Annotated in this window: 197 protein-coding genes, 2 tRNA genes and 1 pseudogene (2 of these 200 running past the window's edge); 120 read left to right on the forward strand and 80 right to left on the reverse strand. The window is 68.0% G+C overall.

Features of this window, described 5'->3' with window-relative positions; translation table 11 throughout:
* Positions 1–541, reverse strand: the 5' portion of a protein-coding gene (locus J5226_RS06460) for a lytic transglycosylase domain-containing protein (protein ID WP_215839017.1). The gene continues 1,529 nt to the left of window position 1, outside the view; the window shows 541 of its 2,070 coding nt (coding positions 1–541); the start codon lies at positions 539–541; the stop codon falls past the left edge of the window.
* Positions 542–1,241: 700 nt separating this feature from the next.
* Between J5226_RS06460 and J5226_RS06465 the strand changes: the two genes are divergently transcribed.
* Positions 1,242–2,039, forward strand: a complete 798-nt coding sequence (locus tag J5226_RS06465; protein ID WP_255323013.1) for a sulfite exporter TauE/SafE family protein — start codon at positions 1,242–1,244, stop codon at positions 2,037–2,039.
* Positions 2,040–2,311: 272 nt separating this feature from the next.
* The gene (locus J5226_RS06470; RefSeq protein WP_215839018.1) at positions 2,312–5,191 is read left to right on the forward strand and encodes a TonB-dependent receptor; all 2,880 of its coding nucleotides are present in this window, start codon (positions 2,312–2,314) and stop codon (positions 5,189–5,191) included.
* Positions 5,192–5,528: 337 nt separating this feature from the next.
* Here the strand turns inward: J5226_RS06470 and J5226_RS06475 are convergent, their stop codons facing one another.
* The 4 genes from J5226_RS06475 to J5226_RS06490 all read right to left on the reverse strand — a co-directional run bounded on the left by J5226_RS06475 (position 5,529) and on the right by J5226_RS06490 (position 9,487).
* Positions 5,529–6,287 (reverse strand): endonuclease/exonuclease/phosphatase family protein, encoded by a 759-nt coding sequence (locus tag J5226_RS06475; protein ID WP_215839019.1) that lies wholly within the window; start codon positions 6,285–6,287, stop codon positions 5,529–5,531.
* A 28-nt stretch (positions 6,288–6,315) separates the two neighbouring features.
* The gene (locus tag J5226_RS06480; protein ID WP_215839020.1) at positions 6,316–7,191 is read right to left on the reverse strand and encodes a thiol:disulfide interchange protein DsbA/DsbL; all 876 of its coding nucleotides are present in this window, start codon (positions 7,189–7,191) and stop codon (positions 6,316–6,318) included.
* A 323-nt stretch (positions 7,192–7,514) separates the two neighbouring features.
* Positions 7,515–8,177, reverse strand: a complete 663-nt coding sequence (locus J5226_RS06485) for a thiol:disulfide interchange protein DsbA/DsbL (RefSeq protein ID WP_215839021.1) — start codon at positions 8,175–8,177, stop codon at positions 7,515–7,517.
* A 422-nt stretch (positions 8,178–8,599) separates the two neighbouring features.
* Entirely contained in the window at positions 8,600–9,487 is an 888-nt protein-coding gene (locus J5226_RS06490; protein ID WP_215839022.1) for a c-type cytochrome, read from the reverse strand.
* 233 nt (positions 9,488–9,720) lie between these two features.
* On the opposite strand from J5226_RS06490, the gene yihA reads away from it, so the two are divergent.
* Positions 9,721–10,362 (forward strand): ribosome biogenesis GTP-binding protein YihA/YsxC, encoded by a 642-nt coding sequence (yihA, locus tag J5226_RS06495; protein WP_215839023.1) that lies wholly within the window; start codon positions 9,721–9,723, stop codon positions 10,360–10,362.
* Between the two features lie 130 nt (positions 10,363–10,492).
* Here the strand turns inward: yihA and J5226_RS06500 are convergent, their stop codons facing one another.
* Positions 10,493–11,371, reverse strand: coding sequence for a DUF2007 domain-containing protein (locus J5226_RS06500; protein ID WP_255323014.1), 879 nt, complete (start codon positions 11,369–11,371; stop codon positions 10,493–10,495).
* Positions 11,372–11,427: 56 nt separating this feature from the next.
* Positions 11,428–13,188: an alpha-glucosidase gene (locus J5226_RS06505; RefSeq protein ID WP_215839024.1), complete on the reverse strand. Its 1,761-nt coding sequence runs from the start codon at positions 13,186–13,188 to the stop codon at positions 11,428–11,430.
* A gap of 186 nt (positions 13,189–13,374) precedes the next feature.
* On the opposite strand from J5226_RS06505, the gene J5226_RS06510 reads away from it, so the two are divergent.
* The 3 genes from J5226_RS06510 to J5226_RS06520 all read left to right on the forward strand — a co-directional run bounded on the left by J5226_RS06510 (position 13,375) and on the right by J5226_RS06520 (position 19,496).
* The gene (locus J5226_RS06510; RefSeq protein ID WP_215839025.1) at positions 13,375–16,176 is read left to right on the forward strand and encodes a TonB-dependent receptor; all 2,802 of its coding nucleotides are present in this window, start codon (positions 13,375–13,377) and stop codon (positions 16,174–16,176) included.
* Positions 16,177–16,311: 135 nt separating this feature from the next.
* Positions 16,312–17,814 (forward strand): MFS transporter, encoded by a 1,503-nt coding sequence (locus J5226_RS06515; protein WP_215839026.1) that lies wholly within the window; start codon positions 16,312–16,314, stop codon positions 17,812–17,814.
* Positions 17,811–19,496 carry an alpha-amylase family glycosyl hydrolase gene (locus J5226_RS06520; protein WP_215839027.1) on the forward strand — a complete coding sequence of 562 codons (1,686 nt, stop codon included), beginning with the start codon at positions 17,811–17,813 and terminating at the stop codon, positions 19,494–19,496. Before J5226_RS06515 ends, J5226_RS06520 begins: the two co-directional genes overlap by 4 nt.
* Positions 19,497–19,818: 322 nt before the next feature.
* Here J5226_RS06520 and J5226_RS06525 read toward each other — a convergent pair whose 3' ends face one another.
* The 4 genes from J5226_RS06525 to J5226_RS06540 all read right to left on the reverse strand — a co-directional run bounded on the left by J5226_RS06525 (position 19,819) and on the right by J5226_RS06540 (position 24,246).
* Positions 19,819–20,847 (reverse strand): LacI family DNA-binding transcriptional regulator, encoded by a 1,029-nt coding sequence (locus J5226_RS06525; RefSeq protein WP_215839028.1) that lies wholly within the window; start codon positions 20,845–20,847, stop codon positions 19,819–19,821.
* A 164-nt stretch (positions 20,848–21,011) separates the two neighbouring features.
* Positions 21,012–21,947, reverse strand: a complete 936-nt coding sequence (locus tag J5226_RS06530; RefSeq protein ID WP_215839029.1) for an ABC transporter permease subunit — start codon at positions 21,945–21,947, stop codon at positions 21,012–21,014.
* A complete protein-coding gene (locus tag J5226_RS06535) occupies positions 21,947–22,690 on the reverse strand; it encodes a VIT family protein (protein WP_215839030.1) in 744 nt (247 codons plus the stop codon). The genes J5226_RS06530 and J5226_RS06535 overlap by 1 nt, the downstream gene beginning before the upstream one ends.
* Positions 22,687–24,246 carry a peptide ABC transporter substrate-binding protein gene (locus tag J5226_RS06540; RefSeq protein WP_215839031.1) on the reverse strand — a complete coding sequence of 520 codons (1,560 nt, stop codon included), beginning with the start codon at positions 24,244–24,246 and terminating at the stop codon, positions 22,687–22,689. The genes J5226_RS06535 and J5226_RS06540 overlap by 4 nt, the downstream gene beginning before the upstream one ends.
* 284 nt (positions 24,247–24,530) lie before the next feature.
* Here J5226_RS06540 and J5226_RS06545 point away from each other — a divergent pair, with 284 nt between their 5' ends.
* Positions 24,531–25,892, forward strand: coding sequence for a glutamate--cysteine ligase (locus J5226_RS06545; protein WP_255323091.1), 1,362 nt, complete (start codon positions 24,531–24,533; stop codon positions 25,890–25,892).
* A 320-nt stretch (positions 25,893–26,212) separates the two neighbouring features.
* A complete protein-coding gene (locus J5226_RS06550; RefSeq protein WP_215839033.1) occupies positions 26,213–26,506 on the forward strand; it encodes a hypothetical protein in 294 nt (97 codons plus the stop codon).
* A 484-nt stretch (positions 26,507–26,990) separates the two neighbouring features.
* On the opposite strand, the gene J5226_RS06555 is transcribed toward J5226_RS06550, so the two are convergent.
* Together J5226_RS06555 and J5226_RS06560 are read right to left on the reverse strand one after the other, a co-directional pair.
* Positions 26,991–27,575 carry an isochorismatase family cysteine hydrolase gene (locus tag J5226_RS06555; protein WP_215839034.1) on the reverse strand — a complete coding sequence of 195 codons (585 nt, stop codon included), beginning with the start codon at positions 27,573–27,575 and terminating at the stop codon, positions 26,991–26,993.
* Complete coding sequence (locus J5226_RS06560) at positions 27,572–28,531, reverse strand: DMT family transporter (RefSeq protein ID WP_215839035.1); 960 nt, start codon at positions 28,529–28,531, stop codon at positions 27,572–27,574. The genes J5226_RS06555 and J5226_RS06560 overlap by 4 nt, the downstream gene beginning before the upstream one ends.
* A gap of 66 nt (positions 28,532–28,597) precedes the next feature.
* On the opposite strand from J5226_RS06560, the gene J5226_RS06565 reads away from it, so the two are divergent.
* Positions 28,598–29,548 carry a LysR family transcriptional regulator gene (locus tag J5226_RS06565; RefSeq protein ID WP_215839036.1) on the forward strand — a complete coding sequence of 317 codons (951 nt, stop codon included), beginning with the start codon at positions 28,598–28,600 and terminating at the stop codon, positions 29,546–29,548.
* Between the two features lie 81 nt (positions 29,549–29,629).
* Here J5226_RS06565 and J5226_RS06570 read toward each other — a convergent pair whose 3' ends face one another.
* On the reverse strand, positions 29,630–30,385 hold the full coding sequence (locus J5226_RS06570) for a tetratricopeptide repeat protein (protein WP_215839037.1): 756 nt from the start codon (positions 30,383–30,385) through the stop codon (positions 29,630–29,632).
* Between the two features lie 292 nt (positions 30,386–30,677).
* On the opposite strand from J5226_RS06570, the gene ppc reads away from it, so the two are divergent.
* The 4 genes from ppc to fghA all read left to right on the forward strand — a co-directional run bounded on the left by ppc (position 30,678) and on the right by fghA (position 36,241).
* Positions 30,678–33,440, forward strand: a complete 2,763-nt coding sequence (gene ppc / locus J5226_RS06575; RefSeq protein ID WP_215839038.1) for a phosphoenolpyruvate carboxylase — start codon at positions 30,678–30,680, stop codon at positions 33,438–33,440.
* A 374-nt stretch (positions 33,441–33,814) separates the two neighbouring features.
* Entirely contained in the window at positions 33,815–34,087 is a 273-nt protein-coding gene (frmR, locus tag J5226_RS06580; protein WP_215839039.1) for a formaldehyde-responsive transcriptional repressor FrmR, read from the forward strand.
* Between the two features lie 95 nt (positions 34,088–34,182).
* Positions 34,183–35,292 (forward strand): S-(hydroxymethyl)glutathione dehydrogenase/class III alcohol dehydrogenase, encoded by a 1,110-nt coding sequence (locus J5226_RS06585; protein ID WP_215840342.1) that lies wholly within the window; start codon positions 34,183–34,185, stop codon positions 35,290–35,292.
* A gap of 118 nt (positions 35,293–35,410) precedes the next feature.
* A complete protein-coding gene (gene fghA, locus J5226_RS06590; protein ID WP_215839040.1) occupies positions 35,411–36,241 on the forward strand; it encodes an S-formylglutathione hydrolase in 831 nt (276 codons plus the stop codon).
* Positions 36,242–36,594: 353 nt separating this feature from the next.
* Here the strand turns inward: fghA and J5226_RS06595 are convergent, their stop codons facing one another.
* Together J5226_RS06595 and J5226_RS06600 are read right to left on the reverse strand one after the other, a co-directional pair.
* On the reverse strand, positions 36,595–37,743 hold the full coding sequence (locus tag J5226_RS06595; protein ID WP_215839041.1) for an efflux RND transporter periplasmic adaptor subunit: 1,149 nt from the start codon (positions 37,741–37,743) through the stop codon (positions 36,595–36,597).
* A complete protein-coding gene (locus J5226_RS06600; RefSeq protein ID WP_215839042.1) occupies positions 37,740–40,961 on the reverse strand; it encodes an efflux RND transporter permease subunit in 3,222 nt (1,073 codons plus the stop codon). Before J5226_RS06600 ends, J5226_RS06595 begins: the two co-directional genes overlap by 4 nt.
* Positions 40,962–41,550: 589 nt before the next feature.
* On the opposite strand from J5226_RS06600, the gene J5226_RS06605 reads away from it, so the two are divergent.
* The 6 genes from J5226_RS06605 (at position 41,551) to J5226_RS06630 (ending at position 52,588) form a co-directional block, all read left to right on the forward strand.
* Positions 41,551–42,492 (forward strand): AraC family transcriptional regulator, encoded by a 942-nt coding sequence (locus J5226_RS06605; protein ID WP_215839043.1) that lies wholly within the window; start codon positions 41,551–41,553, stop codon positions 42,490–42,492.
* A 367-nt stretch (positions 42,493–42,859) separates the two neighbouring features.
* Positions 42,860–45,277: a S8 family serine peptidase gene (locus tag J5226_RS06610; RefSeq protein ID WP_215839044.1), complete on the forward strand. Its 2,418-nt coding sequence runs from the start codon at positions 42,860–42,862 to the stop codon at positions 45,275–45,277.
* 508 nt (positions 45,278–45,785) lie between these two features.
* Entirely contained in the window at positions 45,786–48,236 is a 2,451-nt protein-coding gene (locus J5226_RS06615) for a S8 family serine peptidase (protein ID WP_215839045.1), read from the forward strand.
* Between the two features lie 510 nt (positions 48,237–48,746).
* Positions 48,747–50,105 carry a hypothetical protein gene (locus J5226_RS06620; protein WP_215839046.1) on the forward strand — a complete coding sequence of 453 codons (1,359 nt, stop codon included), beginning with the start codon at positions 48,747–48,749 and terminating at the stop codon, positions 50,103–50,105.
* A 12-nt stretch (positions 50,106–50,117) separates the two neighbouring features.
* Positions 50,118–50,621 carry a hypothetical protein gene (locus tag J5226_RS06625; RefSeq protein WP_215839047.1) on the forward strand — a complete coding sequence of 168 codons (504 nt, stop codon included), beginning with the start codon at positions 50,118–50,120 and terminating at the stop codon, positions 50,619–50,621.
* Entirely contained in the window at positions 50,618–52,588 is a 1,971-nt protein-coding gene (locus tag J5226_RS06630; protein WP_255323015.1) for a GMC family oxidoreductase, read from the forward strand. The genes J5226_RS06625 and J5226_RS06630 overlap by 4 nt, the downstream gene beginning before the upstream one ends.
* Before the next feature lie 210 nt (positions 52,589–52,798).
* Here the strand turns inward: J5226_RS06630 and J5226_RS06635 are convergent, their stop codons facing one another.
* Positions 52,799–53,341 carry a hypothetical protein gene (locus J5226_RS06635; protein WP_215839048.1) on the reverse strand — a complete coding sequence of 181 codons (543 nt, stop codon included), beginning with the start codon at positions 53,339–53,341 and terminating at the stop codon, positions 52,799–52,801.
* 133 nt (positions 53,342–53,474) lie between these two features.
* Between J5226_RS06635 and J5226_RS06640 the strand changes: the two genes are divergently transcribed.
* The 3 genes from J5226_RS06640 to J5226_RS06650 all read left to right on the forward strand — a co-directional run bounded on the left by J5226_RS06640 (position 53,475) and on the right by J5226_RS06650 (position 58,345).
* Positions 53,475–55,427, forward strand: coding sequence for a S8 family serine peptidase (locus tag J5226_RS06640; protein ID WP_215839049.1), 1,953 nt, complete (start codon positions 53,475–53,477; stop codon positions 55,425–55,427).
* 441 nt (positions 55,428–55,868) lie between these two features.
* A complete protein-coding gene (locus J5226_RS06645) occupies positions 55,869–57,386 on the forward strand; it encodes a S8 family serine peptidase (RefSeq protein ID WP_215839050.1) in 1,518 nt (505 codons plus the stop codon).
* The gene (locus tag J5226_RS06650) at positions 57,374–58,345 is read left to right on the forward strand and encodes a S8 family serine peptidase (protein ID WP_215839051.1); all 972 of its coding nucleotides are present in this window, start codon (positions 57,374–57,376) and stop codon (positions 58,343–58,345) included. Before J5226_RS06645 ends, J5226_RS06650 begins: the two co-directional genes overlap by 13 nt.
* Positions 58,346–58,498: 153 nt before the next feature.
* On the opposite strand, the gene J5226_RS06655 is transcribed toward J5226_RS06650, so the two are convergent.
* Entirely contained in the window at positions 58,499–59,455 is a 957-nt protein-coding gene (locus tag J5226_RS06655) for a YafY family protein (protein WP_215839052.1), read from the reverse strand.
* A gap of 104 nt (positions 59,456–59,559) precedes the next feature.
* On the opposite strand from J5226_RS06655, the gene J5226_RS06660 reads away from it, so the two are divergent.
* Both J5226_RS06660 and J5226_RS06665 read left to right on the forward strand, forming a co-directional pair.
* Positions 59,560–59,967: a GFA family protein gene (locus J5226_RS06660; protein ID WP_215839053.1), complete on the forward strand. Its 408-nt coding sequence runs from the start codon at positions 59,560–59,562 to the stop codon at positions 59,965–59,967.
* A gap of 135 nt (positions 59,968–60,102) precedes the next feature.
* Positions 60,103–60,567, forward strand: a complete 465-nt coding sequence (locus J5226_RS06665) for an MmcQ/YjbR family DNA-binding protein (RefSeq protein WP_215839054.1) — start codon at positions 60,103–60,105, stop codon at positions 60,565–60,567.
* Here the strand turns inward: J5226_RS06665 and J5226_RS06670 are convergent.
* On the reverse strand, positions 60,485–61,903 hold the full coding sequence (locus J5226_RS06670; RefSeq protein ID WP_215839055.1) for a PLP-dependent aminotransferase family protein: 1,419 nt from the start codon (positions 61,901–61,903) through the stop codon (positions 60,485–60,487). The two genes, J5226_RS06665 and J5226_RS06670, sit on opposite strands and share 83 nt — an antisense overlap.
* Positions 61,904–62,214: 311 nt before the next feature.
* Here J5226_RS06670 and J5226_RS06675 point away from each other — a divergent pair, with 311 nt between their 5' ends.
* From J5226_RS06675 to J5226_RS06690, 4 genes are all read left to right on the forward strand, one after another.
* Positions 62,215–62,538: a hypothetical protein gene (locus J5226_RS06675; RefSeq protein WP_215839056.1), complete on the forward strand. Its 324-nt coding sequence runs from the start codon at positions 62,215–62,217 to the stop codon at positions 62,536–62,538.
* Between the two features lie 55 nt (positions 62,539–62,593).
* The gene (locus J5226_RS06680) at positions 62,594–62,800 is read left to right on the forward strand and encodes a twin transmembrane helix small protein (protein ID WP_215839057.1); all 207 of its coding nucleotides are present in this window, start codon (positions 62,594–62,596) and stop codon (positions 62,798–62,800) included.
* Between the two features lie 92 nt (positions 62,801–62,892).
* A complete protein-coding gene (locus J5226_RS06685; protein WP_215839058.1) occupies positions 62,893–63,273 on the forward strand; it encodes a cupin domain-containing protein in 381 nt (126 codons plus the stop codon).
* Positions 63,270–64,217, forward strand: coding sequence for an ADP-ribosylglycohydrolase family protein (locus J5226_RS06690; RefSeq protein ID WP_215839059.1), 948 nt, complete (start codon positions 63,270–63,272; stop codon positions 64,215–64,217). The genes J5226_RS06685 and J5226_RS06690 overlap by 4 nt, the downstream gene beginning before the upstream one ends.
* Positions 64,218–64,238: 21 nt before the next feature.
* Here the strand turns inward: J5226_RS06690 and J5226_RS06695 are convergent, their stop codons facing one another.
* A complete protein-coding gene (locus J5226_RS06695) occupies positions 64,239–64,583 on the reverse strand; it encodes a hypothetical protein (protein ID WP_215839060.1) in 345 nt (114 codons plus the stop codon).
* A 267-nt stretch (positions 64,584–64,850) separates the two neighbouring features.
* Between J5226_RS06695 and J5226_RS06700 the strand changes: the two genes are divergently transcribed.
* The 3 genes from J5226_RS06700 to J5226_RS06710 are packed head-to-tail and all read left to right on the forward strand — an operon-like array spanning position 64,851 to position 68,756.
* Positions 64,851–65,813, forward strand: a complete 963-nt coding sequence (locus J5226_RS06700) for a DMT family transporter (RefSeq protein WP_215839061.1) — start codon at positions 64,851–64,853, stop codon at positions 65,811–65,813.
* The gene (locus J5226_RS06705) at positions 65,810–67,504 is read left to right on the forward strand and encodes a pyridoxal-dependent decarboxylase (protein WP_215839062.1); all 1,695 of its coding nucleotides are present in this window, start codon (positions 65,810–65,812) and stop codon (positions 67,502–67,504) included. Before J5226_RS06700 ends, J5226_RS06705 begins: the two co-directional genes overlap by 4 nt.
* A gap of 13 nt (positions 67,505–67,517) precedes the next feature.
* Positions 67,518–68,756 (forward strand): pyridoxal phosphate-dependent aminotransferase, encoded by a 1,239-nt coding sequence (locus J5226_RS06710; protein ID WP_215839063.1) that lies wholly within the window; start codon positions 67,518–67,520, stop codon positions 68,754–68,756.
* Between the two features lie 68 nt (positions 68,757–68,824).
* On the opposite strand, the gene J5226_RS06715 is transcribed toward J5226_RS06710, so the two are convergent.
* The 4 genes from J5226_RS06715 to J5226_RS06730 all read right to left on the reverse strand — a co-directional run bounded on the left by J5226_RS06715 (position 68,825) and on the right by J5226_RS06730 (position 74,869).
* Positions 68,825–72,286: an amidohydrolase family protein gene (locus tag J5226_RS06715; protein ID WP_215839064.1), complete on the reverse strand. Its 3,462-nt coding sequence runs from the start codon at positions 72,284–72,286 to the stop codon at positions 68,825–68,827.
* 480 nt (positions 72,287–72,766) lie between these two features.
* The gene (locus J5226_RS06720; protein WP_215839065.1) at positions 72,767–73,714 is read right to left on the reverse strand and encodes a DegV family protein; all 948 of its coding nucleotides are present in this window, start codon (positions 73,712–73,714) and stop codon (positions 72,767–72,769) included.
* Between the two features lie 107 nt (positions 73,715–73,821).
* Positions 73,822–74,454, reverse strand: a complete 633-nt coding sequence (locus J5226_RS06725; RefSeq protein WP_215839066.1) for a 2-hydroxychromene-2-carboxylate isomerase — start codon at positions 74,452–74,454, stop codon at positions 73,822–73,824.
* A gap of 10 nt (positions 74,455–74,464) precedes the next feature.
* Positions 74,465–74,869 carry a DUF1761 domain-containing protein gene (locus J5226_RS06730; protein WP_215839067.1) on the reverse strand — a complete coding sequence of 135 codons (405 nt, stop codon included), beginning with the start codon at positions 74,867–74,869 and terminating at the stop codon, positions 74,465–74,467.
* A 213-nt stretch (positions 74,870–75,082) separates the two neighbouring features.
* On the opposite strand from J5226_RS06730, the gene J5226_RS06735 reads away from it, so the two are divergent.
* The gene (locus J5226_RS06735) at positions 75,083–75,571 is read left to right on the forward strand and encodes a hypothetical protein (RefSeq protein WP_215839068.1); all 489 of its coding nucleotides are present in this window, start codon (positions 75,083–75,085) and stop codon (positions 75,569–75,571) included.
* A gap of 255 nt (positions 75,572–75,826) precedes the next feature.
* Here the strand turns inward: J5226_RS06735 and J5226_RS06740 are convergent, their stop codons facing one another.
* Together J5226_RS06740 and J5226_RS06745 are read right to left on the reverse strand one after the other, a co-directional pair.
* Positions 75,827–77,122: an amidohydrolase family protein gene (locus J5226_RS06740; RefSeq protein WP_215840344.1), complete on the reverse strand. Its 1,296-nt coding sequence runs from the start codon at positions 77,120–77,122 to the stop codon at positions 75,827–75,829.
* 293 nt (positions 77,123–77,415) lie between these two features.
* Positions 77,416–78,885, reverse strand: coding sequence for an amidohydrolase (locus tag J5226_RS06745; protein WP_215839069.1), 1,470 nt, complete (start codon positions 78,883–78,885; stop codon positions 77,416–77,418).
* A 167-nt stretch (positions 78,886–79,052) separates the two neighbouring features.
* Between J5226_RS06745 and J5226_RS06750 the strand changes: the two genes are divergently transcribed.
* The 4 genes from J5226_RS06750 to J5226_RS06765 all read left to right on the forward strand — a co-directional run bounded on the left by J5226_RS06750 (position 79,053) and on the right by J5226_RS06765 (position 82,335).
* Positions 79,053–79,829, forward strand: coding sequence for an AMP nucleosidase (locus J5226_RS06750; protein ID WP_206412281.1), 777 nt, complete (start codon positions 79,053–79,055; stop codon positions 79,827–79,829).
* Positions 79,830–79,895: 66 nt separating this feature from the next.
* Complete coding sequence (locus tag J5226_RS06755; protein WP_215839070.1) at positions 79,896–80,927, forward strand: serine hydrolase domain-containing protein; 1,032 nt, start codon at positions 79,896–79,898, stop codon at positions 80,925–80,927.
* A 122-nt stretch (positions 80,928–81,049) separates the two neighbouring features.
* The gene (locus tag J5226_RS06760; protein ID WP_215839071.1) at positions 81,050–81,613 is read left to right on the forward strand and encodes a lysozyme inhibitor LprI family protein; all 564 of its coding nucleotides are present in this window, start codon (positions 81,050–81,052) and stop codon (positions 81,611–81,613) included.
* Positions 81,614–81,777: 164 nt separating this feature from the next.
* A complete protein-coding gene (locus J5226_RS06765; RefSeq protein WP_215839072.1) occupies positions 81,778–82,335 on the forward strand; it encodes a DUF924 family protein in 558 nt (185 codons plus the stop codon).
* A gap of 200 nt (positions 82,336–82,535) precedes the next feature.
* Here the strand turns inward: J5226_RS06765 and grxD are convergent, their stop codons facing one another.
* Positions 82,536–83,462: a Grx4 family monothiol glutaredoxin gene (gene grxD, locus J5226_RS06770; protein WP_215839073.1), complete on the reverse strand. Its 927-nt coding sequence runs from the start codon at positions 83,460–83,462 to the stop codon at positions 82,536–82,538.
* Positions 83,463–83,659: 197 nt separating this feature from the next.
* On the opposite strand from grxD, the gene J5226_RS06775 reads away from it, so the two are divergent.
* Positions 83,660–84,448 (forward strand): polysaccharide deacetylase family protein, encoded by a 789-nt coding sequence (locus J5226_RS06775; RefSeq protein WP_215839074.1) that lies wholly within the window; start codon positions 83,660–83,662, stop codon positions 84,446–84,448.
* Positions 84,449–84,586: 138 nt separating this feature from the next.
* Here J5226_RS06775 and J5226_RS06780 read toward each other — a convergent pair whose 3' ends face one another.
* The 3 genes from J5226_RS06780 to J5226_RS06790 form a co-directional block, all read right to left on the reverse strand.
* On the reverse strand, positions 84,587–85,258 hold the full coding sequence (locus tag J5226_RS06780) for a class I SAM-dependent methyltransferase (RefSeq protein WP_215839075.1): 672 nt from the start codon (positions 85,256–85,258) through the stop codon (positions 84,587–84,589).
* 175 nt (positions 85,259–85,433) lie between these two features.
* A complete protein-coding gene (locus tag J5226_RS06785; RefSeq protein ID WP_215839076.1) occupies positions 85,434–86,048 on the reverse strand; it encodes an SGNH/GDSL hydrolase family protein in 615 nt (204 codons plus the stop codon).
* A gap of 8 nt (positions 86,049–86,056) precedes the next feature.
* Positions 86,057–87,307: an aminotransferase class I/II-fold pyridoxal phosphate-dependent enzyme gene (locus J5226_RS06790; protein ID WP_215839077.1), complete on the reverse strand. Its 1,251-nt coding sequence runs from the start codon at positions 87,305–87,307 to the stop codon at positions 86,057–86,059.
* A gap of 236 nt (positions 87,308–87,543) precedes the next feature.
* On the opposite strand from J5226_RS06790, the gene rsgA reads away from it, so the two are divergent.
* Together rsgA and J5226_RS06800 are read left to right on the forward strand one after the other, a co-directional pair.
* Positions 87,544–88,674, forward strand: a complete 1,131-nt coding sequence (rsgA, locus tag J5226_RS06795) for a ribosome small subunit-dependent GTPase A (protein WP_215839078.1) — start codon at positions 87,544–87,546, stop codon at positions 88,672–88,674.
* A gap of 84 nt (positions 88,675–88,758) precedes the next feature.
* A complete protein-coding gene (locus J5226_RS06800) occupies positions 88,759–90,033 on the forward strand; it encodes a flavohemoglobin expression-modulating QEGLA motif protein (RefSeq protein ID WP_215839079.1) in 1,275 nt (424 codons plus the stop codon).
* Positions 90,034–90,156: 123 nt separating this feature from the next.
* Here J5226_RS06800 and phbB read toward each other — a convergent pair whose 3' ends face one another.
* The 3 genes from phbB to J5226_RS06815 all read right to left on the reverse strand — a co-directional run bounded on the left by phbB (position 90,157) and on the right by J5226_RS06815 (position 93,656).
* Positions 90,157–90,897, reverse strand: coding sequence for an acetoacetyl-CoA reductase (gene phbB, locus J5226_RS06805; protein WP_078997453.1), 741 nt, complete (start codon positions 90,895–90,897; stop codon positions 90,157–90,159).
* A gap of 106 nt (positions 90,898–91,003) precedes the next feature.
* Positions 91,004–92,332, reverse strand: coding sequence for a CitMHS family transporter (locus tag J5226_RS06810; protein WP_215839080.1), 1,329 nt, complete (start codon positions 92,330–92,332; stop codon positions 91,004–91,006).
* A gap of 127 nt (positions 92,333–92,459) precedes the next feature.
* Positions 92,460–93,656, reverse strand: coding sequence for a porin (locus tag J5226_RS06815; RefSeq protein ID WP_215839081.1), 1,197 nt, complete (start codon positions 93,654–93,656; stop codon positions 92,460–92,462).
* 202 nt (positions 93,657–93,858) lie between these two features.
* Here J5226_RS06815 and J5226_RS06820 point away from each other — a divergent pair, with 202 nt between their 5' ends.
* The 6 genes from J5226_RS06820 to J5226_RS06845 all read left to right on the forward strand — a co-directional run bounded on the left by J5226_RS06820 (position 93,859) and on the right by J5226_RS06845 (position 101,230).
* Entirely contained in the window at positions 93,859–94,548 is a 690-nt protein-coding gene (locus J5226_RS06820; protein ID WP_215839082.1) for a response regulator transcription factor, read from the forward strand.
* Positions 94,541–95,947: a sensor histidine kinase gene (locus J5226_RS06825; RefSeq protein ID WP_215839083.1), complete on the forward strand. Its 1,407-nt coding sequence runs from the start codon at positions 94,541–94,543 to the stop codon at positions 95,945–95,947. The genes J5226_RS06820 and J5226_RS06825 overlap by 8 nt, the downstream gene beginning before the upstream one ends.
* Positions 95,948–96,015: 68 nt before the next feature.
* Positions 96,016–97,116, forward strand: coding sequence for an ABC transporter substrate-binding protein (locus tag J5226_RS06830; protein ID WP_255323092.1), 1,101 nt, complete (start codon positions 96,016–96,018; stop codon positions 97,114–97,116).
* Positions 97,117–97,352: 236 nt separating this feature from the next.
* Entirely contained in the window at positions 97,353–99,665 is a 2,313-nt protein-coding gene (locus J5226_RS06835; RefSeq protein WP_215839085.1) for an NADP-dependent malic enzyme, read from the forward strand.
* Positions 99,666–99,707: 42 nt separating this feature from the next.
* The gene (locus J5226_RS06840; protein ID WP_215839086.1) at positions 99,708–100,730 is read left to right on the forward strand and encodes a glycosyltransferase; all 1,023 of its coding nucleotides are present in this window, start codon (positions 99,708–99,710) and stop codon (positions 100,728–100,730) included.
* A gap of 152 nt (positions 100,731–100,882) precedes the next feature.
* Positions 100,883–101,230 carry a hypothetical protein gene (locus tag J5226_RS06845; RefSeq protein WP_215839087.1) on the forward strand — a complete coding sequence of 116 codons (348 nt, stop codon included), beginning with the start codon at positions 100,883–100,885 and terminating at the stop codon, positions 101,228–101,230.
* A 146-nt stretch (positions 101,231–101,376) separates the two neighbouring features.
* Here J5226_RS06845 and J5226_RS06850 read toward each other — a convergent pair whose 3' ends face one another.
* Positions 101,377–102,006, reverse strand: a complete 630-nt coding sequence (locus tag J5226_RS06850) for a flavodoxin family protein (protein ID WP_215839088.1) — start codon at positions 102,004–102,006, stop codon at positions 101,377–101,379.
* A gap of 102 nt (positions 102,007–102,108) precedes the next feature.
* Between J5226_RS06850 and J5226_RS06855 the strand changes: the two genes are divergently transcribed.
* The gene (locus J5226_RS06855; RefSeq protein WP_215839089.1) at positions 102,109–103,011 is read left to right on the forward strand and encodes a LysR family transcriptional regulator; all 903 of its coding nucleotides are present in this window, start codon (positions 102,109–102,111) and stop codon (positions 103,009–103,011) included.
* Between the two features lie 219 nt (positions 103,012–103,230).
* On the opposite strand, the gene J5226_RS06860 is transcribed toward J5226_RS06855, so the two are convergent.
* On the reverse strand, positions 103,231–104,178 hold the full coding sequence (locus J5226_RS06860) for a LysR family transcriptional regulator (protein WP_345778200.1): 948 nt from the start codon (positions 104,176–104,178) through the stop codon (positions 103,231–103,233).
* Between the two features lie 20 nt (positions 104,179–104,198).
* Here J5226_RS06860 and J5226_RS06865 point away from each other — a divergent pair, with 20 nt between their 5' ends.
* Together J5226_RS06865 and J5226_RS06870 are read left to right on the forward strand one after the other, a co-directional pair.
* Positions 104,199–104,819 (forward strand): glutathione S-transferase C-terminal domain-containing protein, encoded by a 621-nt coding sequence (locus J5226_RS06865; RefSeq protein WP_215839091.1) that lies wholly within the window; start codon positions 104,199–104,201, stop codon positions 104,817–104,819.
* Complete coding sequence (locus J5226_RS06870) at positions 104,816–105,145, forward strand: multidrug efflux SMR transporter (RefSeq protein WP_215839092.1); 330 nt, start codon at positions 104,816–104,818, stop codon at positions 105,143–105,145. Before J5226_RS06865 ends, J5226_RS06870 begins: the two co-directional genes overlap by 4 nt.
* A gap of 293 nt (positions 105,146–105,438) precedes the next feature.
* Here the strand turns inward: J5226_RS06870 and J5226_RS06875 are convergent.
* Positions 105,439–105,783: pseudogene (locus tag J5226_RS06875) on the reverse strand (transposase); the annotation flags it as partial.
* A gap of 394 nt (positions 105,784–106,177) precedes the next feature.
* Here J5226_RS06875 and aceE point away from each other — a divergent pair.
* The 9 genes from aceE (at position 106,178) to J5226_RS06920 (ending at position 116,728) form a co-directional block, all read left to right on the forward strand.
* The gene (aceE, locus tag J5226_RS06880; RefSeq protein ID WP_215839093.1) at positions 106,178–108,883 is read left to right on the forward strand and encodes a pyruvate dehydrogenase (acetyl-transferring), homodimeric type; all 2,706 of its coding nucleotides are present in this window, start codon (positions 106,178–106,180) and stop codon (positions 108,881–108,883) included.
* 121 nt (positions 108,884–109,004) lie between these two features.
* Positions 109,005–109,814, forward strand: a complete 810-nt coding sequence (locus J5226_RS06885) for a Dam family site-specific DNA-(adenine-N6)-methyltransferase (RefSeq protein WP_215839094.1) — start codon at positions 109,005–109,007, stop codon at positions 109,812–109,814.
* Complete coding sequence (locus J5226_RS06890; protein ID WP_215839095.1) at positions 109,811–111,028, forward strand: metallophosphoesterase; 1,218 nt, start codon at positions 109,811–109,813, stop codon at positions 111,026–111,028. Before J5226_RS06885 ends, J5226_RS06890 begins: the two co-directional genes overlap by 4 nt.
* Positions 111,025–112,836, forward strand: coding sequence for a hypothetical protein (locus J5226_RS06895; RefSeq protein WP_215839096.1), 1,812 nt, complete (start codon positions 111,025–111,027; stop codon positions 112,834–112,836). Before J5226_RS06890 ends, J5226_RS06895 begins: the two co-directional genes overlap by 4 nt.
* A complete protein-coding gene (locus tag J5226_RS06900) occupies positions 112,820–113,728 on the forward strand; it encodes a hypothetical protein (protein ID WP_215839097.1) in 909 nt (302 codons plus the stop codon). The genes J5226_RS06895 and J5226_RS06900 overlap by 17 nt, the downstream gene beginning before the upstream one ends.
* Before the next feature lie 144 nt (positions 113,729–113,872).
* Complete coding sequence (locus J5226_RS06905) at positions 113,873–114,127, forward strand: helix-turn-helix transcriptional regulator (RefSeq protein ID WP_255323016.1); 255 nt, start codon at positions 113,873–113,875, stop codon at positions 114,125–114,127.
* A gap of 78 nt (positions 114,128–114,205) precedes the next feature.
* A complete protein-coding gene (locus J5226_RS06910; protein ID WP_215839099.1) occupies positions 114,206–114,454 on the forward strand; it encodes a hypothetical protein in 249 nt (82 codons plus the stop codon).
* Between the two features lie 792 nt (positions 114,455–115,246).
* Positions 115,247–115,606, forward strand: a complete 360-nt coding sequence (locus J5226_RS06915) for a hypothetical protein (protein WP_215839100.1) — start codon at positions 115,247–115,249, stop codon at positions 115,604–115,606.
* Between the two features lie 57 nt (positions 115,607–115,663).
* On the forward strand, positions 115,664–116,728 hold the full coding sequence (locus tag J5226_RS06920; RefSeq protein WP_215839101.1) for an XVIPCD domain-containing protein: 1,065 nt from the start codon (positions 115,664–115,666) through the stop codon (positions 116,726–116,728).
* 51 nt (positions 116,729–116,779) lie between these two features.
* Here the strand turns inward: J5226_RS06920 and J5226_RS06925 are convergent, their stop codons facing one another.
* Complete coding sequence (locus tag J5226_RS06925; protein ID WP_255323017.1) at positions 116,780–117,763, reverse strand: HNH endonuclease signature motif containing protein; 984 nt, start codon at positions 117,761–117,763, stop codon at positions 116,780–116,782.
* Between the two features lie 352 nt (positions 117,764–118,115).
* Here J5226_RS06925 and J5226_RS06930 point away from each other — a divergent pair, with 352 nt between their 5' ends.
* From J5226_RS06930 to J5226_RS06940, 3 genes are all read left to right on the forward strand, one after another.
* Positions 118,116–118,790: a hypothetical protein gene (locus tag J5226_RS06930; protein WP_215839102.1), complete on the forward strand. Its 675-nt coding sequence runs from the start codon at positions 118,116–118,118 to the stop codon at positions 118,788–118,790.
* A 168-nt stretch (positions 118,791–118,958) separates the two neighbouring features.
* Complete coding sequence (locus tag J5226_RS06935) at positions 118,959–119,438, forward strand: VOC family protein (RefSeq protein ID WP_215839103.1); 480 nt, start codon at positions 118,959–118,961, stop codon at positions 119,436–119,438.
* Positions 119,439–119,798: 360 nt separating this feature from the next.
* On the forward strand, positions 119,799–120,356 hold the full coding sequence (locus tag J5226_RS06940) for a hypothetical protein (protein WP_215839104.1): 558 nt from the start codon (positions 119,799–119,801) through the stop codon (positions 120,354–120,356).
* A gap of 268 nt (positions 120,357–120,624) precedes the next feature.
* Here J5226_RS06940 and J5226_RS06945 read toward each other — a convergent pair whose 3' ends face one another.
* The 4 genes from J5226_RS06945 to J5226_RS06960 all read right to left on the reverse strand — a co-directional run bounded on the left by J5226_RS06945 (position 120,625) and on the right by J5226_RS06960 (position 126,010).
* Positions 120,625–122,190 carry a hypothetical protein gene (locus J5226_RS06945; protein WP_215839105.1) on the reverse strand — a complete coding sequence of 522 codons (1,566 nt, stop codon included), beginning with the start codon at positions 122,188–122,190 and terminating at the stop codon, positions 120,625–120,627.
* Positions 122,191–122,620: 430 nt separating this feature from the next.
* On the reverse strand, positions 122,621–123,754 hold the full coding sequence (locus tag J5226_RS06950) for an agmatine deiminase family protein (protein WP_215839106.1): 1,134 nt from the start codon (positions 123,752–123,754) through the stop codon (positions 122,621–122,623).
* Positions 123,755–124,104: 350 nt separating this feature from the next.
* Positions 124,105–125,349: a HAMP domain-containing sensor histidine kinase gene (locus tag J5226_RS06955; protein WP_215839107.1), complete on the reverse strand. Its 1,245-nt coding sequence runs from the start codon at positions 125,347–125,349 to the stop codon at positions 124,105–124,107.
* The gene (locus J5226_RS06960; protein ID WP_215839108.1) at positions 125,333–126,010 is read right to left on the reverse strand and encodes a response regulator transcription factor; all 678 of its coding nucleotides are present in this window, start codon (positions 126,008–126,010) and stop codon (positions 125,333–125,335) included. The genes J5226_RS06955 and J5226_RS06960 overlap by 17 nt, the downstream gene beginning before the upstream one ends.
* A gap of 160 nt (positions 126,011–126,170) precedes the next feature.
* Between J5226_RS06960 and J5226_RS06965 the strand changes: the two genes are divergently transcribed.
* The 3 genes from J5226_RS06965 to J5226_RS06975 all read left to right on the forward strand — a co-directional run bounded on the left by J5226_RS06965 (position 126,171) and on the right by J5226_RS06975 (position 128,309).
* Positions 126,171–126,404, forward strand: a complete 234-nt coding sequence (locus J5226_RS06965) for a hypothetical protein (RefSeq protein ID WP_215839109.1) — start codon at positions 126,171–126,173, stop codon at positions 126,402–126,404.
* A 119-nt stretch (positions 126,405–126,523) separates the two neighbouring features.
* Positions 126,524–126,889: an STY0301 family protein gene (locus J5226_RS06970; protein ID WP_215839110.1), complete on the forward strand. Its 366-nt coding sequence runs from the start codon at positions 126,524–126,526 to the stop codon at positions 126,887–126,889.
* 184 nt (positions 126,890–127,073) lie between these two features.
* On the forward strand, positions 127,074–128,309 hold the full coding sequence (locus tag J5226_RS06975; protein ID WP_215839111.1) for an MFS transporter: 1,236 nt from the start codon (positions 127,074–127,076) through the stop codon (positions 128,307–128,309).
* 16 nt (positions 128,310–128,325) lie between these two features.
* On the opposite strand, the gene J5226_RS06980 is transcribed toward J5226_RS06975, so the two are convergent.
* The 5 genes from J5226_RS06980 to J5226_RS07000 all read right to left on the reverse strand — a co-directional run bounded on the left by J5226_RS06980 (position 128,326) and on the right by J5226_RS07000 (position 132,559).
* Positions 128,326–128,727: a hypothetical protein gene (locus J5226_RS06980; RefSeq protein ID WP_215839112.1), complete on the reverse strand. Its 402-nt coding sequence runs from the start codon at positions 128,725–128,727 to the stop codon at positions 128,326–128,328.
* A gap of 4 nt (positions 128,728–128,731) precedes the next feature.
* A complete protein-coding gene (locus J5226_RS06985; protein ID WP_215839113.1) occupies positions 128,732–129,400 on the reverse strand; it encodes a hypothetical protein in 669 nt (222 codons plus the stop codon).
* Positions 129,401–129,632: 232 nt separating this feature from the next.
* Positions 129,633–131,066 (reverse strand): hypothetical protein, encoded by a 1,434-nt coding sequence (locus tag J5226_RS06990; protein WP_215839114.1) that lies wholly within the window; start codon positions 131,064–131,066, stop codon positions 129,633–129,635.
* A 4-nt stretch (positions 131,067–131,070) separates the two neighbouring features.
* Positions 131,071–131,769 carry a hypothetical protein gene (locus J5226_RS06995; protein ID WP_215839115.1) on the reverse strand — a complete coding sequence of 233 codons (699 nt, stop codon included), beginning with the start codon at positions 131,767–131,769 and terminating at the stop codon, positions 131,071–131,073.
* Between the two features lie 430 nt (positions 131,770–132,199).
* Positions 132,200–132,559, reverse strand: coding sequence for a helix-turn-helix transcriptional regulator (locus J5226_RS07000; protein WP_215839116.1), 360 nt, complete (start codon positions 132,557–132,559; stop codon positions 132,200–132,202).
* 116 nt (positions 132,560–132,675) lie between these two features.
* Here J5226_RS07000 and J5226_RS07005 point away from each other — a divergent pair, with 116 nt between their 5' ends.
* The 4 genes from J5226_RS07005 (at position 132,676) to J5226_RS25350 (ending at position 134,308) form a co-directional block, all read left to right on the forward strand.
* The gene (locus tag J5226_RS07005) at positions 132,676–132,930 is read left to right on the forward strand and encodes a hypothetical protein (protein WP_215839117.1); all 255 of its coding nucleotides are present in this window, start codon (positions 132,676–132,678) and stop codon (positions 132,928–132,930) included.
* 54 nt (positions 132,931–132,984) lie between these two features.
* On the forward strand, positions 132,985–133,530 hold the full coding sequence (locus J5226_RS07010; RefSeq protein WP_215839118.1) for a DUF2058 domain-containing protein: 546 nt from the start codon (positions 132,985–132,987) through the stop codon (positions 133,528–133,530).
* Between the two features lie 28 nt (positions 133,531–133,558).
* Complete coding sequence (locus tag J5226_RS07015; RefSeq protein ID WP_215839119.1) at positions 133,559–134,113, forward strand: hypothetical protein; 555 nt, start codon at positions 133,559–133,561, stop codon at positions 134,111–134,113.
* A 66-nt stretch (positions 134,114–134,179) separates the two neighbouring features.
* The gene (locus J5226_RS25350) at positions 134,180–134,308 is read left to right on the forward strand and encodes a hypothetical protein (protein WP_255323018.1); all 129 of its coding nucleotides are present in this window, start codon (positions 134,180–134,182) and stop codon (positions 134,306–134,308) included.
* On the opposite strand, the gene J5226_RS07020 is transcribed toward J5226_RS25350, so the two are convergent.
* Positions 134,305–135,198, reverse strand: coding sequence for a hypothetical protein (locus J5226_RS07020; protein ID WP_215839120.1), 894 nt, complete (start codon positions 135,196–135,198; stop codon positions 134,305–134,307). The genes J5226_RS25350 and J5226_RS07020 overlap by 4 nt on opposite strands.
* Before the next feature lie 147 nt (positions 135,199–135,345).
* On the opposite strand from J5226_RS07020, the gene J5226_RS07025 reads away from it, so the two are divergent.
* From J5226_RS07025 to J5226_RS07035, 3 genes are all read left to right on the forward strand, one after another.
* Entirely contained in the window at positions 135,346–135,615 is a 270-nt protein-coding gene (locus J5226_RS07025) for a hypothetical protein (RefSeq protein ID WP_215839121.1), read from the forward strand.
* 62 nt (positions 135,616–135,677) lie between these two features.
* A complete protein-coding gene (locus tag J5226_RS07030) occupies positions 135,678–136,199 on the forward strand; it encodes a DUF1697 domain-containing protein (protein ID WP_215839122.1) in 522 nt (173 codons plus the stop codon).
* Positions 136,196–136,582 (forward strand): hypothetical protein, encoded by a 387-nt coding sequence (locus tag J5226_RS07035; protein ID WP_215839123.1) that lies wholly within the window; start codon positions 136,196–136,198, stop codon positions 136,580–136,582. Before J5226_RS07030 ends, J5226_RS07035 begins: the two co-directional genes overlap by 4 nt.
* A 116-nt stretch (positions 136,583–136,698) precedes the next feature.
* On the opposite strand, the gene J5226_RS07040 is transcribed toward J5226_RS07035, so the two are convergent.
* Entirely contained in the window at positions 136,699–137,583 is an 885-nt protein-coding gene (locus J5226_RS07040) for a DUF3053 family protein (RefSeq protein WP_215839124.1), read from the reverse strand.
* 109 nt (positions 137,584–137,692) lie between these two features.
* A complete protein-coding gene (locus J5226_RS07045; RefSeq protein WP_215839125.1) occupies positions 137,693–138,640 on the reverse strand; it encodes a hypothetical protein in 948 nt (315 codons plus the stop codon).
* 279 nt (positions 138,641–138,919) lie between these two features.
* Here J5226_RS07045 and J5226_RS07050 point away from each other — a divergent pair, with 279 nt between their 5' ends.
* The 3 genes from J5226_RS07050 (at position 138,920) to J5226_RS07060 (ending at position 140,812) form a co-directional block, all read left to right on the forward strand.
* Complete coding sequence (locus J5226_RS07050) at positions 138,920–139,351, forward strand: PepSY domain-containing protein (protein WP_215839126.1); 432 nt, start codon at positions 138,920–138,922, stop codon at positions 139,349–139,351.
* 101 nt (positions 139,352–139,452) lie between these two features.
* A complete protein-coding gene (locus J5226_RS07055; RefSeq protein ID WP_215839127.1) occupies positions 139,453–140,214 on the forward strand; it encodes an ATP-grasp domain-containing protein in 762 nt (253 codons plus the stop codon).
* A 178-nt stretch (positions 140,215–140,392) separates the two neighbouring features.
* Complete coding sequence (locus J5226_RS07060) at positions 140,393–140,812, forward strand: VOC family protein (RefSeq protein ID WP_215839128.1); 420 nt, start codon at positions 140,393–140,395, stop codon at positions 140,810–140,812.
* Positions 140,813–140,933: 121 nt separating this feature from the next.
* Here the strand turns inward: J5226_RS07060 and J5226_RS07065 are convergent, their stop codons facing one another.
* The 4 genes from J5226_RS07065 to J5226_RS07080 all read right to left on the reverse strand — a co-directional run bounded on the left by J5226_RS07065 (position 140,934) and on the right by J5226_RS07080 (position 144,559).
* Positions 140,934–141,506, reverse strand: a complete 573-nt coding sequence (locus J5226_RS07065; protein ID WP_215839129.1) for a DUF3016 domain-containing protein — start codon at positions 141,504–141,506, stop codon at positions 140,934–140,936.
* Positions 141,507–141,639: 133 nt separating this feature from the next.
* Entirely contained in the window at positions 141,640–142,035 is a 396-nt protein-coding gene (locus J5226_RS07070) for an excalibur calcium-binding domain-containing protein (protein ID WP_215839130.1), read from the reverse strand.
* Positions 142,036–142,106: 71 nt separating this feature from the next.
* On the reverse strand, positions 142,107–144,074 hold the full coding sequence (locus tag J5226_RS07075; RefSeq protein ID WP_215839131.1) for a beta-propeller domain-containing protein: 1,968 nt from the start codon (positions 144,072–144,074) through the stop codon (positions 142,107–142,109).
* Positions 144,075–144,184: 110 nt separating this feature from the next.
* Complete coding sequence (locus J5226_RS07080; RefSeq protein ID WP_215839132.1) at positions 144,185–144,559, reverse strand: YciI family protein; 375 nt, start codon at positions 144,557–144,559, stop codon at positions 144,185–144,187.
* A 237-nt stretch (positions 144,560–144,796) separates the two neighbouring features.
* Between J5226_RS07080 and tsaA the strand changes: the two genes are divergently transcribed.
* The 5 genes from tsaA to J5226_RS07105 all read left to right on the forward strand — a co-directional run bounded on the left by tsaA (position 144,797) and on the right by J5226_RS07105 (position 149,560).
* Positions 144,797–145,327 carry a tRNA (N6-threonylcarbamoyladenosine(37)-N6)-methyltransferase TrmO gene (gene tsaA, locus J5226_RS07085; RefSeq protein ID WP_215839133.1) on the forward strand — a complete coding sequence of 177 codons (531 nt, stop codon included), beginning with the start codon at positions 144,797–144,799 and terminating at the stop codon, positions 145,325–145,327.
* A gap of 259 nt (positions 145,328–145,586) precedes the next feature.
* Positions 145,587–146,093 (forward strand): SRPBCC domain-containing protein, encoded by a 507-nt coding sequence (locus J5226_RS07090; protein WP_215839134.1) that lies wholly within the window; start codon positions 145,587–145,589, stop codon positions 146,091–146,093.
* A 173-nt stretch (positions 146,094–146,266) separates the two neighbouring features.
* On the forward strand, positions 146,267–147,259 hold the full coding sequence (locus tag J5226_RS07095) for an ABC transporter ATP-binding protein (RefSeq protein WP_215839135.1): 993 nt from the start codon (positions 146,267–146,269) through the stop codon (positions 147,257–147,259).
* Positions 147,256–148,017 (forward strand): ABC transporter permease, encoded by a 762-nt coding sequence (locus tag J5226_RS07100; RefSeq protein WP_215839136.1) that lies wholly within the window; start codon positions 147,256–147,258, stop codon positions 148,015–148,017. Before J5226_RS07095 ends, J5226_RS07100 begins: the two co-directional genes overlap by 4 nt.
* Positions 148,018–148,189: 172 nt before the next feature.
* Positions 148,190–149,560, forward strand: a complete 1,371-nt coding sequence (locus tag J5226_RS07105; RefSeq protein WP_215839137.1) for an amino acid permease — start codon at positions 148,190–148,192, stop codon at positions 149,558–149,560.
* Between the two features lie 86 nt (positions 149,561–149,646).
* Here the strand turns inward: J5226_RS07105 and J5226_RS07110 are convergent, their stop codons facing one another.
* Positions 149,647–151,128 carry a VWA domain-containing protein gene (locus J5226_RS07110; RefSeq protein ID WP_255323093.1) on the reverse strand — a complete coding sequence of 494 codons (1,482 nt, stop codon included), beginning with the start codon at positions 151,126–151,128 and terminating at the stop codon, positions 149,647–149,649.
* A 420-nt stretch (positions 151,129–151,548) separates the two neighbouring features.
* On the opposite strand from J5226_RS07110, the gene J5226_RS07115 reads away from it, so the two are divergent.
* Entirely contained in the window at positions 151,549–152,034 is a 486-nt protein-coding gene (locus J5226_RS07115; protein WP_215839139.1) for a tetratricopeptide repeat protein, read from the forward strand.
* Positions 152,035–152,039: 5 nt separating this feature from the next.
* Here the strand turns inward: J5226_RS07115 and J5226_RS07120 are convergent, their stop codons facing one another.
* Complete coding sequence (locus J5226_RS07120) at positions 152,040–152,516, reverse strand: DUF2165 family protein (protein ID WP_215839140.1); 477 nt, start codon at positions 152,514–152,516, stop codon at positions 152,040–152,042.
* 250 nt (positions 152,517–152,766) lie between these two features.
* Positions 152,767–153,021, reverse strand: coding sequence for a DUF3297 family protein (locus J5226_RS07125; protein ID WP_215839141.1), 255 nt, complete (start codon positions 153,019–153,021; stop codon positions 152,767–152,769).
* 131 nt (positions 153,022–153,152) lie between these two features.
* Between J5226_RS07125 and J5226_RS07130 the strand changes: the two genes are divergently transcribed.
* The 3 genes from J5226_RS07130 to J5226_RS07140 all read left to right on the forward strand — a co-directional run bounded on the left by J5226_RS07130 (position 153,153) and on the right by J5226_RS07140 (position 156,630).
* Positions 153,153–153,845, forward strand: a complete 693-nt coding sequence (locus J5226_RS07130; RefSeq protein WP_215839142.1) for an SIMPL domain-containing protein — start codon at positions 153,153–153,155, stop codon at positions 153,843–153,845.
* A gap of 193 nt (positions 153,846–154,038) precedes the next feature.
* Positions 154,039–155,214: a lactonase family protein gene (locus tag J5226_RS07135; RefSeq protein ID WP_215839143.1), complete on the forward strand. Its 1,176-nt coding sequence runs from the start codon at positions 154,039–154,041 to the stop codon at positions 155,212–155,214.
* A gap of 387 nt (positions 155,215–155,601) precedes the next feature.
* A complete protein-coding gene (locus J5226_RS07140) occupies positions 155,602–156,630 on the forward strand; it encodes an aldo/keto reductase (RefSeq protein WP_215839144.1) in 1,029 nt (342 codons plus the stop codon).
* 213 nt (positions 156,631–156,843) lie between these two features.
* Here the strand turns inward: J5226_RS07140 and J5226_RS07145 are convergent, their stop codons facing one another.
* Both J5226_RS07145 and J5226_RS07150 read right to left on the reverse strand, forming a co-directional pair.
* Positions 156,844–158,964, reverse strand: coding sequence for a hypothetical protein (locus J5226_RS07145; RefSeq protein WP_215839145.1), 2,121 nt, complete (start codon positions 158,962–158,964; stop codon positions 156,844–156,846).
* A 242-nt stretch (positions 158,965–159,206) separates the two neighbouring features.
* Positions 159,207–159,434, reverse strand: a complete 228-nt coding sequence (locus tag J5226_RS07150) for a hypothetical protein (RefSeq protein ID WP_215839146.1) — start codon at positions 159,432–159,434, stop codon at positions 159,207–159,209.
* On the opposite strand from J5226_RS07150, the gene J5226_RS07155 reads away from it, so the two are divergent.
* The 6 genes from J5226_RS07155 (at position 159,433) to J5226_RS07180 (ending at position 167,359) form a co-directional block, all read left to right on the forward strand.
* Positions 159,433–161,367, forward strand: a complete 1,935-nt coding sequence (locus J5226_RS07155) for a peptidoglycan recognition family protein (protein ID WP_215839147.1) — start codon at positions 159,433–159,435, stop codon at positions 161,365–161,367. The two genes, J5226_RS07150 and J5226_RS07155, sit on opposite strands and share 2 nt — an antisense overlap.
* 165 nt (positions 161,368–161,532) lie before the next feature.
* The gene (locus tag J5226_RS07160) at positions 161,533–163,680 is read left to right on the forward strand and encodes a SpoIID/LytB domain-containing protein (protein WP_215839148.1); all 2,148 of its coding nucleotides are present in this window, start codon (positions 161,533–161,535) and stop codon (positions 163,678–163,680) included.
* 64 nt (positions 163,681–163,744) lie between these two features.
* Positions 163,745–164,521 (forward strand): M23 family metallopeptidase, encoded by a 777-nt coding sequence (locus J5226_RS07165; RefSeq protein WP_215839149.1) that lies wholly within the window; start codon positions 163,745–163,747, stop codon positions 164,519–164,521.
* A 536-nt stretch (positions 164,522–165,057) separates the two neighbouring features.
* A complete protein-coding gene (locus tag J5226_RS07170; RefSeq protein ID WP_215839150.1) occupies positions 165,058–165,978 on the forward strand; it encodes a hypothetical protein in 921 nt (306 codons plus the stop codon).
* Positions 165,979–166,408: 430 nt separating this feature from the next.
* Positions 166,409–166,618 (forward strand): cold-shock protein, encoded by a 210-nt coding sequence (locus tag J5226_RS07175; protein ID WP_215839151.1) that lies wholly within the window; start codon positions 166,409–166,411, stop codon positions 166,616–166,618.
* Between the two features lie 195 nt (positions 166,619–166,813).
* Positions 166,814–167,359, forward strand: a complete 546-nt coding sequence (locus J5226_RS07180) for a hypothetical protein (protein WP_215839152.1) — start codon at positions 166,814–166,816, stop codon at positions 167,357–167,359.
* 70 nt (positions 167,360–167,429) lie between these two features.
* Here the strand turns inward: J5226_RS07180 and J5226_RS07185 are convergent, their stop codons facing one another.
* The 5 genes from J5226_RS07185 to J5226_RS07205 form a co-directional block, all read right to left on the reverse strand.
* On the reverse strand, positions 167,430–168,422 hold the full coding sequence (locus tag J5226_RS07185) for a glycosyltransferase (protein WP_215839153.1): 993 nt from the start codon (positions 168,420–168,422) through the stop codon (positions 167,430–167,432).
* Positions 168,419–169,744, reverse strand: coding sequence for a condensation domain-containing protein (locus J5226_RS07190; protein WP_215839154.1), 1,326 nt, complete (start codon positions 169,742–169,744; stop codon positions 168,419–168,421). The genes J5226_RS07185 and J5226_RS07190 overlap by 4 nt, the downstream gene beginning before the upstream one ends.
* Before the next feature lie 91 nt (positions 169,745–169,835).
* The gene (locus tag J5226_RS07195; protein WP_215839155.1) at positions 169,836–171,443 is read right to left on the reverse strand and encodes a peptidoglycan recognition family protein; all 1,608 of its coding nucleotides are present in this window, start codon (positions 171,441–171,443) and stop codon (positions 169,836–169,838) included.
* Positions 171,444–171,806: 363 nt separating this feature from the next.
* The gene (locus J5226_RS07200) at positions 171,807–173,087 is read right to left on the reverse strand and encodes an MFS transporter (RefSeq protein ID WP_215839156.1); all 1,281 of its coding nucleotides are present in this window, start codon (positions 173,085–173,087) and stop codon (positions 171,807–171,809) included.
* Between the two features lie 303 nt (positions 173,088–173,390).
* Positions 173,391–177,242 carry a M48 family metallopeptidase gene (locus tag J5226_RS07205; RefSeq protein WP_215840346.1) on the reverse strand — a complete coding sequence of 1,284 codons (3,852 nt, stop codon included), beginning with the start codon at positions 177,240–177,242 and terminating at the stop codon, positions 173,391–173,393.
* 347 nt (positions 177,243–177,589) lie between these two features.
* Here J5226_RS07205 and J5226_RS07210 point away from each other — a divergent pair, with 347 nt between their 5' ends.
* The 4 genes from J5226_RS07210 to J5226_RS07225 all read left to right on the forward strand — a co-directional run bounded on the left by J5226_RS07210 (position 177,590) and on the right by J5226_RS07225 (position 184,765).
* The gene (locus tag J5226_RS07210; protein WP_215839157.1) at positions 177,590–178,270 is read left to right on the forward strand and encodes a DsbA family oxidoreductase; all 681 of its coding nucleotides are present in this window, start codon (positions 177,590–177,592) and stop codon (positions 178,268–178,270) included.
* A gap of 428 nt (positions 178,271–178,698) precedes the next feature.
* Complete coding sequence (locus tag J5226_RS07215; protein ID WP_215839158.1) at positions 178,699–179,706, forward strand: hypothetical protein; 1,008 nt, start codon at positions 178,699–178,701, stop codon at positions 179,704–179,706.
* 344 nt (positions 179,707–180,050) lie between these two features.
* Positions 180,051–184,457, forward strand: coding sequence for an RHS repeat-associated core domain-containing protein (locus J5226_RS07220; protein WP_215839159.1), 4,407 nt, complete (start codon positions 180,051–180,053; stop codon positions 184,455–184,457).
* Entirely contained in the window at positions 184,445–184,765 is a 321-nt protein-coding gene (locus J5226_RS07225; protein WP_215839160.1) for a hypothetical protein, read from the forward strand. The genes J5226_RS07220 and J5226_RS07225 overlap by 13 nt, the downstream gene beginning before the upstream one ends.
* Positions 184,766–184,814: 49 nt before the next feature.
* Here the strand turns inward: J5226_RS07225 and J5226_RS07230 are convergent, their stop codons facing one another.
* On the reverse strand, positions 184,815–185,030 hold the full coding sequence (locus J5226_RS07230) for a hypothetical protein (RefSeq protein ID WP_215839161.1): 216 nt from the start codon (positions 185,028–185,030) through the stop codon (positions 184,815–184,817).
* A 357-nt stretch (positions 185,031–185,387) separates the two neighbouring features.
* Between J5226_RS07230 and J5226_RS07235 the strand changes: the two genes are divergently transcribed.
* The 10 genes from J5226_RS07235 (at position 185,388) to J5226_RS07280 (ending at position 195,137) form a co-directional block, all read left to right on the forward strand.
* The gene (locus J5226_RS07235; protein WP_215839162.1) at positions 185,388–185,807 is read left to right on the forward strand and encodes a hypothetical protein; all 420 of its coding nucleotides are present in this window, start codon (positions 185,388–185,390) and stop codon (positions 185,805–185,807) included.
* Between the two features lie 211 nt (positions 185,808–186,018).
* Positions 186,019–186,417, forward strand: a complete 399-nt coding sequence (locus J5226_RS07240) for a hypothetical protein (protein WP_215839163.1) — start codon at positions 186,019–186,021, stop codon at positions 186,415–186,417.
* Between the two features lie 98 nt (positions 186,418–186,515).
* The gene (locus J5226_RS07245) at positions 186,516–186,956 is read left to right on the forward strand and encodes a hypothetical protein (RefSeq protein ID WP_215839164.1); all 441 of its coding nucleotides are present in this window, start codon (positions 186,516–186,518) and stop codon (positions 186,954–186,956) included.
* A 69-nt stretch (positions 186,957–187,025) separates the two neighbouring features.
* A complete protein-coding gene (locus tag J5226_RS07250; RefSeq protein ID WP_215839165.1) occupies positions 187,026–187,262 on the forward strand; it encodes a hypothetical protein in 237 nt (78 codons plus the stop codon).
* Positions 187,263–187,375: 113 nt separating this feature from the next.
* The gene (locus J5226_RS07255; RefSeq protein ID WP_215839166.1) at positions 187,376–187,786 is read left to right on the forward strand and encodes a hypothetical protein; all 411 of its coding nucleotides are present in this window, start codon (positions 187,376–187,378) and stop codon (positions 187,784–187,786) included.
* A gap of 108 nt (positions 187,787–187,894) precedes the next feature.
* The gene (locus J5226_RS07260) at positions 187,895–188,473 is read left to right on the forward strand and encodes a hypothetical protein (protein WP_215839167.1); all 579 of its coding nucleotides are present in this window, start codon (positions 187,895–187,897) and stop codon (positions 188,471–188,473) included.
* 199 nt (positions 188,474–188,672) lie between these two features.
* A complete protein-coding gene (locus J5226_RS07265) occupies positions 188,673–189,848 on the forward strand; it encodes an efflux RND transporter periplasmic adaptor subunit (RefSeq protein ID WP_215839168.1) in 1,176 nt (391 codons plus the stop codon).
* 12 nt (positions 189,849–189,860) lie between these two features.
* Complete coding sequence (locus J5226_RS07270; RefSeq protein WP_215839169.1) at positions 189,861–193,055, forward strand: efflux RND transporter permease subunit; 3,195 nt, start codon at positions 189,861–189,863, stop codon at positions 193,053–193,055.
* A complete protein-coding gene (locus tag J5226_RS07275; protein WP_215839170.1) occupies positions 193,048–194,508 on the forward strand; it encodes an efflux transporter outer membrane subunit in 1,461 nt (486 codons plus the stop codon). The genes J5226_RS07270 and J5226_RS07275 overlap by 8 nt, the downstream gene beginning before the upstream one ends.
* Positions 194,505–195,137: a TetR/AcrR family transcriptional regulator gene (locus tag J5226_RS07280; protein WP_215839171.1), complete on the forward strand. Its 633-nt coding sequence runs from the start codon at positions 194,505–194,507 to the stop codon at positions 195,135–195,137. The genes J5226_RS07275 and J5226_RS07280 overlap by 4 nt, the downstream gene beginning before the upstream one ends.
* 182 nt (positions 195,138–195,319) lie before the next feature.
* Here J5226_RS07280 and J5226_RS07285 read toward each other — a convergent pair whose 3' ends face one another.
* Entirely contained in the window at positions 195,320–196,741 is a 1,422-nt protein-coding gene (locus tag J5226_RS07285) for a PLP-dependent aminotransferase family protein (RefSeq protein ID WP_215839172.1), read from the reverse strand.
* A 138-nt stretch (positions 196,742–196,879) separates the two neighbouring features.
* Here J5226_RS07285 and J5226_RS07290 point away from each other — a divergent pair, with 138 nt between their 5' ends.
* Together J5226_RS07290 and J5226_RS07295 are read left to right on the forward strand one after the other, a co-directional pair.
* Complete coding sequence (locus tag J5226_RS07290) at positions 196,880–197,800, forward strand: DMT family transporter (protein WP_215839173.1); 921 nt, start codon at positions 196,880–196,882, stop codon at positions 197,798–197,800.
* Between the two features lie 331 nt (positions 197,801–198,131).
* On the forward strand, positions 198,132–198,431 hold the full coding sequence (locus J5226_RS07295) for a hypothetical protein (RefSeq protein WP_215839174.1): 300 nt from the start codon (positions 198,132–198,134) through the stop codon (positions 198,429–198,431).
* A gap of 59 nt (positions 198,432–198,490) precedes the next feature.
* Here J5226_RS07295 and J5226_RS07300 read toward each other — a convergent pair whose 3' ends face one another.
* The 7 genes from J5226_RS07300 to J5226_RS07330 form a co-directional block, all read right to left on the reverse strand.
* Positions 198,491–199,711 carry an RtcB family protein gene (locus tag J5226_RS07300; RefSeq protein ID WP_215839175.1) on the reverse strand — a complete coding sequence of 407 codons (1,221 nt, stop codon included), beginning with the start codon at positions 199,709–199,711 and terminating at the stop codon, positions 198,491–198,493.
* Positions 199,712–199,727: 16 nt separating this feature from the next.
* The gene (locus tag J5226_RS07305) at positions 199,728–200,570 is read right to left on the reverse strand and encodes a hypothetical protein (protein WP_215839176.1); all 843 of its coding nucleotides are present in this window, start codon (positions 200,568–200,570) and stop codon (positions 199,728–199,730) included.
* A 150-nt stretch (positions 200,571–200,720) separates the two neighbouring features.
* A complete protein-coding gene (locus J5226_RS07310; RefSeq protein WP_215839177.1) occupies positions 200,721–201,851 on the reverse strand; it encodes a slipin family protein in 1,131 nt (376 codons plus the stop codon).
* 435 nt (positions 201,852–202,286) lie between these two features.
* Positions 202,287–202,354, reverse strand: a tRNA-Leu gene (locus J5226_RS07315).
* 1 nt (position 202,355) lies between these two features.
* Positions 202,356–202,425 (reverse strand) — tRNA-OTHER (locus J5226_RS07320).
* A gap of 762 nt (positions 202,426–203,187) precedes the next feature.
* Positions 203,188–203,748 carry a cysteine hydrolase family protein gene (locus J5226_RS07325; RefSeq protein WP_215839178.1) on the reverse strand — a complete coding sequence of 187 codons (561 nt, stop codon included), beginning with the start codon at positions 203,746–203,748 and terminating at the stop codon, positions 203,188–203,190.
* Positions 203,749–203,774: 26 nt separating this feature from the next.
* Positions 203,775–204,131 (reverse strand): antibiotic biosynthesis monooxygenase, encoded by a 357-nt coding sequence (locus J5226_RS07330; RefSeq protein WP_215839179.1) that lies wholly within the window; start codon positions 204,129–204,131, stop codon positions 203,775–203,777.
* Between the two features lie 113 nt (positions 204,132–204,244).
* Here J5226_RS07330 and J5226_RS07335 point away from each other — a divergent pair, with 113 nt between their 5' ends.
* Positions 204,245–204,679 carry an Lrp/AsnC family transcriptional regulator gene (locus tag J5226_RS07335; protein ID WP_215839180.1) on the forward strand — a complete coding sequence of 145 codons (435 nt, stop codon included), beginning with the start codon at positions 204,245–204,247 and terminating at the stop codon, positions 204,677–204,679.
* A 79-nt stretch (positions 204,680–204,758) separates the two neighbouring features.
* Here the strand turns inward: J5226_RS07335 and J5226_RS07340 are convergent, their stop codons facing one another.
* Entirely contained in the window at positions 204,759–205,772 is a 1,014-nt protein-coding gene (locus J5226_RS07340; RefSeq protein WP_215839181.1) for a polysaccharide deacetylase family protein, read from the reverse strand.
* Positions 205,773–205,909: 137 nt separating this feature from the next.
* Positions 205,910–206,233, reverse strand: a complete 324-nt coding sequence (locus J5226_RS07345; RefSeq protein ID WP_215839182.1) for a DUF6249 domain-containing protein — start codon at positions 206,231–206,233, stop codon at positions 205,910–205,912.
* 228 nt (positions 206,234–206,461) lie between these two features.
* Here J5226_RS07345 and J5226_RS07350 point away from each other — a divergent pair, with 228 nt between their 5' ends.
* The 11 genes from J5226_RS07350 (at position 206,462) to J5226_RS07400 (ending at position 215,311) form a co-directional block, all read left to right on the forward strand.
* Positions 206,462–207,043, forward strand: coding sequence for a sigma-70 family RNA polymerase sigma factor (locus tag J5226_RS07350; RefSeq protein ID WP_215839183.1), 582 nt, complete (start codon positions 206,462–206,464; stop codon positions 207,041–207,043).
* On the forward strand, positions 207,040–207,522 hold the full coding sequence (locus J5226_RS07355; protein ID WP_215839184.1) for a hypothetical protein: 483 nt from the start codon (positions 207,040–207,042) through the stop codon (positions 207,520–207,522). Before J5226_RS07350 ends, J5226_RS07355 begins: the two co-directional genes overlap by 4 nt.
* 267 nt (positions 207,523–207,789) lie before the next feature.
* Positions 207,790–208,434, forward strand: coding sequence for a sigma-70 family RNA polymerase sigma factor (locus tag J5226_RS07360; protein WP_215839185.1), 645 nt, complete (start codon positions 207,790–207,792; stop codon positions 208,432–208,434).
* Between the two features lie 93 nt (positions 208,435–208,527).
* The gene (locus tag J5226_RS07365) at positions 208,528–208,761 is read left to right on the forward strand and encodes a RebB family R body protein (RefSeq protein WP_074861646.1); all 234 of its coding nucleotides are present in this window, start codon (positions 208,528–208,530) and stop codon (positions 208,759–208,761) included.
* A 55-nt stretch (positions 208,762–208,816) separates the two neighbouring features.
* Complete coding sequence (locus tag J5226_RS25355; protein WP_255323019.1) at positions 208,817–209,893, forward strand: hypothetical protein; 1,077 nt, start codon at positions 208,817–208,819, stop codon at positions 209,891–209,893.
* Positions 209,894–210,001: 108 nt separating this feature from the next.
* Entirely contained in the window at positions 210,002–212,359 is a 2,358-nt protein-coding gene (locus J5226_RS07375; RefSeq protein WP_215839186.1) for a hypothetical protein, read from the forward strand.
* A 57-nt stretch (positions 212,360–212,416) separates the two neighbouring features.
* Positions 212,417–212,683 carry a hypothetical protein gene (locus J5226_RS07380; RefSeq protein ID WP_215839187.1) on the forward strand — a complete coding sequence of 89 codons (267 nt, stop codon included), beginning with the start codon at positions 212,417–212,419 and terminating at the stop codon, positions 212,681–212,683.
* Positions 212,683–213,420: a hypothetical protein gene (locus tag J5226_RS07385; protein WP_215839188.1), complete on the forward strand. Its 738-nt coding sequence runs from the start codon at positions 212,683–212,685 to the stop codon at positions 213,418–213,420. The genes J5226_RS07380 and J5226_RS07385 overlap by 1 nt, the downstream gene beginning before the upstream one ends.
* Before the next feature lie 57 nt (positions 213,421–213,477).
* Positions 213,478–213,798, forward strand: coding sequence for a RebB family R body protein (locus tag J5226_RS07390; protein ID WP_074861650.1), 321 nt, complete (start codon positions 213,478–213,480; stop codon positions 213,796–213,798).
* A 101-nt stretch (positions 213,799–213,899) separates the two neighbouring features.
* Complete coding sequence (locus J5226_RS07395; protein WP_215839189.1) at positions 213,900–214,238, forward strand: RebB family R body protein; 339 nt, start codon at positions 213,900–213,902, stop codon at positions 214,236–214,238.
* Between the two features lie 299 nt (positions 214,239–214,537).
* Positions 214,538–215,311 (forward strand): Crp/Fnr family transcriptional regulator, encoded by a 774-nt coding sequence (locus J5226_RS07400; protein ID WP_215839190.1) that lies wholly within the window; start codon positions 214,538–214,540, stop codon positions 215,309–215,311.
* 92 nt (positions 215,312–215,403) lie between these two features.
* On the opposite strand, the gene J5226_RS07405 is transcribed toward J5226_RS07400, so the two are convergent.
* Positions 215,404–216,279, reverse strand: coding sequence for an endo alpha-1,4 polygalactosaminidase (locus tag J5226_RS07405; protein ID WP_215839191.1), 876 nt, complete (start codon positions 216,277–216,279; stop codon positions 215,404–215,406).
* A 567-nt stretch (positions 216,280–216,846) separates the two neighbouring features.
* Here J5226_RS07405 and J5226_RS07410 point away from each other — a divergent pair.
* Positions 216,847–218,523 carry a diguanylate cyclase gene (locus J5226_RS07410; RefSeq protein ID WP_215839192.1) on the forward strand — a complete coding sequence of 559 codons (1,677 nt, stop codon included), beginning with the start codon at positions 216,847–216,849 and terminating at the stop codon, positions 218,521–218,523.
* 114 nt (positions 218,524–218,637) lie between these two features.
* On the opposite strand, the gene J5226_RS07415 is transcribed toward J5226_RS07410, so the two are convergent.
* The 3 genes from J5226_RS07415 to J5226_RS07425 form a co-directional block, all read right to left on the reverse strand.
* Positions 218,638–220,122, reverse strand: a complete 1,485-nt coding sequence (locus J5226_RS07415) for a PLP-dependent aminotransferase family protein (RefSeq protein ID WP_215839193.1) — start codon at positions 220,120–220,122, stop codon at positions 218,638–218,640.
* Positions 220,123–220,219: 97 nt separating this feature from the next.
* Positions 220,220–220,825: a hypothetical protein gene (locus J5226_RS07420; RefSeq protein ID WP_215839194.1), complete on the reverse strand. Its 606-nt coding sequence runs from the start codon at positions 220,823–220,825 to the stop codon at positions 220,220–220,222.
* Between the two features lie 431 nt (positions 220,826–221,256).
* The gene (locus J5226_RS07425; RefSeq protein ID WP_215839195.1) at positions 221,257–221,496 is read right to left on the reverse strand and encodes a hypothetical protein; all 240 of its coding nucleotides are present in this window, start codon (positions 221,494–221,496) and stop codon (positions 221,257–221,259) included.
* A gap of 231 nt (positions 221,497–221,727) precedes the next feature.
* On the opposite strand from J5226_RS07425, the gene J5226_RS07430 reads away from it, so the two are divergent.
* Together J5226_RS07430 and J5226_RS07435 are read left to right on the forward strand one after the other, a co-directional pair.
* On the forward strand, positions 221,728–222,018 hold the full coding sequence (locus J5226_RS07430) for a hypothetical protein (protein WP_215839196.1): 291 nt from the start codon (positions 221,728–221,730) through the stop codon (positions 222,016–222,018).
* A 144-nt stretch (positions 222,019–222,162) separates the two neighbouring features.
* Positions 222,163–222,687, forward strand: a complete 525-nt coding sequence (locus J5226_RS07435) for a nuclear transport factor 2 family protein (protein ID WP_215839197.1) — start codon at positions 222,163–222,165, stop codon at positions 222,685–222,687.
* 165 nt (positions 222,688–222,852) lie between these two features.
* Here J5226_RS07435 and J5226_RS07440 read toward each other — a convergent pair whose 3' ends face one another.
* Positions 222,853–223,866, reverse strand: coding sequence for a 2-dehydro-3-deoxygalactonokinase (locus tag J5226_RS07440; RefSeq protein ID WP_215839198.1), 1,014 nt, complete (start codon positions 223,864–223,866; stop codon positions 222,853–222,855).
* A gap of 25 nt (positions 223,867–223,891) precedes the next feature.
* Entirely contained in the window at positions 223,892–225,181 is a 1,290-nt protein-coding gene (locus J5226_RS07445) for an amino acid deaminase (protein WP_215839199.1), read from the reverse strand.
* 402 nt (positions 225,182–225,583) lie between these two features.
* On the opposite strand from J5226_RS07445, the gene J5226_RS07450 reads away from it, so the two are divergent.
* Positions 225,584–226,371, forward strand: the 5' portion of a protein-coding gene (locus J5226_RS07450; protein WP_215839200.1) for a Gfo/Idh/MocA family oxidoreductase. The gene runs 568 nt beyond the window's last position; the window shows 788 of its 1,356 coding nt (coding positions 1–788); the start codon lies at positions 225,584–225,586; its stop codon lies beyond the right edge, outside the window.

Genomic DNA, 226,371 nt, shown 5'->3' on the forward strand with positions numbered 1-226,371 from the left:
TGCTGCGCCAGATCGCTTGCGCGTCCTTGGTCCATTGCGCGTCGGCGCGGCCCAGCGCCTGCCGCGCGTTCAATTCGGCGCAGCGCAGTTGCACGCTGCGGTCCTTGCCGCCGCGGCCCTTGGGCGTCCACGCGGCGAGGAAGGCGTTCCAGTCTTCGCGGCGCGCGGTCGCGGCCAGCCAGATGTCGCGGAACGCGTCGCCGGAGGCTTCGTTGCCGCGGCGGGCGAGGAAGTCCTGGGCCTGACCGTTGTCGACCGCGTCGATGTTGCGGCGGAGCGCGGCGTACTCGACCCAGCCGTACAGCGGATGGCGGGCGATGTCGGCGTATTGGCCGGCGTCGAAGCCGGGGCGTTCGGCCGCTTCCAGCGCCGCGCGCACGCGCGGCAGCTGCGGATCGACGGCCGGCGCCGGCGGCGCGCGCAACAACGGCGGCTTGGCCGCGGGCTGCGCCGGCGTCGACGCCGTGGTCTGGGCGCAGGCGGTGGTGGCGATGGCCGCGATCAACGCGGCCGCGAGCAGGGGGAGGGGGCGCGGGAGCATCGCCGGACTATAGCCGAGCGCGCATGAATGTCTTATGTGAACGCTGCATGCATGAGCGCGAAGCGCGAACGCTGTCGCGCGCGGCGTGGGCGCTACGGCGATCGGCGTTCGTCGCGGCGGCGCTTTCGCTGGGTGCGCGGCGAATCCCTCGGGCCGTCGTGCCCGCGAAGGTCGGCATCGCGGACTTTCTCGAAGCAGGACGCTGAGGCCTCTGGATCCCCGCCTTCGCGGGGATGACGGCGTGCGAGAGACGCGACGAAACCCACCGGTCGTCATGCCGCGAAGGCGGGCATCCAGAGCTTCATCGAGGCAGGACGCTGAAGTCTCTGGGTCCTCGCTTTCGGGGATGACGGAGTGTGAGAGACGCGACGAAACCCACCTGTCGTCATGCCCGCGAAGGCGGGGATCCAGAGCTTCATCGAGGCAGGACGCTGAAGTCTCTGGATCCCCGCCTTCGCGGGGATGACGGCGTGCGAGAGACGCGACGAAACCCGCCTGTCGTCGTGCCCGCGAAGGCGGGCATCCAGAGCTTCATCGAGACATGATGCTGAAGTAAGCGGAGTTCTGCGCTCGCCGGCACGCCGATGCGCGCGTGCCGGCGTCGCGATATCGAGCATCCAGACCGTCGGTCCCCCCGAACGGTAGTGCAGAATTGCCCGGATCGCGGCGCCCCACGCCGCTGCGCGTAAGGAGTGTCCGCATGGCGATCTGGCTGGTCTTCCTCGTCCTCGGCGCCATCGCCGGCGTTCTGGCCGGCTTGCTCGGCGTCGGCGGCGGCCTGGTGCTGGTCGCGGCGCTGGCTTGGATCGCGCCGGCCTTCGGTATTCCGCAGGAAGCGGCCATGCACACCGCGCTGGCCAGTTCGCTGGCCAGCATCGTGCTCACCGCGACCGCGTCGGCGCGCGCGCATGCCAAGCGCGGCAGCGTGTTGTGGCCGACGGTGCGTTGGATGGTGCCCGGCTTGCTTATCGGCGGCTGGCTCGGCAGTTGGGTCGCGGTGCGCATCGACGGCGAATGGCTGCGCTGGATCGTCGCCGGTTATTGCCTCATCGCCGCGGCGCAGTTGCTGTTCGGCAAGCCGCGGGTGGCGCCCGGCGCGGAGGTGCCGGCGCCGCAAGGCGCGGCGATGTCGGGCGCGGGCGTGGGCATCGGCGCGGTCTCGGCCGTGGTCGGCATCGGCGGCGGCAGCATGACCGTGCCGTTGCTGGTCTGGCGCGGCGTGGCGCCGGTGCGCGCGGTCGGCACCTCGTCGGCCTGCGGCGTCGCCATCGGCTTGGCGAGCGCGATCGGCTACGCCTTCAACGCGCCGCCGGGCGCGCTGCCGCAGTACGCGATCGGCTATGTCTACTTGCCCGCGGCCATCGGCGTCGCCCTCGCTTCGGTGCTCGCCGCTCCTTATGGCACGCGTTTAGCGCATCGCCTGCATGGCGATACCTTGAAGCGGGTGTTCGCCGCGTTCCTGACCCTGGTCGCGGTCAGCCTGCTGCTCGGCGGCTGATTTCGCGGAGTTCATCACGTTTTCGCGGACGCTCGCGGGCCGGTGCCTCTTGCCGGCCTGAACGGGCGGTGCGGGCTATGCCGCATCCGGTGTTTGCGCCGGGCGTCGCCGCAGGCCAAACAAAAGTGCGACCGGTTTGGCAAGTACTCCTATTTTGCGCCTTGTGGCGGATTCACGGATTGTTTACAACCTCTCGGTTGCCTCCGGCACGGTCCGGGCGGCACGCCAATAGCCATCAGAGCTAGCCACGCCAATTGAGAGGGAGAGAGTAGATGAAGCTGTCGCGTCGCCATGCCCTGGCGAAAGCCATCCAGTTGTCCCTGTTGGTCGCGCTGCCCGGCCTCGCCGCCGCGCAGGACGCCGCGCCCCGCAAGGACGCCACCACGCTCGACACGGTCCAGGTCACCGGCACCCGCATCAAGAAGGCCGAAATCGAAAGCCAGGTTCCGGTCCAGACCCTCAGCCGCGACGACATCGAACGCACCGGCCTGACCTCGCTGGGCGACATCGTCCAGGAGCTCACCGGCGCCGGCTCGGCGCTCAACACCAAGTTCAACTCTTCGGGCAACTTCGGCTTCTCGCCCAACGGCGACGGCATTGGCGCGGGCTCGGCCCAGGTCGATCTGCGCCACCTGGGTCCCAAGCGCGTGCTGGTGCTGGTCGACGGCATGCGTTGGGTCAACGAGTCCTCCGCTTCCGGCGTGGGCGCGGCGACCGACCTCAACACCATCCCGCTGGCCATCGTCGAGCGCATCGAAGTGCTCGAGGACGGCGCGTCCTCGCTGTACGGCTCCGACGCCATCGCCGGCGTGGTCAACATCATCACCCGCCGCAACTTCGACGGCGGCCAGATCAGCCTCAACTACGGCCAGTACGGCAAGGGCGACGGCGATCTGAAGGGCGCCGACTTCGCCTGGGGCTACAACACCGACCGCGCCAACCTGTTCCTCGGCCTGAGCTACGTCGATCAGGATCCGGTGTACTCCAAGGACCGCAAGGTCGCCGCCTTCCCGGTGCCGGGCCTGGGCGTGGAAACCGGCAGCTCGGCCACGCCGAACGGCCGCTTCATCTTCACCGACCCGCGTTGCCCGGGCGGCACCTGCAACATCACCACGCCCAACGGCACCAGCTATCCCAACGGCGTGCGCTATCCGCAGGACTTCATTCCGTTCACCGGCGCGAACCGCTACAACTTCGCCCGCGAGAACATGGTGCTGACCCCGTCCAAGCGCTACGGCGCGTTCGGCCAGTTCCGCTACCACTTCACCGACACCGTGCAGGGCTACGTCAAGGCGCTGTACAACCGCCGCGAGTCGGTCAATCAGGCCGCGCCGGAGCCGATCTTCCTCGGTCTGGACGCGGGCACCGGCAATCCGTGGTCCGAGCGCGTCACCATTTCGCGCCTGAACCCGTACAACCCCTTCGGCGTCGATCTGACCTCCGAAGGCGCCAACCCGAACCTGATCACGCTGGCGCGCCGTCCGGTCGAGGGCGGCCCGCGCATCTTCGAGCAGAAGGTCGAAACCGAGTACGTGGCCGGCGGCGTGGAAGGCAGCTTCAACGCCGGCGACCGCACCTTCTTCTGGGACGTCAACGCGGCCTACAGCCGCAACAAGGCCGACCAGACCAACCGCGGCAGCTACAACATCCGCAACATCAACATCGCGCTCGGCGATCCGGCGGTGTGCGCCGCGACTCCGGGCTGCGTGCCGCTGAACCTGTTCGGCGGTCCGGGCACGATCACTCCGCAGATGCTCGGCTGGATCAGCCCGGTCGTGCGCGACCGCAGCGAGCAGAAGCTCAAGACCTTCACCGCCAACTTCTCCGGCGACCTGTTCAACCTGTGGGCGGGCCCGCTGTCGTTCGCGGCCGGTTACGAGTACCGCAAGTACGAGGGTTCGTACTCGCCCGATCCGATCACCGTCGCCGGCTACTACAACGGCACCCAGTCGTTGCCGACCAGCGGTTCCTACGACGTCAACGAAGCCTACGTCGAGTTGAACCTGCCGCTGATCAAGGAAGGTTCGTTCGGCAAGAGCCTCGACCTGAGCCTGGCCGGCCGCTATTCGGATTACTCGACCTTCGGCGGGCAGTTCACGCCGAAGTACGGCCTGCGCTGGCAAGTCGCCGACGAATTCCTGCTGCGCACCACCTACGCCGAAGGCTTCCGCGCGCCGTCGATCGGCGAGCTGTACGGCTCGGCCAGCCGCGCCGACTTGCAGCTCAGCGATCCCTGCCTGACCTCGATCACCGGCGCGCCGCCGACCGGCAACCGCGCCAACTGCGCCGCGCTCGGCGTGCCGGCCGGCGCCGCTCAGGCCAACAGCCAGATCTCGGTGCAGACCGGCGGCAACAAGGAACTGGAGCCGGAAACCGCGCGCAGCTTCACCGCCGGCTTCGTCTACAGCCCGGCCTGGGCCGCGGGCGTGCCGTGGTCGGACAAGTTCGACTTCGAAGTCACCTACTACCGCCACTCGCTGGAAGGCGCGGTGCAGGCGATCGACGCGCAGACCCAGCTCAATCTGTGCGTGCAGACGCTCGACCCGCTGTACTGCAACGGCATCAGCCGTTCCAGCGTGGGCGGCATCTCCAACTTCGAGAACAAGCTGACCAACCTGGGTTCGATCAAGACCTCCGGCTGGGACGTGGACTTCTTCTGGACGCTGCCGGAAACCTCGTGGGGCCAGTTCAAGCTGTCCTGGCAGAACACCTGGGTGACCCAGTACGACGCCGTCGGCGCCGCCGGTCAGGTGCAGCCGCGTCGTCCGGGCGTGGAAGTCAACGACAGCGCGATCCCGGAGTGGACCTCGAACGCGACCCTGTCGTGGAAGCGCAACGCCTGGACCGGTTCGTGGACGATCCGCCACATTTCCGAGCTCACCGAGACCTGCCAGGCCTCGGCGCTGGATTCGCCGTACTGCGACGACCACGTCACCGGCGCGAACAAGCTCTCGCCGACCACTTACCACGATCTGCAGCTGGGCTATCACTTCGAAGTGCTCAAGGGCCTGCAGCTCACCGGCGGCGTGAACAACGTGTTCGACAAGGATCCGCCGGTGTGCCTGTCGTGCTCGCTCAACGGCTACGACGCGTCCACCTACGACATCCCGAACGGCCGCTTCTTCTACCTGCGCGCGGATCTGCGGTTCTGATGTTCGCGTAAGTCGGGAAGCGAAAAAAACGGCCGGCGCTGCGAGGCGCCGGCCGTTTTCGTTTGGGGGATTTCGCGAGAGCGAGCTTCGCCGATTGATTCGCGGGAGAGCTGCGCGAGTTTTGGGATGGCTCGGCTGCGCTGCGGCTTTCGTCGTTGGCGAATGGTCGCGGTCGCAGCTCGCGCAGCTCCTACAGGGGCTGCGGTGGGTTCGTATCCGACTGTAGGAGCTGCGCAAGCTGCGACTGCGAAACCGCGATTACGGCGAACCTTGGGATACCTGCGCGCGCAAACCTAGGCACGCACCGACGCATGCCGGATCACCGGCGGCGCGCGCCTCAGCGCAGCGCCTGATCCGGCACGTCCAACTCCAGCGACAGCGCCAGATGATCCGACTGCGCCGCCGGCAGCGCCTTGGCGCCGATAAAGCCCAGACCGTCGCCGAGCAGGATGTGGTCGATGGCGCGCTGCGGGCGCCAGCTGGGGAAGGTCGGCAGCACGTCGGCCGGGCGTTGCAGGCGGGTGTTGCGGAACAGCGCCTGCATCTCGGGGCTGTCGGCCGAGCAGTTGAAGTCGCCCATCAGCACCGCGTGCGGATGGTCGTGCAGCAGTTCGGCGATGAAGGCGAGCTGCGAGGCGCGCGAGCCCGAACCCAGGGAGAGGTGGGCGACGGCGACGGTGAGTCCGTCGTCGTCGTTGCCGTAGTGCGCGACCAGCACCCCGCGGCCGGCGATGCGGCCGGGCAGCGGGTGGTCGACCACCTCGCGCGGCTCCAGCCGGCTGAGCAGGCCGTTGGCGCTGGAGGCGACGTTGCCGACGCGCCGGTTCGGCTGGTGGCTCCAGTAATCGAAGCCGGCGCGCTGGGCGAGGTAGTGCGTCTGATTGGTGAAGCCCGAACGCAGACTGCCCGGATCGCTTTCGTTGAGGCCGACGATGTCGTGCTCGCCGGCCAACTGGGCGATGGTGTCGAGGCTGCCGCGCTTATTGCCGGCGGGCAGCACGTGCGACCAGCTGCGCGTCGCGTAATCGCTGTAGCGACGCGTGCTGGAGCCGGCCTGGATGTTCGCGCTGAGCAGGCGCAGCCGGCGAGTGGTCATGCCCGGTCCGGGAAAGCCGCGGGACCGATCAGTTCTTCTTGGCCGGCTCGGCGGCCGGCGCCGGCGCGGCCGCCGGAGCGGCGGCGCCCATCGCGACGCGCTCGCGCGCGACCAGATGGTCGGTGACGCGCAGCATGTCCTCGAACCCCTTGACCGTGGTGACCAGGTACTTGCCGTTGACCACGATGCTGGGGCTGGCGCTGACGCCCGAGCGCTGCATGAACTGCTCGGCGCGCTTGCCCTTGGCGGTGATCGCGAAGCTGTTCATGGTGCCGATGAAGTCGGCCGGCTTGACGCCGTACTTGGCGTAGAACTCGCCGAGCTTCTCGTCGTTGACGGTGCGGAAGTCGATCGACTGGTCGATGTGCACGGCGCGGAACATCGCTTCGTGGGTCTTCTCGACCAGACCCAGGGTCTGGGCGGCGTAGAAGGCCTTCTCGAACGGAACCGGGTTGCCGCCGAACGGACCGGCGATGGGGGTGAACTTGACGTCGGCGGTCTGCTTCTTGCGCCAGTCGAGCAGGATCGGCTCGAACTGAGCGCAGTGCGGGCAGGTGTAGCTGAAGATTTCGGCGATTTCGATCTTGCCGGCGACCGGCTCGAACGGCTGGCCGCCCGGGATCTCGTTGTAGTCGGTGCCCGCCACCGGGGCCGGACCGGCCGGCGGCGTGGCGGTGGCGGCCGGCGCGATCGCCGGATCGGGCTGCGCGGTTTCGGCCGGGGCCGGGGTCTCGCCCTGAGCCGGGGCCGTCGCGGCCGGCGCGGCGGTTTCGCCGGCGGCCGGAGCGGGCGAGCCCTCGGCGGCGGGCGCGCTCGGCGCTTCGGTCTTGCCGCACGCGGCCAACGCGAACAGCGCGCTGAACACCAGCGGATAACGGGACAGGGTGGCGATACGCGAATTCATCGGGATCTCCGCAAAAACAGGGAATGTCGGGTGCGCCGGCGAGGCCGGCGACGAGGGCCCGTCAGCATAGCGGGCGGGCGACTTAACGGGGAGTGTAGGGGGTGGAGCAGGGGACTAAGGGGAATGAAGGGATTGAGGGGAATGGAGGGATCGGATCGAAGCCTGCCGTTCTCGTTTTTCCGTCTCTTGTTCCCAGAGGAAGCCAAGAACGGGAAACAAAGGAGCCGAGGCGAATGGAAGGCGAATCGAACCCCACCATTCCCTGTTCCCCTTATTCCCTATTCCCCTGGCGCGATTCCCCTGGCGCGCAGCGCCTCAGCGCCTCAGCGCTTCGCCTTGGCCCGCTCACGCGCGATCAAGTGATCGGCCACGCGCAGCATGTCGTCGAAGCCCTTCTGCGTGGTGATGCGGTACTTGCCCGCGACCACCATGCCGGGGGTGCCGTCGACGCCGGAGGCCATGATGAAGTCGTTGGCGCGCTTCATCGCCTGCTCGGTGGCCGGACCGGTCATGGTCGCGGCGAAGGTGCTCGCGTCGGCGCCGTACTTGGCGTAGAAGCCGGCGATTTCCTGCGGAGTCGGGTTCTGGATCGGCAGGCTCTTGTCTTCGTGCAGGGCCTTGAACACGGCCTCGTGGGTCTTGGGCAGCAGCTTGAGCGACTGCGCGGTGTAGAAGGCCTGCGCGTACGGCGTCCAGTAGCCGCCCCACGGCGCGGCCAGCGGGACGAAGTTCACGTCGGCCGGCAGCTTGGCCTTCCACTTCGACACCAGCGGCTCGAAGTGCGCGCAGTGCGGGCAGGTGTAGCCGAACACTTCGACCACCTCGATCTTGCCGGCGGGCGTGGCGAACGGCTTGCCGCCCGAGATCTCGACGTAGTCCACGCCGGGTTCGGGCGCGGGGCCGGCCGAAGCGGCGGCCTTGGGCGCGGCGGTGGCGGCGAAGGGAAGCACGGCGAGCAGCAGCAAGGTGGCGAGGCGTCGGTTCATCGGGATGGGTCTCGTCGGAGTGGGTCCGGCTGCGCGCCGCGCCGGGGAAGGCGGGCAAGCCAGCGTCGGCGTCAAGGATAGCGGCCGGCGCGCGCAATCAGGAGTGTGCAGTGGGACCGGGCAGCGGAGGCGGAGTTCCCGTGCGGATGGGTGGTGTGAGGTGCGTCACTTTTGCGCATGGGGAGCTTTTTGTAGGAGCGGCGTGAGCCGCGACCAACCGCAGCGACGTACGAAAGCGCCCTGTTCGAAGCCCGGACGGCCGGTGGGCCGTACATACGTAGCTTCGGGAGGCAGCCGTGGTATTTCGTCGCTGCGGTTGGTCGCGGCTCACGCCGCTCCTACCCACCCGCCCGACGCCGCCACGAAGACACAAACAAAAACGCCGGCGCGAGGCCGGCGTTTTCGTAGGCGTTGCGAAGCGCTCAGCCCTTGGCGGGCTTCGCCGGCTCGCCGGCCGCCTTCGGCGCGTCGGCCGGAGCCGCCGCCGGCGGCGCGGCCGGCGGCGCGGCCGGGGCCGCGGCGGGCTTGGCCGCCGGCGCGGGCGCGTCGGCCGCGGCGATGTCGTCGGCGCGTTCGTGCAGGCCCTGCAGGTAGCTCGACAGCGAGCCGATCTCTTCGTCGGTCAGCTGCTTGGCCACGCCGGCCATCACGTTGAACAGGTGCGGATCGCGCTGGGTGGTGGTGCCGGCGCGGTATTCCTCGAGGCGGCGCTGCGAGTAGGCGGCCTGCTGGCCGGCCAGATGCGGATAAGCCGGGCCGGGATTGCCGGCGCCGCCCGGGCCGTGGCAGGCCATGCACGCGGGGATGCCGCGGGCCTTGTCGCCGCGGCGGAACAGCTCTTCGCCGACCTGATAGAACTTCTTGTCCTTGTTCGGACCGGCGGCGATGACGGTGTCGTCGGCCACGCCGGCGCCGGACTTCTGGGTCGCGAAGTAGGCGCCCAGGTCGCGCGCGTCCTGCTCGCTGAGCGCGTCGGCGAAGGGCTTCATCGCCGCGGCCATGCCGGTGTTGCGCTCGCCGCTCTTGAACAGGGCGATCTGGTGGGCGATGTAGCGCTCGCTCTGACCGGCCAGACGCGGGTACTGCGGATCGGTCGGGTTGCCGTCGAGGCCGTGGCAGGCCGCGCAGGTGCCGGCCTTGGTGGCGCCGGCCTTGACGTCGCCCCACTTGCTGTGCGGCCCGGCGTTCAACGGCGCGGTCTGCACCGGTTCTTTATCCGGGATCGGCGTGACCGTGGTCTGGGCGTAGGCGACGGCGGCGACCGCGAAGACGGCGAGACCGACGAGGCTCAGGACGCGGGCTTGGCTCATGTAGCTGGGCTCCGAACTGCATGCTTAAGGCGGGCTTGCTGGAAGGCGAGTACGGGTAGGAACTCGGTCTGGCTTTGGCCGGCCGCGCACGGCGCCGGAACCTCGGAATTATCATCGCCGGCCCGGACGGGGTCAACGCGGGTTCAGGTGCCCGCGGTCGCGGAACGCCCCCGGCCGCCGTCCGCGCACGCCGCGTGCACGGGTTTGGGCCGGTGCCATGCGATCCTATGGGCATGAGCAATCCCCTCGCCCGCGCCCGTTACCTGTTGTCGGCGCACAACGTCAAGCAATTGCCGCCCGACGGCGGCTTCGAGGTGGCCTTCGCCGGCCGCTCCAACGCCGGCAAGTCCAGCGCCCTCAACGCGATGTGCCAGCAGAACGCGCTGGCGCGCGTGTCCAAGACGCCCGGCCGCACCCAGCAGCTGGTGTTCTTCGATGTCAGCCCGCTCCACCGCGGCCCCGAGCCGGCGCCGGAGCCGGACCGCTTCCTGGTCGACCTGCCCGGCTACGGCTACGCCAAGGTGCCGCAGGATCTGCAGGCGCACTGGCAGGCCTTCCTCGACCGCTACTTCCAGACCCGGCAAGCGCTGCGCGGCCTGGTCGTGGTGATGGACATCCGCCATCCGCTTAAGGACTACGACCGCCACATGATCGCCTACGCGGTCGATCGCGGCCTGCCGGCGCACGCGCTGCTGACCAAGGCCGACAAGTTCGGCCGCGGCCAACAGCAGCAGGCCTTGATGGCGGTGCGCAAGGATCTGCAGTCGAGCTACGGCGACACGGTGAGCGTGCAGACGTTCTCGGGCGAGTCCAAGCAAGGCGTCGACGAAGCGCGGAAAGTGGTCGGCGGGTGGTTGGAGTTGGACGGCGCCTGAGCGATGCGCAGTCGCGGCGGCCGCCTGTAGGAGCGGCGTGAGCCGCGACCGCGAAACCTCGCCTACGTCGCAACCGCGATGTCGCGGTCGCGGCTTACGCCGCTCCTACAAGGGCGAACCTTCATTCGTTTCAGCCTGCGCGCAACGGCCCGCTGCTGCGCACCTCGCCGCGCGCGTCGTACACGCGCGAGGCATCCAACACCCCGTCCCCGTCGCTGTCGATCTCGCCGCCGCTCAAGCGCCCGCCGGTATAGGTATCGCGCTTGACCACGCGCCCTCGCGCGTCCAGCCACTCCACGTTCTGCAGCACGCCCTGGCGGTAGTTCTCCTGCCGCTCGGGCACGCCGTCGCCGTCGTAGTCGGCGCTGCGCGTCACCAGCAAGCCTTTCTCCAGGCGCGTGGCGGTCTCGCGCACGCCGTTGAAATCCTGGTCTTCCTCGATCGAATCGGTCAGCCCGTCGCCGTCGAAACGGGTGATCAGGTCGAAACCGCCATCGGTGTTGCGGTCGGTGTCGATGCGCACCAACCGTTCGCCCTCGTAGCTCAGGCGCTCGTCGGCAATGCCGTCGCCGTTGTAATCCACGTCCTGCGTACTGCCCGCAGGGCGCAGCGCCGCGCCGGTGGCGAGCGCGCCGGCCAGCGCGCCGATGACGAGGGCGAAGACGATTCCGGCCATGCCGAAACCGCCGGCCGCCGGCTTGCGCGCGTTCAAGGGACGGTAGAGGTTGGCGTCCTCGACATGCTCGGGCGTGCCGTCGTCGCCGTAATCCTGGTCGCGTTCGTCGTCGGACGCCGGCACCTCGGCCGCCTGCCACTCGTCGATGACCGCGCGGGCGCGCTCGACGTCCTCGTCGGCGACTTCGATCCGCACCGAACCGCCGACCGGCAACAAGCCCGCGCCGCCTTCCAGCGCGCCGCCGAACACGAACGAGCGGATGCCTTCCTGCGCGAGCAAGCCGCGCACCAGCTGCGCGTCGGCCGAATGCGCAGCCTGATAGATGATCTGCATGCGGTGAGTCTCCCTGGAGCGGAGTATGCCCCAGGGCGCCGACCGTCGAGCGGCGGTCAGACGGTCGCTCGCGCCGCGTAGGCGCCGTGTCCCGGCAGGATCAAACGGCCGCCTTCGACCCGGCCCGAGGGCAGGCCGTGGCCGCGCTCGGCGATCCAGTCGGCGCGTTCGCCCAACGCCAGCGACGCCTCGCCGGGGCCGAGGTTGAACGCCATCAGCACCGCATCATTGCCGTCGCCGCGCACGAACGCGATCACCGGCTCGGCGCTGGGCAGGAACGCGATGGCGCCGTCGAGCAGCGCGCGATGGCGCTTGCGCCAGCCGAGGAAGGCGCGGAAGCCGTTGAGCGGCGAGGCCGGATCGTCCTGCTGCGCGGCGATGTTGAGCGCGCGGTGTTCGGCCGGAATCGGCAGCCACGGCTGGCCGCGGCTGAAACCGGCGCCGTCGCTGTCGTCCCACGGCAGCGGCGTGCGGCAACCGTCGCGGCCCTTGAAGTTCGGCCAGAAGGTCTTGCCGTAAGGATCTTGCAGCGCCTCGAACGGCACGTCGGCCTCGGGCAGGCCGAGTTCCTCGCCCTGATACACGCACACCGAGCCGCGCAGCGAACACGCCAGCGCGCTGACCAGAGTGGCGAAGTGCTTCGGCGCCTCGCCCCGGCCCCAGCGCGTGACCACGCGCTGCACGTCGTGATTGGAGATCGCCCAGCACGGCCAGCCTTCGCGCATGGTCGCCTCGACCCGCTGCACCGTGCCGCGGATGTGCTCGACGTTGTAGTCCTCGGTCAGCAGCTCGAAGCTGTAGCCCATGTGCAGGCGGCCGGCGCGGGTGTACTCGTCCATGGTCGCCAGCGAGTCTTCCGAGGAAATCTCGCCCAGCGCCACCGCGCCCGGGTAGCGGTCGAGCAGCGCGCGCAGTTCGCCGAGGAACGCGAGGTTCTCGGGCTGCGTGTTGTTGTAGTGGTGGTACTGGAACGCGTACGGATTGTCCGGGCTGAAACCGCGGCCCACCCGCTGCGCCGCCGGCTTGGGCGGGTTGTCGCGCAGCCGCGCGTCGTGGAAGCAGAAATTGATCGCGTCCAGGCGCAGGCCGTCGACGCCGCGTTCGAGCCAGAAGCGCACGTTGTCGAGCACCGCCGCGCGCACCGCCGGATGATGGAAATTCAGATCCGGCTGGGCCGAGAGGAAGTTGTGCAGGTAGTACTGCTGCCGGCGCGGTTCCCAGCGCCAGGCGACGCCGCCGAACAGCGACATCCAGTTGTTCGGCGCGGTGCCGTCCTCGCGCGCGTCGGCCCACACGTACCAGTCGGAATACTCGTTGTCGCGGCTTTCGCGGCTGCGCTTGAACCACTCGTGTTCGTTGGAGGTGTGGCTGAGCACCTGATCGATCATCACCTTCAGGCCCAGCGCGTGCGCCTTGGCCAGCAAGCGGTCGAAGTCTTCGAGCCGGCCGAACAGCGGATCGACCGCGCGGTAGTCGGCGATGTCGTAGCCGAAATCGGCCATCGGCGATTTGAAGAACGGCGAGATCCAGATCGCGTCCACGCCGAGGTCGGCGATGTAGCCGAGCTTGTCGACGATGCCGGGCAAATCGCCGACGCCGTCGCCGTCGAGGTCGCGGAAGCTGCGCGGATAGACCTGATAGATCACCGCGCCGCGCCACCACGAGGGGTCGCGTTGTACGGGCTGGGAAGAAACGACGGCGGACACGTGCGACCCCTGTGTTTGATAGTGCGGCGCGCGACGGCGCTGCGTCGCCGCGATGCGCGCCAGCTTACCGCCGCCGTCGCCGGCGGCCGCCGCGGGTGCATACGTATTCATGGCGAAAGCGGGGCCGGAACTGCGACATGAATGCGACTGCCTCCCATGAATACGTATGCAGAACCCGCTGCAACGCGTTGGGCATGCCTAACATGCGCTCGGACCGCGGCCCCGACGCCGCGGCGGACGCAGCGCGCCGGCAGTGCGCGCGCGGCCACAGAACACAACGCTTCTGGAGGGGAGCTCATGTCGCATTCCAAGCCGGCCGCACGCAGGCCGAAGCAACTCGACCGTCATCTGCTGACGCTGGCGCTGGCCGCGCTGGGCCTGTCCGGCTTCGCGCCGGCCTGGGCCGCCGACGCGCCCGCGCCGCAGGAGGCCGCGCCCGCGGCCGCGCCGCAGACCGCGCACGAACTCGACGCGGTGCAAGTCACCGGCAACCGCCGCGTGCAGTCGATCCAGAAATACGCCGGCACCATCCAGTCCTTCAGCGGCGAGGACATCGCCAAGCTCGGCATCAACACCGACTTCCGCAACCTGCAGGCGGTGGTGCCGGGCCTGCAGATCACCAAGCAGGAAGGCAAGTACGAAATCTTCCTGCGCGGCATCGGCGCGGCCGACTCGGACTTCTCCTCCGACCCGTCGGTGGCGACCTACTACAACGGCATCTACCTGCCGCGTCCGCGCTCGATCGGCCCGATGTTCTTCGACGTCGACCGCATCGAGGTCAACAAGGGCCCGCAGGGCACGGTGCGCGGCCGCAACGCCACCGGCGGCTCGATCAACGTGATCTCCAAGCGCCCCGAGCTGGGCGTGACCAGCGGCGGCCTCAAGGTCGGCGCCGGCAACTACGACTACACCAACGCCGAGGGCGTGCTGAACCTGCCGATCGGCGAGACCTTCGCCCTGCGCGCGGCGCTGTTCGACGAGGAGCGCTCGTCCTACATCAGCAACGGCTATCCCAAGTCGCTGTTCTCCGCCGAAGGCCCGGGCGCGCTCGACAATCAGGCCGCGCGCCTGTCGGCGCTGTGGGAGCCCAACGACAAGTTCTCCGCCTACGTGATGCTGGACAAGGTCACCGAGCGCGGCACCGGCGATCCGGGGCTGTTCGCCGAGCGCGGGCTGGCCGCGGGCTACGACATCAAGGACTTGAACGACCCGTTCAAGCAGTACTTCCGCACCCAGGGCAAGACCACCAACGACATCGAAGGCATCGCGGCGACCTTCACCTACGCGTTCAACGACGCGGTCTCGGTGGAGTTCAACACGTCCTACCGCAAGTACGACTTCTACAACCGCAACGCCTCGCGCGAGTGGCAGCTCGGCCCGGTGTATCCGGGGTCGGACCGCGAAGCCTATTTCAACCCCGAGCGCTTGAAGTGGTACGACACCTTCTATCAGGCCGATAAGTCGTCCTCGCGCATCAACGAACTGCGCTTCTTCGGCGATACCGGCAAGCTGATCTGGTCGGCGGGCCTGTTCAATTACCAGGAGAAGTACGACTACGTGTCCTGGGACGTCGGCAACGGCTACTTCGGCGATTGCGACTGGTGGCGGCCGGGCACGGTCTGCGGCTACCAGGACGGCCTCGGCGGCGAGAACCGCGGCGACAACTCCAAGGTCGAGTCCAACGCGGTCTACGGCGATTTCAGCTTCGCCGCGACCGATTCGCTGCGCCTGATCGGCGGCATCCGCTACACCCGCGACAAGAAGATCGCGCGCGAATCCAACGTCAAATACCAGTTCATCATTCCGGAAGAACTGTTCCAGCAGTTCACCGGCCAGCCGATCAACACCGCGACCAATCCCTACACCACCGGCTTGATCCTGGGCTCGCCGGGCTTCCAGCTGGCCGGCCCGGGCCGTCGCCGCGGCGGCGATCCGAGCATCTGCACCGGCTGGTCGCCGGCCGAACTCAAGTGCGGTCCGGGCGGCAACACGCTCGACTACTTCCTCGGCGGCTTCCAGAACTTCGGCGCCAACGACAACTGGGCGCAGTTCCTGCAGAAGAACCGCGACCAGATCCAGGTGATCGCGCGCTCGGACTTCCCCGGCGGCCGCAGCGAAGACGTCTACAAGGACAGCTACGTCGACTGGCGCCTCGGCTTCGAATACGACCTCAGCGCGAAGGTGATGCTGTACGGCACCGTCTCCACCGGCACCCGCGCCGGCGGCATCAACCGGCCGCTGGCGCTCAACGACGGCAGCGCGCTGGCGCCGAGCTTCGCGCCGGAAGAGCTGACCGCGTACGAAGCCGGCATCAAGGGCGACTACGTCTGGGGCGAGACCCCGGTGCGCTTGAACGCGTCGGTGTTCTACTACGACTACAAAGACAAGGTGCTGCAGAACCTGATCGACGTGCCGGCGCCGACGCCGACCAATCCCAACGCGACCAGCCGGCAGGTGTTCAACGACAACGCCGCCAACGCGAGCGTGCTGGGCCTGGAGTTGGAAGGTCGGGTCGGCCTGCCGCACGGCTTCGACATCGGCTACAACTTCACCTACCTCGACGCCACTTTCGACGACTCGAACGTGCTCGACACCCGCTCCGGCGGCCTCGGCCTGATCGTGCCGCTGGACGGCAACCGCCTGCCGAACACGTCGAAGTACAACGCCAACGTCAGCCTGTCGCAGACCATCGACATCGGCCGCGGCGCGCTGAACTCGTTCGACTGGACGATCAACCTGACCTACCGCTCCGACTACTACCTGACCGCGTTCAACAGCCGCGGCTTCGGGCTGGACGCGAACGGCAAGGTGATCGAGATCCCGCTCAAGGACATGCCGTTCAACAACGGCTCCAACCCGGCCGCCGGCGGCGGTCCGGCCAACGGGCTGGCGATGCGCGACGACGTGGACGGCTTCTTCACCGTCAACGTCTCCGCCGGCCTGAACTTCGGCAGCGAGAACCAGTTCCGCGTCGACGGCTTCGTGTCCAACCTCACCGACGAGGTGTATTCGGGCAAGGGCTTCGTCAACAACTCGACCAACATCCGCTACTTGAATACGCCGCGGATGTACGGGATCCGTTTCGCTTCGCAGTTCTGACCGCCGCGCGGCCCCGTCTTCGGTGAGAAGCGGGGCCGCCGCCGTTATCGCCCTTGAGGCCGCGCGGCGGCGGGCGCGCCGTTCCGCGGCCGCCTCGCCGGTCCGCCGCGCGCGCTTCGTGCCAGACTCCTCGCCATGACCGATCGTCCCGATGCGCCGACCCGCAAGCCGCAGCTGTCGTTCTGGCAGATCTGGAACATGTGCTTCGGCTTCCTCGGCATCCAGTTCGGCTTCGCCCTGCAGAACGCCAACGTCAGCCGCATCTTCCAGACGCTGGGCGCGCCGATCGACGACATCCCGATGCTGTGGATCGCGGCGCCTTTGACCGGGCTGATCGTGCAACCCATCGTGGGCTATCTCTCCGACCGAACCTGGACCGGGCTCGGCCGGCGCCGGCCTTACTTTTTGGTCGGCGCGGTCCTGGCCACGCTGGCGCTGATCGCGATGCCGAACTCGCCGACGCTGTGGATCGCCGCCGGCCTGCTGTGGATGCTCGACGCTTCGATCAACGTGTCGATGGAGCCGTTCCGCGCCTTCGTCGGCGACCAACTGCCGCAGCAGCAGCGGCCCGCCGGCTACGCGATGCAGAGTTTCTTCATCGGCGTGGGCTCGGTGGTGGCGAGCCTGTTGCCGTATTTGCTCGCGCACTTCGGAGTCGGCAACACCGCGGCCGCGGGCGAAGTGCCCGACACGGTGCGCTATTCCTTTTATTTCGGCGGCGCGGTGCTGTTGCTGTCGGTCGGCTGGACCGTGCTGCGCACCCGCGAGTATCCGCCGCAGCAGCTGCACGCCTTCGACGAAGCGCCGGCCATCGAACCGCCGCGCGAGCGCGACCGGGTGCGCTGCCTGCTGTTCGGCGCGTCGTGGATGGTGGTCGGCGGCATCTGCGCGACCGCGATCTCGATGCTGCGGCTCGACCGCCAGTTGTACGTGCTCGCCGCGCTGATCGCCGCGTTCGGCCTGGCGCAGGCCGCGCGCGGCATCGCCCGCGACGGCGGCGGCTTCGCCACGGTGATGGACGACCTGGGCGCGATGCCGGCGGCGATGACGCGGCTGGCCGTGGTCCAGTTCTTCTCCTGGTTCGCCCTGTTCGCGATGTGGATCTACACCACGCCGGCGGTCACCCAGCTGCATTACCACACCAGCGACACCGCGTCGGCCGCCTACAACGAAGGCGCCAACTGGGTCGGCGTGCTGTTCGCCGCCTACAACGGCTTCGCCGCGCTCGCGGCCATCGCGATCGCGCCGATGGCGCGGCGCTGGGGGCTGCGCCGCAGCCACGTGTTCAACCTCGCGCTCGGCGGCGCCGGTTTGTTGTCGGTGGCGCTGGTCCGCGATCCGCAGATGCTGCTGCTGTCGATGGTCGGCATCGGTTTCGCCTGGGCTTCGATCCTGTCGCTGCCGTACGCGATGCTGTCGGACTCGGTGCCGGCGGCGAAGATGGGCGTGTTCATGGGCATCTTCAATTTCTTCATCGTCATTCCGCAGCTGGTCGCGGCGAGCTTGCTCGGCTTCCTGGTCAAGCACGCGTTCGGCGGTCATCCGGCGGCGGCGCTGAGCATCGGCGGCATCAGCCTGTTCGTCGCCGGCGCCTGCACGCTGTGGGTGCGCGAGCCCGGCGCGGAGGCGCGCGCATGAGGGCGCTGGCGCTGGCCGCGCTGAGCCTCGCGCTGGCCGCGTGCGCGCACGGCGGCGCGCGCGAGGCAGCGCCGCGCGAGTACTACGGCACGCTGGAACCGATGGCGAGCGACGCGGTGTACTTCGTCGTCACCGACCGCTTCGTCAACGGCGACATCGGCAACGATCAGCGCGATCAGGGCGGGCCCGATCCCGATACGCGCAGCTTCGACCGTCCCGTGCCCGGCGGCCCGCCGGGCGAGAGCGACAACATCGGTTACCTGGGCGGCGACTTCAAAGGCCTGCTCGACAACGCCGACTACATTCGCGACATGGGCTTCGGCGCGGTCTGGCTGACGCCCATCGTCGACAACCCCGATCAGGCTTTCACCGGCGGCGACGCGGTGACTTGGGGCGGCGCGTTCCAGGACCGCGGAAAGACCGGCTATCACGGTTACTGGGGCGTGGACTTCTACCGCCTCGACGAGCACCTGCCGAGCCCAGGCCTGGATTTCGCCGGGCTGACGCGCGGGTTGAAACAGCACGGGCTCAAGACCGTGCTCGACATCGTCGCCAATCACGGCTCGCCCTCGTTCACGATGCGCAAGCCGCAGCCGAAGTTCGGCAAGATCTATCGCGACGGCGTGCTGGTCGCCGATCACCAGAACCTGCCGCCGGAAAAGCTCGACCCGGCGCATAACCCCTTGCACCGGTTCTTCCACTCCGAACGCGATCTGGTGCAGCTTTCGAACATCGACGACACCCATCCGGCGGTGATGGACTACTTCGTCGGCGCGTATTCGCAATGGATCGATCAGGGCGCCGACGCGTTCCGCATCGACACCATCCGGCATATGCCGCTGGCGTTCTGGCAACAGTTCGCCGCGCGCATCCGCGCCAAGCGGCCGGGTTTCTTCATGTTCGGCGAGGCCTTCGACTACAAGGCCGAGAACATCGCGCCGTTCACCTGGGCCGAAAACGGCGGCGTCAGCGTGCTGGATTTTCCGCTCAAGGAACGCTTGGCCGAGGCGTTCGGCAAGCCGCGCGCCGATTACGCGCGGGTCGGCGAACGCTTGTATCTGCAGGACGGGCCGTACGCCAATCCGTACGAGCTGATGACCTTCTACGACAACCACGACATGCCGCGGTTGGACGCCAGCGACGAAGGCTTCATCGACGCCCACAACTGGCTGTTCACCGCGCGCGGGATTCCGGTGATCTATTACGGCTCCGAAGTCGGGTTCCAGCGCGGCCGCGCCGAGCATGCGGGCAACCGCAACTACTTCGGGCAGGAGCGCGTCGACGCGGCGCGCGCGCATCCGATCCGCGCCGCGCTCAAGCGCATCGCGGCGGTGCGCAAGGCCTCGCCGGCGTTGCAGCGCGGCTTGCAGGTGAACGTGCTGTTGCAGGGCGATCGCGCGGCGTTCTACCGGGTCTACGCGCACGGCGGCGTGTCGCAGATCGCGTTGGTGCTGCTCAATAAGGGCGGCGCCGCGGCGGAGTTCGCGGTGAGCGAGCATCTGCAAGCCGGGCGTTGGCGCGCGGCGCTGGGCGGCGGCGAGATCGCGGTGGGCGAGGGCGGTACGTTGCGCGCTTCGGTGCCGGCGCATGGGGTCGAGGTGTATCTGCTCGACGCGCCGGTGCGGCGCGCGGACCTGATCGCCGCCTTGGACCAGGCGATGGCGCACGCCCGCAAGCGCTGAGCGTGGTTTCGATGGCTCCCGGTAGGAGCGGCGCGAGCCGCGACCAACCGAAGCCCCGTAGCCCCGCCGAACCTACCCAAAACCCCAATCCCCCAACCCGTCATTCCGGCGAAAGCCGGAATCCATTTTGCTGTTGCATTTGCCTCTAGTGTCTCAGCGGAGAAGCAAAGTCAAAATGGATTCCGGCTTTCGCCGGAATGACGGTGTGGGAGAGTTCCGGCTTTTACCCGGATGAAGAGGTGGGAAGATTCCGGCTCTCACCCGGATGACGGGATTCCAGCCTCCGACGAAACAACGGCTCAAAAACGCGCCGCGACTCGCCTCAACCGCCGCAGGACTTGCGCACCACCAAGGTCGTCGGCAACCGCTGGCTCTGCGCCTGCTCGCCGCGAATCAGCGCCATCAACGCGTCCACCAACAACTCGCCGGCCTGCTTGGTGTCCTGAAACACCGTCGTCAGCGGCGGATGCGCGAAGCGCGCCATCGGCAGATCGTCGAAGCCGATCACCGACACGTCCTCGGGCACGCGCAGGCCGCGTTCGGTCAGCGCGCGCATCGCGCCGATGGCGATCAGGTCGCTGGCGGCGAACACCGCGTCGAACGGCAATCCGCGCGCGAGCAGTGCCAGCGCGGCGGCGTGGCCGGCGTCCTCGGAACTTTCCGCGTCGACTTGCAGAGCGCGGTCCAACGCCGAACCGGCTTCGTCCAGCGCCTGTTCGCAGCCGAGGAAACGGTCGAGAAATTCGGGGTAGTGGCTGGAGGCATCGCCGAGAAACGCCACCCGCCGACGACCCAGCGCGACCAGATGCGCGCCCGCCTGCCGTCCGCCGCCGAAGTTCTCGCAACCGATCGACAGCCCCGGCTGATCCGGCAGCACCGCGCCCCAGCGCACGAAGCGGGTGCCCTGCTCGACCAGCCGCTGCAGCTTGCCCTGATACGCCAGATAGTCGCCGTAGCCGAGCAGGATCAGGCCGTCGGCTTTCATGCTGTCTTCGTAATCGGCGGCCCAGTCGTCGGAGAGCTGCTGGAACGAGATCAGCAGGTCCTGGCCGTGGCGCGCGCAGGCGCGGGTGATCGAGCCGAGCATGGACAGGAAGAACGGGTTGATGTGCGACTCGTCCGGGGTTGGATCCTCGAACAGCAGCAGCGCCAGCGTGCCCGAGCGCTGTCGGCGCAGGCTGGACGCGTGGCGGTCGACCTTGTAGTTGAGCTCGCGCACCACCGCCTCGACCCGCTTGCGCGTTTCGGCGTTGACCAGCGGGCTGCCGCTGAGCACGCGCGACACCGTGGCCTGGGAGACGCCGGCCAGGTGGGCGATGTCGACCGAGGTGGCTTTGGATTTCTTGCGCATGGGGGGAGTGTAGCGGGGGGAATGGAGCGGGGGAGGAAGAGCGAGGTTGGGGAACTGGGGATCGCCGCGGTGGTGAGGTTCGACCAGTCGCCCAGACCTATCGCCGCCATCGCTCCACCCCAGACGGACCCACGGTTCCCCAACCCCGCCTCACCTCCCCCGCTTCATTCCCCCTGCTCCAGCCGCGGATCCATCCAGCCGCGCAACGCATCCACCACCACATTGATCGCCACGATCAGCGCGCCGATCACCAGCACCACGCCCAGCACCAAGGTGTAATCGCGGTTCAGCGCGCCCTGCACGAAGTAGCGGCCCATGCCGGGAATGCCGAACACCTGTTCGACCACGGCCGAGCCGGTGACCACGTTGATCAGCGCCGGCGACAGCCACGCCGCCACCGGCAGCAGCGCGGGTTTGAGCGCGTGCGCGAACAGCAGGCGGGTGTCGGACAGGCCGCGGGCGCGGGCGGCGCGTAGGTAGTCGGCGCAGAGCGTTTCCAGCAGCGAGGCGCGGGTCAGCCGCGCGCAGTAGGCGATGTTGGGCAGGGCCAGGGCGATCACCGGCAGCACCGCGTTGTCCCATTCGCCCCAGCCGCCGGCGGGCAGCCAGTGCAGGGTCACCGCGAACAACAGCACCAGCAGCGGCGCGACCACGAACTTCGGTACGGCCAGACCCAGGCCGGCGAGGAACATCAACGCGCGGTCGGTCCAGCCGCCGGCGCGCAGCGCGGCCCAGACGCCCAGGGCGACGCCGAACAGCAAGGCCAGCAGCAGGGCGAGGCCGCCGTTGAGCGCCGACACCGGCAGCGCGTTGGCGATGAGTTGGTTGACGGTGTAATCGGGGTATTGGAACGAGGGGCCGAGATCGCCGCGCAGCGCGTCGCCGAGCCAGCCCAGGTATTGCATGAGCAGCGGTTGGTCGAGCCGGTATTGCGCGTCGAGCACCGCCTGCACTTCCGGCGGCGCGGCTTTCTCGCTGTCGAACGGGCCGCCCGGCGCGGCGCGCAGCAGTGCGAAGCACAGCGTGCCGAGCAGCCACAAGGTGATCGCGGCTTCCAGCAGGCGGCCGCCGAAGCGCAACAGGCGCGCAGGCGCGCGCATCAGACCTGCACGCCGAACAGATGGCCGACCGCGGTCGCCGCCGCCATCGCCATCGCGCCCCAGAACATCACCCGCAGCGCGCCGCGCCCGACCGGCGCGCCGCCGGCCCAGGCGGCGAGCGCGCCGGAGATCGACAGCGCCACCAGCGTCGTCGCGACCGCGATGGGCTGCAGATGCTCGTGCGGCGCCAGCAGCACCGCGGCGATCGGCAAGGCGGCGCCGCTGACGAAGGCGCCGGCCGAGGCCGCCGCCGCTTGCACCGGCCGCGCGCGCAAGGTGTCGGTGATGCCGAGTTCGTCGCGCGCATGGCTGGCGAGCGCGTCGTGTTCGGTGAGTTGGCGCGCGACTTCGTGCGCCAGCTCCGGGGTCAGCCCGCGCTGCACGTAGATGTGCGCGAGTTCGTCGAGCTCGGCGCGCGGGTTCTCGGCCAGTTCGCGCTTTTCCACCGCGATGTCGGCGCGTTCGGTGTCGGCTTGCGAGCGCACCGAGACGTACTCGCCCGCGGCCATCGACATCGCGCCGGCCACGGTGCCGGCGATGCCCGAGGTCAAGATCGTCGCCGCGTCCGCGCCGCTGGCGGCGACGCCGACGACGAGGCCGGCGACCGAGACGATGCCGTCGTTGGCGCCGAGCACCGCCGCGCGCAACCAGCCCACGCGCTCGGAGCGGTGCGCTTCGGGATGGCGGCTGCGCGCGTGCGCTTTCGGCTTGGCGGAACCCGTTTTGACCGGAGGCGCGTTCATGGCGTCAGGCTCAACCAGCGGCTGGCGTGGCGGTCCAGCGCATTGGGCTCGAACCCGCGCACGCGCCGCGACACCAAGTGTTTGGAGGTATAGAAATACAAGGGAATCGCGGCGTTGTCGTTGAGCAGGCGCTGTTCGGCCGCGCGCAGCCAGGCGTTGCGCGCGTCCTGCGTGGCCGCGGCGTCGGCGCGGGCGAGGCGCTCGCGGTAGCCGGCGTCGTCGTAGCCCAGCCAGTTGAGCGGGCCGTCGTTGGCGAACGCGGCGAGGAAGTTGCGCGCGTCGGGCAGGTCGCCGATCCAGCCGCCGCGGAACACCTGGGTGATCGCGCGCTGCTTGCGGTTCTGCACGAACACCTTCCATTCCTCGTTGCGCAGGCGCACCTGCACGCCGAGGGTTTGCCGCCACATCGCCGCCACCGCCAGCGACAGGCGCCGGTGCGGGGTCGAGGTGTTGTAGCGCAGTTCCAGCACGAGCGGGTTGGCGTCGGAATAGCCCGCGTGACGGTACAGCGCCCGCGCATGCGCTTCGCGCTGCGCCTGCGTCCACGCCGACCACGGCATCGCCGCGGGCGAGTAACCGGCGATGCCCGGCGGCACGATCCCGTAAGCCGGCGTTTCGCCCAGACCGGTGACGTAGCGGGTGAGCTTGTCGCGGTCGATCGCCATCGTCAGCGCGCGCCGCAGCGCCAGCGCCCGCTCGCGGCAGCGCGGGGTCGCGCAGGCGGGGCGGAACGGCGGCTTGGTCGTGTTCAAGCCGAGCCAGAACGCGCCCAGGTACGGCGACAGCCGCAGTTGTTCGCCGAAGCGCGCGCGCAGCGAAGCCAGCGGCTGCGGCGGGACGACCTCGGTGATGTGCAGATCGCCCGCGGCGAAGCGCTGCAATTCGGCGGCGGCGTCTTCGGTGACGTGGAAGCGCACGCGTTCGAGTGCGACGCGCGCGGCGTCGTGGAAACGCGGGTTCTTCTCCACCACCAGATTCGCTTGCGGCGTCCAAGCGGCGAGGCGGTACGCGCCGTTCGACACCAAACGCCCGGGTTGCGTGTGCTGGGCGCCGTACTGCTGGACGGCCGGCAGATAGACCGGGAACGCGATCGGCAAGGTCAGCAGCGCCGGCAGCGACGCGCTGCGGGTGAGCCGGAACTCGACGGTGCGCGGGTCCGGCGCGCTCACGCCGAGGCGTTCGGGCGGCAGTTTGCCGGCCTGCACTGCCTGGGCGCCGTCGAGCGCATCGAACAGTTCGCCGAACGGCGCCGCGGTGGCCGGGGCGAAGGCGCGGCGGAAACTGGCCACCACCTGCGCGGCGTCGAGCGGCTCGCCGTTGCTCCAGCGCAGGCCCGGGCGCAGGGCGAAGCGCCAGGTGCGGCCGTCGGCCGAGACCGTCCAGCGCTCGGCGATGCCCGGCACCAAACGGCCTTGCGCGTCCTCGGTCACCAGCCCTTCGTACAGATCGCGCAGCACGTTGCCGCAGGCGACTTCCTGGCAACGGTGCGCGTCCAGCGTGCTCGGTTCCGGCCCGTTGCCGCGTTCGAGCTGCGCCGCCGCCCCCTGCGCAGGCACGGCCGGCGCCGCCAGCGCCAGTAGCAGGGCCGAACCATAGCGTTGCAGGACGGACGTTGTTCGGCGCAAAGCGGGCTCTACACTGCCGGGGGTCTTGCGATTGTAGGCGAGCCGCCGCATATCCAGACTCTGAAATGCTGCAAGGTAGGACCGTGGCGCCGCGCCGGTTCCCCGCCCGGGGAGTCCGGCCGCGGGCGCTGGCCGCGCTCGGCGTGGCGGCGACGCCCGGTCCCGACGACCCGAAAGTTCTGCGAAGCGAGGTGGATGTGTCCGGTCCCAGTCAGGTGAAGGATCTCGAGATTCCCGACGTCAAGGGCGGCGGCCGCGCCGTGCTGATCGACTATTTGGCTTCGGGCGCGCGCCCGGATTCGGATTGGAAGATCGGCACCGAGCACGAGAAGTTCGGTTTCCGCACCGACGACCTGCGCCCGCCGACCTTCGACGGCGAGCGCGGCATCGAGGCCTTGCTCAAGGGCCTGACCCAGTTCGGCTGGGCGCCGGTGGAAGAGAACGGCCGGGTGATCGCGCTGACCCGCGATCAGGCCTCGGTCTCGCTGGAGCCGGCCGGCCAGCTGGAATTGTCCGGCGCGCCGCTGGCGACGCTGCACGACACCTGCGTGGAAGCGGCCACCCATCTGCGCGAAGTGCGCACCGTGGCCGAGCCGATGGGGCTGGGGTTCCTCGGCATGGGCTTCCAGCCCAAGTGGCGGCGCGAGGACATGCCGTGGATGCCCAAGGGCCGCTACAAGATCATGCGCGAGTACATGCCCAAGGTCGGTCATCTCGGCCTGGACATGATGACCCGCACCAGCACCGTGCAGGTCAACCTGGACGTGCGCGACGAAGCGGACATGGTCAAGAAATTCCGCGTGTCGCTGGCGCTGCAGCCGATCGCGACCGCGCTGTTCGCCGATTCGCCGTTCCTGGAAGGCCAGCCCAACGGCTATCTCTCGTACCGCTCGCACATCTGGACCGACACCGATCCCGACCGCACCGGCTTGCTCGACTTCGTGTTCGAGGACGGCTTCGGTTACGAACGCTATGTCGACTATCTGCTCGACGTGCCGATGTATTTCGTCTACCGCGACGGCCGTTACATCGATGCCAGCGGCCAGTCGTTCCGCGACTACCTGGACGCCAAGCTGCCGGCGTATCCCGATCAGCGCCCGACCTTGAAGGACTGGGCCGACCACACCACCACCGCGTTCCCGGAAGTGCGGCTGAAGAAGTACCTGGAAATGCGCGGCGCCGACTCGGGCCCGTGGAACCGGATCTGCGCGCTGTCGGCGTTCTGGGTCGGCCTGCTGTACGACGGCGAAGCCTTGGACGCGGCTTGGGATCTGGTGCTCGACTTCACCCCCGAAGAGCGTCACGCGCTGCGCGACGGCGTCCCGCGTCATGGCCTGCACCTGCCGTTCCGCGACGGCAAGGTGCTGACGCTCGCGCGGCGCGCGCTGGAGATTTCCGCGCACGGCTTGAAGCGCCGCGCGCGCTTGAACCACAACGGCGCCGACGAATCGATCTACCTGGAGCCGCTGATGGAGTTCGTGGCGATGGGCAAGAGCCCGGCGGAGCGCAAGCTCGAGCTGTTCCACGGCGAGTGGGGCGGCGATGTGGATCGGGTGTTCAAGGAATTCGCGTACTGAGGTCTTGCCGGATCGCGGCGGCGATGATGTGTTCGTCGTAGCCGCGTTTCGCGGTCGCAGCTTGCGCAGCTCCTACAGGAGCTCCGGCCGGTTCCGTTTCCGACTGTAGGAGCTGCGCAAGCTGCGACCGCGGCAACGCAACGACGGCGAGCGTTGCCTATCAACACGACAGCAACAATCGTTGCTGTTGCCGTTCGCTTTGACGTATCTCCGAGCAAAGCCCACGCCCCGCAGCCCCGGAGGGCGTGCGCATGGATGCGCACGCGCGCCATGGGTCAGGATGACCCTTATGGCGCGGCCCCGCGCAACGCTGAGCCCTAGTGGCTCTTGATTCGAAAACAAGGAAAGCGCCTTTCTTTGGTTACTTTCTTTGGCAAGACAAAGAAAGTGACCCGGCCGCTTGCGGACGGAACGCTTTGGATTGGAGCTTGTCTTCACTTGTTGTTGCGTTGAAGGCAAAACCAACAGCAAAGTCAAAATGGGTTCCGGCTTTCGCCGGAATGACGGCGTGTGAGCTGCGCTTCTCGCAGGTGGCGGACACCCTGCCCACCGTCATTCCGGCGGCGGAACACCCCACTCACCGTCATTCCGGCGAAAGCCGGAATCCATTTTGATGTTGCTTCCGCTTCCTCTCGCAAGAGCGCACGACGACAAGCGAAGATCAAACGCTTAAAGCTTTCGTCCGCAAGCGGCCGAGTTACTTTCTTTGTCTTGCCAAAGAAAGTAACCAAAGAAAGGCGCTTTCCTTGTTTTCGAATCAAGAGCCACTAAGTCCAGCACCGGGCGCGGGGCTGCGCCGTAAGGGGCATCCATGCCCCTACGGCGCACGCGCGCATCCATGCGCGCGCCCTCCGGGGCTTTGGGGCGTGGGCCTCGGGTGGGGATGCGTCCAAGCGAAGAGCAACAGCAATTGCAACGGCAACGGCAAGATCAAAATGGATTCCGGCTTTCGCCGGAATGACGGAGCTGAAGGTTGCTGGTTTGCGGGCGGCTTCTACGGGCGGCTTCGGTAAAGAGGGCTCGTTGCGATCGAACTCCGACGCTGAGCGCAATCGCACACCAGAACGCCCGACTCCGCTCTCCAAAGCAGCGCGCTGCTTACTGCGCCGCCTCATCGAACGCAATCTGCTCCGATCCCATCACCCGCGCCACCGCCCCCAACATCTCCAACGCCGCCTCATGCACCCGCGCCTCCGCGCTGGCGCAAGCGTCGCCCGCGACGATCACCTCGAAATCGCGATCGTGCGCATCGCGCGCCGTGGTCTGCACGCCGGTCTCGGTGCTGACTCCGCACAGCACCACCCGGGTCACGCCCGCCGCGCGCAGCCTCGCTTCCAAGGCGGTGCCGAAGAACGCGCTCACCCGCGGTTTGACGATGGCCCAGTCGCCGCTCGCCGTCTCCAGGCGCTCGTGGAAACGCGTGCCCCAATCGCCTTCGCGCAGCGCGCCCAGTTGCGCGGCGCGGCCGAACAGCGGCGAGCGCTTGGGCAGGTCGGCGTAGCCGGGCGCGAAGGCGACGCGGATCAGCACCACCGGCGCGTGCGCGGCGCGGGCGCGGCGGGATAGGGCGTTGACGCGTTCGATCAAGCCGCGCTCGCGCACTTGCGCGGCGCTGCGGGCGATCTTGCCGTCGGGGTGGACGATGTCGTTGATCGGGTCGATGACGATGAGCGCGGTGTTCATGCGGACGGTTCCGTAGCCGGGGGACGCGGCGCGCGCGCGCCGCTGCGCAGGGCGGCCACCGCGCCGGCCACGATCAGCGCCGCCCCGAACAAAGCCGAGGGCGCAGCGATGCGGCCGAACAGCAGCCAGTCGAGCAAGGCGCTGACCGGCACCGCGACGTACATCAGCGGCGCCAGAGTCGAGGCGTTGTCCATGCCACGGTAAGCCAGATCGCGCAGCGACTGATTGCCCAGGCTGCAAGCCGCCATGCCGAGCAAGGCCAGGATCAGCACCCACACCGGTTCCGACGCGGCCGTGCCGGCGAGCACCGCGCTCCACGGCGTGTGCATCGCGCCGAACGCGGCCAGCGGCAGGCTCAGCAACGACGCCTGGGTGTAGAGCTTGAACTGATTGCGCAAAGGCGGCTGGCGCTGCGCGCTGCGATAGAACAGCACCTGCGACACCGCCATCGCCAAGCCGCCGGTAAGCGCGATCAGCGCCAGCGGATCGAGCCCGCGCGCGCCCGGCCGCAGCACCGCGAGCACGCCGAGAAAGCCCAGCGCCAAACCGGCCAGCGTCGCCGGCCGCAGGCGTTCGCCGAGCCACAGCCACGCGACCAAGGGAATGAACAAGGGGCCGGTGTTGTAGAGCAGCACCGCTTGCAGCAGATCGCCTTGAGTGGCGGCGAGTACGAAGCAGACCTGGGCGATCACCGCGCACAGCGCGCGCACCCAGCCGGGCCGGTCGGCCAGCGACCATGCGGCGCGCCAGTCGGGGCCGCGCACGAAGGCGGTGAGGATCAGCGCGGGCAGGATGAAACGCCCCCAGGTCACCAGCTCCGGCGCCAGTCCGCGGGTGTAGCGGCTGAGCAGGGCGAGCAGGGCCAGCGAGGTGGAGGCGGCGGCCATCAGGCCGGCGCGCAGGAACAGGGGGCGGGAGGCGACGGGGGCCGTGGCGGTCAGCGGGGCGGTGGACATGTGGTAAATCTATCTGCCGGAATCCTTTTGAAAAATCTCGTTTATCGAGAAAGGTGGTAAGTAAAAATGACCACTAAGCCCGATCCCGAGCGCCCCGGCCCCGGCGCGGACGCGCCGGCCCGCCGCCTGCCGCCGCTGCGCGCGCTGCAGGCCTTCGCCGCCGTGGTCCGCCACGACGGCATGCGCCGCGCCGCCGAGCGCCTGCACCTGAGCCACGCCGCGCTGAGCCAGCACGTCCAGCATCTGGAAGAAGCCTTCGGCCTGCGCCTGCTCGACCGCAGCGGCGGCCGCGCGCGGCCGACGCCGTTGGGGCGCGAGTTCGGCGAAGCGCTGATCGACGGCTTCGAGCGCATCGAAGCGGCGACCGCGCGCCTGCGCCTGCGCGGCGACGAAAGCCGGCGCTTGCTGCTCGGCGCGCCGACCAGCCTCAGCGTGAGCGTGCTGTTGCCGCGGATCGAAGAGTTCTCCGCGCGCGCCGGATTCGAGCTGCAATTGTTTTGCCCCGCCGGCCCGGCCGATCTGGCCCAGGCGCGCGTGCATGCCTTGCTGATGCATCGCGATCCGCACGAACACGGCTTGCGCGGCGAGCTGTTGTTCGAGCAAGCGCTGATGCCGGTGGCCTCGCCCGCGCTGCTTGCGCGCCTGGACCCGCACCGCTGGTGGCTCGACCCGGTGCCCGGCGCGCGCCTGCTGCACGTGGTCAGCGACGGCTGGCGCGAGGACTGGCCGGCGTGGTTCGGTGCCGACACCGCGGCCTGGCCGCTGCCGCAACTGAGCCTGTCCTCGCCGATGCCGGCGATCAGCGCGGCGCTGGCGGGGCAGGGCATCGCGCTGCTGTATCCGCGCCTGATCGCCGAGCGCCTGGCCAACGGCGAACTGATCCCGCTGCCGACGCCGCGCGCCGCGCCGGTGAAGCGCCTGTATCTGGCGTGGTTGCCGGAGGCCGAGGGCGCGGCGCGCTTGCAGTGGGTCCGCGAGTGGGTGGTGGCGTTGTTGGCCGGCGAGAACCTGGAGTAGACGTTAGCGGATAGGAGTTAGGAGATAGCGAAGAGCCGGCTCTCGCTATCTCCTAACTCCTATCCGCTATCTCCTGCTCGCTCACACCGCCTGCGCCCGCTTATCCAACTCGCGCAGCTTGTCCAAATCCGCCTTATGCATCTTGCGCGCGTACGCCGGCAGGCGCCGCGCCTTGGCCTGCGCTTGCTCGCACAACTCGCGCGCGCGGCCGAGTTCGCCCCAGCCGATCAGGCATTCGGCGTAGCGCGCATGCGCCTCGAAGCCGCTGCTGTAGCCGGTCAAGGCTTCGAACTCTTCCTTCGCCTTGGCCTTGTCGCCCTGCGCGGCGACCGCGCGCGCATAGGTCAGATGGCCTTCCGGCGAGCGGAAATCCGGGCGCTTGGCGATCAACTCGTCGAGCAGTTGCCGCGCCTGCGCGGATTCGCCGGCTTCCAGCAGCGCGTGGGCGAGCTTGACTTGGATGTGCGGATCCTCGCGATGCACGCCGCTGAGCGCGGCGCGGTACAGCGGCAGCGCGTCGCCGGCGCGATCGGCGCCGAGCAATGCATCGGCCAGACGCAGGCGATTGTCGGTGGTGGCGGAGGTGTCGAACGCGTCCTGCGCCTCGCGCAGTTCGCGGCCCGGATCGAGCATGCGCCGCACGTTGCCGACCAGGGCGCGGCCGTGGCGGCTGTGGCGCTGTTCGGGCAGCCAGATCGCGAACGCGTACACGACGCTGCCCAGCAGCGGGAACATGAAAAGAATCATCAGCCAGTAGCGGTCCTGGCCGCTGCGCACGGCGTGCACGGCGAAACACAGGGCGACGACGACGTGCAATCCGAGGCCGAGATACGGCATGACGCGGTCCTTGCGAGCGGGGCGGGCGGCGGAAAGTGCGACAGTGTCCGCGTTGCGCTCGCCGCGCGCCAGTGGGGCGCGCGCCGTCGGTCGTCGGATCGGCGGCGCGCAGGCCATCGGGCTGTCATGCGCGTGTCGTGCGACCGTCGCACGCGAGCCCGCATGCCTTGCGCACGAGCGGGCGCGCGGCCGCCGCGCGCCGGGCCCGCGGTGGTTTCAACTGCAACCAAGTCGTCCGCCGCGCTTGCTGCAATGCACAAGCCACTGCGCTAGCCTTGGTCGGATGAACGTCATGACCGATACCAGCGACTCACCGCTTCGGGCAACGGAACAGTTCGCCGAACGCGCCGCCGACTTCGCCCCCACCGACGCCTTGCTGCGCGAGGACGTCAAAACCTTGGGCGCCCTGGTCGGCGAGATCCTCGCCGAACAGCGCGGCGACGGCTTTCTCGACGCGGTCGAGCGCCTGCGCCGCGCCGCGATCCGCCGGCGCGAGGCCGGCGAGCCGGTCGACGCGCTGGCCGCGGCGCTGGCCGATATCGATCTGGAGCAGGCCGCCGACCTGGTGCGCGCCTTCGCCACCTATTTCCAGGCGGTCAATCTGGCCGAGCGCGTGCACCGCATCCGCCGCCGCCGCGATTACGAGCGCAGCGGCGCCGGCGCCCAGCCCGGCGGCCTGCGCGATGCGCTGGCCACGCTGGCGCGGCAAGGCGTCAGCGCCGAGGAAGTCGCCGCGCTGCTGCCGCGGCTGCGGATCGAGCCGGTGTTCACCGCGCATCCCACCGAAGCGGTGCGGCGCGCGCTGTTGGAGAAAGAGCGGACTATCGTCGGCTGCTTGGTCGACGACATCGACCGCGGCCGCACCCCGGCCGAACGCCGCGCCGACCGCGAACGCATCCGTCTGGCGCTGACCGCGAGTTGGCAGACCGCCGAGGCGCCGGCGGCCAAGCCCAGCGTCGCCGACGAATTCGAGCACGTGGGCTTCTATCTTTCCGACGTGCTCTACCGCGTGCTGCCGGTCTATTACGAAGTGTTCGAGGAAGCGCTGCGCGAAACCTACGGCGACGCGCCCGCGTTGCCGGACGTGCTCGGTTTCGGCACGTGGGTCGGCGGCGACATGGACGGCAATCCCAACGTCGGCGCCGACACCATTGCCGCGACCCTGGCCGGCCAGCGCGCGCTGGTGTTGGCCGCGTACCGCCGCGACTTGGCTTCGCTGGCCGAACTGCTGAGCCAATCGGTGCACCGCGTGCGCGTCGACGACGCGGTGCTGGCGCGGGTCGAGGATTACCGCTACCTGCTGCCCAAGGCCGCCGCGCTGCTCAAGCCGCGCCACGCCGACATGCCGTACCGCAACCTGCTCAATCTGATGTCGGCGCGCTTGCAGGCGACGCTGGACGAAAGCGTGCACGGTTATCCCGACGCCGCCGCGTTCCTGGCCGACATCGTGCTGATCGAACGCAGCCTCGCCGCGCATCAGGGCGCGCGCGCCGGCGGCTTCGCGGTGCGGCGCCTGCGCCGGCGCGCGGGATGCTTCGGCTTCCATCTGGCCGGGCTGGATCTGCGCCAGGATTCGGCGACTCACGACGCGGCTTTGGCTGCGCTGCTCGATCAACCCGATTGGGCGACGCTCGATGTCGCCGCGCGCGCCGCGCGCCTGCACCGGTTGCTCGACGGCGACGCGCCGCCCGCGCGCGCCGCCGCGACCGCCGCGCAACCGACGCTGGAAGTGTTCCGCGCGGTGGCGCGATTGCGCCCGCGCTTCGGCGAGCGCGCGTTCGGCCCCTACATCGTCAGCATGAGCCGCAGCGCCGCCGACGCGCTGGCGGTGCTGGCGCTGGCGCGCACCGCCGGCTGCGCCGACGACAAGGGCCGGGTGCCGTTGGACGTGGCGCCGCTGTTCGAAACCGTCGACGACCTCGACGCCGCCGCCGACACGCTGCGGGCCTTGTTCGCCGATCCCGTCTACCGCGGCCACCTGCGCGCGCGCGGCGACCGCCAAGTGGTGATGCTGGGTTACTCCGACAGCGCCAAGGACGGCGGCATGGTCGCCTCGCGCTGGGCCTTGCAGCAGACCCAGATCGCGCTGACCGCGCTGGCCGCCGACAGCGGCGTGCGCATCGCTTTCTTCCACGGCCGCGGCGGCTCGATCAGCCGCGGCGGCGGCAAGACCGAGCGCGCGGTGATCGCCGCGCCGCGCGGTTCGGTCGACGGCTATCTGCGTTTGACCGAGCAGGGCGAGGTGATCCACCGCAAGTACGGCATCCGCGCGCTGGCGCTGCGCAACCTGGAGCAAACCAGCGGCGCGGTGCTGCGCGCGACCTTGCGCCCGCGCGCGCCGGAGCCGCGCGAGGCCGGCTGGCGGCGCATCGCCGGCGAACTCGCGCACGACGCGCGCGCGCACTACCGCGCGCTGGTGCACGAGGATCCGCAGTTCCCGGCCTACTTCCGCGCGGCCACGCCGATCGACGTGATCGAGCGCCTGCGCATCGGCTCGCGTCCGGCCAAGCGCGCCGGTACCGGCGACATCTCCTCGCTGCGCGCGATCCCGTGGGTGTTCGCGTGGTCGCAGAACCGCGCCGGGCTGACCGCGTGGTACGGCGTAGGCACCGGGCTCGCGCGCGCGCTCGACGAACACGGCCGCGAAGCGCTGGCGGAGATGGCGCGCGACTGGCCGTTCTTCGGCACCCTGATCGACGATCTGGAAATGGTGCTGGCCAAGTCCGACCCGGCGATCTTCGAGCGCTACTCGCTGCTCGCTTCGCAGTTGCCGGACGGCGACCTGCACGCGCGCTTCCATCCCGGCATCGCCGCCGAATTCGAGCGCACCCGCGCCGCGGTGCTGACGATCAAGGGCAGCGACGAATTGCTGCGCGGCGATCACCGCCTGCGCCAGTCGATCCGGCTGCGCAATCCCTACGTCGATCCGATCAGCTTGCTGCAAGTGGATTTGCTGGCGCGCTGGCGCGCGGCGGACCGGCCCGACGACGCCTTGCTGCAGGCCTTGGTGGCGACGGTCAACGGCATCGCGGCGGGCGTGCAGAACACCGGCTGAGCGCGGCTCGACGGCGCAATCGCGAACGGCGCGCTTCGGCGCGCCGTTTTCGTATGCGCGATCGAGCGATGTAGGAGCGGCGTAAGCCGCGACCGCGAACCCGCACGAGCCAGCGTCACCGTTCCTGGGCGGTCTGTATTCGACACCCGGAGCGTAGCGCCGGCTTTTTGGTTTGCGCGGTCGCGGCTTGCGCCGCTCCTACAGGTAGGCCATGCGGGTACGGAGGCGGTTGTTCTGCATGAAACCCCTGTAGGAGCGGCGCAAGCCGCGACCGCGCCACCCCAATTTCCGGCGCACGCCGCAAGACCGCCTTCATCCGCCCTCTCATCTGATACTATCCCCCAGTATCCAGCACCACCCGCCCGGAGGCCGCCATGCCCCACACCCCCGCCGAAAAAAAGCGCGTCCTTACCCGCGTGCGCCGCATCAAAGGCCAGACCGACGCGCTCGAACGCGCGCTGGAAGCCGGCAGCGAATGCGCGGCGGTGCTGCAGCAGATCGCGGCGATCCGCGGCGCGGTCAACGGGCTGATGTCGGAAGTGCTGGAAAGCCATATCCGCGAGGAGCTCGGCCAAGCCGTCGCAGACCGCGGACGCGAGGCCAGCATCGACGAGATCGCCGCGTTGGTGCGCTCGTATCTGAAGTAATCGTTCGCCACCCTACGACCGCGGCCGCGCGCCGCGGCCGCTTCCCTCCCGCCACACGGGACGCCACAGGAGAGAGTTTGCCCATGAGCCGGGTCATCAAAAGCCGCGCCGCCGTCGCCTTCGCCGCCGGCGAACCGCTCAAGATCGTCGAGATCGACGTGCAGCCGCCGAAAGCCGGCGAAGTGCTGGTGCGCATCCACGCCACCGGCGTTTGCCACACCGACGCCTTCACCCTCAGCGGCGACGACCCCGAGGGTCTGTTCCCGGCCGTGCTCGGCCACGAGGGCGGCGGCGTGGTGGTCGAAGTCGGAGAGGGCGTCACCGGCCTGAAGCCGGGCGATCACGTGATTCCGCTGTACACGGCCGAATGCCGCCAGTGCAAGTTCTGTCTCTCGGGCAAGACCAATCTGTGTCAGGCCGTGCGCGCCACGCAAGGCAAGGGCCTGATGCCCGACGGCACCACGCGTTTCAGCTACGAAGGTCAGCCGATCTACCACTACATGGGCTGCAGCACCTTCAGCGAATACACGGTCGTGCCGGAAATCTCGCTCGCCGTGGTCAATCCCGAGGCGCCGCTGGAGAAGGTCTGCCTGCTCGGTTGCGGCGTCACCACCGGCATCGGCGCGGTCCACAACACCGCCAAGGTGCAGCCGGGCGACACGGTCGCGGTGTTCGGCCTCGGCGGCATCGGCCTGGCGGTGATTCAAGGCGCGGTGCAGGCCAAGGCCGGGCGCATCATCGGCGTCGACACCAACGCCTCGAAGTTCGAGCTGGCCAAGAAGATGGGCGCGACCGACTGCGTCAATCCGAAGGATTCCGAACGCCCGATCCAGGACGTGCTGGTCGAGATGACCGACGGCGGCGTGGATTTCAGCTTCGAGTGCATCGGCAACGTCGAGGTGATGCGTTCGGCGCTGGAGTGCTGCCACAAGGGCTGGGGCGAGTCGGTCATCATCGGCGTCGCCGGTGCGGGACAGGAGATCAAGACGCGTCCGTTCCAACTGGTGACCGGTCGCGTGTGGCGCGGCACCGCGTTCGGCGGGGTCAAGGGCCGCACCCAGCTGCCGGGCATGGTCGAGCAGGCGATGAAGGGCGAGATCGATTTGGATCCGTTCATCACCCATACCTTGCCGCTGGAGCGGATCAACGAGGCCTTCGATTTGATGCACGAGGGCAAGTCGATTCGCACGGTGATCCACTACTGAGGGGCGCCCTCGCCCTGGCCCGAACGCATAGCGTTCGGGCGTTCGGCGCAGCGCCTCACCCCGCTTGCGGGAGCAGGTGCCCGAAGGGCGAACGAGGGCAAGGACCTACGAGGCGCGCATGGAAAAAATCGAATCCCACGGCTGCTTCGGCGGCCGCCAGCAAGTCTGGAGCCACACCGCCACCACGCTGGGCTGCGCGATGCGCTTCGGCGTGTATCTGCCGCCTCAGGCCGAGAGCGGCGATTGCCCGGTGCTGTACTGGCTCTCGGGCCTGACCTGCACCGAGCAGAACTTCATCACCAAGGCTGGCGCGCAGCGGTACGCGGCCGAGCACGGGGTGATCCTGGTGACGCCGGACACCAGCCCGCGCGGCGAGGGCATTCCCGATGCCGAAGGCTACGACCTGGGCATCGGCGCGGGCTTCTATCTCAATGCGACCCGGCCGAAGTGGGCGGGGCATTACCGCATGTACGACTACGTGGTCGACGAGTTGCCGGCGCTGGTGGACGCGCATTTTCCGACCACCAGCGCGCGCGCGATCAGCGGGCATTCGATGGGCGGGCACGGCGCGTTGACCATCGCGCTGAAGAATCCGGGACGTTATCGCAGCGTGTCGGCGTTCTCGCCGATCGCCGCGCCGTCGCAGTCGCCGTGGGGCGAGAAGGCGTTCGGCGCGTACCTGGGCGAGGATCGCGAGGCCTGGGCGCAGTGGGATGCGACCGCGCTGGTGGCGGGGGCACAGGAGCGCTTGCCGCTGTTGATCGATCAGGGTGGCGACGACGAATTCTTGGCGACGCAGCTCAAGCCGGAATTGCTGCGCGCGGCGTGCGAGGCGGCGGGGCATCCGCTGCAGCTGCGGGTGCGGCCGGGGTACGACCACAGCTATTACTTCATCTCGACGTTCATCGGCGAGCACATCGCGCATCACGCCAGGGCGTTGCACGGCTGAGGCGGGCGGCTGGTTTCGTCGCAGGCGCGGTGTCGCGGTCGCGACTCGTGTCGCTCCTACAGCGGCTTCGGCGGTTGCGCGATCCGATTGTAGGAGCTGCGCGAGCTGCGACCGCGGGGTCGCAGCTCGCGTCGTGGGTTTCGTCGTAGCTGCATTGGCGCGGTCGCGGCTTACGCCGCTCCTACACGGGCTTCGGTGGTTGCGCGATCCGATTGTAGGAGCTGCGCGAGCTGCGACCGCAGGGTCGCCGCTCGCGTCGTGGGTTTCGTCGTAGCTGCATTGCCGCGGTCGCGGCTTGCGCCGCTCCTACAGGGGCGGCGGCTACGGTGCGACGGTTTGAGACGCCGCGCGACTTACGACTTCTTGACCGGCGGCGGCATCGCCTTCGCGCTGACCTTGTTGCCTTCGGCCAACAACGCGTTCGGCGCCAGCACCACGGTGTCGCCCGGCGCGATTCCGGTCAGCACTTCGATCTCGTTGCCGAGGTTGCGGCCCAAGGTCACGTCGCGATACGCCAGGGTCGAACCCTGCGTGACTGTGGCGATCTGCGTACCCGCGGCGCGTTGGACCACGGTCGAGACCGGCAGCATCACCGCCGGCGCCGCGCGCGGCAGGTGCAGGCGCGCGCTGCCGACCATGCCGGCGGGAATGCGGCCGTCGGGGTTGGGCAGGCGCAGTTCGGTGCGCATCACGCCGGCGTCGCGCGAGAGCGCGCGGGCGCTGCGCGCGACTTCGGCCTTGAACACTTGCCCCGGCAGTTCGGGGAAGGTCACTTCGGCCTGCAAGCCGTTCTGGATTTGCAGCGACACGTTCTGCGGCACGTCCACCACCACGCGCAGCGGGTCGAGCACGGCGACTTCGAACATCGGCACGGTCGCGGTGGCCGAATCGCCGACCACGCGGTCGCCGCGTTCGATATTGCGCGCCACCACCACGCCGCCGAACGGCGCGCGCACCTGGGTGAAGGACTGTCGCTCCAGCGCCGAGGTCAGCCGCGCCTGCGCGGCGTTGCGCGCGGCCACGGCGACATCGTAATTGCCCTTGCGGTCGCTGAAGTATTCCTTCGACACCGCGCCGGTGCCGATCAACTGCTGGGCGCGCTGGAAGTTGACCTTGGCCAGTTCTTCGTCGGCCGTGGTCTGGGCGACGACCGCGCGCGCTTCGCGCACGCCTTGGTCGATCTCCGGCGCGGAGATCGTCGCCAGCACTTGCCCGGCGCCGACCTTGTCGCCGAGTTCGACCTTGCGTTCGCTGACGAAGCCGGTGGCGCGCGCGTACAACGCCGCCGATTCGCCGGCCTGCGCGCGCGCAGGCAGGCTCAGGTCGTAGGCCGCGTCGGCGGCCTTGGCTTGCACGGTCAGCACTTCGGGCGTGCCCGGCGCTTGCGCGGTTTCGGCTTCGCTGCGGCCGCAGCCGCTCAACGCGGCCAGCGCGAGGCCGGCGACCGCGGCGCTCAGCGCGGTGCGCAGCAAGGGAGCATGGGTTCGATTGAGGCGGTTCATGCGTTGACTCCGGCGGGGGCGCCGTCGCCCGGGGCGACGGCGGTGTTCGTGGCGGTAGCGTCTTCAGTGTCGGCGTCGGCCGGTTTGCGGCGGCGGCCGACGACGGCGAGGATCGAGGGCACCAGGATCAGCGTGGCCGGCGTGCCGAACAGCAGGCCGCCGATCACCGCGCGGCCCAGCGGCGCGTTCTGCTCGCCGCCGTCGCCCAGTCCGATCGCCATCGGGATGATGCCGAGGATCATCGCGCTGGCGGTCATCAGCACCGGGCGCAAGCGCACCGCCGCCGATTCGTACGCGGCCAGTTCGGGATCGTGACCGTCGGCGATCAGGCCGCGCGCGAAGCTGGTGACCAGCACCGAGTTCGCGGTCGACACGCCGATCACCATCATCACGCCCATCAGCGCCGGCACGCTCAGCGGCGTGCCGGTGACGAACAGGCCGATGGCGGCGCCGGCGATGGCGATGGGCAGGCCGGACATGGCGACGGCCGGCTGGATCCACGACTGGAAGTTCACCACCAGCACCAGGAACACCAGGATCGCCGACATCACCAGGCCGGCGGCGAGTTCGCCGTAGGCGTTCTGCATCTCGCCGGCCTGGCCGACGATCTCGATGCGGTTGCCGGGCTTGAGCTGGCCGTTGAGTTGCTGGGTGATCGCGCTGAGCTGGTCGTAGACCGAACCCAGGTCGGTGCCTTCGACGTTGGCGATGACGCTGATCGTCGGCGCCAGCGTGGTGCGGGCGATGCTGGCCGGGACGTTGCGCGGCGTCACCGTGGCGATGTTGCGCAGCAGGACCGCTTCGCCGTTGGCGCCGATGCGCAGCGGCGAGTTCATCAGTTGGTCGATGTCGCGCAACTGGTTGATCGGCGCCTGCACCTGCACGGTGTAGGCGATGGCGTTGACGGTGTCGGTCCAGTACACCGGCGACACCGTGCCGGCCGAGCCGAGCACCGCCAGCACCGCGCGCGCGGCCTGCTGCGGGTCGAGGCCGAGCTGGGCGGCGCGGGTGCGGTCGATCTTGACCTGATACTCGGGCAGATCGAGCACTTGGCGCAGCGAGATATCGACCGCGCCGGGCACCTGATGCAGGCGCTTTTCGATCTCGCGCGCCAAGGCCATGTTGCCGGGCACGTCGCGGCCGATCAGGCGCACCTCGAATGCGGCCGCGGCCGAGCCCGCGAGAGTGCGGCTGGTCGCGTCCGGCGGACGCTCGAACAGCTTGACCTCGGGGAAGCGCTCGGCGATGCGCTTGCGGATCTTGACCAGATAATCGTGGCTGTTGGCGTGCGGAGAGCGCAGCTGCAGCATGATTTCGGCCTCGAACGAGCCGACCACGGTGCTGTCGACCAGCGACAGGTTGATCGCGTCGGGCACGCCGATCTGTTCGTACACCGTCTGCAGTTCGTTGGCCGGGATGATCGCGCGGATCTCGCGCTGGATCTCGCTGAGCTTGGCCGCGGTTTCCTCCAGGCGCGTGCCGGTCGGCAAACGCACTTGCAGGCGCAACTGGCCGGCATCGACCTGCGGGAAGTACTCGCGGCCCAGCGACATCGCCGCGCCCGCGCCGAGCGCGAACACCAGCAGTGCGGCCAAGGCGAGCACGCCGCCGTGGTGGCCGAGCTTGACCAGCAGCGCGTGGTGCTTGTCGCGCAGCGAATCCAGGGTGTGCTCGACTTTGTGGTTGATGCCCAGCAGCAGCTTTTCCGGCGCCCAGCGCGGATTGGCGCGGCTTTGGATGTCGGCCGGCAGCAGCAGGTAGCACAGCACTGGGATCAGCGTGCGCGAGAGCAGGAACGAGGCCAGCATCGCGAAGATCACCGCCAGCGCCAGCGGGGTGAACACCCACGCCGACAGGCCGGTCATCAGCAGGATCGGGGTGAGCACGATGCAGATGGAGATGGTCGAGACCATTTCCGGGAACACCACTTCCTTGGCGCTGTCCAGGATCGCGGTGCGCACGTCCTTGCCGAGCGCGATGTTGCGGTTGGTGTTCTCCACGTCGACCACGGCGTTGTCGACCAGGATGCCGATGGCCAACGCCAAACCGCCGAGGGTCATGACGTTGAAGGTGTAGCCGAGCAAATGCAGCATGGCGACGGAGGCCAGCAGCGCCAGCGGGATCGCCGAGAGCACGATCAGGCTGGAACGCCACGAGCCGATGAACACCAGCACCACCAGCGCCACCAACAGGCCGACCAGCACCGCTTCGTGTTCGATCGAACCGATCGCGTTGTCGACGAATACCGACTGATCGAAGATCGCGTGGATGCGCGTGCCCGGCGGCGCCGAGGCTTCGATCTCGGGCAGGCGCTCGCGCACCGCGCGCACGATCTCGACCGCGGACGCGCCGCCGAGCTTGATCAGCGCCACCGACACCGCGCTGGAGCCGTCCATGCGCGCCACGTTGGTCTGCAGCGCGCCGCCGTCGCGGACCGAGGCGACATCGCGCACGTAGATCACCGTGCCGCCGCGCGAGGCCACCGGAATTTCCAGGAACTCGCTGGCCGTGGCCGGGCTGGTGTCGATCGAGATCTGCATCTCGCGCGCGCCTTCGCGGATCGAACCCGAGGGCAAGGTCGGGCTGCCGCGCTCCAGCGCCGCGGTGACGTCGGCCGGGGTCAGGCCGTAGGTCTGCAATCGCGCCGGATCGAGATCGACCATGATCTGCCGCGGCGCGCCGCCGTAGGGCAGGGTCATGCGGATGCCGGGGATGGTTTGGATCTGCGAGCGCAGTTGCAGGCGCGCGTAGTCGTAGAGCTGCGCTTCGGTCAGCGAATCCGACGACAGCACCAATTGCAGTACCGGCGTGGAGGACACGTTGTTGCGCACCACCAGCGGCGGGGAAGTGCCGGGCGGCATGCGCCGCAGGATCGTCTGCGAGACCGAGGTGATCTGCACCAGCGCGCGGTCGAGGCTGACCGTGGGCTGGAAATCGATGCGCACGATGCTGGCGCCGTTGAGCGTCTCCGAACGCACTTCCTTGAGGTCGTCGACGGTGTTGAGGATCGCCGCCTCGGAGAACGAGGTCATCTTGGCGGCGACGTCGGCGGCAGGCAGGCCGCTATACGTCCACACCAGATTGACCGAGGGAATGCCGACTTCCGGCAGGATGTCGGTCGGCATCTTGCGCGCGGAGAGCACGCCGAACAGCAGGATCAGGATCGCCAGGACGCCGATGGTGTATCGGCGGCTCAGCGCGTATTGGACTATCCACATCGTGTGAGGTTCCGACGGCTGGATCGGTGGTGCGGAGTGTCCACGCCGCGCGGCCGTCGAGCAGCCGTACCGGGTGGAATGATTCGTATGCGTGCCGCAACAGTGCGGCGTGCGGATGCGCGGCGGACGAACGCGTCGCTGTCGCACTGTAGGCGCCGCGCGCATACGCGAGGCTGTCGCTGCGCTGACAAATTCGTCAGTTGCCGCTTCGCGCGGACGCGACGAGCGCGCGCGGCGCGGCGGCGGATGAACGGCTGGCGTTGGGTTCCCGGGTCTGGCGTGGCCTCGCTGGCAGGGCGGTTCGGCGGCGCGCGAGCGCCGGCCCGCCGGCGGCTCCTGACCGGCGCGCCGGCCGCGGGCGCGCGCGTCCTGCGGGACGCCACGACCGGGCCGCCGCCCACCGGACCGCGCCGGCAAACGCCGGAACCGGGACCGCTGGGGGAGTAGGCTTAACTTAGGCCCGAAACCGCGGGCGCGTTAGTACATTACTGCCGCATCGTTGCCCGATCCTGCAATTCGGCCGAAGCGGCACAGTCTCAGGCCAGATTCGTACCGATAATCCCAGCCGTCCGCCCGTCCCCGGGAAGCCATGAGCGCCAACACTTCCGCCGATACCATCGCACAGCGCGGGCACTGCGCGGCGCAGGCCGAGCTGGTGGACCGGATTGCCCGATTGACGGTCGCCGGCGACGGAGTCCACGACACCCGGGTGCGCCAGCTGCATCTGATCCGGATGGGCGGGCCGACCGAATGCGCGCCCTCGGTGTACGAGCCGCGCCTGTGCGTGGTGGCGCAGGGCCGCAAGGTGGTGACGCTGTCCGACCGCGTCTATCACTACGACCCGCTCAACTATCTGGTGGTGTCGGTGACCTTGCCGATGATTGGGCAAGTGGTCGAGGCCACGCCGGATAAACCGTATCTGTGCTTGCGCATCGACATCGATCCGGCCGAGATCGCGCGCTTGATCGTCGATGCCGGGCACGCGCCGCCGAACGAACACAGCGGCGTGGACCTGGGCCTGTACGCGGCCAAGGTCAACACCACGCTGATGGACGCGGTGCTGCGGCTGATGCGTTTGCTCGACACGCCGCAAGACTTGCCGGTGCTGGCGCCGATGGCGCTGCGCGAGATCTTCTACCGCGTGCTGATGGGCGACCTCGGCCACCGCCTGCGCACGCTGGCGCTCACCGACAGCCGTTCCAGCCGCGTCGCCAAGGCGGTGACGATGCTGCGCCAGCGCTATCTGCTGCCGCTGTGCATCGAAGACTTGGCCGACGAGCTGCACATGAGCACCTCGTCGCTGCACCATCAGTTCAAAGCGGTGACCACGATGTCGCCGCTGCAATTCCAAAAGCATCTGCGCCTGCACGAGGCGCGCCGGCTGATGATGATCGACGGCATGGAGGCGGTGACTGCCGCGCATCGCGTCGGTTACGAAAGCCCTTCGCAGTTCTCGCGCGAGTACAAGCGCCTGTTCGGCGCGCCGCCGCGCGCGGAAGTGATCCTGGCGCGCGGCGTGCCGCAGGGCTGAACGCCGCGCGGCTCGGCGGCGATTTTCGTCGCCGGACTTGGACGTCTTAATGCAAATCGCCGATGCGCGTTCAGCATCGCGGCGAGCGCGCGCTTTGCGGAATGTGACTTCAACGCATCCGCGCCGCATCCCCCCATCGCCGTTTTCATGGCGATTCGTTCTTTAAGAAATCCGTCGCCCGCGTAGGGTGATCGCGGGTCGAACGCGTTTGTGTCTGTGAGCGCACAAGAATTCCGCGGTTTTTGCGCTCGCTCCCACCTCCTATTTCTTTCGCAGGCAACCGGCGTTGAGGCCGGTCGCTGCGAGGCGGACGGCTGCGCGTTCGGTACGCGCCGCATCCGCTCACTACGCTTACAGGAATCGGTCGATGAACAAGCTTGCTACGAAGAAGTTCGCCGTGCTCGGTCTGGCCGCGGCGTGCGCCGCGGGATTGCTGTGGATGCGGCAGGAAGCGCGGCCGCCGGCCGCGGCGGGTTTGGCCGCATCGGATTCGTCCGCGCAGGCGTCGGGCAGCGTGCCGGCGCCGACGATGCGGCCGGCCTCGCTGGTCGCGCCGACGCCGCTCAACCGCGCGCAAGCCAAGCTCGGCAGCGGCCAGTTGCTGGCGGCGGTGCAGTCGTTCGCGCAGGATTCGGCGGCCGCGTCGTCGTCCGCCGCCGCGCCGGGCGCGAACGCTTCAGGCGCCCACGGCCGCGGCGCGGCGCGCGCGGCCGGCAACGTCGCCGCGCAGATCGCTGCGCTCGACCGGGTCGGCATTCCGGCGCGCTTCCGCGACGGCGAGAAGGTCAAGGTCAACGTCGATCTGGCCCTCACCCACGACGAAGTCAGCAACCCGGTCCTGCTCGACCGCGCCACCGCCGCGCTGCGCGAAACCCTGCGCGGCGCCGGCGTGCAGGCCCAGCAGATCAACGGTTCGCCGAGCCTGGAAGCCGCGGTGCCGCTGGCGCAGTTGGAGTGGGTGGCCGGGCTCGCGCCGGTGGCGCAGATCTCGCTGATGGCGATGACCACCACCGCCGCGTTCAGCGACGGCGCCACCGCCAGCGACATCGATCGGCTGCGTTCGCTCGGCAACTACGACCAGCTGGCGCAGGCGCTGCGCCGCGACCTGCGCGGCGAAGGGCTGACCATCGCCATCGTCGACCACTTCAACGACCTCAACGGCGCCGTGCAGGGGCTGCAAAACGCCGACGAGTGGCCCGCCAACAGCGACGACGCGCCGGGCAAGCTGACCCTGACCGCGTCCTCCAACGGCGTCTTCGGCTATCGCGGCATCGCCCACGGCAACGCGGTCACCGAGATCGCCTACGACATCGCGCCGGCGGCGAGCTTCCGTCTGTACGACAACGTCGGCGTGGCCGATTGGGTCAGCGCGATCCAAGACGCGGCCAACCTCAACGCGCAGAACGTCGCCCAGGGCGAGCCGCGCGCGCAGGTCATCACCGCTTCGCTGGGTTTCAACCTCAACGCGCCCGGCGACGGCACCGGCACCGGCAGCGATCTGCGCGGCTTGTACGAGGCCATCGACGCGGCCAAGCGCAACGGCGCGATCGTGCTCAACGCCGCCGGCAACGAGGCGCAGAACCACTGGGACGGCGACAGCACCGGCGGCGCCGGCGCCAACGTGCTGCAGGACTTCGTGGTCGGCAACCGCGACGCCAACGGCGTGGAGATCGTCGAGAGCGTGAACCCGTTGACCATCGAAGGCCGCTACGACGGCTGCATCCCGGTCGGCGCCAAGAGCCAGAAGGACAAGGACACCTTCGAGTTCGACGTGTGGCTGGGCTGGAACGACTGGACCCGCGCCAACAACGTCACCGACGCCGACTACAAGGTCGAACTGGTGCGCTGGGCCGACGCGGTGACCCGCCGCCAGGGCGGCCGCACCGTGGTGGTGACGCCGGCGCGTTGGGTCGCGGCGGCGCAGTCCGACGAGGCGCAGAACGGCGGCGCCGGCCAGCAGCCGCTGGAGTTCATTTCCTATCAGGCGCCGGCCGCCGACAAGACCACGGCGTGCGACGCGCAGGGCTTCAGCACGGCGCGCTTCGCCGGCGGCGGCAAGTTCGGCGTGCGCATCACCCGCAAGACCGCGGGCGCGGCCAATTTCCTGCGGCTGATGAACTCCGGCTACAACTTCGGCTACGGCCAGACCGAGCGCTCGCTGATCCATCCGGCCGATTCGGCCAGCGTGGTGACGGTGGCGGCGCTGGATGCGGCGACCTCGAACCTGGAGGACTACAGCTCGCGCGGCCCGGTGCTCGCCGACGGCGGTGCGCGCCCGAACGGGCAGGCCGCGGGCAACGCCAAGCCCGACCTCGCCAACTTCGCCAACGTCGACACCGTTTCGTACGGCGACAACGAGTTCAACGGCACCTCCTCGGCGACGCCGCACGTGGCCGCGCTGGCGCTGCTGGGCCTGCAGCATCAGCGACAGCTCACCAACGCCACCGTGCCGGCGCCGTTGCCGGCGGGCGCGACCCAGGCGCAGAAGGATGCGCGCGCGGCCTTGCTGAAGCAGCGCAACGTCGCCTTGGCCGACGCCACCTACGACTCGCTGGTCTACGTCGCCAGCACCGGCGGCAACGACCTCGGGCCGGTCGGCTTCGACGCCAGCTACGGCAATGGGCGGCTGAAGTTCCATGCGAACTCCGAGTCGTGCTTCCTGTCGGCGCTGTACGACGCGCAGTACCGCTCGCTGTTGCCGGCGCAGGCCAATCCGTTGCCGGCCGGACAGAAGAGCTACGAGCAATTGCTCGCCGAAAGCAGCGCGGCCTGCTCGGCGCAGTAAACGCGGGACGGTTCGCGGTTCGCGCCGCGCGGCATGCGGCGCGGGTTGCCCCCAAGGGCACTGGATGCGTTCCAGTGCCCTATTTTCGTTGCGAGCCCGTGCGCGAGATGGAGAGGGCGCCGCGACGGCTGCGTGCGCGGATGCATCGCGAGGTTCGCATTCGTCGCGCACGCGCCGGTTTGCATCGCCGCGTCGCGCGCGCGTCGATTGCGTTCCCGCACCGCATTCAGTTCGGCTGACAAGTGTGACCGCAACGCACGAACGCGCTTTCCCCCTATCGCCGCTTCATGGCGATTCGTTCTTTAGGAACAGCGACACACGCGTAGGGTGATCGAACAGGGCGTGCGTTTGTGTCTGTGAGTGCACAAGAAACCTGACGTTCTGTGCGCTTGCCATCCACCGACTATTTCGTTCGCATCCCGGCCGCGAGGCCGGGCGCTGCGAAGCGGGCGACTGCGCGCGTTCGGTCGGCGCCTGAGTCCGTTCATCCGCATACAGGAATCGGTTAATGAACAAGCTTGCTACGAAGAAATTCGCCGTGCTCGGTTTGACTGCGGCGTGCGCCACCGCGCTGCTGTGGGCGGCGCAGGACGGCGCGCCCGCGCAGACGCTGTCGCGCGCCAATGCGCCGTCGCTCGGCGGCGCGCCGGCCGCGTCGGCATCGGGAACGGCGCCGGCGTCGTCCGCCGCGTCCGCGCCGACCGGCGGCGCGCAAGTGCGCGCGGTCGCCGCGGCCGCGCCGGTGCCGCACACGCCGGCCCAGGCCAAGCTCGGCGCCGGGCAGTTGCTGCAAGCGCTGCAGTCCTTCGCTGCGGATCCCACCGCGCGCCGCGCCGCGGGCGCCAGCGCGCCGGGCAGCGCGGCGTACAGCGTCGCCACCGCCGCCGCGCAGATCGCCGCGCTCGACCGCGCCGGCATTCCCGCGCGCTATCGCGACGGCGAGCGGGTCAAGGTCAACGTCAATCTGGCGCTGAGCCAGGACACCATCGCCAACGCCAGCCTGCTCGACCGCGCCGCGACCTCGCTGCGCGAAACCCTGCGCGGCGCCGGCCTGCAAGTGGAGAAGATCAACGGCTCGCCGAGCCTGGAAGCGTTCGTGCCGCTGGCGCGGCTGGAGTGGGTGGCGGGCCTGCGCGACGTGGCGCAGATCTCGCTGCTGGCGATGCCGCGCACCGCCGCGTTCAGCGACGGCGCCACCGCCAGCAACATCGATCAGCTGCGCGCGCTGGGCAATTACGCCGGCCTCGACGCCGGCCTGCGCCGCGACCTCAAGGGCGAAGGCCTGACCATCGCCGTGTTCGATCAGTTCGCCGACACCGCCGGCGAGGTCAAGGCGCTGCAGGACGCCAACGAGTGGCCGAAGAACAGCGCCGCGGTCGCCGACAAGGTGACGTTGTTCAAGCCCGCCGCCGGCGCGTTCGGCTACACCAAGGTCAAGCACGGCAACGCCGTGGTCGAGATCGTCTACGACATCGCGCCGGAAGCGAAATTCCGCATCTACGACGCCGGCCAGACCGCCGACTGGGTCAAGGGCATCCAGGACGCGGCCAACCTCAACGCGCTCAACCAGCCGCAGGGCGAGCCGCGCGCGCAGGTGTTGACCGCCTCGCAAGGCATGTCGCTGTACGCGCCGGGCGACGGCACCGGCACCGGCAGCAACCTCAAGGGCTTGTACGACGCGATCGAGGCGGCCGCGCGCAACGGCGTGCTGATCCTCAACGCCGCCGGCAACGAAGCGCAGAAGCATTGGGACGACGACAGCACCGCGGGCGCGGTCGCCAACACGCTGCAGGACTTCGTGGTCGGCAACCGCGACGCCAACGGCGCGCTCATCGCCGACAACATCAATCCGCTGCGCATCGACGGCTTCGGCGAATGCATTCCGGTCGGCGCGGTCTCGCAGGCCGATCAGAGCCTGATCGAAATCGACGTGTGGCTGGGCTGGAACGACTGGACCGGCGGCGCCAACACCACCGACGCCGACTACCGCCTGGAACTGGTGCGTTGGGCCGATGCGGTGACCCAGCGCCAGTGGGACTGGAACACCTGGAGCTACAAGACCGTGACGGTGACGCCGGCCGGTTGGGTCGCGGTGAGCCAATCCGACGAAGCGCAGAACGGCGGCGCCGGCCAGCAGCCGCTGGAGCGCGTGGTGCTCAATCCGGCCGCCAACACCAAGACCACGACCTGCGACGGCGTGTTCAACAACCGCTTCGCCGGCGGCGGCAAGTTCGGCGTGCGGATCGTGCGCAAGAGCGCGGGCGCGAGCAACTTCCTGCGCTTGATGAGCGGCGGCCTGCACAGCTTCCAGTACGGGCAGAACGAACGCTCGCTGGTGCATCCGGCCGACTCGGCCAGCGTGATCACGGTGGCGGCGCTGGACGCGGCGACCTCGAACCTGGAGAGCTACAGCTCGCGCGGCCCGGTGCTCGCCGCCGGCGGCGCGCGTCCGGCCGGGCAGGCCGCGGGCAACGCCAAGCCCGATCTGGCCAACTTCGCCAACGTCGACACCGTGTCCTACGGCGACAACCAGTTCAACGGCACCTCGTCGGCGACCCCGCACGTGGCCGCGCTGGCGCTGCTGGGCTTGCAGCATCAGCGTCAGCTGACCAACGCCACCGTGCCGGCGCCGCTGCCGGCGGGTGCGACCCAGGAGCAGAAGGACGCGCGCGCCGCGTTGTTGAAGCAGCGCAACATCGACTTGGCGGACGCCACTTACGACTCGCTGGTGTACGTGTCGAGCACCGGCGGCAACGACCTGGGCGCGGCCGGTTTCGACAGCAGCTACGGCAACGGCCGCTTGAAGTTCCACGCGAACTCCGAGGCCTGCTTCTTGTCGTCGATCTACGACGCCAAGTACCGCGCGCTGCTGCCGGCGCAGGCGAACCCGCTGCCGGCGGGCCAGAAGAGCTACGACCAGTTGCGCACGGAGAACAGCGCGACTTGCGCCACTAAGTAACGCCATCGCGGATCGGCGGCGCGCGCCGTGCGCATGCGGCGCGGGCCGTCCCTGGGGCGCCGGACTTCGGTCCGGCGCCTTTTTTTGTGCGCGCGGTTGGTGCGCGCGTCCCGGTCGCCGTCGCTGCGGCGACGCGCGTTCGCGCACAACCGCGTTGCGATGCAACAGACCTCACCTACGCTCACCGTCGTTGGCGCGCTGCGCGCGCGCGGGCCGCATCGCCCCACAGGTTCATACGCAATCGCGGCCGCGCCGAGGACAAATGCGCCGCGCGATGTCGCGCTTGCGCGGTTTGCGCGGCTTCTGCCTTGCACGTCGCACTTTCGCCGCGCGTGCGCGCTTAGCGTGCGTTCCCGACGCGAAGCAGCCCGCGCACCGCCCGCCAGCCGACGTCGCCGCGCCCGCGCCCGCGTGCGTGCGCGCGCGGCCGCGCCGTCGGACGCGCCCGGGCCGCCTCGCCGCGCAGCGGAAACCTCCGCTGCGTCCATCGAGGAGCACGGGGACCCCGACATGCCGCAGATCTTCCGCACTTACCCGCACGCGCGTTCGCTGCCCTTGGCGGCGGCCGCGCTGGCGCTCGCGCTGGCCGCTTGCAGCGACGGCCGCGTGCGGTCCGAACCGTCCGGCGCGCAGCCGCGTCCGCAACAGGCGTGGAACGGCGGGCCGCCGCCGCCGCCGCTGAGTTCGACGATCCCGCTGGACGTCAGCGTGCCGCAGAGCAATCCGGACCTGCAGGATTTGCAAGACGATTTCGATCTGTTCTCGTGGCAGTCCTTCGTCGCGGTGAACTGGCCGGCCGGGCCCGACGGCAATCCGAACTCCGGCGCGACCATCGGCCCCGACGTGCCGACGGTGTGGGAGAACTGGAAGGAAAGCCGCGAGATCTTCCTGCCCGGCGGCGCGCCTCCGCCGCCGTGGGGCCAGGACACGCCGCCGCCGCCGGTGTGCAAGGACGTGGGCAACGCCACCTTGCGCCTGACTCAGGTCGGCAAGACCCCGAACGTGCTCGACGAAAGCGGCGAGCCCTTCGAGACCGGCCCGTTGATCGATCAGAACGGCCAGTACGTGCGCTTCGCGATCCTGACCAATCAGAACATGTTCGACAACATCGTCGCCAACGGCCTGTACAGCAAGGCGGGGCAGCAGAAGTTCGGCAAGCCGGCGAATTTCGCGCTGCCGGCGAACTCCAAGCAAGTCGGCGCGATCATGGTCAAGTCGGCGTGGAAGGTGCTCGGCGCCGGCGACGACGCCAAGCGCTTCCACACCGCCAAGGCGCTGGTCTATACCAATCCCGGCGAGCACGAAGGCGTGCAGGCGTCGTGCAAGCTGCAGACCGTCGGGCTGGTGGGGCTGCACATCGCGCACAAGACCCAGGGCGAGCCGCAATGGGTGTGGTCGAGCTTCGAGCACGTGGACAACGTGCCGACCCAGGGCGAGCCGATCGACAAGGCGCACTACAACTTCTACAACAAGAGTTGCACCACCTGCAAAGTCAACGAGCCGCCGCCGCGGCCGTGGAATCCGAACAACGCCTATACCCAGCCGACCCAGGTGATGCGGGTGATCCCGCTGACCGACTCGACCAAGCGGCTCAACGCCACCTATCAGGCGCTGCTGAGCAAGAACTATCCGGGCACGGTCTGGGCCAACTACGAGCTGGTCAGCACGCAGTGGCCGACCAATCCGAAGAATCCGATCGATCCCACCGGCAATCCGGCGCCCGCGTTCCTCGCCAACACCACCTTGGAAACCTACATCCAGGGCCGCGTGCCGCAGGCATCGTCGAGCTGCATGGCCTGCCACAACAACGCGACCATGACCACCGGATTGACCTCGGACTTCACCTACCTGCTGCAGCGCGCGCAATAAGGGGACAGCGACATGGTGTTCGACTACATGGATTACTTCGTCAGCATGAGCGTGGGCCTGACCGGCTTCAGCAGCGAGGCGATCGCCTCGCCGTTCGCTTCGATCGACATCAAGGCGGCGTATCTGGCGGCGTTCGAAGAGAATCTGCCTAGCGGCATGGCCGAGCAGATCCTGGAGCGGTACAAGACGCTGTTCGTGGCCGGCGGCAGCAAGCCCGGCAGCGAAGAGCAGATCGTCGGCCAGATGCTCGGCGGCAGCGGCACCAGCGCGGCGCAGGTGTTCGCGATGCGGCAGCTGATCTTCCTGTGGTACGCCGGCGCGTGGCCGACGGTGGCCGACACCGGCTCGCCGACCCACGGGCAGACCTTCAGCACGGTGCTCTCCGCCGACAGCTACACCCTGGGCTTGGTGTGGCGGGTGATGCAGTCGCATCCGATGGGCAGCACCACCTACAACTACGGTTACTGGGCCAGCGTCCCGGCGCCGCTGTCGGCCTATCTGGAGAATCCGGTATGAGCATCGCGACGCCTTCCGGCGGTTTCGACGTGGTGATCGTGGGCTCGGGCATTTCCGGCGCGATCATCGCCTACCAGCTCGGCAAAGCCGGCAAGAAAGTGCTGATCCTCGAAGGCGGGCCGCCGGTGCCCAAGAGCCGCGAGGACTACATGCAGACGTTCTTCACCGCCAACGCCAAGACGCCCGAGTCGCCGTATCCGCCGACGATGCAAGGCGCAGGCAGCGCCAGCAACCCGCTCGGCCAGCCCGACCCGGCCACGCTCAACACGCCTCGCTACACGGTGCTGCAGATCGGCTCATGGCAGAACCCGACGCAGTGCTATTTCGTCTACGGCCCGCAAGCGGCGATCTCGGCCACCGATCCGCAGATGACCTTCGCGTTCGGCAGCTCCTACGAGCGCGTCGCCGGCGGCACCACCTGGCATTGGCTGGGTACGTCGTTGATGCACTTGCCCAACGATTTCCAGCTCAAGACCAAGTACGGGCAGGGCGTAGATTGGCCGGGCGGCCTGCAGTTCTACAACCAGTTGCTGCCGTACTACCGCGCGGCGACCGAGGTGATCGGCGTGTCCAGCGATCGCGATCCGATGGTCGACCTGTACAAGACCTTCAACGTGCAGCCCAGCGGCGTGTACGGGACGGACTACGATTTCCCGATGCCGGGCATCGTGATGTCGCTCAACGATGTGGCGTACCAGCAGCCGGTGACGTCGCTGAAGATCGACGGCATTCCCCTGTTCGTGACGCCGACGCCGCAAGGCCGCAACTCGCGCCCGGGCAAGCGCCGCCAGTGCGCAGGCAACACCAACTGCATTCCGATCTGCCCGATCCAGGCCAAATACGACGGCACCGTGACCCTGGCCGAGGCGCTGCAGACCGGCAACGTGCAGATCCAGTACCAGACCGTCGCCAGCAACATCCGCCTCAACGGCAGTCAGGTCAGCGGCATCGACTATCTGACCTACGACACCCAGACCGGCCCGGTCAGCGGCCGCGGCACCGCGGTGGGCAAGCGCTACATCCTCGCCGCGCACGCGATCGAAACGCCGAAGCTGCTGCTGATGTCCAACGGCAATCCCGGCTTTCCCAACGGCGTGGCCAACCGCTCCGGGCAGGTCGGGCGCAACCTCATGGACCATGTGATGTATTTGGCCTGGGGGCTGGCCAAGGATCCGATCTATGCCTTCCGCGGGCCGCTGTCGACCTCGGGCATCGAAGCGGCGCGCGACGGCGCGTTCCGCAGCCAGCGCGCGGCCTATCGCATCGAGATCGGCAACGAGGGCTGGAACTGGGCGACCAACGATCCCAACACCACGCTGGCCGATTTCGTGTTCGGCCAGAACAACAGCCAGCTCAACGGCAATTCGGTCAACGCGCAGGGACAGCAGCTGCGCTTCGATCCGAACCTGCCGGCGTTCAGCCAGCTCTACGGATCGAAGCTGGCGCAGACGCTCAACGGCGTCTACATCCGTCAGTTGCGGCTGGGCTATCTGATCGAGCAATTGCCCGATCCCGACAACCGGGTGACGCTGTCCACGCAGTACAAGGACCACCTCGGCCTGCCGCGGCCGCAGGTGACTTACCGCATCCGCGAGGATTACGTGCGCAACGCCTTCGTCTCGGCCAAGCAGGCGTCGACCCAGATCTTCCAGGCGCTGGGCGCGACCGAGTACACCATGCCGCCCGGGGACGCGGTCATGAGCGGCAGCGGCGCGTCGCCGTCGACGTTCCGCTATCAGGGCCAGAACTTCGTGTTCTACGGCGCCGGCCACATCATCGGCACTTACCGCATGGGCACCAGCGCGAGCGATTCGGTGCTCAACGCGCGCCAGCAGTCGTGGGACCACGAGAACCTCTACATGGTCGGCAGCGGCGTGTTTCCGACCACGGCGACGGCGAATCCGACCCTGACCATCGCCGCGCTGGCGTTGCAAGCGGCGGACAACGTGCTCAAGGATCTGGGCTGAAACACCCGCCGGCCGCGGCCGGCGCGGGCGATGCGAACGGCGCCGCACAGGGCGCCGTTCGCGTTGCGGGAGAGGCTTGCGTCGCTGCGCTGTTCGCACGGCATGGGCCGGGGCCGTCGTCCTGTGCGCGCCGCGGGCTGCGGCGTTTTTCTTGGAGCGTCGTCGATATTTCAGACGCGTATGAATAGGGGCGTGCGTGCGCGCCGCGTTTTAATGTTCGAGCCTCCGCGAAAGGCGATCGCCGACGCGGCGCTCGAGCTGCGAAGCCGAACGCCGGTTACGACGGCTTCGATCCCAACGACGCCCACGGCGCGCATCGACGCGCGCCGCCCCTCCAGGCCTTCCATCGATGAAGCTATTTACCGTCCAGCGCTTTTTTGCGCTCGCCGCGGCGTGCGCGCTCGTGGCGATAGGGCTGTCGCCCTCACCTCCTCCGCAACGCCCCGGCCGCACCGCGGCGGTGCCGTCGCTTTCGCCTTCGCAGCCATCGTCGCCCGCGGGCGTCGCGCCGGCGGCCGTCCGTTCGCCGTTCGCCGGCGCGCCCGTATACGCGGGCGCGGCTTCGCCCGAACCGCACAACCCGGCGCAGGCCAAGCTGGGCCGCGGCCAATTGCTGCAGGCGGTGCAATGGTTCGGGCAACGGCGTCGCGCGTCGGACACGGCCGATGCGCAGACCGCGGCGCAGATCGTCGCGCTGGAGCGGGTCGGGTTGCCGCAATCCGCGCACGACGGCGCGAACGTCCGGGTCAGCATCGGTCTGGCCTTGGCTCACGACGACATCGCCGATCCGGCCAAGCTCGCCGACGCGGCGCAAACGCTGGGCCGGCGCCTGAGCGACGCCGGCCTCAGCGCCCAGGCCGTGCCGGGTTCGCCGATGCTGCACGCCGTGGTGCCGCTGGCGCGGCTGGAATGGGTGGCCGGCTTGAAGGGCGTGGCCGCGGTCCGGCTTCCGCCGAGCGTGAGGCAGTCGTCCCTGGTCAGCGAGGGCGTCGCCGCGAGCCGCACCGACGTGCTGCGCGCGCTGGGCGACAGCGAGCGCATTCCCGAACTGCTGCGCGGCAGGCTCGACGGCAAGGGGCTGACGGTCGCCATCATCGATGGGTTCGGCGCATCGGATATCGCCAAGCTGCGCGAAGCCGGCGAATGGCCGGCCGCGGAGAACACGGTGCAAATCCCTCCGAACGGCTACGCGTTCGGGTATGCCGAGGACAGGCACGGCAACGCGGTGACCGAAATCCTCTACGACGTCGCTCCCGGCGCGAACTACCGCCTCTACGATGTCGGCGAGGAGCACAGCAAGTACCCGGGCGCCATGTCGGTCAATTTGATCCGCGCGATTCAGGACGCCGCGCATCTGGATCTGAACAACCAACGCCTGGGCCCGCCGCGCGCGCAGATCATCAGCATGTCGTTGGCGGACTTCGGCAATTCGCCCGGCGATGGAACCCCCGGGGACGGCGAAGCGCGCGGCATGTACGAGGCGATCGAGGCGGCGCGCGGCAACGGCGTGCTGACCGTCGTGGGCGCCGGAAACTCGGCGGATTCCCACTGGGACGGGCAAAGCACCGAGGGAGGCGGTACGCAGGTGGCGCAAGACTTCGGTTCCGAGGCCCCGAATGCGGCCGGCGCGGGCGTGCCGGACGAAGTCAACATCGTGCGGCTGGTGTCGGAATTGCGGACGGGGGATGCGAAATACGACGACTGCATCCCGTTCTATCCCAGCGGTCTGCTGGCGCGCCTTCGGCAGTTTGAACTCAACTTGGCCTGGAGCGATTGGCCGACGCGTTGGACCAACGCGTCCAGCGACTATCGTTTGGAATTGGTGCGCTGGACCGACGCCGAAGTCCGCGACGACAACGGCGTGCAGACCGTGGTCGAACCGGCCGGATGGACGGTGGTGGCGAGCGGCGATGCGGTCCAGGACGGGAGCCTGGGCTCGTTGCCGAACGAACGCCTCTCCTACGTCGCTTCGGATGCGGACCGTACCCAACGTTGCGCAGGCATGGTGTCGGCCTATCCCGGATCCCGCGCGTCCGGCGGCGGTATCTTCGGCGTGCGGATCGTGCGCAAGACTCCGCGGGGCGGGCACTTCCTGCGTCTGTTTCTGGGGAACACGCTGCATGCGCCGAACTATGCGGTCATGGCGCGCTCGCTGGGCTCGCCCGCCGATTCGCCGTGGGTGGTGGCGGTCGGCGCGAAGAGCCTGCTCGACGGCTACGACGCCAGTTACAGTTCGCGCGGCCCCGTGCTCGGTCCGGGCGGCGTTCTGCCCACGGTGGCGGCCGACACGCCGAAGCCGGATCTGACCAGCTTCACGGTGGTCAGAAACCTGTCCGTGGGCTACATGGAGGGCACCTCCGCCGCTACGCCGCACGCGGCGGGGCTGGCGCTGCTGGCGCTGCAGCATCATCGGCAATTGGCGTTGATGGAAGCGCAAAAGGCGGCGAAGATTCCGGCCTCGGAACTGACTTGGTATACCGGGCTGGCGGAAACCACCTTGACCGGCGTGGTGCGGCCGGACGCGACGGAATCGCAGCGCCAGGCCCGGGTGCAGATGACGAACCAGCGAGAGAAGGACCTGATCGACGCGACCTTGCGCACGCTCAAGGCGGTGGCCGGCAAGCGCGAGAACCGGCTGAGCGAGGACGCGGTCGACAACACCTATGGTTACGGCTTGCTGCGTTTCGATGAGCGTTCGCAATGGTGCTTCCTGGCGCAGTTGTACGCTCCGGCTGCGAGCTCGCGCCATTGGTTGATCCCGCAGTACCTGCGCGCAGAAGGCGAAACCGCTTACGACGATCTGTACGCGACGTATCGCGACGATTGCTTGGGCGATTGAATTTCGCGCTGTGGCGCACGCATTCGCCGGGCCTCGGGGCCCGGCGTTTTTTTGGGCGCGGCGATCGCCGCAGTCGGATCCGAGGTCGCTCCGGCAGGAGCGGCGCAAGCCGCGAACGCCCGGAGGGTCATGTTCGCGGCGCGAGCCCGAAGGGTCGGGCGCTCGGCGCGCCGACCCTCGCAACGAACGCTGCGCGACTTGGCGCAACGGCGGCAGGCGCTCGTCGCGGACGATCCATTTTTTCTGGAGCGTCGTCGATATTTCAGACGCGTACGAATAGGGGCTTGTGCACGCACCGCGTTTTAATTTACGAGCCTCCGCGAAAGAAGATAGCTGACGCGGCGCTCGCGCTGCGAAACCGGACGCCGACTTCGACGGCTTCGATCCCACGATGCCTGCGGCGCGCATCGACGCCCGCCGCCCCTTCCAGGCCTTCCATCGATGAAAAAAATCACCGTCCAGCGCTTATCGGCGCTCGCCGCGGCGTGCGCGTGCGCGCTCACCGCGATATGGCTGTCGCCGTCGCCGCAACGTCCCGACCGCGCCGCGGCGGCGCCGTCGCTTTCGCCTCCATCGCCGTCCGCGGGCGGCGCGCCGCCCGCCGCGCGCTCGCCGTTCGCCGGCGCGCCGGTGTATGCAGGCGCGGCCTCGCCCGAACCGCGCAACCCGGCCCAAGCCAAGCTCGGTCGCGGCCAATTGCTGCAAGCGGTGCAGTGGTTCGCGCAACGGCATCGCGCGTCGGACACGGCCGACGCGCAGACGGCGGCGCAGATCGCCGCGCTGGAACGGGTCGGATTGCCGCCATCCGCGCGCGACGGCGCGAACGTCCAGGTCAGCATCGGCTTGGCCCTGGCTCACGACGACATCGCCGATCCGGCCAAGCTCGCCGATGCGGCGCAAGCGCTCGGCCGGCGCTTGAGCGACGCCGGCCTCAGCGCCCAGACCGTGCCGGGTTCGCCGATGCTGCACGCGGCGGTGCCGCTGGCGCGGCTGGAGTGGGTGGCCGGCTTGAAGGGCGTGGCCGCGGTCCGCCTCGCACCGAAGGTGACGCTGGCTTCCCTGGTCAGCGAGGGCGTCGCCGAAAGCCGCACCGACGTGCTGCGCGCGCTGGGCCAAAACGAGCGCGTTCCCGACCGCGTGCGCGGCACGCTCGACGGCAAGGGGCTGACGGTCGCCGTCATCGATGCGTTCGCCGCGTCGAATATCGCCGAGCTGCGCGAAGCCGGCGAATGGCCGACCGCGGAGAACACGGTCGAAATCCCCGCCAACGGTCACCTGTTCGGATCCACCGAACAGAGGCACGGCAACGCGGTGACCGAAATCGTCTACGACATCGCTCCCGGCGCGAACTACCGTCTCTACGATGTCGGCGATTTGAACAGCAAGTACCCGGGCGCCGCGTTGGTGAACTGGATCCGTGCGATTCAGGACGCCGCCCATCTGGATCTGAACAACCAGCGCTTGGGCCCGCCGCGCGCGCAAATCATCAATGCGTCGATGGACGAGATCGGAAATTCGCCCGGCGACGGGACCCCGGGGGACGGCGAAGCGCGCGGTTTGTACGAGGCGATCGAGGCGGCGCGCGCCAACGGCGTGCTGACCGTCGTGGCGGCCGGAAACTCCGCGGACAACCACTGGGACGGACAAAGCACGGCGGGAGACGGCGCGCAGGTAGCGCAGGACTTCGGCTCGGACAACCCGGATGCGGCCAACGCGCGCGTGCCGGATGAGATCAATATATTGCGGCTGCCGTCGATGTTGCGGGTTGGGGAGCGGAGTACGAGGACTGTGTCCCGTTCTTCCTCAGCGGTCAGCTTGCGCGCCTACGGCAGTTCGAACTCAACTTGGCCTGGAGCGATTGGCCGACGCGTTGGACCAACGCGTCCAGCGACTATCGTTTGGAATTGGTGCGCTGGAGCGACGCCAAGATCCGCGACGACAACGGCGTGCAGACCGTGATCGAGCCGGCCGGATGGACGGCGGTGGCGAGCGGCGATGCGGTCCAGGACGGGAGCTTGGGCTCGCTGCCGAACGAACGTCTGTCCTATGTCGCTTCGGATGCGGATCGTACCCAACGTTGCGCGGGCATGGCGTCGGTCTATCGCCGGAACAAACCTTCCGGCGGCGGTATCTTCGGCGTGCGGATCGTACGCAAGACGCCGGGGGGCGGGCACTTCCTGCGTTTGTTCACCGATGATCTGCATACGCCGAAACATGCGGTCATGGAGCGCTCCCTGGGGGCGCCCGCCGATTCGCCATGGGTGATGTCGGTCGGCGCCAAGAGTTTGTTCGAGACGCTCGAGGCCAGCTACAGTTCGCGCGGCCCCGTGCTCGGTCCGGGCGGCGTTCTGCCCACGGTGGCGGCCGATACGCCGAAGCCGGATCTGACCAGCTTCACCGTGGTCAGAAACCTGTCCGAAGGCTATCTCGACGGCACCTCCGCCGCTGCGCCGCACGTGGCGGGGCTGGCGTTGCTGACACTGCAGCATCATCGGCAAGTGGCGATGATCGAAGCGCAAAAGGCGGCGAAGATCCCGGCCTCGCAACTCAGGTGGAACGACGCGCTGGCGGAAACCACCCTGACCGGCGTGATGCGGCCGGACGCGTCGGAATCGCAGCGCCAGACCCTGTCGGGGGCGGAGGTGCAGCGACGGACGGATCTGATCGACGCGACCGTGCGCACGCTCAACGCGGTGGCCGGCGCGCGCGAGAATCGGATGAGCGAGGACGCGGTCGACAACGCCCACGGTTACGGCTTGCTGCGTTTCAACGAGCGTTCGCAGTGGTGTTTCCTGGCGCAGATGTACGCCCCGGATGCGAGATCGCGCAGTTGGCTGATCCCGGAGTATCTGCGCGAAGGCGAAACCGCTTACGACGATCTGTACGCGATGTATCGCGACGATTGCTCGGTCGATTGAATTTTCGTGTGGCGGGACCTCTGTTCGCCGGGCCTTAGCGCCCGGCTTTTTTGGGGGCGCGGGAACGGCTGGAGCCGAATCCTCGGCCGCCCCGGCAGGAGCGGCGCAAGCCGCGACCGCGGGGTTTCATGCTTGCGGCGCTAGCTCGAAGCGTCAGGCGCCCGGCGCGTCCAACCCGCGCAACAACCGCTGCGCGGCTTCGCGCAACGCCGGCAAGCGCTCGTCGCGGTCGATCAGTTCGAACTCCACCCCGGTCAGCGCCAACAGCGCGAGGATTTCCTCCGCGCTGTCGCCGCGCACGTGCAGCAGGCTGTGCTCGTCGTCGATGCGTTCGAGCAGCCCGCACCACGGCGGCAACACCGGCGCGAGCCGCTCGGCGTTGCCGTGCAGGCGCACGCGCAGGCCGTCGCCGGTGCCGACGTGGCGGATCGAGCGCTGCACGTAGGCGGCCACGTCCTCGGGGAATTTGCGCGGCGAGAAGCCGCCGCCGCAGCGCAGCGCGCGCATGCGGTCGGCGCGGAACAGGCGCCAGTCCTCGCGGCTGCGGTCCCAGGCCAGCAAGTACCAGCGGCGGCCGCTGTTGACCAGACGCAGCGGCTCGATCGTGCGGCTGGTGGCGCGGCCGCCGCGGTCGCTGTAGTCGAGTTCCAGCAGGCGATGGTCGCGGCAGGCGCCGGCCAGTTCGGTCAGCGTGTCGACGTCGGGGCTTTCTTCGTTCTGGCCCAGGCTCAAGGTCACCGAGTACAGCGCGCCGACCCGGCGGCGCAGGCGCGCCGGCAGCAGCTGATCGAGCTTGCCGAGCAAGCCGACCGCGGTGTCCTCGATCCGCGCCACGCTGCTGGCGGCGCTGCGCAGCGCCACCACCATCGCCACCGCTTCGTCGTCGTCGAGCAGCAGCGGCGGCAGGGTCGCGCCGGCGGCCAAGCGGTAACCGCCGCCGACGCCGGTGGAGGCCTGCACCGGATAGCCGAGTTCGCGCAGGCGGTCGACGTCGCGGCGGACCGTGCGCGCGTCCACTTCCAGGCGTTCGCACAGTTCCGCCCCGGTCCAGTGGCGGCGCGATTGCAGCAGCGACAGCAGTCGCAGCAGACGGGTCGAGGTCTTGAGCATGGGCCCAGTCTAGAACCTATTGAGGACATATCCTGTCCTCAAAGCGGGGTAATCTGTTTTCGACCCGGGGCCACCGCCCCGACCGAACCGGAGAGAGCCTCGCCATGACCGTCCAGACCTACCAGGGCAGCTGCCACTGCGGCGCGATCCATTACGAAGTCGACATCGACCTGGACGCCGGCACCTCGCGCTGCAACTGCTCGATCTGCGGCAAGCTGCGCAAGTGGGGGGCGATCGTGAAGCCCGACGCGTTCCGCCTGCTCAAGGGCGCGCCGGAGGACACCGGCAGCTACCAGTTCGGGACTTTCAGCGGCCATCACCTGTTCTGCAAGCACTGCGGCATCCACGCCTACGGCAGCGGCGAGCTCGAGGTGCTGGGCGGCAAGTACTACTCGATCAACGTCGCCTGTCTGAATGTCGATCATGAAATCCTCGCCGCGGCGCCGGTGCGGTTCATGGACGGCCTGCACAACAATTGGTTCGAGACGCCGAAGGTGACGGCGCATATGTAAGCGCCGTCGCAGGCGAAGTTTCGCGGTCGCGGCTCGCGCCGCTCCTACAGGGGCTCCCTGTAGGAGCGGCGCGAGCCGCGACCGCGAAAACACAACCACGACGAAACCTCCAAACAACTGCGACCGCGCAAGCCCATGGACACCAACGCCCTCAAGAAACACTGCCGCGCCTACCCCGGCGCCGAGGAAAAACTCCATGGCGCGCCGTCCAACATCCTGGTCTACAGCGTCGGCGGAAAATTCTTCGCCTACTTCAAGACCAGCGAGCCCGAACGCTGGCGTTTCAGCTTCAGAACCGAATCCGATCGCTTCCTCGAACTGACCGGCATGCCCGGCATCAAGCCGGCGCGCTTCATGGGCCGCCACCACTGGGTCACCGTCGTCGACGTGCGTCAGTTGCCGGCCGATGACCTGCGCGAACTGGTGGACTGGTCGTATCGCCGCGCGCTCGGCAACCTCAGCCGCAAGCGGCAGGCCGAGGTTTTGCAAGACGTCGGCGAGGCCACGCGCGCGCGGCTTACGCCGGTGGCGCCGCGCAAAGCGCGCCCAAGGTTGCTAGCGCCTGCTCGATTCGCGCATCGAGCGGGTGGCCGTAGTTGAGCCGCAGACAGCGCGCGTAACCGCGTTCGGCCGAGAACATCGGCCCCGGCGCGATGCTGATGCCGCGTTGCGCGGCCTGCCGCTGCAAGGCCAGCGCGTCGCCGCCGGGCGGCAGCTCGATCCACAGGAAATAGCCGCCGTCCGGGCGGGTGACGCGGGTGCCGGCGGGGAAATGCCGCGCCACCGCGTCCAGATACGCCGCCTGTTGCTGCGCCAGCGTCTTGCGCAGCCCGCGCAGATGCCGCTCGTAGCCGCCGCGCTGCAGATAGCGCGCGATCGCCAACTGCGCCGGCACGCAGGTGCTCAGCGTGTTGGTGAGTTTCAGCCGCGCGACCTGTTGTGCGTAGCGCCCCGGCGCGGCCCAGCCGATGCGGTAGCCCGGCGCCAGCGTCTTGGAGAACGACGAGCAATGCAGCACCAGCCCGCGCGTGTCGAACGCCTTCGCCGGCAGCCGGCGGCGCGCGCCGAAGTGCAGTTCGCCGTAGACGTCGTCCTCGATCAGCGGCACCTCGTGGCGCGCGAGCAGGTCCACCAGCTCGCGCGTCTTGGCCTCCGGCAGGCTCGCGCCCAAGGGATTTTGGAAGCTCGTCATCAGCCAGCAGGCCTTCGGCGCGTGGCGGCGGATCGCCGCGTCTAGCGCGCCGAGCTCGATGCCGTCGCGCGGATGGGTCGGCACTTCGACCGCGCGCAGACCGCGCCGCTCCAGGGTTTGCAGCGCGGCGTAGAAGCACGGCGATTCGACCAGCACCGCGTCGCCGGGCTGGGTCACCGCGGCGATGCACAGGTTCAGCGCTTCGATCGCGCCGTTGCAGATCACCAGATCGCTGGCGCCGAGCTCGATGCCTTCGACCCGATAGCGCAGCGCGATGTGGCGGCGCAGTTCGGCGTTGCCCGGGGTGAGGTCGTCGACGGTGCTGCGCGGATCCAGATGCACGGCCTCGTGCGCCATCGCCCGCCCGAGCTTGGCCAGCGGGAACAGCGCCGGGCTCATGAAGGCCGAGCCCAGCGGCACGATCTCGCGCGCCATCGCCGACTCCAGCACCTCGAACACCAGCGCGCTGACATCCACCGGTCGCGATTCGCCGGCCGGCGCCGACGGCGTGTCCGGCTCCGGCGGCAGCCGCTGCGCCGCCTCGGCCACGTAGTAGCCCGAACGCGGCCGCGAGCGCACCAGCCCCTGCGCTTCGAGCAGGTAATACGCCTGGAACACCGTGGCCGGACTGAGCTTGCGCGCGGCGCTGGTCTGGCGCACCGAGGGCAGCCGCTGGCCCGGGCGCAGCAGGCCCTGGCGGATCGAGCGGGCGAGATCGGCGGCGAGGGCTTGGTAGCGCTTCATGGACGGAGTGGGAACAGGGGTGAATGAAAGGGGGGAAGGCCGTGCCGCGGGTCGGTCGGGCGGGTGTGGCGACTTTTCTAGTTCCCTATCGCACGGTGGTTTTGAAGCAAGGCGTCGGGAAGGAGGGGAAGGGGAGGCACGGGTAACGCCCGCGCCCAAGCCCCCCGGCCATTCGCCGATTCCCCTCGTTCCGTGTCTCCCAGATTCTCGCGACTGATCCGGTTTTTTACTCCAATTCTGAGTCTACGAAATCTGCGCCTGTCGTCCCACCATAGACCCCGCAGCAAAAGCTGCGCGAACCGCGCAAAGCCATGAATCCGCAAGTCGAACTCAACCTGGCGTTGATCCTGTTCATCCCCTGGTTCTCGATCCTGGCCTGGCTGTTCTGGGCCTACCCGCGCCAACCGCGCGGCGCGGCGCGCACCGCGTTCGACAGCGCCACCCTGGCGCTGGCCGGCGCGGCGGCGATCTGGGGCATGCATTGGGGCATGCACAACGCCGACCCGAACGCCGGCGCGATCTGGAAGCAGGTGCTGGCGACCTCGGTCGCCTACGGCTTGTTCCTGGCGGTGATGACCGCCGCGCTGATCGCGCGCTGGCGCTGGCTGCGCGCGCGCCGCGCGGCGGCCGCCTGACGCGCGGAGCGAACCTCTTTCCGTCCCTCATCGCCCGCACGGGCAAGGTCGCACCATGAAACTGCTGTTGGTCGCCGGTTTCCTCGCCGTGATCCTCTACAACCTCAGCGCCGGTCTGTACTACATGCTGGTCGACAAGGGCGCCAGCAAGCGCACGGTCAACGCGCTCACCCGCCGCATCGGCTTTTCCATCGCGCTGATCGCGCTGGTGATCGTCGGCATCGCCACCGGCGTGGTGCAGCCGCACGGCGTGGGCGTGTGAGTCGCGCCTAATCTCGCGAGGGAGGAACGCGTCGCTTCGCCGCCGCGCGGCGGCGCTAAACTCGGCGCTCCCGCCTCCCCCGAACGCGAGCCATGACCGACCCGCGCATCGTCCGCCGCGACGAGCTGTCCGAGTTCTACCTCAGCGAACGCTGCCACGTCGTCGAGCATTGGAACTCGCCCGACGACGCGCAGGCCTCGGTCGCGCGCATCCGCGTCGCGCCGGGCACGGTTACGCAACTGCATCGCCTGCGCGGCACCGCCGAGCGCTATCTGATCGTGCAGGGCCGCGGCCGCATGGAGGTCGAAGGCCTCGCGCCGGCCGAGGTCGGCCCCGGCGACAGCGTCTTCATTCCCGCCGACGCCGCGCAACGCATCGCCGCGCTCGGCGACGAGGAACTGCTGTTCCTGGCGATCTGCACGCCGCGCTTCGTGCCCGAGTGCTACCAAGCGCTCGAACCGGAGGCGGCATGAGCGCGTCGCCCGATCTGCGCCAGCGCTACCTCGGCTGCCTGCTCGGCCTGGCTTGCGGCGACGCGGTCGGTACCACGGTCGAATTCAAGGCGCGCGGCGATTTCGCGCCGCTGACCGACCTGACCGGCGGCGGGCCGTTCGGCCTGCGCGCGGGCGAATGGACCGACGACACCTCGATGGCGCTGTGCCTGGGCGCGAGCCTGCTGCATTGCCGCGGTTTCGACCCGCGCGACCAGATGAACCGCTATTGCAACTGGCGCTCGCACGGTTACCTGAGCAGCAACGGCGAGTGCTTCGACATCGGCACGACGGTGAGCGCGGCGCTCGACCGCTATCTGCGCAGCGGCGATCCCTACGCCGGCGACCCGAGCCCGCGCGCGGCCGGCAACGGCGCGTTGATGCGCCTGGCGCCGGTGCCGATGCTGTGGCGGCGCGATCCCGAACGCGTCCGCCGTTACGCCGCCGAATCCACCCGCACCACCCACGGCGCGGCCGAGGCGCTGGATTGCTCGCGCCTGTTCGCCAGCCAGTTGCGCGCGGCGCTGATGGGCGCGGGCGTCGAAGCGGTGCTGACGCCGGCGATGCCGCCGCCGCAGAGCGAGAAAGTCGCGGCGATCCACGCCCGCGCCTACGCCGGCAAGCGCGAGGACGAGATCCGCGGCAACGGCTACAGCGTCGATTCGCTGGAAGCCGCGCTGTGGTGCTTCCTGCACACCGATTCGTTCGAGGCCGCGATTCTGCGCGCGGCCAACCTCGGCGAGGACGCCGACACCACCGCGGCGATCTGCGGGCAGATCGCCGGCGCGCATTACGGCGTGGACGCGATTCCGCAGCATTGGCTGCAGCGGTTGGTCATGCGCGAGGACATCGCGGCGATGGCCGAGGCGCTGCTGGCCTTGTCCGAAGAACCTTTCGACGCGGAATTGGCGGAGCCGGCGCGCTGACGGCGCCGGCGCGCCGAAGCCTCAGGCGGCGGTGACGTCGCGCAACTCCCAACCGCTGCCGGCCAGCAAGCGCAGGCGGTGCTTGAGCACGGTGCCCGACAGCGCGGTGACCACGGTCAGATCGAAGCGCAGATCGCGCTGTTCGCCGAGCACGGTCGCGTTCGGATCGGTGGCGCCGAGGCTGGGATCGACTTCGTCCGGATCGGGCTGCTTGGCGCGCCAACGCTCGAACAATGCGTCGCTGCGCAGCGCGGCCTGCAATTGCGCGGCGAAGCCTTCGGCGCTGACCGCGGTGAAGGACAGATCGGCGTCGCTGCCGCGCGCGCGGTCGCCGTCGGGAATGCTGAGGAAATAACGGGTGGCCATTCGCGTTTCTCGGTGAGGTGGCGCGTTCAGATTAGTGAGCGCCGCATTGGGCGCGCGTGAACATACCCGACCGCCGCGATGGGCGCGAACGGATAGCACGAGAACCCCGTCAAGGGACGCATTTGCCGACCTTGTCGGCCGGCCGATCTGTGATTGCACGCGCAACCTCTGAGATCGCCGCGCACGACACTGCGCGGCCGGCGCGTCCGTTCGGGCCGCCGTCCCGCAGGGCCGCGCCATCGGGCCGTTTTACAAGGATGTAGTCGCATGACCACCGGATCGCGCGCGCACGCCGTCGCGCTCGCCCTCGGCGCCGGCGCGCTGTGGGGAACGCTGGGGCTGATCACCCGCGCACTGTTGGGACACGGCTTGAGCGCGGCGCAACTGGGCTGGCTGCGCTTGAGCGGAGCGTTCGTTCTGACGTTGTCGATCGCCGCCGCGCTGGGCCGCCTGCGCGCGCTGAGCTGGCGCCAATGGGGTTGGCTGGCGGCGATCGGACTGATCTGCCAAGCGCTGAGCAGCGTGTCGTTTTCCGCCGCGGTGGCCGGCGCCGGCAGCAGTCTGGCGATCGTGCTGCTGTGCATGGGGCCGTTGTTCACCGCCGCGATCAACCGCCTGTGGTTCGGCGAACGCCTCGATGCGGCGGCGTGGCGTTCGATGCTGCTGGCGCTGATCGGACTGGCGGCGACCGTGCTGTGCGGCCACGGCGAAAGCGCTGCGGCCGAACTGTTCGGCCCGCGCTGGTACGCGGGCGTCGCGTGGGGTTTGTTGTCGGGCCTGTGCTACGGCCTGTTTCCGATCTTCGCCCGCGCGCTCGGCGCGATCGATACCTGGGTGCTGGTGAGTTTCAGCCTCGGCCTCGGCGCCGCGTTCCTGGCGCCGCTGCAAGGCGCGGCGCCGTCGGCGCTGCCGCCGTGGGCCGACAGCGCGGCGTGGCTGTGGATCGCCGCCTTGATCCTGATTCCGACCGTGTTCGCCGACGTGCTGTACGTGCGCGCCATCGCGCTCGGCGGCCCGATGCTGGCGACGGTGTTCGCCTTGGTCGAAGTGCCGGCCTCGGCGCTGTACGCGCGCTGGTGGCTGGGCGCGCCGATCGCGCCCGCGCAATGGCTCGGCATCGCGCTTTTCTGTACCGGCCTGGCCGGGTTGGCGTTGCGCCGCGGCCCCGCCGCGGCGGCGCCGGCGGCTGCGGCCGATCTTCCCGCCGTGCAACCGGAGACACCGCCATGAGCATGCTGCAACGCCTCGCCCTGCCGCCCACGTCCGCGCCCGACGCGCCGGACCGCCTGCAGGCCTTGATCGAACGCACTCTCGAACTGGACCGTCACGTGCAGCGGCGCGCGCGCGCCGATCTGGCCGCGTTGCCGGAGCTGCCGCTCGCGCCCGCCGCGCGCGCGCAGCTCGGGCCGAAATATCCCGCGCGCGCGTTCGATTACCAGCGCGAACTCGAACGCGACGAGGACGACGCGCCCGCCAGCGAAGCCGCGTTGCTGGACGAAGTCGCGCGCTACTTCCGCGGCGCGATCCGCCCGCAATCGCGCCATTCGCTGTTCAACATGGTGCCCGAGCCGAGCGTGGAATCCACCGCCGCCGCGTGGCTGGCCACCGCCTACAACGCCAACAGCCTGATGGACGCGTTCGGCGGCGAAGCGCTGCTGATCGAACAGCAAGTGGCGCGGCGCATCGGCCGCTGGGCCGGCTGGCCGGACGCGATGGGGATTTCCTGCAACGGCGGCAAGTTCACCATCATGTACGCGATCAAATCGGCGTTGAGCCGGATCGCGCCGGAGTCGCCGCGCGAAGGTCTGCCGCGCGATCTGGTGATCCTGTGCAGCGAGGGCGCGCATTACTGCGTCGAACACGCCGCCAGCCTGCTCGGCCTGGGCTCGGGCCGCTGCCTGCGCGTACCCAGCGGCAGCGACGGCCGCATGCGGCCGGAGGCCTTGAAGCGCATGCTCGACGAAGAGCACGCGCGCGGCCGCCGGGTCGCGGCGATCGTGTGCTGCGGCGGCACCACGATCAATTTCAATTGCGAAGACACGGTCGAGGTGCGCGAGATCGCCGACACCTTCGCCCGCGAGCACGGCTTGCCGGAACGTCCGTACCTGCACCTGGACAGCGTGATCGGCTGGCTCTACCTGAGCCTGCTCGACGCCGACGACACGCAGTTGCAAAAACGCGTGCCCGACCCGCGCAGCCGCGCGCGCATCGCCGAAGTGCTGCGCCGCCTGCGCGGCGTGCAGGGCTTCGATTCGCTCGGCGTGGACTTCCACAAGGACGGCCTGTGCCCGTACGCGAGCAGCTTCTTCGTCGCCCGCGACCATCGCTTCATGGACGAACTCGGCGACGGCAGCTACCGCTACGGCGACAAGGATTTCCACTACGGCCAGTTCCGCGCCTACCGCTACACCTTCGAGAACTCGCGGCCGGGGCAGGGCATTCTCGCCGCGTGGGTCAACTTGCGCCGGCTCGGCCGCGACGGCTACGGCGAGTACCTCGCCGGCTTGCACGACGCGCGCAATTCGCTCGCCGATGCGTTGCAGCGGCACGGCCTGTTCCGCGTGCTCAACCGCGCCAGCCTGGGCTGGGAACTGGTGTTCGAAGCGCCGTTCGCGCCGGATCTGATCGAACTGGCGCCGTCGTATCAGGATCTGGCGCTGGGCTTCATGCAGGAGTGCTGGGACCGGGTCAACGCCGGCTACGATCTGCCGCTTTTCAGCATCGTGCCGGGCTATCGCATCGACAACGATCCGGCCGCGGTGACCACCGGCTTTCTGTTGTATCCGATGCAGCAGCGCAGCGACGGAGACTGGGACGAGGCGGTGGAGCACATCGCCGCGCAGTTCCACGACTTCCAGGCGCGCCTGCGCGCGCAGCCGCGCGCGCTGGGCGCGACGCCGTTCGAAAAGCCGATCCGCTGACGGAGCCGACGCCATGACCCTCATGACCGCCCACGCGCCGTCCGCGCCGCGCGACGCTTTCGCCCTGCTCAAGACCCTGGCCGAGCGCTACCGCGCGCGCCAGGACGCGCCCGGTTTCGCCGGCGCGCCGCTGCTGGATTTGTCGATCGGCAATCCCGATCTGGCCCCGGAACCGCGCTGGCGCGAACGCCTGCAGCACTTCGTCGGCCAAGACGATCTGCACGGCTACGGCGAATTCCGCCCCGACCTCAACCGCCGCCTGCGCGAACGCTTCGCCGCGTACTACCAGCGCCGTTTTCTGCCGGCCGGCGCGCCGGCCTTGCTCGATCCCGACCGCCACGTGGTCGATCTGCTCGGTTCCAAGGAAGGCATCTTCCACAGCCTGTTCGCCTGCCTGAAACCCGGGGACGCGGTATTGCTGCCCGATCCGTCCTACACCGTGTACCAAAGCACCGCGCGTCTGCTCGGCGCGCGGGTGAAACTGTTCGCCTGCGACGAGCGCGGCCAGCCGCGACTGGAATCGATCCGCGCCGATCAACTGCAAGCCGCGCGGGTGCTGGTGATCTGCTCGCCGAGCAATCCGACCGGCATCGCTTTGTCGCCGAACAAGCTCGAAGAAGTGCTCGATTTCGCCGAACGCCACGATCTGTTCGTGGTGATCGACCGCGCCTACGCCGAAATCGCGTTCGAGCCGCCGCGCGGCGGCGTGCTCGGCGGCGCGGCGCTGCCGGCGGCGGGCGCGATGGAGCGGGTACTGGAACTGCACAGCCTGAGCAAGTCGTGCGGCTTGGCCGGCTGGCGCATCGGTTTCGCCGCCGGCGCGGCGGCGTTGGTGGCGAAGATCCGCACGGCCAAGTTCAACGCCGATTTCGGCACTTTCCTGCCGCTGCAATGCGTGGCCGCGGAAATGCTCGACGAACTGGAAACCGTCGCCGCGCGCAACAGCGCCGTCTACGCCGCGCGCATGCGCCGCTTCGTCGACGGCGCGGCCGCGCTGGGTTGGCGGATCGAGCCGTCGCACGGCACGTTCTTCCTGTGGGCGCCGCTGCCGCCGGGGCTGCACGGCGACGATCTGGCGTTCGTCGAGCACCTGTTGGAGGCGACCGGCATTTTGGTCGCGCCCGGCAGCGGCTTCGGCCCGGGCGGCGCGGGGCGGGTGCGGATCGCGCTGGTGCAATGCGATGCGGTGTTGGACGAAGCGCTGCGGCGATTGAGCCAATGGCCGGCGTTGCGCCGCGACGCGGCGGCGTGAGCGGGACCTGAAACGCGACTGCCCCGCGCGAGGCGGGGCAGTCGTGGTGCAACCGAAGGCGACGAGGCTCAGTCCCCGTCGTCTTCGTGCGCCGGATGCGGCCCGTGCCCCTTCGGGCAATGGCAGACCGAGGTCGGGCCGTACTCGGCGCCGAAGGTGCGGCCGTCGCGATGGCGCTGCCAGTAGAAGAACGGCGCCTTCTCGGCCTTGTTGCCGATCTCGGCCATGTCCGCGTCGACGTCGAACAAGCGCCCGTCGACCATCACGTAGCGGGTGTCGATGGTGGCGCGGATGTTCTCCAGCGGATTGCTGTTGAGCACCACCAGATCGGCCTTCTTGCCGGTTTCCAGCGAACCCAGCGACTTCGACAGGCCGAGGTAATCGGCGCCGTCGATGGTCGCCGCGCGCAGCGCCTCGAAGTTGCTCATGCCGCCCTGGGTCAGCATCCAGATTTCCCAGTTCGCCGACAGGCCCTGCAACTGGCCGTGGCCGCCGACCTGGATCTTGATCCCGGCGTCGCGCAGCTTCTTCACCGACTTGGACACCTGCACGTGCCAGTAATCCCAGTCCGGCGCGGTTTCGCGGCGGATCGAGCGCGCGTCCAGCGTTTCGCGCGGGAAGAAGCGGTTGAGCTTCTTGTCTTCCCAGACGTTGTCGCGCGCGTACCACCAATACTCGCCGGACAAACCGCCGTAGCTGACCACCAAGGTCGGCGTGTTGCGCACGTCGGTCTGCCGCCACAGCTCGACCACGTCCTTGTACAGCGGCGCGACCGGAATGTTGTGCTCGATGCCGGTGGCGCCGTCGAGGATCATCGGCAGGTTGTGGTTGAAGGTCGAACCGCCTTCCTCGACCACCAGCATGCCGAGTTCGCGCGCGGCCTGATTGATTTGCTGGTGCTGCTCGCGCCGCGGCTGGTTGTAGCTCTTGACCGAGAACGCGCCGTTGGCCTTCATCCGGCGCAAGTGGCTGCGCGCGTCGTCGAGCGAATTGACCACCGCCTTGAAATCGCCGTCGGCGCCGTACAGCACGGTGCCGGTGGAGAACACGCGCGGGCCGACCATCTTGCCGGCCTTGACCAGTTCGGACTCGGAGAACACGAACTCGGTCGTGGCCGAGGGATCGTGCATGGTGGTGATGCCGAACGAGAGGTTGGTGTAGTACGCCCAGTTCTGCTGCGGGACGACGCCCTGGCCGAAGTGCGAGGCGTGCGCGTGCACGTCGATGTAGCCCGGCAGGATGGTCTTGCCGCTGGCGTCGATGCTGCGCGCGCCGGCCGGCACGGCGACCTGCGCGCTGGGGCCGACCGCGACGATCTCGTCGCCGCGCACCACCACGGTGCCGTCTTCGATCACCTCCTGGCTGTTGTCGGCGTTGCGCATCGTGACCACGCGCGCGTGGGTGAAGGCGACGGTGTCCTTGGGCGTGTAGACCGGCACTTCGAGCCCGACCGCGATGCCGCGCTCGTCGGACGAGGGCTTGGCGATGGTCGCCGGCGCGCCCGGCAGGAACGAGAACGCCTGATTGAGCGGACGCGAGTGGTACTGGTTGCCGACCATCCAGTGCAGCGACTTGGAATCGGCCGACCAGTGCAGATAGCTGCCGACGTCGGCGCTGACCTGCGCCACCGGCAGCGCCTTGCTGTCGCGGCTGAGTTCGACCGAGCCGGTGCCGGTCATCAACGGCGCGACATAGGCGTTGAACAGCTCGGTGAACGCCACCCACTTGCCGTCGGGGCTGATGCTGATCGAATCGACGTACTTGAGGTTGAAGACCTCGCGCTCGTCCTCGCCGTTCAAACCGACCGACATCAGCTTCTTCTTGAGGCCGCCGCCGGTGAGGTAGTACACGCGGGTGCCGTCGGCGCTGAACTGCGGCGACTCGCCGCTGGCGGCCACGCGCACCGGCTTGCCGCCGTCGGCGTTCATCACGTAGATGCCGCGGTCCACCGACCACAGGCTGCCGGTGAGGCCGCCGCCGCCGGTCTTGGCGTAGACGATGCGGCGTCCGTCGGGCGAGAAATGCGGGCTGTAGTAGAAGCCCTTGTCCTGGGTCAGGCGCTTGCCGCCGCCGCCGCCCGCGCCGGTGACGTAGATCGCGCTGAGCGCTTCGTCCGACCAGGTGGTGTAGAGCAGCTTGCCGCCGTCGGCGCTGAAGCTGGGCTGGTATTCGTAGAGGTTGTCGTTGCCGGTCAAACGCTCGGGCTTGCCGTCGGGCAGGCGCTTGCGCCACAGCTGGCCGACCGCGTGGAAGATCAGGGTCTTGCCGTCGGCGCTGGTGGCGACGTCGCGGATCATCTTCGGGTCGAAGCGGCCGGCGTCGAGCGTCTGTTCGAAGCGCAGCGCCTGCGCCACGGTTTGTTCGATGTGCGCGCTGAAGGGAATCTGCGCCGGCTTGCCGCTGGCCATGTCGACGCGCCACAGCTTGCCCTGCGCCCAGATCACCACCGACTTGGAATCCGGCGTCCAGGCGAAATTGGCGTAGGGGCCGAAGATCGCCCAGGCTTCCTGCATGTCGTGCGAGAGGCCGTCCCACACCGGCCGCGCTTCGCCGCTGGCGAGATCGAGAATATGCAGCACCGACTTCTCGCGGATGCGCTTGACGAAGGCCAGCGACTTGCCGTCGGGCGACGGTTGCGGGCGCACCGCGCCGCCGGCGGTGTCGATCACCGTCGCAGTCTTGCCGGTCTGGCGGTCCAGACGCTTGATCGCGTAGATGGTGTCGTGCGGGTTCTTGTTGTACTGGAAGCTCGGGCCGCCGGTGACGTCCTCGGAGAAATAGACGTAGCGGCCGTCCGGCGACACCGCCGGTTCGCCGAGATCCTGCTGGTCGTTCTTCTGCTTGGTCAGCTGCAAGCCGCCGCCGCCCGCGGCGGCGTGGTAGATCCACAGCTCGCCGGCGCCGAGCGAGCGCTCGCCGGTGAAGTGCTTGCGGCCGATCAGGTACTGCCCGTCGGGCGTCCAGGCCGGGTTGTTGAGCAGGCGGAAGTCTTCCTTGGTCACCGCGACCGGATTGCCGCCGTCGCGGTTCATCCGCCACAGGTTGTTGCCGCCGCCGCGGTCGGAGGTGAAGGCGATCTGGCGGCCGTCGGGCGAGAAGCGCGGCTGCACGTCCCAGGCCGGGCCGCTGCTGACGCGGCGCGCCTGACCGCCGCCGATCGGCAGCAGGTAGATGTCGCCGAGCAGGGAGAACGCGATCTCGCGGCCGTCCGGGGCCACGTCGAGATCCATCCAGGTGCCTTCGTCGGTGTCGAAGGCGATGGTCTTGGTCGGGCCGTCGGCGGCGCTCACGTCCCACTTCTTCTCGTCCTTGTCGGCGCCCTTCGACGCGCCCTTGGCGGTCGCGGCCGAGGCGCGCGCCGGGTCGGTGCCGGCGGGCTTGAGCGCGTCCTGTTCGAGCTGCGCGGCGGGTTTGTCGGCGTCCTGGCCTTTGCGTTCCTGAGGAGCGGGCGCCGGCGGCGGCGTCTGAGCGAAGGCCGGAGCGGCGAGCGCGCTGGCGAGCGCGAGAACGAGCAAGCGGTGGCTGGGCATCGAGCGGGTACCTGGACGGACAAGACCGGCAGGCTAACCCGGTGCGTACGTGGCGGGCCTGGGCTGGAAGTCCTGTTCGTGGTGGGGATCGGTGCGGTGGGTGCGATCTGCGCGATCTGCGCGATGGGAGCGATGGGCGTAATGGGAGTGATGGGCGTAATGGGAGTGATGGGAGTGATGGGAGCGATGGGAGTGATGGGAGCGATGGGCGCGTTCGCGGCTACGTAGCCTCCTGCGCGGCGCCTCCCGCCCCGTCATTCCGGCGAAAGCCGGAATCCATTTTGCCGTTGCTTCTGCTTTTCTCCGCAAAAGCCGGCAAATGCAAAAACGAAAGCAAAATGGATTCCGGCTTTCGCCGGAATGACGGGGTGAAGGGGCCGCTATAGCTATAGCTACAGCTAGGGCTAGGGCGACAGCGAAGTCGCGGGACTTCGTCAGCGCGCGCTTCGCGCTCCCGCGACGAATCCGCCCCGCCGCCGCTCAGTTCTCCCAATCCGCCTTTTCCGCCGCCAAGCCCAAGGCCAGCGCGCCTTTGCCGACGTTGACCATGCCGGTGAGGCTCATCAGGCTCTCGTAGAACTCGACGTTGTGCTCGCGGCAGGCCAGCCGCAGCGTTTCGTAGCCGGGCAGCGTGCGCAGCTCGCTGAGTTCGCCGCCGTAGCTCAGGCACACGGTCGGGGTCAGCAGTTCGTTGCGGGTCACCCGGCGCGCGGCGAATTCCATCAGCTTCTGCGCCGCGGCTTCGTAGCCCTTGATCTTGGCGATGGGGCCGGTCTCGCCGCGGTTGCAGTGCAGGATCGGCTTGATGTCCAGCGCCGTGCCCAAGGTCGCGCTGAGGAAGCTCACGCTGCGGTCGCCGCGATGGCGGGTGCGCGCGCGCAGGTAGTTGAGGTCGCGCGGGATCAGATAGCCGTGGGTGTTGTTGACCAGCTGCTCCAGCCGCGCACGGATCTTCGGCGGCGCTTCGCCGGCGTCGCGCATGCGCACCGCCTCGACCGCGGTGATGCCCTGCGCGGCGAACAGGTTCAACGTGTCGATCACCCGCAACGAGAACGGCGTGTTGATGCCGGCGGCGCTGCGCACCGGCTTGTAGTCGTTGAGGATGGCGAAGCTGGCCTGGTTCGCGTTGTCGAACACCGGACTGCGGGTCTTGGTGATCGTCATGCAGAACACGTAGTCGTAATCGATCGCCAGCTGGCTCACGAACAAGTCGCGCACCTGCTGCACGGTGAACGGCGTGGTCTCGGCCTCGAAGCCGCGTTCGGCCAGATGCGCGTTGAGGAACTGCAGCGTGGCTTCCTCGTTGCGGTGGTCGGCCAGCACCGCTTGGCCGATGCGCACGGTGATCGGCAGCAGATGGATGTTGTGCTGCTGGAAATAGTCCAACGGCAGATCGCAAGCGGAGTCGACGACGATTCCAATGCGCATGGGTCCCCCCCCGGGTTCTTGGCGCGTGGCTATCGAATGTGACCGCAGCATACCTTTCGCGGCGGCGGGCGCGCACTCACGCGCGCCGGCGCCGCACGGGCGTTCGTTCAGGCCTGACGCTGCACGCCGATGGGCAGGTGCTGCAGGCGCAGCATTTCCGGATCTTCAAGCAGTTCGGGATGTTGCAGCGCGTCAAGGGCGAAATCGTGTGCATCGTTGCCCCAGAACAGCTGCGGGCCGATGGTCAACGTCGGCACGCCGAAGACGCCGGCCAGCAAGGCCGCCTCGGTGTTGGCCCGCAGCGCGGATTTGACCGCGTCGCTGCCGATGGCCTCCGGCGGCACGCCCAGCGCGGCGGCGACCGAGCTTAGCGCCTGCGCGCTGTCGCCCGCCTGTCCTTCGCGCCAGATCCAATCGAAGATCGCGTCCACCGCTTCGGGCGTGCTGCCGGCGGCGATGCACAAGCGCAGCGCCGCCAGCGGATTGAACGGATGCGCCGGCGGAAAGCGTAGCGCCACGCCTTCGCGCCGCGCCTGCCACAGCACGTGGCGGTAGGTGAATTCGCGCTTGCCCGGAATTTCCGCCGGGCCCTTGTGGCTGTGCGCGGACAGCACCGCGCCGAAGGCGATCGGCACCAGCGCGATCGGGCGCTCGCGCGCGAGTTCGCGCAGCTTGCGCCACTGCAGGTAGGAAAACGGCGAGATGAAATCGAAGTACCAGCGCAGCGCGGGGGCGCTCATCGAAGACTCCTTACTTCCAGGCGCCGAGAATCACGCCGTAGAGGACGAATTGCAGGATGTGGTAGCCGCTGTCGATCATCCACAGCTTGAGGCTGCGGCCGGCGAAGGCGTAGTTGATGCCGAAGCTCATCGAGACGAAGAACAGGCCGACCACGAAGCCGATGCCGAAGCCCATCGTCGCGTTGCCCTGCGGCGGCATCAGCGCGGCGAAGATCGTGGCCGAGAGCAGCGAGCAGACGATGGCGGTGGCGAACACGCGTCCGGCGTGGGCGGGCTTGGCGTCCGGATCGACCCCGGCCTCGCGGCACCACGCCTTCTTGAACAAGGGGCCGTACCACAGCCCGCCGAGCACGAACGAGGACGCGGTGGCGGCGGCGATGGCGAGCCAGTTGACCTGGTCGATGGGCAGATTCATGCGGGACTCCGAAGCGGTTGCGTAAGACGGCGCCCGCACGGCGGAGGCGGGCGCGCGGCGGCGTGGCGCGCCGTGGGGCAAGGATACGCCGAGGCGGCGGAGGGCGGGCGCGCGTGGCCGGGGACGCCGGCCGCGCGCTGCGTGGAGCCTCGATGTCGCACCGGCCGCGTCGCGGGCTATCGCCGCTGGCCGGCGTCGGGCATGGTGGCCGGCATGACCGGAACCTTCGCCGCGCGCATCCGCGACTCGCGCATCGCCTCGACCGCTACGCTGCTGCTTTCCTTCGCGCTGCCTTTCCTGTGGGCGCTGTCGACTGGCCTGGTCTGGGAGCTGGGCAAGCGGGTGCCGGGCAGCGCGAGCGACACCTCGATCGGGTTTCCCTCCGGTGTTCCGCTGATCGCGATCGTGGTCGCGGCTTGGGCGATCGGCTTCGTCGCATCGCGGCGCCGGGTGCGTTCGCCATGGCGCGCGGTGGTGATCGCTGACACCGTCGCGGTGGCCGCCTTCTGCGTCTGCTTCACCTGGCAGTTCGGCGCGGCGGAATGGCATCCCCGGCCGGAGCCGGGCCTGACCAATCTGTTTCCGCTGCGGTTCGCGTTGGCGGTGGTGGCGGGGTACCTCGGCAGCGCCGCGATGGCGGCGTATCTGGCCGCGCCGCGCGGTGCGTCGTCCGCGCCGGCATCGGCGGACGGTCGGGCCTGAGCCTGAGCGCAGCGGCTTCGCCGGCAGGTCCGGCGGATCGGACGCGGCTTGCGGTTGGGACTGCGATCCGGCGCGGATCGAACGCGAGGCCTTCGGATCGTCGCGTGCCGGCGAGCGATAAGACCCACGATCCACAGGCCGCGCGGTTCGCTGCGCTGGTTCGCCGACTGCGCCTGCCTCAATCGCGTCCGACGCAGGCGCAGCCCATCCGCGACGGCGGCGCGGCCGGCACCAAGGGCGCCGGCCGCGCGGGCTTCAGCGTCCGGCCGGCAACGGATACGCCCGCGGCAGCCCGTTATCCGGATGCAGATAGCGGTCGCGCAGTTCGGTCTGCCGGCTGCGCATCTCGATTGCGCGGCCGTCCATCCACACCTGCAGCGCGACGCTGGCGACGTCGAGCGGGTCGCCGCTCCACAGCACCAGATCGGCGCGCTTGCCCGGCGCGATGGCGCCGACTTCGCCGGCCACGCCGAAGGCTTCGGCCGGCACCCGGGTCAGCCCGGCGAAGCCGTCGGCCCAAGGCAGGCCCGCGGCCACCGCGTTGCCGGCCAGCTGCCGCACCTTGCGCGCGTTGTGCGAGGCGCCGCCTTCGCTGAAGCCCACCGCCACGCCCGCGGCGCGCAGGCGCGCGGCGTTTTCCATGCTGGCGCCGACCTGATCGAAATCGCTGGGCAGGTTCGACAACGGATTGACGAACACCGGCACCTTGGCCGCGGCGAGCCGCGGCGCCAAGCGCCACGCCTCGGCGCCGCCGGCGATGGCGATGCGCAGCCGGTGCTTGGCCGACCAGCGCAGCAACTGGCGGATGTCGGCGGCGCGGTCGACGCCGAACACGATCCGCCCGCCGCCGCCGAAGTACTTCTGCAGCGCGGCGCGGCCGGCCGGGGTCAGCAGCGCGGCGTGGTTGTCCGGGCCGATGCGGCCGCGGGTTTCGTCGATCAGCTGATCCAGCAGCATCCACTGCGCCGCGCGCGAGCTGCCGGACAGGCCCAGGCTGTCCTTGCCCAGGCGCACGAACAGCGCGCGCGGGCCGATCGGGTCGGCGCCGCCGTCCAGGCGCTCGACGCCGCCCTGGCCGGCGACGATGGAGCCGCCGGTCGCGGTGCCCGCGCCGAGCAGGGTCCAGCCGATGCCTTCGATCCGCGTCACCGGGATCAGCACCGAGTCGGGGTTGTAGGCCAGGGTCACGTCGAACTCCGGCCGCACCGTCATTTCCTTGGTGTCGGCGCCGAGCGCGACCGTCTGATCGACCGTGGATTTCTCGCCGGAGACTTCCTCCAGGCCGATCTCGGTGATGCCGCCGAACAAGGTCGGCGTGACCGGCTTGCCGGCCGCGTCGATCACCTGCGCGCCGGCCGGCGCGCTCAAGCCCTTGCCGACCGCGCGCACGACGCCGCCGGAAACCAGCACGTCGGCGTTCTCCAGCGAGCCTTGCGCGGTAGCGGTGTGGACGGTGGCGTTGCGGATCAGCAGGTTCTGCGCGGAGGCGGCGAAGCTGGCGCACAGCAGCGCGGCGGCGAGGGCGGTGGTCGCGAAGGCGGTTTGGCGCATGCGCGCGGTGTTCAAGCCCTTCATCGTCCCTTCCACTTCCGTCATTCCGGCGAAAGCCGGAATCCATTTTGATTTTTCGCTCGCACTCAACGTGCGTCGCCCGTTCCCGCCCATTTCAGAAGCAACAGCAAAATGGATTCCGGCTTTCGCCGGAATGACGGGTGTGGGGGAGGCCGTTTCGGCCGAAGCTGGAGTCGCGTCGCTTCGGTTGATTCCGGCTTTCGCCGGAATGACGGGTGTGGAGGAGGCCGCTTCGGTCGAAGCCAGCAGCGAAGCGAACGCGGCGAAGCGGCTCATCGCACACCTCCCGTCGCCGCGCCCTGCGTCGCCGGCTGTCCGAGCAGGAAATCGGACTTGGGCTGGCGCGACGGATCGTTGCGGTCGTAAACCCGCGCGCCGTCGATATACACCTGCTCGGCCTTGGCGTAGACGCTGAAGGGATTGCCGTTCCACACCACCACGTCGCCCATCTTGCCGGCCTCCAAGGTGCCGGTGCGTTCGCCGATGCCCAGCGCCTTGGCCGGGTTCTGGGTCAGCCAGCGGATCGCGCGTTCCGGCGCGATCTCGATCCCGGCCAGGCGCGCGTGCGCGATCACCTTGGCCGCCTCCTGGTTGAGCCGCTGGATGCCTTCTTCCGAATCCGAATGCACGATCGCGCAGCTGTTGGCCGGGCGGTCGACCAGGGCGATGTTTTCCTGGATGCCGTCGAAGGCCTCCATCTTGAAGCCCCACCAATCGGCCCACAGCGCGCCGCACACGTTCTCGGCGGCGAGGCGGTCGGCGATCTTGTAGGCCTCCACGCCGTGGTGGAAGGCGCTGATCTTGAAGCCGAACTCCTTGGCCAGATCGAGCATCGTGGTCATCTCGTCGGCGCGGTAGCAGTGGATGTGGACGAGGATGTCGCCCTTGATCGCGCCGGCCAGGGTGTCGAGCTTGAGGTCGCGCTTGCCGCCGGTGTCCTTCTCGCTGTCCGTATTCGCCGCCGGCGCGCTGGAACTCCACCAATGTTTCTTGGCCGGCTTGGCGGCCGCCTTGGGCGAGGTCTTGCGCAGGTATTCGCTGGCGTCGATGAAGGCCGCGCGGTAACCGGCGACGTTGCCCATGCGCGTGCCCGGCGAGACGTTGCGGCTGCCGTAGACGCGCTTGGGGTTCTCGCCGCAGGCCATCTTCAGGCCCCACGGCGCGCCGGGGAATTTCATCGATTGATAAGTCGTGGCCGGCACGTTCTTGAGCGTGACCCCGCGCCCGCCGATCAGGTTGGCCGAGCCGGGCAGGATCTGCAGCGAGGTGATGCCGCCGGCCAGCGCGGTGGCGAAGCCCGGGTCCTGCGGCCAGATCGAATGTTCGGCCCAGACGTTGGGCGTGACCGGGCTGGTCATCTCGTTGCCGTCGCTGTGCGCGCTCACGCCCGGGCTCGGGTACACGCCCAGGTGCGAGTGGACGTCGATGATGCCGGGGGTGATCCACTTGCCGCTGGCGTCGACGCGCGCGGCGTCGGCGGGGGCGTCGAGGTTGTTGCCGACGGCGACGATCTTGCCGTCGCGCAGCAGCACGTCGGCCCCGTCCAGGCGCTGGCCGGTGCCGGTCAGCACGGTCGCCCCGCGCAGCAGCACCGGGCCGGAGGCGACCGGCTTGTAGGTGCTGGGGTAGGGATCCTGGGTGTAGCGTGAGGCGGGCGCCGGCGCGGCGGCCTGCGCGGCGCTGGCGAACAAGGCCAGGCCGCAGCCGGCCAGACGCCAGCCGCTCAAAAGCGGTCGAAGCATGATTTCCCCCGGAACACGGACGTTTTACGCGGAAGTTTGACGCGGACGGACGAGGCCGGCGGACCGGCCCCGGAACCGTAGCCGCCGCCCGCGGCCGTGCCAACCCTGACGATGGTCATGGGCGTGCGACAATGCCGGGACTACAACAACAAAAACGGGAAAACCCCATGAAAGACAAAGAACAGATCGTCGAAAACTGGCTGCCGCGCTACACCGGCGTGCCCCTGGACCAGTTCGGCGAACACGTCCTGCTGACCAACTTCGGCGGCTACCTGCACACCTTCGCCCGCCTGACCGGCGCCGAAGTGGTCGGCCTGGACCGCCCGATGCCGAGCGCGACCGCCGACGGCATCACCATGATCAACTTCGGCATGGGCAGCCCCAACGCGGCGACCATGATGGACCTGCTCTCGGCGATCATGCCCAAGGCGGTGCTGTTCCTGGGCAAGTGCGGGGGGCTCAAGCGCAAGAACCAGCTCGGCGATCTGGTCCTGCCGATCGCGGCGATCCGCGGCGAAGGCACCTCCAACGACTACCTGCTGCCCGAAGTCCCGGCGCTGCCGGCGTTCGCGCTGCAGCGCGCGGTGTCCACCACCATCCGCGACCTCGGCCACGACTACTGGACCGGCACCGTCTACACCACCAACCGCCGCGTCTGGGAACACGACGAAGCCTTCAAGGAGCGCCTGCGCGCGATGCGCTGCATGGCCATCGACATGGAGACCGCGACCGTGTTCGCCGCCGGCTTCGCCAACCGCATCCCCTGCGGCGCGCTGCTGCTGGTGTCGGACCAGCCGATGATCCCGGAAGGCGTCAAGACCGAGGCCTCCGACGCCAAGGTCAGCGCGAGCTACGTCGACACCCACATCAGCGTCGGCATCGAGGCGCTCAAGCTGATCCGCCGCCACGGCAAGTCGGTGCGGCATCTGCGCTTCGACGAGTAAACCCCGTCGCCCGGCCCGCCGCCGCGCGCGGCGGGCCGCCGTTCCGATCCGTTCGCGAGTGTCCGCATGCGCGTTGCGATCCGCTGGGTGCTGTGCCTGTGCGCAAGCCTCCCGCTCGCCGCAGCGGCGGATCCCGCGTTCGACCGCGTACTGGCGCGGTGGGACGGCGATGCGCGCGCCGATCTGAAAGCGGTGGTGGTGCTGCGCGACGGCGCCGCCGTCGCGCAGCGCTACTACAACGGCCACGATGCGCAGTCGTTGCACGACATCCGTTCGGCCGGCAAGAGCGTCACCGCGTTGTTGGCGGGCATCGCCGCGGATGAAGGCCGGCTGCGCTTCGAGCAAGCGGCAGCGCGCTGCCTGCCCGCGCGCAGCGAGGCCTTGGCCGGCGCGCGCGTGAGCGACCTGCTGAGCATGCGCTCGGGCTTGGACGCCGACGACGAGAACGCCGCGTCGCCCGGCAACGAAGATCGTCTCGACGCCGCCGCCGATCCGCTCGCGTTCGCCGTGTCGGTGCCGCGGCGCGAGCCGCCGGGGACGCGCTACGCCTACAACTCGCTGACCGCTTACCTAGCCGGCTTGTGCGTGGAAGGCGCGACGAAGCAACCGCTGGACGCATTCGCCGGGCAGCGTTTGTTCGCGCCGCTGGGCATCGCCGATTGGCGCTGGCAGCGCGACGCCGGCGGCCACGCCAAGGGCCAGGGCAATCTGTCGCTGCGCGCCGGCGATTTCGCCCGCATCGGCCAGATGGCGCTCGACGGCGGCCGCTGGCAGGGGCGCGAGATCGTGCGCGAGGCGACGCTGCGCGCGATCCTGGCGCCGCGCGTGCGCATCGGCGCGGTCGATCCTTACGCCGACGCGTACGGCTACTTTTGGTATCGCCGGATCCAGCGCGTCGGCGGCCGCGAGTACGAGACGATCTTCGCCTCGGGCAACGGCGGCAACAAACTCTATCTGGTGCCGGCGCTGCGCATGGTGGTGGCGATCCAGTCCAGCGCGTACGGCCGCGGCTATGGCCAGCGCCGCTCGCAAGACATCCTGCGCGCGCTGCTCGGCGCGGCGGCGCAGGACGGCGAAAAAACTGCGCAATCGCGCTGAACGGTTCATGGATTGTCATAAAACCCCTATTTTTCTAGGGGTTTTGCGACGCGCGACACGCGACATCCGAAGGCCTGAGACCTCCGCGTCGGACACTGTGCTCCACGACCGGAGGACAGGTCATGGAACAGCTCATCTTCACCGTCATCGGCGCCCTGCTCACCTGGGCCTTCTACTTCATCCAGCGCATCGCCGAACGTCGCGGCACCGTCGACGCGATCGAGCGCGGCAAGCAGTTGCTCGCGCTCAAGCAAGAACTGGACGGCGCCCACACCAGCGTCGAGGAACTGCAGCGCTTCGAGAGCCGCTTGATCGGCAAGGCAGAACACGCCGCGCGCGTGGCCGACAGCTACGTCGGCAAGGCCGAGGCGATCGCCCGCGACCAGGGCGACGCGCAGGTCAGCCAGTCCGACATGAACCAGCAAGCCGTGGCCGAACTCGGCCGCGAGCAGACGCGTCTGGACGGCGTGGTCGCGCACCTGCGCGATCAGCTCGACGGCGACGGCCGCGCCGCGTTCGAACAGGCGCACGAGGCGTGGCAGGCGTTTCGCGAGCGGCACGCGCGCTTCGTCGCGCAGTCGTATTCCTCGGGCTCGGTGCGGCCGCTGATCTACGCGGTGACGATGGAAAGCATCACCGTCGCCTGGATCAACGAACTGGAAACCCAGCTCGGCGAAGGCTCCTGACCGGCGCGCTGCCAACCGTAGGAGCGGCGTGGGCCGCGACCGATACATCGCTTGCGTCGTAGGCGCGGTGTCTCGGTCGCGGCCCACACCGCTCCTGCCGCCGCTTCGACACCGCCGCACCGCGATGCTACGGTGCGGCCCTCTCCCAACGTCCCAGGCTTCCCATGTCCGTCACCGCCCAAGACGTCATCGCCTTTTGGCGCGACGCCGGCCCCGACCGCTGGTTCGACCGCAGCGACCGTTTCGATCAGCAATGCCGCAGCGGTTTCCTCGAAGCGCACTTCGCCGCCGCGCGGCGCGAGCACGACGACTGGGCCGAGCGCGACGCCGAATCGGCGCTGGCGCTGTTGATCCTGCTCGATCAGATCCCGCGCAACGTGTTCCGCGGCAGCGCCCACGCCTTCGCCACCGACCCGCTCGCGCGTCACTACGCGCGGCGCGCGCTGGAACTCGGCCACGACCGGAGCATCGAGCCGGCGCTGCGGCCGTTCTTCTATCTGCCGTTCGAGCATTCCGAAGACCCGACCGATCAGCGGCGTTCGGTCGAACTGCACCGCGCGCTGCCCGCGTCGGACGGCGCCGGCGATCCGGCGCAGTGGGCGGTGCTGCATCAGCAGATCATCGAGCGCTTCGGGCGCTTCCCGCACCGCAATCCGGTGCTGGGGCGGGCGACGACGGCCGAGGAACAGGCTTACCTCGACGGCGGCGGGTTCAAGGGCTGAGCGGCCGCATGGCCTACCTGTAGGAGCGGCGCGAGCCGCGACCGCGAAACCGCGCCGACGACGTAAGCGCGATGTCGCGGTCGCGGCTCACGCCGCTCCTACAGGGAGCTACCCGCTTTCGGCGCGAGCGTGCCGCAGAAAGCGCGAAGCCGCGACCCGAGGGCCGCGGCTTCGCATCACGCGACGAACGAATCCCGCGATCAGTACTTGGCGATGCCGCCGTCCAGATCGGCCCACGCGTCGATGCCGCCGACCACGTTGTAGACCTCGCGGAAACCGAGCTGGCGGAAATGCTCGGCGGCCTGCGCGCTGCGCCCGCCGCGGTGGCACAGGAACGCGACCGGCGCGTCCTTGGGCAGGCCTTCCAGCGCGTCGGTGCCGGCGTCGAAGGTGTCGAAGGCGACGTCGGCCTGGGCCAGCGCGCGCTCGTCGGCCGGGCGCACGTCGATCAGGCGCAGGCCGCCGGCGCGCACGCGCTCGCGCGCGTCGGCCGGGGAGATCGAACGCACCGCCGGCGGTGCGTTGGGATTGCTGATGACCAAGCCGCGGCCGCGCTCGTCGTCGGCCCAGTCGATCGACACGCCGTCGGCGCGGCGCGCGTTGATCCAATCGGTCTGCACGCGCACGCCGTCGATCTCCACCGCGACCGCGTCGGCGTCGATCGGCGCCAGCTGCAGGCGCACGTTGTGGCGCGCGTCGACATCGAGCTGCACCGCGTAGCCTTCGCCCGCGCCGGCCACGGCGTCGCGCAGCATCTGGGCCGCGGCGGGGCTGATTTCGAGCTGGGGCGGGCTGCGGTCCGGCGCCGGCAGGCCGAGCACGCCGTGCAGTTCGCCGTTGCCGGCCATCTGCAGAATGATGTCGCTGCCGCCGACCAACTGGCCGTCGATGTAGAGCTGCGGGATGGTCGGCCACTCGCCGTAGGCCTTGATGCCCTCGCGGATGTCGGGATCGCTGAGCACGTCCACGTGCGCGTAGCCCTGCGGCAGCAGCGCGTTGAGGGTGCCGGCGGCCTTGGCCGAGAAGCCGCACTGCGGCGCGTCCGGCGCGCCCTTCATGAACAGCACGACGCGGTTGGACTGGAGCAGGGATTCGATGCGCGAGCGCAGTTCGGGAGTGAGGGACATGGGGATCGCAGGCTGACGGGACTGCTTCGCACATGGGGGCCGGGGGGCGCTGATGCAAGTGGGGGACGGCGAGCGCGGGCTTCCCGCGTGGGAAGGTTTTCGCCCCGCCGCGGCCGCTGCGCCCACGATGGGGCCCCGCCGGGCGGGCGGCCGGCTACGATGGGCGCCCTCGTTCCCCCGCCGAGCCCCCGCCGCCGATGACTTTGCCGGTTCCGCACCGTCCGCCCCGCCGTCCCGACGCCGCGCTGTGGTGGTTCGCCGCCTCGCAGCTGATCGTGGCCGGCCTGTGGCTGGCGCTGGGCTGGCGGATCGGCCTGCCGGCGCTGCTGCTGAGCCACGGCGCGGTGCTGTGGGGCACGCTGAACCCGGGCTCGGCCTTGTTCAGCCCGGTGCTGCGGCGGCTGCCCACGCGCGAGCGGGCGGTGTGGCTGACCATCGACGACGGCCCCTCCGACGACACCGCGGCCTTGCTCGATCTGCTCGATGCGCACGGCGCCAAGGCGACCTTCTTCGTCGTCGCCGAGCGCGCGCGGGCGCGGCCGGAGCTGCTCGCGCAGATCGTGCGGCGCGGCCACGGCGTCGGCCATCACAGCGCCAGCCATCCGTCCGCGGCGTTCTGGCGATTGGGGCCGGCGGCGATGCGGCGCGAAATCGCCGACGCCGACCGGACCTTGCGCGAGCTGCTGCCGGGTTATCGGCTGCAGTGGTTCCGCGCGGTGGTCGGCATGGCCAATCCCTTCGTCGCGCGCTCGCTGCGGCGCTGCGGGCTGGCGCGGGTGGCGTGGAGCGCGCGCGGCTTCGATGCGGTGACGGCGGAGCCGGCGACGGTGCTGGCGCGGATCGAGCGCACGCTGGCGCCCGGCGCGATCGTGTTGATGCACGAAGGCGCCGCGCACGGGCGCAGCGTGGAGACGATGGCGGCGTTGTTGGCGCGGTTGCGGGCGTTGGGGTATCGGTGCGTGTTGCCGCAGGCGCGGGAGTCGTAAGTCGCCGCGATCGGCGTTCGCGGTCGTTCGATTGGCGCGGTCGCAGCTCGCGCAGCTCCTACAGGGGCTACGTGTAGGAGCTGCGCGAGCTGCGACCGCGAAAACACAACCGCGACGAACCTTACTTAACCCCGCGCCTCACTCCATCGCCGCCACGATCCGCCAATTGTTGAACGGCGTCCGCCCGAACAACGGCGCGAACTCCACCCGCAACCCGGCCGCCGTCAACCGCGCCCGCAACGCCTCGCCATCCGGGTAATACCGCGGCATCGCGTTCATCCACCCCAGCACGCGCGAGAACACATCGACCGCGCGGGTCACCCGCGCCCGGCCGGTGCCGTCGTCCAGGCCGGTGCGGATCACCAGCCGCGCGCCGGGCGTCAGCATCGCGATCATCGCGTCGATGGCGCGCGCCTGCGCCGGATAGGGAATGAACTGCAGCACGTCGAGCATCGCCACACTGCCGCGGTGCTCGGGCAGTTCGCGCGCCAGATCCATGACCGCGAAGCGCGCGCCGTCGAGGCCGACCCGCGCGGCGGCGCGGCCGGCGCGGTCGATCTTGGCCGCGTCGCTGTCGACCCCGCGGTACGCCAGGCCGATGCCGTCCGCGCGCAGGGTGTGGGCCAGCAGGCCCAGGCCGCAGCCCAGGTCCAGCAGCGGCGCGCGGGTGCCGCGCAGGGCTTCGCTGACGCCGGGGTAGAGCGGGTCGCTGCCGAGCTTGGCGCGGCTGTAGAAGTAATCCCAACGGCTGCCGAGCGGGTGCTCGGGCAGATAGGCGCGCGCGATCCGCACGGCCCGGTCGGGGGGCATGGCTTGTACCGCTGAAGTCATTCGGGCCGCGAATCCTCCGGCGTCGTCGTCGCCGGCACGGGCAGTGTGGCATCGGGCGGCGGGCGCGCAAACCGCCGCGAAGGCGCGAAACCGGCGGGATTACCGATAAAAACGTCTTGGCGCGCGCGGGTTCGCTACACCTCGCCGGCCGCGCTTAGGCCTGAGCCAGCGACCGCTGCGCCGCCGGCAAGGCCAGTTCGGTCCAGCGCTCGTACATCCGCGCCGACGGATGCAGCCCGTCCTCGGCCAGCATCGCCGCATCCGCCGCGAGTTCGCGCGACAGCGGCCCGATGTCGACGAAAGCCACGCCGTGGCGCGCGCAGATTTCGCTGGCGGTGATGTTGAACACGTCGAGCTCGGCGCCGATGGTCGCCGGCCCGCGCTTGTCCTGGGCGCCGAACGGGGTCGCGCCCCAGTCCGGGATCGCCAGCGCCAACACCCGCTCGGGGCGGCCGCGGGCGTAGCCGATCGCGCGTTCGAGCAGTTCGCGGTACTCGCCGGCGTACTGCGCGGCGCTGCGGCCGCGGTATTGGTTGTTGACGCCGATCAGCAGGCTGACGAAGTCCCATTCGCCCAGCGGCTCGGCCAGATCCAGCGCCAGCGCCAGTTCGTCGGTGGTCCAGCCGGTGGTGGCGATGATGCGCGGCGCGGCCAGTTCGATGCCGCGCGCGCGCAGGCCGGCGGCCAGCTGCACCGGCCAGCGGCCCGCTTCGGGGACCGCCTCGCCGATGGTGTAGCTGTCGCCCAGCGCCAGATAGGACAGCGCCATCGCCGGCCTCAGGCGACGGCGGCGCGCGGCGCGCCGGCGCGCTGGGCGTAGCGGTCGAGCACGCGCTCGATCCGCACGAACACCTCGCGCACTTCCTCCGGCTGCGGCAGCAGGGTGACGCGGAAATGGTTGCGGTAGGGGACGTTGAAGCTCGAACCCGGGACCACCAGCACGTCCTCGGTTTCCAGCAGTTCCAGCGCGAACTGGTGATCGTCGAAGCCTTGCGCGGCCGCGCCGGTCACCGCCGGGAACGCGTACAGCGCGCCGGCCGGGGCGACCAGTTGCAGGTGCTTGCTCGCGTCGACCGCTTCGATCACCGCGCGGCGCGCCTCGAACAAACGGCCGCCGGGCCGGCACAGCGGGGTGATGGTGTCGGCGCCGTCGAGCGCGGCCTCGATGGCGAACTGGCCCGGCACGTTGGCGCACAGGCGCAGCGCGCCGAGCAGGTCCATGGCGTGGTGGAACTCGCCGGTGACCATGGGATCGCCGGACAGCACCGCCCAACCCACGCGCCAGCCGCAGGCGCGATGCACCTTCGACAAACCGCCGAAACTCAAACACGGCAGATCGCCCGCGATCGGCGCCACCGGCTCGAACTTCGCGTCCCCGTAGAGGATCGAGTCGTAGATTTCATCGCACAGCAGCAACAGCTTGTGCTTGGCGGCGATGGCGACGATCCGCTCGATCAGCGCGCGCGGGTACGCCGCGCCGGTCGGGTTGTTCGGATTGATCAGCACGATCGCGCGGGTGCGGCTGGAGACCAGTTGCTCGATCTCGTCCGGGTCCGGCAGGAAGCCGTTTTCCGGCTGGCAGCGGTAGTACACCGGGCGGCCGTCGTTGAGGATGGTCGCGGCCGACCACAGCGGGTAGTCGGGCGAGGGCAGCAGCACTTCGTCGCCCGGGTTGAGCAGGGCGCGCAGCGACAGGTCGATCAGCTCGCTGACGCCGTTGCCGACGAACACCCGCTCGGGCGAGGCGTTGGGCGTGCCGCGGCGCTTGTAGAACGCGGCGACGGCCTCGCGCGCGGCCGGCAGGCCCTGCTGATGGGTATACGGATCGGTGTCGGCGATGCGCTCGGCGATGGCGCGCTGCAGATGCTCGGGGGCGCGGAAGCCGAACGCGCCGGGATTGCCGATGTTGAGCTTGATCTGCTTGCGTCCCTGGGCCTCCAACTCGCGAGCTCGCCGGGCCAGTTCACCGCGGATTTCGTAACGGACTTCGGACAGGCGTTCGCGGGTTTTCAGGGGCGGCTGGGACATCGGAGCGGCACTTAGGGAGAGTGGGTGAACCGCCAGCCTAGCCGAATCCGCCCCGGTAAACAGCCTGAATCGCGGGTTTTTCGGACGAGTCCGGTCGACTTGGCGCACAAGAACGCACTGCGGACCGCGTCGGCGGGGCTTGCAAGCGGTTTCCGGCAAAGCCGGCCCGCGCCGGACAGCGAAACCCGCCGGTGGCCTATGTAGAATCGCGCCATGCCCATCCGCCCCCCGCGCCTTTGACTCCCGAACTGGCCGCCTTGCAGGCGATCGGCTGGCCCGTCGAGGCCGGCCCGGACGAGAGTCCGCAGCCGGCCGATCCGGCCTGGCGCCAACTCCTCGCCGACCACCCCCAGGCCCGCCCGGCCCGGGTGATCGAGCAGCACCGCAGCGGCTACGTGGTCTCCGACGGTCCCGACAGCGCCGGCTTCCCGGTCGATTCCCTGCCCGAATGGCAGCGCCCGCGCTTCCCGCCCGAGCAGCGCCCGGGCGTGGGCGATTGGCTGCTGATCGAACGCTCGGGATCGCGCGACAAGGTCGTGGCCCTGCTGCCGCGGCACAGCGCGATCAAGCGCGGCGCGGCCGGCGAGCATTACAAGCAGCAGCTGATCGCGGCCAACATCGACACCGTGTTCGTGGTGTGCGGATTGGACGCCGACTTCAACCCGCGCCGGATCGAGCGCTACCTGCTGCTGGTGCGCGGCGGCGCCGAGCCGGTGATCGTGCTGACCAAGGCCGACGCCGCGCTGGCGGCCGACCCCGAGGCGGTTGCGCTGGCTACCGGCGCGCTGATCGAACTCAGCCAGGGCGTGCAGGTGCGCGCGGTCAACGCGCGCGACCGCGACGGCGTGCGCGAGGCGCTGACCCCGTGGCTCGGCCCGGGCCGCACCGTGGTGCTGGTGGGTTCCTCCGGCGCCGGCAAATCGACCCTGACCAACAGCCTGCTCGGGATCGAGAAGATGAAGACCGGCGCGGTGCGCGAAAGCGACGCGCGCGGCCGTCACACCACCACCCACCGCGCGCTGATCCCGCTGCCCTCGGGCGCGTGTCTGATCGACACGCCGGGCATGCGCGAGCTCAAGCCGACCGGCGAGGAAGACATCGGCGAGAACTTCGCCGACGTCGAGGCGCTGGCCGAGCAATGCAAGTTCCGCGATTGCTCGCACGACCGCGAGCCCGGCTGCGCGGTGCGCGCGGCGATCGAGGGCGGGCGGCTGGATCCGCAACGCTTCGCCAACTACCTCAAGCTGCGCGACGAAGTCGCCGGCGCGGCCAACAAGCTGGCCAACCGGCGCGCGCAGAAGTCCGAGGAAAAAGTCCTCGGCAAAGCCCTGAACAAGCGCCTGGACGAGAAATATGGGCGGCATTGAGCGAGCGCCGCGCGAGCCGCGCGCCCCGTCCGCCGCGTCCGGCCGCGCGCCGTCCCTTTCCTTCCCGAACCTTGAGGCCGCCGCATGAGCGCCCTCCCGACCGATCTGTCCCCCGACCTGCACCACCACGCCCAGCTCGACGCGCGCATGGTCCGCGCCGCGCGCGGCATCAAGCTGCTGACGATGGTGAGTTGGCCGGCCGGCCTGGAAGCGCGCTTCCTCGCCGACTACGCGCGCGGCGCGGCGGTCTCGCCGGTCATCGACTACCCCCAGCACGATTTCAGCGAAGTGCGCGCGGAGCTCGACGCCATCGCCACCGCCGCCGACCGCGATCATCCGCTCGGCGAGTACCTGATCGAATCGGCGCACTCTTGGGGCATCGCCGCGCAATTGCTCGAATGCCTGGGCACCAACAAGGTCGCCGACTATTCGGTGCAGCTGTTCGGCAAGCCCGACGTGGCCTTGCCGGGGCAGGGGCCGAGCACGCGCGAGGCCGCCAACCACTTCATCTCCATCGCCAACGAACTCGACCGCGAGCTGATGTCGCCGGCCGAAACCGTGGAGATCTCGGCCACGGCGCTGAGCCTGCAATTGCAGCGCGACCTCGACGACTACTTCGACGCGCGCGTGATCGAAGTGGTGCTCGACCCGGACCTGATCGCCAAGGCCGCCGCCGGCGCCACCCGCATCCGCCTGCGCAGCGGCGCGGCCTTCAGCGATTACGACCGCCACCAGTTGCTGCAACACGAAGCCTTCGTGCATTCGCTGACCGCGCTCAACGGCCGCGAACAGCCGGTGCTGCCGAGCCTGGCGCTGTCCTCGCCGCGCAGCACCGCGACGCAAGAGGGTTTGGCGACCTTCGCCGAACAGATCACCGGCAGCATCGACATCGGCCGGATGAAGCGGCTGAGCCTGCGCATCGATGCGGTGGCGATGGCGCTGGACGGCGCCGACTTCATCCAGGTGTTCCGCTATTTCATCGACTCGGGCCAAACCCCTGAAGAAAGTTTCGCCTCGGCCCAGCGCGTATTCCGCGGCGTGCCCACCGGCGGCGGCGCGGCCTTCACCAAGGACACCGTGTACCTGCGCGGCCTGGTCGGCGTGCACACCTTCTTCCGCTGGGCGCTGCGGCAACAAAAGCTGCACCTGTGCCGCTGGCTGTTCGCCGGCAAGATGACCTTGGGCGACGTGCAGCGCTTCGAGCCCTTGTTCCAGGACGGCGTGCTGGCGCCGCCGCGCTGGATGCCGCCGTGGATCACCCGCGCGAATGGGCTGGCCGGCATGCTGGCGTTCTCGTTGTTCGCCAACCGCATTCGGCTGGACCATATGGCCGAGGGCGATTTCAGCGAGATCGGCTGATCGCGAGGCCTCGTTTCCGACTGTAGGAGCTGCGTAAGCTGCGACCGCGACATCGCGCTCGCGACGTAGTCGCGGCTTCGCGGTCGCAGCTTACGCAGCTCCTACAGCTGCTTCGTTGCGGCATCAGCCCATCTGCAAACCGCCGTTGACCGCGTAATCCGCGCCGGTCACGAACGCCGCGTCGTCGCCGGCCAGCCACGCGCACAGGCTCGCCACCTCTTCGGGCTTGCCGAGCCGGCGTACCGGCACCGAGGCCGCCAAGCGGTCCAGCACGTCCGGCGGAAACGCGCTGATCGCGGCGCTGGCCACATACCCGGGCGAAATCGTGTTGACCGTGACCCCGCGCGCGGCGAATTCCTGCGCCAGCGCGCGGGTGAAGCCGTGCATCGCGGCCTTGGCGGTGGCGTAGTTGACCTGCCCGATCTGGCCTTTCTGCGCGCTGACCGAACCGATGTTGACGATCCGCCCCCAGCCGCGCGCGGCCATGCCGTCGACGACTTGCTTGGTGATGTTGAACAGCGTGTTGAGGTTGCCGGCCATCACCGCGTTCCAATCGTCGCGGCTCATCTGCCGGAACAGCACGTCGCGGGTGCCGCCGGCGTTGTTGACCAGCACGTCCACTTCGCCGACCTCGGCCTTGACCTTGGCGAAGGCGGCGACGGTGGAATCCCAGTCGGCGGCGTTGCCTTCCGAGGCGATGAAGTCGTAGCCCAATTCGCGCTGCTCGCGCAGCCAACCGGCCTTGCGCGGCGAATTCGGGCCGCAACCGGCGACCACGGTGTGGCCGCTGTCGGCGAGCTTGCGGCAGATCGCGGTGCCCAGGCTGCCCATGCCGCTGGTGACGTAGGCGATGCGGAGAGTCATGGCGTCCTCGTGGAGCTGGGAGATAGTGGATGGGAGTTAGGAGATAGAGGGGCAGAGAACGGAGTGCTTTTGCTATCTCCTAACTCCTATCCGCTATCTCCTCGCGTCAAGCGGCAAACGGATACAACGCGAACGCGAGCGAAGCGAACATCAGGATCAACGACACCAACACCGCCCACTTCAAGGTGAACTTCTGGTGGTCGGCGAAATCCACATTCGCCATGCCGACCAGCAGATAGGTCGACGGCACCAGCGGGCTCAGCAAGTGCACCGGCTGCCCGGCCAGCGAGGCGCGCGCCATTTCCACCGGGGTGATGCCGTAATGCCCGGCCGCTTCCGACAGGATCGGCAGCACGCCGAAATAGAAGGCGTCGTTGGACATGAAAAAGGTGAAGGGCATGCTGGCGATCGCGGTGATCACCGCCAGATACGGCCCCCACGCGTCGGGAATCACCGCCAGGAAGCTGCGCGACATCGCCTCGACCATGCCGGTGTTGGACAAGATGCCGGTGAAGATGCCCGCGGCGAAGATCAGCGACACCACCGCCAGCACGTTGCCGGCGTGGTTGCCGATGCGGCGGCGCTGTTCGGCGAGGTCGGGGTAGTTGATGACCAGCGCGATCGCGAAGCCGATCATGAACAACACCGGCAGCGGCAGCAGGCCGAGGATCAGCGCGGCCATCAGCGCCACGGTCAGGCCGGCATTGACCCACAGCAGCTTCGGCCGCTTGGTGTCTTCGCTGTCGGCCAAGGTCGGCAGGTTGTCGCTGGCGGTGTCGAGCTCGGGATTCCAGTCGGCGGCGTGACCGTCGAGGGTGACGATGCCCAGGCGCTTGCGCTCGCGCAGGCCGAGATACCAGGCCAACACGATGATGCTGAGCAGCGAGATCGCCATCGCCGGGATCAGCGGCACGAACACTTCGCTGGGATCCACGTGCAGCGCGGTCGCCGCGCGCGCGGTCGGGCCGCCCCACGGCGTCAGGTTCATCACGCCGCTGGCCAGGATCGTCACGCAGGTCAGGTTGAGCGCGTTCATGCGCAGGCGCTGGAACAGCGGCAGCATCGCCGACACAGTGATCATGTACGTAGTCGAACCGTCGCCGTCGAGCGAGATCAGCATCGCCAGCACCGCGGTGCCGACCACGATCTTGACCGGATCGCCCTTCACCAGCTTGAGGATGCGCTTGACGATGGGATCGAACAGGCCGGCGTCGATCATCACGCCGAAGTAGAGGATGGCGAACATCAGCATCACGCCGGTCGGCGCGATCTTCTTGATCCCCTCGATCATCATCTCGCCGATGCCGGCGCCGAAACCGCCGGCCAGGGCGAAGACGATGGGTATCACGATCAGAGCCACCAGCGGCGACAGCCGCTTGCTCATGATCAGATACATGAAGGTGAGGACCATGCCGAAGCCGAGGATGGTCAGCATCTTGGGGGTTCCTTGAGGGCTTGAGGTGGCGCGAGGAGATAGCGGATAGGCGTTAGGAGATAGCGAAAGCGGGGTAGGGGAGGGCGCGCTCTGGCTACCTCCTAACGCCTATCCGCTATCTCCTGCTTCAAAAGTCGTACTGAAACCGCCCCGTCACCGCCCGCGTGCGGTCGAGCGTCGCGCCGGCGAGGCGGTCGCGATTGCGGCTCTCGATCCAATCGAGCATGAAGCGCAGGTTCGCGCGCAGGTGCCAGTTCACGCCGAGGCTGGTCTGCTCCATCGACACGTCGCTGAAGTTCGCCGCGCCGTTGAGGTGCTGCTTGCCGCGGATGGTGTCGTAGCGCGCGGCCACCACCCAGGCGCCGCTGCTGCGCGCGGGCTTGACCCGGCCGAAGCGGCCGGACTTGGTGTCGTAAGGCATGTTCTCGCCGGTGATGAACCAGCCGACCGTGCCGTAGGCCGAGCGGATCGTGCCGCGCTGGCTGCCGTCGTCGAAATCGGCGCCGCTGAGTTCGGACTGCACGTAGACCGGGCCGCGCGCCAGCGCGAATTCCAGCGAATACTTGTCGACGTCGGTGTCGAGGCCGCGGTTGAAATTCACCAGCGTGGCGCGGCTGTTGTCGGACAGATGCCCGGCCGGACGCGGCGCGATGCGCAGCCCGTTGGCGCCGTCGCGGCCGGGATGGTCGTAGTACTCGCGCGCCAGCGACAGGCCCAGGTGCAGCGCGTCGCCGGTGTCGTGGCGCGGCGCCCAGGTGCCGCGGGCGCCGAACGCGCGGCCCTTGACCTTCCACGCGTCGATGCTTTCCAGGCTGTAGACGCTGCCGCCGACGGTGTACTCGTCGCGCGCGGTGATCCACGCCGCGCCCAGGCGGTACAGCGGCGCGACCGAACTGGCGAACATGCTGCGTTCCATGAACACGCCGTAGTTCGAGCTGATCCGGTCGTCGAGGGTGAAGTACTGCTTGAACTGGCCGATCGTCAGCTTGCCGGCCTTGAAATCGCGAGTGACGTAAACGTCCTTGGCCTCGATGCTGTTGCCCTTGAATTCGTCCTGCAATCCGGCGAAATCGCCTTCGATCTTGTAGCCCCAGCCGTAGAACTTGCCCGACACGTCCAGCCACAGCCGGCGCACTTCGGTGTCGTCGGGATTGGCCGCGCCGCGGCGGTCGTTGTCGAACTGGGCGAAATCCCAGTGGATGCGGCCGCCGAGTTCGGCGGTCACCGGACGCTCGTCGCCGCCGTCGGCCGCGTGGGCGGACGTTGCGGACGCAGCGAGCAGGCACAGCGCGACGCACGCGCCAGCGTGTTGGACAACAGCCATCGATTTGTCTCCCGACCCTGGTTTTCGCGCCTCTTTCCGCGCACAAAGGCGCGGTGGGCGCTTATAGTTGGGTCGGCCCGGACGGCGTCTCCCAACCCCTCGCGCCCAGGCTAGGCGGCCGAAGCTGTCAACGACCTGTCATCGCCGGCGCGTTTTCGCCGGCCCCACCTGAACCGCGGCGCCGGCCGCGACGGAAGCCGCGGTGCGCATCCTGCTAGTCGAGGACAACGCCGATCTCGCCGACGCCATCGTCCGGCGCATGCGCCGCGACGGCCACGCCGTGGATTGGCAGAGCGACGGGCTCAAGGCCGACAGCGTGCTGCGCTACCAAAGTTTCGATCTGATCGTGCTCGATATCGGCTTGCCGCGGCTCAACGGCCTGAGCCTGCTGGCCGGCCTGCGCGAACGCGGCGACGCCACCCCGGTGCTGATGCTGACCGCGCGCGACGGCATCGACGACCGCGTGCGCGCATTGGATTCCGGCGCCGACGATTACCTCAGCAAGCCCTTCGATTTCCGCGAGTTCGAAGCGCGCTGCCGGGTGCTGCTGCGGCGCAACCGCGGGCAGGCCGCGGGCATCGTGCAAGTCGGCGGCTTCGCGTTCGAGGCCGGCGCGCACCGGGTCACGCTCGACGGCGAGCCCATCGATCTGCCGAACCGCGAATTCCGCCTGCTGGAAATCCTGATCGGCAAGCTCGGCCAGGTGGTCAGCAAGGACGAGATCGGAAACGGCTTGTTCGGCTTCGACGACGAGGCCGGGCCGAACGCGATCGAGCTGTACGTCGGGCGCCTGCGCAAGAAGCTCGCGGCCGCGCCGCTGCGCATCGTCACCGTGCGCGGCGCAGGCTACATGATCGAGGCCGGCGCGGGCGAGGGCGCGGCCGATGGCTGAGGCCGCGCGCGCCGCGGCCGGGCGCCGCGATTCGATCCGCAAGACCTTGCTGATCTATCTCGGCGCGCTGTCGCTGATCGGCGCGGCCTTGCTGTTCCTGGCCGCGCGCAGCTACGGGCGCGCCGCGGCGGACCGTTCCTACGATCACTTGTTGATTTCCTCGGCGTTGTCCATCGCCGATTCGGTCGCGCTGGTCGATGGGCAATGGCAGGTCGACCTGCCTTATGCCGCGCTGGATTTGTTGGCGATGGCGCCGGAAGACCGCGTCTATTACCGCGTATCGAGCCGAGAAGGCCCGACCATCACCGGCTACGCCGACCTGCCGGCGCCGCCCAGCCTGCCGCGCGACGGCCAACCGCGTTTGTTCGATGCCATGTATCGCGGCGAAAACACCCGTTTCGTCGCGGTCTCGCGCTGGGTCGCCGGGCCGGCGTCGCAAGGGCAGGCCATCGTCCAGGTCGGCCAGACCCGGCGCGCGCGCGAGGCGCTGGCCGACGACATGGTGCTGCGCGCGCTGGTCGCCATCGTGGTGCTGTCGCTGGCGGCGCTGGCGCTGGTGTGGATCGGCGTGTATCGCGCGCTGCGGCCGTTGCAGCGGCTCGAACGCGATCTGTCCGAACGCGAATCCTCCGACCTGCGTCCGGTCGGCATCGACGTGCCGACCGAACTCGATCAAACCGTGGAATCGCTCAACCGCTTCATGGCCCGGCTGTCGGCCAGCAACGAAACCCTGCGCGCGTTCATGGGCGAGGCGGCGCACCAGATGCGCACGCCGCTGGCCGCGCTGCGCGCGCAGGCGCAACTGGCGCTGGACGAGGACGACCCGGCCGAGCAGCGCCGCAGCCTGGAAACCATCGAACGCAACGCCAGCCACATGAGCCGCTTGCTCAACCAATTGCTCAGCGACGCCAGCGCGATCCACCGCGGCAACCTGCAGCAGTTCGAAACGGTGGAGATGGCCGAACTGCTGCACCAGGCGATTTATGAGGCCGTGCCGCAGTCCGGCCCGCGCCCGGACCTGCATCTGGCCGCGACCAGCGAACCGCTGCGCGTGCGCGGCGACGCGCTGCTGCTGCGCGAGGCGATCAAGAACCTGATCGACAACGCGCTCAAGCACGGGCGCGCGCCGTTGCAGATCGCGCTGACCGCGTCCGCCGAGAACGTCGCGCCGCTGGCGGTGCTGACCATCGCCGACCACGGCCCCGGCATCGCCCCCGCCGACGCGCAGACCGTGTTCGAGCGCTTCGCCCGCGGCCGCGACGCCGCCGCCGGCGGCGCCGGGCTCGGCTTGGCCATCGTCAAGCGCATCGTCGAAAGCCACGGCGGAACGATCGATTTGAGCAACCGCGTGGGCGGCGGCTTGGTGGTGACCTTGCGGCTGCCGAGGGAGTTGACATGAGAAGCGAGCGCAGCGGGGCGATGAGCGCGCGAAATCGAAAGCGCGTGGGCGGTGGCCTGAGCGCCCGGCTGCGCCTTGGCTTTTTCTCGCTCCTCGCGCCGGTCTGCGCGCTCCTCGCGTTCGGCGCTCGCGCCGAACCCGGCGACGTGCGCACCTTCCGCAGCCCGCAGGCCACCACCGCCCACCTGCGCATCCACGGCTCGACCGACATCGAGAACTTCGCCGCGGTCATCGCCGATTACCAGAAGCTCAGCCCGGGCACCGAGGTCGAGTATTCCGATCTGGTCGCGCTGGACATCTACACCCGGTTCCTGCGCACCGCGCCGCGCCAGCGCCCGGACCTGCTGATCAGCAGCGGCATGGACCTGCAGACCAAGCTGGTCAACGACGGCCACGCGTTGGCCCATCGCTCGCCGGCCACCGCCGGGTTGCCGGCGTGGTCGCAGTGGCGGCACGAGGCGTTCGGCATCAGCTACGAGCCCATCGTCCTCGTTTACAACAAACGTTTGTTGGCCCCGGCGCAGGTGCCGCGCACCCGCCGCCAGTTGCTGGCGCTGCTGCGCGATCCGGCGGCGAAGCTGGCCGGGCGGGTCGGCACCTACGATGTCGGCCGCAGCAGCGTCGGCTATCTGCTCGCCACCCAGGACCACCAGCTCGGCAGCATGGCCGGCGCCTTGCAGGCCGCGCTCGGCGACAACCGGGTGGTGCTGGAGGAGCGCACCGGCCCGCTGCTGGACCGGGTCGCCCGCGGCGAACTGGCCCTGGCCTACAACGTGCTCGGCTCCTACGCCCAGGCCCGGATCGACGCCGGCGCCCCGCTCGGGATCGTGTTGCCCGAGGACTACACCCTGGTCCTGCTGCGCACCGCGCTGATCCCGCGCGAAGCCGCCAACGCGGTCGAGGCCGGGCGGTTTCTCGATTACCTGATCTCGCCGCGCGGGCAGGCGGTGCTGGCCCGGCAGGTCGGGCTGCAGCCGATCCGCTCGCCCACGGGCGCGCCGCTGGCGCCGCAGGCGGGCGACGGCGCGCGGGTGCGCGCGCTGCGGCCGATCCCGCTGGGGCCGGGGCTGCTGGTCTACCTGGACGCGCTCAAGCGCCGGCAATTCCTCGACGCCTGGCGCAGCACCGTGCAGCCGCGCGAGGCCAAACCCGGCGCGGCCGGCCCCTAGTGCGCCGCCGCATGCCCGCCCTGTGCGTTCCATACCGTAGCGTCGGGCGTCCCGGCCGCTATGGTGAGACCGGCCGGCCGTTGGGGCAAAGCCGCGCGGTGCCGGCGCGGTTACAACCGGGCACAACTCCAAAGTACTAATGAACAGGTGCCCGCGGCCGCGCGAAACCGCCGGGTGCATCCATTAGACTGCTGATCCACTCCACTTTCGCGCCCCTTGCCACGGCTGCCTTTGCGATGTCCGACAACGATCTGAAAACCGCCGCGCTCGACTACCACCGCCTCAGCCCGCCGGGCAAGATCAAGGTCACCGCGACCAAGCCGATGGTCACCCAGCGCGACCTGGCCCTGGCCTACTCGCCGGGCGTGGCCTACGCCTGCGAGGCCATCGTCGAAGACCCCAACACCGCCAGCGAGCTCACCGCGCGCGGCAATCTGGTGGCGGTCATCAGCAACGGCACCGCCGTGCTCGGCCTGGGCGACATCGGCCCGCTGGCCGGCAAGCCGGTGATGGAAGGCAAGGGCGTGCTGTTCCAGAAGTTCGCCGGCATCGACGTGTTCGACATCGAGATCGACGAGCGCGATCCCGACAAGCTGGTCGACATCATCGCCTCGCTCGAACCGACCTTCGGCGGCATCAACCTCGAAGACATCAAGGCGCCGGAGTGCTTCATCGTCGAGCGCAAGCTGCGCGAGCGGATGAAGATCCCGGTGTTCCACGACGATCAGCACGGCACCGCGATCATCGTCGGTTCCGCCGTGCTCAACGCGCTGGAGATCGTCGGCAAGAACATCGGCGAAGTGAAGCTCGCCACCAGCGGCGCCGGCGCGGCCGGCATCGCCTGCCTCGACATGCTGGTGGCGCTGGGCCTGAAGCCGGAGAACATCCTCGCGGTGGACCGCGACGGCGTGCTCTACACCGGCCGCGGCAAGATGGACCCGGACAAGGAGCGCTACGCGCGCGACACCGATAAGCGCACCCTGGCCGACATCATGGTCGGCGCCGACGTGTTCCTCGGCCTGTCCGCCGGCGGCGTGCTCAAGCCGGAGATGGTCGCGACCATGGCCGACAAGCCGGTGATCCTGGCGTTGGCCAACCCGTACCCGGAAATCCTGCCCGAAGACGCCAAGGCGGTCCGTCCGGACTGCATCGTCGCTACCGGCCGTTCGGACTACCCGAACCAGGTCAACAACGCGCTGTGCTTCCCCTACATCTTCCGCGGCGCGCTCGATGTCGGCGCCACGGTCATCAACGAAGAGATGAAGCTGGCGTGCGTGCGCGCGATCGCGGCGCTGGCGCGGATGGAATCGTCGGACCTCGGCGGCGCTTACGGCGGCGACGTCCCGACGTTCGGCCCCGAATACCTGATCCCGCGCCCGTTCGACCCGCGCCTGCTGGTGATGCTCGCCCCGGCCGTGGCCAAGGCGGCGATGGACTCCGGCGTGGCCGCGCGTCCGATCGTCGACATGGACGCCTACGAGGAAAAGCTCAGCCAGTACATCTACCGCACCGGCCTGCTGATGAAGCCGGTCTACGACCGCGCCCGCGCCGACCGCAAGCGCGTGGTCTACGCCGAAGGCGAGGAAGAGACCGTGCTGCGCGCGGTGCAGACGGTGATCGACGAGGAACTCGCGTTCCCGATCCTGATCGGCCGCCCCGACGTCATCGACACCCGGATCAAGCGCCTGGGCCTGCGCATGCGCGAGGGCGTGGACTTCGAGCTGACCAACATCAACGACGATCCGCGCTTCAACGACTACTGGCAGCAATACCACGCGCTGACCGAGCGCCGCGGCGTGACTCCGGCGGCGGCGAAGAACCTGCTGCGTTCGCGCCCGACGCTGATCGCGGCGCTGATGGTCGAGCGCGGCGAAGCCGACGCGATGATTTCGGGCCTCGTCGGCCGCTTCCACAAGAAGCTCGGCTACATGCGCAGCATCTTCGACTTCGACCCGGGCGTGTCCGGCACCTCGGCGATGACCGGCGTCATCAACGACCAGGGCGCGTGGTTCTTCCTCGACACCCACGTGCAGGTCGATCCGACCGCCGAGCAGATCGCCGAGGCGACCCTGCAGGCCACCTACCGCCTGCGCCTGTTCGGCATCGAGCCGAAGGTGGCGCTGCTGTCGCACTCCAACTACGGCAGCCACGACAACCCGTCGGCGGCGAAGATGCGCAAGGCCCGCCAGATCATCCAGCAGCGCATGCCCAAGCTGGAGATGGACGGCGAAATGCAGGCCGACACCGCCTGGGACGACGTGCTGCGCAAGCGCATCTTCCCCAACGCGACCCTGCACGGCCGCGCCAACCTGTTCGTCCTGCCCAACCTCGACGCCGCCAACATCACCTACAACATGGTGCGGGTGATGACCGACGGCGTGGCCATCGGCCCGATCCTGATGGGCCTGGACAAGCCGGCGCACATCCTGACCCCGGCCTCGACTCCCCGACGAGTGGTCAACATGACCGCCATCGCCGCGGTAGACGCGCAGATCCGCCAGGCGCGAGAATCCGGTCGCAAGGGCCTGGCCGAGCTGGGCGGAGCCTGACCGGATGGGCGGTCGGGCGAAGGGGGAGCGCTGAACGCCGTATTGACCGAACTGCCAGCGGTGATCCCGCTGCCGGTGTTGGAAACCGTGGCCGCACCGCGGCCGCGGGTCAGCATCCTGCTGCTGTGCTTCCGCGACGCGGACTACATCCGCGCCGCGCTCGACAGCGCCTTCGCCCAAACCGTGCCGTGCGAGATCATCGTCTCCAACGACAGCTCCGGCGACGGCACCTATGAAATCGCCGCCGAGATGGTCGCCGCCTACCGCGGCCCGCACTGCGTGCACGTGCGCAAGACCGAGCGCAACCTCGGCGTGTCGGCGCACTTCAACGACGTGATGCCGCTGGCGCGCGGCGAGATCATCGTGATGATGGCCGGCGACGACATCGCCTACCCCGAGCGGGTGGCGACGATCGTGCGCGCCTTCGACGACCACCCCGGCGCGGTCGTGCTGGGCAGCGACTTCGACGGCATCGACAGCTATGGCGCGCCGCTGCAAGTGAGCTTCCGCCAGCGCCCGCAGCGCTACGACTTCGATTACTACGTGCGCATCGGCCGGCTGATCGGCCTGCTCGGCGCGACCATGGCCTTCCGCCGCGATGTTTACGATCGCTTCGGCCCGCTGCTCGGCCCGATCGAAGACAACGCGCTGAGCCTGCGCGGCGCGCTGCTCGGCCAATCGCTGTGCCTGCGCCAACCGCTGATCCAATACCGCCGCCACCCCGGCAGCGTCAGCGGCACCGTGTTCGCCCGCGACGAACCCGCCGCGCTGGCGACCCGGCGCCGCTACGAACGCACCGTGCAGTTCTACCGCGGCACCGCCGACGACCTGGAAGCCTGCCTGCGCAAGATGCCGGAACTGCCGCGCAGCAAGCGCCGCCTGGCCGAACAGGTGCTGGCGATGTACCGCATCGAAGCCGACGCGCGCGAAGCGATCCTGCTGCAGCCGCGCTGGCGCTGGATCGGCCCGATGCTGCGCGGCCTCAGCCAACGCGGGCTGCGTCGCAAGAGCGCGGAGCGCGTGTTGAAGCTGCTGCTGCCGCGGTCGTGGTTCGGCTTGCGCTGAGCCACCGCGATCTGCTTGTGTAGGAGCGGCGTAAGCCGCGACCGCGGCATCGCGCCTACGACGTATGTGTGGTTTCGCGGTCGCGGCTTACGCCGCTCCTACCGGGGACAACCGTGGCCCGCGTTGGCGTCCCGTCGCCAAGGACTTCCGGCATGACCTGGTATCTGACCCTGCACCCGCCGTCGCATCGCCCCGAAGCCATTCCGTCGCGGCCGGTCATCGATTACCTCGCGGGTTTGCCCGAACTGCGCCATAGCGGCCCCGACGGATTCGAGTCCGCCGCGGGCGGGCCGTGGTTGCATGTGGTCCTGGCCAAAACGGTCGCGGGCGGCGGCTACGCCAGCAATGGCGAGATGCCCGAACGGATCGACCTCATCGAACTGCTGTGCGCCTACGACGGCCCGCCGGAGTGGTACGAGGCCTTGGCGTGCCGCATCGCCGCCGAGTTGGATTGGATCGCGGTCGAAGAAAGCGAAGAACGCCAAGTTTGGCCGCGGTGAATCCGCGGGGTTCGTCGTAGATGCAGCGTCGCGGTCGCGGCTTGCGCCGCTCCTACAGGGACTTCGGATCGATCTGGGCTACCTGTAGGAGCGGCGCAAGCCGCGACCGCGACACCGCACCTACGACGCAACCTCGCCCCCACCGCTCACCGCACCGAATCGATCCGATAATCCGCATACGGCCGCTCGAAAAACTGCCGCCCCAACGTCTCGGCCGCCGCCAACGCCCCTTGCGGATCGCCCGCCACCGACCCGCGCTGATCGCCCTGGCCCGCCACCGCGCCGATGAACTGCGAATGGGTGTAGCGCGCGTACTCCTGCAACTGATGCACGATCCCCAGCGCGATCGACGGATACATCTCCTCCGACGCCGTCAGCAACGCCACCCGCTTGCCTTGCAGACGCGTGCGCACCGCCTGCGACTCCGGATAACTGCGCGCGACGAAGCAGAACATGCGGTCGAAGAACGCCTTGGCCTGCGCCGACATCCCGTACCAATACACCGGCGTGCACAGCGCCAGCCCGTCGACATCGAGGAAGCGGTCGAAGAAGAAGCGGGTAAACCCGTCCTCGATCCGGCATTGCCCATGCTCGTCGCGGCACTGCCGGCAATCGCGCAGCAGCCCGCTCAGATGGTCGTCGATGAATTCCACCGACGCGTCCAACCCCGCCGCGCGCGCGCCGCGCAGGGCGGCCCCGGCGAGCGCGGCGCTGTTGCCGTTGCGGCGGGGGCTGGCGACGAGGATCAGCAGGCGGAGCGGGCGGTCGGCGGTCATGGACGGCGGTCGAAAGAGGGTTGAGATGAATCTATTTCCGCCCACCGCCCGCCTCAAATGACCATAATTGAGCCGGCATGAGCCAGATTCAGGCCTGACGCGATGTTCGCCGAGCTCCCCCTGACCGCCCTGCGCAGCTTCGAGGCCGCCGCCCGCCTGTCCAGCTTCAAGGCCGCGGCCGAGGAGCTGCACGTCACCCCGACCGCGGTCTCGCACCAGATCCGCCAGCTCGAAAGCTGGCTCGGCCGCGCGCTGTTCCAGCGCCAGCCGCGCGGCGTCGCCCTCACCGACGACGGCCGCCGGTTGTTCCGCGACGTCCACGGCGCCTTGCTCGACGTGTCCCAATCCGTCGCCGCGCTGCGCCCGCGTCCCGACGCCGGCTGCCTGACCGTCACCACCTCGACCTCGTTCGCCGCGCTGTGGCTGGTGCCGCGCCTAGGCGGCTTCTACGCACGCCACCCCGACATCGCCGTGCGCATCGACACCCGTGCGCAAGTGGTCGATCTCGAACAAAACGCCGGCGTCGATCTGGCGATCCGCTACGGCGGCGCGGTGCCGGCCGGCTTGCACCGGCATGGCGGCTTGCGCGAATTCTTCGGCGTGTACGGCGCGCCGGGGCGGACGCAGGCGGAAGCGGCCAAATCGCCGCCGACCTTGATCACGGTGGAGTGGGGCGATTCGCAGTTGTACTGCCGCACCTGGGATGCGTGGTGCGAATTGGCCGGCGTGGACTGGACCCAGCGCGCACCTACGGTGCGGGCGTACGACGAAGAGCATTACGCGATGTACGCAGCCGGCGCGGGGCAGGGGCTGGTGCTGGCGAGTTCGGTGGTGGTCGCCGGCAACCTGGCGCGCGGGTTGCTGGAAGCGTATCGACCGGAGATCGTGGTGCCGGGCGAGACGTATCACGTGCTGTGCGTGCCAGGGCGCGAGCGGCATCCGCCGGTGAAGGCATTCTTGCGGTGGCTGGACGAGGAGATGGGCGCTTCGGAGCTTGCGTCGTAGGTGCGGATTCGCGGTCGCGACTCGCGTCGCTCCTACAGGCAACCCAGATCGATCCGAAGCCCCTGTAGGAGCGACGCGAGTCGCGACCGCGACAACCCAACGACGACGCAAGCCGCTGTTGAGGAAAGCCTGTCAGGCCCGATGCGTTTCTGCCGGATCGCAGCCATCCGAAAGAAAATCATCGGGCCTGAAACCCCTCCCGCAACCACAGTCCGAACATCACCCCAACCCCATTTCTTTCGGCAACCACCCCAACGCAAACTCCCGCAACGCCCGCACCCGCGCCGAGCGCCGCAAATCCGGGTGGATCGCGAACCACAACTCCGTCGGCACCTCCGCCAACGGCTCCGACACCCGCTTCACTCCGCCCGCCGCATCGGCGAAGTAACAAGGCAACAACGCCTTGCCGACCCCGGCCTTGCACGCCGCCAACGCCGCCGGCAACGAATTCACCCGCATCGCGATCCGCGTTTCATCGACGTTCGCGCGCAGCCACAGCGCCGACGACAGATGCGAGAGGTTGTCGTCGAACCCGACCCACACGCCGTCGCTCAACGCCTCGCGCTTGCCGAGCTTCGCGCCGCTCGCCGCATACACGGCCGTCGCGATCGACCCGACCTTCCGCACCGACAACCCGTTCGGCATCAACGCGCAGGCCCGCAACGCGACATCCGCCTCTGGCTGCTGCAGATTCACGAACGCATTCGACACCAACAGATCGCAGCCGATCTGCGGATGCTCCGCCGTAAACGCCGCGCACAAACGCGCCGTCACTTCCGCCAGCGTGTCCGGAATCGTGATCCGCAACCGCGCCCCGCCGCGCACATCGCGCCCGGCCAACTGCCGCTGCAACTGATCGGCATCGTCGAGAATCCGCTGCGCGCCTTCGATGGCGACCGCGCCGGCTTCGGTCGCCGTGTACCCCGTGCGGCTGCGCCGGAACAACGGCGTCCCCGCGCGCGCCTCGATCCCGGCCAAGCGCCGGAACGCGCTGGAGTGATCCAGCGCCAAGGCCTTGGCCGCCCCGCTGAGGCTGCCGTGCGCGCCGATCGCGCGCAGCAGTTCGAAGTCTTCCAACGACAGGCGGGCGGTTTGTCGCATGCGCAAACGATCCTTGGGGTCGCGCCGTATTCCAGGCGCCGGGGCGGACGAGGAGAGTAGCGCCATCTCCTCACGGACCCCAGACCATGAAGCTCTACTACACCCCGCACACCTGCTCCTTCGCCCCGCACATCGTCCTGCGCGAACTCGGCCTGCACGCCGAACTGCGCCGCGTGCGCCTCGGCGCCGACGCCCGCGTCGTCGCCGAAGACCGCGACTACCGCGAACTCAGCCCGCTCGGCTATGTCCCGCTGCTGGAACTCGACGACGGCCGCCTGCTGCGCGAAGGCGTGGCGATCATGCGCTACCTCGCCGACCAGAACCCGGAGGCCGGCCTCAGCGCCCCGCTGGGCAGCTTCGAGCGCGCCGAACAGGACCAGTGGCTGACCTACATCAGCTCGGAACTGCACAAGACCTTCAGCCCCTGGCTGTTCCACCCCGAATACGGCGAAGCCCCGGGCCGCATCGCCGGCGAGCGCCTGCAGCCGCGCTTGGCCCTGGTCGACCGGCACCTCGAAGGCCGCGAATTCCTCGGCGAGCGTTTCGGCATCGCCGACGCCTACCTCTACACCGTCGCCGGCTGGGCGCGGCTGCTGAAGATCGACCTCGCCGCGTACCCGAACCTCGCCGCCTATTTGGTCCGCCTGGACCAGCGCCCGAGCGTGCGCGAGGCGCAGCGCGCCGAGCGCGAGGACGGCAAGTCATGAGCGCTGGGACCGCCTGGCTCATGCTGATCGCCGCCGGCGTGATCGACGTGGCCTGGGCGCTGAGCATGAAGCTGTCCGACGGCTACACCCGGCCCGGCTGGACCGTGGTGTCGCTGGTCGCCCTGGGCGCCTTCGTCTGGCTGCTCGGCCGCGCGCTGACCGCGCTGCCGGTGGGCGTGGCGTATGCGGTGTGGACGGGGATCGGCGCGGCGGGGACGGTGTTGATCGGGTCGGTGTTGTTCGGGGAGTCGATCACGCCGATGAAGTTGGGTGGGATCGGGTTGATCGTCGGCGGGATCGTGTTGTTGCGCAGCGCGCCGGCGTGAGGTGCTTCGATCGGCGGCGGGTTGCGTCGTAGTTCGGTTGTCGCGGTCGCGGCTCGCGCCGCTCCTACAGGGGCTTCGGAGCCATCTGGGCTACCTGTAGGAGCGACGCGAGTCGCGACCGCGCAACCATCCGCCGGGACCGCCACCCGCCGCTGCACCCAAACCGCATCCCAATACGGATACTCCCGCACCCGCTCCACCAATCCCGCCCGCACCGGATTCATCACCACGTATCGAGCCATCGGCACCAACCCCTCCTCCTTCCGCAACGCCCGGTCGTGATACGCCGACGCCCAAATCGGCCACGGCACCGTCGCCCCCATCGCCGCCCGCACCCGCCGCGAACTCGCGCATTTGAGCTGCCGCACCAACGCCGGCAGCGACTCGCCCGGCCCGAGTTCGACGAGGCCATGCCAGTGATCCGGCATCAGCACCCAAGCCAACAGCGTGGATTGCCGCCATGAGCGCCGATCCAGCAACGCCGCCACCGCGGCCTCGGCCAGCAGCCCGTTCGCGAACCACGCCACGCGACCTTCGGTAGCGAAAGTCAGCAGATAAATACGTTGCGCCTCCGACACCCGGCCACGCCGCAGCGCCGCGTGGCCGCGAATCGGCGCGAGAGCCATCGATTCGTCCATGCGTCCAGCGTCGCCTCGCCGGCCGTGACGCCAAATCGGGAAAAGCCGTTGGGCCGGGTCGGATTAAGCCCGGTAGGTATGTAGCGCCGGCCATCGGATCAGCGCGGTCGCGGCTCGCGCCGCTCCTACAGAGGGGGCTTCGGATCGATCTGGGCTACCTGTAGGAGCGGCGCAAGCCGCGACCGCGAACCCACCACCGCCAACGACCCCCAACCACACGCCCGCGTATCCACGCAGCAAGCGCCGCCACACCCCCAAAACCCCCTAGCCAAAACGGACTATCCCACCCCTCCGACCACCTAAAGCAAGCCGCCACGCACCCCCCGTTTGTTAGACTCGACGCTCTAATCCGCCCCCACAAACACGAGGCGCGGCCACAGGGGCCGCGAGATCGATGAACCAGCCGCTTGCCAGCTCCCTGCACGACCTCCTGCTGAACGACCCCGACCCGACCGAAACCCAGGAATGGGTCGAATCCGTCCAGGCGGTCATCGCCCGCGACGGCGCCGAACGCGCCCACCAGTTGCTCGAAGGCATGGTCGAGGTGACCCGCCGCGCCGGCGCCCACCTGCCGTTCCAGCCCACCACCGAATACATCAACACCATCCCGCCGCACCTGGAGGCCAAGAGCCCCGGCGACGCCGCGATGGAATGGCGCATCCGCTCGCTGATCCGCTGGAACGCGATGGCGATGGTCGTGCGCGCCAACCGCAAGCCCGGCGACCTCGGCGGCCACATCGCCAGCTTCGCGTCCGCGGCCACCCTCTACGACGTCGGCTTCAACCACTTCTGGCGCGCGCCCTCGGCCGACCACCCGGGCGACCTCATCGGCGTCCAGGGCCACAGCTCGCCGGGCATCTACTCGCGCTCGTTCCTGGAAGGCCGCATCAGCGAATCGCAGATCGACAACTTCCGCATGGAAGTCGACGGCCGCGGCGTCAGCTCGTACCCGCACCCGTGGCTGATGCCCGATTACTGGCAGATCCCGACCGTGTCGATGGGCCTGGGCCCGATCAGCGCGATCTACCAGGCGCGCAACTGGAAATACCTCGAAGGCCGCGGCCTGATGCCGAAGTCCGACCGCAAGGTCTGGGCCTTCCTCGGCGACGGCGAAACGGACGAACCCGAATCGCTCGGCGCGATCTCCGTCGCCGGCCGCGAAGGTCTCGACAACCTGATCTTCGTCGTCAACTGCAACCTGCAGCGCCTCGACGGCCCGGTGCGCGGCAACGGCAAGATCATCCAGGAACTCGAAGGCCAGTTCCGCGGCGCCGGCTGGAACGTCATCAAGACCATCTGGGGCAGCTACTGGGATCCGCTCCTGGCGCGCGACACCACCGGCAAGCTGCGCCAGCTGATGATGGAAACCGTCGACGGCGAGTACCAGAACTGCAAGGCCTTCGGCGGCAAGTACACCCGCGACAACTTCTTCGGCAAGTACCCGGAAACCGCCGCGCTGGTCGCCAATCTGTCCGACGAGGACATCTGGCGCCTCAACCGCGGCGGCCACGACCCGCACAAGGTCTACGCCGCGTACCACGAAGCCGTAAACACCAAGGGCATGCCGACCGTGATCCTGGCCAAGACGGTCAAGGGCTACGGCATGGGCGCGTCGGGCGAATCGCTCAACCCGACCCACGGCACCAAGAAGATGGACGACGAAGCCGTCCGCCTGTTCCGCGACCGCTTCAACATCCCGGTCACCGACGAACAGCTCAAAGACGGCGCCGTGCCGTTCTACCACCCCGGCGACAAGTCGCCGGAGATCGAATACATGCACGAGCGCCGCAAGGCGCTGGGCGGCTACCTGCCGCAGCGCCGCCGCAAGGCCAGCACCTCGCTCGACGTGCCGGCGCTTGCAACCTACGACCGCCTGCTCAAGAGCACCGGCGAGCGCGAGATCAGCACCACGATGTCGTTCGTGCAGGCGCTCAACATCGCGCTGCGCGACAAGCAGGTCGGCCCGCGCCTCGTTCCCATCGTCGCGGATGAAGCCCGCACCTTCGGCATGGAAGGCCTGTTCCGCCAGCTCGGCATCTACGCCCCGCACGGCCAGAAGTACAAGCCGGTCGACCGCGACCAGCTGATGTACTACCGCGAAGACACCACCGGCCAGGTGCTGGAAGAAGGCATCACCGAAGCCGGCGCGTTCGCGTCGTGGCTCGCGGCCGCCACCAGCTACAGCACCAACGACCTGCAGATGCTGCCGCTGTACATCTACTACTCGATGTTCGGCTTCCAGCGCATCGGCGACAGCGCCTGGCAGGCCGCCGACATGCGCGCGCGCGGCTTCCTGCTCGGCGCCACCGCCGGCCGCACCACCCTCAACGGCGAAGGCCTGCAACACGAAGACGGCCACAGCATGGTCCAGGCCGGCCTGATCCCGAACTGCCGCAGCTACGACCCCACCTTCAGCTACGAAGTGGTGACCCTGTTCCAGCACGGCATGCAGCGCATGCTGACCGAACAGCAGGATGAGTACTGGTACCTCACCCTGATGAACGAAAACTACCCGCACCCCGACATGCCCGAAGGCGCCGCCGAAGGCATCATCAAGGGCATGTACCTGCTGAAGGACGCCGGCAAGCCCAAGAAGGGCGAACTGCGCGTCCAACTGATGGGCAGCGGCACCATCCTGCGCGAAGCCATCGCCGCGGCCGAACTGCTGGACAAGGACTTCGGCGTCACCGCCGACCTCTGGTCCTGCCCCAGCTTCAACGAACTCGCCCGCGACGCCGTCGACTGCGAACGCTTCAACCGCTTCAACCCGGAAGCGAAGACCCCGCGCAAGCCGTACATCACCGAACTGCTGGAAGGGCGTCAGGGCCCGGCGATCGCCGCGACCGACTACATCCGCGTGTATCCGGAGCAGGTGCGCGCTTACGTGCCGATGCGCTACACCGTGCTCGGCACCGATGGGTTCGGGCGGTCGGATACGCGCGCGAACCTGCGTCGTCACTTCGAGGTCGATCGGTACTACATCGCCCATGCGGCCATTGCGGCGCTGGCGGCGGAAGGGAAGATGACCGGGAAGGATGTGGCGAGGGCTATCAAGCAGTACAAGATTGATGTGGAGAAGCCGAATCCGTTGGGGGTTTGAGACTCGCTGGCACATCAGAAAAAGGCGGCCACTGGCCGCCTTTTTTCTACGCCAAATGTAAGGCAATCTGTGCGTAATACTGAGCTAAAGCTGCCTAGCTCTCGACAGGGACGAAGTGACGATGCAGGCGATAAAACCAATACTGCGATGGGCAGGAAGTAAACAACGCTTGCTTCCATCTCTTTCGGCCCGGTGTCCCCGGGTGTTTAATAAATACTATGAGCCGTTTGCCGGATCTGCTGTGCTCTTTTTCCACTTGGATCCTCGGCGTGCAATGCTCGCTGACGTTAATCCAGATTTAATTAATTTCTATCGGGTGCTTAAAAGAGACCCGGATAGCTTGCACGAATTAGTATCTAATATTTCAGTGGGCGAGCGCGCATACTTGCGGATTAGGAAGCGTTTTGCCGAAGAGTCGGATCCCAAGTTAAGGGCTGGGTATTTTTGGTATTTGAACAGAAATTGCTTTAATGGATTGTATAGAACCAATCGGGATGGATATTTTAATGTGCCTCTAGGGAAGAAACTTCCCCCAATGCCGAGCATTGATCATGCCCGAGCCTGCGCCAAAAGATTGCGAAAAGCCTCTCTGAGGGCTTCAGACTATGAGAAAGTTATTGGTGAAGCGACAGATGGCGATTTCATTTACGTAGATCCGCCTTATCGCCGCGCGTCATCTCGCGATCGTGGTGAATATGGCCCCGGAGCAATGGAAGATGCGGATCTGCATAGACTTATGTCTGCGCTTCAAAAGGCATCTGATCGAGGTGCCCTTATTCTATTTTCATATAATGCGGACGTGTCCGCTCATTTGCCCGGCTGGCGGCACGAGATTGTAAACGGTCGCTATTTAATCTCTGCGGATCCTCAGAGGCGCAGGCCAATTTCAGAATACACATCGTACAACTACAGTCTGGAAGCTAGGCTATGACTAGGAATGTCAAACTAGCCATTCTAAGTGACTTGCATTTTTCTAGCGACGAAAAAGGCAAGGATGAGACGCATGTTGTATTAAGTCGTCAGCATATCGCTAGACAACATCCGTATCATGATTTGCTGCATCTAATAACTAAGGAAAAATTGACCGCTGATATTGTTTTATGCCCTGGGGATATAACTTTCCAGGCAGATCAGGCGGCTCTTGGGTACGCATGGGGGGCGATCAATAATATTGCTGGGAAATTAGGTGCTCCCCATGTATTTGCGGCCACTGGGAATCATGACATTATTTCTAGGAATTCTGTAACCTCTCCGGAGATATGGGAATATCTGAAGCAACTTGATCCGACGTATCCGTACCCAGGAGCGAACTTAGAGCAGCGACTATTCTATTGGGCCGAACATTTCTTAATCGCGGATGTTCAGGGGGTAAGAATTGTTGCTTTGAATACATGCAATTCCCATGCAAGAGGCGAGGCCGAGTTCCAGCATGGCCGAGTTACTGACTATACGATTGAAAAATTGGAAAGTGAGCTTAAGGGGCTTGATGCGGCTAGTTTCAACATCCTTTTATGTCATCATCATCCAATGAGGCACCCGGACCTCAATCAGTTTATTCCCGACTATAGCGAAATGCGACAAGGGCCGAAGCTGTTATCTAGGCTGGAGGCGAGCGGCCAGCCTTGGATGGTAGTTCATGGCCATAAGCATAGTCCAAGGCTAGATTACGCGCAGGGGCCTTCAGGTGGATCTCCTGTCGTATTTTCTGCAGGAAGTTTCAGCGCAGTGCTACCGCCGAACTATTTTTCTGGCGTTAGTAATCAGTTTTACATCGTTGAGCTGGACTTGGATTACATTGATTCAAATGGGACAGCCGGTATCGTTCACTCATGGGATTGGCGAGAAGGGCAGGGATGGATTCCCGCCCGTCAATTTGAGGGGTTAAAAGGTCGTATCCCAACGGGTGCGGGATTTGGATATGTATCCAATTCAGTGTCCGATGCAAATAATATTGCGGCGAAATTTAATGGAAAGAAGCGTATTCAGTGGTCGAAGGTGGAGGCTGCCTTCCCGTGGATACGTTACGTAACTCCAGCCGATCTGGCTCGGATACTACAGCGCCTGAAGACGCACCATAAGCTGGATGCGTTAGTTGAGGACGGTGCAATTTATCCTAGTGAGTTACTCAAGGAGATTTCACCATGAAGAACTCGAACATCTTTGGTGAGCATTACAACGCTAGAGGTCTTACCCCTGAGAAGATTGCGAGTTCATTTGTTCCGCCCGCGCAGTTTGCGGAGGTTTCTGCCAGAGGTAATTGTGTACTCGTAGGTCCGCGGGGTAGCGGGAAGACAACTTTGTTGAGAATGTTGGATCCGCGAGCGCTGCATGCGTGGCGAAAGATCACGGAGGGCGGGGTAAGTGCTCCCAACTATGTAGGGATATTTGTTCCTATTGATACGGCGTGGGTGAGCGCGTTAACCAATGCTACAAAATCTTTAGAAGCCTCACGTGCAGAGGCTGCGCACCTAACGATTTATACGCTGTCTATAGCTAGTGCACTGATAGATGTGATGCGTTGGCGTCTTTCTATTGGAAGCAGAGACAGTGAGCTCAATGTCCCCAGTGAAAGCATTGATGAAGTCGCTCTCGTCGAAGAGTTGAAAGCTCTTTGGATGCCAAAAAAAAGCGTGCGAAGTCTGCTTGAGCTCCGCGTTGCGGTAGCTTCTGAAATAGCTACTCTACCGAGGAAATGGAGTCTTTCAGCAGATGCTGCTGAATCAATTGGTAATTATCTAAATCCTCTAGAACTCACAGCAGCAGCATGCGAGATTTTTAATCTTCTTTCACGAGACGAAGGTAGGAAATGGGCGCTGCTTTGTGATGAACTGGAAATTGCTCCGGATCCGATTCAGCAAGTATTGTTTTCGGGGCTTAGAGCGGCGCCAGCACCCCTTTTACTAAAATACGCCCTTACGCCGAAACAACGGATTCCATTTGGTCAAGGCTCAGAGAGGCCTTTACCAGCTAATGATTATGATGTGGTTTCTCTTAGCTATGCGACTCGGGAGGAAGGTACTCCAGAAAGGGAGAGAGAGCAGTTTTGCGTAGCCTTGTGGCGGAGTTTGATCTTAGAAATTTGTCCGATGCAGACGGATGAGTTGAGTAATCCATTTCGGGTGCTTGAGAATCCAAATGTCGCCGCTCGAACAGATCGGAGGAGTGATGATGATCTGGAGGCAAAGTTTGGTGATATGTTTAGAGACCTGGCGGCGAAGGACGAAACCTTTAAGCGTTACGTTATTTCCAAAGGGGTTGATTTAGCCGATTTAAATACTGCCGATCAGAAGGTTCGTGATTCAGTAATTAGAAAAGTTAGGGCCGTTGCAGAAGTCAGAAATTTTTATCTCACCTCTGGTGAGGGAGACAAATTAAGGAAGGTGCCGAGGCGAACTTTGGCTCCCTATTGTGGTGCAGAGCGGATATTCGCTGTTTCTGAAGGACATCCTCGTTGGCTCAAATACACGCTAGCATCTATGCTGTCATCTGTTACGAGTAAGGCAAAAATAAGAGTTGGGGACCAAAATAGAGAGCTAGAGCACTCGTTGCAGCGTATCGAGGCCCGTATTCGTGCGTTGCCCGCGGAAACGATGTCGACGAATGATTTAGTAGAGGCGATAGGGTGCTATTTCAAGGAACAAATTTTGGGCCCGCAGTTTAAGCCTGATCCGGTCCTTAGTTTTATTGCTGATAAAAATATAAGTAAAGATGTCGTGAGCTGCCTTGAGCAAGGTCTCTACATCGGCGCCATAATTCCCATGAAAGGCGATGCTTTTAATTTATTCACAAATGGTTTGATTGGCCATCGTTTTAGGTTGTCAAACTGGCTGGCCCCTCACTACAGACTTCCATTAGTAGCGGGTAAGGCCGCTAATTTATCCAGCATTTTATCGAATGCTGATATTGACGCCAAACAGTTTTCGCTGAGGCTTTCCGATGAACTTGTTCACTGATCAAACTCAGCAGGGTACTCGGCATGACTTGGCCGTAGCGGCCTGCGGATATGAAACTCGGTCCAGATACGTTCTAGAGTGCACAGATATAAATGCCTCAAAGAAAATATCATTTGGATATGGTCACGGCGAGGAACTGGCTTTTGAAGAAAACAGAAAGGCTTACTTGGGTTCTGGCTTCAACTTTGAAGCTGTACATGATGAAGCGTTTGAGGCGCGAATCCAGCGGCTCGTAGCGGAGGCAAGAATAGGCAAGGATTCGATTTCCGTTTTCTTGGATATTTCGTGCTTTACACGTTTGCGACTCGCGCAAATAGTCGAGGCTCTGATGACAACGGGGCCTTTCGTTCTCGATGTTTTCTATTCTCTGGCTGCGTTCTCGCGTCCAAGCGAAGTTGAGCCGACTAATCAGTTCCTCTGTCCTGTCTCAGGGGGGCTTTCCGGGTGGACTGGTGACGCGACAAAGGCGGTAGTTCTCGTGTCAGGTCTTGGCTACGAGCAGATGATGGCGCTCGGGATAATTGAGCATATTGACCCCTATGAGGTTTGGCTCTTTTTCCCGCAATCGCCACTTAAAAGTTACGACGCCGCCGTAAGTAAGTCTAATGCGTTGTTGCTGCGTGAGATATCTGAATCGAATGTACTTACATATCCAGTCATGGATGGGCCAGTTTTGCTGAGAAAGCTCCTGCCGTTGGTAGGCTCTTTGAGGACTGAGTACAGGTGTATTTTGATGCCGCTGGGCCCTAAAATTTTCGCTTTCTGCGCGCTTCTAGCGGGTTGCGCGTATAGAGACGTATCTGTGTGGCGAGCTAGTGCGGGTAAGCATTATCAGCCCAGAGATCGCTTGCCGTCCAAACATTCAGCTACTTTCCGCATTAGGTATGAATAGTTTGGCCGATAGATGAATTCTTGTGGTCTACAGATTTTTGCCTTTAGTTCCCTATTACGATTATCGTAATTGACGTTAAGTCGAGCTCTGAGGATTATTCGAGTGAGTGCTTCTGTTTACTCGATAGGGCTTAAGGAGCTGGGCATGTCTGTAGGTTTGCCGCAAGAAACGGCCGCGGTCCGCATCAACCGCTACGAAAAGGGCGTCCACGACGCCGATCTGGCCACCGCGCGCCGCATCGCGCAGTCGCTGGGCGTCCCGCTCGCCTTCCTCTACGCCGACACCGACGTGCTGGCCGAGGCCATCCTGACCCTGGGCCTGCTGTCCAAGTCCGAGCAGCGCAAGGCCGTGGCCGACCTCAAGGCCCGGCTGGCGCAGGCGGGCGGGGCGGGCGATTAGGGCCGGTCGCGCGTTCGCGGCGATGCGATCGCGCCCCGCGCGTAGACTCCGCCGATGGTCCCTGAGACGGAGCCGGCGATGACGCCACTGCACTATCACGCGGGCCCGCCGGTTCGGCTGGGCGACCGCGTCCGCTGGGGCGACGAGGGGCAGGGGACCGTCGTGGTCATGGTCGCCGAGCAGACCGCGCTGCCCGGTTATGTCGCCGCGGAGTGGGACTATCGGGTCCTCGGCTGCATGATCTCGGTCGAGGCGGCCGGGCTGTTTTATTACGACGCCGAGGGGCTGGCGCACGACGCCAACCTGGTGTTGCTCGCTCGGGCCTGAGCGGGTGAGCGGCGTCGGATCAGGCCGGCCCCTGCCGGATTCGCAGCCTTCCGTTCTCTGTCTGCGCTTTCGGGCGAGTTGGGTCGATGGGCGCGAGTTCGCTCGGGACTGGCCGGCCCGGTTGGATGGCGGTTGGACCGATGCGGGACTCGCGAGTGCGTCGTGGTTCCTTTGCTATTGCGGTATCGCGCTTGCGATAGCCCGGTCGGCCTGCTGCAGAACGGGGCAGGCACCTGAGCATCCCGAATCGGCTCTCGTGAGTCCGAAATTTGCTTACGCGAGTCGGGATTTGCTTCATGCGAGTCCGGATTTGCTCGACGCAGCTCCTAAATTTGCTTATGCGAGTCCCGATTTGCTTCATGCGAGCCCGAAATTTGCTCACGCGAGTCCGGATTTGCTTCACGTGAGTCCGAAATTTGCTCATGCGAGAACAAATTTTGCTTACGCGAGTCCTAAAAAGCTTTAACGATCGAGCTCTCGCGGCTTCCGATGTCCCTCGGAGCTGCTTCGATAAAGCTTTTTGCTGCTTTGAAGCCACACAAACTTCGTCCCTGCCGAAGTTCGCGTACCGAAACTGCCTAAAGCAGCATGGCCGTTGACGAGGCTCTAAGACGCGAAAGCCTGGTTCTGAGCGCGCCGCTCGCCCCGGGGTGCGCAGATTTGACGGCGTCCCTATGCCTATCCAAATAAGCTCCGACCGGGCATGTTAAGCGCTCGACGGCGCTGTCAGTTCTCGTGGCTCTCAACGCCTCCTTATCAAGGCTGCGCTCCCAAAACAAACGGATTCGACTTATGAATGGATGCAGTCCTCAGCAGCTACTTCAAAAGACGCTCTTTCTCATTGCGTCGCTGGCATTCGCTGGCTGCTCCGTCGTAAGCAGCCAGCCGCCGATCTATGCGGGCGATCTGCAGATCAAGACGGTCGGTCGAGATGTTCTGCCATCACAAGCGCTGACGAAGGAAGGCAACCCGTTCAACGGTGTCGCGTACAACACCCTGTCTGGTGACAGAGAGCCGCGCAGTTGCACGGAATGGGAAGGAGGGTTCGTTAACGGCGTCCCCACAGGAGAGTTCCTGTTGTACTCGAACTGCGGAAAGCTGGATTCGCACTGGCGTTTTGAAAAAGGGCAGTGGGTAAAGGTCGAGAAATAGGTGTCTTGAAGCAGTTGGTGCTCACAAGCGAGTGCTACACAAAGGAGAAGTAACGTCATGGCAGACTTTTCAGCAAGCGATCTGGCAACTTCCGGGATAGCCACCCAGTCGATCACCGAATCGGTGAATTCGCAGTTGCCCGGGCGAAACAACGGCCCCGCCGACGCTTATCGTCACCTGCTGCTGTCAGCAGAACTAACCCGTCAATTCGGCGAAGGCTATGCGCGCGCCGCTCTCGATTTTCACGAGTGGGATGGGAACCGCGCCGGCCAAGCCGCCGATACCAACCGGATGGATGAGCACAACAACGAGCTTGGTATTGCCTTGGGTAAGCGCTTAGCTGCGCAGCCTTCCAGTAGCTGGCAAGACGTTGTGGCCGGCGCCCGAGCTCTGATCGATGCGGCTCCCAACCAAGCTGCGGGTGTGCAGTGGTTGAAAGAAGACCGCTGGCAGATGAACCCGATGGGGCCGGATCAAAAGCGCTTACCTACGGGAGACGCTCGAATCAACTGGCCTGCGCAGTGGCCGGAAGGTCCGTTCCCTAATCCGGAGGGACGTGACGCGGGTGAGCCTTACAAGGAAGAAGTTCCGGTCAAGACGATGGACCATATGGTTCCGCCTCGTCAGCCCGAAAAGGACCTATTCGACCGATTGCGTGAGAACGTTGAGAGCATTCTCGATGAGCGATACGGTCGGCTACACACCGAGGCCGAGGCGGCGAGGTGGGCGGCCGGTGCGCCAACGGCCGCTGATCCCGGGCATCCGGACCACCGTACCTATCAGGCATTGCTATCGGGCGTGCAGAAAATTGGCCGATGGGATCAGGGCATGAGCGAGAACATCGCGGCCAATCTTCTTTTGGCTGTTAAGAATGACCCGATGATTAAGCAAGTAGACGCTGTCGTGGCTAACGCACAGGGCGCGTCTACGCCTCTCGTGTTTGCGGCGTATATGCCCAACGCGCAAGGGCCAAATTTCCATGTGCGGGTCGATGCGGAGCTGGCCGCCGCGACTCCGGCTCAAGAGTCTTTACGACAAGCGGCGCAGGTGGAACAACAGATATCTGAGCGGCGGTCGCAGTCGCAAAGTATCGAGACCTCGGGCGGACCTCGCATGAGCTAGTTACTTTGATGTTGTTCTCGCACCGGGGAGCGGTGCGAGAGCAACAGTGGATTAAGCCACTATCGAGTTTTCAATTAGCTCTTCCGCCGAATTGCCTTCGCTTCTGTACTTCTTGCCAAAGATGTGAGTTCGATGATGCTCAAGATAGAGCATCTGTTGCTTGTTAAATGTCCCGCAGTTCCTTCCGCTGCGAAGATCGAGGCCGAGCCGCTTCTTTACGTCCGCAGGCAACTCTCCTGTGACGATCAAGTGGCCCTTGTCTTCAAAGGTGATCCATCCTCGATCAAATAGAAGATCAGCCTGCGGAGTCAGCAGTACGCCATTGTGTCCGTCCGTCCGCTCGGCGCCCGTGATGCAAGCCGCCCATGGCTTGATGTGACTGGCGCGAAGGAAACGCAGATCTTGGACGCCAGTTAGACGGCATTGCTTCTCTACGCCAAGCAGGCGCCTGCGGAACAGAGCCTGTGATTTGCGAACCTCGATGACACGCTTGGTTACGGTATTGGCTAGCGGTTGGTAAGGGGCTTGTGGCTCCGCAATTCGATTAGCAGTGAAGAAATCCGCCTGTTCGACCGGTTCGAGCCGGAAAACGATGGCCGTCCGCGCCGGCCCGCGTGTCGCAGGGCTGTTCGGCTTCGGATACGACGACTGCTTGACGAACTCGCCCAGATATCGATACGGCTTGCCGCGCCCCATCATTTGAAAGAGCAACAGGCGCTTACCGTCCGCGACATGATTCTCGATGGCTCGATTACCCGCGACGTACTTCATGTCGCCGCTTTGGCCTTCGCCGAAGTAATGAAGAATTCCGTCGTCGTCCCAGTCGTCTACGTAGCCGTGGGAGTGCCCGGCTTCGCCGGTAAAGGCAAAGACAAACGGGTTGTCCTTGGGCGTGGAGATGCCGCCTTGGCGTTGTCCGCCGAAGACATCGTGGATGTCTTTACTCCGGCTGTAGAGCGCGCCAACTTCAAAAGGAATAGGGGTCACTTCGGGGCCGCCGCGGAATCCATGTGATCGTGGAACGTCCAGACCCAAGAATAGCGCCAATAGGCACACCTGGTATGCAATCAGGCGTCGGCGGGCCGCGTTCGCCCGGCGGGACGACGTCCGGTCGCATCACCTCCCCGTTAAAGACCTAAGCGGCTCTCCGTAGCCCGTAGAGAGCGCTTCGTTGGATATTCAAGGAAATCTCACCAGCCACGATGAGTCTTCCAGCAACAAACGCATCCAGCCGATCTCCTACCTCGATCCCGGCGTAGCGCTTCCGCGAACCTGCGTGCGCAGGTGACGACCGATGACACCGTAATGTCTCCGCGGTCCCTGTCTTGCCCCTGTCACACCCAGCGCATCGAATCGGCGCAGCGGCCTGCGTGCCAGGAGACGAGCCATGGCGTCGATCCGTGTTCCGGCTACGAGCCGGTATCCCGTTGTCCGAAGCGAATTCGCCCGTTGGGCAGCGGTCGTGCTGTGCGCGGCCGCCGTCTGGCCGCTATCCGCCGCCGCGCAACTCTCCCCCTGGCGAACCCTCAGCAACAAGGACGGCATCCATCTGGAGGCGCGCCGCATCGCCGGCGAGCGTTTCGATGAACTGCGCGTCAGCACTTCGGTAAAAGTCTCGCCGGATACGGTCGCGGATTTCCTGCTCGGCAAGTACCTCGACGCCAGGAACAAGAACATCCGCCGCCGTTTCATCCAGCGCGGGCCGGACGTGGCGGTCTGGTCGGATGTGCTCAGCGCGCCGGTGGCGGCGGATCGCTGTTATTCGATGCGCTTCGAGCGCAAGGATTCGGCGGACGGGTCGGTACGGGTGACATTCGCGTCGCTGGACGAAGCCGGTGCGAAGCCGAAGTCCGACTGCATCGCGCTGCGTTCGCGCGGGGAGTGGTCGATGACGCCGACGGCCGGAGGGACCCGGTTGGTGTATGCCTCGTTGACCGATATCGGCGGCGATACGCCGGCGTTTATGGTCAGGGGCTCGTTGTCGTCCGCGGCGGTCTCCAGTGTGCGCAAGGTGGTCGCCGGTTCGTCGGGCTTGGCATTGCCGCCGGGGTTGGGCGATTGATGGGGCGGCCGAGGCCGCGAGGGCGGGATGGCCTGTTTAGCAATGTGATCCGCGCATCTGCCGCCGCGTGAGACCATCCGGCCTGCGTTCGCGCCATCGTGGCGCCCGCGCTGTCGCGGGTTCGCGCGGCGCGAATCGGGTTTGCCTACCAACGTCAGGAGAACGTCAATGACCGCGAAGAACACCGTTTGCCTGTGGTACGACGGCGCCGCGCTGGAAGCCGCCGAGTTCTATGCGAAGACGTTTCCGGACAGCGCGGTGACCGCGGTCCATCACGCGCCGGGCGATTATCCCGACGGCCATCAGGGCGACGTGCTGACGGTGGAGTTCACCGTCGCGGGCATTCCCTGCGTGGGCTTGAACGGCGGGCCGGCGTTCAAGCACGACGAGGCGTTTTCGTTCCAGATCGCGACCGACGATCAGGCGGAGACGGATCGTTTGTGGGACGCCATCGTCGGCAACGGCGGCAAGGAGAGCGCCTGCGGTTGGTGCAAGGACAAGTGGGGGCTGTCGTGGCAGATCACGCCGCGCGCGCTGCTCGATGCGTTCACCGATCCGGACCGGGCCGCGGCCAAGCGCGCGTTCGACGCGATGATGCAGATGGGCAAGATCGATATCGCGAAGATCGAGGCGGCGCGGAAGGGCTGAGGCGGGTCGTGATTGTGGGGGCTTGCGCGCTAACGCCGGGCCCGTTCCGTCTATTGTGGCGAGGCGGTCGTCCGGGCGTCGATCCGGCGGCCGCGCCCGCCGCGACCAACACCATGGCGCTATAATCCGCGGCCCATTCACGACATCGGCGCGCGCACACACCGGCCGACGTCGCGGTGCTGTAACCCGCGTCCCGCTCACGGCATCGGCCGGCGCACGCACTGGCCGATGCCCCGGACATAGCCGGGTAAAGCCGATCCGCGCACAAGCCGGGCCGCCGTCCATCGCCTTCGTGGCCTGCGCGCCGCGCTGCCTGCGTTCAACGGTGGCGGCACTCCGCCGCCCACAGGGGCCCTTGCGATGGACGCGTACGGCAATCTCAACAGCATCGACGAATTTTCCGGCAACAAGCGCATCCGGCTGATCTCCTACCTCGATCCCGATGTGGCGCTGGGCGTGTTCCCGCCCACGGCGGATTCGTCGGGCTGGTCGGTGGCCGCGGTGCATCGGTTGTCGGCAGGCAGCGGCGGGCAGACGATCATGCGGGTCAACGCGATAGGGCCGGGGCGCTTCAGTCTGGCCTGGGACGGCGACACCAGTCAGTTCCTGTCGTGGGAGGGGACGGCCAGCGATCAGTTGGTCCTGGAGCAGTTGACTCAACCGCAGGACGGCGACCGCATCAATCCGCCGGAGTTCGCGCTGGATTTCATCGAGCTGTGCTGGTTCGCGCTCAACGATCCGTATCACGGGGCGGTGGTGGACATCAGCGAGTCGGGGACGGGCGAGGGCAATCCGGTGATTTCGTTCTCGTGGAACGGCGGTGCGAATCAGATCTGGCGCGCGCAGTGGCTCGATCATCCGGCGGCGGCGGAAATGGTGGGCGCGGATGCGTTGGCGGCGCAGCAGTGCGCGCGTTGAGGGTTTAGGGCGCGTGTTGGTGGAGCGTCGCTAGGTCCGGCATGGCGGCGGGCCCGCTTTTGGCGGGGCCGCTGTCGGTTGCTCGGATGTGGGGTGGGTTCGACGTTGGCGGGGTGGCGCGGTCGCGGCTTGCGCCGCTCCTACAGGGGGATTGCGTTGCGGCGCGGCGTCGGTCGCGTGAGGCGATGCGGTGTGGGTGGCTTGTCGGCGGCGCAACGCGATCGGACGTCGATCGCTCAAGGGCGCCGCTTGCGCGCGTCGAGGCGCTTCAGTCCAACTGGCCCTCGCCGTAAATCGCATACCGCCCGATCCGTCCGACCTTCGCCACCTCCGCTTGCACGTCCTCGCGCGCCAGCAACGTCTTGCGCGCTTCGCGCAAGGCGACGTCGCCCGGTAGCGGATTTTCGGACACGCGGTACTCCTGCAGCCACGTCAGCGCGTCCAGGCGGTCTTCGCGCGACGCGAGTTGTTCGGACAGCGTTCGCGCGGCGTCGTCGAGGCGCCCCGCGCGCAGCAGCGCTTCCAGGTAGACCTGATTGCCTTCGCTGCGGTGTTCGCGCAGATAGCGCAGCGCGGTGTCGGTGGCGGCGGTGTCGCGTTTGGCGGTCGCGACGCAGGCGCGGATGTTGTGCACGATCATGCGCGCGTAGCCGGTGAGGCTGTCGCCCACGCGGTCGAGGGTGGCGAGCGCGTCGTCGGGGCGGGCGACGCGGCAGTAGGCTTCGGCGAGGTTGAGGGTTTGGCTGACGTTGGGTTCGTCCGCATCGCCCAGGCGGCTGGCGCGTTCGAGTTCGGCGATGCCCGGCGCGATGCGGCCTTGGCGGCGCAAGGCGATGGACGCGGTGTTCATCAGCCACGCCTGTTCGCGCGGGTCGTCGTACGGCGGCTGCGCGGCCGGGGCGTCGGCGATGCGTTGCTTGACCTCGTCGTTGAGCGCGAGCGCTTCGTCGTCGAGGCCGGCGATCAGCAGGGCGTAGCCGAGTTGGCTGCGCGCGTCGAGGCTGCGCGGCTGCACTTCGGCTTGCTGGCGCAGCAGTTCGAGTTGGCGGCGCGAGGCGTTGTCGACGTTTAAGGCCCAGCTGTCGGCGGCCACCATGAAGTCGAAGCGCTTGTCGCTGCGCAGCGCTACCACCTGGATCGGGCCGACGACGCGCTTGGCGACGGCGCGCGCTTCGTCGCGGCGGTCGCGGTCGACCAGCATCTCGGTGAGGCTGAGCCAGATCGTGCTGGGATCGCTGGTGCGGCTGGTCCAGTTGGCGGCGAACAGCGCTTGCAGCAGGTCCAGGCGCGTGTCCGATCCGCGCGGCAACAGGTATTGCAGCCGGAACACGGTGGATTCGTCGACCTTCGCCAGCGCTTCCGGCCAATGCTCGGTCAAATGGATGAAGGCCTGCGCGGCGGCCTCCGGGCGTTCGAGTTCGGATTCGATCAGGGCCAGACGGTACCAATCGTCGGCGTCGTCGCCGGCCTGGGTGGCGCGGCGGTAGAGATCGGCGGCGCGCGGCATGTCGTCGGTTTGCAGCGCGGCGCGTCCGGCCGCGGCGAGCGCGGTGTGGCGGGCGGCGGCGGGCAGCTCGGCGAAGGCCGGCATCGCGATGGCTTCGGTGAAGGTGCGGTCGGCGAGTTGCGCGCCGCCGTTGCTCGCGAGCGTTTGCGCGAAGATCAGGCGTTGGCGCAGCAGCGCGCGTTCGATGCCGGTGTCGTTCGCGGCGTCTTTGCCGCTGGCGGCGGCGCCGGCTTCGGCGGCTTTCGCGGTTTGCGCGTGGGCGCCCGTGGCGACGAGGCCGAGCGCGAGAGTCAGGCCGCACAACGCGGCGCCAAGGCGGTTACCCATTGCAGTCCCCGATCGCCGGCAGGGCGGCGTCCGTCCGTGGTGGCGGCCCGCGGGAGCGGCGGGCCGGCGTTGAGCGGCAAGGATAGCGGTTGTGGGGCGGTCGTGTATTGCGGTTGTCTCAAGAACGCGGCCGTGTTCTGGGGTGGCTTCGTTCGCGTTGCCCGGCCGTTGGCTCACAAGAGCTACGAACGTAGCGGCGGGCGCTCGAACCAGCGCGGGTGACAATGCCTTCGCGCTGCCCGGCGGCGAGCGTGGCGGGCGCGACGAACGCAATGGCGGACGCGTCGAATCGGGACGGCGGCGTTGCCTTCGCCGCTGACGGCGGCAGCGCGGCGGCCGTCGTGCACGGACCCGCGCGCCGCGTGCCGCACACACGAACGCCCGGCCCGCTTGAGCGCACCGGGCGCGCGTGCGCCTCGCGACGAAATCCTTACAACGCCGCCGGCTGCTGCTGCGTCACGCAATGCACCATGCCGCCGTTGCGATACAGATTGCGCACGTCGATGCCGATCACGGTGCGGCCCGGGAACGCGCGCTGCAAGATCGCCTTGGCCACGGCATCGTTCGGGTCCTTGTACTCCGGCATCAGCACCACGCTGTTGCCGACGTAGAAGTTCACGTACGAACCCTTGTAGCCGAGCTCGTAGCCGTAGGTCGTCACCACGTCGCGCGCCGTCAGCGGCAGTTGCACGAAGCGGTAGGGCTTGCCGTCCACGTCGCTCGCGTTATACAGACGCTCGACATCGGCCGACGATAAACCCCATTCGCGCAGATCCGCGCGGCTCATGGTGACGATGGTGTCCGGCAGACCGAAGCGGGCGAAGCCGTCGATGTGCATGTCGGTGATGTCGTCCTTGCCGCCGTCCTTGCCGTCGAGCCAGATGAACTTGCTGACGCCGAGCTGGTCGCGCAGCACCGCTTCCAGTTCCGCTTCGCTCAGATCGGCGTTGCGGTTGGGCTCGCGGGTGGAGCTGCGCGTGGCCATCAGCACGCCGCGGCCGTCGACTTCGATCGCGCCGCCTTCCAGCACTACGTCGTTCAAGTCCACGCGCGGCAGGCCGAGTTCGCGCGCCACGGTGGCCGGCACGCCGTCGTCCTTGCGGTAGGGCGCATCCAAGCCCCAGCCGTTGAAGCCCCAATCGCCGATGGTGAGCCGGTCGTTGCGGTCGTAGACGAACAGCGGGCCATTGTCGCGCACCCACACGTCGTCAGTGGCGCGGATCAGGAAGCTGACTTTTGCGAGCGGCACACCGGCGTTGCCGAGCAGGCGGCGCACGCGCGCTTCTTCGCTGGCGTCGTAGACGACGATGTGGACCGGCTCGCTGGCGATCAGGGCGCGGGTCATCGCCACCCAGGTCGGGTCGAGGCGGTCGCGGTAGGCGCGGCCGTAGGTGTAGGCGTGCGGCCACTGCAACCAAGTGGCGTCGTGGCGCGCGGTTTCGTCGGGCATGAAGCCGGACTGCGCGCGCGCGGCGCCGGGGTGGGCGAGGCCGGCGGCGAGCAGCGCGGCGGCGGCGAGGGCGAGCCAGGCGGGGCGGGCGGCGGGGAGGTTCGGAGTGGGCATGGCGGCGGGCCTGTGGGTTCGGGGTCGGGGGACGGGGCGCACGTTACCGGGCGAACCTGATATCCAGCTGATACCCGCCAGGCGCCCGCGAAACCCGCGCAATCCGGGTCAGTTCCGGCCCAGTTCCGGCCCGCTCCGCCAAATCCAGCTCCCCAAGAGCCGCCAACAGAGCCGCGCGATGCCCCGCCGTACTGCGCTACGCCCCCGCCGTACCGCGCGACGCCCACTCCCCGCCGTACTGCGCGACGCCCACTCCCCCGCCATACCGCGCAACGCCCACTCCCCCGTCATTCCGGCGAAAGCCGGAATCCATTTTGATCTTGCTCCCGCCCACCCAGGCAACGCGCGACCTAAGCGCGCCCCTGCAAAACCAACTCCACCCGAGCCCCACCGCCATCCCGGTTCGACAACCGCACCTCGCCACCATGCAACTGCGCGATGTGCTGCACGATGGACAGCCCCAAGCCGCTGCCCGGACTGCCCGGGCCGGACACGAACGGCTCGCGAAGACGCGCAAGCAACTCGTCGGGAAAGCCAGGCCCGCGATCCTCGACAATCACCTTGTTCGCTTCGACGGTGACGACCACCGGCTCGGTGTCGGTGGCCTTCGCCGCATGCACCAGCGCGTTTTCGATCAAGTTGCGCACCGCCGTTTGCACGAGGCGCACATCGGCGTCGATCACCGATTCGGTGGCGTGCAGTTCGACGGCCGCGTCCTCGGGGATCACCGCTTCGACCAACAAATCGAGCCGCACCGCTTCCTTGGTCGCCGGCGCCGCCGCTGCATCCAACCGCGCCAGCAACAGCAGCTTATCGACCAACCCCGCCGTCTGCCCCGCGACGCGAGCGACCTTGCCCAACACCTGCTCGGCCGGCTCGCGCCCGTCGTGCGCGGTCTCGCACAGCGCCTGCAAGCGCGCCACCGGCGTGCGCAGCTCGTGCGCGGCCGCGGCGAGAAAACGCTCCTGCTGCTCGAACGAGGCGATGGCCGGCCGCAGCGAACGCCGCGACAACACATTGCCGACCACGATGCCGAGCGCGGCGAACGCGGCGGCGATCAGCAGCGTCCAGCGCACGAACGCGGCTTGCGCGGCATCGCGCGCGGCTGGGTCGGCCAACACCAGAATCGTCGCGACCGCGCGATCCTGGTCGTCGTAAGTCTCCTTACCTTGCAGCAAGTACGCGCGGCCGTTGCGGTCGCGGCCTTCGCGCAGGCCTTCGGGCCCTTCGCTCATCGCCGCATCGGCGACCGCGAACGGATCGGCCAGATCGAAGCGCGGCTTCGCGGGTTTCAGCAACACCCGCGCGGGGGTGCCGTTGCCGATCACCCAGATATCGGCATCGCCGTCGAGCAAGCCGGGTTCCTTGCGCAGCACCTCGTCGTGCAAGCGGCCCTCGGCGTCGAACCACGCTAACCCGTACACCGCCGTGGCGCGCAGCCGCAGATTCGAGGCCAAGTCGAGCTGGGTCAGGCGTGCGTGCGTGAGGATCGCGACCGTGCACAGCGCCGCCACGCACAACAGCCACGCCGCCGTCCAAATCGCGGTGAGCCGCAGATGCAGCCGCCGCAACAGCCGGTCACGCGCGCGCGGCATCGGGCGCCTCCAGCAAATAGCCCGACCCGCGCACCGTGCGCAGCAGCGCCGGTTCGCCGAGCTTGCGCCGCAAGGTAGCGATCAACACTTCCTCGGCGTTCGACGCAGGCTGCTGCTCCTCGCCCCAACACGCGGCGAGAATGTCCTGTCGCGGCACCGCCTGCCCCACGCGCTCGGCCAGCAACTGCAGCAGCGCGAACTCCTTCGGCCGCAACGGCAACGCGATGCCCGCGCGTCGCGCCTCGCGCCGACCCAGATCGACCTCCAGATCGGCGATACGGATCACGCTGGGCCGGATCGCGCCGCCACGGCGGCCGATGGCGGCGATCCGCGCGATCAACTCGTCCATCGAGAACGGTTTGACCAAGTAATCGTCCGCACCGCTGGCGAAGCCTTCCACGCGGTCGGCCACCGCGTCGCGCGCGGTGAGGAACAGCGCCGGCGTGGCGATGCCGCGCTCGCGCCAGGCTTGCAGCGACTTCAGCGAGTCCCCATCGGGCAACGTGCGGTCGAGCACGAACGCCGCGTACGCATACGACTGCACGAACGATTCGGCCTCGGCCAGATCGCCGGCCTCGTCCACCGCATGCCCGTGCGCGCGTAGGCGCCCGGCGACGGCCTCGCGCAGGTCGGTTTGGTCTTCGAGCAGGAGCAGGCGCATGGGGCGGAGCTTACCGCCGCCGGCGCGGGAACAGATGAAGTCGGCGACCAAACGCGCCACCGGCGGCCATCATGCGGCCGGCGGAGGCGAACCTGTTGAAGCGTTTGCGCGAGCGTGCGAGCCTGCGCGTCGCGCAGGCGAACCCGCAGGACGATGCTTCATGAAAATCAGTGGCTACGGCAACGAAGAAATCCAGCACCGCGCATTGGCCGAAATCACTCTGATCGCCAGCCCCGCCGAGCTGCGCCGAATCGCCGCTTTCCTCACCGACGCCGCTGCCGAAATGGAGCGCATGGGCCCGATCTACGACCACGAACACCTGTGCGACCGCCAGCCGGGCTTCGACGATTCGCCGCAAATCGTCGTGGTCAATGCCGATCTGATGCTTCCGTAAACCCTTGCTTGGTGGTCGGCGCGTCGGGTGGGGCATGATGTTCGCCAGGCAGATGAACCACGAATGCAGCGCCTGATCGCTGACGCGCTCCCCCGCCCCGAACCGAATAGGTCCATCCCATGCCGCCGCACAGAATCCTCGCTGCTTCGAGCCTCATCGCGCTGATGATCTGTTCCGCCGCCAGCGCCGCCAGCGCCGCCAGCGCCGCCGCGGCCGAAGTCTGTCCCGCGCGCCCCGGCCATTCGCCGCGCTACGTCGATGTGTTCGACGGTACGCCCGAGGAAATGGCGACCCTCGTTCCGGACGAAACCGGGAGATCGTCGGGCCGTTGGCAACTCGGCTACGTCTACGAGGCCGGCCGCGTCGTCACCGTGCGTTGCCGCTACGACGACGGCCAGACCGCGGACGTGACGCTGTCGAAGAAGGTGAACGCGTGCGTTTACAAGATCGATGCGAAAAAGCGGCTCAAGCTGAGCTGCGAGTGAGTCGGGGGCCGGCGCTGGTCATGGGCGATCCCGCCGCGCGAGCCCCGTCCAGCGCGCGTGAGGCGCCGCGCGAAGGGCGCCGCCGGCCCAAGCCGGGGCGATGAATTCCCGGCTGGGCGCCGCCCACGGCCAGCGGCCAATCCCTGCAATGGCGCCAAATGCTGCAAAGCACAATAATGCCCCCATGACCCCCACCACCCCCGCCCCGGGCGCCGCCGCTCCCGCGCCCGTCCTGTCCCCGCGCCAAGTCGGCCTGATCCTGTTCGCCCTGGCCCTGGGCGGGTTCGCCATCGGCACCAGCGAGTTCGTGGTGATGGGGCTGATCACCGAGATCGCCCGCGCGATGGGCGTCGACGAGCCGCAGGTCGGCCACGTCATCAGCGCCTATGCGCTCGGCGTGGTGGTCGGCGCGCCGGCGCTGGCGATCCTCGGCGCGAAGATGTCGCGCCGCAGTTTGCTGCTGTCGCTGATGGCGTTCTACGCGGTCGGCAACCTCGCCAGCGCGCTGGCGCCGGGCTACTACACGCTCACGCTCGCCCGCTTCGTCGCCGGTTTGCCGCACGGCGCGTACTTCGGCATCGCCGCGCTCGTCGCCGTGCGCATCACCCCGCCCGAACAACGCGGCCTCGCGGTCGGACGGGTGATGCTCGGTTTGTCGATCGCGCTGTTGGTCGGCAATCCGCTGGCGACGTGGCTCGGTCAAGCCTTCGGCTGGCGCTGGGCGTTCGCGCTGGTGTCGCTGATCGCGCTGGCGACCGTGGCGATGACCGCGCGCGTATTGCCGCCGGGCATGCACGCGCCGCGCCCGAACGTGTTGAACGAATTGCGCGACTTCAACCGCAAGCCGGTGTGGCTGGCGTTGGGCATCGGCGCGATCGGTTTCGCCGGCATGTTCTGCGTTTTCAGCTATCTCGCGCCGACCTTGGTGCACGTCACCGGCGTGCGCGAATCCTTCATTCCGTTCGGGCTGGTCGCGTTCGGCATCGGCGGCATTCTCGGCACGCTCGGCGGCGGTTGGCTGTTCGACAAGCTGCAGTTCCGCGCCGCGGCGTGGATTCTGGTTTGGTCGATGGCGATCCTGCTGCTGTTCCCGCTGGCCGCGCGCTCGGTGTGGACGGTGCTGCCGGCGGTGTTGGCGGTCGGCACGATGGGCGCGCTGGCGACGGTGCTGCAAGCGCATTTGATGGACGTGGCGCGCTCGGCGCAGACGCTGGCCGCGGCGTCGAACCACTCGGCGTTCAACATGGCCAACGCGCTGGGCCCGTGGCTCGGCGGCATGGCGATCAACGCGGGCTGGGGCTGGACTTCGACCGGCGTGGTCGGCGCGACGACGGCGCTGGTCGGTTTGATGATCTACCTGTGGGCGCGCATGGATGCACGCAGCGACGGCGAACTGGCCGCGCTCGGCGATACCGACTGAGCTTCGCCGCGCCCGCTCATCGCGCCGCGCGCGTGCGCGCACTCGCGCGCAGGTGCCAGAACGCGAGGAAGCCGGCGAACGCGATGGCCGGCCACGCGAGCATCGCGGCGATCAACGCGGCGCCGCCGAACCCCGCCATTCCCAGCGCTCCCAGCAGGAAGCACAGCAGCGGCCAGCCCGCATGCAGCGGGCGCTCGCGCACCCAGCCCCAGGTCATCCAGGCCAGCGTCACCCACGCGCCGCAACCGGCGGCGAGGCCGCCGTAGAGCGACAGCGCCTGCGCGGGCGGCGACCCCCCGGGCTGGCCGATGTCGGCGAGCGCCTCGTACGTCAGCAGCGCATAGGGCACCAGCGCCGGCATGCACATCGCCCACGCGATCAGCGCGAGCAGCGGGCGAGTGTCCGCGCCGGTGGCCATGCGCTTACGGCGTCTGCACCTTGCGCAAGATGTTGAACAGGAACTCCAGGTGTTCCTTGCCGCGCGCCGACCACACGTTGTAGAGGCAGCGCTGCCCCGCTACTTCCAGATAGCCCAGGTAGTTGGGCCCGGTGCCACCTTCCAGTCCGTAGCTGGCCTTGCTGCCGTCGCGCCAAGTCACCGTGTTGGGGAAGGTGTATCCCTTGCCGTCCACATCCACCCCGGTGCCGGCGATGCCGAACACGCTGCGTTGGCCGGGCAAGTCGTAGGCCACGGCCCAGCCGTCGGAGAAGCTGGCACGGCGCACCTTGATGCCGGCGTCGCGTTCGGCCTCTTCCGCGCCGACGAAGGCCAGCAACGCGCAACGGTCGCGGTTTTTCGCCTTCTTCCATTCCGCCAAATACACCGGCGACACCGCCGAGGCCGGTTTCGGCGCGCCCTGCCACGGCGCGGGTATGCCGCCGCCAGCGGGAGCGGGGATCGAGGACGCTTTCAGCGCCGGCGCGGCCGGACCTGTCGATGCCGCGGCGACGGGCGCAGGAGCGGCCGCCTGCGCGGCCGACGTAGCGCGAGCGGCATCGGTATGAACGCGGAAACGGGCCTTTTCCTCGGCCTGGGCGCCGAGAGCGCACAGGCCGACGGCCAGCGCGAGCAGAGACGGGGCGATCTTCATGAGAATGCTGTCGTTCCTTGAAGCAGGGGAATGTAGTGCGGCCGGCGCGCGGGTGGCGACGGCGTGCGGTGCGATTCTAGCGAGAGCTGTGGGGGAGGGTGTTAGGCCGGCGGGGCGGCCTTCGATCAAGCTCGCTGGCGCCTAGTCGGGCAATCTTGCCGAAGGGCGGAGGCCGATCATCGGCGCGCGTGCTTCCAGCAGCCCCGTAGCGCTCGGGCTCGCGCCGCAGTATCTAGGGCGCGATCTTCGGACCGTTCCGCGACGGACCGTCCGTTGCGAGCGTTTGCGCGTGAGCTTGTTGCCGCGCGTGTTCCTGATTGAGTTGTTCGACGCGATCCAGGCTCTTCTCCGCGGGCACTTGGGCCGCGACATCGGCATTCACCGCGAGATGGTGATGCGGGCCCGCCGGCCCGTGCGGCGAGGCATACCCGATAAGGTTCGTCGCGCCGTCCGCGCCTTTGCCGACGACGACACCGGAAAGGTATTGCCCCACGAGGACATCGCCTTTCACCGCCGCCAAGCCGGCCGCGGCGAGATTGCGCGCTTCGACGTCGCTCCAGCGGCCGTCGGCCTGCGCCGCGCGGTGGAACCGCTCGAACGTCGGATAATCGGGATGCCCTGGGCTGTCCGCGCGAAACGCGGGCCGCGCCGCGGTGGCTTCGACACCGACATCCCTCGGGCCGGGTTCGGGCATTCCCGTGCTGGTGTCGTTGACGGTCTTCCACGCCAGCTTGCCGTCGCTGGTGTCGGTGAAGCTGAAACTCTGGGCGGCCCCAGGCAGGTTCACCCCGTTGCGTTCGATCTGAGCGAGGTCGAGCCGCAAGCGCTTCAGATCGAGGTGGATATCCGGGACGGCTTGCGTCGTGTCCTTGGCGATGTCGGCGTGGACGGCCGCGATCGTGGCGAGTACGGTCGGCCCGTAGTAGTTGCGGTAATTCGAGTCGCCGTTTCGGCCGAGGCTTGCGCCTTGGTCGTAATGGCAGGCTGCTACGGCTTCGACGGCGGGGCTTTTGAAGCGGTTTCCCGTGAGTTGGAAACCGTGCTTGGAAAGCTCGATGTCAGGCGCCAACTCGACCTGTCCGGTGGTCTCGTGTCGCTTGACGCAGCCGGTGGACGCATCCACACGTTCTAGAAATTGTTGGAGATTGTATCCGCCGGGCCGGCTGCCGATCCGGCTCGCTACCGAATTCATGCTGATGAGTTCGGACAGCGCTTCGTCGTTGCGAGTGAAGTTCAAGTAACGCTCTGCGTCCGCGGTGACGTCGATCTGCGATGTGTTGCCCAAGCCTTCCGTCAGTTTGATTTCGATGGCGGATGAGAGCCGATCGATCTCTGCCGACCGCGCCTTTTCGGTTAGCGCGTGGCCTGTTTCGTGCCCCAGGATCGCGGCGATGTTGTCGATGCGGGCAATCGCATCGCCCAAGTCCTGTGTAAACCCGTTGATGCCGACGAAGACAGTGCCGCTCTTTCGATCGTAATGGCCGCCTTCGTTCCCTTCGCGGGTGATGCCGATATGCTTCAGCGTCCGCTGTTTCACCGCATCGACCATCACGTGGGTGAGGTAAGGCGAACTCGCGATGGCGGCCTCGACATCGTTGGCCGCGTTCGGCGGAAGGCCTGTTTGCCCGGCGAACTCGTCGACGAGGGCGCGCAGCGGCGACGGCAACGGCCTAGCCATAATCGACCTCGTCGTCGTTGGCGTCGATAGTGATGAAAAACACGCAAGGCCGTCCCTTCGGATCGGAACCATCCAGCGCGCGGTACAGGTTCACGACCACGTAGAAGGTGATGTGATTGGCTGGAACGTCCTTGCGGAAACCCCAGCGTTCCTTGAGGCCCGACGGGCCTTTTCCGCGCGAATAACCCAGCGCGGCGATATCGTCGCTCAGTGGGGCGAAATCCAGGCTGCAAGCAGCCGGTGCGTTCTCGCGTTGACGCGGGTCGCCCTTCCACCCGGCGGGCGTCCAGTAAATGCCCACATGCTTCCCGGGCGGCCCTTCCGAGTACAAGGTGCTTACCCTGACGGCGTAACGGCCTCCACCGGTGAGCTGGCCTTGGACCGCTCGGCTGTCGGCGTCCTCCGGGTCCGGTCCCAACGGAACGCCCAGAACCTTCGCCACATGCGCCGACTCTGTATCCCGAGCGGTCGTCAGGCTGCCGATCAGCGCCAGCACGCGCTTACGCAGTTCCTCGTTCGCCAAGGCTGGCCCTTGCGGCATCGGAAGACGCGCGGACGAGGGCGGGGCGGGCTTCGGCGGCGGCATCGCGCTCGCGGCCGCGGCGGCGGCGCGGTCGGCTGCGGCCGCTGCTTCGTCGGCGGCTTGCTCGGGTGTGGTGGCGTCGATGGGAGTGGAAGACGGAGCCGTCATGGCGGTGTTCTCCTTGGGTGTTTCAGGCGCGGACGTCGCCGGCGGCTGCGCGCACGCCGCGAGGCCCGCGAGGGCCAAAGGCAGCAGCCAGGAAAAGAAAGCGACGCTAGGGCGGGCTAGGGCGTTCCTTGTCGCGCTCATATGGTCTCCTTCACCAACGCACGGCCCTGGGGGAATTACGGGCGCAGTGGTGTCGCGCCCACAATGCGCAAACGGGCGCTGGGCTTCAAGGCGTTATTTCTCCAGCCAATTGGTGGCTTATCGAGAAAAACGGCGCGGATTTGAGCGGTTTGGGTGAAGGTGTGCCCGGATGGCATTGCCAGGGCGCGAAGACGCTGGCGAACGCAAAGCGGTGTGCTGGCACCGTGTGCGCGTCAGAGCCGGCGCCAGTTTCGCGAGCGGCCGGCTGAGAGGTTTTAGGCGGCGAGGCTCAGTCTTCGATCAAGCCGAGCAGCATCTTGCGCTTTTTGGCCGAGAGTTCGCGATAGCGCAGCAACAGCAGTTGCTCGTCTTGTGTCTCGGCCGTGCGGGCCAGGTTTTCCGCGCTGGTGCGTGGCTTTTTAGTCACCGAATTTCCAGCACCTTTGCCGGCGATCAGCCAGTCGAGTGTCATTCCGTCCTTCGCGAATATGCGAAGGAACCCTTCGAGATGCCGAAGATTTGGTTCTCCCCTGTTGGTTTCCCATTTGGAAACCGTGGCGGATGAGACCTCAAGCTCGAAACCGAGCTTTTCTTGGGACCATCCGCGCCTTTCCCGGAGTGACCGCAGCCTTGAGCCAAAAGTATCCATAAAGGAAGTTTGTATAACGCCGTCGAAATTGTCCTCTTAAAAACGTTGACATGGAATTTTCGATAAACGAAAATTCGGGCGTGCTCGATTCGAGCATGTAATTGAAGGAGGCATGCATGGACGCCGCTCCAATCACCGACCTCGCCAAGGCCCGCTTCGCCCGCTACCTGCGCCCGGACGACACCCTAGACATCGCCGCGATCCAGCGCATCGCCCACGAACTGCAGGTGCCGATGGCCTACCTGTTCACCGACACCGACGTCCTGGCCCAGATGGTGCTGGCCTTCGGGCTGCTGCCGGAGGACCGGCAACGCGCGACCCTGGCCCGGTTGCAGCGCGAACTGTTCCCCAAAGGCCCGCGCCGGCGCTGACGCCCCGCGCCGGGCGCTTCCGGCGCGCCGGGCCGCCGTACTAGACTGCGGCGTATGCGAAATCCCCTACAAGAACAGCTGCTCAAGGCCGGCCTGGCGAAGAAGTCCCAGGCCACCCAGGCCGTGCGCGAGCAGAACAAGCAGCGCCAGTCCAAGAACCCGCAGGCGCCCAGCGCCGAACAGGCCGAGGCCGAACGCGCCCGCGCCGAAAAGGTCGAACGCGACCGCGCGCTGGAGGCCGAGCGCAAGGCGCAGGCGCGCGCGCATGAGGCGCGGGCGCAGGTGCATCAGATCGTCGAGCAGAACAAGGTCAAGCGGAAGGGCGAGATCGCCTATCGCTTCAACGACGGCGAGGCGATCAGGACGTTGTATGTCGATGCGGCGCTGCGCACGCAGCTCGCTGGCGGCGCGTTGGCGATCGTGCGTCACGGCGACGATTACGAACTGATCCCGCGCGCGGCGGCGGAGAAGGTGCGCGAGCGCGATGCGGCGATGGTGGTGCTCGATCACAGCGTCAAGCCGATGGCCGCGGCGCAGGAGCTGAGCGAGGACGACGCGTACTACGCGCAGTTTCAGGTGCCGGACGATTTGATCTGGTAACAGCGCAGACGCTTTAGGGGACGTGCGCATGTGGTGGAAGGCATTTCCGCGTTGCACGGTGCAGGGGCCGGTGGAGCCCGTGCCGTACGCCCATTTCGCCACCCACGGTGCGGTTCCGCAGAAGTGCCGGCGTTGCTATTTCATGCTGGAAGGCGAATGCACGCGCGCCATCGACCAGGTGGCGGGCTATCTCGCATTGGATCATGGGCCGTGTCCGGTGCCCGGGTCTGGCGCGCCGGTGCGGATCCTGGCGACGGCTACGCAGGCGGGCGGCTACGTGCCAGGGAAATGCCTGGGTTGCGAGCATCTGGACGCGACGCTGGCGGTCTGCAACTACCAGCGCAGCCGTTGGGGCGACTGGTCGCGCACGCTCGACTGGGGCGATTGGGAACCGGACGTACCGAATCTTGGGGTAATCCGAGACCGTTACGTTTCTCCGGATTTGGTGCGCGCGGTGTGCGAGGAGCGGCGCAACGATGCGCTGAAGATTTTTCTTGCGACCAACGATGGCGCCGGATTCGCCGAAGCGTTGAAGGCTTACCAGGAGCTGCGCCTGCGCTGGGAATCGAGGCGCGAGGCTTGATACGTTCGATATGGCCGCCTGCGGCGCATGGCCGATAAGGGCGGCGTATCAGTAGAATCGACGCGCATGACCGATACGGCGGCGCTCAAGCGCGCGATCGGAATCTGCCGCGAGCATTCTCGCGGCGAGGAGCGCTGGGCTGTGTTCGAGCGCTGCGAAGAATGCACTGGCGAAGGTGTGGTGGAAGCGGGTTAGCGCTTCGGAGGCGCCGGAGGCGCTTCAGGCGGCGGCTCGCAGATTCCGCAGGCGATGTCCGCGGGCTTGGGTTCTTTGTCGGCCTTGGCCAGCACCTCGCGCACATGCGCCTGCCGCCGATCCATCAGCGCATCGCGCGGCGCGCCGTAGCGCACGGCCAGATCGTACAGCGCGGCGGCGTTTTCGACCGGGCCGCCGGCCAGATTCAACGTCGCCCAATCCATCAATAGATTCGCCACCACCGGATCGGGTGCGGCGACGAAGGTGGTGCGTTCGGAAAGTTGGTAGCTGAGAGCGAAGTTGAGTTGCCACAGCGCGACGGGGCGGCCGTCGTTGCCCGCCGGCAGCTTGGTCGGCAGCGGCGGCACCACGTCATCGGAGAAACTGACGCCGGCGATGGAGCGTCCTTTCAAATAGTTCGGGTCGGTCGCCATCTCGGCTTTTGCTTCGAGAATTCGCGCGTGCAGCCACTCGGTGCGGTAGTGCTCGTTGGGATCGCGCTTCATGCCGATGCGGATCCAGCGCAGCGCGACGCGGTCGTGGCCGCTGAGTTCGAGCACGGTGCCGAGGTTCGCGGCGGTCTGCGCGTGGCCCGGGAACAGCCGTTCGACGGTGAGGAAGTGTTCGATGGCGCGCGAATACTTGCCCTGGCGGATCAGGACGACGCCGAGGTCGTTGAGGGTGTCGAAGCCGGGCGATTTGAGCGCCCGTTCGATGGTGTGCTTGACCCAGATATCGTCGGGCCCGACTTTGTACGGCCGCATGCTGGAGGTCAGCTCGGTGCCGATATACCAGTTCGGATGGAACTTGCGGCCGGTGTAGTCGGTGCCGACGGTGTTGATGCACGCCGCTGCCGCGGGCGCCAGCGACAGCAGAGCCAGTGCCGCCATCAATCGCAACGTCTTCATCGCCTCGTCCCCTGAGATTCGTCCGTGAGCCTGCGAGAGCCAGTCTGCCAAAGCCCGCCGGTCGCCGCCATCTTGCCGCGGCCGCGCGGATGCGCTGAAGTAGGCGCAGCGTCCCTCGAGGGTTCCGCCATGGCCGTATTCCGCCTGCCTTTGCACCGGATCGAGGCGCGCTTCGGCGCCGGCAAGTTCGACGACGCCTGCGACGCCATCGCGGGCTGGCTGGTCGAGGTGGGCGGCGACGCGGATCGCCATCGCATCGGCCACACCTTCGACACCGCGCATCCGAATCCGCAGTTCCACACCTTGGTGCTGATCATCGACGGCGTACCGCCGGAGGTGCGCGATCGCTTGTCGGCGCAGTTGCTGGAATCGGGGTTGATCGAAGCCGGGCATCACTGACGGCGCTTGCGCCGCGGCGCGCGCTGTTCTGAAATGGCGGCCTTCGTCCCGGAGCCGTGCCCATGCCCGCCGTTCGCACCTTCATCGCTTTGTTGCGCGCCGTGAACGTCGGCGGCACCGGCAAGCTGCCGATGGCCGATCTGCGCGCGATGTGCGAGTCGCTCGGGTTTGAGGACGTGCGCACCTACATCGCCAGCGGCAACGTGGTGTTCCGCACGAGCTTGAGCGCGGCCAAGGCCAAGGCGGCGCTCGAAGGCGCGTTGCACGAGTACGCCGGCAAGCCGGTCGGCGCGGTGGTGCGCACGGCGGACGAGATGGCGAAGGCCTTGGCGGCCAATCCGTTCGCGCAGGCCGCGCCGAACCGCGCGGTGTTGATCTTTCTCGACGCGGCGCCGCCGGCGGATGCGTTGGATGCGGCGAAGCACCGCAAGGACGAAGAGATCGCGCTCGGCGAGCGCGAGATCTATGTGCATTACGGCGATGGGATGGCCGATTCCCGGCTGGTCATCCCGGCGGCGAAGGCGGGGACGGCGCGGAATCTCAATACGGTGGCTAAGTTGATCGAGATGGCGGGCGAGTCGTGAGCGGGGTGGAAATTCTCGACCGAGTGGATGCCGCCGATGGCTGCGGATCGGTCGAGTTCGTGCGCCGCGGCGATGGAAGCTACGGCTATCGGGAGTCGGATCCCGACGGAATCGGAGGCTGGCGTTGTCGCAGTCAAAACGCTTCGCGTTTCGATAGTCTGGAAACCGCCCGCGCTGAAGCCGCCAGCCGGATTGCATGGTTGCGGCGCGAACTGGCTTGGCCGGCGCGCGATCTGGCGCCGGTGGCGGTGGAGCAACCAGTAGCGGGATTGCTGCGATGCGCGTACTGCGGCATCAGCTTCTCGCTGAGCGATCAGGACCGCTGGGGCGGTGGCCGCCATCTGCGCTGTGGGCAACGTTTGATCGTTATGGCCGCGTCCTGAGTCGAACGTCGCTTACGCTGGGTTGAGCTTTTCGGCGATCGCCTGAACCCCACCGGGTAGGGCGAGCGTTGTCGATCGAAATGGCGGACGAGGTGTCATCGCGCCCGCCACCGTGTTCACCGCTCGACTTTGTCGAACGCCGCTTGGGCTTGGTTAAGCAGCGTTTGCGCGCGCCGCATCAGCTGTTGTTCTTCGCGGCCGGCCGCCTGGATGCGTTCGATGATCGCGTTGTAGCGGTCCAGGGCGCGCTGGTCGGCGAACACCAACTGGCCGTTCTCGTTCTGCACGCGCTGGCCAGCGCGTTCGATCAGTTCGACCGCCTGCAGCAACAGCTCGGCGGATTGGCGCTGGTTGCGCAGGGTTTGTTCTTCCAGATCGGTCCGGCTGGAGACCGATTTGTCGTACTGGTCCAGCAGGCGCGAGCCGTTGGTCAGGCGACTCACCAGGATTTCGACGCGTCCGCGCAGTTCGGCGCGCGATCGGCGGCCATCGGCGACGGATCGTTCGACCAGTTGCAGGTAGCTTTGCACCGTCGCGCGGCTTTCCCGACGGCCCTGGGCGCTGGTCAGCCGTTCCGGCGCCAGCACTTGCGGCAGATTCAGCTTTTCGACCTCGGCGGCGATCTGCGTTTGCGTCTGGTAATTGCGCGCGCCGATTTCGCGCAAGGCGGCGTTGAAGCCGCGCAGCATCTCGGCTTCGTTGCGTGCGGGCACGGTCGCGCCGGCCTTGGGCGCCGGTGCGGCCGACGCGTCGCCGGGCTTGCCGTCGACGAGGCGTCGCTGCTGTTCGATCAGCTCATGGCCGGTGTCGCGCAGCGCCTGCAGTTCTTTCTGGGTGTCCTGGTGGCGCTTGAAGCCGATGTAGGCGCCCAAGCCGAACAGCCCGACGACGATCAACAGCCCGGCGAAAACGCCCCACACCAGCCACACCTGGCTCTGGCCGCGCTGAGCGGCGAGGCGCGAACGCGCGCTGCGCCGCTCGCGAACGAATGCTTCGAACATCCTGTGTTCCCCTTGCACCGCGCCGCGGCCCCTTCCGCTACGCTCCTGCGGCGAGTATCGGCGATGACGGCCGCAGCGGCCAGCGCGTGAGGCGCCGGCGCGCCGGGCATCAGGGCCGGATCTTCTCGATCTCGTCCAACGCCGCCTTCGTCCGCGCCTGCCGCTGGATGTCGATGCGCTGGCGCTGCTGGATCAGCAGGTCGATGTCGCCGATCAGGCGGTTGTACTGCTCACCGAGCTTGGGATCGGCGAACACCAGGCTGCCGTCGTCGCTCAGGTCGATGTGCTGGCGCTGCGCGTCGGCGAGGTCGTAGACCTTTTCGATCTTGTCGATGGTGGCGCGGCGGTTGGCCATCAGCGCGGCGTCTTCCTCGCTTTCGCGGGCGAGGTTGCGGCCGAATTCGATCAGGATCGCGCGGCCGTCGGGGCCTTCGCCGACCAGCGCGCCGAGGCGGCGGGCGGCGTCGATCTGGCTGGCGCGCTTGATCGATTGCGAGTAGTTGAGCAGCTCGACGTATTGGCGGTTGGCCAGCCGGCCGGCCAGGGTGCCTTGGGCGCCGAGCAAGGTTTCGGGCAGCAGTTGGTTTTCCAGGTGCAGGCCGTCGATGCGCTGTTCGACCTGGGCCTGACGGTAGCGGCTGCGGTCGCCGACTTCGCGCATGATCGTGGCGATGCCGGCCATCATCGCCTTGGGCGTGCGCGCCGGTGGCAGCGCGGTGGTTTTGTTCGGCAGCGGCGCGGCGAGGTTCTCGCTGCCGTCGGGCTGGTTGAGGCGTTGCTGTTCGCGCAGCAGCAGTTCGCGGCTGTCGGCGGCGTCGGTGCGGGCCTTGGCGCGCACCGCGATGTAATTGGTGACGTCGTCGTAGGCCAGCGACATCACGTACCAGGTGATCGCGAACGCGGCGATGATCGGGATCATGCGCCGGGCCAGGGGCGTGTCGCGCCAAAAGCGCCAAGTCCGCGCCTTGCCGCCGGCCGGCAGCGGCATGCCGCAATGCGGGCAGCGCCAGTCGCCGGGGCCGATGGGCCGTTGGCAGTTGCGACACTGGATGGACAACACCGGCCTCCTGGCGCGAGCCCGCCGCGGAGGCGGCGAGACTAGGGTGGGCGCGATTATCGGCGAGGCGCAGGGGCGGCGGCCAGCCCCGCGCGGTGCAGGCGAGGTGATCGGACCGTTATCGGCCGGTGAGGCGGGCGCGGGCGAAAGCGAAAACCGCGGGGTCGCGAACGCAGTTTCGGGCGGCGGTTTTCGCGTTGGCGATGAATGCGGCGATGTTCATCGGCGGTTCCCGCCGCGCATCGAGAATCGGAACCCCACCCCCGCAGGAGCAGGCTCATGAAGCGATACCTGTTGGCGCTGGCCTTGGCGGCGTGCGCCGCGTCGCCGGCGGTTGACGCGCAAACCCAGACGCGCGGATTGACCGAACACGAAGCGCGCGAGCGCTTGGCCGAGCACGGCTACACCCATGTCAACGATCTGGATTTCGCCGGCGGCGTGTGGCGCGCGGACGCGCGCAGCGCCGACGGCAACCGCGTGCAGGTGGCGTTGGACCCGCGCGACGGCCGCATCTATCCCAACGAACAAGTCGCGCAGCTGAGCAAGCGCGACATCCGCGCGACGCTGTCGGCCGCGGGCTACACCGGCGTCCACGATGTCGACTACCGGGGTGGGCTGTGGCGGGCCAAGGCCGAGGACCCGGGCGGGCGCGATGTGAAGCTCAAGCTGGACCCGGCGGATGGGCGCATCGTTGGGGTCGATAAGGATTGATGCTTCGCCCGGCGGTCGTCCCGTTGTCGGGGCGGCCGCTTTACCCAGGGAAGGGCGCGCTGGCTACACTGCCGGTTCCTTCCCCGTCTCGGTGTCGCCGCGTGTTCCGCATCGCCTATATCGAGCAGCGCGGCAACGACCTCGAACACGAGGAGCGTTTGGCCGCCGAGGCCTTGGCGCGGCGCGGGATCGAGGTGCGGCGCTATCGGCGCAAGCACATCGAGCGGCGCGCGCTGCCGCTGGACGAGACCTGCTTCGTGATGGGCACGGCGCCCTGCGTGCAAGGGGCGATGAAGCAGTTGGGCATCCCGGTGCCGGCCCCGAACGATTACCCGGCGGCGTTGCGGCCGTGGCTGCGGCGAAAGGTCTGGCGCGAGACGCTGGGCGCGGTGGAGGCCTGGGTGTCCGAGGGCGCGCGCGGCGGCTTGTTCGTCAAGCCGGCCGAGCGGCTGAAGACGTTCACCGGGCGCGTGTTCGACCATCCCGGCGATCTGTACTACCTCGGCGGCGCCTCGCGCCGGCAGACGGTGTGGTGCTCGGAGTCGGTGCGTTGGCGGTCCGAGTTCCGTGCTTATGTGATCGGCGAGACGGTGGTCGCGTTGGATCACTACCACGGAGATCCGGCGCTGCGCCCGTGCGAGCGCAGCATCGCCGAAGCGTTGCGGGCGTATCGCGACAGCGGCGAGGCGCCGGCCGCTTACGGCATCGATTTCGGCGTGCTCGACGACGGCCGCACCGCGCTGGTCGAGGCCAACGACGGTTATGCGTTGGGGGCTTACGACATCGGTGCGGAGCCGTATACCGATCTGCTGCTCGCGCGTTGGGCGGAGTTGATGGCCACGCGCGTCCCCGCCTTGGTTTGACCGAGCGTTCGCGGGATGGGGCAGGGCGCCCCGGGCGGGTCGCCGAAGCCGGCTAAAAATTTTTTCGCCGACCGTGTCGATTCCTGCGATCCTGGCTCGTCGTTGTCATGAGCAGGCGGGAACGGACCCCGTTCCGCCGCCCGCCGACCCCTTACCCAACCCCATTCGGAGCAATGCCATGACCACCCACGCCCAACTGTTCGTCAACCTGCCGGTGCAGAACCTCGACCGCTCGGTCGCCTTCTTCACGAAGCTCGGCTACAGCTTCAACCCGCAGTTCACCGACGAGAACGCGACCTGCATGCTGCTCGGCGAGAATCTGTTCGCGATGCTGCTGGTGCGGCCGTTCTTTCAGACCTTCACCCAGAAGGAGCTGATCGATCCGCAGCGTCAGGTGCAGACGCTGGTGGCGCTGCCGCTGGGCAGCCGCGCGGAGGTCGATGCGCTGGCGGACAAGGCGGTCGCGGCCGGCGCCAAGGCGCACGAGCCGAAGGATTACGGTTTCATGTATCAGCGCGCGTACGACGATCTGGACGGCAACACTTGGGAGATCTTCCACATGGATCCCAATGCGGTGCCGGGCGACGCGCAGGCCTGAGATCGCGCGGCGGCGGGTCGGACGGTCCTTCCGCGACCGCCGCCTCGCCGGATGAAAAAAGGCCCCGCTTCGGCGGGGCCTTTCGTTTTGCAGGAGACGTTCCGAGGAAGACCGAACCGCCTCAGCGCGACGCGCTGCGCGCGTCGGGCTTGAACTCGCGATACACCCAATCGTCGATCAGCCGCTTCTCGTAGCGCAGCGGATCGTTCTGGGTGGCGGTGCGCGCGCCCATCAGGAAGCTCAGGTCGCGCAGGGTGCGTTGGCCTTGCTCGATCGTTTGGCCGTTGGCGTCGCTGAGGGTGAATTTCAGGTCGATGCGCGGCGGGTAGATGTCGCGGACGAAGCGGGTGTCGTCGAACTGCGGGCCGTGCCAGGGCTCGAAGTCGCCGGCGCGCTTGATGTCGGTGATCTCCACGCTCAGGCGCTGGCCCGGCGCCAGTTGCCGCTCGCTGCGCTTGCGCACGTGCTGGGCGAGTTGCTCGACCCAGTTGCCGCGGCGCGCTTCGAAGCGGTTGCGGCTTTGGCGGATTTCGGTGAATTGCTCGGGGTTGTCCCAGCGCACGTCGACGGCGCCTTGTTCGGGCAGCGCGCGCGGTGCGTCGGGGTCGGTGACGGTGCGGGACTTGGCGCCGGCCGCGCCGCTCGCCAGGACGGCGGCGGTGGCCAGGGTCAGCAGTGCGGTCCGCAGTTTCATGGCGTTCTCCGCAGGGTGGGGTAGGGCACCGATTCTCCGCCTGCGCCGTGCCGCGGGCCAGTGCGGGCGGGGCCGCGTTGGCGGCAGTTCACGATGGCCGCCGCGATGCGGGCTGGGGCCGTTCGCGATGGCGTCATTCGCAGGCGCGGCCGTCGCCGTCGCGGTCCAGGCGGCGCGAATAGCCGGGGTCGCCGCGCAGGATCGGCGCCGCGCCGGCGGCGCGGGCGGCGCTGCAATTGGGGTAATAGGCTTCGGCGGAGGGGCCGAACGACGCCGCCGCGTCGCGCGCGGCCGGTCGATACGCGCGCCGCGGCGGCGGGCTGGAACGCCGCGACGGCGCCCAGCCCAGGCCGGCGGCCGACTCTGGCGCGCGATGGCAGTGATAGCCGCCGCGCTTGCGGTCGTGGTGGCAGCCTTGCTTGTCCAGCCCGCCGCCGTGCGCGGTCGCGGGCGGCGGCGCGGCCGCGAGCAAGGCCGCGATCGCCGCGCTCAACGCGGCGCGGCGGCTCCACTGATGGATTCGATTCATTGCATCCCCCGTCCCCGCGCCAACGCGGCGGGGGACGGGAAGCGGACAGCGCGCTCGCGCGGCCGCCGCGTTCAGTGCGCGACGTTGGCCTTCGGCGCGAAATCCACGCGCCGCCGTTCGACGACGCGGTCGCCGTCGCGTCGGCCTTCGACCAGTTCGTAGCCGAGCAGGGCGTAGACGCGGCGGCCGGCGAAGATCGGCCGGGCGTTGCCGTACCAATCCACGCAGCTGACCACGCAGCCGTCGTCGCGGCGGGCCGCGCCGTCGGCGTTCGACGCCAGCGCGCCGGCCGCGCTCAGGGTGAGGCGCTGGTTGCGCAGGAACAGCACGCGGGCGTTGCCGCCGTTCTCGCCGTTTTCGTCGATCACCGGCAGGCCGAGCAGGCCGTTGTCGGCATCGTCGGCGCGGTAGGAGAAGCCGTGGGTGCGCCCGTCGTCTTGGTAGGCGTTGGGTTGCAGATAGTGGCCGGCGATGCGCGGCGTGCCGCTCAGGCGCAGGCTGCTGAAATGCAGGTCGTTCTCGGACTCGCCCCCGTTGAGGCCGATGCCGATCAGGATCGCGTCCTGGCCGAGCGCGTCGATGCGTTCGGCCGAGTGCGTCAGCGGCACCCGGGCGACCGGCTCGTGCCGGGCATAGCGCAGGGCGTAGGCCGCGTTGGGGTTGTCGAGCCCGTAGTCGCCCCAATAGGCGCCGAAGCCGTACACCAGCCAATCGCCGATGAAGCGCGATTGCATGTCGTAGCCGTTGGTGTTGGCTTGCGGCAGCGCGCGGTAGGCGTCGCGGCGGGCGATGCCGCGGCCGTCGCCGAACTCGCTCAGGCGCACGCGCAGCAGCGCGAGGTCGCCCGGATGCGTGCGCGCGGCCCACATCGCCTCGCCTTTCGCGTCGTTGCCGACCAGCACGTTGAGCCAGCCGTCGCGCTGCAGGAACGACATCTGGTTGACCGGCGAGCCGGTGGCGCGCAAGGCGCTGGGCGCGCTGCCGTCGAGCGGCAGGCGCAGCACCGCGGCGTTGGGGCGCTCGGGCTTCTTGGAGGCGGGCAGGCGCGAGGTCCAGACGTAGACGGCGTCTTCGGACACGTAGAACACGCGGCTGCTCGGGCCGAGCACGGCGCTGGAGCGGCAAAGCATGCGCGGGCCGCCGAGTTCGCACGTAGTCACCGCGTGCAGCGTGAGGTCGTTGGGGCCGACCGGGCCGGGCGAGTCGTAGATGCGCGTGGCGGGCAGGATGCGGCGGAACTCGGCCGGCGTCGCGCCGCGGTGCCATTGCCGCAGCGCCGGCAGATGGTCGTCGGGTTGGTCGGTCCAGTAATTCTCGAGCGACATCGGCGCGTAGAAGACCAGGGTCTTGCCGATCAGGCGGCTGGCGTAGTTGTCGGCCGAGTAGTAGTCGTTGCTGCGCAGCTGGTAGGTGGCGCGGTAGCGCAACGCGCCGCCGCGTTGCAGGTCGAACAGGCCGATTTCGGTGCCGCCGCGTTCGTAGCTGTAGCCGATCACCGCCACGGTGCCGTCGGCGACGAGCATTTCGTCGTACCAGGTGTGTTTGGGATCGGAGCCGGGCGCGAAGGTGTCGATGGAGGACACCGCGCGCAGGCCGTCGCCGCCGGTGTCGAGGACGAACAAGCGGCCGCGGCGCAGGACGATCAGGTAGTCGCCGTGCTTCTTGACGATGTCGCCTTCGTCCACGCCTTGGGTCTGGACGTTGGTGATGGCGTTGGCGTTGGCGGCGGCCGGCGACTGGATGCGCGAGCCGGTGACCTCGATGCGGTCCAGCGCGGTGCTTTCGTTCAATGCCTTGGTTTGCTCCGGCGGGGCGAGTGCGGCCGGGGCGACTTGTCCCGACTCGGCGTGGCGGGCGCGCCGCTTCAGGCGCGCGAGCGCTTGGCGGAAGTCGCGTTCGCTGGCGAAGGCTGGGAGGGTCGTGGCGGCCGCCGCCGCGGGCGGCGCGGCGGGCGCGGCCGGCGTCGCTGCGCGGGCCGGCGTGGCAACGGAGGCGAACAGCGCCGCGGCGACGAGGCCGGCGGCGAACGGCGTTTTCATGCGGGATCGTCCTTGGTCGGAGCGAGGGCGCCGCGGCCGGCGGCCGCGGCGGATGGCGCTTGCAACGTCCTGATGCGCGCAACGGGGGCGGGCGCGGCGCGCCCGGCCGCTCAGTCGGCGAATTGCTCGCGCACTTCGCCGAAATCCACCACCGGGCGCACTTCGATCCGGCCGGTGCGGCTCCACGGGAACTGCTGGGCGATGCGCACGGCCTCGTCCATGTCGGCCGCTTCGATCAGATTGAAGCCGCCCAGGTACTCCTTGGCTTCGGCGAAGGGGCCGTCGAGGAAGGTGGTGCGGCCGCCGCGGGTGCGCAGCGAGACCGCTTGCGCCGGCGGCGCCAGCATCTGCGAATCCTTGAGCGTGCCGTCTTCGCGCAGCTCGTCGGCGTGGCGGATGCAGCCGCGCATCATCGTCGCGTACTCGCCGTCGGGCAGCGCTTCGATCAGCTCGTCGTCGTTGTAGATCATGACCAGGTACTTCATTCGAGACCTCGGCAGCGGGGGCGGGCGTTCGGCCGGCAGGATAGCGCCATCGGCGCGGGGCGATGCAGTGACAAAACGCATGCGGATTCAGGGCGGGCGGCGATTGTCCGTCCGCGCAGGCGTCCGCCCGGCGCTTTTCGTTTCGTCCGCGGGCGATGCCATGGGACTATGGCGCCGTCGAAGCCCGAGCACCGGGCACCGGCTCCTTCCACCTCCCGTTCCGCTTGCGAAACCACGATGTCCGCCGAGTTCGTCTGCCGCCCCATCGCCTATCTGCGCTCGCCTTACGCCCAGCGCATCGACGCGCCGCACCAATCCACGGTGGTGGCGGGGACCGAGAGCGGCGAGGCGGTCGAGGCGCGGCTGGAGTTCGTCGCCGATCTGCCGCCGGCGGCCTACGCCGATCTGGCCGGGTTCGAGCGGATCTGGCTGATCTTCGCGTTCGACCGCAGCCAGGGCTGGAACGCGCAGGTCAAACCGCCGCGCGGCGGGCCCAAGCGCGGGGTGCTGGCGACGCGTTCGCCGCACCGGCCCAATCCGCTGGGCTTGTCGGCGGTGGAGTTGGTGCGGGTGGAGGCCGGCGCGCTGGTGCTGCGCGGGGTCGATCTGCTCGACGGCACGCCGGTGCTCGATATCAAACCGTATGTGCCGTATGCGGATGCGTTCGCCGGCTCGCGCGCGGGCTGGATCGATCAGATCGACGACGCGCAAGGCCGCCATTCCGCGCCCGGCCCGAAGCGGCCGCGGCGGCCCGCGCCGCGCGCCTGAGGCCGTGTCACGTTCTTGCGTCGGCGCGCGTCTCATCCGGTGGGATGCGCGCGTGCAAGCTGTTCGCGGCTGCCTTGACGGAGCGTGATCCCGGCGGTAGTTTCCCAACCGGTTAACTACTACAGCAGCACATAAAGATCGATCCAATTCTTTCGGTCCGTGCCGCCCGGCTACGGTGTCTTCCCGGTGTCGCGCAAAGCCCGCTTTGCGCCGCCACGGGAGGCCGCGGCGCGGCGTTTCCTCGCTCAGGAGTTCCGACATGACGTCCGACGGTTCCAGCACGCTCGCGGTGGCGCCCGCGCGCACGACCCACCGTATCGAAGAGCGCAGCATCACCCTGCAACGCATCATCCACGCCCCGCGCGATCTGGTGTTCCTGGCCTGGACCGATCCGGTCCACATCGCGCGCTGGTGGGGCCCGCACGGGTTCCGCAGCGTGGTGCGGCAGATGGACGTGCGCGTGGGCGGGCAGTTCCGCATCTGCATGGTCGGGCCGGACGGCGCGGAGTATCCGATCAAGGGGCTGTACCGGCAGATCGTCGAACCCGAGCGGCTGGTCTACACCGACGATTGGGACGACGAGCGCGCGCCGCAGCCTTCGGAGGTGACGGTCGATTTCGCCGAGATCGGGCCGGAAGAGACGCTGCTGACGGTGGCCATCGTGTTCCCCGACCGCGGCGAGCGCGAGCACGCGCAGGAGCAAGGGATCGTGCCGGGTTGGAGCGATTCGTTCGAGCGCGTGGACGCGTACCTGGCCGAGCGCTGAGCGCGAACCGCCCGCGCCGGCGCGCGCGGGCGGCGTTGCATGTACGCGCAGGGTCCGTTGCGCGATCCGGCGGTTTTCGCGCGCAAGCGCCGTTACCATCGCAGCGACCGCCGTTCCGGCGTTTCGCCACAGCCACCGCCGCGCGCGCGTCGCGCGGCCTACGCGGAGCCGCCATGCCGCCCGAATCGTCCGCCCCGTCCGCGTCGCCCGCCCGCACCGGCGACGCCATCGTCTCCATCCAAGGCCTGACCAAGACCTACGCCGGCGGGTTCCAGGCGCTCAAGCGCGTCGACCTGGACATCCGCCGCGGCGAGATCTTCGCCTTGCTCGGCCCCAACGGCGCCGGCAAGACCACGCTGATCAGCATCGTCTGCGGCATCGTCAATCCCGGCGAGGGGCGGGTGCTGGCCGACGGCCACGACATCGTGCGCGACTACCGCGCCGCGCGTTCGTCGATCGGGCTGGTGCCGCAAGAGCTGCACACCGACGCGTTCGAGACGGTGTGGGACACGGTGCGCTTCAGCCGCGGCCTGTTCGGCAAGCCGCCCAACGCCGCGTACCTGGAAAAGCTGCTGCGCGAGCTGTCGCTGTGGGACAAGCGCGGCGAAAAGATCATGGCGCTGTCCGGCGGCATGAAGCGGCGGGTGCTGATCGCCAAGGCGCTGTCGCACGAGCCGCGCATCTTGTTCCTAGACGAGCCCACCGCCGGCGTCGACGTGGAGCTGCGCCGCGAGATGTGGGCGATGGTGTCGCGCCTGCGCGAGAGCGGCGTCACCATCATCCTGACCACGCACTACATCGAGGAGGCCGAGGAAATGGCCGACCGTGTGGGCGTCATCAATAAAGGCGAGATCGTGCTGGTCGAGGAGACCCGCGCGCTGATGCGCAAGCTCGGCAAGAAGCAGTTGACCCTGCAGTTGCAGGCGCCGCTGAGCGCGCTGCCGGATGGGCTGGCGAGCGAGGCCTTGAGTTTGTCGGCCGACGGCAGCGAGCTCGTTTACACCTTCGACGCGCAGGCCGAGGACACCGGCATCGCCGCGCTGCTCAAGCGGCTGGCCGAGCACGGGATCGAGTTCAAGGACTTGCGCACCGAGCAAAGCTCGCTGGAAGAGATTTTCGTCAGCTTGGTCAAGACGCCGCGCGCGGCGGGGGAGGCGCGGGCATGAACCTGCATGCGATCAAGGCGATCTATTTCTTCGAGATGCACCGCACCTTCCGCACCTTGATGCAATCCATCGCCACGCCGGTGCTGTCGACCTCGCTGTACTTCATCGTGTTCGGCTCGGCGATCGGTTCGCGCATGGTCGAGATCGACGGCATCCGCTACGGCGCCTTCATCGTGCCGGGTCTGGTCATGATGTCGCTGCTGACCGAGAGCATCTCCAACGCGTCGTTCGGCATCTATCTGCCCAAGTGGTCGGGCACGATCTACGAACTGCTGTCGGCGCCGGTGTCCTTCGTCGAGGCGATCTGCGGCTACGTCGGCGCGGCGGCGACCAAGTCGGTGATCCTGGGCACGCTGATGCTGATCACCGCGCGCTTCTTCGTCGATTTCGACATCGTCCATCCGCTGTGGATGGTGGTGTTCCTGGTGCTGACCGCGGTCACCTTCAGCCTGTTCGGCTTCATCATCGGCGTGTGGGCCGACGGGTTCGAGAAGCTGCAGATGATTCCGATGATGGTGGTGATGCCGCTGACCTTCCTCGGCGGCAGCTTCTACTCCATCGACATGCTGCCGCCGTTTTGGCGCTCGGTGTCGCTGTTCAATCCGGTGGTGTATCTGGTCAACGGGTTCCGCTGGAGCTTCTACGGCAAGTCGGACGTGGACATCGGCTTGAGCGTGGGCATGACGGCGGGCTTCATGCTGCTGTGCCTGATCGCGGTGTGGTGGATTTTCCGCACCGGCTACAAGCTCAAGAGCTGAAAGTCCCGGGGGTTCTCTCTCGCATCGGCGGGAGCGGCGCCCAAAAGCGTTGTTCCGAGACTTGCCGACCCTGCCGTATACCCGACGCCCGGAGTATGCTGCGCCGATCCTGGTCCGGCCGCGCTGAGCGCAGCGCGGTCGTCGCGCCGGGCCGCAGCCGGAGCGACCGCGGATGTCCAACGATCACCAGCAACTCCATCGCGGCCTCAGCGAGCGGCATATCCGCCTGATGGCGCTGGGCGCCGCGATCGGCGTCGGCCTGTTCCTGGGCTCGGCCAACGCGATCAAGCTCGCCGGCCCCGGCATCCTGCTGGCCTATCTGCTCGGCGGCGGCGCGATCTTCATCATCATGCGCGCGCTCGGCGAGATGGCCGTGCACAACCCGGTCGCCGGCTCCTTCAGCCGCTACGCGCGCGACTACCTCGGCCCGCTGCCGGGCTATCTGACCGGCTGGAACTACTGGTTCCTGTGGCTGGTGACCTGCGTGGCCGAGATCACCGCGGTCGGCGTCTACATGCAAGTGTGGTTCCCCGGTTCGCCGCAATGGGCCTGGGCGCTGGCCGCGCTGGTGGCGATGGGCTCGGTCAACCTGATCACGGTCAAGGCCTACGGCGAATTCGAGTTCTGGTTCGCGATGATCAAGGTGGTGACCATCGTCGCGATGATCCTCGGCGGCTTGGCGATGATCGTGTTCGGCCTGGGCAACGGCGGCGTCGCCACCGGCATCTCCAACTTGTGGAGCCACGGCGGCTTCTTCCCCAACGGCGCGCAGGGCGTGCTGATGTCGCTGCAGATGGTGATGTTCGCCTACCTAGGCGTGGAGATGATCGGCCTGACCGCGGGCGAGGCGGCCAATCCGGCCAAGTCGATTCCCGATGCGATCAACTCGGTGTTCTGGCGCATCGTGATCTTCTACGTCGGCGCGCTGTTCGTGATCCTGTCGCTGTACCCGTGGAACGAGCTGGGCACCACCGGCAGCCCGTTCGTGCTGACCTTCGAGCGCCTGGGCATCCGCGAGGCCGCCGGCATCATCAACTTCGTGGTCCTGACCGCGGCGCTGTCCTCGTGCAACGGCGGCATCTTCAGCACCGGGCGCATGCTCTACAACCTCGCCCAGCAGAAGCAGGCGCCGGCGCTGTTCGCCCGCACCTCGCCCGGCGGCGTGCCGCGCGCGGCGATCCTGGTGTCGGTGGTGGCGCTGCTGTTCGGCGTGGCGGCGAATTATCTGGCCCCGGCCAAGGTGTTCGTGTGGGTCACCTCCATCGCCACCTTCGGCGCGATCTGGACCTGGGGCGTGATCCTGGTGTCGCACATGAAGTTCCGCGCCCGCCTCAGCGCCGCCGAGCGCGACGCGCTGGCGTTCAAGGCGCCGCTGTATCCGCTCGGCTCGTGGGTGGCGCTGGCGTTCCTGGTGCTGGTGGTCGTGCTGATGGCGATCTTCCCCGACACCCGCGTGGCCCTGGTGATCGGGCCGGCGTTCCTGATCCTGTTGACGGTGCTGTTCTACGCGCTGGGCTTCCATAAGCGCGAAGCCGCGGCGTAAGCGCGCGACACGACGAAACGAAAGCGGCGCGGGCCTCGGGCCCGCGCCGCTTTCTTTTTGCGACAGCTCAAACGCGGATCAGCGCGTCATTCGCCGCCGGCCGCGACTTGCCCGCGCCCCGGCGCCTTGGCCTGCAAGCTGCGCGCGGTCTGCGCCAACTGCACGAACTCGCCGCGATAGCCGTTGCGGTCGTCGCCGCGCGCGCTGCGGGCCAGATCGATCACGCCGTCCCAGCCGAAGTCCGCGCCGAGGTGCTCGCCGCCGCGCAGCATTTCGCCGAAACCGGCCACCGCCGCGGCGAAGCGCATGCGCTCGCCCGGCTGGGCGGCGATGTCGCCGCGCATCAGCGGCGCTTCGATCAGACGGCTCTGCGCTTCGCCGGGACGCTTGTAGCGCAGCTTGAGCAGCGCCAGTTCGTCGGGCTTGACGCCCGCGGCCGGCTTGGCCGCTTCGTCCTTGGCGTAGCGCAGCGGATCGCTGGCTTCGCCGCCGGAACCGACCAGGGCCAGCTCGTACAGCGCGGTGACGTCGTGGCCCGCGCCGATCTCGCCGGCGTCGACCTTGTCGTTGTTGAAGTCCTCGCGCTTGAGCAGGCGGTTTTCGTAACCGATCAAACGGTATTCGGCGACCGTCGCCGGATTGAACTCGACCTGCACCTTGACGTCGCCGGCGATGGTCATCAGGGTCGAACCCATTTCCTCGACCAAGACCTTCTGCGCTTCCAGCGCGCTGTCGATGTAGGCGTGGTTGCCGTTGCCGACGTCGGCCAGCCGCTCGGCCATCGCGTCGTTGTAGTTGCCGGTGCCGAAGCCCAGCGTGCTCAGGGCGATGCCGCTCTTGCGCTGATCGGCGACCAAGGTCTCCAGCGCTTTCTGGTCGGCCACGCCGACGTTGAAATCGCCGTCGGTGGCCAGCAGCACGCGGTTGATGCCGCCGTCGATATAGGCCTGACGCGCGGTGGCGTAGGCGAGCTGGATGCCTTCGCCGCCGTTGGTGGAACCGCCGGCGCTGAGGCGTTCGAGCGCGTCCATGATCTCGCCGCCGTGATCGCCCGGCGTCGGCGCCAGCACCAGCCCGGCGCTGCCGGCGTAGGCGACGATCGACACGCGGTCCTGCGCGCGCAGCTGCGGCAGCAGTTGCGCGAACGCGCGCTTGAGCAGCGGCAGCTTGTCGGGTTCGTCCATCGAGCCGGAGGTGTCGGCCAGCAGCACCAGATTCGCCGGCGGCAGTTGTTCGCGCTCGACGTCGTAACCCTGGATGCCGATCTGCAGCAGCACGCGCTTGCCGTTCCACGGCGACGGCGCCAGTTCGGTGCTGACCTTGAACGGCACGTCCTTCGACTCGGGGTGCGGGTAGCCGTAGTCGAAGTAATTGATCATTTCTTCGATCCGCACCGCGTCCTTGGGCGGCAGTTCGCCGGCGGCGAGCATGCGCCGGACGTTGGCGTAGCTGCCGGTGTCCACGTCGATGGAGAAGGTCGAGACCGGCTGCTCGGCGGTGCGGTGGATCGGGTTGGGTGCGACGGTTTCGTAGTGTTCGGTGTTGGTTGGAGGCGTCTGCATCGCCATCGGCAGCGCGGGGGCCGACAAGTACTCCTCGTCGGCGGCGGCCGCGGCTTCGGCGTGCTTGCCGGCCTGGCGGCCGCAGCCGGCCAGGACCAGCGAGGCGGCGAGGCCGGCGGCGAGCAGGGCGCGGGACGCCAGGGGGGAACGGAGCGGGGAACGCGACGACATGGTGATCCTCCAATGATCGGTAGTGCGTCGGTGACGACAGGCCGCCGTTGGCCGTGCGGGCCGCCGCCGCGGCCTTCATGGCCGGGGCGGCGCCGTCCTCTTGCGGCGGCGAGGCGACGCTACAACAACGCGTCTTCGCTTTTCGTTATGACGCAAGTCGTTTTTCCTTGACCGCCGGCGCGGCACAATGGGCGCCCGAACCGAGGCCGCGCGGGGGAAGCGCGCGGCCGGATCCTCTGGCCGTAGTCCCGCCGCATGTCCGACCCGCGTCCCGATCTCCAGGCGTTGCTCAAACGCGCCCACGCCGCCATCGCCGATGCGCGCGATGTCGAAGCCGTGCGCTTGCTGCAGCAGGTGCTGGAAGGCGACCCGGACAATCTGCACGCGCAATACCTGCTGGCGATCCAGCACGCCCAGCTGGGTCTGTACGACCGCGCCGAACAACGCTTGCGCGCGGTGCTGGCGCGGGTGCCGCAGTTCGTGGTCGCGCGCTTCCAGCTCGCCCAGCTGCTGCTGATGCGCGACACCGCGGGTGATGCGCGCGCATGGCTGGAACCCTTGCTGGAAGCGCCGGCGCCGCTGGGCGATTACGCGCGGGCCTTGCACGCCGCGGCCGGCGGCGAGTTCGCCGCGGCCTGCGTGCTGATCGAAGCGGCCCAGCGCCTGCCGCAGCCGGTGCCGGAGTTGGCCGCGGACATGCAGCGCCTGCTCGGCCGTTGGCGCGCGACCGCGGCGGCCTGAGCGGATCAGACGCGCAGATTCACCGCCAGCATCGCCGCCGCGGCCACGCCGATCAGCACGAAGTGCGAGAGCTGCAGGTTGTCCTGGCGGATGTAGTAGGCGAACCAGCTGCCGCCGACCAGCATCAGAAAGCAGGTGGCCATGAACGCGGCCAGGGCCAGGTTCGCCCACGCCGCCGGTTCCGCCGCCGCGCCGGCGAACGCGGCCGCGGCGAACCACAGCAGCGCGGCGCAGAGCACTTCGGCGGCGAACACCACGGCGAGCACGGCGCGATGCCAGAGCGCGTTGTCGATGCGGCGCGCGAGCAGCGGCGTTTGGATCGCCGGTTCCTGCTGCAGCGGCGCCATGCGCATCAGCTGGCCGATCGCGAACGCGCCGTTGCCGAAGGCGACGAAATTGTTGAACGCGACCACGCTGATCCAGGCGGCGAGGCCGGCGAGCAGGACGAACTTGAACACGATCAGGCTGAGGGCGAGGGACATGGCGGGCTCCGGGTGTCGACGGCGCCGCGTCGGTGCGGCGTCTTTGTCGGTTCGACGGGCCAGGACCGGGCGCTGTGACATCGCCGGGAAAAGAAATCGCCGCGAAGGCGAAGCGCCGCTAAGACAGGCCGTTAAAACCGGCCGCTTAAAACAAAGGGGCCCCGGCTGCGATGCTCCGCGCCTGGCCGGTGTGGCCTGGAGCGAAGCATCGGAGCCGGGGCCCCGGACGACCTGCGCCGTCGGAAGCGGCTTACTCGGCGTCGGGCGTGGCGGTGAGGTAATACGCCTCGACCGTGCCCTTGTGCTTCATCGTCATCGGATTGCCGCGGCGGTCGAGCGACTTGCCCACCGGCAGGCGCACCCAGCCTTCGCTGATGCAGTATTCCTCGACGTTGCTGCGCTCCACGCCGTTGAAGCGGATGCCGATGCCGCGCTCGAGCACGGACGGGGCGTAGAAGGGGCTGCGCGGATCGTTGGAGAGGCGGTCGGGCGGGGTATCGGTCATGGTGGCGCTCGTGCAGGGTGGAATGCGCGCCGGCGCGGACGCGGCCGGGGCGGCGCCTAGGATACGCGGGCGCGCCGGCACGGCCCAGCCCGCGCCGTAGAATGGCGGCCTCGTTCACGGAGGCGGCGCCCATGAACACGCTGGCGGCCTGGATTCTGGCGGTGGGGCTGGCGCTGCCGGCCGCGGCGGCGGCGCAGGCCGTCGATACCGGCGGCGGGCGCTTGCGCGTGGCCGGCTTCGGCCGGGTCGTCTGGCCGCCGGATGCGTACGAACTGGCCTTCGCCGCGGTCGGCGACGGCGCCGACGCGCGCGCCGCGCGCGAGCGCTTCGAGCCGGCGCTGGCGGCGGTGCGGCGCGTGCTCGACGCGCACGCCGGCGCCCTGGCCGAGCGCGCGCAGGACCCGCCGCGCCTGCATTCGCGCGGCGACGCGCAGGCGCCGGCGTGGCGCTTTTCCAGCCGCTTCGCGCTGCGCGTGCGCGGCGAAGCCGAGCTGATCCGGCTGCAGCAGGAACTGGCCGAGGCCGGCGTGGCCGAGTTCGAGCTGCGGCCGTCGTCCGAGCGCCTGCCCGACTACACCGAGCAAGCGCAGCGGCTGGCGCTGCGCGACGCCGAACGCCGCGCGCGCATCGCCGCCGACGAACTGGGTTGGCGCCTGGGCGGCGCGCGTTCGGTGAAATTCCTCGACGAGCGCCCGGCGTGGCTGCCGCAGACGCCGACCGCGCGGCAGTTCGGCGCGCGCGCGTACGACTACGCGGCCGAGGCGCCGGCGCAGACCGGCGAGGTGACGGCGCAGGCGGAGGTCGAGTTCGAGTATTCGCGCTGAACGGTTCGCGGCGTCGCTCGGAAGGCATCGGCCGCGGCGGACTTCGCGTCTGCGCGATGCCGTGGTGGGAGGCGCTTCGGGCCCGATCCGTTCGCAACCGATACCGGCGCCCGCGCCGGAACGCCAAACCCGGTCCTTGGTCGCGCCCGCCGATTGAGGCAGCATCGCAGCTTCGCGCCCACCGGAGCCGTCGATGTCCCTGCGTTCCGCCCTGCTTGCCTGGAGCCTGATCATGAGCGCCACCGCCGCCCACGCCGCCGAACCGTCCCAGCCGCTGGAACTGCTGGTGGGCTGCTACACCGGCGCGCAGTGCAAGGGCATCGGCCGCTACCGCTTCGACCCGGCGCAAGGCCGCATCGATCCGCACGCGCTGGAAATCGTCGAAACCGACAACCCCTCGTGGCTGACGTTCTCGCCCGACGGCGCGCGCGCGTTCGCGGTCAACGAGAACGGCCCGGCGTCGCCCGATCCGGTCGGCCGCGCCAGCAGCTTCGCGCTCGGCCGCGGCGCGGCGCGCACGCAGCGGCTGTCGCAGGCCAACACGCTCGGCGACGATCCCGCCCACGCCGCGCTCAGCGGCGACGGGCGCTATCTGTTCGTGTCGAATTACTCGGGCAACGAGAGCCCCGGCGGCAGCCTGACGGTGTTGCCGGTCGATGCCGGCGGCCGCCTCGGCGCGGCGGTGCAGGTGCTCGGCCATCGCGCCAGCCAGGCCGACCGCGAACGCCAGCTCGGCCCGCACGTGCACGCGGCGACGCCGTCGCCCGACGGCCGTTACGTGTTCGCCGCCGATCTGGGCGCCGACCGCGTGTATGCGTATCGTTACGACCCCGCGCGCAGCGCCGAACGCCCGCTGCAAGCCGCGCCGACGCCGTGGCTGCAGTTGCCGGCCGGCAGCGGGCCGCGCCATCTGCTGTTTTCCGCCGACGGGCGCCATGCGTATCTGAGCTTGGAGATGAGCGGCGAAATCGTCGCGCTCGATCACGCCGACGGACGCTTGTCGGTGGCGCAGACGCTGGCGCTGGATCCGGGCCGGCGCGAAGGCAACGCCGCCGCGGCGCTGCACTTGTCCGCGGACGGTCGCTTTCTCTACGTCAGCAATCGCGGCGAAGACAACCACCTTGCCGTGTTCGCGGTCGATGCGGGCGATGGCCGCCTGCGCGCGCTGCAACGCCGCGCCAGCGAAGGCCGCGGCCCGCGCGAGTTCGCGCTGGCGCCGGACGGGCGCTTCGTCGTGGTCGCCAATCAACACAGCGGCAACCTGGTGGTGATCGCGCGCGATCCGGCCAGCGGCGAGTTGGGCGCGACAGTGCAGACCTTGCCGATGGCGTCGCCGTCGGATGTGAAGTTCGTGCCGGTGGGGCGGTAAGCGCTGGGCTTTGCTTCGTCGTCGCGGAAAGCGGCGATCGCGAGGCTGGATAGCGTCTGCCTCGCGCCGTCATTCCCACGAGAGCGGGGAGGCGGAGGCTGCGGAGTTCTGCTTGGGTGAAGCCCTGGGTGCCCGCCTCCGCGGGCACGACGGTAGGTCGGTGTCGCCGCGTCCGCTACAGGCCGTCGTGCCCACGCACACGGGAATCCAAAGCCTTCAGCGCCATGCCGCGGCGAGCGACCGGATGTCCGCGTTCGCGGGCACCGCGACAGGCGGGCCTACCTGCGCGCGCCAATGCGCGAAGCAACGCACCATCCCGCCCGCACGCTTGAGCCGCCGCCCGCGATGGCGTGCAATGGCCGCCTCCCCTCTCTCATGGAGTGCGGCATGGAACACCGTTATCTCGGCCGCTCCGGCCTGCGTGTGCCGGCGCTGAGCTTCGGCACCGGCACCTTCGGCGGCCAGGGCGATTTCTTCAAGGCCTGGGGCCAGACCGACGTCGCCGAAGCGCGCTGCCTGCTCGACGTGGCGCTGGACGCCGGCGTCAACCTGTTCGACAGCGCCGACATCTACTCGCGCGGCGCGGCCGAATCGATTCTCGGCGAAGCGCTCAAGGGCCGCGCGCGCGACAGCTATCTGATCTCGACCAAGGCGACCTTCCGCTTCGGCGACGGCGAGAACGAAGTCGGTTCCTCGCGCCAGCATCTGCTGCGCAGCATCGACGCGTCGCTCAAGCGTCTGGGCACCGACTACATCGACCTGTTCCAACTGCACGGCTTCGACGCGCGCACGCCGATCGAGGAAACCCTGTCCACGCTCGACGATCTGGTCCGCGCCGGCAAGTTGCGTTACCTGGGCGTGTCGAACTTCTCCGGCTGGCATCTGATGAAGTCGCTGGCGTTGGCCGAGCGCCACGGCTGGAGCCGCTACGTCGCCCATCAGGCGTACTACTCGCTGATCGGCCGCGACTACGAATGGGAGCTGATGCCGCTGGGCCTGGACCAAGGCGTCGGCGCGGTGGTGTGGAGCCCGCTGGGCTGGGGCCGCTTGACCGGCAAGATCCGCCGTGGCCAGCCGCTGCCGGAAACCAGCCGCCTGCACGCCACCGCCGATCTGGGGCCGCCGGTGGATCAGGCGTATCTCTATCGCGTGGTCGACGCGCTCGACGCCGTGGCCGCCGAAACCGGCAAGACCGTGCCGCAGATCGCGCTGAACTGGCTGTTGCAACGCCCGACCGTCGCCACCGTGGTGATCGGCGCGCGCAACGAGGAACAGCTCAAGCAGAACCTCGGTGCGGTCGGTTGGAACCTGACGCCGGAGCAGGTCGCCAAGCTCGACGCGGCCAGCGCGCGCGACAAGGCGTATCCGTATTGGCATCAGTCCGGTTTCGCCGAGCGCAATCCGCCGCCGGTGTAACCGCCCGCGAGAATGCCGCGCGATCCGGTTGTGTAGGAGCGGCGTAAGCCGCGACCGCGGGGTTTCCGCTCGCGGCGAAGGTTTCGTCGTAGTTGCGTTGCCGCGGTCGCGGCTTACGCCGCTCCTACAGGGGCTACGACCACGCAGTCCCTCGACGCAAAAGAAAACGCCCGGCGATGCCGGGCGTTTTCGCGAGCGTCGCGGCAAGAACCCTCAGCCGGCGTCCTTGATCTGGAACGTGCCCGGCAGCGCGGTGTTGCGCTTGTCGCCCCACATCATCATCGACACGAAGTCCTCGCAACCGGCCGAGCCGCTGCGCGAGATCGCGGCGAACACGTCGTCCGGGGTCTTGGCGATGGCGATCTGCTCGGTCACGTCGTTGGGGAACGGGCTGATCCGGCCCGAGTCGAGGTCGCGCAGGCGCTCGCCGCCGTGCTTCTCGCCGCCGATGTTGCCCACGCTCTCGCGGGCGCGGTCGCGCAGCGCCAGCAGGTCCGAGTCGGTGAACTTGAACTGCAGGTGCTGGTCGCCGTCGAACTTCTTGTTGAGCTCGCCGGGGTGGTACGCCGAGTTGAAGTAGGACGCGGCCACGTCGCCGGTGTTGGGCAGCACCAGGGTCCACTGGGTGGAGTCCTTCACCGGCTTGCCGTCGGCGCCGATCTGGAACTGCACGTCGGTGGTCTGGCCCATCGACTGATAGCTGTTCTGCTGATCGACCGTGCCGTCCTGCCAGACGTTGCGGGTGATGGTGAGCTGGCTGCTGTTGCCGATGCCCAGCGAGATCGGGCCGGCGTCGATGCCCAGGCGCGCGGCGTGTTCGGCGTTGAACACCTCGGTCGTGCCCGAGCGCTGCACGCCCGGCGGGTTCCAGTCCGGCACCTTGCCCGCGCTCATGAAGGATTGGTACGCGTCGCGGCCTTCCGGCGTGGACAGATCGATCCGCGCGGTCTGCAGCGAGCGGGTTTCCGAACTGGTTTCCACGCTCAGGCCGATCGAGTACGAGCCGACCTTGCCCAGGCCGAACATGGTCGCGTTCTCCACCGTCTGGATCGGGCCGGCGTAGACCTCCACCACCGAGCCGTCCATCTTGCGCACGCCGAAGCCGGCGCCGTCGAGTTCGGTGTGGGTGCTGCCGATGCCGGCGTAGAACTTGTAGTTGGCGGCGAAGTCCGAGCCCTTGAGGTTCTGCCCGCGCATCAGCACCGAGGTGCCCTCGGGCATCGACAGCGGATCCAGCGGATTGGGCATGGCGCTCATGTCGCCCTGGTCGAGCTTGGCGCCCTGCTGCGGGGTGACGTTGGCTTCGTAGCTCAGGCGCGAGCCTTCCAGTTCCAGGTAATGGCCGGTCACCGGCGGCGCCTTGAGCGCGGTCTGCAACAGCTTGGAGCTGTCGATCAGGCTCTGCACGCCCGCCGGCACCTGATCGAACTTGGACGCGTACTTGTACAGCCGCTGCAGCGGGGTCTTCTCCACCGCCACGCCGTTTTCGCTGTGCAGCTGCACCGAGGCCTTGAACTGCTGCTGCTGTTGGAAGTCCACGCCGGTCTGCACGTCCGACAGCTCGAGCTTGCCTTCGACGACGATGTTCGACTTCACCTGCGCCGAAACCAGACCGTTCGACGGCAGGCCGATCAGCGGCGAGTTGTAGGTGACCGACATGCCCGGGTTGACCGCGTACGACAGCACGTCGCTCGGCATCAGCTTGAGCAGTTCGTAGCTCGAGGCGATCTGCTCGGGCGTGGGCTGATCCGGCAGCTTCACGCCGAGGGTGTCGAGCGCGCCGCGCACGGTCGGGAAATCGAGCTTGGCCACTTCGCTGGGATTGGCGTCGCCGCTGCGGGTCAGGTACGCCGGCACCTCGTTGGGCTTGTCGGTGGCTTCGCCGACGATGCGCTTGAGTTCCTTGACGTAAGGATTGCTGTTGAAGGCATCGCGCGATTGCTGGAACTCGTAGTTGGCGGTGGCGCCGTTGAGCCCGCTGTTGCGGTAGTCGTCGAGCTTGGGCTCCATCCGGTCCAGCGCCGCCTGCGCTTCGGTGCGGCGGGTGGTGTTGAACTCGGTGACGCGCGGGCCGTAGATCGAGTTGTAGACCGGCGAGGGCATGCTCGAAGACAGGTCGCTGGTCTTCGGCAGCGGCAACTGCTGGATCGCGTGCACGGCCTCTTCGGGCGTCTTGGCGTCCTTCGGCGGGGGCGGCGGCGGAGGCGGGGGCGGCGGAGGCGGCGGTTCCGGCGCGGGCGCGGCCTGGGTCTTGGCCGCGTCCAGGATGGCCTGCCGGTCTTCCGGAGGCAGGTTGCGCAGCATCTGATAGTTGACGCCGTCGATTCCGCTCATGACTGATCCTTCGTGGGAATGCGGACGCCCCGATGCGTCCAGGCGGTCACGATAGGAGGGCGCGTTCAGGGTGGTAACTGGGGGTGACCCTAGACAGGTGTAGTGAGGGGCCAGGAGCGGGAAGGGAGAAGCGGGAAAGAGGGGCGGGGTTGGGGAACAGGGGGATTAGGGGCGGTTGGGGCGGCGGCTCGCTTTGTTGGCGTGGGCTTGGGGTCTGGTTCGGGTTGTGCCGCGTCGAACCTTCAGTTCCCCCACCCTGATCCCCAACCGCGCTTCTGAAAAATGCCGCGCCGCACCCAAGCGCCGTCGCAGCGCCCCGCGGACTCGCCGGGCAACGCATTCCCGAAGTGATAAGCGTCGCGGAACCGAACATCCGCGGCGCAAACCGCGGCGGCCAGCACTTGCGCGACAAACAAATGCAGTACAAGGGCGGCGCGGGAATTTTTAATTCTCTCGGGGATAAACAACATGAACGAATATTCCGTGGGCCGGCGAGTGCGCCGGCGCGCGAGCCGCTCGCCGCTGTCGCGCGTTTCGTGGTCGTTGTTGTCGTTCGCTTTGATCGCTGGCGGTTTCGCCGCGCCCGCGGCGCAGGCCGCCGAAGCGCCGCAAGATCCGGCCCTGGCCCAGCGCCTGCGCCTGGAAGAGTCGATGGCGCGCATCGACCGCCAGCTCTACACCGTGTACTTCCGGCAAGCGTATGCGCGTTACCCGTCGATTCCGCGCGGCACCTTGGAAGCGATGGCTTACGTCACCACGCGTTGGCAGAACCTGCAGCCGCAGCGCGCCGCCGATTCGCATCAGCACATGCCGCGCGCGTTCGGCGTCATGGGCCTGTACCACGGCGAAGGCTTCGCCGATCAAGTCGGCGAGGGCGCGCGCTTGCTCGGCGTGCCGGCGCCGCGCGTGCAACGCGATCCGGCGCTCAACATCCTCGCCGCGGCGGCGTTGCTCGATCGCGAGCTGCGCGCCGACGGCGTCGATGCGAATTCGCCGCTGGAAGCCGGCCGCGCCGCGCTGGAACGCTACGCCGGCTTCGCCGCGGGCGCGGCCAAGAGCGCGGTGCAAGCGCACGCGCGCGCCAGCTTCGCCTTCGATGTGCTGTCGGCCCAGGACAAGGGCGTCAACGACCGCGGCATCGTCGTGCCCGAGCGCGCGGTGCGTTGGGAGCGCGCGTTCGACGCGCCGGCGCTGCTGCGCCTGCGCGCGCCGTTCGTGCGTTTGGACGTGGCGGCCGATAAGGTCGAAGCGCTCGGCGCGGACGGCGGCTACAGCATCGACCCGCTCGACGAAACCTTGCGCGCGCCGGCCGGTTCGCGCGTCGCCGCGGCGGCCGCGGACGAGAAGAGCACCGACTATCCGCCGGCGCTGTGGGTCGCCTCGCCCTACCACTCCGACCGCACCTCCTACGACTCGGTGACCATCCACACGATGGAGGGTTACTACGCCGGCAGCATTTCCTGGTTCCAGAACAATCCCTACAGCGTCAGCGCGCACTACCTGATCCGCAGCTCCGACGGCCAGATCACCCAGATGGTGCGCGAGAACCGCGCGGCCCATCACGTCGGCGTGCACAACAAGACCACGCTGGGCATCGAGCACGAAGGCTTCATCGCCAATTCGAGCTGGTACACCGCGGCCATGTACAACGCCTCGGCCGCGCTGACCCGGCACTTCTGCGCGACCTACAGCGCGATCAGCTGCGCGAGCGCGTTCAAGGGGCCGGGCGGCACGGGCATCAACGTGCTGCCGACCAGCGTCAAGGTCAAAGGCCATCAGCACTACAGCAGCCAGACCCACACCGACCCGGGCCAGTACTGGGATTGGGCGCGCTACTACACCCTGCTCAATCCGGGCACGCCCGGCGGCGGCAGCGTGATCGACAGCTTCGAGAGCACGGTCGGGCATTTCGATACCTCGCCCGCGTACTCGGGCAGCACCACCGGCATCTCCACCGCCTCGCTGGCCGAACGCAACTGCACCACGCGCAAGAACGGCGAGTGCTCGCTGCGCGTGCTGCTGAAGGACGATACGGCCAGCGCCGAGGCGTGGGCGGTGCGCCTGCTCTCGGGCAGCGGCAATCCCGGCAGCAACGCCGCGCTGACCCGCGCCAACGGCAAGGTCGGGTTCTGGGTCTACACCGGCGCCACCGGCGTGAGCGCGGCGATCGGCATCGACGACAGCGACGGCACCGAACGCTCGGTGGCGCGCGCGATTCCGGTGAATACGTGGACCTACCTGGAATGGCGCCTGGACGACGACGCGCAATGGGACGCCTGGGTCGGCGGCGCCAACGGCGCGATCACCGCCGCTTCGGTCAAGCTCGACGCGGTGTGGTTCTACCGCGATCAGACCGCGTACGACGTCAATGTGTACGTGGACGATGTGCAAGTGAAGAACTGAGGGCTCGGCGCGCAGGCCGGAATCCCGCGACGGCCTGCGCGTCTTTGTAGCTAGAAGGTAGCGGATAGGAGTTAGGAGATAGCAAAAGCTCGCGAACGGCTGTCGCTATCTCCTATCTCCTATCCGCTATCTCCCATCCATGTTTCCCGCAGAGGGAAAACGCGCATGACCGCTCCGCCTCCGCCCGCACCGCCGCTGCGCCGCGCGCCGACGTGGCTGGCGATGCTGGCCTTGCTGCTCGCCGCTGCGGTGTTCGCGCAGTGGGTTCGCGAATCCGGCCGCGACGAGGCCGCCGTCGCGTCCGCGTCGCCGCGATCGCGCGCGCTGATCGTCGCTGGTTCCGGCGACCGCTTGTTGCATATCCGCGTGCGCGACAGCGTCGACGGCGCCGCGCTCGACGCCAATCTCAGCGTCCACCCGCTCGATCCCGGCGCGCAGGTGCGCGCGCTCGCGCTCGACCCGCGCGTGCGCGGCGCGCGCGATGCCGCGTTGGCGGCGGGCGAGTACGAACTGCGCATCGGCGCCGCCGGCCATCAAAGCCTGAGCGCGCGCGTGCGCATCGACGCCGCGCAGCCCTTGCCGCTGACCGTGTGGCTGCCGCCGGCGGTATCGTCCGACGCGCTCGACCGCCTCGCCCTGAAGACCGCCGCCTGCGCGCGCTGCGCCGCGTTCGCCGGCCGCGTGTTCGACGCCGCCAGCGGCCGGCCGCTCGCCGGCGCGTCGGTGCGCAGCAGCCAGGGCGGCCGCGCGCGCAGCGACGCCGACGGCCGTTTCGAGCTGAGCGCGCAACTGCCCGCCGCGCGCGCCGCCGCCGACGCGTTGCCGGCCACGCTCGATCTCATCGTCGAAGCCGATGGGTATCAGGGCCGAGAATTCGCCGGCTTGCCGCTGCTCAACGATGCGCGCGCCTTGATCGTCGATCTGGAGCCCGGCCGCGGCCTCGCCCGCAGCGACCGCCGCCACGTGCAGCAGCGCGCGAGCCTCGATCCCGATCGCCAACGGCCGATGCCCGCCGCCGACGCCGCGCAAGCGCAGGCCGATGCGCGCGCCGCTGCGGCGGTCGCTTCGTTCGATCCGGCGCAACCGGAGACGGTGGCGAAGGCCAAGGCGCTCGCCGCGCAGTCGGCCAGCGTGCCGGTCCCGGCCAGCATCCGCGTCGGCACCCAGTGCTCCGGGCGCTCGTGCAGTTCGGTCTCGGTGTACGCGTTCGAGGACTACGTCGGCCGCGGCCTCGACGAAGAGTGGATTCCCTCGTGGAACCCGCAATCGCTCGCCGCCGGCGCGGTCGCTTACCGAAGCTACGCCGCGTACTACGTCGCCCACCCGGTCAACAGCCGCTACGACATCTGCGCCAGCACGTCGTGCCAGGCCTTCGACAACGACAGCGTCGCCGCCACCGTCGCCGCGGCGGCCGCCACCCGCGGCGTGTTGCTGACCCGCGACGGCGCCAGCGCCGCCTTCAGCGAATACTCCTCGGAGAACAACGCCTGGGACGATCCCTCCGACGGCCTGTCCTGCGTCAACACCGACTTGAGTTGCGGCAACGGCCGCAACGGTTCGCCGCGCAACGGCTGGCCGTGCCTGTCGGACGAAGTCGGGCGCGGCCGCGGCTGCTTCGGCCACGGCCGCGGCATGAGCCAATGGGGCACCCAGCGCTGGGCCGCGAACCAAGGCCGCGACTGGCGCTGGATCGCCAACCACTACTTCAACGGCAACGACGCGCCCGGCGGCCAGCGCAACGCGTATCTGGCCAACGACGGCGCCGGCCCCGGTCCGGGCGCGGTGGTGTTCGAGGATTTCGAAAGCGGCGTCGGCCGTTTCGACAGCGCGCCGACCTATTCGGGCAGCACGGTCGGCGTCTCGGCCGCGTCGCTGGCGCAGCGCGACTGCGCCACGCGCCGCAACGGCGCGTGTTCGCTGCGGGTGCTGCTCAAGGACGATCCGAACGTCGCCAGCGCGTGGGCGGTGCGGCTGTTGTCCGGCGGCGGCACGCCCGCGAACAACGTCGAGCTGATCCGCGCTGGCGGCAAGGTCGGTTTCTGGATCTACACCGGCGGCAGCGGCCTGCGCGCCTCGCTGAGCATCGACGACAGCGACGGCACCGAGCGCGGCACCGAGCGCACGATTCCCGCCAACCAATGGACTTACCTGGAATGGACGCTGGACGACGCCGCGCAATGGAACGCGTGGGCCGGCGCCAGCAACGGCCAGATCGACGCCGCCAGCGTGCGCCTGGACGCGATCTGGCTGCTGCGCGAGCAGACCAGCTTCGACGTCAACCTCTACCTCGACGATGTGCAGATCGTGCATTGAACCGCAACCGGCAACCCAACCTCTCCGGCCGCGCCCCCGCGGCCCAACCTTGGAGTCCTACCCCGTGAATCGAGCACGCAACCGCTTCCGCACCCGCAGCGCGCTGGCGCTGCTGGCCTTCGCCTCGCTGTTCGGCACCGCCGCGCAGGCCGCGCCGACCTTCCAGATGCCGTTCCCCTGCGGCCAGGTCTGGGAAGGCCAGACCCGCACCAACCACAACCCGCAGAACTCGGTCGACTTCAACCGCGCCAACGACGAAGGCGACACCGTCGTCGCCGCCGCGGCTGGCACCGTCAGCGTGGTGCGCAACCTCGGCAGCACCAGCTACGGCAAGTACGTGGTGATCGATCACGGCGGCGGCTGGAGCACGCTGTACGCGCACCTCAACAGCTATTCGGTTTCGGTCGGCCAGAGCGTGGCGATGGGCAAATCGATCGGCACCGTCGGCAGCACCGGCGGCTCGACCGGCCCGCATCTGCACTTCGAAGAACGCCTCAACGGTTCGGCGCAGAAGATCGCGTTCAACGGTTCGCAGATCGTCTATTGGGGCACCGGCAACTACACCAGCCGCAACTCCTGCGGCGGTGGCGGCGGCGCCACCGGCAAGGTCGGCACCAACGGCACGCCGCTGAACGTGCGCTCCGGCCCGGGCACCTCGTACTCCATCGTCGACAGCCTCGCCAACGGTACCCAGGTGACGATCCAGTGCCAGACCACCGGCTCCTCGGTGACCGGCACCTACGGCACCAGCAACCTCTGGAACCGCATCGGCAGCGGCCGCTACATCCCCGACGCCTACACCTACACCGGCTCGGACGGCCGCGTGGCGCCGGATTGCTGATGAAGGTTTCGCCGCGCCCGCTTCGTTCGCGAAGCGGGCGCGCGCGAGGTGGGTGTGGGCGGACGCGATGTGAGCGGACGCGCGGCGCGAACGCGACGTGGCGGAATTCGCGGAGGCGGCATCCGGGCTCGGCGAAGGCTCGCACCATTCGCCGTCGTCGTTACGATGAGAACGCGCCCGCACCCAACGCCGTGATCGCTCCGACGAGAACTCGCCCGCACCCAACGCCGCCATCGCTCCGACGAGAATTCGCCCGCACCCGACGCCGTCATCGTTCCGGCGAGAATCGGCCCGCACCCGACGCCGTCATCGTTCCGACGAGAATTCGTCCGCCCCCAACGCCGTCATCGTTCCGATGAGAACGCGCTCGCCCCCAACGCCGTCATCGTTCCGACGAGAATCCGCCCACCCCCAACACCGTCATTCCGGCGAAAGCCGGAATCCATTTTGATTTTGCGCCGCGCCACCCACGTCTCCGCATCGCCCCGCCACGCAAGCGCTATCCTGCCCCCCATGCGCTCAACTCCCCACCCCGCATGAATCTCAAGCAGGCCCTGCCGATCGCCGCGATCTCCGCGCTGATCGGCGCGCTCGCCGGCGGCGCCTACGTGCACCGCCGCGACCGCGCGGACATCGCGCCGCCGCAGCCCGTCGCAAGCGCCGAAAAACGCGCAGCCGTGCACGCGGACGACGGCCCGCCCGCATCGCCCTATCCGCAATACCTATCGCTCGGCGGCGCCGCGCCGGTGAGCTTCGAATCCTTGCGCCGCCGCGCCCAGCGCGATCCGGCGTTCCTGCAAGACCTGCTGCAGCGTTACGGCCAAGAAACCGCGCCCGACGCGCGCGGCGAACTGCTGGCGCTGTTGCACGCGGTCGGCGGCGAAGATGTGCTGCGTTACGCGCTGTCGCAAGCCGCCAGCACGCGCGCGCAGGACGAGCGCGTCGGGCTCGATCTGCTCGGCGGCTATTCGCTGGAGCGCGCCGAAGTGCGCGACACCTTGCTGGCCAAGTTGCGCGCCGGCGGCGAGCCGCAGCGCGAAGCCGAACTGATCCGCATGCTCACGCCCGCGGCGATGCCCGACGAGGACGCCGCGCCGGTGGTCGAACGCCTCGACGCGCTGGCCCGCGACAGCGACGCGGAAGTGCGCGGCGAAGCGATCGCGCAACTGGCGCAGTGGGCCGAACCCGCGCAAGCCGAGGAAGCGCTGCATCGCGCGCTGCTCGATCCCGCAGCCGCGGTGCGCGGCAAGGCGATCGTCGCGGTGTCCGGCTCGCACGCGCGCAGCGCGCGGCTCAAGGACGCGTTGCTCGTCATCGCCGCCGATCCGTCCAGCAGCGCCGCCGACCGCGGCGCGGCGGCGATGGCGCTGCAGGACTTCCGCCTCAACCGCGCCGAGTACGCGATCTGGAAACGCGCCCAGGCCCAGGCCGACGCCGAGAGCGGGGAGGGCGGCTGAGCCGCCCGCCGCGCCATTCGCGCGCGAATGGGCGCGGGTCGCAGCCCGGACGTGATGGTGGGCCGGTTCAGCGGCGAAGGTCGGAACGGGGCGTTGCTGAACGGGGTCGGCCGATTCGGCTAATGCCAAAAGCCATCAAAATCAATAGGCTAGTGAGCCGTTGGCTCGGTCCGGTGGCCCCTACTGGGTGCTCCGGGGCCGTTCGGGTGGCCCGCCCGGATGAATTTCATGTCCGCGACCAATTGATTTTCGTTGCGGACGCCACTACGGTGTGCGTGCTGAGTTAGTCAAGGGTCACCGTAGGTCGTGACCCGATGCCGTAGATCGTCGATCCACAGATCCACTCCATCGTTCCACGCTTCCTCCTTGCGACCAGCTCCAACGCCGCGAAAGCGGTACTTCAACGTTATGTTTCAAGGAGTTAGCAAAAATGTCCGAACGTGAGAACGGCACCGTCAAGTGGTTCAACGACGCTAAGGGCTTCGGCTTCATCTCCCGCGAGAGCGGCGACGACGTGTTCGTCCACTTCCGCGCGATCCTGGGCAACGGCTTCAAGAGCCTCCAGGAAGGCCAGAAGGTCTCCTTCGTTGTGACCCAGGGCCAGAAGGGCCTGCAGGCCGACCAGGTCCAGCCGCTCTAAGCAGCTGCCGACCGGCGATCTGAGGCGGTTCGCCCGCCTAAGGTACATAGAGAAGCCCGGCGCAAGCCGGGCTTTTCTTTTGCCCGGCGTTTTCGTTCGCGCGGCGCCGGCCCGCCGCGTTGCCGGCGGTTCGCGTACTTTCCTTTGCCGCGGCCCGGCGCGACCATGAGCGCCTCTCCCCCGCGAGCGCGCGCCATGCTCCCCGACAACGAGTCCGACTACGAGGAAGACGGCTACGACTTCTCCGCCGACGACGGCGAGGACCTCGACGACGAAGCCCTGGTCTGGCAGTTGCTGCTGCTGATCAACCCCGGCGACGAAGACACCGCGCTGCAACAGTTCGCCCGCTACCGCGAGGCGCGCGAGGAAAGCGGCGACGACCGCGAGCCGGTCGAGACCGTGCAGGAAACCATCGACTGGACTTCGGGCTTCTACGTCGATTGGAAAGACACCGCCAGCTTCGTCGACGTGCTCGACCAGCTCGCCGCGCGCTGGAACCTGCGCATCGACTGGGGCGTGGAAGATCCCTCCGACGACGATTTCCTCGACGGCGTCGACGTGCCCGAACTGATGTCCATCGCCTACGACCGGCTGCGCGAGCACGGCTATACGCTGTGGAACTACGACACCGGCGGCGATGCCTACGGCGGTTGGATCGCGCTGCGCCGCGACGACGAGAACATGAAGACGGTGGCGACGGGCTTGGGGATCGACGTGCAGCCGGCCAACGAAGCGTTCTGAGGCGGTGCGAACCCGGCCCGGGGCATCGGGCGCGAATGCCCGATGCGTTGCGCCCGAACCCGGCCGCGCCTCAATGCTTGCAGAACGCCGCCACCCGCGGATGGCGCTGCTCGAACGTACCGAGCTTGCCGAACAAGCCGTCGAAGTAGCCGACCGCGATCGCCACGACCTTGCGCAGCTTGTGCTGCTCGCACACCAGCACGCAGGCGACCTGGTGCAAGGTCAGCAATTCGATCAGCCAGTGGATCGACCAGCGCGAGGCGTTGGAGCGCAGCGCGTGCACCGCGTTGCGCGAGGCGTAGTAGCGCCGCCACGCGACGTGATTGCTGGTCGAGAAGATCCCGCGCTTGACGTATTGGCCGACCTGCTGGCGCATCTCCACTTCGGTATTGACCAGCACCAGCACGCCGTTGCGGGTCGCGCGCATGCCGTACTCGATGTCGACGTACTCGATGAAGTAGTCCTCGCGGAACTCGCCGATGCGGTCGAAGGCCGCGGCCGAGACCGCCGAGCCGGACGAGATCACGAACAAGGTCGGCACCAGGCCTTCGCTGCGCTCGTCGATGCGCTCGGGCTTGGGCAGGCGCGCCTCGGGCGAAAACACCGGCAGATAGCGGCCCAGATTCACCTCGAACACCTTGGGCCCGATGATGAAGGCATCGCGATCGGCGCGCGCGCAGGCGCGCATCATGCCGGCGAAGAACTCCGCGCCGAGCTGCGAATCCTGGTCGAGCAGGAACACCACGCGGCGGCCGGCGCCGAACAGCGCGCGCGCGCCGACGTTGTAGGCGCCGGAGATGCCGCCGCGGTTGGCGTTGTGGATCACCTCGATCCCGTTCGCGCGCAGCCGCGCATGCAGTGCGGCGTCGGCACGCGGCGAGTTGTCCACCGCGATCAGATGGCGGCAGGCGGCGCGCACGCGTTCGAGATGGTCGACGTGTTCGGGCTGCGGTTGCCACAGCACCACGACCGCGCCGAACGCGTCGGGATCGGACGGCGCGGCGGCGGCCGTGGCGTTGGGTTCGGCATGGATTTCCGGTTCGGACACGTGAGCCTCGTTCATGCCGCTTCCCGCAAGGGCTGGTCTGCGGCCGGCGCGTGCGAGCGCTCGCGCAGCAAGCCCATGGCGATCTCGCGGATGCGCTCGACTTGCGCGCGCGACAGCGAGGCGGTGTCGCAGGTGAACACGAAGTCCAGTTCGCCCGCGTAGCCCGAGCTCAGGATCGCCGTGGTGCTGCGCCAAGGCAGGCGCGCGGTCGGGCTGTAGACGGTTTCCACGCGGAAGCCGGGATAGTCCTGCGGGATGTCGATGCGGCCGATATTGGAGATGGTGGTGTCGAACTTGTCGAGATCGGAGCGGCGCTCGGCGACGAACTGGCCGAAGATCGAATGCATCATCTCCAGGCCGATGAAGTATTCGTGCACGTTGCGGCTGATCCGCTCGACCTTCTGATTCAGCCGGCCTTTGAACGCGCGCGCCTGTTCCCAATACGCGGCGTCGTCCACGCGTTCGGGCGGAAGATCGGTGTCGAGCGGGACGATGGTGCCCGGCGCCGCGGCGAACAGCTGGTCGGGCCGGATCAGGGTGAGGAATTTGCGGATGTCCACCGGCGAGAAGATCTTGCCGTTGGCCGCGGCGCCCTTGACCGTGCGGAACGCCAGCGAGAACGCCACGCTCATCGCGGCGAACACGGTCACGCCCTCGGCCTTGGCGCGCGCGGCCAGCGCGGCGGTGTCCTCGCGCGAGAGCTTCCAGTGCAGGACGAAGAACTCGCCTTGCGGCACCGGCTTGCGCTTGCGCCGCAGGCTGAAGAACAAGCGGAACGCCAGCGCCTTCCACGCCGCGCTGCGGCGCACGCGGCGGTCGCTCAGCACGTCCGGCGGCAGGATGTCGTCGAGCGCGTTGAAGCCGGTGTGGTGGCCGATGTCGAGCGTCGGGTCGCCGCACAGGGCGAAGATTTCGCGCAGCAAAGTGAGCATCGACATGCCGTCGCAGATCACGTGATGGCAGGCGATCAGCAGTTCGCCGACCTCGCCTTGCGCGTCGCGGCCGCGCACCCAGGTCAGCCGCATCAGCGGCGCGCGCGTGGTGTCGAAACGGGTTTCGCGTTCGATGTGCGACTGGCGCTGCCATTCTTCGGCGTCGACGCGCTCGGCGATGCGCAGCGGGATCGGCAGCGGATGCGCTTCCAGGATCACGCTCGGCGGGTCGCCGTCCTCGATCGAGCAGCGCAGCATCGGGTGCTTGCGCTGCACCCGCGCGAGCGCGTCGCGCAGGCGCTGCTCGTCGAGCGCGCCGCGTACGCGCGCGGCCTGGACGATGGTGAAGGTGGCGTCGCGATCCACGTACATGACGCGTTCGCACAGCATCATTTTGCGTTTCATCGGAGGGCTCGTGTGGGGAGGTAGAAGCGTCGCGGGGTGGGGCCCTCACCCCGACCCCTCTCCCGCGAACGGGAGAGGGGTCTTGGAACGATCAGCAATCGGGAATGACGTTGCCGCTGTTGTCGCGCGCCTCGTCGTTGCCCCAGCGGCTGAGGTAATAGGCCGAGACCCAGGCGCCGGCCGGGCCGACGTCGAGATCGGTCTTGAGCCAGTAGTGGTTGTAGGAACTGCCCGAACGCACTTCCTCGCCCCAGGCCTTGCAGTAAACGTAGTTGGTGCCCTGGTTCAAGGTGCCGACCGGGGTCAGCGTCGACGGCCACTTGTAGCCGGTGGCGTTGGCGAAGGTGTCGACCCAGTACTTGCCCGGCGGATTCGGATTGCCGCCGCCGCCGTTGATCAGCGTGTAGTAGTTCGACCACGGGAAATACTTGCCGGGGTCGTAGCGGTTCTCGTTGCCCGAGAGCATGCCGTGACCCTTCACCCGCACGCTGTCGGGAACCAGATGGAAGGTGTCGTAGCCCGGGCCGTTCCAGGCGCTGGCGCAGTTGACGCCGCGGCGCGCGCAGATGCTCTTGGTCAGCCGCGCGGAGGCGTTGACCATCGCCGAGGACCAGTTGCCGGCGTCGGCGGCGCGGCCGTCGTGCTCGATGCCGATGGTGTAGTAGTTATGGTTCTTCGCATGCCAGGCCTGATGGTATTCGCGCACCATCTGGGTGATCTGGCCGTCGGACTTGCGGATCAGATAATGCGCCGAGACCTGCGCGCTGGGATTTTGGAACCACGAGATGGAGCCGGCGTAGGAGCCTTCCATCGTGTGCATGATCACCGCGCTCATCTGATTGGAGGCGGTGCTGTAGTTGCTGGAACTGGCCGGGTTCCAGATCGCCTCGCCGAAATCGACCGCAGCGAGGCCGACGTTGGTGGACGGCGCGGCGGCGCGGGCGAGGTCGCCGCTCAGCGCGGGATTGGCGCGCACGCTGTCGTCGGCGGCGTTCATCAGCAGCGTCGGCGCGCGCAGTTTCTGCAACTGCCCGGCATCGAAGGCGCGTTCGAGCTTGAGCGCTTGCGCCGGGATTTTGACGCCTTGCGCGTCCACGCCGTGCTGCAGGGTCTGCAGCACGCCGTAAGCGAAGCTCTGCCGCGCGTAATCGGCGATGCCGCCGTTGCTGGCGCCGTAGCCGGCGTAGCGCGCGAGCACCGGCGCCATGTCTTCCGGCGCGGCGAGCGCGCGGCTGCGCTTATCGGTCTGGCCCGCGGCGAGCGCGCGGTCGAGCAGCGCGGCGGCGGCGAGGATGTTGCTTTCCGGATCGTCGATCACTTGCTTGGCGGTGCGCCCGATGAGGCGCGCGCCGTCGCCGACTTGATCGGCGAAACCGCCGCCGTGGTAGAGGCCCATGACGCCGTAAGAACGCGGCATGTGCAGGTCGCGCGGGTTCTGCGCCGCTTCGGGGCGCACGTGGACCCAGTTGGTTTCGCTGTAGGCGATGGCTTCCAGCGCGCCGGCCGGAAGATTGGGATAGCGCGCGTAGGCGCGGCGGAAATACTCGGGATAGGCCGCGCGCGCGACTTGCGCGGCGACCAGCGCGTTGCCGCGGTCCAGTTCCAGGCGCAGCGCGGCGGCATCGGGCGCGGCGGCGGCGCTGAGCGAGCCCAACAACAAGACGCCGCCGAGGGCCGCGGCGAGGGTGTGCGAATGCATCGGACGATCTCCTTCGGACGCGGCCGCGAACGGTCGCGTGTTGGCATGGCAAGCATGGATCCCGTAGGTTCATTGTCTTGAGCGGGCACGCGCGTTACGTGATCGCTTGCCGGAAACGGCCGCGAGATGACAGGTCGATCTGTGCCCGCGTTTCCATATCCGGCGTTTGATCTGCGGCACGGTTGCTGATTCACGCTGGTGAACGCGCGAATGAGGCTTTGGTCGCGGCGGCCGCGTCTGCGCACGCGGCGATGCGGACGGTGGCGCGCGCAACGCGATGTGGTGTAGCCGCGCACGCGAAAACGCCGCCGCTGTTGCGAACAGCGACGGCGTTGCGGTATCAGCGGGAGCGACGCGCCGGGTTTACCAGGTGTCTTCGAGATAACGCGGCTTGCACGCCAGACGGCCGCCGACGATCAGCACGAGCAGACACGCGCCGAGCATCGCGAACGGCCACACCCAGCCGTGGCTGCGTTCGTGCAGCCAACCGAACAGCAGCGGGCCGGCGCAGCTCAAGGTGTAGCCCAGGCCTTGCATGAAGCCCGACAGCGCGGCCGAACCGGCCGGGGTGCGGGTGCGCAGGTTGATGAGGGTCAGCGCCAGCGGGAACGTGCTCGGGCCCAGGCCGATCAGCGCCACCCACAGGAAAGTGCCGTGCATCGGCGCCAGCAGCAGGCCGGCGAAGCCGCCCAGATACGAGAGCACGCAGGCCAGCACGATCGGGAACGGATTGGCGATGCGCACCGCCAGCGCCGGCATGGTCAGCGCGCTGATCATGCCGAGCGTGGAGAACAGCGCCACCATCGCGCCGCCGAGCGCGGGGCTGCCGCCGGCTTCGACCAGCAGCTTGGGCAGCCAGGTGAACATCGAATAGGTCACCAGCGAAGTCATGCCGAACATCAGCGTCATGCCCCAGGCCACCGGCGAGCGCCACACCTTGCCGCGCGCGGCGGGCGCGGCCGCGGTCGCCAGTTCGGGCGCTTCGTCGTCGGCGGACACGGCGCGGTCGTGCGTGCGCGCGAGTTCGCGCGCCTGCGAGGAGCGGCCGCGCGCTTCCATCCACAGCACGCTGATCCACGGCAGCGCCGCGGCCGCGGCCACCAGCGACCACGAGGCCAGCGACACGCGCCAGCCCGCGGCTTGCGCCAGCGGCACCGCGCTCAACGCGGGCAGGATGGTGCCGAGCTGCAACACGGTGATGTAGGCGGTGCTGACCGTGCCGACGCGGTCGCCGAAGTAACGCTTCACCAGCGGCGGCAACACCACGTTGCCGACGCCCATGCCGGCCAGCGCGACCGCGTTGGCGGCGAGCAACTGCCAGGTGTCGCCGACGAAGCCGCGCGCCAACAAACCCAGCGCGGCCACCGCCATCGCCAGCAGCGCCGCGCGTTCCAGGCCGATGCGATGGGCCAGCATCGGCGTGGCCACGCCGAACAGCGCGAACGCGGCGGTGGGCACCATGCCGAACACGCCGGTCATGGTCGCGCCGAACGCGAACTCGCGGCCGAGCGCGTCGAGCAGCGGCGTCAGCGAGGTCACCGCGGTGCGCAGCACGAAGGCGGACAGCACGATGCCGGCCAGCACCCAGGCGCGTCCCTGCCACAGCGGACGGACGGCGGAAACGGAGGCGGCGGTGGCGCTCATGGGAATGGCTTGATCGATGGTTGCGGATACGACGAACGGCGCGGCCGCAAGGCCGCGCAGGCGCGAAAGGCGTCGTTCGTTCGGCGCGCCGCGAGGCGCGCGGGCGGGGGGGGGGCGGCGGGGGAGAAGCTCGGATCACAGTGTGGACACTGCGCGCGACGTGCGCCAGCACCGGCGCGGCAACGGTCAGTTGCGGCAAAGTCGTCGTTGCGTTCCGGCGCCGCGGGCGGGCGCGGTGCGCGGGCCGGGCGCGCGCGGCGGCGAGCGGGCGCGGCGGCGAAGGCCGCGCCCGCTGCGGCGATGTCAGCCGAAGTACGGCCGCTCGGCCGCGAACAGCAGGCGCTTGGCGCCGTCGCGCCAGACTTTCGGGCAATCTCTGCCGAGCATCACCACCGCGGTGGCGTAGGCGATGCCGCGCGAGCGCGGGCTGACCTTGCCCAGCGCGCGTTCGGCCTGTTCGGCCGACGCCGCGCCGCCGCGGCGGACGGCGTCGAAGAACGCGGCGATCTGCGCGGCTTCCTTCGGATCGGTGCGCAAGGCCTCTTCGCGCAGCCGCGCCGCGTTGTCGTGGTGCTCGCGTTCGGCCAGCGCGGCCAGCGGCCAGGCGCTGGCCGGATCGTCGTCGCCGGTTCCGGCCTGACCCAGCGCCTGCGCCACCGCGTTCGCCGGCGCGCCTTCGGATGCGGCGACCAGACGCAGCATCCGCGGCCGTTGCAGCGGCACGGTCTTGAGCGCATCCAACGCGGCGGCCAGATCGCCGGACTTGAGCGCGACATAGCCCCAGGTCGGCGATTCGCGCGGCACCGAGCCGGTCTCGATCGCCATCAAGGTCTTGAGCTGCTCCGAGTCGGCCGCCGGCAGCAGCGCGGCTTCGCCCATGATCGCGCGCTGCGCGCGCGCGGCGTCGACTTCGATCCACTCGTTGGTCTGCGGCATCTTCGCCGCCTGCCGCAGCAGCGGCAGCGCCTGATTCCACTGGCCGCGCTCGTTGGCGGCGTAACCGGAGGCGAGCGCGAACCAGCCGTGCTCGGGCCAACGCGCGTGGCCTTCGTCGAAGGCGCGGTCGCGGGCCGGGGCGTCGGGCGCGCAACGCACCGCGACGTAGCGCAGATCGGCCGAGTCGGGCTTGCGCTCGGAGGCGGCGCGATGGCGCGCGCAGACTTCGGCGTAAGCGGGCTTGCCCTGCGCGGCGTCTTGTTCGGCGCGCAGCGACATCACCTCGGTCGGCGCGCGGCGCAGGCGTGCTTCGACCAGCTTGGCGAAGTCGGGTTGGCTCGAGGCCGCGCTCAGCCATTCGGCCAGATGGCGCGAATCGCCGGCGTCCCAGCGCGCGTGCGCGGCGATCAGCGCGTTCTTTTCCGCCGCGCTGTCGATCAGTTGCAGCTGATCGGAGGGCGACAGATCGGCGAAGCCCTGCAGCACCCGGCGGTGGCCGCCGCCGCTTTTGGTGCTGATCTGCTTCGGCGGTTCCTCGAACACGTGATCGGCCGTGGACGAGGTCCAGCGCGGCGCGCCGAGCTTGTTCTCCGGCACGTCGCTGTACCCGCCGTAGGCCGCGGTCCACTCCACCAGCGGCGCCGCCGAGGCGATGTTGTAGACGTAGTGCGAGGCGTGCCCGGGGCCATCGCTGTCGAATTCCTCGACCACGGCGCCGTCGGCGGTGCGCGCGATCACGTGGTGGCGGGCGCTGTCGGCGAGATCGACGGTGACGTTCTGCAGCGGCGCCACGTCGAACGTGCGGCCGTCCACGTCCACCCGCATGGGCAGGGCGAGGCCGTTGAGCACGGTGAGCTGGGACACGCCGACCGACGCGCCGACGAACAGCACCGCGCCGACGATGCCGCCGGCCGCGGCGACGCGCGAGATCGACGGCACCAGGCCGTCGGCGGTCTGGAAGCGGTCCCACCAGCCCAGCTTGGTCTGGCGCTTGCGCGCGCTGCCGGGCTTGAGCCGCGCGTACTCTTTCGGCGCGCTGGCCGGCGCGTCGGCGGAGGGCGGAGCGAAGCGGGTGTCGGCGGTTTCGGCGCCGGCGGCCGGTTCGACAGCGGTTTGCGCGTCGAGGCCGGCGTCCGCGCCGACCGCCGGAGCGGCCGCGATCATGGTGTCGACGGGGCGTTCGTCGTCCGTGTCGCCGCGGCGCCTGCGCGCGACTTCGTCCTCGGTCGCCAGCAGCGCTTCCAACGCCGCGTCGCGCAGCGCCGCCAGCGGGCCGACGGTGCCGCGCACCCAGGTGTCGATCGCGCCCAGCCATTGCTGGATGTTGTCGCGGTCGGCCGGCGGCAGGCGGAACTCGCCCAGCGCTCCGGCCCAATCGTCGGCCTTCAGGTACTCGGCGATGCGGCGATCCAGTCGAACCTGCGCGGCGTGCGCGTACAGCGTCTCCAGCGTGCGATGCAGCTGATTGGCCGACGCCACCAGACGGTTGAGTTCGTCGGAGGACACGCGCCGGTCGGCGGTGACCACCTCGTAGGTGTTGACCAGCAGATGATTCGCGTCCTGCAGATCGGCGTGGCTATGGTCGGCGTAATGCAGCACCGCCAACTGCCCGCGCAGCAGCGCTTCCCACGGCCCGCCCAGCGCGCGCGCCGCGGCCAGATGGACGCTGCGGCAGCGGCGGTCGTGCTCGCGCACTTGCTCGCGCAGCGGCGCCAGTTCGCCGTCGAGTTGCGCGATCACCTTGGGCAGCTGCTTGGCCGGCAACTCGTCGCCGCGCCAGCGAACCACGCCGCCCGGCGCGCGCAGGTGGCCGTCGCGCAGCGCTTCCAGGGTGCCGCGTTCGGCTTCCAGTTCGCGCAGGCGCTCCAGCGCGTCGCCGTGTTCGGCCGGGTACAGGCCGGACAGGTGCGCATCGAGCGCGGCGTCGGCGGGCACCGGGTAATAGAGTTCGTCGGGGCCGTCGTAATCGCGCACGGTCGAGCGGCCGAGGTAGGTGCCGCGGAAGCGGCGGTTCAGGGCCAGATCGTCGAAGTCGCGGTCCACGCGCTCCAGGCTTTCGGCGATCGGCACCGGCGCCAGCGGTTCGGCGCTGTCGATCATCTCGCGGGTGATGCGTTCCTTCAGCGCCTGCGCGTCGCGCAGCAGGCTCAGCGCCGGGCGCGGATCGATCTCGCAGGCGATGTAGCTGCGCTTGAGGTTGCGCTCGCGGTCGCTGTTGGCCGGATGGGTCGACCACATCTGCGGTGGCTGCGCCAGTTCGCTCTTGAATACGCGGTGCTGCTCGCGTCCGTCTGCCGGCAACTGCGGCGGTTCGCCGTATTCGGCGTCGGCGAAGACCCGGCGCAGGTGTTCGATCATGCGCGTCTGCACCGCGAACAGATCGGCGACCGGACGCTTGTTGGCGTATTCGCGGTTGGCGAAGCCGAGCGTGCGGTTCCAGGCGTCGTCGGCGGCGCCGAGGCGGTGCAGGGCGTGCACCAGCGCGTCGCTGCCGGTCAGCGAGGCGGCGACCAGATCGGCCTGATATTCCATCTCGCGCGACAGCGCGCGCTGGGCCAGCACCACCAGCCGGAACACCATCTCCACCAGCGAGCGGATCGACCACACCACCAGCGACAGAACCCAGCCGACCCAGGCGATGCGGAAGTCGACGCGCGAGAGCCCGCGCAGGAAATCGTCGAACGCATCGCGCTTGGCGATGATGTGCCCGGCCACCTGCTGGGCCACGTAGACCCAGCGGCCCACCGCCATCGTGCGCTGGGCGAAGTGGCCGAACTCGTGCGCCAGCACCGCCTTGAGCTCGCCGAGGTTGAGCACGTTGACCAGACCCAGGCCGATCTCCAGATTCTTCTTCGACGGCAGAATCAGATTGAGCAAGGACAAGTCGTAGAACACGCCGGCGTTGACCCGCGGCGACAGGAACACGCGGTGCGGCCGCGGCGCGCCGGCCTCGTCGGCCAAGCGGTGCAGGAACGCGAACAGCTCGGGTTGCTCGGCCGGCTTGAGTTCGAGGTCTTCGCCGCCCGCGCCGCGGCGCTTGAAGATCAGCGCCTTGGCCATGAACACGCACAAGAACGCGGCGCAGGCGCCGGTGATGAGGTTGCCGATCACGTTGCCGCCGTCGCCCTGGACCAGGGCCGCGAACAGCCGCCACGCGGTCCAGCCGAACCAGACCAGCAAGGTGAAATAAACGGCGACGAAGCCGAGCAATCCCAACATGGCCAGCCAGGCGTGGCGGCGGTAGGCGGCGCTGGGCGCAGTCAGTTGCGCGGGCACGGACGCAGGTCCGGCCGGATACATCGAATCCATGTGGTCCCCATTGAGCGTTGGCGCGGCGCGCGGGCCGCGGCGGTGCGTCCGGCCCGCCCGCGGCGGGCGCCCCAGCCGGACGCCGGCCTATTCTGCGCCGATTTTTGTGACCCGGTCAGCATCGCGTCCGCGACCCCGGTCCGGCCGGGCGGTGGAACGCACCGATCCGCCGGTGCGTCCGGCTCCGCCTTGATGACGGCCGCCGACGGCCGCATCGTGTCCCGATGTCCGAATTGCGCGCCGCGCGGAGCCTTGCCATGAGTTCGACCGCTTCCAACCCGACCCCCAAGGTCAAGATCGACTTCGTTTCCGACGTGGTCTGCCCGTGGTGCGCGGTCGGCCTGAATTCGCTGGAGGAAGCCATCGCGCGGCTCGACGGCGAGGTCGAGGTGGAGCTGCATTTCCAGCCGTTCGAACTCAACCCGCAGATGGTCGCCGAAGGCGAAAACATCGACGAGCATCTGGCGCACAAGTACGGCCTGGGCGCCGAGCAACTGGCGCGCAACCGCGAAGCGCTGCGTCAGCGCGGCGCCGCGGTCGGCTTCCGGTTCGGCGACCGCGACCGCATCTACAACACCTTCGACGCGCACCGCTTGCTGCATTGGGCCGGCACCCAGAGCGCCGACGCCGAGCGCGCGCTCAAGCATGCGCTGCTGAAGGCGTACTTCACCGATGGGCGCGATGTGTCCTCGCGCGACGTGCTCGCGGCGGTGGCCGGCGAAGCGGGCCTGGACGCGCAGCGCGCCCGCGCCGTGCTCGATTCCGACGAGTACGCGCAGGACGTGCGCCAGCAGGAGCGCTTCTATCAAGAGGCCGGGATCAGCGCGGTGCCGTCGGTCATCATCAACGACCGTCATCTGATTCAGGGCGGGCAGCCGGTGGAGCAGTTCGAGGCGGCGCTGCGGCAGATCGCGGCGCAGGGCGCGGCGGGCGGCTGAGTCGGTCGTTCGCGGCGCTAGCCGCGTTGGCTTGCGCGCAGGTCCATCGCAACGACGGCGTCGCCTCGCGCGGCGCCGTTCGTTTTTGCCCGATCGGCTCGAATCGTTTCGCCTGAGCCGCGGCATCGCGCGCGGACGCCGCCGGCGCTTGTGCGCGAGCGGCGCGCCGGCATAGCATCCGCGCCGCGGCCGCCCCCGGCCGCATCCCTCTCATTGTCTTTGCCAGCCCGGCGTTCGCGCCTGCCAGCCCTCTTTTCCGACGTTCCGCGGCGCAGCAACGCGTGCCGTCCGTGGTGACCGCCGCCGCATTCGCGACGAGACGCGCCGAGCGCTTCGCCGCGCCGCCCGCGGCCCGGCCCGCTTTGCCACATCGCTGCCATCGCGCCCGCCGCAAGCTCCTGGATTCGCCCAACGCCAGGACCGCCGCCATGCTCCGACTCCCCGCCGCCCGTCTTCGCGCTGCCGTGCGCCTCGCCAGCCTCGGCGCGAGCTTGCTTGCGGCCTCCGCCGCGAGCGCCGCCGGCTTGTCCGCATCCGTCGCCGCCGACCGCGCCGCGCTGGCCTTGCGCTGGGCGCCGGTGCATTACCAAGACGTCGACCAAACCGGCAGCCACGCGCTCGGCGGCGCCGCCGACTACCTCGCCCGCTACGACTTCGACGGCGACCTCGACGCGCGCAACAACTGGGACCGCGCCGGCCAAAGCGCCTACCCGCTGGCCGCCCACGCCTATTACTCGGTGGTGGAAACCGCGACCCACTGGTACATCACCTATCTGTTCTTCCACCCGCGCGACTGGACCGATTCGTTCTTCGACACCGAACACGAGAACGACGCCGAAGGCGTGATGTTCGCCGTCGCCCGCGACGGCAGCGCCTACGGCACGCTCAAGGCCGCCATCACCGTCGCCCACACCGACTTCTTCTCGTTCGTCCCCGCCGGCAGCGACTGGACCGGCAACGCCGAGAACGTCGACGGCACGCTGTCGTTCCTGACCTACCAAGGCGCGCCGCACCCGGTGACCGCGCAGGAAGCCAAGGGCCACGGCCTCAAAGCGTGGCCGGCTTACGACATCAAGGGCGACGGCGTGATCTATTACCCCTCGCTGACGACCGCCGAAGTTCCCTCCGGCCCCGACGACCGCGACGTCAAATACAAGCTCATCGATATCTTCGAGGCCGGCGGGATGTGGGCGCAGCGCAACAACCCCACGCTGTTCGCCAGCTACGGCAGCTTCGCCGGCGACAAGAGCGGCGGCTGCGGCAGCGGCGCGATCGGCTGCAGCGCCAACGCCGCGAACGCACCGTGGGGGTGGGACGACAGCAACGACGGCCCGGGGCGCGGGGCGTTGGCGACGGATCCGGTGGGGTTGACGATGAATTACTTTCGGATTCCGGAGGCGGTGAGTGGGGCGTATAGCTACAACCCGTATCGCTAACCTAGTTGAAGATGCGCCTTAGGTGCTGCCGTCTGCAATCGGAAAGTCAAGATACAGCGCGCGTAGATCCGTCGCATTTCCTGTGTGTGTTTTCTAAGCATTTGTCGCGCCTTGCTGAAGAGGCTCTCTGCGTTCATGCTGAAGCGAGGGCGGTCGGTCCGCATGAGTCATCTGCAGGAAAGCAGTTTGTGATCGAGCATCCATGATTCCTCATGGCTGCGACTACGCCGATGGGCAGCGTGGGGATAGGCCTCAAGATGGATGCTCAGTCGTCATCGACGACATGATCTTCGTCATCATCTGAGAGTAGAAGAGCGCAGCGGCTCGCCGGATTGGAGAAGAGGATGAACAGGATTTTCGTGAGGATGTGCATGCTCCCGGTGCTTGCTGCAGGCCTGTGGCTAGCAGGATCATCCGCGGCGACAGCGCAGTCTTCGTCCTACTACGGAGCGCCCTATCGCCATAATAGCTATGGCGATAACGGACCTCACGGCTCAATCCAGGCCACCGTAGATGCTTGGTGGAACGACTGGAAGAAACACTGGCCGGACTACGAGCACTGTGGGTATTCGTTCAAGCTGCTCGACCCGAAAACCAACGGCGGCAAAGTGGTCAGCATGTCGCCGGGCAGTCCATGCAGCGGAACCGCCTACGGCTTCGCGACCGAATATTCCTACAATCCAGATAAGAATCAGGGGCCTCCGAGTTGCCAGGCTCCAGGCACGCACTGCGGCAATCCGATCAATGTCACCATCGGCAACAAGTACCAGCGGGAAGACGACATCGAGCCGGTAGCGGGCCTGGCCTTCTATCGGCATTACAACAGCCTTGCGTTCACCGACGACGGCCACATCGGCAAGAAATGGACGCACAACTACGATTTTAGGCTGAAGTACATGATCGATTCGTTGGGCGCGAAGACGATGGCGCTCATCCGGCCCGACGGAAACCGCGTGGTTTTCAACTATGTGTCCGGTCAGTGGCAGGCGGATGCCGATGTCTACGCGAAGGTCGTCCAACATAACGATGCGTCGGGCGCCATCAGCGGATGGACGTATACGCCAAGGGATGGCCGAGAGGTCGAACAATACGACAAGCTCGGACGGTTGTTTCGTGTCGAACGTTCGGACGGCAGTCTGCTCGATTTCACCTATAACAATGCAATGCCGGTTTCGGGCACCGAAAGCGATTATCTGCTGACGCGGATACAAACCGAGAGCGGGCGCTCGCTGGTTCTGCAGTACGACACGAATCTTCGCGTCGTCAGCGTCTATGACGTGGCCAACCAGGAATACCGATACGGCTACGATCCCCAGGGGCGACTGGTTTCCGTCACCTATCCGGACAATAAGCAGCGCCTCTATCACTACAACGAGGCCGCGTACACCAACGGAGCGGATCTGCCCTACGTTTTGACAGGAATCACCCACGAAGACGGGCGTCGGTACGCGACCTTTACTTACGGCACGGATGCGCGCGCGCTTTCGAGCGAACATGCCGGCGGCGTCGACAAATTCACCGCCCAGTACGGCAGCGGCACCACCACGACCGTGACCACGCCCAACGGAAGCACGCAGACGCGGTCGTTCTCGACGATTCTCGGGGTGAAGAAGGCTGCGTCCATTTCCGAGCAATGCGCGGACTGCGCAAGCCGGACCATCGCGTACGCGTACGACGCCAATGGCTACCTGGACACCAAGACCGATCCGCGCGGCGCCGTTTCCGATTACGACTACAACGCGCGCGGCCTGTTGACCCACGTCGCGGAGGCGAAGAGCGCTTCCGGTTCGCTGCGGACGGTGGACACGGATTGGCACGCGGACTGGGCCGCGCCGATCGACCGCCGCACCTACGACGCCGCGCAAGCGCTGGTCGTGAGCCAGCATTGGACTTACAACGCGAGAGGCCAGGAAGTCACGCGATCCGAGACGGATCCGGCCACGAACCAAGTGCGCACGACGACGTCGGCTTATTGCGAACCGCAGCAGGTCGTCGACGGGGTTTGCCCGCGGGTCGGGTTGTTGACCTCGGTGGATGGCCCCAGGACGGATGTCGTCGACGCGACGAGCTATGTCTATTACCCCGCGGATGCGGCCGATTGCGCCTCTTCGCCTTCGGTTTGTTCTTATCGAAAAGGCGACCTGTGGAAAGTGGTCGACGCGAGCGGCGCGACCAACGAGATACTGCGTTACGACGCCGTGGGACGGATCTTGTCCTCCAAGGACTCGAACGGCGTCGTCACGGATCGGGAATACACGATCCGCGGTTGGCTTTCCAAGATCGCCGTGCGCGGAGCGGTGTCCGGCTCCGAAGCCGACGACCGCATCGTTCTGGCGGAGTATTGGCCGACGGGCGACGTCAAGACGCTGACTACCGCCGATGGCGCGATAACGAACTATGTCTACGACGCAGCGGCCCGACTGACCGATGTGCTCGACGGCGACGGCAACAAAATCCACTACACCTACGACTTGGCCGGAAACCGAATCAAGGAAGACACGCTGGCCGTCAACGGCGACTTGAAGCGGACGCTGTCGCGCGTGTTCGACGGCCTGAGCCGGCTCCGCGCGGACAAGGACGCTTCGCAGAACGCCACCGCCTATCGATACGACGCCGGCGGCAATCGGGACAAGACGACGGATGCGCTGGGACGCGCGACCGATCAAACCTACGACCCCTTGAACCGGTTGGTGCGCACCCTGCAAGACGTCGGCGGCCTCAACGTCGAAACCAAATTCGAGTACGACGCGCTCGACCGGCTGACCAAAGTCACCGACCCGAAGGGACTGAATACCGTCTATGCCTACAACGGCTTCGGGGATCAGACCAGGCTGACCAGCCCGGACACCGGCATTACCGACTACACGTACAACCCCGCCGGCAGGGTCGCGACCAAGCAGGATGCCAACGACGCAGTCCCGCATCGTTACACCTACGACGCGTTGGGCCGTCCGAAAGCCGTGTTCTACACCGCCAGCGGACCGGCCGATGTGGAGTACGACTACGACACAGTCAACAGCATCTGCGCGGCCGGCGAGACTTTCGCGACCGGCCGAGTCACCGCGATGCGCGCCGATGGGACTGAGCTGAAGTACTGCTACGACCGCTTCGGGCAAGTGGCGCGCAAGGTGCAGATCGTTGCGGGCAAGAGCTTCAACCTGAGTTACACCTACACCCTCGGTGGGCAGCTCAGCACCGTTACCTACCCCGACGGCGCAACGGTGGACTATGTGCGCGATGCGCAGGCTCGAATCAAGGAGATCGGCGTCAAGCCCAATGGAGGCGTCCGCGCAGTGCTGTTGAGCAATGCGACTTACGAACCTTCCGGCCCGATGGCCGGCTGGACCTACGGCAACGGCCGCGTTCTGAGCCGCACCTACGATCTGGATTACCGCGCGAAGACGATCCTCGACAACGCCAGCGGCGGCCTGTCCTTGGGCTATGGCTACAACACGGTCGGCGAACTGACCGAGTTGAAGGATGGTTTGCAAAGCGCGTTCCAGGCCAAGTACGACTACGACACGCTCGGTCGGTTGACCGTCACTCGCGATGGTTCGTCCAATCCGCTGGAGACTTATACCTACGACGAAACCGGCAATCGCAAGAGCTTGTTGCATGGCGGTGTTACCGATACTTATGTCTATCCGGCGGACAGCCATCATTTGAGCGGTGTGGCCGGTGTGGCCCGCGGCTACGACGCAACCGGCAACACCATCACTATCGGTAGCGCCGACAAGGAGTTCGTTTACAGCGCCAATGATCGACTGAGTCAGTTCAAGCGGGGCGGTATCGTCAAAGCTAGCTATCGGTACAACGCCCTCGGTGAGCGCGTCGCCATTACCGGCGCCGTGACCAGTACCATCGATACCTACACGGTGTACGACGAGACGGGAAACTGGATCGGTGATTACGACAGCACTGGCGCGGCTAAGCAGCAGGCGGTGTGGTTAATCGGTGAGCCGGTCGGTTTGGTCGTGGGCAACGGCGGCACGCAGTCTCTGCTCTACGTAGAGCCCGATCACCTGGGCGCGCCACGTGCGGTGATCGACTCGGGCCGTAACGTCGCCATCTGGACCTGGGATGCCAAGAGCGAGGTATTCGGCAGTAGCCTACCGAATCAAGACGCTGATTTAGACGGCACCGCGTTCGTGTTCAACATGCGGTTTCCGGGGCAGCGATTCGATGCTGCTAGCGGATTAGCCTACAACTACTTCCGTGACTACGATCCTGCGACTGGTCGATATCTGCAAAGCGATCCGATTGGATTAAATGGGGGCATTAGCACCTATGCCTATGTCAGTGGAAACCCAGTCAGCCGCATCGATCCATTTGGCCTGAAGGATTACACGGCTTGCGAAACGCGAGCGCTCCTAGACGAAGCGAAGGCGGATATGTCGGCGCCACTCGTGCCACGCACTACGAATGCACTTAGGAATCACGGTGGCCTTGGGAGGTTTGATTTCAAGATGAACCAGCCGAATGATACCTTTGTGGCGCCTTTGGTTGGGAAGCTGTCGGCAGCAGAATTCGGAAACTTCATAGCGGGTTACTCAGGCATCTATTACGGCGGCCGTACAGGCTTGGCGCTTGTAATCGTCGGCGGTGTCTTACTTGATGCAACCGACGCTATGGGGGGGAGCGGAACATTCGACATGGATGCGGATAGCATCAAGGACATTCACAACGGAGCGGTCATTGCCAACATGGAAGTCAACGGCTCACCGATCGCGCAGTGCGGATGCTCGAACTGATGAATGCCGCGATCGCATTTATTGCATTCGCGGTGGCTTCCACCGGCATAGGACTATTTGTTCTTCGTCCGTGGGTGCGGCAAATTGCAGTTTTGATCTTGGCAGGCATTGCAATTTTTACAGTTGTCTTTTCGATGAATGACATGAGAGAGCACGGCTCTGAAGCCAAGAAGCTGGGTCGCTCAGCGGATTATATCGCTGGGATGGTTGAGCGCGATCAGAGAATGATGCCGAAGCGAGCTATCATCTTCTTCAGCGTAGCCGGGCTGGCATTGGTTGCGTTAGTCAGTGCGCGAAGAAAGCCCTAATCGATGAAACTAGAAGAAGCCCCGCCCCTAACAGGCGGGGCTTCTTTTTTTAGCGGCAGGGCTGTTGCTTTTGCAGCACGATATCGATCATCTGCATCACGTAGTGCTGCTGCGCCTTAGGCAGGCGGATAATGCGTTCGAGCTGTTGTTGCAGCTTGGGTGCCGGTCCGCGCTTGCCGGTGGTGCGTGCGGCTGGTGCGCCTTCGGGTCTTCCGCGGTGACGCCGAGAGTGCTGGTCAGCCGCCAGCAGCAACGAGATCGGCAAGCGCCGCGCCAGCCCGTTGTTTCGCGTAATAAGCGTTCATGTCTTGCGCCCCGGGGAGAGTCAGATCAACCAACGGCGCGTATGTGCGTGTGCGCTTCGCGCACTCACCCACGACCATGCTGGTGTACCGGCGCGAGTACCTGTCGTTCAAGGCGATGGATGCGCTGCGATACGCCATGGAAGGGCGCGGGCGATTGCGGATCGGCCCCGAGTTTCTCCATCCAGATTAGTCTTGGCTATGTGGACTTCAAGCCGGTGTGGATCGGTAGCGTGACGGTTGGGCCGGGGCTCGGTTTAAGCTTGAGTGAGTACCCGACCAACACGGTTGCCAGCCCCGAGATCTGTTAGGATCTGGATATGGCGTCCAGTGTTCTGCCCGCTCTTGCGCTCCTCGTTCCGGCCGGGGTTCTCCTGCTGGTTCGAGGGATGCGTTTATATCGATACGAGTTGGGTGAGCGCTCTTTTTCGGTCAAATTGTTCGGCAGGTACGAACTTGTCTCGATCAGATTTGAAGAGATGCTTGAGCTCAAAGTGGCGAAATGGTGGGACGTGACGTCGGCTGGCTGGTCTCCGCTTCTGTTGAAGGATCACTTTGCTCTTGAAGTAGTTGTTATTAAAAGAAAAGACGGGCTTTACCGACAGGTTGTCGTGACTCCAGACAACCCTCGAGAGTTTGTTGCGCTGATCGCTGTGCGTAAGAGGGCTTTGGAGCGCGTTGAAGCTCTACGTGACGAGACTGATCGAAAAGCGGCGGCATCGGCCGAATATCGAAAGTAGGCTCGCCGACGCTAAGAGGTGGCGTGCCGAGGGGTTCTGAAATTTAGGGTCAATACCGAATTCGGCATCGGCAGGCCTAGAGTAAGTGTAGGAGGCACTCGCTCCGGTGAAGCAGCCAGATTACCTATCAGTTGATAGGTCTATCTTTTCCATGCGCAACTTAAGCCGTGCATTCGTCAGTGTTTGCGTGGCTGTGGTCGCGATATATGTGATGAGCGCATTGATGGCGCGCCGTGAGCGGGCGGATTCTGTATTGGCGCAGGAGCTGGGGCCGCAACTCTCGCAGTTTTCCGTTTCCAAGGGGGATCAGGAGGTTGGGACGCTGGAACTGATCAATCACGGCGGGCCCGTGGGGGCCACCAGGGATTTCAAGTCGCGCCGCTCCGCGGATCAGGTGGCGGCTGACTATTCGAAGCAACTGGAAGAATATGGCTGGAAGGTTGTCGAGTCTCACACTGACTCGCGCCATCCGTTGTTCGTTCGATTTTGCAAAGGCGTCACTGGAGTCGATCTAACCATATGGCAGAAAGCCGGCGAAGCCTCCTATCGAATCGCACTGCTGCGCAACGGTAAAGATGGTGGCAAGGCTTATTGCCAGATCGCTCCATAGATTTCGTATGGCTGCCGATGCTCTTTGCGCTACGCTGCGCAGTGCACGTGTCTTGTTATGAACGATAAGCGGCATTTCGGTCAGATCTCGATGTAGAGGTGATTGTGGCTGCTCTAAATGGCATCTTGGTTCGTCGCTATTCCCCAAGCAATACCCTGAAGCAACCGGTATTTTTGTATGACCCTGAAAAATTTTTTCTGTCTCGGCCTGTGGACAGCAATGAAAAGGCTCAAGGCTGGTTGATTGACAGCGAACTGGTGATCTCAGGGGCTAAATGGGTTGTCTTTTTCGTGACTGACGAGAAGTGTGTTGGGCTAAATGAGCACATTTTCCGGATGAATGACAGGGGGCTGCAATGCAATCATCACAAGGGAGCCGTCCTGTCGAAATTAGCGATTAAAGACAAACAGATCAGCACTTCTCTTGTCTACCTCACCCCATGGTGGCGCTATATCTGGGATGACGGCAGTCACCCAGACTTGCAATTCCCCTTGGGATATTTTCTTGAGCAATGGCTTTTGCCCATTGAAAATACGTAGACCTTCAGCGGGTCTCTACCCGCAGCTTAGAGCGCCATCGGAGAAAACCGACGAATCTGGATCGCCGGCTTGCGCGATGACCGCGACGTCAAATACAAGCTCATCGACATTTTTGAGGCCGGCGGCATATGGGCGCGGCGCAACAACCCCACGCTGTTCGCGAGCTACGGCAGCTTCTCCGGCGGCAAGAGCGCCGGCTCCGGCAGCGGCACGATCGGTTGCAGCGCCAACGCCGCGAACGCGCTGTGGGGCTGGGGCGACAGCAACGATGGCGCGGGGCGTTGGCGACCGATCCGGTCGGGTTGACGATGAATTACTTTCGGATTCCGGAGGCGGTCCGTATCGCTGAGGGCGCGGGCGCTTTCGTTCGACGGCGTCTTGTGTCCACACTGACGCCGTAGCCAGTGGGAGCGCATGTCTTGATCGTTACCGAATTCCGGTCAGCGAACGCTCGGCCCAAGCGGTGGAGCTATTTCCTCGCGATCGCCTGTGCAGCAGGATTGTGCGCGGTCGTGATGTCGGTGCTGCGCGCCGGTTATTACGTTTGGATGGATCTGCGGCCTGAGATGGGCCCGGGCATGTTCATTATTTTCTCGCCGTTGTTCGCCGCGGCGTTCGCTGTGCTGGCGGTGTTGTGCGAAGGCGTGCTGGCCTGGGCGGCGCCTTCGCTCCCCGCGCGTAAGCCTTTATGGATCGGAGCGAGTTATGCCTTCGTCCTGGCGGGGTTGATCCGACCGGAACTGCTCGTGCTGGTTTTGGTCCTCAACCCGGCGACGTTGCATCTGTTCTTCGCGATGCGGGAGAAGCGGCGCTCGGCGACAGAGCGCTGAACCCGCGACCGCGCCGCGCGCCTGCTGTCTTTGACGCGTTCTATCGCCAGCGCTAGCATCGGCGTCGCCACCGGCAACCTCCGCGGCCACGACGCCCGCGCGAATCGCATGATCCCCTCGCAAGTGCATCAGGAAGTCGCTAGGCTCAGCGGCTATCTCGACGGCATCGCCGTGTCCACGAATTATCCGCGCCGCTACTGCGCCGGCGCTTTTCTGATCGAACCCGTAGCGCCCGACGCTTGCATCGAGCAGGCGATCAGGGACTACAAAAAAAGTTGGTGCCCCGACCTGGCGTTCGACTCGCGTCAGCGGCAACGCTTGCCAAGCGGGCTAAGCAGCTTGGAATCCGACATCCAACCGCTCGTGCTCCGCGAGGCGCCCGGCCTCGATGCGGTCGGCTTGGAAAACCTGCGCAAGTACCTGTCGTTCAAGGTGATGGACGCGCTGTGGTACGCCCTGGAGCATCAGGGAGGGCTGCGGCTCGGGCCCTGGAACGCAGTGGAAGTCTGGCGACTGGAGTCGCCACCCGAGCCCGACTCCTCCGATTGCATTTACTTCTGCGTCCGCGTGGAACAGGCGTTGGTCGTCTTGCAGTTCAACGACGATCTCAAATGGCGGCAAGCGGTCGAGAGCGGCAGGATCGACCCCGCAGCCCAGCGGGCGGAGGCATTGGCGCAATCCGGCTGACTTTGCCGACTTGGCTTTGCCGATGCTGTCCTGCACAAAGAAACACACGCTTTTCGTCCCAAACCGGGCCTGCGGACATGTTCCGTTGATGGACTGTTCACATCTAAAAAAAGAGAATGATCGTTCATTCTACGCTCCACCCGCAGTCCGTCCCGACCGCGCCCACACTTGAGGCTTCCCCATGCCGTCGCGCAAGTCCATGTCCTATAAGACAATTTTCACTGTTTCCGCGCTTGCGCTGGCCCTGGCGGCCTGCGGTAAGGGCGGCGATCAACAAGGCGGCCCCGGTGGGCCCGGCGGGCAGAAGGGGCAGGTCACGGTCGTGACGCTGAAGCCCGAGACCGTGACCCTGACCCGCGAATTGCCGGGCCGGACCAGCGCGTCGCTGGTGGCCGAGGTGCGGCCGCAGGTCAACGGCATCGTCGAGAAGCGTCTCTTCACCGAGGGCGGCTTGGTCAAGGCCGGGCAGCCGCTGTATCAGCTCGACGACAAGACCTACGCGGCCGATGCCGAGAACGCCAAAGCGACGCTCGCGCGCGCCGAAGCGGCGTTGAACTCCGCGCAGCTCAATGCGCGCCGTTCCAGCGAGCTGGTCAAGATCGACGCGGTCAGCAAGCAGGACGACGAGAACGCCACCGCCACGCTCAAGCAGGCGCGCGCCGATGTCGCCGCGGGTCGCGCTCAGGTGTCCAGCACCGGCGTGATCCTCGGCCGCGCGCGCATCGTGTCGCCGATCACCGGCCGCATCGGCAAGTCGGCGGTTACCGCCGGCGCGTTGGTCACCGCCAATCAGGCCGACGCCTTGGCGGTGGTGCAGCAGACCGATCCGGTGTTCGTCGACATCAGCCAGTCCAGCGCCGAGTTGCTGGCGCTGCGCAAGCAGATCGCCGCGGGCACGCTGAGCGAAGCGAGCACGCCGGTGACGATCCTGCTGGAAGACGGCAGCAAGTACCAACACGACGGCAAGCTGGCGTTCTCCGAAGTCACCGTCGATCAGGGCACCGGCAGCTTCCTGCTGCGCGTGGTCGTGCCGAATCCCGACAACATCCTGATGCCCGGCATGTACGTGCGCGCGCTGGTCGGCACCGGCGTGCGCCAGAACGCGCTGCTGGTTCCGCAGCAGGGCGTGACCCGCGATCCCAAGGGCAACGCCACCGCGCTGGTGGTCAACGCCAAGGGCGCGGTCGAGCCGCGCGAGGTGCAGGTCGGTCAGGCGCTCGGCGACAAGTGGCTGGTCGAAGGCGGCTTGAAGGCCGGCGACAAGGTCATCGTCGAAGGCTTGCAGAAGATCGGCCCCGGCATGCCGGTGGACGCGACCGAAAAGGGCGCCGCCCCGGCCAAGCCGGCGGCCCCCGCCGCCGCGCCGAAGCAGTAATCGGAGACATTCATGGCACGGTTCTTCATCGATCGCCCGATCTTTGCCTGGGTCCTGGCGATCATCATCATGCTTGGCGGCGCGATCGCGATCACCAGATTGCCCATCTCGCAGTACCCCACCATCGCGCCGCCCACGGTGTCGGTGAACGCGTCCTACCCGGGCGCCTCGGCTAAGGCCGTCGAAAACTCGGTGACCCAGATCATCGAGCAGAACATGAAGGGCATCGACGGCCTGATGTACATGTCGGCGACCAGCTCGTCCGACGGCCAGTCCGGCGTCACCTTGACCTTCGAAAGCGGCACCGATCCGGACATCGCCCAGGTGCAGGTGCAGAACAAACTGCAGCTGGCCACCCCGTTGCTGCCGCAGATCGTGCAGCAGCAGGGCGTGAGCGTGTCCAAGGCGAACTCGTCGTTCTTGCTCGTCATCGGCTTCGTGTCCGAGGACGGCAGCATGAACGGCGCGGACATCGCCGACTACGTGGCCGCCAACCTGGTCGACCCGCTCGCCCGCGTCAACGGCGTCGGCAGCACCCAGCTGTTCGGCACCAAGTACGCGATGCGCATCTGGCTCGACCCGGACAAGCTCAACACCTACAAGCTGACCCCGACCGACGTCATCAACGCCCTGCGCGCGCAGAACGCCCAGGTCGCGGTCGGCCAGCTCGGCGGCACCCCGTCGGTGAAGGGCCAGCAGCTCAACGCCACCATCACCGCGCAGGACCGCCTGCAGACGGCCGAGCAGTTCAAGAACATCGTGGTGCGCGCCAACAGCTCCGGCGCGGTGCTGAAGCTGTCCGACGTGGCCCGCGTGGAACTGGGCCAGGAGGACTACAGCACCATCGCCCGCTTCAACGGCAAGCCGGCCACCGGCATCGCGATCTCGCTGGCCACCGGCGCCAACGCGCTGGCGACCGCGCAGGCGATCCAGGCCGAACTCGAACAGCTCAAGCCCTCGTTCCCGAAGGGCCTGAAGGCGGTGACGCCGTTCGACACCACGCCGTTCGTGCGCGTGGCGATCCATGAAGTGGTCAAGACCCTGCTCGAAGCGATCGTGCTGGTGTTCCTGGTCATGTACCTGTTCCTGCAGAACTTCCGCGCCACCCTGATCCCGACGATCGCGGTGCCGGTGGTGTTGCTGGGCACGTTCGGCCTGCTGGCGCTGTTCGGCTACTCGGTCAACATGCTGACGATGTTCGCCGTGGTGCTGGCGATCGGCCTGCTGGTGGACGACGCCATCGTCGTGGTCGAGAACGTCGAACGCGTGATGAGCGAGGAAGGCCTCTCGCCCAAGGAAGCCACGCGCAAGTCGATGGACCAGATCACCGGCGCCTTGATCGGCATCGGCCTGGTGCTGTCGGCGGTGTTCGTGCCGATGGCCTTCCTCGGCGGCGCCACCGGCGTGATCTACCGTCAGTTCTCGGTGACCATCGTGTCGGCCATGGGCTTGTCGGTGCTGGTCGCGATCGTGCTGACCCCGGCGCTGTGCGCGACCATGCTCAAGCAGATCGAGAAGGGCCACCACGCGTCCGACAAGGGCTTCTTCGGCTGGTTCAACGACAAGTTCGACCGCAGCAACCTGAAGTACCAAGGCGTGGTGCGCGGCATCGTGACCCGCGCCGGCCGCTTCATGGTCGTGTTCGCGGCGATGGCGGTGCTGATGGGCGTGATGTTCTTCCGCCTGCCGTCCTCGTTCCTGCCGCAGGAAGACCAGGGCTTCTTGTTCACCATCGTGCAGGCTCCGGTCGGCGCGACTCAGGAACGCACCGGCGAGGTGCTGAAGAAGGTCGAGGAGCAGTTCCTCAACGACCCGGCCGTGGATTCGCTGTTCACCGTGCAGGGCTTCAGCTTCGCCGGCAACGGCCAGAACGCGGGCATGGCGTTCTCGCAGCTCAAGCCGTGGGAAGAGCGCGCCACCAGTTGGGGCGACCGGTTCAAGTCGTGGCTGAGCTTCGGCAAGAACCCGGCGCCCGACAACAGCGTCAACGGCGTGGTCGGCCGGGCGATGGGCAACTTCATGCAGATCAAGGACGCGTTCGTGTTCGCGCTGGCGCCGCCGGCGGTGTTCGAACTCGGCAACTCCAACGGCTTCGTGTTCTACATGAAGGACAACGGCGCGCTCGGCCACGACGCGCTGGTGAACGCGCGCAACCAGTTCCTCGGCATGGCCGCGAAAAGCCCGCTGCTGCAGAACGTGCGTCCGAACGGCATGGAAGACACCCCGCAGTTCCGCGTCGACGTCGACAACCAGAAGGCCGCCGCGTTGGGCCTGAACATCGCCGACGTCAACGCGACCTTGCAGGCGGCGTGGGGCGGCCAGTACATCGACGACTTCGTCGACCGCGGCCGGGTCAAGCGCGTCTACGTGCAGGCCGACGCGCCGTTCCGCATGGTGCCCAGCGACTTCAACCGCTGGTACGTGCGCAACGACAAGGGCGAGATGGTGCCGTTCTCGGCGTTCGCCACCACCCGTTGGGAATACGGTTCGCCGCGTCTTGAGCGCTACAACGGCGTGTCCGCGCTGGAAATCAACGGCGAGGCCAAGCCGGGCGTGAGCTCGGGCCAGGCCATGGCCGAGGTCGAGAAGCTGGTGGCGCAGTTGCCGCCGGGCATCGGCCTGGAGTGGACCGGTCTGTCGTTCCAGGAACGTCAGGCCGGCGCGCAGACGCCGCTGCTGTACACGCTGTCGCTGCTGATCGTGTTCCTGTGCTTGGCGGCGATGTACGAAAGCTGGGCGATCCCGACCTCGGTGCTGCTGATCGCGCCGATGGGCATCCTCGGCACCGTGCTGGCGACGTGGCTGCGCGGCATGGAGCGCGACGTGTACTTCCAGGTGGCGATGCTGACCACGGTGGGCCTGTCGAGCAAGAACGCGATCCTGATCGTGGAGTTCGCCAAGGAGAACCTCGAAAAGGGCATGGACCTGATCTCGGGCACGCTGGCCGCGGTTCGCGACCGCCTGCGCCCGATCATCATGACCTCGCTGGCGTTCGGCCTCGGCGTGTTGCCGCTGGCCCTGGCCTCGGGCGCGGGTTCCGGCGCGCAGCGCGCGATCGGCACCGGCGTGCTCGGCGGCATGGTCGTGGGCACGTTCCTGGGCATCTTCTTCGTCCCGCTGTTCTTCGTCGTGGTCGAGAAGATCTTCGTCCGCAAGAAACACGCGCCCGCTGAGCACAGCGCCCAAGGAGCGCAGAGCCATGAGTAAGTTTTCGATCCACGCCCTGGCGCTGGCGATCGCGGTGGCGGCCACCGGTTGCGTCAGCCTCGCGCCGAAGCTGCCGGAGCAGCAGTCCGGCATCCCGGCGCAGTGGCCGCTGCCGCCGACCACGCAGTCCTTCGTCGGCGCGCAACCGCTGACCTCCGACCCGGGCGCCTCGCAAGAGGCGCCCGCGGGCGGCGGCGCGGCGGTGGCCGACATCGGCTGGCGCGATTTCTTCGCCGATCCGAACCTGGAGCAGCTGATCGGCCGCGCGCTGGACAACAACCGCGACCTGCGCGTGGCCGTGCTCAACGTCGAGAAGGCGCGCGCGCAGTACCGCATCCAGCGCGCCGACCGGCTGCCGTCGCTGAGCGCCACCGCGCAACTGCAGCGCACCGGTACCGACACGCCGGACCAGATCACCGACGAGTACCGCGCCGGCGCCTCCATCGCCAACTTCGAGCTCGACCTGTTCGGCCGCGTGCGCAGCCTCAGCCAATCGGCGCTGCAGCGTTACTTCGCCGAAGAGGAAGCGCGCCGCGCCGCGCAGTTGAGCCTGATCGCCGAAGTCGCCAACGCCTATCTGACTTTGGCGGCGGACCGCGAACTGCTGTCGGTGTCGGAAGCCACGCTGAAGAACCAGCAGTCGGCCTACGACCTCACCGCGAAGCGGCGCGAACTCGGCGCCGTGTCGGGGCTGGAACTGAGTCAGGCCCGCACCCAGGTCGAGCAAGCGCGCGCCGATGCGGCGCGCTACGCCGGGCAGGTCGCGCGGGACACCAACGCCCTGAATCTGCTGGTCGGCGAACAGGTCGATCCGGCGCTGCTGCCGAGCAAGCTCACCTCCGGCGTCACCGGCTTGGCGGCGCTGCCGTCGAGCCTGCCTTCGGAAGTGCTGCTGCGCCGTCCGGACGTGCTGCAGGCCGAACACCTGCTGCGCGCGCAGAACGCCAACATCGGCGCCGCGCGCGCCGCGTTCTTCCCGTCGATCAGCCTGACCGGCTTCTTCGGCAGCGCCAGCAACGAACTGTCGGGCTTGTTCGACAGCAACACCCGCTTGTGGTCGGTCACCCCGGTGCTGAACATCCCGATCTTCCAGGGCGGCAAGCTGCGCGCGGGTCTGGCCTCGGCCAAGGCCGATCAGAAGATCGCGCTGGCGCAGTACGAGAAGGCGATTCAGGCCGGCTTCCGCGACGTGTCCGATTCGCTGGCGCTGACCAAGACCCTGGCCGAACAGCGTCAGGCGCAGGAATCGCTGGTCGAAGCGGCCGCGCGCGCCGAGCAGTTGTCGACCGCGCGCTACAAGGCCGGCCGCGACAGCTACCTCAACCAGCTCGACGCGCAGCGCACGCTGTACGGCGCGCAGCAAGGGTTGGTGAGCACGCGCCTGGCCGAGCAGACCAACCGCGTCACGCTCTACAAAGTGCTCGGAGGTGGCTGGAACGAGCGCAGCCAATGAGCACCCCGGGCAACCCGACCGCCAAGCCCACCGCCAAGGCCGTCGCCCGGGCGCAGGCGCAGCGCGAGCGCATCCTGGTGGCGGCGCAGCAATGTTTCGTCGTGCACGGCTTCCACGCCGCCAGCATGGCCAACATCGCCGAGACGGCCGGCATGAGCGCCGGCCTGATCTACCGCTACTTCAAGGGCAAGAACGACCTCATCCTGGCCATCATCGAGCGCCAGCTCGAAGAGGCCAGGGCCGATGTGGCCAAGCTGCATTCGAGCAGCGACTTGGTCGGCGGCATCGCCGAAGTGTTCCAGCAGTGGCAAGCGAACGATCCGAGCATCACCAACGCGGCTTTGTTTCTCGAACTGACCGCGGAGGCCACGCGCGATCCCGAAATCGCCGCGGCCACCCACGCGTCGGATCGGGTGTTTCGCGCCGATCTGACCTCGTGGTTCGTGCGCAGCGGCGCGGAAGGCGGTTTGGGCGTGGCCAAGGATCAGGTCGCCACGCGCGTGTTGATCCTGCAATCGTTGATCGAAGGCTTGGCGATGCGCGCGATCTGCCAGCCCGATCTCACCGTCGAGCAGGTGCGCACGGCGTTGAGTCAGTTTCTGCCGAGTTTGCTGGCGGCCGAGGCTTGAGGCCTTAAAGACGTACGCAGCGGGCCGCGATCGCGAGATCGCGGCCCGTTTCGTTTCAGCCGCGACGAATGCGGGTATCCCCCTGTAGGAGCGGCGCGAGCCGCGACCGCGAAACCGCATCTACGCCGTAAGCGCGATGTCGCGGTCGCGGCTCGCGCCGCTCCTACAGGGATGCTGCGAAGCTAACGCAGCAGTTGTTTCGCCAACTCTCCCAACGTCTTCAACGCCGCCTCCATCTTCCGATCCCACGGCAGCCCGCAACTCAGCCGCACGTGGTGGGTGAAATCGCCGCGATTGGAAAACAAATGCCCGGGCAAGATGCCGATGCCGCGCGTCAGCGCCGCCTCGAACAGCGCTTGCCCGTCCAGCGCTTCCGGCAGTTCGATCCACAGCGTCATCCCGCCGGCCGGCTCGGCCACGGCGATGCCGTCGGGCCAGTAATCCAGCAAGGCCTGCCGATACGCCTGCGCGTTGCCGGCCAAGGCGCGGCGCAACCGGCGCAGGCCGCGCTCGATGTCGTGGCGGGCGAGGAAATCGATCAGCGCCAGTTGCGGCAAGGTCGCGGTGGCGACCGTGGAAAAGCTCTTGGTGCGCAGCAGTTCCGAACGCCGTCGGCCGCCGATCATCCAGCCCACGCGCAGGCCGGGCGCGAGGATCTTCGAGTACGAGCCGCAGGTGATCACGTGCTCGCCGTCGTCGTAACGGCGCAGCGGCGAGGGGCGTTCGCCGGAGTAGGCGAGCTCGCCGTAAAGATCGTCCTCGATCAACACCGTGCCGTGCGCCGCGCAGGCGGCGACGATCTCGCGCTTGGCCGCTTCCGAGGTCAGGCTGCCGAGCGGGTTGTTGAAGTTCGGCACCAACAGCGCCGCGCGCACGGCGTGGCGTTCGAGCAGTTCGCGCAACTGCGACGGGTCGAGGCCGCGGCCCGGATGGTTGGGGATTTCCAGCACGCGCAGGCCTTGCGCGGCCACCGCCTGCAGCAGGCCGTGATACGTCGGCGTTTCCAGAATCACGATGTCGCCGGGCTGGGTCAGCGTGCGCAGGGTCAGGCTGATCGCTTCCATCGCGCCGGCGGTGACGATCACTTCGTCGGGATCGATCTCCACCCCGCATTGCGCGTAGCGCTGGGCGATGCGCTCGCGCAGCGCCGGCAGCCCTTGCGGCACGGTGTAGCCGAGTGCGAGGGCGGGATCGCGGCGCATCGCGCGCGTCACCGACGCGGCCAGCGCGGCGCTGGGCAGCAGCGAGGCGGCGGGCGTGGCGGCGTGCAGCGGCACGAGATCGCGGCGCGATTGCACGTCGAGCACGCCGAGCAGGGCGGGATTGCGCATCGGCGTCGGCGCGCGCGCGAGGTGGCGCGCGCGATGGCTGCGCGGCGCCGCCGCGGGCGCGGCTCGCACGTAGTAGCCCGAGCGCGGGCGCGCTTCGATCAGCCCTTCGCGTTCGAGCTGCTGATACGCCTCCACCGCGGTGGCGAGGCTGATGCGCTGATCGCGGCCGAGCCGGCGCAGCGAGGGCAGGCGTTCGCCCGCGCGCAGCACGCCGCGCTGGATCTGGCGGCGCATGCGTTCGGCGAGGCGTTCGTAGAGCAGATCCTGAGTCATCGCGAATCCCACAAGCCGGAGCGGGAGACGAGCGTCCCGATCTGTACCTGTCGAAATTCATCCTAACTGAATCTGTATCGGTCCGCCGCCCGATCCTACCCTGAGCCTCCCATCCCCACGCCGCGCGCTCCCTCCCCCATGAGCATCGCCGCCAACGCCCCCGTCGCCGCCGACTCCCGCCCGGCGCTGATCCAACTGCTGATCGCCGAACTGCTGATCGGCTCGGTCGGCGTGTTCGTCCACGAAAGCGGTCAGGACGCGATCACCGCGGTCTTGTTCCGCTGCGTGTTCGGCGTCGTGTTCCTGCTGGCCTGGGGCTGGGCGCGCGGGCTGTTCCGCGGCTTGCTCGGCGAGCGCGCGCTGATCCGCTCGGCGATCTTCAGCGGCGTGCTGCTGGTGCTGAACTGGGTCGCGCTGTTCGCCGGCATGGCGCGCTCGTCGATCGGCGTGGCGACGATGGTCTACCACTTCTTCCCGTTCGTGGTGCTGGGACTGGCCGCGCTGTTCTACGGCGAACGCACCCGCGCCGCCGACATCGGCTGGACCGCGATCGCCTTCCTCGGCGTGCTGTGCTCGGCCGATCCGATCAAGTTGCTCGGCAGCGCCGACAGCGGCTATCTGATCGGCGTGGGTTTGACCTTCGTCGCCGCGGTGCTGTGCGGCGCCTCGCTGCTGCTGTCGCGGCGGATCAGCCGCGAGCGGCCGTTCGCCGTGGTGCTGATCCAGTGTCTGGTCGGCGTGGCCATGCTCGCGCCGTTCGCCGACTACGCCAAGGTCATGGTGCCCGGCGCGCACTGGTTCTGGCTCGCGGGCCTGGGCCTGATCCACAGCGGCGTGTGCTACGTGCTGTTCTACTCGTCGTATCCGCGCCTGCAGGTGGCGACCATCGCCGTGCTGGCCTTCATCTATCCGGTGGTCGCGCTGCTGCTGGATTACGCGATCTACGGCCACACCCTGGCGCCGGTGCAGAGCCTCGGCGTGGCGCTGATCGTGCTCGGCACCCTCGGGGTGAATCTCAAGTGGCAGTGGCGGCGTCGCGCGCAGCCCGCGCGCGCGTGATCGCGCGACCTCCGACGGCTTTCTCGACCCATTCCGCCCGATAGCGGACTCGGCGGGCGCCTGCCTGTCCGGCCGGCGCAAGGACGCGCCGGTGGGGATTTGTCGTTCGCGACCTGGCTGTGAATGCCGTCACGCGCGTTCAGTAGCGAGCCGGTTTCGTATACGCGAACGACGTCGCGTCTTCACTGCCGACGAGCGAACGCTTTCGAACCCCGATTCGCGTTTGCGACAAAGCTCGCGGTTTGCGCGTGCATTCCGGACTTTTATCGATTCCCGACGCAGGAAAAAACGTTATCGTCGCGATGCAAAAGGAATGCCAACGGATTCGTTCATGCCGCTACGCAACGTCGACTGGCTCAGTTCGTTCATCGCCGACGAGGCCCGCGGAGCCGACGCTCCGTCGGCCGCCGCATCCGCCGCTTCGATTTCCGCTTCGGTCTCCCATCGTACCCGCGAGCTCGCCATCACCTATGGCTTGGGCGCGCGGCTGCATCACGGCGAGCGCCATTGGGACGATATCCGCGACGAACTCGCGCGCGGCTGGGACCGGCTGCGCGGCGCCGAGCGGGTGCCGTGGTCGCAGGTCGAAGGCGATGTCGAAGGCGCGTGGCGATTGGTGCTGGCCGACTGAGCCTCGGCCAAAAAAAGCGCCGTCCTCGCGGACGGCGCCGAAACAACGCCCTGCGGCGTTCAACCCTTGATGCAGACGACCTGGCGCAGGGTGTGCACCACCTCGACCAGATCCGACTGCGCCGCCATCACCGCCTCGATCGGCTTGTACGCCGCCGGCGATTCGTCGATGACCGCCGCGTCCTTGCGGCATTCCACGTGCGCGGTCGCCTCGCGGTGCTCCTTCAGCGTGATGCTGCGGCGCGCCTCGGCCCGGCTCATCACCCGGCCCGCGCCGTGGCTGCAGCTGTGGAAGCTGTCGGCGTTGCCCTTGCCGCGCACGATGTAGCTGCGCGCGCCCATGCTGCCGGGGATGATGCCGAGCTCGCCCTCGCGCGCGCTGACCGCGCCCTTGCGGGTGACCCACAACGATTCGCCGAAATGTTCCTCGCGCTGCACGTAGTTGTGGTGGCAGTTGACCGCGGTCTTGTCGAGCTTGAACTTCGGCAATTGGATGCGCATCGCGTGCAGCGTGCGCTCCATCATCGCCTCGCGGTTGTGGCGGGCGTAGTCCTGGGCCCAGCCGACCGCTTCGACGTAGTCGTCGAACAAGGGCTCGCCCTCCAGCAGGAAGGCCAGATCCTTGTCCGGCAGATGGAAGCCGAGCGTGCGCTTTTCCAACTTGAGCCGCGCCAGTTCGATGAAGTAGCTGCCGATCAGGTTGCCGGTGCCGCGCGAGCCCGAATGCAGCATCACCCACACCGCGCCGGCTTCGTCGAGACAGATCTCGATGAAGTGGTTGCCGCCGCCGAGGGTGCCGATCTGCTTGTCGAGCTTGTCGGTGCGCAGCTTGCGGTGTTTGGCGTGGATCGCGTCGAGCCGCGCCGTCAATCCGGACTTGGCCAGACGGGTGGCGTGGCTGTCGGGCAGGCGCCGGTGTTCGCCGCCGCGGCCGTTGCCGACCGGCACGCAGTGCTCGATCGCCGAGCGCAGCTTGCCGAGGTGGTCCGGCAGATCGCTGGCGCGCAGCGTGGTGCGCACCGCGGCCATGCCGCAGCCGATGTCGACGCCGACCGCGGCCGGGATGATCGCGCCGCGGGTGGGCACGACCGAACCGACGGTCGCGCCCTTGCCCAGGTGCACGTCGGGCATGGCCGCGACCCAGGGACCGACGTGGGGCAGGGCGGCGATGTGACGCAGCTGACGCCGCGCGCTTTCGTCGACCGGCACCCCGCGGATCCAGGCCTTGACCGGGGCCACGCCTTCGTCGGCGTGGAGCAGTTCGTAGCTTGAAGTACTCATGGTTCGGTGTTCCTTATCAATGTGGGCCGATGCGGCCGCGCTTGGGCACGCGGGGCCTGCGGGCGCCGGGCACGAACGGATCGGGCTCCTCGCCGTTGCGCAGGCCGTGCGCGGCCAGTTCGGTTTGACCCAACTGGCGCTTACGCAGCGCGTACACGCCGCAACGGCCGTACAAGCCGCAACGCTTGCCCTCGCAAGAACCGACCTGCGCGTGCATCACCGCATCGAACGCGCGTGTCGGAACCAACGCATCGGGCTTGCGCTTGGAGCGTCGCGGCGGCGGCACCGGCGCGAGTTCCAGCCGATACCAGATGCCGTCGAAGCGGTGCAGCTGCACATACTCGTCGATCACCCGCACGCCCTCGCGCCAGCCCGCGTTGCGCGCGTGCACGGCGAGCCGGTGCTCGCGGCGCCGCCGCGCGCGTTCGGCGAACGCCGCGTCGTTGCGCATCAGACAGCCGTTGCGCGGGTCCACGTAAAGATCGCAAGGGCTATCGGCCAGCGCGATCATGCCGCGCCAGTAGCGCAGGACGTAGAACCCACCCTCGCGACAGTGCACGTCGGTCTCGACGAAATCGTTGAGGTGTTGGTGGATGTGTTGTTGCACGGTGTTGCGTCGGTCCACGTGCCGGCACAGCTCGGAATAGACCGCGTCCCAGGGGCGGCCGACCTGACGTTCCAGCCAGCGTTCCAGCGGACGCAGGTTTTCGTTGAGCCACTTGCGGCCGCCGCGGAGGCGGTCGCGCATGCCTTCGCGGGCGGGGCGTTCGTCGGGATCGCGCGCTTCGCGTCCCGGCCTGGCCCAGCCGCCGCCGCGGCGCGGACGTTCGACGATCACTTTGTACATATCGTTTCGCATAAAGGATTTCGTATCCGATAGTCGGCCGCGCGCCGGCTATTGCGCCGCGCGCGCGTCCATTCGCCGCCCCGCGAAGGGCGGCGTTCGCGTCTGCCGTGAGCTGTCGCGCTATCGGAACCCGGGCGGCGCGAGGCCGCCCGGTCCTGCGTTTCAGTCGCGGCCCTTGAGGCTGACGAGCTGTTGCATGACTCCCTCCAGACCGCCGAAGACGGTCAACTTGTCGATCTTTTCGGTGATTTTTTCCAAGGCCTCGAGTTCCTTCAGGCGCATCAGCACCGGACTGTCCTCGATCAGCTTGGCGGTGTTGAGCAAGCTACGGGTCGCGTTGGCTTCCTCGCGGCGGCGGATCACGTTGGCTTGCGCGCTCTTCTCCGCCTGAACCACGGCGTTGAGGATCTCCTTCATCTCGCCCGGCAGGATCACGTCCTTGACGCCGACGCCGAGCACCTCCACGCCGATCGGCATGCAGGCCTCGCGCGCGCTGGCGAGGATGTCCGCGTCCAGCGAGGCCTTGTCGCCGAGCAGTTCGTCCAAAGTCTTGGACGAGACCGCCTTGCGCAGGCCGTATTGCAGTTCGCGATAGATCTGTTCGTTGTAGCGCGAGACCCGGGTGCGCGCGGCGACCGGATCGGCGACGCGCACGCTGGCGGCGAGGTTGACGCGCAGGGTGACCTTGTCGCGGGTCAGCAGTTCCTGGCCCGAGACTTCCACCGCCTGCACGCGCAGCTCCACGGTTTCCACCGTCACGTTCTTGCGCAGGTTCCAGAACGCATACGCGCCCGGCGCCAGGGTGCGCACGAAGGTGCCGTCGACGAACAGCAAGCCGGCCGACTCGGTCGGCACGACGCCGCTGGCGGCGACGCGGTCGATCTGAGCGATCTGACGCAAGCCGTCGGCGACCTCGCGCTCGATCGCCAGACCCGGGCTCAGCTTCAGCGTACGCACTTCGATCCGCGCCAAGCCCTTCCAGTACAGGCGGCGCAGGCCCGGCGCCAGCACTTCGGCGTAGCGGCCGTTGCGCAGCACCAAGCCGACTTCGTCGTTGCCGATGTCGGCCAGCACGAAGTAGTCGGACAGGCGCTCGCCGAGGCCGGCGATCAGTGCTTCGCTGTCGTTGCCGGCGTAAGCGCTGTTGGCGATGTCGTAGTGCGCCAGATCGATGCGGTCGCGAACGTCCCACAGCGTGTAGACGCCCGGGCCGAGCACGCGCTCGATGCGGCGGTTGCGGTAAACCAGGACGCGCTCGGCATCGCCGACCACGACCTTCTTCATCCAGAACATGGCTTTCTCCTTGAAGTTCCGGTGGTTCCGATCCGTGGTATGGGCCGTCGCGAGGAATCGGGTGATCGCGAGGGCGCGGTGGGTCGCGTCGGCGACGCGAGAGCGATGCCGCGCCGCGCGAGCGCGGCGTAGCGGTATTCGATGCTTCGCCGCGCGAACGCGGCGTAGCGCAATAGGGTGGGAACGCCCCTGGCGCCGACGGCGCGGACCGCATGCGCGGCGGGCGTGGCGCCGTCGCCGGCGGCATCGCCACGTCCGTTGTGGTCGATGCCGCGCGGCGCGAAGCCATCGCTCGCCGGGCATGAAGCCGGCGCGGTCGCCGCTGCGTCGTTTCCTCGCGCATCCCGTGGCGGCGATGCGAAGCGGAACGCCGCGCGGGGCGTATCCCGGGTCGGAACTTTCGTTCCGGTTTCAACGACTGTCGTTTGAGGACAGTGGATAGCGGGAATCGAACCCGCGACAACAGCATCTTGTGCTGCGCTCTAACCGACTGAGCTATATCCGAGGGAAGGACCGGACTCGAACCGGCGACCCGCGCATACGACGCTGCTCTAACCTACTGAGCTACCTTCCCGGTGCAGAGCCCCTCCACGCACCGCGGCATACGCCACGGCACAGCCGCGCGCACCAGGCCGGCTCGGAGCCGGCGCCGTTGCGGTGCGCTTCGTCGGGTGCTGCCAACTGCCGTCCGTCTCCGGGCGGCATTTCGTTCGGGCGCGAACGCCCATGTGGTTCTTTCGCGCACGCACCGCCCGTGCCGAAGCACCGGGGCACAGCGTGATTCACGCCTCGACGGCTGATCCCCTTCGTCTCGGATGCTTCGGGGATGTACGCGAAAGAGTTGTTTTCAAGCGGTTTTTTGCTGCGGATCCTTTGCCGGCGCCCAAAACGAAAACGCCCCCGGAGGTCGAGTCCGAGGGCGCGGGCTTCCTCGGAAGATCGGGGCGACCGATCTTCCCGGGAATGGAAGATCAGTGCGGGGCGTGCAGGCTACCGTCGCGACCGCGCGGCACCGACACGCACGCAAACAGCGCGGGGCAGTAAAGCCCTTTCGCGTGCCGCTTGGCGATGTGGATTTCGGTGCGCATGAGAAGGCGGTCGGAAGAAGAGAGGAAGATGGGCGCGAACTGTACGCGTGGAAAATTACCCTGGCAAGACCGTTCGTCGTTTCACGAGCGGGAAATTTTAGTGCGCGCGTTCGCATGCGCATGCATCGTCGTCGACGATAAAGCCCCTCTCCCGCGTGTGGGAGAGGGGATGAGGGCGTTCGAGCGGCGAAGAGATTTCGTTGCTGCGCTTCCGGCGCTCCAGCGCCTCCCGCAAGCAGAAGCGGCCGTCAGAGTGCGTCGATCTTTTCCAGCAACTCGGATGTATCCAACACCTGCGCGAACTCCGCCCGCAACGTCGCCAAGTGCGCCGCGCTGATCGCTTCGGCGGCAATCGTCCCGCCCGCGCCGTCGTCGAGATCGAAGCAGAAGCACGCGTCGCCGACGACGACGGTGCGGTAGCCGAGATTGCTCGCCACCCGCGCCGTCGTCGACACGCACATGTCGGTGCTGACGCCGAACACCACCACGGTATCGACGCCGAGCCGGCGCAGGCGCAGGTCCAGGTCGGTGCCGATGAAGGCGGCGTTGACCGATTTGCTCACCACCGCTTCGTCCGCGCGCGGCTCGAAGCCGTCGCGAAACGCGTTGCCCGGATGGTCGGGGCGCAGGGTCGAGCCTTCCTGCACCGAATCGTGGCGCACGTGGATCAGCGGCCAGCCGCGTTCGCGCCAGGCGGCGAGCAAGCGCCGGCCGTTGATTTCCATCTGCGGATTGTTGCGCCGGCCCCACGGCGGGACATCGAAGCCGCGTTGCACGTCGATGGGAAGAAGGGCGATGCGTGAGGTCATAGGGGTCTGGATACCGATGGAGTGAGTCATGCGACGGATGCGCGCGGCCCGCCGTACGCGCGGTGGACGACGGCGACGCGCACTTGGAATCGTTCGTACCAACGCCGGTGGCCGAGTTCGCGCGCGGCGGCGTGTTCGGCGTGTTCGCGCCAGCCGCGGATCGCGTCCTCGCTGTCGAAGTAGGCGACGGTGATGCCGAAGCCGTCGGCGCCGCGCGCGGATTCGGCGCCTAGGAAGCCGGGTTGCTCGCGCACCAACTCGACCATGCGCGCCGAGGCGCGGGCATAGCCGGCTTCGTCGTCGCCGCTGCGCTGGGAGGAGAAGATCACCGCGTAGCAGGGCGGGGCGGGCAGGTCGGCGAAAGCGGAGGCGTCGGCGGACATGGCGGCGGCGTCGGGCGGGGACGCGCCATCGTGGGCGCTCGCCGCCGCCGGTCTCAACCCGGCAGAATGACGGTCCCGGCCGGCGCCGCGCCGGCATGGCTGGAACGCATCGGATGAAGACTCTCGACGAAACCGACCGCAAGCTGATCGCGCTGTTGCAGGACAACGCGCGTCTGTCGACCGTGGCGCTGGCCAAGGCGGTCGGCCTGTCGCGCACCACCGTGCAGGAGCGGCTGCAGCGCTTGGAAGCGGCGGGCGTGATCGCGCAGTACACGGTGCGGCTCGGCAGCGGCGGCGATCCGCTGCGGGCGTGGCTGTTGCTGCGTTATGCCGACGGCTTCAGCTGCGACGATGTGGTGCCGCCGTTGGCGCAGTTGCCGCAGGTAAGGCTGGTGCACAGTGTGGCGGGGGAGATCGATCTGATGGTGCTGGTGGAGACGCGTTCGCCGAGCGAGTTGGCGGATGTGCGCGAGCGGGTGGCGGGGTTGAAGGGCGTGGACGATGTCACCACGGTGCCGGTGTTGCGGACGGCGTTGGATCGGTTGTAGGCAGCCACGGTTGCGCCGGCGTTTGCGGTGGCGCGGTCGCGGCTTACGCCGCTCCTACAGGGGGCTGGTGGGAGCGGGGTTACTCGGAGTCTAGGCGGGCGAGGTTGAGCACCCATTCGGGGACCGTGGGTTCGCCGGCGAAGAAGCTCGCGGGTTTTTTCTCGCCGATGGCCCAGCGGTGCAGCCAGCTCGGGCCGGCCGGGCCGGTGTAGGCGTCGGCGCGTTCGTAGGCGGGATCGCGCATGGCTTCGTCCAGGCCGATGAAGCGGTAGCCGCGCTTGCGCGCCATCGCGATCAGCTCGCCGTAGGTGTCGGCGTTGAGCGCGTTGGCGTGGATCAGCCAGATCAGCGGCAGGCGGTAGCCGAGCAGGGCTTGCGACTGTTGTTCGTAGTAGTCGAGCTTGCGGCCCATGTATTTGACGTAGTCGCGGCGCAGGCGCGCTTTGAGCGCGTCGGTGTGCGGCTTGCCGCGGTGGCGTTTGGCCGGATGCGGCTCGCCGGTGCGCAGGTAGGCGGCGGCCCAGATCCAGTCGGAGTTGTCGACCGTCACCGGCGCGATGCGGTAGCCGTGTTCGCCGAGGAAGCGCGCCAGATCGGTCTTGGTCTGCGGATCGCGGCCGGCGCGCAGATAGGGATGGCGGAACCAGCGCGGGGTTTGTCCGCGCGCCTGCAGCAGCGGGCGCAGTTGCCGTTCGCCGCGCAGGATGTCGTCTTCGTACGCGGACAGCCCCACCGCGTGGAGGTCGGCGTGGCTGTAGGTGTGGTTGCCCAGTTCGGCGCCAGCGTCGAGCCAGTCGCGCAGCATCGCCACGCGCTCGGGCTGCAGCTTGCCGTCGGCTTCGAGCTTGCCTTCGTTGACGAAGCCGACCACCGGCGCGTGCGCGGCGCGGATCGCCGCGATCAGGCGGCGGTGATCGCCGAGGATGGATGCGGTCGGGACCGCGGGCAGTTGCACCCAGGGCAGATCGTCGACGGTCAGGGCGATGCGCCGGTCGGGCGGCGGCGCCTTGGCGGGCGCCTGCGCCGCGGCGAGCGCGCTCAGCGACAGCAGCGTACAGGCGAGCAGACAACGCAGGACGGCGGTCGGGCGCATGCGGGGCTCCGGTCGGGACTGCGAGGATCATCGTCCCCGCGGTCCGCCGTGACCAGCGACTTACGTCCTAGGTCGACGCCGGCGCGCGCGTTCGTTTAGCCCGCGCTTCGTCTTCGCGGCCCGGCGCCGCGGCGATCTCAGTCGAGCTTGCGCGAAATGACGTAGTAAGCGAGGTTGCCCAGGCCGACCGCGCCGATCAGCACGGCCAGGGTGCCGGCGTTGAGGTCGCGCCAGCCGGCGGCCTGGATGATGGCGAAGGCCACGGCCAGCAGGACCATGACGATGCCCCAGCGCAGCGCGCCGTGGCGGCGGCGCTGGTCTTCGTCGCGCGCCATCGAGCGCAGCAGTTCGTCGGCGCCGCCGGTTTGCAGCAGCTTGCTGCGGAAGCGCGCTTCGACCACGATCTTGAGCGCGAAGACGATGGACACGAACAGGGTGATGGGAACCAGGATCTCGGGCATGGCGGCGGCCTCCTCGGGCTAGCGTGCGGCACGGAGCGGGTCCGTGGGCGGGGTGGTTGGGTTCGGGTGCGGGATGGGTGTGTCGGCGTTCGAGGCAAGAGATACGGCCCGGGTCCGGTCGGTTGCAGCCGCCGCGGCCGGCGCGGGGGCTTGGGGTGACACTCGTCACAGCGCGGCCCGTGCGCCCGGCACTGCAACCGCGCGCGCCTTGCCCGCATCCTCGCTCGGATGACCGGTTCCAGCCCCAACGACGACCGCGCCCTGGTCGATGCCGTCCTGTCCCGCCAGCCGGGCGCCTTCGAGCGTCTGGTGCGGGAGTACCAGGGGCTGTGCTGGCACATCATCCAGCGCATGGTCCGCCACCCCGACGACACCCGCGAGCTGTGTCAGGAGGCGTTCCTGCGCGTCCACCAATGCCTGCACCAGTACCGCTACGAGAGCGCGCTGAAGTCGTGGATCGGGCAGGTGGCCTATTCGGTGGCCAAGCGCCATCTGGAGCGCAAGCGCATTCCGATCGTGGAGACCTCGGCCGACGAGGACGCGCTGTCGCCGCTGGAGATGGTCAGCGACGGCTTCGATCTGGAGGCGGCCTGCGCCGACGAGGAGATCGCCGCCGGGCTGCACGCCGAGATCGAGGCGTTGCCGCCGCTGCAGCGCACTTTATTGACTCTGTATCACCTGGAAGAAGTGCCCATCGGCGAGATCGCGCAGATGACCGGCCTGGCCGAGGGCACCATCAAGAGCCACCTGTTCCGGACCCGGGCGCGCCTGCGCCAGCGGCTGGAAGCGCGGCTGGGAGAATTCGCATGAACCGCAAGCACGACAACGACGCGCGTTTCGACGATCCGGCGACGGCGCGCGAATGGGCGCTGCAGGAACTCGCGCGCGAGCACGAGCGGCTGGGCTCGCCGATGAGCGAGGACGATCCGCGTCTGGCCCAATACCGCTTGCTGAGCCGGGCGCTGCGGGCGCCGCCGATGGAGCCGATTCCCTATGGCTTCGCCGAACAGGTGGCGCGCCGCGCCGCGGTCGCCGCCGATGCCGGCGACCGGGTCGAGCGCTGGCTGCAGCAGTTGCTGCTGATCGGCCTGATCGCGAGCGGCGCGGCCATGGCCGTGGCCAGCGCGACCCACTGGGCGCCGGCGCTGGTTTCGTCGCTGCAGCAACTGCCCAACGGCAGCGCGTCGTGGGGCATGGCCGCCGTCGCGTGCTGCGCGGCGACCTGGGGTTGGGGCGGCATCGCGCGCGCGCTGGGCCTGGAGCCGGACGCGCCGGCGCGCCGCGCTTGAGCGGCGCGCCTAGAGACCGATAACGCCGAAGCGGGACGAATGTGAGCGCCCGCATGCTTTAAACGGCTTCGCGCGCAAGCTTCCGCGCGCGCCTGCGCGCCGCGCGGCAGCGCGAAAAAGTTCGGGAAAACCCGCTATTTCTTGGTATCGCGACGGGATGCGCAGTTGCCCTCGCGCGCGCCCGCCGTGCGTGTCACCCAAGTAACAGCCATCGACCGACCCCCTGTCCAGACTCGCCTGCACTGCAGACGAAGGAGGGGGATCGTGATGGACGCCAACGGGCGCGAACGCGCCGATCGCAACAGTTTCCGCGAGCCGCCCGCGCATGAAGCCGGCGCGAACGCGCAGGCGCGCGAGGACGCCGCCGCGCAATGCGCGCAGTTCAAGTTCGCCGACGAGATGTTCTCCGGCGCCTGGCGCGCCAATCTGCCCGAGCTGGAAGCGCGCGCGCGCCGCTTCGCCGACGGCCAGCGCGACCGCGCCGAGGAACTGCTCGGCAACACCGCGATCAAGGCCTTGCTGTTCATGCGCCGCGCGCCGCAGACCATCACCGACCCGGGCGGCTTCCTGTTCGTGGTGTTGCGCCACGTATTCCTCGACAGCGTGCGCCGGCGCGGCCGCGACCGCGAAGTGTTCGACCGCCATCGCGAGGTCGACGGCGAGGGCGGCGGTTTCGCCCACGACGGCCTGTCGGCGCTGCAGCAACTGGAGCTGGACGAACAGCTCGAACGGGTGGTGGCGGCGGTGGCGCGCATGAGCCGCGAGCAGCGCCGGCTGTTCGCTTACCGCTTCATCGACGATCTGCCGTATCCGGTAATAGCGGAGAAGCTGCACATCAATCAGCCGCTGGCGCGCAAGCGGGTGGAACTGCTGCGCAACCGCCTGCGTCTGGCGGTGGGGCGCGAAGCTTGAGGCGACGGCCGGCGCGGCCGCGTTCACAAGCCTCTCGGGCTCGCGTTCCACCGCATTAGACCCGCAACGAACACTCACTCCAGGGACAGGCTCATGACCGACACGCCCGTCAATTCGCAAATCACCGACGCCGTCACCCAGACCAACGTGAAAGTGGTCGCCGAGGCGCCCGCGCAGGCGATCGCTTCGCTGTATCAGGTGTCCAGCCACTCCACCGGCCTGGCGCTGCAGAACGCGGTGCACAGCCAACAAGTGCTCAATCAGATCTCCAGCGCCGTGGTGTCCAAGGCGGTGCAGCTGATCATGGCCGTAGGCGACAAGCCATAGCGCGCGCGGCGTTGCGGGGCGATGAGACGACGGACGCACGCTTGGGAGAACAGCGATGAAGCAGCGGTGGGACGACGACAACGCGGGCGCCGCGCCCGAGCAGGATGCGCAGACGGGCGCGGCGCAGGGCGCGGCCGACGCGGCCGCGTCGGCGGCGGCGGCCTTCGCCGCGGCGCAGGCCGGGCAGGCCGGCGCGGCGTCGGATGCCGCGTCGGACGCGACGGTCGATAGCGGCCGCGACGCCTCCGGCGGACCGGGCGGCGCTGCCGCGGCCGCGGCGGCGCAGGGGAGCGGCGCGACGTCCGCCGATGCCGGCGGCGACGCGGGAACCGGCGGCGCCAGCGCGGCGGGCGGCAACGGCGCCGGCGGCAAGAGCGGCGCGGGCGGCCGCGGCGGTAGCGGCGGTAGCGGCGGCGGTTCGGGCGGCTCCGATGGCGGCGCCGGCGGGTCGGGGCAGGATCCCGGCGGCGGCTCCGGCGATGGCGGCAGCGGCAAGAACGCGGCGAGCGGCGATCCGGCTGGCAGCGGCAACGCGGGCGGCAACGGAAACGCCGGCGGCAGCGGCGGCGATGGCGGAGGCAGCGGCAACAACGCCAACGGCGCCGCCGGCGACAACAGCAGCAACGGCAACACCGCCAACACCGCCAACACGCCGCCGAAATCCCCGCTCGCCGCCGCGCGCGCCCTCGCCGTCGCGCGCAACGCCGCCGCCGCGCCGCCGACGGGCGCCTTGAATCCGCAGATCGTGCAAGCGGTGCAGTTCAGCAACGCCGAGACCGCGTCCTACGCGCCGGCGCAGATCGCCACCACCGCCGACATGCTGATCAGTCAGGCCGCGGGTCTGGTCGCGCAATCGGCCGCGGTCTACTTCGACGGCGTCACCAAGATCGCGCTGGCCAGCCAAGGCGTGCTGATGAAGCAGATGACCGAGGACATCGTCGCCGACCAGCCGAAGAAGGCGGCCGAGGACGCGCTCGGCATCCTCGCCACCGACGTGTTCATGGCGGTGGCCGCCGCGGTCGCGGCCGGCGCCGGCGCGATGGAGGCGGAGTCGGCCAAGTTCGCCATCGACAGCATCGACCAGAGCATCGCCAAGTACGCCTCGGTCCTGCAAAACAGCGGCGGCTCCTGAATCGCCTCGGCGCGCGGCCGCGGCCCGCGCCGTCCACTCTCGCCGTAGCGCGCGCCCGCCGATCAGGCGCGCGCGGTCGCGCGCGGCTGACTTTCGAGGAACTGCGCCGTGGCTTATTTCTCCATTCCCAGTCTGAGCGTGCCGGCGTACCGGTTCGACTACCACAGCCACTTCAACGGGATCTTGCCGGTGAAGGGCGACGCTACGCTCGGGCAGTCCTTCGACGACGGCCAGGGCCCGGCCATCGCCGCGGACCAGCCGCTGTCGCTGGTCGGGCTGTACGGCTTCGAGGACGGCCGGCCGGGCTGGCGGCGCCGCGGCGCGGTGTCCTTGTTCGTCAAGGCGCTGCGCTTGATGGAACAGCGCAACCCGCTGCTCGACATCGCCCTGCAGCCGCGCGGCCGGCAGGTCTATCAGCGCGGCGAATGCGTCGGCGAGAACATCTACATCGCCGCGGTGTGGCTGGCCGACCGGCTCGGCCTGAGCGCGAACTGCGAACTGGCCGCGACCGATCCGGCGCTCTACGCCGGCGTGCGCAACTGGCTGGAGCTGATCCAAGGCCTGTGGTCGCAGCGCGGCGAGCCCGAGCGGGCCGGCGACGAGATCGAGGCGCTGCTGCCGATGCTGGAGCACTTCAACGCCAAGATCTACAGCGCCAGCAAGTACACGCCGTTCGACGACGCCTACTTCGCCCGCTCGTTCGCCGCGAAGCTGTGGCTGAGCGAACAAAGCCGGGCCGACGCCGGCCAGCGTCCGATCCTGACGACCCTGATGTTCCTGCAGCAACAGGGCATCGCCAACGCCCAGATCGCGCTGGGGCCGTCCGGGATCGAGGTCTACGACGATTGCGTCGGGCGCTACAACGCGCGCTTCGGCACCTGCTACAAGCTGTTGGCGCACAGCTCGGAGGTGTACGCGAGCGACGAGGCTTTCGCCGCGGATCTGCTCAAACTCAAGCGCTGCATCGCCGATCCGGCGCTGGGCAACGTGGTCGGCTTCGATCTGCTCGGCGCCGAAAACAAGGTCGGCGGCTATCTGACCTACTTCAAGTTCCTCAGCGAGAACCGCGACGCGCTGACCGCGCGCTTCGGCGTCGAGCCGCCGCCGCAAGGACAGCCCGGGGATTCGCCCGATCCGCCCAAGCTCGCACTCAAGCTCGTCAACCACATCCATTGCGGCGAAGGCATGGGCGTGGCGGCGGACAACCGCTCGGCGATCGGCTACGCCATGGCCTATCTGGGCGCGCCGCTGCCGGCCTCGTTCTATCCCGCGTTCTCGCGCTACGTGCTGACCTGCGTGGAGGCCGCGCGCAGCCGAGAGGCCGACAACCGGCGCGGCACCTTGGGCACTCCCGACGCGGCGCGCGCGCCCGGCGAACACGTGTCCGGCCTGTTCGACGAATTGTTCCGCAACGATTCGCTGACCGTCGACGGCCTGCTGCTGCGCCGCTACGACGGCAACAGCGAGCGCACCCGCCAGCTGGCCGCCTACACCGGCAAGCGCAACATGATGGCGATCAGCGAGGCGCTCGACACCGTGCCGGCCACGCCGGCGCGCGACGACGAGAAGGGCGAGAACTACTATCAGGTGCTGATGGACGGCGACCGGCCGATGGCGTTCCGGCTCGGCCACGCCTACTACTACCGCAGCTACGTCGCCGCGCGTTACCCGGAACTGGCGTTCGACACCAATCTGGGCAGCAACGCGATCACCGGCGCCTCGGGCCTGTTCGATTCCAGCGAGAGCTACCGGCTCAATCGCGGCCTGCGCCATCTGCACGGCTATGTCGACACCAACCTGATCCAGGAACTGACCGACCGGGTGATGTACACCGGCGTGCGCTCGCTGGATCGCATCGAGGTGCGCGAACTGCTGGCGCTGGCCCGGCGCAGCCCGAACCGCGCCGCGTTTCTCGACGCGGTCCAGGCCAAACTGCCGGACCTGCTGGGCAAGGCGATGGCGCCGGTCTTCGACGCGTTCGCCGGGTTCGATTACCGCCAGTGCTTCCTGACCTTGCTGGGCAAGATGATCGGCCGCAGCCCGTCGCGCGCGCTGTGGTTCGACGCGTCGGCGCGGGTGCTGGCGCTGTTCGCGAACTGGCGCAGCTATCTACTCGGCGCCGACGGGCAGGGCGTGGAGCACACCGACAGCCGCAACGAGTATCTGCGCTGCGCGTTGCTGATGGCCTACAGCCTGATGCCGTTGGATCCCGGGCCGCAGGGCGATCCGGACATCGATCCGGACAACGACCCCGACGCCGATCCGGACGACGACGCGGCGCTGTCGGCCGACATCGTCGGCGCGACGCTGCAAGCGCTGATCGATGCGGTGTCGGCGGCGTACTGGGCCACCACGATCGGGCCGCCGGCCGCATCGGCGGCGACGGGACAACCGCCCAAGGTCGGCGTGAAAGGTTACAAGGCGCCCGATTCGGTCGTGACGATCTTCGCGTCCGCGGCCCCGTAGCCGGCCTGATCGGCGCCCTCATTGCGTATCGCATCACGTGTAAGACCGGAGTTCGCGATGGACGAGAATCTGCAAGTTCTGCTGCACGATGAGCTCGAAGGCTTGTTCGGCGCGCCGGCCGCCCCCGGCGCGGGCGCCGCCGCGCGCCGCGCGCCGCCGCCACTGCCGCCGCCCAGGCCCGCGCCTCCGCGCGCGCCCGCATCGGCGCCCGAGGCCGGGGACGACGCGCCGTCGCCGCACAGCGAGATCGCCGCGCTGCTGGCCCAGCGCCTGCACGACCCGCACGTGCTCCAGGCGCTGGCGCGCCTGCTGGGGGTGCGCTGATGTACGCCTCGCAAATCCCGCCGAACACACCCGAGCAAAACCCGCCCGCGGCCGCGCCGCCGCCCGCGCCGGACGCGTCCGCGCCCGCGTCGCCGCGCGCCGAACTCGATCAGGCCGTGCGCGATTTCGCCCGCGCCCGGCTCGGCCGCGACTTGCTGCCCGAAGAGCAACAGGTGCTGAGCGCCTACATCGCGATGATCGATGCGCAGACGCCGCCGGCCTCCGCGCCGTCGCCGCCGCCCGGCGGCGCGGCCGGCGTGCTCGAACGCGGACGCCAGCAGATCCTGGACGTGATCCAGCAAAACCTCAGCCGCGCGCAAGCCGCGGTCGACGGCAACGCCAAAGCCGAGCGCGCGGCGGAAACCGCGGTGCTCGGCGCGGTGGAGCGCGCGCAATCGCTGCAAGACCTATTGCCGGCCAAGCCCGAGCCGGGCGCGGCGGCGATTCCGCCCACGCCGATGGAACTGATCGCCGCGCGCCTGGCCGAGTTGGTCCGGCAAGAGGTGGACGCGTGTTTCCAGCGGCAGATCGGCCCGCTCGCGCGCCAGTTGCAAGATGTGATCGATACGGCGCAGGCCAACGGCCTGTTGCCGCCCGCCACCACCGGTTCCGCGCCCGCCGACGAGTCGCGCGCGACCGGCCCGGACAGCGACGCCGCTGCCCGCCCCGACCGCGACAACCACTCCAACGACGCCGCGCAGGCGAACGGTCCGGCCGCTTCACAAGGCAATGGATGACTCGTTAACCAGCAATGTACGGCAGCGGCCGTACTTCAATATCCCAAGGAGCTCGATATGGCATTCCCGACCGCCGTCAACGATCAAATCACCGATGCCGTCACCCAGTCCAACGTCAAGGTCATCGGCGAAGCGCCCGCCTTCGCGATGGGTTCGATCTACCAGTCGATGGCCCACTCCACCGGCATCCTGTTCGAAAACGCCGTGGCGGCGCAGCAGCAGCAGAACTCGCTGTCGCAAGCGGCGGCCAACCAGGGCGTGATGCAGATCTACAGCCTCGACACCACCGCCGCCGCCGGCGCCACCGAGAAGGTCGCGCAGACCGGCGTGTCGGACAATCTGACCAGCCTGCTGACCGTGCTGCGCGCGTTCAAGTAAGGCGCGCGGCGCCCGATCCGCGCGATCGGGCCATGCGGCGCCGGCCGGCAACGGCGGCCGGCGCCGCGGAGCCGAACTAATCCGCAACCGAGGATCGATTCATGGCCTATCCCACCGCAGTCAACAATCAAATCACCGACGCCGTCACCCAGTCCAACGTCAAGGTCATCGCCGAGGTTCCGGCCTTCGCGATGGGCTCGATGTTCCAGGCGTCCGCCCACTCTACCGGCCTGTTGTTCGAAAACGCCATCGCTTCGCAGCAGCAGCAGACCTCGCTGGCGCAGGCCGCCGCGAACCAGGGCGTGATGCAGATCTACAGCTTCGACACCACCGCCGCGGCCGGCGCGACCGAGAAGATGGCCCAGACCGGCGTGGCCGACAATCTGACCAGCTTGCTGACCGTGCTGCAGTCGTTCAAGAGCAATCCGTACGGCCCGTAAGCCGGTTTCAGCCGATGCCGGTCCGCCGCAGGGCGCCGGCATCGTTTTCGCTTTGTCCGGCCGAGCCCGGCCGACCGCGCGCCGCGCCGCGCGCCGCATCGCGACCGCGCCATGCCGACGTCCACAGGGGGCGTTATGAATCCTGCCACCGGCCGCGAGCGCGGCCGTTCCGTTTTCGTCTGTCGCGCGCGCGCGCATCGCGCACCGAAGCGCCGCGCATCGTCTCGTTTCGCCGCCGCGTTTCCCGCCGCCGGCCGCGCCGGCCGAACCGCCGCGGCGCCGCCGGCGCGGCCGGGCGCATGGCGCTGAGCGCCCACGACGGCGTCGCGGTGCGCAGGCGCCGCTGGGGCCTGGACCGCTGCGCGCTGCTGCGCGGCCTGCCCACCACGCTGCTGGAGCACATCGCGCGCCACAGCACCGAGGCCAATCTGGAAGAAGGCGACGCGCTGTTCTTCAAGAACGATCCCAGCGATTTCCTCGCCTTCGTCGTCCACGGCCGGATCTACAAGCTGCTGTACGGGCCCGACGGACAGGAACTGATCGTCGACACCATCGACAGCGGCGAAACCGTCGACGAAACCCCGCTGCTCGACACCCACGCGCACAACTTCACCGCGGTGGCCTACAGCCCGACCCGGGTGTTGCTGCTGCCGCGCCGGCATTTTCCCAGCCTGACCAATGACCCGGTGGTGATCGAACGCGCCCACGCCTCGCTGTGCCTGCGCTTGCGGCAAGCGGTGGAGAGCTTGGAGACGATGTGCCTGCACCGCCTGGAATCGCGGCTGGCGCGTTATCTGCTGTCGCTGATGCACAACCAGCCGCAGGCGCGCGGCGGCGATTTCGAGGTGGCGCTGCCGCCGACCCAGAGCATCCTGGCGGCGATGGTCAACGCCAGCCGGCCGAAATTGAACGCGCAGTTGCAGACCTGGCACCGCAGCGGGCTGGTGAGCCGCAAGCGCAACATCCTGCGCATCAACGACATCGACCAGTTCCGCTGCAAGGCGTATCTGGGCCGCGATTTCGAACGGCCCGAAGGCCGCGCGCGCTCGGGCGCGGCGTGGCGCAACTCGTGAGCGCCGCGCGCCGAGCCTGAAGAGGCCGGCCCCCGAGGGAGCCGGCCCGGCCGCGGCGAGCGATGCCGCGGCGTGGTCGCATTACTCGCGGATCAACCGTTGCGGCAAGCGTCGCGCGGCAGCGCGTGCAACAGTTCGCTGGCGTCCTTGAGCAAGCCGTCGAAGTTGTTGCGGTTGTCGGCCGGGCAGAAGTCGCCCACGCGGGTGCCGTTGGAGCGGTACTCGACCTGGAACACGGCCTTGTTGCGCTTGACGAACTCCTTGTAGCCGTCGCATTCCTCGAACTCGTTGCACTCCTCGTTGAGCGCCCAGTCGGTGAACAGCGCGGCGTACGGCGCCATCTCCGGGCCGTTCTTCAGGCCCATCGACATGCCGCGCGCGTGCGCGGCATCGACCAGCAGCTGCAGGTAATGCAGCGAGTCGTCGATGGTCAGGTCGAAGCCGGTCTTGGTCTTGCCCTGGCTGTAGGAATCGTCCAGGTCCGGCTCGACGCCGTCGCAGCCCTTGGCTTTGGCCTTGTCCAGGCGCGCGGTCATGATCGGCATCAACGCGTCGGTCTTGCGCACGTCGACCCAATACTCGCGGTCGAAGCCTTCCATCTGCTTGCCGATCAGGCCCGGCACCTTGCGGAATTCGGCCGCGTCGGCGCGATCCATGTTGTAGCTGCCCACTTCGGTGTAGCACACCACGTAGATGCCCTTGGCCTTGAGCGCGGCGATCGTGCCGGCCGAGGTCGCGTCCAGATCGATGTCGAGCATCTTCTTCGGATTGGCCGAGCCGTCGAGCACGCTGGCATTGACGGCGCGGCCGTCGAGCTGCCAGTTCCAGGTGGTGCCTGGGGTCAGCGGCTTCCAGGTCGCGGCGGCGGCTTCGGCGCGGACGGCGGGCGCGGCGGGGGAACGCGCCTGGACGTCGGCGCCGAACGCGGCGGCGGCCAGGGCCAGGGCGGTGAAAACGAACTTGTTCATTGCGTCTCCAGTAGAGCTTGAGGGACAGGCGGATGACGAAGGCGCCGTGTCGCCGCGCCCGCTCCCGCACCGTCGCGCCGCGCGCCAGCGGCGTTCCGGTCGCGGCCGCGCCGGACGCGCGCGGCGCCGGCGGGCTGCTGGGAGAAGGGCACGGCGCCGACGGCGCCGGTTGCGCGCGCGGCGGCTCCTGCCGGCGTCCTGCGTCCGCGCGCGATGCTGGTGCGAAAGTCGGTAGCGCTTGCGCGGCCGGCATGCGCGCGCGGCGCCGGATGCGCCGCGCGGCCGCGTGCGGGCCGCCCGCGGCGCGGGACGCCGACAGCGGCCCGGCCGAGGGGCGCCAGCATCGCGGCGCGGCTCGCGCAGAAACCGGCAAAAGTTCTCAACTTGACCGTTGCTTACAAATGCGGTGCGCGCGTTGCCGCGAGCGTGAACGGGCGCCGCCGCCGTTCGCGTTCGGAATCGGCGTCGCAGTTCCGCGTTCGTGCCGCCGCCCGCGGTCGCGGCGCCGGCCGGCGAGCCGTATACGGTGGGCTATCCTCCACCTGCTTACGACATACAGCTGAGGAAATGGATCGGTCCTGGCGCCTACTCTGGCAGACCCTGCTGGCCCTGCTGGGTTTGAGCGCGGCGGCGCTGGCGTGCGCGCAGCCGTTCGCGGTCGCGCGGCTGGGGCCGGGCGCCGAACCGAGTCTGGCCCAGGTGCTGTCGGGCCGGCTGGACGCGCGCTTCGCGCCGCAGCAGGGCGAACGCATCGTCTATCCCGACCGCAAACCGCAGTGGCTGCGTCTGGTCGCCACCGCCGACGTCGGCGAGGACCAACTGCCGCAACTGGTGATCGATCAGCCCTACCGCAAGTTCTTCCAGGTCTGGCGCCACCGCGACGTCGATCAGGTGCGGCGCGCGCTGCACGGCCGCGGCAGCGAGTTCCAGCATTCCTCGCGCTTGGTGGTTTATCCGCTGGAAGGCGGGCTGCGCAAGGGCGAGGTGATCTATCTGCGCACCTGGGCGACCGAGTTCACGCCTTCGACCGTGCGCATCGAGCCCTTGGCCGTGGTCCACCGCCAGGACATGAGCCACGTCGCCCTGCGCAGCGTGGTGCTGACCGCGTTGGGCGCCACCGCGATCCTCGCGTTCGGTTTCTGGGTCGGCCTGCGCGAGCGCGGCTACGCCTACCTGAGCCTGACCTTGCTGGTGCAGACGGTGAATCTGGCGGTGGAAGGCGGCGAAATCCGCATGCTGCCGCTGTTCCACGAAGTGCTGCCCAACCGCCGCACCAACGTCGTGCTCAACACCGCGGCGGTGATCGCCAGCGTGCGCTTTCTGATGTTCTACCTGGATCTGCGCGCGACCCAGCCCGGCGTGGCGCGTGTGCTCAACTACTGCAGTTGGCTGCTCGGCGGCTTGCTGGCCGTGTCGGTGATCCAGACCTGGAGCCTGAGCGCCAGCTTCGGCAATCTGGTCCTGCTGGTGCTGATCTTCGCGGTGGTCTACGCCTGCGCGGCGGCGATCGCCAAGCGCCAGAGCGAGGCCTACTTCCTGCTCGGCGCCTGGGCGCCGCTGCTGGCGGTGCTGGTGGTGCTGGTCGGCGCGTTCCAGCATTGGTGGCCGAAGTTCGCCTGGCTGGAATACGCCTACCCCATCGGCCTGGTGTTCGGCGGCCTGGGCCTGCTGCTCGGATTGGCGGCGAAGCTGCAGAAGCTGCGCCAGGACCACGACATCGCCAAGCACCGCGCCACCTACGACCGCCTCACCAGCGTGATGAACCGGCAGGCGATCGAACAAGCGCTGCGCGGCGCGATCCTGGAAGCGCACCGCGACCGCCGCCCGCTGACCGTGGTGTTCTTCGACATCGACCACTTCAAGCGCATCAACGACGAACACGGCCACAGCGCCGGCGACGAAGCCCTGCGCACCGTGGCCGAGCGCACCCGCCAACGCCTGCGCGCGACCGACCTGTGCGGCCGCTACGGCGGCGACGAAATCCTGGTCGGCCTGCCCGGCACCCGCCTGGAACAAGGACTGGTGGTGGCCGAACACCTGCGCCGCGCGGTCGGCGCCAACCCGCCCAGCGCCCACGGCCGCGCGCTCAACCTGAGCCTGAGCATGGGCGTGGCGGAACTGCGTCCGGGCGAGAACTTCGAGCAATTGCTGGAGCGCGCCGACGCGGCTTTGTATGCGAGCAAGGCGGGCGGGCGGGATCGGGTGACGGTGCAGCGGGCTACGGCGGGGGAAGTGGCGATCTGATCGTGAAACGCCTGAGTGCGAATCGACGTGCTTGGCGCTCGGATCGCGGTTGAGCGTGTCCGACGCGCCGAGCGGAGGATGCGCCGAGGAAAAGAATCGCCCCGCTTCCGGCGCTCAAGCGTGAGCGAGTATTCGCCGGATCGCCGCCACGCCCTGTCGAACGCGGTTGTTCTCCGCGAAGCCGAACACCAGCCCGCCTCGTGCGGTACGGCCGTACTTGGATAGCGGATGGACCACCACTCCCTTCTCGCCGCACGCGGCGGCGACGGTACGGTCGCACAATCCGGACGCGGCGTCGGCGAATCGGGCCGCGACATGCATCCCTGCTCGCGCCGGGCCGAAATGCAGCCACGGCGCCAGCGCATGCACTTCTTCCAAGAACGCCGATCGTCGACGGTCGTAGGCCGCGCGCGTCTTGCGCAAGTGCTGGCCCAGGTGGCCCTCGTCGATAAAGGCCGCCAGCACTCCTTGCATCAACAATGCGGTGTGTCCGTCGGCGATGTGCTTGGCGTCCACGAACGCGTCGATGAGCGGTTCGGGCACGATCGCATACGCGATCCGCAACCCGGGAAACAAAATCTTATTGAAGCTGCCGATGTAGATCGCCCGGCCGCGTTCGTCCATTCCTTGCAGCGAAGCGATCGGTCGGCCTTCGTAGCGATAGTCGCCGTCGTAATCGTCCTCGAGCACGTACGCATCGCGCTCGTGCGCCCAATCGAGCAATGCGCGGCGTCGCGGCAGCGAGAGTTCGACGCCCAACGGGTATTGATGCGACGGGGTTACGTAGGCCAAACGCGCATCCGGCGCGGCCGCTAACCCAGCCGCGACATCCAGCCCGTCGTCGTCCACTGGAACATCCACGACCTCCAAGCCTGCGCTGCGCAGGCCATGCCGAACGGGCGGGTAACCGGGCAACTCGCACCACGCGCGATCGCCCGGATCCGCCAACGCCTTCGCAGCCAATTCGACCGCTTGCTGCGTGCTGGTCACCACAATGACTTGCTCCGGCGAACAACGCACCGCGCGCATCGCCGATGCATGCGCGGCGATGGCGCGGCGCAGCGCGGGCAAGCCGTTGCTCGCGCCGTAATGCCAGTAGTCGTCGCCGGGCCGCGACGCTTCGCGTTGCAGCAAGCGGTTCCAGACGTCGCGGGGAAACAGATCGGTCGGCGGCAGCGACGGGGTGAAGGGAACGGACGAGGCCGGTTCGTAATGGCCGGGATAAGCGCGCAACGCTTCGGCGCGGCGCGAGATGCGGCGCGGGGCGGTGTCGGGAACGAGGATGCGGCTGCGTTCGGGCTGCAGCGGTGGTGAATCGCGTTCGGGCAACTGCGCGGCGACGAAGCTGCCGGCGCCGCGGCGGCGGACGATGTAGCCGTCGGCGACGAGTTGGTCCAGCGCCCAGTCGACGGTATTGCGGGCGACGCCGAGGTCGCGGGCGAGAGTGCGGCCGGAGGGCAGGCGGGCGTTGGGGGCCAGCGCGCCGCTGAGGATGGCGGCTCGGATGCGCTCGCTGATGCGCGCGTAGGCGGGCTGGCCGGCGTCGCGGTCCAGGCCGGTGACGTCGACGCTGAATACGGAGCCGGCATGTTTGGCCATGCCGGTAGGGTAGCCCGTTCGCGCGCGGGGCGGGCATGAGGTATGTCACGCGGTGAGCGTCGCGCCCTGGCGGCGCGCGTGGCGCTGTTTCACGCCCTCACGCCTTGACCCGCGTGTGCTCCATCTTCCAATTCGTCTCCCACGCCTTTCCATCCAGCGAAAACGCCTGCTCCCAGCGCGCGTGATCGGCATCGATGCGCGTCCAGCGAAAGCGCACCTTCACCGGCCGGCCTTCGTCGGTGTCGTCGCCGTAGAACTCGCCATGGTCGCCGTCGAAACCGCCGGCGACAGGCGGGAACAACTCCCCGGTGCTGCTATTGATCCAATACAGATACCAGCGCCGTTCCTTGAGGTTGAACACGCGCACCGTCATGCCCTGCCAGCCCTTGGTCGGAAACACGCCTTCGTCGATGTTGACGATGCCGCCCATGCGGCTTTCGCAGCGTAGCGAGGCGGGGAATTCGTCCCAATCCTTGCTGCCGACCCAGCGTTGCTTGAGGCGCAGGTTGCGGAAGGTCCAGTCGCCGACGAAGAAATCGAAGTCGTGGACGCTGCCGGTGGGCAGGACGATATCGGTGCCGGGCAGCGTCTTGTCGGCGACGGCCGCGCCGGCGGAGGCCAGCGGCGCGAGGCTGAGCGCGGCGGTGCCGGCGAGCGCATCGACGAGTAGGCGGCGGCGCGACGGAGAAGCGGGCTTGGGCATGCGGGCGGCTCGCGGGAACGGGCTTCCACGGTGCGCGCGGCGCGGGCGCGGCGACAGGGCCATTTATTGCGCTGGGCCAAGGCCGTTACCGGGATCGGTTGCCGGCGCCGGCGTGGAGCGGTGGCCCGGAACCCTCGTCCGGTTCCGACGCAACGGAGCTGCCGACTGAATCGAACGCGCCCGCGGCGCGATGCCGGGTGCGTTCGAGTCGTGGCGCCGCAACATGAGGGCTGTGGAATCGATCATGGCGCTTGTGAGGTTTCGTAGATCGTTAAAAGCGCTGCTTTTAACAAAAAAATAACATTTCCTTGCAAGCGAGAAGCGGCTTGGGACTCGCTTTATCTGCGATTGCCCGTCGAGCCTCATTCGCCAACGCATCGGCGGCTCGTTCATCGTTGATCGAGGAGACTCCCAGTCGCATCCTCTCCCTTTCATCGCACGGAACGATACTTCGCCAGCGCCATCTGCCGGTGATGCGCCTCGGCGCAGGCAGGGCCGCAATAAAGGCGCGCCGGCTCGGCTTCGGCGAACGGCTCCAGGCACTCTCGATTGAGGCAATGGCCGCGCGCCGCCGGCCGGGCCTGGGTTTCGGCGCGACGTAGTTGCGCTTGCAGCGATTGCGCCAAATTGATGGCCTCGAAGTGCTGGGCTTGATCGATGAGATCGGTCATGAGGACGTTTCCGATGTGCCGCGCGCGAATGCGCGGTCGTTGGACGGCGCGATGCGCGCCGGCCGGAGCGAACACAGGATTCCATCCCCGCGTCGCAGAGGACGAAACTGATCGCCAGCACAACGCGCCGCGTTCGCATCGGCGTAATCCGGGACGCCGTCGCAGGCGGTGCACCGGCGCTCGGCTAGATTGACCGCATCGCTCCACGCCATCAGCCGATGGGAGGCCGCCATGAGCACCCACACCGTTTCCGCCGCGCAGGCCGATCGCGCGATCCAAGCCCTGCACAACGCGACCTGGTTCGCGTTGTGCGAAGGCGATCGCTACACCGCGATGGGCCGCAAGGCGGTGGCCAATTCGTTCTACAACCTGCTGCCGATGTTGGCGGAAATCCGCAAGGCCATCGTCGAAGCGCCGGCGGCGCAGGACGATGCCGCGCCGCAGGCCGCGGTGCGGCTGCATTTGGTGGCGGCGGCCGATGCCGAAGCGCCGGCCGACGACGCGGCGCCCGATCAGGAGTGATCCGCGGCGCCGGCCGCCGCGGCCGTTCGGCGTCGAGGCCGCGCCGCCGCGGGCGACCGTGACGGATGGCCCCATGACCTATGACCCCGGCCGCGCCGCGATGGGCGCGCTAGGCTGCGTCGCCTACGAACACGGAGCGTTTCGATGTCAGCACCAGCAACCCGGACGGCCTGGGCCGTGGCCGTCGCGATCGCGGCGATCTCGTCGGCGGGCGTAGCCAAGGAGCCCTCGGCCGCCGCGCCGCAAGCCCTGCCCGAAGGTCAGGCGCTGACCGACCGGGTCGCCGGCTTGGATACGCAGCTGTTCGATTCGTTCAACCGCTGCGCCGATCCCGAGCAATTCGCCCGTCACGCGGCCTTGTTCGACGAGAACGTCGAGTTCTACCACGACGTCGGCGGCGTCACCTGGACCCGCGAAAAAATGCTGGAGAACACGCGCCGCAACGTCTGCGGCAAGATCCGCCGCGAGCTGGTGCAGGGCAGTTTGCGCGTCTACCCGCTGCCCGGGTTCGGCGCGATGGAGATCGGCGAACACCGATTCTGCGCGCCCGACGGCGGCGCGTGCCAAGGGCGCGGCGAGTTCGTCATGCTGTGGCGGTACGAGGGCGATCAGTGGCGGGTCACGCGCGTGCTCAGTTACGCGCATCGTGCTGAGGCGAAGAACGAGTGAAGAGAAGACAGGAACGGGAGATGCGTTTCTAGTCGTTACTCTTCACTCGTTACTCTCGCGCCAGAACGGCGAGGCGCGATCATTGTTTTTTCCGGGCGACGGTCGAAAGCCGAAGAGTCCGCGCGAGCCGGCCGGCCTCGCGTTCGGGTTCGTGCGGCGTTGCGCTCACGCGTAGCCCGCCGTCTGCGCGATCCGCCACAAGCCGCGGCAGAACGCGGTATCGCCCTCGATGATGTAATGCGGCACGCCGTAGCGGCGCAGCGCGCAGGCGTAGGTCGCGGCCAAGTGCGCGTCGCCGACGATGGCGACCTCGCCGCCGGCCTGCTCGCCGGCGTTCGCGCCCAGGCATTCGTAACCGATCAGCAAGCCCGACAGGAACGCCGGCAATTCCGCGGGCGGCGCGGCGTCGCGCACGTTGCGCGCGCGCACGCCGAACAACTGGTGCAGCCAGTCCGGGCGTTCGCGCGCGGTGTCCAGGCCGAGCTCGAAGCCGCGCTGCGACCACGACCGCGCCGGCAAGCCGCGGCCGAGCAAGCTGCGTTCGAGCAGCAACTCATACAGTTCGCCGGTGGGATAGGTGGAAAACCCGGTCAGCGCGCCGCCGTCCAGCGCGATCCACTTGCTGTGCGCGCCGGGCGCGACCAAGCGCGCGGTTCCCGGCGGCACGCCCAACGCCTGGGTTTCCTCGCCGCGCATCACATCGATGTAGCCGTCGCTGGGCGCGCTGACGCCGGGCACGATTGCGGCGCGGCGGCCGCGGAACGGCAAGGGCTGCAGCATCGACGCCAGCGTGCGCGCATCGGCCGGCAGCCGCGCGTACGGCGTTTCCTGCCAGCCCGCGCGCGCGCCGGCCATGCCGGTCAGCAGAATCGGCGCGCGGCCGTCGTCGAGATCGACGCCGAGCAGCTCGTCCAAGGCGTCGGCGAATTCGCGCGGCGAGGCCAGCGTGGTCAGGCCGCGCGCGCTGTCGCGGGTGGCGAGCACGCCGCCGCGCGCGTCGAAGGCGTGCACGCGCACCTGGGCCGGCCCCCATTCCACGCCGATCAAGGCAACGGCCGGGGCGAGGGCGCGGCGGCCCCTTGCGCTGCCCGCGCCGACGCCCGCATCGCCGAACTCGGATTCGATCGCCGACGGCTCGCCGAACGCGCCGCGGAGCGCCGGAATGAAATGGTCGGACACGGTGCGCGCTCCTGGAGGGACTGCGTCAGAAGAAGGTGTTGATCGCGCCGACGACGCGATAGCCGTCGTCGCTGAGCAACATCAGCGGCCACTTGTCGAAGGTGGTGCAAGGGTGGGAAATGCCGACGGCGACGAGATCGCCGACTTGCAGCGGATGCTCGGGCGGCAGTTCCAGATACGCGTGCTGGTCGTTCATTTTGGCGATGCGCGCCTCGCGCAGCGGCCGCGGCGCGGGCGTGCCGGGACGATGCCATTGCAACGGCCGCGGCAGTTCGATGTCGTAGGACGCGTCGCGCTTGCCCAGCGTCAGCAGCGCCAGACCGGGCTCGGGCCGCGACTGCACCATCGCCCACAGTTCCAGCGCCGGCTGCAGGCCGTGGCGGAATTCGGCGCCGTGGCGGGTGCGCATTTCCTGCTGCAGGCCATGGTAGAGGCCGTGATCGGAGGTCAAATAGCACCCCGAGCGCAGCACCCGGCGCAGCGGGCGCGACAGGCCGTCGAGCGCGGCGAACGCGTCGGCGACGAAGTCGAAGTAGGCCGATCCGCCGGCGCTGATCAGGATCTCGTCGCCATCGAACAGGCCGGCGGCATCGCAACGGCGGGTCAGCGCGACCATTTGCTCGAGCAGCGCCCGCACCCGAACCAGATCGGCGGCGCGGTCGGCGCCGGTCCACAAACCTTCGTAGCCTTCGATGCCGGCCAGCGCCAGCGCCGGCATCGCGGCGATGTCGCGCGCCAGCGCGAACGCCGCGTCGACGCCGCGCGCGCCGGTGCGGCCGCCGTCGAGCCCGAGTTCCAGCAACACCGGCAGGCGCCGCTGCGGCGCCACACGCGTCATGACTTCGTTCAAGCGCGCCGCGCCAGCGACCGAGTCGACCAACACCCAGGCCTGGAACTCGGCGTCTTCATGCAACAGCCCGGCGAGGCTTTCGATATCGGCGTAAGCCACCGGCTGATTGGCCAGCACCACCCGCTTGACCCCGAAGCGATGCGCCACGCGCAACTGCGGAATCGTCGCCAGCGTGATCGCCCACGCGCCCGCGTCGAGTTGGGCCTGGAACAGCTGCGGGCTCATCGTGGTCTTGCCGTGCGGAGCCAACAACGTGCCGGCGCGCTCGGCGAAATCGCGCATCCAGGCCAGATTGTGGTCGAGCGTGGATTGGCGCAGCACCGCGACCGGGTACGACAAACGCCCGTCGAGCACGTTGTAGCCCTGCGCGGCGATTTCGTCCTGCCGCAGCGGCGCGCGCAACGGCAGGCCTTTGACGCCCGGCAGCAAGGTCTGCGTCCGCAGCGCTTGCATGGCTTGGTTCATCGCGATCCTCCGTAGCGTGACTGAGCGAGTCCGCAGGTTATCCAACGGCGCCATCGCCGCCGCGCCGCCGATTGCGCAGGCCGCACGTTCGCGCAGCGCGGACACAGCGAACACGATGCGTGCGACAGACCGAACGACACCTTTCGATTCCTCTTGGCCTACAAACAGAAACTTTCGATTTGCGGCGAGCGTCGGGATATAGCCTAATGAGGCAACGGCGCGGGTTGCACCGCATCCGCCGAAACGCCGCGAATATTTGTAACCTATTTTTACGAAAGAAATGAGTTCGAATATCGAAAGTTTTCCAAGCGAAATCTTTCGCCGCCCGCCCCACTCGTTCCTCGTTCCTCTTCACCAGTTCCTCCACCTCGCGCTCCACCCGCATCCACCGAGGCACTCGCCATGAACCGACGCGACTTCATCGCCCAATCCGCCACCGCGGGCACGCTGCTGGCCGCCAACGCTTTCGCTCCGGCGCTCGCGCGCAAACGCTCCAAGCTGCGCCTGGGCGTGATCGGCACCGGCATGCGCGGGCAAGTGCTGCTCAAGGAATTGGTGCGCCGCGACGATGTCGAGGTGGTGGCGCTGTGCGATATCGAACCGATCATGCTCGGCCGCGCGCTGGCGATGATCGAAAAGGCCGGCAAGTCCAAGCCGGCGACTTACGGCGAGGGCGGCGATGTCGACGCCTACCGCAAGTTGCTGGAGAAGGGCGGCCTCGACGGCGTGGTCATCGCCACGCCGTGGGAATACCACGCGCCGATGGCGATCGCGGCGATGCAGGCGCGGGTGCCGGTGGCCTGCGAAGTCGTCGCCGGCCTGAGCCTGGACGATCATTGGCAGGTGCTGCGCACCCAACTGCAGACCGGCACGCCGTACATGCTGCTGGAGAACGTCTGCTATCGCCGCGACGTGCTCGCGGTGCTCAACATGGTCCGCCAGGGTTTGTTCGGCGAATTGGTCCATCTGCAAGGCGGCTATCAGCACGATCTGCGCGCGGTGAAGTTCAACAACGGCAATCCCGACCAGCCCTATGGCAGCGGCGTGGAGTTCGGACCGAAGGGCTGGTCGGAGGCGCGTTGGCGCACCGAGCATTCGATCAAGCGCGACGCCGATCTGTACCCGAGCCACGGCATCGGGCCGTGCGCGATGGCGGTGAACATCCATCGCGGCAACCGCTTCACTTACTT

The organism is Lysobacter sp. K5869 (assembly GCF_018847975.1).
Classification (GTDB): Bacteria; Pseudomonadota; Gammaproteobacteria; order Xanthomonadales; family Xanthomonadaceae; genus Lysobacter.

What these genes read in the sequence shown, in the direction of transcription:
- J5226_RS06865 (WP_215839091.1), top strand. Translation starts at nt 104,199, where the DNA reads ATGAAGCTCTACTACACCCCGCACACCTGCTCCTTCGCCCCGCACATC.
- J5226_RS06520 (WP_215839027.1), top strand. Translation starts at nt 17,811, where the DNA reads ATGAGGGCGCTGGCGCTGGCCGCGCTGAGCCTCGCGCTGGCCGCGTGC.
- J5226_RS07175 (WP_215839151.1), top strand. Translation starts at nt 166,409, where the DNA reads ATGTCCGAACGTGAGAACGGCACCGTCAAGTGGTTCAACGACGCTAAG.
- J5226_RS07190 (WP_215839154.1), bottom strand. Translation starts at nt 169,744, where the DNA reads ATGAAACGCAAAATGATGCTGTGCGAACGCGTCATGTACGTGGATCGC.
- J5226_RS07385 (WP_215839188.1), top strand. Translation starts at nt 212,683, where the DNA reads ATGTACGCCTCGCAAATCCCGCCGAACACACCCGAGCAAAACCCGCCC.
- J5226_RS06470 (WP_215839018.1), top strand. Translation starts at nt 2,312, where the DNA reads ATGAAGCTGTCGCGTCGCCATGCCCTGGCGAAAGCCATCCAGTTGTCC.
- J5226_RS07115 (WP_215839139.1), top strand. Translation starts at nt 151,549, where the DNA reads ATGTCCGACCCGCGTCCCGATCTCCAGGCGTTGCTCAAACGCGCCCAC.
- J5226_RS06560 (WP_215839035.1), bottom strand. Translation starts at nt 28,531, where the DNA reads ATGTCCACCGCCCCGCTGACCGCCACGGCCCCCGTCGCCTCCCGCCCC.
- J5226_RS07330 (WP_215839179.1), bottom strand. Translation starts at nt 204,131, where the DNA reads ATGTCCGCCGACGCCTCCGCTTTCGCCGACCTGCCCGCCCCGCCCTGC.
- J5226_RS07340 (WP_215839181.1), bottom strand. Translation starts at nt 205,772, where the DNA reads ATGCGCCCGACCGCCGTCCTGCGTTGTCTGCTCGCCTGTACGCTGCTG.
- J5226_RS06815 (WP_215839081.1), bottom strand. Translation starts at nt 93,656, where the DNA reads ATGGCTGTTGTCCAACACGCTGGCGCGTGCGTCGCGCTGTGCCTGCTC.
- J5226_RS06605 (WP_215839043.1), top strand. Translation starts at nt 41,551, where the DNA reads ATGAGCGCCAACACTTCCGCCGATACCATCGCACAGCGCGGGCACTGC.
- J5226_RS06595 (WP_215839041.1), bottom strand. Translation starts at nt 37,743, where the DNA reads ATGAACCGCCTCAATCGAACCCATGCTCCCTTGCTGCGCACCGCGCTG.
- J5226_RS07270 (WP_215839169.1), top strand. Translation starts at nt 189,861, where the DNA reads ATGGCACGGTTCTTCATCGATCGCCCGATCTTTGCCTGGGTCCTGGCG.
- J5226_RS06850 (WP_215839088.1), bottom strand. Translation starts at nt 102,006, where the DNA reads ATGACCGCCGACCGCCCGCTCCGCCTGCTGATCCTCGTCGCCAGCCCC.
- J5226_RS06910 (WP_215839099.1), top strand. Translation starts at nt 114,206, where the DNA reads ATGACGCCACTGCACTATCACGCGGGCCCGCCGGTTCGGCTGGGCGAC.
- J5226_RS06905 (WP_255323016.1), top strand. Translation starts at nt 113,873, where the DNA reads ATGTCTGTAGGTTTGCCGCAAGAAACGGCCGCGGTCCGCATCAACCGC.
- J5226_RS07220 (WP_215839159.1), top strand. Translation starts at nt 180,051, where the DNA reads ATGAACAGGATTTTCGTGAGGATGTGCATGCTCCCGGTGCTTGCTGCA.
- J5226_RS06475 (WP_215839019.1), bottom strand. Translation starts at nt 6,287, where the DNA reads ATGACCACTCGCCGGCTGCGCCTGCTCAGCGCGAACATCCAGGCCGGC.
- J5226_RS07435 (WP_215839197.1), top strand. Translation starts at nt 222,163, where the DNA reads ATGTCAGCACCAGCAACCCGGACGGCCTGGGCCGTGGCCGTCGCGATC.
- J5226_RS07240 (WP_215839163.1), top strand. Translation starts at nt 186,019, where the DNA reads ATGAGCGCATTGATGGCGCGCCGTGAGCGGGCGGATTCTGTATTGGCG.
- J5226_RS07345 (WP_215839182.1), bottom strand. Translation starts at nt 206,233, where the DNA reads ATGCCCGAGATCCTGGTTCCCATCACCCTGTTCGTGTCCATCGTCTTC.
- J5226_RS06515 (WP_215839026.1), top strand. Translation starts at nt 16,312, where the DNA reads ATGACCGATCGTCCCGATGCGCCGACCCGCAAGCCGCAGCTGTCGTTC.
- J5226_RS25350 (WP_255323018.1), top strand. Translation starts at nt 134,180, where the DNA reads ATGACCGATACGGCGGCGCTCAAGCGCGCGATCGGAATCTGCCGCGAG.
- J5226_RS07380 (WP_215839187.1), top strand. Translation starts at nt 212,417, where the DNA reads ATGGACGAGAATCTGCAAGTTCTGCTGCACGATGAGCTCGAAGGCTTG.
- J5226_RS07100 (WP_215839136.1), top strand. Translation starts at nt 147,256, where the DNA reads ATGAACCTGCATGCGATCAAGGCGATCTATTTCTTCGAGATGCACCGC.
- J5226_RS06885 (WP_215839094.1), top strand. Translation starts at nt 109,005, where the DNA reads ATGCAGGCGATAAAACCAATACTGCGATGGGCAGGAAGTAAACAACGC.
- J5226_RS07150 (WP_215839146.1), bottom strand. Translation starts at nt 159,434, where the DNA reads ATGTTGTTTATCCCCGAGAGAATTAAAAATTCCCGCGCCGCCCTTGTA.
- J5226_RS06810 (WP_215839080.1), bottom strand. Translation starts at nt 92,332, where the DNA reads ATGCTGACCATCCTCGGCTTCGGCATGGTCCTCACCTTCATGTATCTG.
- J5226_RS07095 (WP_215839135.1), top strand. Translation starts at nt 146,267, where the DNA reads ATGCCGCCCGAATCGTCCGCCCCGTCCGCGTCGCCCGCCCGCACCGGC.
- J5226_RS07225 (WP_215839160.1), top strand. Translation starts at nt 184,445, where the DNA reads ATGCTCGAACTGATGAATGCCGCGATCGCATTTATTGCATTCGCGGTG.
- J5226_RS07145 (WP_215839145.1), bottom strand. Translation starts at nt 158,964, where the DNA reads ATGAGCGGAATCGACGGCGTCAACTATCAGATGCTGCGCAACCTGCCT.
- J5226_RS07360 (WP_215839185.1), top strand. Translation starts at nt 207,790, where the DNA reads ATGGACGCCAACGGGCGCGAACGCGCCGATCGCAACAGTTTCCGCGAG.
- J5226_RS07420 (WP_215839194.1), bottom strand. Translation starts at nt 220,825, where the DNA reads ATGCCCAAGCCCGCTTCTCCGTCGCGCCGCCGCCTACTCGTCGATGCG.
- J5226_RS07075 (WP_215839131.1), bottom strand. Translation starts at nt 144,074, where the DNA reads ATGAAAACGCCGTTCGCCGCCGGCCTCGTCGCCGCGGCGCTGTTCGCC.
- J5226_RS06855 (WP_215839089.1), top strand. Translation starts at nt 102,109, where the DNA reads ATGTTCGCCGAGCTCCCCCTGACCGCCCTGCGCAGCTTCGAGGCCGCC.
- aceE (WP_215839093.1), top strand. Translation starts at nt 106,178, where the DNA reads ATGAACCAGCCGCTTGCCAGCTCCCTGCACGACCTCCTGCTGAACGAC.
- J5226_RS06800 (WP_215839079.1), top strand. Translation starts at nt 88,759, where the DNA reads ATGAGCGCCCTCCCGACCGATCTGTCCCCCGACCTGCACCACCACGCC.
- J5226_RS06870 (WP_215839092.1), top strand. Translation starts at nt 104,816, where the DNA reads ATGAGCGCTGGGACCGCCTGGCTCATGCTGATCGCCGCCGGCGTGATC.
- J5226_RS07260 (WP_215839167.1), top strand. Translation starts at nt 187,895, where the DNA reads ATGATCCCCTCGCAAGTGCATCAGGAAGTCGCTAGGCTCAGCGGCTAT.
- J5226_RS07445 (WP_215839199.1), bottom strand. Translation starts at nt 225,181, where the DNA reads ATGAACCAAGCCATGCAAGCGCTGCGGACGCAGACCTTGCTGCCGGGC.
- J5226_RS07235 (WP_215839162.1), top strand. Translation starts at nt 185,388, where the DNA reads ATGGCGTCCAGTGTTCTGCCCGCTCTTGCGCTCCTCGTTCCGGCCGGG.
- J5226_RS07040 (WP_215839124.1), bottom strand. Translation starts at nt 137,583, where the DNA reads ATGTTCGAAGCATTCGTTCGCGAGCGGCGCAGCGCGCGTTCGCGCCTC.
- J5226_RS07275 (WP_215839170.1), top strand. Translation starts at nt 193,048, where the DNA reads ATGAGTAAGTTTTCGATCCACGCCCTGGCGCTGGCGATCGCGGTGGCG.
- J5226_RS07215 (WP_215839158.1), top strand. Translation starts at nt 178,699, where the DNA reads ATGCTCCGACTCCCCGCCGCCCGTCTTCGCGCTGCCGTGCGCCTCGCC.
- J5226_RS06895 (WP_215839096.1), top strand. Translation starts at nt 111,025, where the DNA reads ATGAAGAACTCGAACATCTTTGGTGAGCATTACAACGCTAGAGGTCTT.
- J5226_RS06915 (WP_215839100.1), top strand. Translation starts at nt 115,247, where the DNA reads ATGAATGGATGCAGTCCTCAGCAGCTACTTCAAAAGACGCTCTTTCTC.
- fghA (WP_215839040.1), top strand. Translation starts at nt 35,411, where the DNA reads ATGGAAAAAATCGAATCCCACGGCTGCTTCGGCGGCCGCCAGCAAGTC.
- J5226_RS07060 (WP_215839128.1), top strand. Translation starts at nt 140,393, where the DNA reads ATGACCACCCACGCCCAACTGTTCGTCAACCTGCCGGTGCAGAACCTC.
- yihA (WP_215839023.1), top strand. Translation starts at nt 9,721, where the DNA reads ATGAGCAATCCCCTCGCCCGCGCCCGTTACCTGTTGTCGGCGCACAAC.
- J5226_RS07405 (WP_215839191.1), bottom strand. Translation starts at nt 216,279, where the DNA reads ATGAACAAGTTCGTTTTCACCGCCCTGGCCCTGGCCGCCGCCGCGTTC.
- J5226_RS07415 (WP_215839193.1), bottom strand. Translation starts at nt 220,122, where the DNA reads ATGGCCAAACATGCCGGCTCCGTATTCAGCGTCGACGTCACCGGCCTG.
- J5226_RS06940 (WP_215839104.1), top strand. Translation starts at nt 119,799, where the DNA reads ATGGACGCGTACGGCAATCTCAACAGCATCGACGAATTTTCCGGCAAC.
- J5226_RS06845 (WP_215839087.1), top strand. Translation starts at nt 100,883, where the DNA reads ATGACCTGGTATCTGACCCTGCACCCGCCGTCGCATCGCCCCGAAGCC.
- J5226_RS07395 (WP_215839189.1), top strand. Translation starts at nt 213,900, where the DNA reads ATGGCCTATCCCACCGCAGTCAACAATCAAATCACCGACGCCGTCACC.
- J5226_RS07325 (WP_215839178.1), bottom strand. Translation starts at nt 203,748, where the DNA reads ATGACCTCACGCATCGCCCTTCTTCCCATCGACGTGCAACGCGGCTTC.
- J5226_RS06860 (WP_345778200.1), bottom strand. Translation starts at nt 104,178, where the DNA reads ATGGCGCTACTCTCCTCGTCCGCCCCGGCGCCTGGAATACGGCGCGAC.
- J5226_RS07390 (WP_074861650.1), top strand. Translation starts at nt 213,478, where the DNA reads ATGGCATTCCCGACCGCCGTCAACGATCAAATCACCGATGCCGTCACC.
- J5226_RS06660 (WP_215839053.1), top strand. Translation starts at nt 59,560, where the DNA reads ATGACCGTCCAGACCTACCAGGGCAGCTGCCACTGCGGCGCGATCCAT.
- J5226_RS07015 (WP_215839119.1), top strand. Translation starts at nt 133,559, where the DNA reads ATGTGGTGGAAGGCATTTCCGCGTTGCACGGTGCAGGGGCCGGTGGAG.
- J5226_RS06720 (WP_215839065.1), bottom strand. Translation starts at nt 73,714, where the DNA reads ATGCGCATTGGAATCGTCGTCGACTCCGCTTGCGATCTGCCGTTGGAC.
- J5226_RS07335 (WP_215839180.1), top strand. Translation starts at nt 204,245, where the DNA reads ATGAAGACTCTCGACGAAACCGACCGCAAGCTGATCGCGCTGTTGCAG.
- J5226_RS06890 (WP_215839095.1), top strand. Translation starts at nt 109,811, where the DNA reads ATGACTAGGAATGTCAAACTAGCCATTCTAAGTGACTTGCATTTTTCT.
- J5226_RS06920 (WP_215839101.1), top strand. Translation starts at nt 115,664, where the DNA reads ATGGCAGACTTTTCAGCAAGCGATCTGGCAACTTCCGGGATAGCCACC.
- J5226_RS06500 (WP_255323014.1), bottom strand. Translation starts at nt 11,371, where the DNA reads ATGCAGATCATCTATCAGGCTGCGCATTCGGCCGACGCGCAGCTGGTG.
- J5226_RS06900 (WP_215839097.1), top strand. Translation starts at nt 112,820, where the DNA reads ATGAACTTGTTCACTGATCAAACTCAGCAGGGTACTCGGCATGACTTG.
- J5226_RS06995 (WP_215839115.1), bottom strand. Translation starts at nt 131,769, where the DNA reads ATGACGGCTCCGTCTTCCACTCCCATCGACGCCACCACACCCGAGCAA.
- J5226_RS06665 (WP_215839054.1), top strand. Translation starts at nt 60,103, where the DNA reads ATGGACACCAACGCCCTCAAGAAACACTGCCGCGCCTACCCCGGCGCC.
- J5226_RS06525 (WP_215839028.1), bottom strand. Translation starts at nt 20,847, where the DNA reads ATGCGCAAGAAATCCAAAGCCACCTCGGTCGACATCGCCCACCTGGCC.
- J5226_RS06600 (WP_215839042.1), bottom strand. Translation starts at nt 40,961, where the DNA reads ATGTGGATAGTCCAATACGCGCTGAGCCGCCGATACACCATCGGCGTC.
- frmR (WP_215839039.1), top strand. Translation starts at nt 33,815, where the DNA reads ATGCCCCACACCCCCGCCGAAAAAAAGCGCGTCCTTACCCGCGTGCGC.
- J5226_RS06965 (WP_215839109.1), top strand. Translation starts at nt 126,171, where the DNA reads ATGAAAATCAGTGGCTACGGCAACGAAGAAATCCAGCACCGCGCATTG.
- J5226_RS06960 (WP_215839108.1), bottom strand. Translation starts at nt 126,010, where the DNA reads ATGCGCCTGCTCCTGCTCGAAGACCAAACCGACCTGCGCGAGGCCGTC.
- J5226_RS06745 (WP_215839069.1), bottom strand. Translation starts at nt 78,885, where the DNA reads ATGCTTCGACCGCTTTTGAGCGGCTGGCGTCTGGCCGGCTGCGGCCTG.
- J5226_RS07140 (WP_215839144.1), top strand. Translation starts at nt 155,602, where the DNA reads ATGGAACACCGTTATCTCGGCCGCTCCGGCCTGCGTGTGCCGGCGCTG.
- J5226_RS07120 (WP_215839140.1), bottom strand. Translation starts at nt 152,516, where the DNA reads ATGTCCCTCGCCCTCAGCCTGATCGTGTTCAAGTTCGTCCTGCTCGCC.
- J5226_RS06625 (WP_215839047.1), top strand. Translation starts at nt 50,118, where the DNA reads ATGGTGTTCGACTACATGGATTACTTCGTCAGCATGAGCGTGGGCCTG.
- J5226_RS07430 (WP_215839196.1), top strand. Translation starts at nt 221,728, where the DNA reads ATGAGCACCCACACCGTTTCCGCCGCGCAGGCCGATCGCGCGATCCAA.
- J5226_RS06620 (WP_215839046.1), top strand. Translation starts at nt 48,747, where the DNA reads ATGCCGCAGATCTTCCGCACTTACCCGCACGCGCGTTCGCTGCCCTTG.
- J5226_RS06775 (WP_215839074.1), top strand. Translation starts at nt 83,660, where the DNA reads ATGACTTTGCCGGTTCCGCACCGTCCGCCCCGCCGTCCCGACGCCGCG.
- J5226_RS06970 (WP_215839110.1), top strand. Translation starts at nt 126,524, where the DNA reads ATGCCGCCGCACAGAATCCTCGCTGCTTCGAGCCTCATCGCGCTGATG.
- J5226_RS07125 (WP_215839141.1), bottom strand. Translation starts at nt 153,021, where the DNA reads ATGACCGATACCCCGCCCGACCGCCTCTCCAACGATCCGCGCAGCCCC.
- tsaA (WP_215839133.1), top strand. Translation starts at nt 144,797, where the DNA reads ATGTCCGCCGAGTTCGTCTGCCGCCCCATCGCCTATCTGCGCTCGCCT.
- J5226_RS06700 (WP_215839061.1), top strand. Translation starts at nt 64,851, where the DNA reads ATGACCACCGGATCGCGCGCGCACGCCGTCGCGCTCGCCCTCGGCGCC.
- J5226_RS07280 (WP_215839171.1), top strand. Translation starts at nt 194,505, where the DNA reads ATGAGCACCCCGGGCAACCCGACCGCCAAGCCCACCGCCAAGGCCGTC.
- J5226_RS06630 (WP_255323015.1), top strand. Translation starts at nt 50,618, where the DNA reads ATGAGCATCGCGACGCCTTCCGGCGGTTTCGACGTGGTGATCGTGGGC.
- J5226_RS06690 (WP_215839059.1), top strand. Translation starts at nt 63,270, where the DNA reads ATGAGCGCGTCGCCCGATCTGCGCCAGCGCTACCTCGGCTGCCTGCTC.
- J5226_RS06980 (WP_215839112.1), bottom strand. Translation starts at nt 128,727, where the DNA reads ATGGCCACCGGCGCGGACACTCGCCCGCTGCTCGCGCTGATCGCGTGG.
- J5226_RS06480 (WP_215839020.1), bottom strand. Translation starts at nt 7,191, where the DNA reads ATGAATTCGCGTATCGCCACCCTGTCCCGTTATCCGCTGGTGTTCAGC.
- phbB (WP_078997453.1), bottom strand. Translation starts at nt 90,897, where the DNA reads ATGACTCTCCGCATCGCCTACGTCACCAGCGGCATGGGCAGCCTGGGC.
- J5226_RS06760 (WP_215839071.1), top strand. Translation starts at nt 81,050, where the DNA reads ATGGAACAGCTCATCTTCACCGTCATCGGCGCCCTGCTCACCTGGGCC.
- J5226_RS06655 (WP_215839052.1), bottom strand. Translation starts at nt 59,455, where the DNA reads ATGCTCAAGACCTCGACCCGTCTGCTGCGACTGCTGTCGCTGCTGCAA.
- J5226_RS06750 (WP_206412281.1), top strand. Translation starts at nt 79,053, where the DNA reads ATGAAAGACAAAGAACAGATCGTCGAAAACTGGCTGCCGCGCTACACC.
- J5226_RS06555 (WP_215839034.1), bottom strand. Translation starts at nt 27,575, where the DNA reads ATGAACACCGCGCTCATCGTCATCGACCCGATCAACGACATCGTCCAC.
- J5226_RS06695 (WP_215839060.1), bottom strand. Translation starts at nt 64,583, where the DNA reads ATGGCCACCCGTTATTTCCTCAGCATTCCCGACGGCGACCGCGCGCGC.
- J5226_RS07365 (WP_074861646.1), top strand. Translation starts at nt 208,528, where the DNA reads ATGACCGACACGCCCGTCAATTCGCAAATCACCGACGCCGTCACCCAG.
- J5226_RS06490 (WP_215839022.1), bottom strand. Translation starts at nt 9,487, where the DNA reads ATGAGCCAAGCCCGCGTCCTGAGCCTCGTCGGTCTCGCCGTCTTCGCG.
- J5226_RS06675 (WP_215839056.1), top strand. Translation starts at nt 62,215, where the DNA reads ATGAATCCGCAAGTCGAACTCAACCTGGCGTTGATCCTGTTCATCCCC.
- J5226_RS06680 (WP_215839057.1), top strand. Translation starts at nt 62,594, where the DNA reads ATGAAACTGCTGTTGGTCGCCGGTTTCCTCGCCGTGATCCTCTACAAC.
- J5226_RS06790 (WP_215839077.1), bottom strand. Translation starts at nt 87,307, where the DNA reads ATGTCCCAGCCGCCCCTGAAAACCCGCGAACGCCTGTCCGAAGTCCGT.
- J5226_RS07135 (WP_215839143.1), top strand. Translation starts at nt 154,039, where the DNA reads ATGTCCCTGCGTTCCGCCCTGCTTGCCTGGAGCCTGATCATGAGCGCC.
- J5226_RS07205 (WP_215840346.1), bottom strand. Translation starts at nt 177,242, where the DNA reads ATGTTGGGATTGCTCGGCTTCGTCGCCGTTTATTTCACCTTGCTGGTC.
- J5226_RS07025 (WP_215839121.1), top strand. Translation starts at nt 135,346, where the DNA reads ATGGCCGTATTCCGCCTGCCTTTGCACCGGATCGAGGCGCGCTTCGGC.
- J5226_RS06765 (WP_215839072.1), top strand. Translation starts at nt 81,778, where the DNA reads ATGTCCGTCACCGCCCAAGACGTCATCGCCTTTTGGCGCGACGCCGGC.
- J5226_RS06785 (WP_215839076.1), bottom strand. Translation starts at nt 86,048, where the DNA reads ATGGCGCTGTCCTATCTGGCGCTGGGCGACAGCTACACCATCGGCGAG.
- J5226_RS07030 (WP_215839122.1), top strand. Translation starts at nt 135,678, where the DNA reads ATGCCCGCCGTTCGCACCTTCATCGCTTTGTTGCGCGCCGTGAACGTC.
- J5226_RS07065 (WP_215839129.1), bottom strand. Translation starts at nt 141,506, where the DNA reads ATGAAACTGCGGACCGCACTGCTGACCCTGGCCACCGCCGCCGTCCTG.
- J5226_RS06530 (WP_215839029.1), bottom strand. Translation starts at nt 21,947, where the DNA reads ATGCGCGCGCCTGCGCGCCTGTTGCGCTTCGGCGGCCGCCTGCTGGAA.
- J5226_RS07290 (WP_215839173.1), top strand. Translation starts at nt 196,880, where the DNA reads ATGAGCATCGCCGCCAACGCCCCCGTCGCCGCCGACTCCCGCCCGGCG.
- J5226_RS07355 (WP_215839184.1), top strand. Translation starts at nt 207,040, where the DNA reads ATGAACCGCAAGCACGACAACGACGCGCGTTTCGACGATCCGGCGACG.
- J5226_RS06615 (WP_215839045.1), top strand. Translation starts at nt 45,786, where the DNA reads ATGAACAAGCTTGCTACGAAGAAATTCGCCGTGCTCGGTTTGACTGCG.
- J5226_RS06535 (WP_215839030.1), bottom strand. Translation starts at nt 22,690, where the DNA reads ATGAACGCGCCTCCGGTCAAAACGGGTTCCGCCAAGCCGAAAGCGCAC.
- J5226_RS06935 (WP_215839103.1), top strand. Translation starts at nt 118,959, where the DNA reads ATGACCGCGAAGAACACCGTTTGCCTGTGGTACGACGGCGCCGCGCTG.
- J5226_RS07295 (WP_215839174.1), top strand. Translation starts at nt 198,132, where the DNA reads ATGCCGCTACGCAACGTCGACTGGCTCAGTTCGTTCATCGCCGACGAG.
- J5226_RS06945 (WP_215839105.1), bottom strand. Translation starts at nt 122,190, where the DNA reads ATGGGTAACCGCCTTGGCGCCGCGTTGTGCGGCCTGACTCTCGCGCTC.
- J5226_RS06710 (WP_215839063.1), top strand. Translation starts at nt 67,518, where the DNA reads ATGACCCTCATGACCGCCCACGCGCCGTCCGCGCCGCGCGACGCTTTC.
- J5226_RS07410 (WP_215839192.1), top strand. Translation starts at nt 216,847, where the DNA reads ATGGATCGGTCCTGGCGCCTACTCTGGCAGACCCTGCTGGCCCTGCTG.
- J5226_RS06955 (WP_215839107.1), bottom strand. Translation starts at nt 125,349, where the DNA reads ATGCCGCGCGCGCGTGACCGGCTGTTGCGGCGGCTGCATCTGCGGCTC.
- J5226_RS06670 (WP_215839055.1), bottom strand. Translation starts at nt 61,903, where the DNA reads ATGAAGCGCTACCAAGCCCTCGCCGCCGATCTCGCCCGCTCGATCCGC.
- J5226_RS06725 (WP_215839066.1), bottom strand. Translation starts at nt 74,454, where the DNA reads ATGAGCGCCCCCGCGCTGCGCTGGTACTTCGATTTCATCTCGCCGTTT.
- J5226_RS07000 (WP_215839116.1), bottom strand. Translation starts at nt 132,559, where the DNA reads ATGGATACTTTTGGCTCAAGGCTGCGGTCACTCCGGGAAAGGCGCGGA.
- J5226_RS06610 (WP_215839044.1), top strand. Translation starts at nt 42,860, where the DNA reads ATGAACAAGCTTGCTACGAAGAAGTTCGCCGTGCTCGGTCTGGCCGCG.
- J5226_RS06825 (WP_215839083.1), top strand. Translation starts at nt 94,541, where the DNA reads ATGGCTGAGGCCGCGCGCGCCGCGGCCGGGCGCCGCGATTCGATCCGC.
- J5226_RS06645 (WP_215839050.1), top strand. Translation starts at nt 55,869, where the DNA reads ATGAAAAAAATCACCGTCCAGCGCTTATCGGCGCTCGCCGCGGCGTGC.
- J5226_RS06465 (WP_255323013.1), top strand. Translation starts at nt 1,242, where the DNA reads ATGGCGATCTGGCTGGTCTTCCTCGTCCTCGGCGCCATCGCCGGCGTT.
- J5226_RS25355 (WP_255323019.1), top strand. Translation starts at nt 208,817, where the DNA reads ATGAAGCAGCGGTGGGACGACGACAACGCGGGCGCCGCGCCCGAGCAG.
- J5226_RS07300 (WP_215839175.1), bottom strand. Translation starts at nt 199,711, where the DNA reads ATGAGTACTTCAAGCTACGAACTGCTCCACGCCGACGAAGGCGTGGCC.
- J5226_RS06505 (WP_215839024.1), bottom strand. Translation starts at nt 13,188, where the DNA reads ATGAATACGTATGCACCCGCGGCGGCCGCCGGCGACGGCGGCGGTAAG.
- J5226_RS07265 (WP_215839168.1), top strand. Translation starts at nt 188,673, where the DNA reads ATGTCCTATAAGACAATTTTCACTGTTTCCGCGCTTGCGCTGGCCCTG.
- ppc (WP_215839038.1), top strand. Translation starts at nt 30,678, where the DNA reads ATGACCGATACCAGCGACTCACCGCTTCGGGCAACGGAACAGTTCGCC.
- J5226_RS07155 (WP_215839147.1), top strand. Translation starts at nt 159,433, where the DNA reads ATGAACGAATATTCCGTGGGCCGGCGAGTGCGCCGGCGCGCGAGCCGC.
- J5226_RS06565 (WP_215839036.1), top strand. Translation starts at nt 28,598, where the DNA reads ATGACCACTAAGCCCGATCCCGAGCGCCCCGGCCCCGGCGCGGACGCG.
- J5226_RS07305 (WP_215839176.1), bottom strand. Translation starts at nt 200,570, where the DNA reads ATGCGAAACGATATGTACAAAGTGATCGTCGAACGTCCGCGCCGCGGC.
- J5226_RS06740 (WP_215840344.1), bottom strand. Translation starts at nt 77,122, where the DNA reads ATGCGCCAAACCGCCTTCGCGACCACCGCCCTCGCCGCCGCGCTGCTG.
- J5226_RS07310 (WP_215839177.1), bottom strand. Translation starts at nt 201,851, where the DNA reads ATGTTCTGGATGAAGAAGGTCGTGGTCGGCGATGCCGAGCGCGTCCTG.
- J5226_RS07425 (WP_215839195.1), bottom strand. Translation starts at nt 221,496, where the DNA reads ATGACCGATCTCATCGATCAAGCCCAGCACTTCGAGGCCATCAATTTG.
- J5226_RS07080 (WP_215839132.1), bottom strand. Translation starts at nt 144,559, where the DNA reads ATGAAGTACCTGGTCATGATCTACAACGACGACGAGCTGATCGAAGCG.
- J5226_RS07020 (WP_215839120.1), bottom strand. Translation starts at nt 135,198, where the DNA reads ATGGCGGCACTGGCTCTGCTGTCGCTGGCGCCCGCGGCAGCGGCGTGC.
- J5226_RS07180 (WP_215839152.1), top strand. Translation starts at nt 166,814, where the DNA reads ATGCTCCCCGACAACGAGTCCGACTACGAGGAAGACGGCTACGACTTC.
- grxD (WP_215839073.1), bottom strand. Translation starts at nt 83,462, where the DNA reads ATGTCCCTCACTCCCGAACTGCGCTCGCGCATCGAATCCCTGCTCCAG.
- J5226_RS07105 (WP_215839137.1), top strand. Translation starts at nt 148,190, where the DNA reads ATGTCCAACGATCACCAGCAACTCCATCGCGGCCTCAGCGAGCGGCAT.
- J5226_RS07160 (WP_215839148.1), top strand. Translation starts at nt 161,533, where the DNA reads ATGACCGCTCCGCCTCCGCCCGCACCGCCGCTGCGCCGCGCGCCGACG.
- J5226_RS07210 (WP_215839157.1), top strand. Translation starts at nt 177,590, where the DNA reads ATGAGTTCGACCGCTTCCAACCCGACCCCCAAGGTCAAGATCGACTTC.
- J5226_RS07185 (WP_215839153.1), bottom strand. Translation starts at nt 168,422, where the DNA reads ATGAACGAGGCTCACGTGTCCGAACCGGAAATCCATGCCGAACCCAAC.
- J5226_RS06685 (WP_215839058.1), top strand. Translation starts at nt 62,893, where the DNA reads ATGACCGACCCGCGCATCGTCCGCCGCGACGAGCTGTCCGAGTTCTAC.
- J5226_RS06755 (WP_215839070.1), top strand. Translation starts at nt 79,896, where the DNA reads ATGCGCGTTGCGATCCGCTGGGTGCTGTGCCTGTGCGCAAGCCTCCCG.
- J5226_RS06735 (WP_215839068.1), top strand. Translation starts at nt 75,083, where the DNA reads ATGACCGGAACCTTCGCCGCGCGCATCCGCGACTCGCGCATCGCCTCG.
- J5226_RS07195 (WP_215839155.1), bottom strand. Translation starts at nt 171,443, where the DNA reads ATGCATTCGCACACCCTCGCCGCGGCCCTCGGCGGCGTCTTGTTGTTG.
- J5226_RS07130 (WP_215839142.1), top strand. Translation starts at nt 153,153, where the DNA reads ATGAACACGCTGGCGGCCTGGATTCTGGCGGTGGGGCTGGCGCTGCCG.
- J5226_RS06780 (WP_215839075.1), bottom strand. Translation starts at nt 85,258, where the DNA reads ATGCCCCCCGACCGGGCCGTGCGGATCGCGCGCGCCTATCTGCCCGAG.
- J5226_RS07005 (WP_215839117.1), top strand. Translation starts at nt 132,676, where the DNA reads ATGGACGCCGCTCCAATCACCGACCTCGCCAAGGCCCGCTTCGCCCGC.
- J5226_RS06570 (WP_215839037.1), bottom strand. Translation starts at nt 30,385, where the DNA reads ATGCCGTATCTCGGCCTCGGATTGCACGTCGTCGTCGCCCTGTGTTTC.
- J5226_RS06510 (WP_215839025.1), top strand. Translation starts at nt 13,375, where the DNA reads ATGTCGCATTCCAAGCCGGCCGCACGCAGGCCGAAGCAACTCGACCGT.
- J5226_RS06730 (WP_215839067.1), bottom strand. Translation starts at nt 74,869, where the DNA reads ATGAATCTGCCCATCGACCAGGTCAACTGGCTCGCCATCGCCGCCGCC.
- J5226_RS06950 (WP_215839106.1), bottom strand. Translation starts at nt 123,754, where the DNA reads ATGCCCACTCCGAACCTCCCCGCCGCCCGCCCCGCCTGGCTCGCCCTC.
- J5226_RS06485 (WP_215839021.1), bottom strand. Translation starts at nt 8,177, where the DNA reads ATGAACCGACGCCTCGCCACCTTGCTGCTGCTCGCCGTGCTTCCCTTC.
- J5226_RS07050 (WP_215839126.1), top strand. Translation starts at nt 138,920, where the DNA reads ATGAAGCGATACCTGTTGGCGCTGGCCTTGGCGGCGTGCGCCGCGTCG.
- J5226_RS06985 (WP_215839113.1), bottom strand. Translation starts at nt 129,400, where the DNA reads ATGAAGATCGCCCCGTCTCTGCTCGCGCTGGCCGTCGGCCTGTGCGCT.
- J5226_RS07170 (WP_215839150.1), top strand. Translation starts at nt 165,058, where the DNA reads ATGAATCTCAAGCAGGCCCTGCCGATCGCCGCGATCTCCGCGCTGATC.
- J5226_RS07110 (WP_255323093.1), bottom strand. Translation starts at nt 151,128, where the DNA reads ATGGCGATGCAGACGCCTCCAACCAACACCGAACACTACGAAACCGTC.
- J5226_RS06835 (WP_215839085.1), top strand. Translation starts at nt 97,353, where the DNA reads ATGTCCGACAACGATCTGAAAACCGCCGCGCTCGACTACCACCGCCTC.
- J5226_RS07070 (WP_215839130.1), bottom strand. Translation starts at nt 142,035, where the DNA reads ATGAATCGAATCCATCAGTGGAGCCGCCGCGCCGCGTTGAGCGCGGCG.
- J5226_RS06975 (WP_215839111.1), top strand. Translation starts at nt 127,074, where the DNA reads ATGACCCCCACCACCCCCGCCCCGGGCGCCGCCGCTCCCGCGCCCGTC.
- J5226_RS07400 (WP_215839190.1), top strand. Translation starts at nt 214,538, where the DNA reads ATGGCGCTGAGCGCCCACGACGGCGTCGCGGTGCGCAGGCGCCGCTGG.
- J5226_RS07350 (WP_215839183.1), top strand. Translation starts at nt 206,462, where the DNA reads ATGACCGGTTCCAGCCCCAACGACGACCGCGCCCTGGTCGATGCCGTC.
- J5226_RS06705 (WP_215839062.1), top strand. Translation starts at nt 65,810, where the DNA reads ATGAGCATGCTGCAACGCCTCGCCCTGCCGCCCACGTCCGCGCCCGAC.
- J5226_RS06715 (WP_215839064.1), bottom strand. Translation starts at nt 72,286, where the DNA reads ATGCCCAGCCACCGCTTGCTCGTTCTCGCGCTCGCCAGCGCGCTCGCC.
- J5226_RS07285 (WP_215839172.1), bottom strand. Translation starts at nt 196,741, where the DNA reads ATGACTCAGGATCTGCTCTACGAACGCCTCGCCGAACGCATGCGCCGC.
- J5226_RS07200 (WP_215839156.1), bottom strand. Translation starts at nt 173,087, where the DNA reads ATGAGCGCCACCGCCGCCTCCGTTTCCGCCGTCCGTCCGCTGTGGCAG.
- J5226_RS06635 (WP_215839048.1), bottom strand. Translation starts at nt 53,341, where the DNA reads ATGCTGACCCGGACGTTCGCGCCGTCGTGCGCGGATTGCGGCAACCCG.
- J5226_RS06930 (WP_215839102.1), top strand. Translation starts at nt 118,116, where the DNA reads ATGGCGTCGATCCGTGTTCCGGCTACGAGCCGGTATCCCGTTGTCCGA.
- J5226_RS07090 (WP_215839134.1), top strand. Translation starts at nt 145,587, where the DNA reads ATGACGTCCGACGGTTCCAGCACGCTCGCGGTGGCGCCCGCGCGCACG.
- J5226_RS07010 (WP_215839118.1), top strand. Translation starts at nt 132,985, where the DNA reads ATGCGAAATCCCCTACAAGAACAGCTGCTCAAGGCCGGCCTGGCGAAG.